This window comes from Mesotoga sp. H07.pep.5.3, from assembly GCF_002752615.1.
GTDB classification, from domain to species: Bacteria; Thermotogota; Thermotogae; order Petrotogales; family Kosmotogaceae; genus Mesotoga; species Mesotoga prima.
Genome location: NZ_AYTV01000021.1, coordinates 1 through 230,686 on the forward strand (window position 1 = coordinate 1; position 230,686 = coordinate 230,686).

Consider the following 230,686-nt stretch of genomic DNA (forward strand, 5'->3'; position numbering starts at 1 on the left):
CGGTTCTGAGAGAGCCTGGGGGTGAAATCCCCCTGGGCTACTCACCAGACCGTGGTTGGGGGTCGAAGGTCGGGGGTTGGTCGGGAGCAAAAAACAAGAGCTTGACCCAGTCCTCAAGAAACAAATTACGCCCTCGGATCAGAACGAACTCATTTTGTCATCCTCGTGATCCTGTTCAGGATCTGGACTTTCTAGAAAAGATCTTCTCGGAGGACGGTGGACCGTTGACGGACAACAAATAGGAGTAGGAGCCGTCCTCGGTCCTTCGGGATCGTGAAACCCGTCCTTCGAAAGAGCAGTTGCAAGTTGTCTGTTCCAGTGTGCCAAGCTCTAGAGTAAAGAAACGTCAGATATCGTCATGAACTTGATTCAGCATCTCGATCATTCTTTTTGTCGAATCTTGTTATTTTCCTCGGTGACCCCTTCGATAGATAGAACAAGTGCGCATAATCGAATCCGCATTCATCAATCAACAGATTGTATTCAACAGAATAGTCTTTTCAGCTTAAAATTGGGAATCACCTTCCAAGAAGTTGTGCATGGTAAACAGCTGTAGTCCCTGTAAAAAGCTTACCATCCAAAAAAACAAAGGTCGGATTCTCTTCATCGCATCCCTCTAAAACCGTCCGTCAAACTGATTGGCTGACGTATAATAGTCTTGGTGATAAAGTGAGCTTCAGCAGTTTTTCACTAATCTCTTTCTGATTTTTCCGTATAACTTTACTATGAGGAGGGATACTACATTGAGGAACAGAATCATCCTGATTGCAGCGTTACTGATCTGTGCGCTTTCATTTGCCGGGCTCAAAGACATTTCGGCTAGCCCATATTCGGCTGCTATTGAAAAGCTATTTGCTGCGGGTATAGTCGAGGCAGAGAACGATATTTTCAATCCGACCGAAGCGCTTTCAAGAGCCGACGCTGCCGAGTGGATAGTAAAGACATTCAAGCTGTCGACAATCCAGTCCATGAAGCTCGAAGAAGAGGTCGAGAAGAAGTTCGTCTACACCGATCCACTAGGAGTAATCGATGAGGCTTTCGTCGTTCCGTCTGCCAAAGATATCATCGATATCGAAGGAGAGGAGTACATCGAGGGGCTCATTAAGGTACGAGCCGAAGATGTCGTCGATGGGCTTTACAGACCATTTGAAGCAGTAACGGGCGCCGAATTCGCGCTCGCAGTAGCCAAGGTTCTATTTGGAGTTGATGAACCAATAGACTATTCGGCAAAGCTCTCACAACTTGTCTATGTGCCGTCCCAGTTGCTCTCTCTGGAAAGACCGTTGAGGAGGGAAGAAGCCGCTCAGATTCTTTCGAACTTCGTCGACAATCCAGATTTCAAGATAATCACAATGCTCGCAACCGCAGACATACACGGGCACATAGAGCCTTATTTACCAAGCGGGGCGAAGTACCCAGTAGGCGCGATGGAGAGGATGGCCTACTACGTTAAGACAGAACGAGCAATTCAGCCTAATCTTCTGCTTCTGGACGTTGGAGACGCTCCTTACAACACCAACGTCGCCAACCTCTTCGAAGGAGAGCCGGTAATTAAGATCATGAACATGATGGGCTACGACGCCATGGTTCTCGGTAATCACGACTTCGATTTCCCATTCAACGTGATGGAAAGAAACAGCAAACTTGCGAATTTCCCATTCCTTGGCGCAAATACTTTATACCTTGGAGAATCCCCCTATTTCCTTGAGCCATACATAATAAAAGAAGTCGACGGGGTAAAGATAGCCATTGTTGGGCTTACTGACGACAGCAGCGCCTGGTACACCCATCCAAGGAACGTAGCGGGAATTACCTTCGAAGAACAGTATTCTGCTGCAAAGAGACTCCTGGATGAAGTGTCTCCACAGGCAGATTTGGTGGTCGCCCTCGCCCATCTGCACGGTGGCAACAGAGTACTACCAGCAAAGGTTCCCGGCTACGATCTTATATTCGAAGGAGGAAGAGACGTTGTTGCTTTCCCGGAAAAGATAAACGGTAGTTGGGTGATCTCTTCAGGAAAACATGCGGAGCTAATCTCGAAAACAAATCTAAACATCTACAACGGAGAACTAATAGGTATCAACTTCGCCCACGTATTCATGAGTCAGAACCTTCCACAGGATGAAGAAGTAGTCGAAGTGGTTCAGAGTTATGTTTCTCAGCTTGACGAAAAGCTCGGTACGGTGATTGGAAAGACCGAGGTTGATCTCGATGGAGAAAGGGGCACGGTAAGGCTGAAGGAATCCAACCTTGCAAACGCGATTGCCGATAGCCTTCGAGAGATGACTGGAACTGACTTTGCCATACAGAACGGTGGAGGAGTTCGAGCCAGTATTCCAGCTGGAGATATTACGATAAAGGATGTCTACACGGTCTTACCATTCGACAACCTTGTCGTCGCCGTAAGAACAACCGGGAAGCAAATATGGGACGTCCTCGAACACGGAATTTCGGCTTATCCGGCCGCTGCCGGCCAATTCTTACAGGTATCGGGCCTCGAATACACTTTCGACGCATCGAAACCACCGTATGAGCGCTTGATATCTGTTACGTCCAACGGTGTTCCACTCGATCCGGATAAGATGTACACACTCACCGCCAACGACTTCCTAACGGGCGGCGGTGACAAGTTCACCATGTTCCTGGGGATGGAGAAAGTCATTGAAACAAAGTCCTTCCTCAGAGATGCATTTGCAGAATACATCGAAAGACACGGAACAATCGCTCCCGTCAACGAGGGAAGAATAACTATTATCAACCCGGCCAATTAATCAGAATCGCCAGTCGAACGGAGAGGGAAACCTCTCCGTTTTTCTTTGGCTTGCAAATTGGAGATGCGATCTGAATTCTGCGAGGTAACACTACCGTTTTAGAGAAGCCTTCAGTAGCAAAAGTGAGTGATTGACATCCAGCGCTTCAATAACTGCATTACTTTCATGTGTTTTTCTTCTTCACAGATACCTTGGAATCATTGTTTACGTTTCGAAATCAGATCTCCAATTATGGAGCCTCATCTGATAGCTGATTTCTGAAAGACACTTCCTATATTCACTATCGCCTTGGATGACGGATTGTAACTTGAAGTTCCTCCCATCAGTAGAGTGATCTATAATTGGAGGGTCACGCCAGACAGTGAGCAAAAGGGGGCAGATATGAGGAAGCAAATGACGTTGTGGATGGTTTTAATCTCTATCATTGTGCTTCTTTCTATTCTTCCCGTAAGGATATTTGCCGGTCAAATCGAGATAGTACGTGATTCATGGGGAGTAGCACACATCTATGCCGACAATGACTCTGAACTATTTTTCGGGGCGGGCTATGCCACTGCGGGGGATCGCACGTTTCAAATGGAACTTTCAAGGAGAAAAGTTGCCGGGACGCTATCCGAGATTTACGGCAAGGACTTGCTCGAGTCCGACAAGCTCATGCGCACACTCGGTCTCTACAAACACGCGCAGGAGCTTCCTGATGTTCAGAATCCTTTTTCGGGATTAGTTGCCAGTGCAAGTCATTTGTCCGTCAGAGACTGGTACCCGTATTCTCTAACTATAGGAACTGGAGAAACCGGCCATAACCCAAGAAGTATAAGGCTTTACGAGCCCCTTGATGATCAAAACGAATTCACTTTCGAGAGCTTTTCGGAGATTCATCGAGATAATGTCTCGGCAATTGCCAGAGATTTTCTATCTCTCGCAGGCATTTTGTCTGAGAAGAACCTTCTGTCACAGAATTCAACGAGGCTTCTTAATGCCCTGAGTGATTGGGACTATCGCCTTTTGAAGAACAGCAGAGCGGCCGATGTTGCCGAGACTGTAGTGCGGGAAATGCATCGCAGTCCGCGGCCCAATACGGTCACTGCTCTTGTTGCCTCGAAATACGGCGGGTGCCATTCCGGAAATATCTTCCTACTTCGTTCTGCCCTGGAAGAGTTTGAAAGAACTCAGAAGTTGCCGGAAGAGGAAGAATTGGCAGTCTGGGTCAACCAGTTACTTGAGGCTTCGGCTGGCAGTCTTCGAGAGGCCGTTTCTCAAGTTAGAAAGGTGGTTATGGTTTATCAGACTAATCTTGAAGGCCTCCCCTCGATTTACCCAGATGCGAATCGAAAAGCGCCCGATCTCGTAACCACCTCGGGAAATACCATCTGGTTGCAACTGGGAAACTCTTACACACAGATCGTCGATCTTTCAAACATAGACAAGTGCAGAGCGTTTCTGACACCAGGAGCTTCAGAAGATCCACGCAGCCCCCATTTCTTCGATCAAGTCGAACTATGGGTTACCGGAGAAACCAGACCCGCTTCACTGAGTCGAGAAGAAGTCATGAAATATGTAGAATCGATTGAAACACTTTTTTCGCCAATCAATAAGACTATGCGTCAATCGGGGTCCGACTGAAAATGGAGAATCGAAGTTGCTTTTCACTGAGACTGAACGGGCTCACAAAATACCTTGAAGGGCTGAATCTGCAGAATCTAGCTCTTGAAAAGGTTATGTCGGGGAAGGCCGATTGCATACTGATTCTCCTTGAACATGAACCAGTCCTTACCGTGGGCAAATCGGGCGGAAGAGAGAATCTTCTCGTAGATGAAAGCGAGCTTGAGAGACTTGGGGTAGAGCTCCAAAGTACCGGTAGGGGAGGAAACATAACTTATCACGGTCCGGGACAGGTTATTGCATACCCCGTTCTGAACCTTGGGAAATGGAAGAAAGATCTTCCATGGTACGTGCACTCTCTCGAAGAGGTAGTAATTAGAGTGCTGGAAGATTATGGCATTGAAGCCGGAAGGAAACCGGAATACAGGGGCGTCTGGGTAAAAGAAAGAAAGATTGCCGCTGTCGGTATCGCCGTAAAAAGATGGTTCACAATGCATGGATTTGCCCTGAACGTACGGGTGAATAAGGAACATTTCAAACTGATCAATCCCTGCGGCATAAAAGACTATACGATTGCATCGATGGACGATTTTGTGGATAGTGTTGATTTACATGAGATCATAAAGAGTGTGGAAGAAAAATTTTCTCTTGTCTTTAAGAGCAAACTGATAGAAGTTTCGAGAGAATGGCTGGAGAGTGGTCAAAGTGAAGGAGAAACCAGACTGGCTTAAGAAGAAGCTCAATGCCGACAGGAGTAAGCTTAGCGAAATAAAGGTCATGTTGCGAAGCCTGCGTCTTCATACCGTGTGCGAAGAGGCGAGATGTCCAAATATGGGAGAGTGTTTTGCATCCAGAACCGCTACATTCATGATACTTGGAAATATCTGCACAAGGAACTGTCGATTCTGTGCAGTCTCAAAGGGAATACCAGGCTCTCCAGATCCAAAGGAGCCGGAGAACATTTCCCACGCCGTCCATCTTCTCCAACTGAGACATGCTGTGATCACCTCGGTTACCAGGGACGATCTTAACGATGGTGGCGCTTCTCAATTCGTCGATGTAGTCCGTGAACTGAGAAAGAACTGTCCAAATACGACAATCGAGCTACTGATTCCTGACCTAAATGGTAACTGGAAGGCTCTCGAAAGAATCGTTAGAGAGCATCCGGACGTTTTGAATCACAATATAGAGACCGTACCTTCTCTGTACGCCAATGTAAGACCCGGAGCAACGTACGAGCGTTCTATCGGTCTCTTGAGGAGAGTGAAGGAAATTGACTCTTCGATAATTACCAAATCTGGAATAATGGTGGGCCTTGGTGAGCGCGAAGACGAGGTTAAGTCAGTAATAAAGGACCTGTCTGATGCAGGCTGCAGAATGTTGACTATTGGTCAGTATCTGCAGCCATCTCATAAGCACCTTCCGGTAGTGGAGTATATTACGCCGGAGCAGTTTGAAGGCTACAGAATCTTCGCTCTTGAGAGAGGCTTTTCGTTCGTCGCATCGGGTCCTCTCGTTCGTAGCTCCTATCATGCCGCTCTTGGCTTCTCAAGTTTGCGCTAGAGAGCGTTTTTCAACAGCATTGTTTCTGAACTTTTGCTACTTTCAAATCTATCGTTCACAGTTTGTCGGGCAGAATTGAAGATTGCTATTTTGTAATCCTCCAAATATTTGCTTCGCAAGAGTCGCCGTGATACGATTTGCTTAAGATATTCTCTATGTTTGACTAGTTACTTGAGTGAATACAGGACTCTGTATGTTTCTAATGACCGTTTTGGGGAGTTGTGATTATGGATGGATTTTGTATAGAGAGTGCCGATCAGATTCGAGAACTATGGTCAAAGACTTACAACACAGAAGGGAAACCTGACTGGTCACACATTCTACCGTACTACGACGACAACATTCTCTTCAAAGACACGATCCAAGAAATCCGGGGAATCGAAGAATTCAAGAAAATGACCGAAAGACTTGCCGAGAGATCTAAAGAGTTGAAAATGGCCGTTCTTAGAGTCATTAAGGAAGACAACGTGGTCTTTGTCGAATGGGAGATGACGATACTCTTCAAGAAGACGAGGACTTCCGTGATTTATGGTGCGAGCCGTCTCTCTATTAGTGAAGGGGGAAAGATAATCGAGCAGAGAGATTACTATGACCTTTGGGGTGATATCTTCGACAACATACCCTCATTCAGAAAGCCTTACAGGCGTTTCATGAGAAAACACTTCGGGTAGGTTTTGCACATGGAGAGAGGCAAGAAACCCATCCGCAAATACTGGAAACAATACAAATGGTCCAACATTCGAGCTATGATTAGGAACAACAAGTCTGATCCAAAGATCTGCAATGATGCTTTTGAGGGTCGCCTAATGGTCATTACCGGAGGCACTTCGGGTATTGGATACTACACATGCAGGAAGTATGCAAGCCACGGAGCGAGGATTCTTTCCATAAATCGAAACAGGGAAAAATCGGAAAGGCTTTGCGACGAACTCAAACGCGACTTCGGCGTTCAGTGTTCATATATGATAGCCGACTTCAGCAGTCTAGACGATAGCCTGAGAGTCGGTAAAGAGCTCTCTACGATGGGAGATACTATAGATGTCTTGATACACAACGCTGGAGTCTTTCTGAAGCGCAAAGAACTTACAAAGGAAGGCTTTGAAACGACTTTCGTAGTCAATTATCTCTCCTCATTCGTCATAAACTATCTAATAAGAGAGAAGATGAAAGCTCAGGAAAAGGGCCGCATTCTGATTGTGAATTCGGAAGGCCATCGATTTGCCGTCTGGGGAATAGAAACGGAGGACCTTAACTGGCAGAAGAGACGTTACACTGGCCTTAAGGCCTACGGCTCTGCAAAGACTTGCCAGCTGCTTAGCATGCTTATTCTTAATCAGTACTTCGAAGGAAGTGGGGTCACAATAAACGCAATGCACCCCGGTGCAGTCAAGACGGGTACGGGAAAGGAAAATGGAGCACTATACAAATGGTATAAGAGAAATGTTGTCGACAGATTCTCCCGTACGCCGGAAATCTCGGCAGAAGCCCTTTACTATCTTGGTGTTTCCGGTGATCTCCAGGATGTCGGCGGAAAGTTCTTCAATCTAACCACGGAAGAGATTCCCGCCCCTCCCGCACTCGACATGGAAACAGCTAAAAAACTCTGGCAGGAAAGCCTACGAATGGGGGGCATCGATAACGGAAATCTATGACGCGATAATAGTTGGCGGTGGAATAGCCGGAATGACCAGTGCCGCATATATTGCAAAGCACAGAGCTAGAGTCCTCTTGTTGGAGAAGAACGAGAAGTGTGGGGGCCTGATCAACTCCTTTTGGAGAGATGGCTTCCTCTTCGACGGCGGTGTGAGGGCGCTCGAAAGCGCGGGAATTATTCTCCCCATGCTGAGGGAGCTTGGGATTGAAATCGAAAGAGTCAAGAGTCCGGTATCTGTGGGGATCGAAAACAGTGTTATACGTGTGACCTCGAAGGAAAGTTTGAAGGAGTATTCTGATCTTCTTAGGAAGATGTATCCTGGAAGCGAGGATGAAATCGAGAGAGTCGTTTCATTCATAAAGAGAATCATGAAGGACATGGAGATTCTCTACGGAGTCGATAATCCCCTCTTCATGGACTTCAAGAACAACAAGTCGTATTTTGTCAAAGTGTACCTGCCCTGGCTGTTCAAGTTCCTTTTCACCCTCCGAAGAATTGGAAAATTCAGGATGCCGGTCGAGGAGTTCCTCGAGAAGATTGTCCAAGACAGTTCTTTGAGAGACATCATTGATCAGCACTTCTTCAAGAACACACCGACTTTTTTCGCCATGAGTTATTTCTACCTATATCAGGATTACTTCTATCCGAAGGGTGGAGTTGGAGCTATGGCGGAACGCGTAAAAGAAAAGATAATCCAGTTCGGTGGGGAAATAGAGACAGGTAGGGAAGTGACAGAGGTCCATGCCGAGAAAAAAGTAATCGTGGATAGCAATGGAAGATCCCATAAATACAAGAAGCTTGTGTGGGCTGCCGACCTAAAGAAGCTCTACTCCATTGTAAAAACAGACGGCCTGCAAGAGACCGCAACGGAAACGGTCAACGCATTCAGATCAGAGATATCGAAGAAACATGGGACCGATTCTATCTTCAGCGTCTTCATCGCGGTCGACGAACCGCCTGAGAAATTTGAAGCGATCTCCAGCGGGCACTTCTTCTATACCCCTTCAAAGAAAGGCCTTGGCGAGACTCATCGCAGCGAAATGAAGTCCATTCTGGAGAACTGGTCTGTAAATTCAAGAGAAGAAGTCTTGAGCTGGCTTGACAGGTTCTGCAAACTGAGCACCTACGAGATTTCGATCCCCGTTCTCAAGGACAGAGACCTAGCTCCACAAGGAAAGACCGGTCTTATTGTAAGCACACTCTTCGAATACGATATAGTGAAGAAAGCGTATGAGTCCGGCTGGTACGGAGAGCTGAAAGAAGAGCTAGAAAAGAGAATAATCGAAGTTCTATCTAATTCAATCTACCCGATTCTGAAAGACAGGATTCTCTTTTCATTTTCCAGCAGCCCGCTTTCAATAGAGAGTTACTCCGGCAGCACTGAAGGCTCGATCGTAGGATGGTCTTTCGAGGAACCGATACCAGTTGTAGCCAGTATGATGAAGGTAAACAGCTCGGTCAAAACGAAAATACCGGATGTTCTTCAGGCCGGCCAGTGGACTTATAGCCCTGCAGGTGTACCGATAAGCATCCTTACGGGAAAGCTGGCAGCCGATTCCGTGATAAAGAATGTGAATAGGGACCGATCCGGCGGCTAAAGACCATTACGTTGTCTGTAGACCAGCGACAGTGGTCTTCGGACATGTAGAAGATCGCCTCTTTGGATAAATAGATGATTGTCTCGACAATCGAGTAATGAAGGAAAGAATACTATGAATATCAACAGTTTGGTTCCAGATAATTCCGAAAAGGGCACTGGACTGATTATAAAGCACCGGGGCCTTTACCTCTTTCAGGTTTCTGGAAGGAAGCATCGAACAGAGTTCGGAGAAAGGTTCTTCGCCGGAATCGGTGGCCACTGTGAAGAAGGCGAGGGGTTCATCCAGGCAGCAAAACGCGAAGCAGTCGAAGAGACTGGAAAGGCCGTCGAAATAATTCATTCAGCGAGGACGGATATAGTTCAACCAGACGGAAGCGTTGTTGACACAATCGAACTTACTTCACCCGCCCCCAGAATGATCTACGAAATGCTTGATCAACGAAAAGACTTACCCGAGAAAGAGCCATACTTCATCGCTTGCTTTAATGCGCATTTTGAAGATGACACTCCCTTCGAACTCGACCGCGAAGAGGTCAGCGCTTTAATTGCCATACCGGAGGAATTGCTCTGCGAAAGTCTTGAGCGCAAGATAGCACTTGAAGATATAATCTCCTCAGGGGGAGAGGTTGTCGCCGGCTCTCTAGAGACCGGAACTCTTCTCTTTCCCCTAGGAACGGCAGCGGCTCTTGCACATCTCTTGAAAAGAGCCAAAGAGCTTTCGGAGGTTGATGATGACGTGTGAAGTATTGCTTCTTGGAAATCCGTTGCTCCGCGAAAAATCCTCTACCGTCACTGACTTTCGAAGCCAGGAGACGATAGGCCAGATCGTCTTGCTCAAACAGGCCCTTGATGAATTCAGAAAAGAAAATGGCTTTGGCCGCGGAATTTCAGCCCCGCAAATCGGCATTCTTAAGAGAATCGTTGCGCTCAATCTAGGTCAAGGAAGTTTTGCAATTATAAACCCGCGAATAGTCAACCGCAGTAGGTCTACATTTACAATGTGGGATGACTGCATGTCCTTTCCACATCTGCTCATTAGGCTCGAAAGAAGCCTTTCGATAGATGTCGTGTATGAAGATGAAAGGGGAATCGAACACGAGTGGAAGGGGGTCGATCAGGCAAGATCGGAGCTGCTTCAGCATGAGATAGACCACCTCGACGGCATTCTCGCTATAGATCACGCATTAGATGCCAAAAGTATCATATACCGCTCGGAATATGAAAGGAATCGCGAATACTACGATCGCCTTGTGAACTACAGCATCGAGCCGACAATTTCAGATTAACCTATTGAATCAGAGAACGATATTCATTGCCTGAAGCCAGTGACGAGCAATGAGGGCGTGGCCCTCGGGAGTGGGGTGAACACCGTCTTTGGCCCAGAATTCCGGCTCGCATCTCGCAGATGCAGCAGCGAAAATTCCATCGAGCGGAAGATAAATCGCTCCAAATTCCCTTGCAACTCTCCTGATTATCTGGATCTTCGGTCCAAGATCTTCAGTCCATCTCTCCATCCCTGAGAAGACTGGAAGGAAGAAGGGTTCCATTATTATCACAGATGCTCCCTTTGACCTGACCGATTCCAGCAGATACCTGTAGTCGTTTTCGAAGTCCTCCGGCTCCGTTTTATCGTCGCTGTCGTAGAGGCGCCAACAGTCGTTTATACCCACAAGTATCGAAACCCAGTCAGGAGAGAGATCAAGGCAATCAACTTCCCAGCGTCTGCGAAGATCCCGTACCCTATCTCCTCCAACGCCTCTGTTCAGAAACTCGATTCTCAGTTCCGGATGCGCAGAACCCACGAGTCCGGAGATAATTGCAGGATAACCGTCCCCAAGAGAGTATAAGTCCTCTCTGTCCCTATCAGTATCAGTCACGCTATCCCCTTGAAAGAGTACTCTTTGACCTTCTCTAAGAAACACTCTCTTCATCCCCCTGCTTATGAATAGACAGTATACTTCCAAAAAACCGCGAAAACTAATCAGAGCAACCTACAAGGAAATTTTCTCCCTGTATCTTCCCTCGATCCAGTCTCTGGCGATCCTGTGGGCAAGGTCGACATCATAGCTTCCTTTGACGGCCGCCGAATAGATAAACCCGGCATTGAAGGAATCCCCGGCTCCAATCGTATCCACAACGTTCTCTGACCTTTCGGTCGAATACTCTTTTGAACTGTCTCTAGAGATCATGAGCGAACCTTCAGAGCCCATCTTCACCATCGCATTACTGGTGAACTCCCTCTGAAAGCTTTCCACGGCGCTGGAAATCGAAGCTTCTTGTGTCACCTCGATTAGTTCGGCTTCGTTGGGTAAGAACCAGTCTAATGAATTCAGCAAGCTCCTTATCTGAGGTCTGAATGACTTCCAGCCATCGGGAGGCCATCCAGGATCCAGGTAGATGACGTTATCATCATTGAGAGATTCCAGAAGGGCCTTCAAGTCTCCCCTTCTCAAACCGTTAAGAACATTGATTCCACAAAACAGGATATGTGCGCCTTTGACGTTAGTAAGCTTATTGCTAACAAAGTCAACATCCATGAAACGCATGACAGATTCGTCGCTCAAGAAGCTTCTCTCACTGCTTGTATGAGTTATCGCAACTGTATGAGGAGTCTTGCCTTCGATGAGGTCAAGCCCTTCGACAGAAATTCCCATTTGAATGAATCTTCTCTCAAAGGCCTTCCCGAAGAGATCATTTCCTGCTACAGTGACTATTTCCACCGGTACTCCGAGGTCGGCAAGCACGACAGCCGTGTTGGCCGCCTGCCCGCCGATACGCATATCAACAGTATCTACTCCTATCTCCGTTCCCCATTCTGGCCAGTCGTCAATCGGACCTGCTATGATATCGACATCAACGTTGCCAACGATAACTACTCTGCCCATTTCACCACTCTCTTCTCCGATATCTGCGGGTATGAATCATCAGTTCCGAATGATTATAGCATCCGAAAAGAATGCGGAACTCTGAAATGAATTGTAATTAACCGTTGCAGGCCGTCATCACAAAAGAGACTGAAAAGTGAAAGTTAACAAAATGCTCTATGGCCGGAGAAATCACCAGAAAAAGCAAAAACGCCAGCTAACGAATCTGCAAGAAAGATTCATTTATTCCCTACAAGCGACCATTAATCTGAAATTTATGAAGACGCTTCAGCCCTTATGGCATTCACTGCAGCAATGAATGCAACCATCGACATTTGGGTATATCTCTCTCGCCTTCTGAAGGGCTCCGAAGCAGTTAACGAAATCTCCCAGCCTTGTCTTCGATTTTAACTCTTTGAGCCTATCGCAGTACTCCGTATGAATTTCATGTTCTCCGGTCGGCTTTGCGTTGTCATCTACGTAGTAAATCACTTCACAACACCTCCTTCAAACAAATACTTCATAGCCGAAGAAAGAGTTTATCTAGAACGTCTCACACCAAAATTATAGCACTTCGTGCTCTTCGCAAGAATGAGATCAGGTCCACGTAGATTCAAGACGTCGTTTCCGAATCTTTCGGATCTATGCATCCTGAATGGGCGATATTCTTTCAACCTTTTTTGAAGCGAGATCCTGCAAATTCCAAGCCAATTAAGATAAGAGCAAATCCCAAGTTCATGACCGCTAACTCCCTTGCAAGACTTTGCTTCCAAAAGACTTATGATATACAGAAAACTGGCGCAATCTTTCTTTGAAGCCTCATTCCTGTTAATCTCTCAGCAAATAATCAAGCCGGGGTTATCCCCGGCTGATTTCCTCATCTATAATATTCTTTTTCTTTCTCAAAGAAACTTCATCTCTTCAAAAAGAGATCTCGATTGCAGTTGTACAGCTCCTTGAAGGCTTCCTTCCTTTCGAAAATGTATTCTCCGAATTCGTTCCAGGGTTCGACAGTTACATATCTCTCTTTGATTTTGTCTACGACTTCCGAGAGGCTCGATTCAGAAAACGCCGACAAAGCAATGAGCCCGGCACCGCTAGCAGAGTCGTATTCTTGCGGACAAACCAGGAGTTCACGATCTAGAGCAGTGGCAATCAGCCCGAGGAGAACCTCGCTCCTGGTTCCTCCTCCTGAGGCACAAATTTGGCCTGGTTCAAGTGCCGTCCTCTTGATCTCATCGCTTATCATGCTGATATCAATTGCAATAGACTCAAACAGCGCAGAGAGAATACTATCCCTATCGGTTTCCATAGAAAGACCAAAAAAGATACCCTTTGCCCCTGGATCGTTGAAGGGTGTCCGGGCTCCCCCAAAGAAAGGCAGAAGAATGAGATTTGAAGGTCTATACTTCTTAACGTCGAAATCCCTCAAAAGAACCTCTTTTTCCGATGCCTTGAGACCAAACAATCGCTCAACTACCCAGTCTGTTAGAAGGCCTCCGCAGCTCGTTGCACCTCCTATGGTAAAGGAACCGGGAGTTGCTCCGGTCTCGACAAATAGATCTGGAGACCATACCGGTTTCTCCAGAGACTGGATGAATATCGATGTTCCTCCAAGAGAAACCGAAACGCTACCGGGCTCAATGCAGGCATTTGTAATTGCATCCGCGCAAGCATCGCCAGTCCCCGTAAATATCGTTATTCCCTCTTTCAGCCCTGTCTCCAGCGAGGCGCTACGAGTTAGATTACCTATTGGCTCCAGTGCCCATTTCATTTCCGGGAAGAGACTCGTCGATAGATCGAAACGATCAAAAGGCTCTTTGAAGAGCTCGAGGCTATCTAAATCGATCAGATTACCGGCCGAAGCTGAGAAATAATCCATTGCGAATGACTGTGTAAGCTTAAATCCAATGTAGCCGTTCGCCGTAAGGATTCGTGAAGTACTCTTGAAAACGGCAGGCTGGTTCTCTCTTAACCAGAGAAGCTTAGGGAGAATCGACTGGCTAGAGTAATCCGTATAGATAGATCTGTTTTTTTCGCGGCTGAAGGATTCATTAAAGAGTCCAACCTCTTTCGAAGCGCGCTGGTCTATTCCGTACATGAGAGACTTTCTCAATGGAATTCCCTCATCTGAAACGGGAAGCACACATGGACACATTGAACTCAGTCCGATCGTTTCTATTCTCGAAAGCGAAATCTCTTTGCCAACAATCGAAGTCAGTTTCTTGAAGTCTTCCCACCAGTTATTAGCATCCTGTTCGGGAAAACCATCTATCGAGAACTCTTGAGGATGGTTTACCTTGGCATTTGAGATAACATGACCTTCAGCGTCTAGAATAGAAACCTTGCTCGAAGTCGTTCCAATATCATATCCTGCGAAAAGCACACTTGAATTCATTTTTGATAACCGCTCCTTGAAAGTCTTCCAATGATGATAACGTTGGAAGACATTAATTAGGCAAGGGAGTCTGTTCAGGCACTTCGCTACTTACGAATGATAATAACACCATGTTTAGTAATAGACTGTCGCGGCAGACTCCCTTTACTACTTTTACCTACACGTTGTGAAAACTCTTACTTGATGTATTCCTGAGCGTTCGCTGAAGTGATAAGCGGCGCGTCCATGTATATTACCCTGACGGTGCCGATAACTTCTTCGGGGCTCTTTCCTTCTACAACTATTTTGTTGATAAGATCGGCCGCTATTAGCGCCGAGTCTCCAAACGGCTGAAGGATAGTGGCGACAACGGCGGTGTTGTTGGCAGCTATCATCTCTATGTTTCTTTCACTCCCATCAATACCTACAACAAACATATCTTCCTGGCTGTAACCGGCTGCCCTAATTGCAAGTGATACTGCGTATGCAGGATCATCCCACGCGCACCATACTGCATCTATCTTGTCTCCATATTTGAGCAGGTAAGACTCCATGGTTCTCTGGGCGTCTTCGACGAAACCTGCAGGGGGAAGATGGTGGACTTCCAGTACATTTATGTTTGGCTCTTCCGTAAGGACCATGTCGATTGCTTTGCCTCTGAAACGAGTCCCGTAGAACTGATCAAATTTGAATACAATTATGTTCCCTTTGTGATTTAGTCTGTCCACAAGATATGTGGCGATCTTGGCACCCATTTCCCAGTTGTTTGTTAGAATGTCGGCAGTCAGAAGATCACTGTACTCGGAATCGATTCCAATAACTGGAATCCCCGCTTCCTTTGCGGCAGTCAACGATGATGTCAGTGAACTTGCTTGACCCATTGCAATCACAATTAGATCGACTTTCTTAGAAACATAGTTCTCAACTAGATTGTTCATTGTTTCCCATGATCCGGCAGAATTTGAAACATAAATCGTCCAGTTATTATCTTTGGAGATCGCCTCAAGGTTCTCGGCGATTGTTGCCTGGGTTACCGCAGAAAGATTGGCCGCAACGAATCCGATTTCCACACTTACACCAATTGAAACAGCAAGAACAATTGCGAGAATTAAAACTGCCTTTTTCATACTTGCAACACCTCCAGATGATTGCCTAGAAGCTCTCAGCGTTCTTGAACGATGTCAATGCAACCGCTAGAATTATGATTGCTCCTTTGGCGATGTATTGAAAGAAATATGACACTCCCATAATTACGAGACCGTTGTTTATCACTCCAATTATCAGAGCGCCGACGAATGTTCCCAAAACGTTGGGTCTGCCCACTTTTATGGCGGTCATCCCCAAAAATGAAGCTGCTATCGCATCCATCAGATAAGCATCTCCAGCCGTTGGCTGTCCAGATCCCAATCTCGATGCGAGGATGCATCCGGTGAAGGCCGCGAGAGCTCCCGAGATTATCATTCCCACGACACGCAGCAGCCTGACATTGATTCCCGAGAGGAATGAAGCCTTCACACTTCCCCCTATTGAATACATCCATTTACCCATCTTGGTTTTCTCCATAACGAAGGCGAAAACGAGAACGACCGCAGCCATTATGAAAACCTGAATAGGAATTCCTATCACTCTGCCTTGTGCTATCATCAGAAATGAATCGGGGAAGATCCCGTATACTTCCTGACCCCTGGTGAACATGAAATTTATACCCGTTGCGATGGTTCCAAGAGCAAGAGTTGCTATGAATGCGGATATCTTCAAGGTGGTTATCAAGATGCCGGCAACCACACCAAAGAGCGCTCCCATACCAACTGTTATAACTATTGAACCAACAACTCCAAACCCGCTGAGAATAAGAGAAGTCGCTATCACACCTGCGAGACTCGCAACTGAGGCAATCGACATGTCGAAATCCCCTGGAATCATACACACGGTCATTCCCGTTGCTATTATGGCCAACATTGAAATATGAGAAAGTATGTTTATTAGGTTTCTAGAAGTAAGAAAGGTATCAGTCATAACCGAGAAGAAGACGACAATCCCGATCAGGGCCAGTATCGTTCCGTACTTCTGGAATAGTTGTCCCGCTTTATTCACATTTCCCACTCCCCGTTGAAACTGTATCGCTCAGTGCATTCTCTAGAATTACGCTCTGATCGAAATCTTTGCGTTCAAATTCGGCTGTGATTCTCCCAAGACGCATTACGTAAATTCTGTCTGCGACGCCTAGAAGTTCCCTGATATCCGAAGAAACAAATATCACTCCACAACCTTTGCTGGCTATGTCCTGCATGATTTTGTAGAACTCCGTTTTCGCCCCAACATCGATTCCCTGTGTGGGTTCATCGAAAATAAAGACTCTCGACTTTGGTCCCATCAGCCACTTTCCAAGTACAACTTTCTGCTGATTTCCACCGCTCAAATTGGATACGATTGTCTTCAGTGAAGGAGTCTTTATCTCTAGATCCTTGGAGAGCTTTCTGGCCTTTGAATTGACCGTCTTTGAGTAGATGACGCCAAACTTCGTCAGGGTTCCCAAAAAAGGAATGGAGAGATTGTCGACAACCGACATGTCCTGCACCAGTCCCTCTCTCCTGCGATCTTCAGGACAAAGGTAGATTCCGGTTCTCATTGCCTTTGATGGATTCGAAATCTTTGCAGGTTGGTTCTCAATGAGTATCTCTCCGCCGTCGATTTCACCGGCTCCAAATATCGATTTCATAAGTTCTGTCCGACCTGAACCAACCATTCCGAAGAACCCTACTATTTCTCCCTTTTTAACTTCGAAGGAAACATCCTTCAAGCCCAGTTTCACTGAATTGAGATTGGATACTCTAAGAACTTCCTCTTCTGCTTTGTACTCCTGTTTTGGGTATTGATCAGTTAAATCCCTGTGCGTCATCAACTTGATCAGGCTTCTTGTAGAAAGTTCCGAAGAAGCATAGGTCCCTTCGTAGTGCCCGTTTCTGAGAACAGTGATTCGATCGCATAGATTAAATACTTCGTCGAGATGATGAGAAACGAAGATCACGCTGAGACCGGCCTCTTTGAGATTCCTAAGAATCTTGAAAAGGTTGTCCGTATCACTCTGAGTTATGGAGGCAGTCGGCTCATCAAGTACCAGCACCTTTGAATTCATGCTTAGGGCCCTGAGAATCTCTACCATCTTCTGCTTGGCTACACTTAGAGTTCCGACTGGGACGCGAAGGGGAACTTCAATTCCGAATTCTTCACATAATTCTTTAGTGTCGGATCTTGTTTTCTTCCCCTTAAGCACAGATAGCTTGGACGGCTCCCGCCCAAGCCAGATGTTTTCCTCCGAAGTGAAGTAAGGATCAAGAACTGTATCCTGATAGACAACTCCAATTCCCCTCCTCAAGGCGTCGGATGGGCTGCTCAATCGCACAGGTTCTCCAAAAATTCTCATTTCTCCGGAACTCTGCTGAAAGACACCCGCTAGTACGTTAATGAGGGTAGACTTCCCTGCCCCGTTTTCACCAACAAGTCCATGAATCTCGCCTTCTTCGAGAGCAAAGTCAATATTGTCAAGAGCGACGACCCCGGGGAATTCCTTCCTGATCGAGATCATCTCAACAATCTTCATTACTTTCTCCCAAAATGCTTTGAGTGAGCTTCTTCCGCATTGACCCCTTCATTTACAACTTCCTTCAGTGCCAACAGCATTTCAACGGGTTTTTCATGCTGCCAGACATTTCTCCCCATGTCAACCCCAAGAGCCCCAGCCTTTAACGCATTTTCGGCGATCTTCAGGACGTCTAGAACCGAATCCATCTTGGGGCCTCCTGCAATAACTATCGGAACTCCTGCACTTGCTTCCACTACCTTCTCGAAATTCTCATCACAGTAGTAGGTCTTGATGATGTCTGCGCCCATTTCTACCGCTACTCTTACGGCCAAAGCAAGGTATCTGGGATCTGTCTTCCTCTCTCTATCCTTACCAATCGCTGTTACAGCTAGAACCGGAAGCCCGTAGGTCTCACATTCATCACAAAGAAGCGAAAGCTCCCTAATCGTCGAGTGTTCATTTGGAGTTCCAACATAAATGGAAGTAGCAACGGCGTCTGCCGAAAGTCTTAGAGCTTCCGTCACGGTGGTGGTAATGCTTTCCCTAGTAAGATCTTCACCTACAATGGTTGCCGCACCACTTATCCTGAGAACTATTCCTACATGTCCATCAGGAACGTAGCAGTTCTGCAGGATTCCCTTATTAAGCATGATGGAATCAGTATATGGCGTTAGTTTTTTCAGAACTTCGCCCGGTCTCTCAATACCCTGCATTGGGCCAAGGGCCATTCCGTGATCCAGCGCTAACATGATCGATTTTCCAGACTCGTTGAAAATCCTAGATAGTCTGTTTCTCTTGCCAAACAACTCACTCACCAACCTTTATTCCGACTTTTATTGATCTGCCTTCGACAGCATCATTGAAGGCTTCTTCAAAATCCGAGAACTCGTAGATCCTATTTGTGAAAGGTGTTAGAAGTAGCTGACCGCTATTCATTAGCGAAGTTGCGGCCGCGAAGTCTTTTGGCGCGAAGCCCGTGGTGCCAGTCATTCTAATTCCATTGTAATGTATTATGTTGGGATCGAAAGAGGCCTTTATCCCTTTTGGATAGCCGCCGAACAAAACGAGATTGCCGAACAGCTTGACCATCGGTAGGTATCTATCTATAAGCTCTGGAATTGGTGCTGTAAGAACAATTGAGTTGAACTTACCTGAAGCTTCAAGGGAGGTGGAAAAACCCATCTCTTGCGCGAACTTCAGTCTGTCTTCTCTTGTATCGACTATCTTTACGATCTGACCGTAGATGTCTCTCAGAGCGGTTGCATTTAGCATTCCCATGATACCTGCACCTACGACTAGAACAGATTCCCCCGGCTGGAGCTTCATGTTTCTGCACGAAGTCAACGCGCAGGCCATCGGTTCGGCGAGAGCAGCTTCCTTAATTTGCGATTCAGATACTTTCCAAACACCTTTCCTCGCATAACTCATGTCTACGGAAAGATATTCAGTCATAGCACCGTTACTTGGAAAACTCCTATTTCTACAACCCTCGGGATTCCCGCCAATGCACTGTTCACATTCCCCACAGTTTACGAAAGGAGCCACCGCAACACATTCTCCGACTTCGAAACCCTCCACCTTCGATCCAACTTCCACAATCCTTCCCGAGCATTCATGACCGAGAATAGTAGGAGGTTTTATCATAGGATGGCCCTGTTTGAAGGTCTTTATATCAGTAGAACAAATGAATGAATACATAATCTTCACAAGGATTCCGTCTTCCCCGATCTTTGGCTTCTCGACGTCTCTGATTGAGAGCTTTCCAATTCCTTCGTACATCACTGCTTTCATACACAAACCTCCTGTTAGGCAACCAGTCTCTGGGCAGTCCTGATGTCAGTAAATAATGTAGTTATATATCCCCTGGAGAGAGCAGCGCGGATTCCGTCGGCTTTATGCTCTCCAGCGCTTAAACATATCTTTTCAGGCACTTTCAGCAATTCGTAGAAGGGTATACCCAGTAAGATGTCTTCGATATTTCTACAGATGATATCTCCGTCCTTGTTTAGAAATCTCGAAACGATATCGCCCACCGCGTGCTTTCGAACAAGCTCGAGGATGATTTCTCCGGGAAGGTTTGAATCCAGTACCGCAGACATACCGGCGGGGGCACCCAAACCAAAGATCACGGCCTCCAGATGAGCCCATTCATTCACGACATTCTGAACTGACCCCACTTGAGTCATCATATTAAGCTGTTCGGCATTGTTGACGATTGCCGGAGCGGAAAGAAATACCGGTGTCGCACCCAGAGAGTTCGCCATCTTCTCAACAATATTGTTGATCTGATATGTTTTTTCCGATTGACCAAGACCACCGAGAAGAGGAACGATCTTCATCTCAGGTAGCTGTCCCAATTTGTTAGGAAGACTCATTACTGCCTCATAAACAGTGGTTCCCCAGCCTAGGCCAACGGATTTCTTCCCTTCGATTATTTTCAAAATGTTGTTTTGAAAGGACAGTGAAATTCTCTGTTTGATTTCCTTTTCTGTTCCTTCTACGGATGCAACGATATGTGCTTCTCTAATTGAGAATTTTCTGCAGAGCTCTTCCTCGAGTGCGCTAAGGTCAAATGAGTCCGGTTCTACGAGTTCGATCTTTACCATTCCAAGTTTCCTGGCACTTGTTAGCAGTCTAGAGACCTTTGACCGAGAAATCCCAAGTTCCGAGGCGATCTGTTCCTGGTTCATCTCGTTAACATAGTACATTTCTGCGGCTCTGTAAGCGAGACTAACTTCATCTCTCTTCATCCCCTTACCTCCGTTTGAATACCTCTCTTGCTCTCTTGACGAAGCTGGGCCTATCCGTATCCAAATAAAGGTTTCTTCCAATGGCCGCACCTGCAGCTCCCGCGGCCGCTGCTTCCTCAAGAGAGGCGAAAAAGTCCTTGGTCTTTTCACCACCGGCTATGATTACTGGAACGGGACATGATCTGATTACATACTCATAATCATCCGTGATGTTGGTTTTCACTATATTCGCACCAAGTTCGGCTCCTATTCTTGAGATATCCGCAATCACTTTCTTGGAGAAATACTCCTCTTTCCTGTATGGCAGCATCTCTGCAATCACAGGAATTCCATATCTTCGATACTCCCAAATCGCTTTGCTAAGATCGTGCAATGCCTCGGAATCACATTTCTGGCCTACAATTCCCATGACGATAACTCCATCTGCTCCTATTCGAAGCGCCTCCTCGGGTTCCAGAAAATACTTTGTATTTTCAATATCGCCGGAAAGCGACGAACCGGCATGAGTCACTCTCACTATAAGAGACTTACGACAGTCGAATTCATCAATGAGAGAGGCTATCCCGGGATTGAGAATGATACCGTCCACATCCAGCTTCTCAACCTCCCGAACATAACTTTCTATGTCCTCCAGCCCCTCAGGCACACCTGCAAATTGCCCGTGATCAGCCGCTGCAAGAATTAGCGATTCGCCACATAGCAATCTATTCAGTCTTCTCTTCAGTCCGTTCACCAAAACTCCTCCATTTCTTTGCACAAACGTGTATCACGTTTTCTCACTATTCATAATGCTATCACTTTTCCCGTATCAAAGTCAACCGTCTTTTGAGTAGAATTAGTTATGATGCATCACGCCGTAGGAATCGGTACATGGTAGGCTTTTGCAACTCTTGATTATTGGGGCAAAGAGATTATTGAAGATCTCGAGGCCAATAACCGTTAGTCGACCCAGAGCGGTAGCAAATTCATCAGAATTCTTGCTGCAGAAGAACTGAATCATTAACGAAGCTCAAGAAGTCATTTGGATCAACGAGTACCCAAGTTCCTCAGTGACTTAAGGTCCCTTTGTCATTGTGAATCTAATATTCAGTGATGTCTCCAAGAGACCTAACTGGGTATTAATCGAAACTCTGTTGAGTTTACCAAAGGATTCAAGAGTACTTCTATGCCGGAAGACTCTGACCGCTTCTTTCGTTGTCCTAATGTAAATTCTAGAGATCCGGAGCAAGACTCATTCACGTTTATCGAAACCCTCTTCAAAAAGTAGATGTATTATCTGAGATACACCCTAAGTATTTCTTTGCTGGGAGATGATGCCAGTTATATAATAAATACCCACATGGTTGCTTCGTTCCTGAATGAAAAGCAACCTGGGTCTTTCAAGGAGGAGTGAGAAAATGCTTGAGAAAAGGAAGAGTATCGCGACTGTTCTCTTGATCTTACTTGCCTTTTCAAGTTTGTTATTCTCTGCAACTGGCAAGACTGTTCACAACCTCGTTATTATGGGTACGACAGACATGCATCAGTACATTATGCCCTACGACTACATGGGGGATAAGCCGAATGAGAGTATTGGTCTCGCAAAGGTTTTCACACTCATTGAAAAGGTCAGAAGCGGAAACGCAAACACTCTGCTGTTCGATACGGGCGACTTTATCCAGGGAAGTCTAGTAGGAGACTACGAGGCCGATGTTAATCCTCTTGAAGGCTTTGATTTTCAGACAATCGTGCGGGCTTATAATTATATTGGCTATGATGCCGTTTCGGTAGGGAATCATGATGTCACTGACTTTGGTCTCGAGTTTTTTGAACGCGCAAGAAGCAACTCTGTCTTCCCCTGGGTCTCCGCAAATATCAGAATGGCCGAAGATCCAAAGGATTTTTTGGTGAATCCCTTCGTCATTCTTGAAAGGGAAGTGGACGGAATCCCAATTAGGATAGGTGTGATAGGCTTCACACCTCCACAGATAATGAGCTGGGGAAGGCGTCATCTAGAAGGAACCGTGTTCACCCAGACAATTATAGAACAGGCGGAGAAATACATTCCTGTTCTTAAAGATCAGTCGGATCTCGTTGTTGCAGTTGCTCATACCGGAATATCCACAGATGAAATAACAAGCTATGATGCTCAGGAGAATGCGGCTTATTACCTCGCTCAGGTCGAAGGAATCGATGCAATGATTCTCGGTCATCAGCATTCCCATTTCCCTGGCGATTTCGCAGATATCGAAGGCATCGATAACGACAAGGGGCTGATCTTTGGTGTTCCGACTGTACAACCCGGTTCCTGGGGTTCGCATTTAGGTATCATTAATCTCGACCTAGCTTATGACTGGACTACTGGAGAGTGGGAAGTACTAGATGGTTCAGCTTCGCTAGTTCCTGTAACTCCTGAAGTTGAGACTCATCAGCAGCTAGCTGAGCTGGTTGCTCAAAAACATGAAGCAACTATTGAGTATGTTAGGACTCCAATAGGCTGGACCGACACCGAGATAACTTCCTATTTCTCAAGAATCATTGATAACCCAGTCACACAGATCATCAATGAAGCCCAAATATGGTGGGCAGAGCGTGAATTCGCTGGAACTGAATACGAGTGGCTTCCTGTTCTTAGTGCTGCAGCACCTTTCATTGCCGGCAGGCAGGGTCCAACATATTTCACACACGTTCAAGGAGACATAACGATCGGCTCGATAACAGACATTTACATCTATCCGAACACTATCTATGTGGCAAAACTCAACGGAGAACAGATAAAAGACTGGCTCGAGGCGTCGGCAAACAACTTCAACCAGATTGACCCATATTCCACAGAACCGCAGCATATTGTCAACTACGATTTTAGGGAATACAACTTTGACGTAATCGAGGGAATCGATTATGTTTACGACATAAGCAGGCCTGCTGGCCAGCGCCTGATTTCTGCGACCTTTGAAGGCAATCCGCTTGATGCGTCAATGGAGTTCTTGGTAGTGACAAACAACTACAGAGGGAGCGGAGGAGGAAATTTTCCACATGTGGCAGACAACGTAATTCTGGCGACAACCGAGATAAATCGTGAAGCCATAATCAAGTACATACAGTACATAGGTGAAATTGATCCAGTTCCGACGAACAACTGGAAAATCTTGCCGATTGACACGGCCGGGCCACTTCTGTACCGTTCTTCTCCCGAAGGCGTGGGATACATCGAGAGGAATGCAATACGAGGAATAGAGTTCCTTGAAGTCGATGAGGCGGGATGGGGAATCTATGAAGTTGATTTAGTAGAACTCGCTAAATACCTTGAAGATACGGTAATGCAGGAAGTTAAGTAGCTTACTTTTAGAAAACGGGCCCCTTACGGGGCCCGCAATTTATTTTCTGTCATTTCGATCTGAAACTACAATTACGGAGCCCTGTGACTATTGTTGAGGAGCGATGGTCTCCAACTCAGAAAGAAAGTAGTTTCTGTCCTGCTCATCCTCGATTAGATCGGCCGCTTCTCTTGCCAGTTTCATATACTCATCCATACGGTCGCGTTTTCCTGCGATCATGTAGGCTCTTGCAACGGCTTCATAGCCAAAGGCAAGATCGAAACCACTTATCGCATTGTCGGTGCAATACTTAAGTGAAAGCTCGCCGTGATACAAGGCCGACTCTGCCATGTTGAGTAAAGAGTAAACTCTGGACACCTGCCACTCACCCCTTGCAAATTCGATCGGGGTACCTACTACTCCCCAGTGGAAGCGAGATGCGTGAGCGGCATGTATCATAAGAAGGTCATCTTCTGCAGTTCTGTCTTTCTTATCTATTAGGTCCCATGTAAGGTTGAAGTTCACTATCGCCTGCTTTTTGTGCCATTCCTGCTCCGTAAGCTTTTCGGAATCCATAGCAACCATCCTTTCCAGGATAATTCTGTCTTCCTCCCGCATCCCAATTCTATCACTGTTAACAAGGAGAGCAATTAGCTGGAGCGACTCACGAAGAATTCAAGGTACCTGAAGAGGCTAGATTAGTAGAAATAACCATTCGGCGAATTGGAAAGCCCTTATTGTGCAAGAGAAAAATCTCGAGGGTGATTTGCATGCTCCAATATTGAACAACACGGAATCCTTAATCCCGTTTTGAACTCAATCCCTTAAGAAGATTGATTTATAAGAACTTTAGCTCTATTCAGAACTCATCAAAGAAATTTCAAACTGATTAAGTGAGACTATGTTTCAAGCATTATATCAAGATCCACCCATTGAGAATAAGAGATCAAGAGCATCGAGAATTCTTTCAGCTTTGTCGACCACTATCAGCTGTACCCCGGTTTGCTCCGAGAGCGCGGAGAAATACTCACTTGGCCCTTCCGGCGACACCAGGACTATGTAGTCGACTTTTGGCATAAGCAAATCGAACGACGGCCTCGGATCGCTTTCTGGTGAAGTGAAGCCACCTTCAATGTGAACTGCCACTACGGGAACTCCTCGCGCTTTCGCTACCGATATGAGCTGTTCTATTCTGTGGATTTCCTGCCCTACATCGATTTTCTCAACACCGCATAAGGTATATAGATCCCCCTCGACCATGGCACCGGGGGCAATAAAGAGTGTTCCGGGTGCATTTTCCGAGTCGAGCTTCTCCATGAACTCTTCGGGTTTCAACTGAAGGATGTTCTCGTAACCAATTCCGTTCATTTCACACACTAGAGCGAGAACGTCTGATGCAGCACCGTCGCCTATCGCCGTTGCAATAATCGGCGGTCTTGCAAGAGGCTCGATAGCGCCTGCGTGAAGCGGCGAAATTAGAAACGCGATGAATATGACTGATAAAAACAATGACATCTTTGATTTCATGTATTCCCCTCCACAATTTTCGGTGTCAGTGTCAAGACACAGCATAGAAACTGTCCTTCTCATGCAAACAACAAAGAATGTAATATGACTAATTTTATCAAATTTAACTCTTATCTGCATAAGGACAGCTTTCTTCGCTTGAAATCCCCATTCTGTTGCTCTCAGTTAGAGCTCAAATATCTAAGAGAAGCATCCAGAAACTTATTCACTCTAAAAAGATAACAACTCTGCGCTACGTAGTCCATAAAATATATGAATAGAACACATTTCATCGGTTTTATTGACAATATGCTGGGATATTCCTATCAAAAGTTTGATAGCATTGTTGGAAATCATCTTGTTCGTGACGACCACCGTGACAGCTCTTGAAAAGAGCCCGGATTACTATACATCACAGAAGGAAACCAAATCCATAATGGAATTCACAATCAGATTCGATGATGAAAGAGAAATAATCAAGAGTCACTGTCCTCAGATCGATTCAAATGAGAAGCTCTATGAGTTCATTGAAGAAAGAGACATTCAAAGAAAGATATTGGACTGGCGAGATATTCTTCACAGGCTTTGAAAGAAATCTTTTCACAGGGATCTCGATCTAGTGGAGCAGAATCCAGACTGGGCCGATCACTTCACCAAAGCTGTGAAATTCGTTCTTTCACAATATGGGCGGAAGAGACAGGCGGGCTTTGCCGAGTTCAAGTGTGACTGGAGCGGGCTATTTGATCCCAGAGAGTTCCTGGTCGAATACTCGGTCGAGGTTTCAAAATCAGATCTTCCGGATGAAGACAATCTAAAGATCTGGCTTCCCCTTCAGCTGAACAGGTTAGGACAGGACATGATCGAGATAATTGGCATAGTCCCGGCCGAAACCCTTGTCGACTATCCTAGGACCGATGGGAAGATTGCCTGCATGCTTCTTTCTTTTGATCTAGGCTCACTGGGGAGGATCTAGCCATAAAAATAGTGTTCTCTTTCAGGCATTTCAGGCAGGAATTCGACGTCGATTTTTCGCAAATCGGAGAATATGACATGTAACGCCCTACATACATGGAGAGTACCCTTTCTACCGAATCAATTTATTACAACGAAGAGATGAAGGACCTTGTCGGAAGGATCGTCGGAGAAGAGAAAAACCCTTATCTTCAGGCAGACTTCTTTACGATTATGTCGTAGAGAATATCTACTACAGTCCAATTGCCCAAGCTTCTCTAGAGGCGGAAGGTATTCCAGAAAGCCTTTTTGCTATGGAACACGGATATGGAGATTATGGAGTGCAATCAATTTTTCTGCCGCTCAATTGGAATACCGGCGAGAAAACCCGGGGGGGTTCACCTCTCTTTTCCGGGCTGAATTTCACCTCCCCAATTACGGCTGGATTCCAGTAGATACGTTAGTAGGACAGGGTGTAGTGTACTCTGTCGGAGTGACTGAGGAAGAGAGCAGAATCTATAAGGATTTCTACTTCGGGAACTTCGATCCGCTGAGAATGGTAGTTCAGAATTCAGTTGACACAATACCAGAAGAAAGACCGAACGATGTTCAGTCTCTGGAAAAGGTAATGCAGTTCCCATTTTTCGAGAGCGAATTCGGAAATGAAAACCTTGGAGTTAGCGATCTGATAACCGAGAGTTTTACTATCAGAGCTCTCCCGATGAGATAAAACATACAACGCCTTCAAGTGGTATTCTGATATCATTGGCCTAGACTAGATTAAAGTCTTATGCCCATTGGATATTAGAAAAGAGGTGGAGACTATGAAAAAGGACATTTTTCTCGCCGTCGTCGGAGCGGCAATGATTATAGCTGGTTTGTTCCTGCCCATAGTACGTTTCCCAGGAGGAGGCGAAGCAACCTATTTCAACGGCGGAGATCTATATGGCGCACTAATAATGGCAATTGCTATCTTTGCGGGTATCATGGGAATCGTGAAAATGAGATCTATGGTCTTTCTTTCCGGACTTGCTTCGATTGGCGTTGTAATAGCGAGGTTGATTACCGTAATTAGGACCTTCCCGACGAGAAGTCTTTGAGAACACAGTTTAAAGAGCTTATTCGGAGCAATGTTCCCGGTAGTTCTGGAGAGGAAATAGCGAATATCATCGGTGGACCGCAACTTCACTGGCTTGGTTGGACAGTACTTCTTGCGGGAGGTGTTGTGGTTCTCTTCGCCGCCTTCATCTCTTCAAAAGAATAATGGGCTTATCTCCCGCCTTGGTTAGGATTTTCAAATGCTATCTATACGACGCGCATGACATGACTGCAATACTCATGGTGAGCGAATTATCAGCAAGGTTGAAGAGTCGAGTGGCGGCAGACAAAAAAACCAAGACTCCCGATTTTTTTTGTAATTTCTAGTAGAGGATAGAAACATTTCGATTCTAGATGATGACTGGAGGTATTCGATGATTCGAACGGACAAATGCCCAAACTGCGGCTCACTGGACATTGGAAAGGGTTACTGGTCAGGTTATGCGGCTCTTATGCCTTTAGGAAAGCCTCTTTCGATGGGATCTAAGGTTATAGTGCGCGTTTGCAGAGAATGCGGACATATTTTCGATCTTCAGGCAGAAAAGCCCGAGAAGTTCTGATCTTTTCTGTTTAGGGGTTCCATAAAAGTTTCAGATTAAACTTGTATTCAAGAGCCTTAGTAAGCTTCGCGGAGATAATCCGATATCTTCGACCAAATCTCTTTTACTCTTTCGAACTGCTCGTAGTGTTTCTCGACCGACTTATGATACTTGTTCAGCTCTTTGGAAATGTTGTAGAACGAATCGGTACCAAAGTACGATGAAATAGAAGGTAATGTTTCCCTAAGATTGATCTTCATCTCTTCAATCTTGTTCGAATAGTTGTCGCGATCGGTTATGTAAAGAAGCAAAGGCTTGTATCTGATCCATCCAATGCAGGATCTGTAGAAACGTCTAACTATATCTCTCGAATCGGCTCTTATAGGTCTGAGACCGGTTGGGAGAACACCCATCAAAATGTGGTTGTACGTTGAGAATGCGTTATGAAATGCGTAACTTGGCACTTTGAGCACCCTCCTGTCGCTCAGACAGGTACTCAAGAAAGTATCTTCACCTCTCGCTCCAGGTGGATTATAGAAGGGGAAAAGTCTGCCTGGATCTTTTAGATTTAGACAGAGATTCGATCCAGAGATGAATTTGGCATGATTTACCTCTTCAACTTCAAAGATTTCACCACTGTTCAGTATTTTCGGATCGGCGTACGATACTCCTCCGGCAACTATAAGTCTTTTGAGAGTCTCCCACTTGACTATGTCGTTGCTAATTGCCTCAATGAAGAGTCTGAAAGTATCCTCCGGTAGTGCTGGAGAAAACTCTATGAAGGGGATCGGAGAAATGTATCCACAGTGATAACCGTAGGTGATGTCGGCTTGATCAATGTAATTCAAATGTGTTTTCAAAACATGCTGGCCCATCCACGTAACAGAGCCCATGTTGTTCGTAACGGCAACTGGATACTCGTCATCGTCAAGATAAAGCAGGTAATCGATGTGATTCTTCAGAGCAGTGTAAAGAACAATATTTCTCTGGGAAGCGTATCCTTTTCCAAAAACCAAAGAAGCTTCTTCCGAATCGACAATCCCGCGCTTAATGAGCTCCCTCTTTTCTTCTTCAACTTCCTTCTGACCTATGAAATGTTTGGAGAACAGTAATTCGTTCACACTGGAACTGATCTTGGTGTAATTTGCCTTCTTTGTATTCTTGTAATTCAGATCATACGCAACAAATAGATTCAGCGTTAGTTCTTTGCTGTCAACCAGTTCAGACTCTTTCCAGTTGTAGACGTAGCTACGCAAAACTCTCTGAAAGTGCCTTCGCCCCGTCGCAAAACCTATTCCAACCTTTGTTCTGCCGTCATTCAAATAGGTCTCTCCCTCTAGAAAGTAGATAACTATCTGGTATCGATAACCATACAGGTTCGATTGATTTTAGCACGAGCAGCGTTTTCGAATAGAAGCCAAAGCCGTAAAGAATTCGCAATAACCACTTGAAACCAAAACGGCAATTGAACCTGAAGAGCTTTCGAACAGTTTCTTCAGATCGCACATGTGCCAATCTACAGTGTTGCAATAAAAGAACCGATTGCCCCGCAATTACGGGAAAATTATCTCCTGTGACAACCAGGTGAGCAGTATTTGCAGCCGCATACGTTCGGATAGATATCACTTGCCTTCCTAATCGCATCCTGACAGTTATCATAATAGCCAAGATAAGTCTTTGACTCTACTCTTGCCAGCTCAACACAATCACCAGTGTGAACCTCGTAGTCACCCGTCGACAAAACGGAGTCACCAACATAATAGTGCTTGTAAGACATTTCAGATTCCTCCTTGCCCTGACGGATAAGCCAAACCAGTTAAGCATCAGGACGTCAATTCTAACGCAGGCAGACCCCACCGAATCTCGTTCAAAATGAAGAGACTCGTCAATCTGCTTTACATATAAATTTTAACACTAATTAATATTTTATTATCATTCTCTACTGTGATGTTTTTACTTCAAAAGTTGTACTTCACATAACATTAGTTTTCGCGAGTCTCGAATCCTACTATTCTTAATGCTGATCAAGGTTCTTTCGAGTTAGATGTGACTCTGAAAATGTAGAAACCTACACATACATATAGTTTCGATACATTGTGTTGTAGAATGATTATGAGACTCATTCTCAACAAGCAAATGTTTGTTCGACTTTCTTTTCTGATCCGTGATCTATTTATTGTTGCTGCAGCTGTATGAAAGGAAAAAGGCTGCAGAATTCGAGGGATCCGCTATGGGGCAATGTATTCTTGATATCAAAGAACTTAGTAGCAATGACACGGGTAATGTCGATCTTAAGGAGATCAATCTGGAAGTCACCTCTTCTGAAGTTCACGCCCTTGTCGGAGAGTATGGTGCTGGAAAGGAACTTGTTGTTAATGTTCTCACCGGGGCTGAGAAGAAGATCTCCGGAAGAGTCTTCTTTGATGGAATAGATGTCACGAACAAAATCAAGATCGGAGGTTCGACGGACATCATGTTCCTCCTCGAAGAACCTATGGTTGCAGAGGGTTTAACCGTGGCAGAGAACATGTACATGTTGAGAAGTCATTCCAATGTTATCAAGCTGATTAACCATTCGAAGATAAACCACACTGTGAAAGAACTCATCGCAAGATTCGACCTCGGCATTTCAGAGAAGACTCACGTGTATAAGCTTTCGACCGAGGAGAAAAAGCTTATAGAGCTTCTGAGGCTATGTATTTATGAGCCTCGGCTGGTGGTTCTGTACGAACCTACTGCCAATTTAAGTTCCAAGTCACAGGATCTTCTTCTTAGAATACTCACCGAACTGAAGGAAAAGGGAACGGGAATACTCTATGTCACAAACAAGTGGGACGAGGCAATGAAATACTCCGACAGAATAAGTGTTCTATCCGAAGGGGTGCTTTGTGGAACTCTAAGCTCCGAAGAAGCGAAAGACAAGCCGGAGAAACTTCTAAGACTCATACTCGGATGGAAAAAATCAGATTCGATAAAACGAGAGACCGAGGAAATAGAAACCGAGGACATTATCGACGCCGTTTTGAGGGCGGCCGAGTATCTTACTTCTAATTACGAGATAAATGATGTCTTGAAAATGCTTGAAAACTACACATGCAAAATTATGGAGTCCGACTCCTGTTATGTGTACCTGGTCGATGAAAAGACCAGAACGATTATGGACACAATAAAACACAAAGAGACTGAGTTAGTTGAAGCCGCCCTTAACGACGAAGTTGTAATGAGAATAATGGACAACAAGAAGCTCTTTGTTTCAAATTTCGATGATGTACTTTTCGAAAAGCTCTTTAAGAGCATTCGAAATACCGAGACAATTGTTTGTAACCCAGTTTCAGTAAGATCTCACCACACCGCCTTGTTTCAGGTAGGCTATCGTAAATACTATGAGCCAACCGAAAAGCAGAAAAAGATATTTCATACGCTTTCGAGGCAGGTCGCCCTTGCAATAGACAATACCAGGCTCATGGGGAGTTCGGTGTTGCTTCAGGAAAGCCACCACAGGATAAAGAATAATCTTCAGACCATTGTAAGTCTTATAAATATCCAGAAGAGGAGTTTGAATAAGAAGACGGGCAGCGAAGTCGAAGATCTTCTGGACAATGTTGTTTCCAGGGTTAAAAGTATAGCTGCCGTTCATGATCTTCTTTCTCACGATGAACTAGGTAGAAGCATAATAAACCTTAAGAGTCTTGTAGACACTATAGTACGTTTCAACATAGTAGATGGTACTCTTCAGGTAAGGAAAGATCTCGATGACATCTTTATTCCATACGACAAAGCAAGCGGAATCTCGCTTACAATAAGCGAGTTGATAAACAACTGCGTGAAACACGCTTTCAAAGATTTAGAGAACGGTTTAATATCGATTTCCTGCAAGAGCTTTGATGATAATGTGGAAATAATCGTGGAGGACAACGGCGCGGGATTCCCCAACAGATCCTTTTCAGCAAAAGACGAGAAACTGGGGCTTTCGCTTGCGAGATCCATCGTCGAGAATCAGTTCGACGGTACTCTTGAAATCGCCTCGGAAAAAGGAGCAAAAGTAAAGATCCTGATTCCAAAAGAGAGCCTTTTGCTAACGAGAGGCTCATAAAAGAATTATTAGCGATTATGCGCTAAACCTAGCCGAAAGGGGAGTCAGTTCCTATGGACAGTTCTTTAAATATACTAATCGCAGAAGACGAGTACATAGTCCTTAGAGGGCTCAAAGAAACTCTTATCGGCCTCGGTCATAACGTTATAGGAGAGGCCATGGATGGCGAGACCTTCGTGAAACTTGCACTTGAAAAGGATCCGGATTTACTGATCGTAGATATTAACCTTCCAGCGCTTAGCGGAATCGAAGCGATTGAGAGAATAGGAAAAGTAAAGCTCGTACCCTCGATAATCGTTACTGGTTACAGCAGCGAAGAGACCCTCAAGCGGGCGAACTCTGCAGGGGTCTTTAACTATCTCGTCAAACCCGTTGATGAGAAGGAACTCAAGCCCGCCATAGAGATTGCGATGGGCCGTTTTAAGGAGTTTGTGCTTCTTAAGAAGGAACTCCAAGAGCAGGGAGAGGCTCTAGAGGCAAGAAAACTCATAGAAAGGGCAAAGGGGATTTTGATGGACCGCAATGGGATCAAGGAATCAGAGGCGATGAAGTTGCTCCAGAAGATTAGTAGAGATAAGAATTTAAAGCTTGTTGTTGTTGCGAGGGAAATCATAGAAGCAGACAATACTCTGCATTACGGTATGTAGGTCAGCGGTTCCATCTGTTCAGAATTCGCGAGCGATTGAGCTTTTTTCTCATAATCGTTATTAATGTGCCTTAAATAGGATAGAAATCATCACACGGGACTTTGCTAAACGCATCGTTTTGTGCATAATTGTCAAGTGAATATATGAAAAGTGAATATACTTAAAGGCAATGCTTATGATTGGTGTTGCTGAGTAAGGAAATATAAAGGTTATGGGTGCCTGACTAGTTGCAGGCACCTTTTTTGTTTTGGGAGTTACAGGAATCAGTTTTCGGAAAATAGATATCTGTTCACCGTGTGAGCAAAAAATCTGAGAATGGAGGAGAGAGATTATGGCAGTGGTTGACGTAAAACTGGAAAAACTAAGTGAAGTAAGTATGAGAGATTTCAGCACCTTTGGCAGAATCATCGGTAGAGATGAAGACACGGAAGAAGGTAAGTATGAGTTGCATCCTGTGGACGCAAAACCCGCAGTCGAAAACAGCATGATCAAGGCATACTGGGATCTAATTCCTTTCAAGGACAACAAAGAAGACCGCTTTTCGATGGGTATGCTCTTTGTCTACCCTAAGCCAATAGGTGAGGTTCTAAACTGGACTGAGGTTCATTACGAAACTTACGAATTCTTTTTCCCTCTGGGTGGAAAGCAGTTCATCTTTGTTCTTGCTCCGAAGTCGAAGATCCCCGAAGCGGAGAAGACCAGAGCCTTCCTCATTGGACCAAATGAAGGAGTCCTTCTGAACAAAGGGACATGGCACTACCCGCCTTTCGCAATTGACGGCCCTACCCCTGTTTTAATGCCTCGCTTTGGAAAACTTGGAGAAGTCACCGGCGACGTAACTGAGGCCTATGGAAAGAAGTGGGAGACTCCTGTTGGAAACCGCTATTTCAAAGGACAATTGCACGCTTTGAAAACCGATTACTATGGCGAAGGTTACGGAGGCGAATACAAGATAAGAATCATTCTTTGATTCGTTTGTTTGAAGGGAGGTTGACACAAAGAAAAAAGCTGTTCGTGTAAATGTTTTGATCTATGAGAGTACTTCTTTTGAAGGAGGATAAGACAGGTGAAAAAGCTCAGTGTTCTGTTAATTGCTCTTATTGCTTTGTTTGGTGTTACTGCACTTTCAACGGAAACAATGGTATGCACTTATGCACAGATGGCGAACGACTTCTTCCTTACTTTTGACAAAGGCGCAAGGGAGGCTGTCGAGGCTCTTGGAAACATGTACATAGCAGCCAGCGACGACAGGAGCCCCGAAAAGTTCCTGTTCCAAATCGAGTCCTTCGCTGCCGCCGGTGTCAAGATGATATTCGGTTACTCACCAACAATCGAATCCGTTATTCAGGCATCGAACTTCGTCAACAGAGAGAAAGTCTATTACGCGAATATCCTAGAGATAGCCGACTGGTGGACACCACTAGACGCTGGTCCATACTACGGTCAGTTCATTGGACCTGACGCTTATGTCGATGGTTATCTAGGCGGTCTGGAAATGGGCAGACTTCTCAATGGAGAGGGCGAGACCTGTGTTCTCTGGGGATTCCCCGGCTCCAAAGCAGGTAACGACAGAGTTAGAGGCTACAAAGCAGCTCTTATGGAGAACTTCCCAAATATCACCGTTATCGGTGAGGAATATGCAGACTTCATAAGAGACAAGGGATACTCTGTTACCAAAGACTGGATCGCAAAGTTCGGTGACAGGATAGACGGTATTTTCGGCACTGCTACAAGCATGAATGTTGGCGCTGCAATTGCCTGTGAAGAGGCCGGACTGGACCACGTTTTCCAGGTCACAACCGATGCTAACAAGTCCAACCTCGTCGATATCAAGGATGGAAGTCTCGACGTTGTCGCTGGAATTTACGGATTCTGGATGGCTGGAAGACAGGCCGTTACTGTATACGACATGAAGAACGGCTGGAAACCGACCGTTCCTGAAACGATGATGTCAACAATGCAGACCTTCATTACCCCTGAAAACGTTGACTGGTACATCGAGACTTTCGGAAAGGACGCTCCATATGACTACGACTGGAAGAAGATGTCAAGAACGCTTCATCCAGACGACTGGGATCCACAGGGACTTCTAGTTCCCATATACCCCGAGAGATTTACCAACTGGATTTACCTTGACAAGCCCAGAGGTTACGAAGTTCCCAAGGAATACAAGGAAGCTATGGAATCCGGTCTTTACCAGGAGATCTACGAGCTTTACCTTGAAAAGTTCACAGCCGCGTGGGTCGTACCTCCATTCGAGAGCTCCCCATACAACTACGTATTTGTTGCAAACAACCTGGAAGAAGGTCTCAGAGCAGATATCGTAAAGAGAATGGAAAACGATGTGCTTGTTCATGAAGTTATTGACGTTCCCTACCGCTTCGACATTCCAGATTTTGGAGAAGGATGTAATAACTAAGCACCGTATGAATCTTAAAAAACACTTTTGAATGCTGGAGTAGACTGTTCCAGCGACGGGGGATCAGTCTACTCTTTCTGGAAGGATGAGGAATTTGGCTCTCAAAAATCTCTTTAAAAAAGGACTAAAAGCAGAGAACCTTATTGAAGTACTTCCCTACTTGTTGCTTGTTGGAATCTTTGTGGTTTTCGCAATCTTATATCCGCCATTCTCAAGAATAAGGAATATCACAGGTATTCTGACAGTCTCGAGCGTCTTCCTTCTGGTTGCCGCCGGAGAGACTTTTCCCATACTCATGGGAAGCATAGATCTCTCTGTGGGCGCCATGCTTTCATCCTGTGCGATTGTTGCCGCTTACTTCTTTCCTCAGGGTGGATTAGGGATGATAGTTCTTGCGATAGTCGTAGGATTCCTTTCGGGACTGATTAACGGTCTACTGGTGGTACTTCTGAAACTTCCGTCTTTCATCGTTACACTGGCGATGATGTATGTCTATGTGGGAATAGCTACTGGTCTAACAAATGGTTATAACATATCCATTAGAAACAGGGACTTTGCCTGGATTTCGACGGGACAGATGATCGAAGGCATTCCAAATGTCATTATTTGGGCCTTCATTGTATTTGCAGTTTTCGTATTCATAAGCAGGAAGACAGTAGTGGGAAGATACATTTTGGCAATAGGAAGCAACGAAGAGTCCGTGAAGAAAATGGGAATCAATACAAATAAATATAGGATAATCGCGTTCACATTCTCCGGGTTATTGGTCGGTATTGCCTCTGTTTTACTTTCTTCTTATCTAGGAATGGCACCAGCAAGACTTGGAGACAAGTACCTCTTCAATACGCTAATAGCCGTGGTCGTTGGTGGGACTTCCATCATGGGAGGTTCTGGTGGTTTATTGAAGACACTCATAGGGGTTCTTCTCATCAGTATGTTCGATAATGGAATGAGTCTAATTGGAAGTACATCGAATGTCCAAAACATTGCAAAAGGCATACTGCTAATCGCAGCCATTTCACTCGTAATGCTTCCTCATCGACGCGGAAGATTACTTCTTACCAAGTAGGCAGGGAGGTGGATGATGATGGATAATCGAAACAGGAAGCGAAAGTTCCCACTTTCAAAGCTGTGGACTCCCTTACTACTTGTGGTTTTGTTCTTGATATTCGGTTTGCAGTATCCAACATTCTTGTCTGCAAAGAACTTCAACAACTTGCTCGTACAGATGGCCATTCTGCTGATTGCATCGATGGGTATGTCTATGGTCGTTCTGATGGGAAGTATTGACGTATCAGTCGGAGCGACGATAACGATTACTGCCGTGGCATCCGCAATGGCTAGCTCTGCGCTAGGTGGCGCATCGATTATTGTGGGGATGATAGTAGGGGCTCTGGTAGGTCTGATAAACGGTTTTCTGGCTACTTTCCTGAAAATCCCGACGTTTCTATCCACTATCGCCATGATGGGAATCTTAAATGGAACTGCAGTTTTGATGCTAAAAGGGTCTCCTTACAACGTCAGTTCTGAATCCTTTCTCGCAGTTGCAAGGGGAAGTTTTCTAGACGGCATATCAAACCTGATCACCATACCTATCATTGTGGTGCTTATAACACTTTTGATAACCAAGAAAACAGTGCTTGGCAGAATGATTTACGCCATCGGCAACAACGAGTACGTATGCCAGTATTCAGGGATCAGTGTTGTAAAGATTCAGACTTTTGTATTTATGATTCATGGTTCGCTCGTAGGACTAGCCGGGGCACTTAACGCATCTATGCTTGAAGCTGCATGCCCTTATACTGGTGATACTTATACCTTGCCCGTAATAGCAATCGTTGTCATGGGCGGCATTCCTCTTAGCGGAGGTCGAGGAGGACCAATCGGCACAGTTCTCGGAGCGATGCTGGTTACCGTTCTGATAAGCGGCCTGAATTTCATGGGTGTAACGCCTGAATTCAGGAACGTTGCAATGGGTGCTCTGATAATTGCCGGTGCGCTTATGTCCAATGTTGGAAGACCGAAGATGATCACCGTTAAGTGATCTTCGATTCAAAAAGGTGATACTGAGAATGCGAGGTTTATCTTTATGGATGAAAAAGTAAAAGAAAATAGCAAAATCCTCTTTGAGATCAAGGGAATCGATAGAAACTATCCTGGTGTGCAGGCACTGAAAGATGTTACCTTCAAGATCAATAAGAACGACGTTATTGGATTCGCCGGTGAAAATGGGGCGGGAAAGTCAACTCTGCTAAAGCTTATAGCGGGAGTTGAACCACCCGATAAAGGAGAGATGTTTCTGGAAGGAAAAAAGTATGCTCCTCAAAGCTTCAGAGAGGCTAACATACTTGGAGTTTCGATGGTCTTCCAGGAGCAGAACCTTGTCCAAAGCCTGACTGTTTACGAAAATCTCTTTCTTTCACACGAGAAGAGATTCCAGGTGGCCGGTACTTTGAAGAAGAGGCAGATGATCTCCGAAGCGAAACGTTATCTGGAGAGTTTTGGGCTCGATATCGACCCAAGAAAAGAAGTCTCCCAATACTCATTTCACGAGCGTCAGATGCTTGAGATCATCAGGGCATTTGTCATAGCAGACATGTACAAGATCGAGACCCCTCTAATACTTCTTGATGAACCAACTGCGTCGCTCCCAGAAAAGGAGAGAGAGATTCTTCTCGATAGAATTAAGAGTTTTTCAAATAAGGCAACATTCATATTTGTCTCACACCGTCTTTCAGAATTGATGAATGCCTGTAACAGGATTCTAATTCTCAAAGATGGGCAGCTGGTTGGAGAAGTTGATCCCGAGGTCTCGGAAGAGAGAGAGATCCACCCGCTTATGGTAGGAAGAGAGTTAAGTGCCGACACCTACAGAGTTGAAGATCAAAAGGAATTCAATGGGGATGAGGATCCCGTCTTGAGGGTGAGAAATCTTTCCAAGAAGGGCCTTTATGACTCTGTTTCTCTGGAAGTCCGTCGTGGGGAGATCCTTGGAATAGGTGGACTGATTGGCTCTGGAAAGAAGTTCCTGGGCGAGACCCTTTTTGGGGTGGGAGAGCCAACAGAAGGAGAAATCATTATAGATGGCCATTCCGTGTCTAAAGCCACGATAAGAAATATGACCAAGCTAAGAGTCGGGTATGTTCCTTCCGAAAGGAAGGAAAACGGAATAATCGGCTTGTCAACGGTTGCCAACAATCTTACGATTACAAGATTCAGTGAGTTCAGCAGTCGCCTGGGCTTTATAAACAACAGGCAAGAATCCAAATTGATCAAAGAGGGAATAGAGAAGTTCCGAATTAAGGCAACTAGCGAAGATCTGTGTTTTTCGTTGAGTGGAGGAAACCAACAAAAAATCGTACTGACCAAATGGATTATGAAGAATCTCGATATTTTGATTCTCGACAATCCCACCAGAGGCATAGACATCGGAGCAAAAGAGGAAATATACACCTTCATAAGAGAAGCGGCAAATAAGAACCTTGCCATCATCTTAATAACAGACGACTTGCTCGAACTCATAGGATTGAGCAACAGGATAGTAATTATGAAAGATGGAAACATTTCGCTTATCGTAGATGCCGATAAGAGGCGGAAACCAACCGAGCAAGAACTAGTAAGAGATATGGTATAAGAATAGCTGAGGTGGTGTAGAGAGATGAAGAAGCTGATCAATGATCCCAAAAGCGTGGTAATCGAAATGTGTCAGGGAATGGTGAAGGCTTTCCCGGAGAACCTTGCACTCGACGAGGAATTCATGGTGATTTCGAGAAAGAATCCCAACAAGAACAAGGTTAATCTGATCAGTGGCGGTGGAAGTGGTCATGAGCCGGCTCATGCAGGGTTTGTAGGCAAGGGAATGCTTGATGCGGCCGTATGTGGTGATGTCTTTGCTTCACCGTCCGTAATGCAGGTCTTCAACGCTATAAAACACAACCATTCAGAACAAGGGGTCTTGCTGGTTATAAAGAATTATTCTGGAGACGTGATGAATTTCGAAAGCGCTGCTGCAATGGCTGAAGACTACGATATTAGAGTTGATAGCGTTTGTGTGAATGATGATATATCAATCGAAAAGAAGGAAGACAGACGGGGCGTGGCTGGAACGATCTTCGTTCACAAAATTGCTGGAGCTCTGGCAGAAAGGGGAGCTTCTCTCAAGCAGGTAAAGGAGATCGCCCAAAGAGTTATCGACAATGTTAGAACTATGGGGATTGCACTGACTTCCTGTACCGTCCCAGCAAGAGGAAAACCGACTTTCGACCTTGAAGAGGACAAGATTGAGGTTGGTGTCGGAATTCACGGAGAAGCCGGAATATTTAGAGACAGATTACTCTCGGCGAAAGAAACCGCTGAATTGATTATCGAAAGAATACTTGGCGAATTATCCGTATCAAAGGATGAAGAGGTTGCCGTGTTGGTAAATGGATTTGGTGGAACTCCGCTGCAAGAGCTCTTTATTCTGAACAATGAGGTAGCCACGATTCTTAACAGTAAGGGAATAGCAGTGGCAAAGACTCTCGTTGGAAACTACATGACGTCTATAGATATGGAAGGTGCGTCGATTTCCGTTCTTATTCTCGACGAACAGATGAAGAGACTTCTCTCTGCACCCTGTGAAACCGCTGCCTGGAAGGAAACGGAGGCTTAGAAGATGACCGTAATCTCGAAGGATGAATTCATAGAAATAGTTGGAATCGCTGTCGATTCTATACTAGAAAACGAACAGTACTTCTGTGATCTCGATTCTGTTGCCGGAGACGGTGATTTCGGAGCTTCTTTGGCGAAAGGCTTCTCTGAAGTCAAGTCAAAATGGAAGGATCTCGAAAAGAGCAATGTTGGAACCTTTTTGAGAGACTGCAGCATGATAATAATGGAAAAATGTGGTGGAGCCTCTGGCCCAATTTGGGGCAATGCTTTTTTGAGCGCTTCTAGAGCTTCTAAAGGAAAGGAGACTCTCAAAATAGCCGACATTGCTGAACTCTTCCAGGCAATGGTAGATGGAGTACAGAAGGTCGGTAAAGCTCAATTGGGTGACAAAACTCTTCTAGATGCGCTTATCCCCTTCAAAGAATCTTTGAAGGAAAGTGCAAAGCTGAACGAACCAATAGAAGCGGCCTTTGACAAGGCCGCAACCAAAGCAGAAGAAGGAGCTGAATCTACAAAAACGATTGTTGCGACGAAAGGAAGGGCCAGATATCTGGGTGACAGGAGCATTGGCGCATATGACGCGGGGGCCAGAGCGGTTGCAGTCATTCTCTCAGATATTCAAAAGAACTTCTTCAATAAAACAAAGTGAAACTGCGCCGATGGAAGGTGATTAAATTGTTATCAAGTGCTTTCAGACTTAGTTGTTTCATACTTATCGTCTCCTTGTTTATAGGAAGCTTTTGTGGAGCCTTCTGGGTTGATTCTTACCTGGACAAGATCAATACATCTGGAGTGAAAAGGATTGAGATAAGAAACTATAATACTCAGGACGGGGAGTTATGGATAAAGTTTGCCACTCTGACCGCTGAGTACGATGAATCAGGAAACACCATCCGTGAGAGCAAACTCTCCGGCGATGGTGTTCTGGAGTTTGACTATTCCTATCAGTACGATAGTGAAGGTAATATGCTCACCATGCAAGGTAAGAGGATAGTAAACGACTCAGCATTAGAACATAGCTATGAATACAAGTACGACGAGAACGGGAGACAGATCGAAGGAATTCAGTACGCCTCAGATGGTTCGATAATCTCAAAATACTCTGCAAAGTACGACGAGAGTGGAAACTTCGTCGAAGGGAACGATGTTCAGTATGATTCATCAAACAGTACTAGATATTTAGCCGGCTATAACGAACTCGGTTACATGACTGAGGAAACCAAATATATTGTCTATGAGTACAAAGAAAAGGAAGGACTTCAAACTGAATTCAGAAACGAGTATCGATATGATGACCTCGGCAACTTGCTTCTGGAGATCGGCTATGGCAAGTACGGAGACTTCTCTTATAAGTACGGTTATGAATACGACGAAGAAGGTAATTTGATAAAGGCATACAGCTACAGTGCGAGCGATACGATCGTTTCTGTTTACGAAGCTTCTTACGATGATGAGGGGAATCTAGTAAGATTTATCCTATCCGATGCAAGTGGAAAGATCTTATCCGAGCATGAAGCTCAATACGATAATGGCAATATGGTTCTCGAGGTCGACTGCCTTTCTGAGTCGCGCAATCTTGTATACTCGGCCGAATACAATAGTGAAGGACTAAAGCTAAAAGAAACCACCTATAACAGAAATATCAGTGGAAGTCCGCTCACTTACAGTTATGAATACCTCTACGACGATAGAGGAAACTGTATTCAGGAAAAGTACTTCGTTTACCTTGAAGACGAGGACCTGTGGAAGCCGATAACAAAGACAGTTTACCTGATTACCTATTATGAGTAAGAAGAAACTTTAACAAGAAAACCATTACACTGTTTCCCGAAATCAAAACTGTTCTAATGGGTTGCGCTAGAACCACTGGGAATAAGACAACTAAAATTAAATAAAAAATCGTTCGCGCTCATGGTTGGTGCGACGGAAAAGCTTAAACTGGAGTTCCCCGACAGCAAATGAATGAAACTCTTTCCGAGAGAGGAAAAAGACACATAAATGAATTGAAAATGTAGACAGTGAATAGTCAATTTGTAATTGACTTTGCTCTTTCCTTTGTGCTATCATCATATTATGAAGAGCAAACCTAAAGGCCTTTATTTAGCTAGGATTGTGAGTAAGTACAAGGACAGAGAATACTTCACTTATCTTCTGAGAAGAAGTTATCGCGAAGATGGTAAGGTGAAACAGCAAACCATTGCCAACCTTACTGAATTGCCGGAAGTTACTAGAGAGTTAGTCAAAGAGAGTCTCCAGGGGAGAGTCTTTCTTCCTTCCGAAGAGGCTATAGAGATCACTCGTTCGAGGGCACATGGTAATGTTGCGGTGATAAGGAAGGTAATGGAGGATCTAGGTATTTCAGAATTGCTATCTTCTCGAAGGAGTAGAGAAAGCGATCTAATAGAGGCGATGATAGCTGCAAGGATAATAAACCCTCAGACGAAGCTTTCCACAATACGCTGGTGGGATAATACAACTATTCCCGAAGAGTTCTCCGTGGAAGACGCAGATGAAGATGAGTTATATGTTGCCCTTGACTGGTTACTCCAAAGGCAAGAGGCGATAGAAAGGAAACTTGCGCAGAGACATTTAAGCGAAGGTGGACTTGTTCTTTACGATGTCTCTTCGAGTTACTATGAAGGAAGTCATTGTGAGCTTGCGAGTTATGGTTATAACAGAGACAAGAAGAAGGGGAAGAAACAGATAGTCTATGGACTCATGACGGATTCAAAAGGTATACCAATATCCATACAGGTATATCCGGGATGTACGAATGACACTAAAACGATAGGGGAACAGGTAGATAAGGTAAAGGAAGAGTTCAAAGTAGAAAGGTTCGTAGTGGTTGGAGACAGAGGGATGTTAACGCAGGGACAGATAGACAGATTGAAGGTCCTCGGTGGAGTTGACTGGATTAGTGCCTTCAGAGGGGCTACGATTAAGAGTTTCTTCGATAATGGTTATTTACAGCTGAGCTTATTTGACGAGAGAGACCTTCTCGAGATAGACTCACCCGATTATCCTGGAGAGAGGTTAATAGTCTGCAGGAATCCCCTTCTTGCAGAAGAGAGAAGGAGAACGAGAGAAGACTTACTCGGGGCGACTGAAGAAAACCTGAACAAACTCATGAGGAGGGTCGCTTCAGGAAGGTTGAGAGAAGCTGGGAAGATAGGGCAGGCACTGGGAAGGATAGAAAACAGGTACAAGATGGCCAAGCATTTCATCTTCACGATAGAGGAAGGGAAGTTCGATTACAGGAGAAATGAAGAGAGTATAGCCAATGAAGCTTCCCTTGACGGATTCTATATAATCCGAACCAGTGTGGAGAAAGAGAAGTTGACTGCAGAAGAAGTGGTGTACAGTTACAAGAGTCTATCCAGAGTTGAGAGGGCATTCAGGACGCTAAAGGGAGTGGATCTGAAGATACGACCAATACACCACTGGCTTGAGAAGAGAGTAAGGGCCCACATATTTCTCTGCATGCTCGCGTATTATGTAGAATGGCATTTGAGAGAGTCATGGAAGAGCATGATCTTCACTGACGAATATACCGATAGAGAACATGTACTACAGGCTACAAGATCCGAAAGCGCTCTTGAGAAGACGAGGAAGAAGAAGCTGAGTGACGGAACACCGGTACACAGCTTTCAGACTCTTCTATCTGAAATGAGTACGATTGTCTGTAACGATGCCAGGGTACCTGCTGTACCGGAGATACCTTCATTCACGATAATAACAACTCCCAACGAGGTACAGAGAAAAGCTCTTGAACTTGTAGGACTGAAACAACTCAGCAAACGTAGACAGAAATAACCGCTTCATTTCTCTGAAATCCTTTCAGATAGTGCTTTCTCCTTTATCTAGTTCGGGAACTTCAGTATAATGCTTCAGCAGACAAACGGAACTTATGCCAATCAACACGTTTATGATCGGAAAACGGGTCGTCTCTTGTACACCATGCAGATGAGCCCAAACAGTCTTGATTATAATGTAACCGAGCTCTCAATTGTCAGCTACTGAAACCCCGCAAGTTTCAGCCTGAAATAACCGAAAATGAGGCTTAGGATAAGTGTTATCGCGCTGGATACCGTGAAGACTGCAATGTATCTGAGGTTTCGACCCCTCTCTTTCACGTAGATTCTATAAGCTATCAGATTAGCCAGAGAGGCTATAATCGTGCCACTGCCTCCAATATTTACGCCCAGAAGAAGGCCTTTGTAGCTCCCGGTAAATGATGAAAAGAGAATCGCTGCAGGCACGTTGCTGATAAACTGCGATAGAAGAGCGGACCTGGTCATTGTCCTAATCTCACCATTTGTTGCAGACTTCATCATATTAGCTATTATCTCCATTCTTGAGATGTTGTCAATAAAGACAAAGAACAGCAAGAAAGTACCCAGCAAGAAGTAGTCAATCTTTTGAAAGAACCTTCTTTCAAGAATTATTGTAACTACCACAGTGAGTACAAGTCCTACTCTGAAGTCGATGATTCTGAATACGGAAAGCATAACAACAAGAAAGCAACCAATGAAAATACCAAGCTTTTGAGGTTCACAGATCTCCAAAGATGGAGCATCGAAAACAATCTTCCTCTTGGTGTTCAGAAGATTCATCAAAAGAGTCCAGCAAACACCAAAGACAACAAATGGCAGCATGAGGCTGCTAAATTCCCAGATACCAATTTCGTACTTTTCGAAGAGAAAAAGATTCTGCGGATTTCCTATCGGCGTCAGTGCGCTGCCAATATTAGCGGCCTGACTCTGAATAATAACAATCCACATCGGCTCGAATTTTGCCTTTTCGGCTATTGTCATTGTGAGTGGAACAAGTGCGATAAGGGCAACATCATTTGTAATAAAAGCGCCCATGAAAGCTGTTAGAATTACAATTACGGATCCGATGCTTCTAGCGCTTCTTAGATTGGAGAGCGAGATAGTAGCTATCTTTTCTAGAACCTTGTATTCCTTAAGAGCCTGAACAACTATCATGAGGCTTAAGAGCTCGGCAATTACTCGCCAGTCAATGCTTTCAATACGAGGGGGAATAATTATCGATGTGATCAAAGCCAGCAGCAGAGATATCCAGAACATCATCTCCTTTACGAGATGTCTCTTAATAAATCCTTTGTTCAATATAGTCCTATAAATAGCTCCTGAAATATCAGGCACTGCAGAATGACCTCCGATCATGAACAAGGGAGATGATATCACCGAAAAAGAGATCAGATTAAGCATATTCTGCTAAATGGAGGTAACCGCAGTTATGCGAATCAAAATACAACAGGTTTCTTTCGGTTCGCTACTCACCATACGGTGTCTACAAATGTCGAAAATTTCCTAAGATAGAACTTTCAGTAATTGAGTATGATAGGGCTTCAATGTGTAATATACTCAAGAGGGTCGATCGCGCGCGTTTATTAAGATAAGAATGAGCTAGAGAGAATTTGTTTTTTTCGACGGAGGGTAAGACGTTTGGCACGAAGAATTCATTATGGACATTATGGTCATGAATGGAATGTGACGCGATTGTAGGGTTGATCGTTTCCATTCTGTTGTTCTGATTCTCAAAGGGGCGGCAGAGTTACTGATAGATCTTATTAGATCTGCCAGAGGGATCGACTTCGAAAGATATGGCTTTTCCCTCTTCAACAAGTTCAGAGTGAAGCAGCTAAAGCGCTGGTTTCTTTTCGTGATCGATCAAGAGAAGATACAGACTCGCGATCAGCTCGAGTGCGAAGCAAAGGCATCCATGGCTTATGAAGATATTGAACTACTCAGAGCCTTTGGAAGTTCCGATTCGCAGTCTGACGAATCGATAGTCAAGACCGCCCTCGAGGCGCTAGACAAGGAAATGTTGATAACCGAGTAGGACGGACACTTCAAGCTTAGCGAAAAGGGCTCGGCCGAGTTGAGATCTACACGTAAGTGATAGCCAATTTGAGGAACCAATCATTGTCTTCTCAAACCTCACTTCCAAAGTCGCTTATCTCTTGTCAACTACTAATCTTTCAAGATAACCATGATCATCGAAGTAAAGCGGAGATTAGGAAGTAGTTAAGCATTCGTATGATTATTTATGTGTAGCTTTTTCAAAGAGGCAAAGAGAAATCGCAATCTCCGATTTTCCATTGTGCACAGCCCTATTGACAACGGCAAGTTTGGCAGAATAAAATTAAATTGCAAACGATATAGTTTTGAAAAATGTAGTATAAAAAATTCTGATTAAGGTGATAATGATGAATAAGGTATTTCTCGTATTAGTTTTAATAGGATTAGTCTTCACTGGTTTCTCCAAGAACATAGTAGAAGTAGCGGTTTCAGCAGGCAATTTCAGTACACTCGTAGCGGCAGTTGAAAAGGCAGGTCTAGTGGAGACTCTAATAGGAGATGGACCTTTTACTGTGTTCGCTCCAACTGACGAAGCAATTGCAAAGCTTCCGGAAGGAACTGTTGAAAGTCTCCTAAACGATATACCGGCGCTTACGAGAATTCTTACATATCATGTGGTTCCTGGAAAGTATATGTCTTCAGACGTGGTATCTCTTGAATCGCTCAAGTCCGTAGAAAGCAGCTCTATACCAATAAAAGTAGAAGAAGGCAAGGTTTACGTCAGTAATGCAATGATAACGGCAGTTGATATTGAGGCAAGCAATGGAGTAATTCATGTTATTGACACGGTCATCCTTCCCCCGGAAAAAGAGACAAGGAGAATCCCTGAAATTGCTATCGATGCGGGCTCCTTTACGACACTAGTAATGTGATTCCTAAATAACATTGCAATTTAACGAATTAGAGCTTATAATTCTCTTATAAACTATGAAGGAGGATTATGAGCATGCCGTTTGAAAGCACGAGGGCAAAGATCAATCTCAGTCCAGGAGAATTGGCCAAATTGGAAACAATATCTAAATCCAGAACAGAAAGCATGAGCCGGATTGAAAGAGCAAAGATCCTTTTAGCCTATTATCGCGGAGAAACAGTGTCGTCCATTGCGCGTACTTTGAAAACCAATCGCCCCAAGGTAGAAAGGCACATTTCCAAAGCGTTGGATCTGGGCGTCGAAGCGGCTCTCGAAGATCTTCCCCGGAAGGGCAAGCCCCAGGTAATTACTCCCGAGGCGAGGGCTTGGGTTGTGTCTACGGCCTGTCAAAAACCCAAAGACCTTGGGTATAGTTACGAATTATGGACGACTAGGCTTTTAGCGGAACATATCCGCAAACACTGTTTGGAGTCAGGCTTCGATTGCCTGGCAAAGCTGTCGCGGGGAACGGTTTCCAAGATATTGTCCGAGAATAAGATCAAGCCGCACAAGATTCAATACTACCTGGAACGCCGCGATCCGGAGTTCGATCAGAAGATGATTCAGGTGCTGCATGTGTACAAAGAAGTCCAGATTATATCTGAAAAAGGGGAAGATAGTTTGTTTGCTTACATCTCTTATGATGAGAAACCTGGAATCCAGGCGATTGAAAATACCGCTCCTGATTTGCCCCCTTTGCCCGGCAAGCACGCTACCGTTTATCGTGACCATGAATACGTAAGACATGGGACACTAAGCCTTCTTGCCGGCATAGACCTTGTAACCGGCGAGGTTATCGCTACAGTGGAGGATAAGCACAGAAGCCAAGAGGTGATAAACTTTTTGAAAAAACTTGATTCCCATTATCCAGATAAGAAACGTATCATCATCGTACTGGATAACCATAGCGCACACACTTCCAAGGAGACGAGGGCCTATCTGGCTACGGTTCCCAATCGCTTCGAATTTGTCTTTACCCCCAAGCATGGCTCCTGGTTGAACATCGTCGAATCCTTCTTTGGCAAACTTGCCCAGACAGTCCTCCGTGGGATCAGGGTCAAATCGAAGAATGAGCTTGCCGAGCGCATCCTTTCATGCATCGATGAGATCAACGAGTTTCCCGTTGTTTATCGATGGAAGTATAAATTGGATTCAATTTCGGTCATCTAGTATTGTAATGTTATTATGGAAACATACTACTAGTTACGGCACTTCAGGAAGCCGGTCTAGTCGAAGCGCTTATGGGTGATGGTCCCTTTACAGTCTTTGCCCCTAATGATGAAGCCTTTGCAAAATTACCCGAAGGAACTATCGAATTATTGCTCAAGGACATACCAACTCTAAAGAACATCCTCCTATACCATGTCGTATCGGGAGAATACATGGCTGAAGATTTACTGGGAATGAGATCTTTGACTGCTCTTAATGGCGGTTAGCTGATGATAAACCCAACCGAAGTCAAGATTCAAGGATCTGGAATAATCGTAACGGATATAATTGCGGCAAATGGCGTAATCCACGTAATAGATACGGTGATGATTCCTTAAAGGTAACCTCGTACCACTATCAAGCGATAAGCAGATCTTTCAGGCGGAGCATTTTGCTCCGCCTTTACTATTGCTTATCCTCTGCCAATCTACTTTTCCGAAGCTGCATAAAACTCTAGGAGAAGGGCATTCCAATAATTTAGAATTCTAATAGACAAGATGTATTTATTGATCGGGGGGTGTATATGAACGGTAAGTTCTTTCCCGAAAGCAAATACGACGTTGCGGTAATTGGATCTGGACTCGGAAGTTTATCGGCTGCCTCTATGCTAGCTAATAAGGGACTAAAAGTGCTCGTTGCAGAGCAGCATTATCTTCCCGGAGGATGTTGCTCGATCTTCAGAAGAAGTGACTTCACGTTTGATTCTGCAGTTGGCATGGTATTCGGATTCGGAAACCGCGGCTTCAATTCTCACAGGTTTGTTTTCAACGAGATCGGTGAAGACATTGAAATGGTAAGACACGAGGCTTTATACTCCGTGACCTTCGGAGAGAAGAAAATTGTCTTTTGGCCAGATCTCGACCGATTTATAGAAAAGCTTGGAAATAACTTTCCTGGATATGAAGAACAGCTAAGGAAGTTCTACAACTATTCTGCCGACTTATATCACGAAGTGATAGTTGCTGATCCTGTAATCGTCCCTCCCACTGAAATGAAGAGAAGCGATAGTCTCAGATCTCTGCTGAAGCATCCTGTACGACAGGCCAAAATGATCAGGCTTTTATTCAAAAGCACTGAAGAACTTATGAAAAAGTTTATCGACCCCGAGGCAACGGAGCTTTATCAGTTTTTCGATGTTCTTACTTCCACGTACTACTATACGACTGTAAAGGAAACCCCCGGCGTACTGGCCGTAACTATGTTCATAGACAATCATGAAGGAGGCGGCTTTTACCCCGTAGGTTCTTCTCAGATGATACCGAGCAAACTCGAAAAGGCGATCGAGAAAAACGGCGGCTACATGCTATACGAAAATCACGTTAATGAAATACTCTTTGATGATGGGAAGGCATCGGGGATAAAGCTGGAAGATGGGAGCAAAATTAGATCTGACTTCGTGATTTACGGCGGAACGGTCTGGAATCTCTATGGAGGAATCATTCCCGAGGAACATGTTAGTCAGGAAAGAGTTGAATGGGTGGAGTCCCTTGAGCCGACTTTTCCCGCCATGGTCGTGTACGCCGCCGTAGATTCTTCTGCTATCCCGGCCGGAACTAATCCGGTGGAGATGCTTATCGAGGAATTTGACGAAATAGCCAAAAGCGATGTCACAGTATACATACCTTCGATTGACGAACCTTCGATATGTCCAGAAGGAACTCACGTAATGTCCATGATAGCTCCCTCAAAGAAAAAGTGGCCGCCTCGCGCCCTTATTAATCCCCAAGAACTATGAACCTTATGAGTTTTGGGTCATGCAGCCAGATGGGTTAATATTCAGTGATCAAGATAAAATGGAGATAGGCAGAAATCTCTTTACTGACCAACTTTACGAGCCCTTTGAGGAGCTAAGAGTATTGGGTAGCGAGATATCTCAGAAGGAATCCGGGTTGGGAGAATACAGTTTCTTTTCACGCGGAATGAACACTGTTGTAATGAAGGAATTCAAGTGGAGTTGGGTTGGGCTTCATGGAACACAATGGCGTCTGATACTTACGAAGAGCAATTGATTTACAATAGACCCGTTATATGCTAACGGGTGAAGGTGGTGGATAGTATGGCAGAAGCAAAGAAGTTCGACTGGATCTCTCTTCTCGTGGGTTTCGTGCTCATAATTGGAGGTATTTTTTCTCTGAGCAATCCTCTTGCAACGTTCCTTACCCTTGCAATAATGTTAGGTATCGTTGTTCTTGTTCGTGGAATCATGTTGATAGTTGCCTACTTCAAACTTGAAAACCGAACCGGAGCTAAGGTTTTCTTCGCGCTAATTCTAGGAATATTGCTGGCTATTACGGGGGTAATATTTCTCTTCAGACCGCTTTTTGCCACAAACGTATTTGCTTTCATAATAGCGATATGGTTTATTGTGGATGCCATTAACAACCTGATAAACGCCGATCGGCTGAAACCTGCGGGAAAGGGAATCTACTTTCTGAGCATTGTCTTCAATGTTCTTGTTCTTTTTGGAGGAATAATACTCGTTCTACACCCGCTCATTGCCGGTCTGTCGGTTGCCGTAATTATTGGGATAACTCTCCTTGTTTTTGGTGTAAACCACATTGTTCTAGCGTTTATGGGCAAGAAGTCTGCATAGAAGAAGTGATTTCTTCGTAATTAAGACTGGATGAGTTCTTTGAATTTGAGATGGGGTAAGGATGCATCAATCTATATCCCATCTTTTCTTTTTGTTCTTTTACTGCTGAGAAAGTCAAGTTCTCGAGTTCAGTTCGGGTATAATGGTTATGTATGGCTCCTGATATTGTTTATACTTCATAATCACACTCTTGTTTTCTGCATTTGATTTCTGGAAACCTCTCATGGAATTCATGGTCATATAGTTACTGCAGTTGTCAGATTTGCCGCAAAAAGGAGGTATTTAGGTGAGAAAAATCGCATTGGTCTTTCTTCTTTTGTTAGCTTTCATTTCCGCTTCGCTTGGATGTACTGAGTTTCTTCTTTCGCCTGAAAAAAACAATGGTTTAGTTATCTCAGGTAGAAGTATGGAGTTCTCATATCCTCTGAACTCGAAAGTTGTATTCTTCAACAGGGGTGCAAGTTTTAGCAGTCATATGCCTGATGGGTCTGAAGCGGCCTCATGGGAAAATAAATATGGATTTGTGGGATTTAATGCTTTTGATATTCCCATAGCAATTTCAGATGGATTGAATGAAAAGGGATTGTCTTTAAGCGCCCTTTGGTTAACGGGAATAGAGTATGAAGAAGTCTCTCCCGATTCAGATTCTACAAAGGTTATAGAGCTGTTCGATCTTCGTTCCTGGATTCTTGGAAACTTTGACACACTCGATCAGTAAGAGAAGCTCTTGAAAGTATGACAATTTGGGGCAAAGAAAACGAACTGCTTGGGGAAGTTCCCCTTCTTCACCTCTCTTTGCATGACAAGTCTAGTGTAAGCATGTTGTCGAGTTCATTGATGGTGATATGAAGATTTACGATAATCCAAATACAGTGGACATTCCTGCAGGAGTTTCAAAGAGAGAAAGAGATGGACCTGCATCTTTCGAGAACACTCAGTGGGTTACCATAAAGGACAATAAGAACCTCAAGTTGTATTTCAGGTCTTATGATTGCTCCAGTCTGTTTCTTGTAGATCTAAATAAGGTTGATTTTTCTAATGGAAGTGAGCATGAGTCGATAATTGTGGATAAAGAATTTTCAGTCATAGATGCTTTTTGATTTATGTCAATGTTTGCAATAGTTTCGAGGTTGTTGTGTAATCAATTATGCTTGGTGATTTTCAATATAGTTGGTTTCGATGGAGTGTATTATAGGTCTTTTTCTTATTCTATATATCTTTATAGATAATAATAATTAGGTATGTTCAAAACTCGTTGAAAACTCACAGACTTCTTTTCTGCAAAGTATTTGAGGTCATGTTCAAAACTTTTTGGCTTTGAACATCGTATGTAGACAACTTTGAAATGGCTGTTTAGGAGAGAGTTCTCAGGTTGTTCAAAATCTTAAGAGCTGTAATTAGCCATTATGGCTGGATATACAACTTGTATTCATGAATCGTTGAGAATTAGTAGGGCAGTAATGTTCAAAAAGAGTTTATCCGAAGGGAGAAATGCAGCAAAATGATTCTGTAATTGAGCCAGAGAACGAGACTTTTGAACATGCTCAGGGAGCTATTTCAAGGAGATAATTGTCGAAAAGCAAGGGTTATGAACTTTGTATGTTCAAAAGTTGGGTTTGTTTAGGAAGGAAATTTCTCTGAAATGAGGTTTTTTTGAAGGCGGTTTCCAGGAGAAACAAAAAAACAGGGTGTCGCGGATTTCTTCATAATATGGCTGCGACACCCTGTTTCGGTACAACTCCCGTTACGTTGTCTAACCCCTTCTGACTCCATTAAGCTCTTCAAATGTCTTCTCTAGAGCATGATATGATTCTTTGAAGAGACCATAGAGTTTCAGGTAATCTTCTTGCTGTTCCCCGATCGGTTCGATCTCTTCGACATCAACGACGAAATTCCGAACCGCTGAGAAATCAAAAAGACCGACCCCCACACCTGCAATCATGGCCGCCCCGATCGAAGTAGCTTCATCGACGTTCTGCGGAATGGTGATAGTCTTTCCGAGAATAGTTGAAATCATGCGCTTCCAAATTCTGCTTTTTATTACTCCTCCAATGACCCTGATCTTACCTATCGGCAAAGATTCTTCCAAGCTTTCCAGAATCCATTTCAGATTCATAGAAACGCCTTCGATTACCGCTCGCACGATATCGATTTTCTTGTGGGAGGCCGACAATCCTATCAAAGTACCTCTTGCATTTGAATTCCACATCGGACTTCTCTCTCCAAGCAGATACGGAAGATATAGTATTGATTCACTATGACGGTGAGATTGGCAGAGTAGGGTGTCGAGATAAGAATAGATATCACGATCGCTTTCTTTCATGGATCCAACACCATACAGAGTCTCCTTAATCCAGCTGTATGAGGTTCCGGCTGCTTGCATAGTACCGGACGGAAAGTAGAGCCCATTTACTGCATGCGCCCCAGAGAACACTCGCATTTCCTTATCAAGTAGAGGCTCTTCTGTAATTGTGGAAATCCAGGCCGATGACCCGAGATAAAGGTAAGTGTCGCCCACTTCAACTGCGCCTGCTCCGACGGCCGCGCTACAACCGTCTCCTGCCCCGAGTATAACTTTGCATGAGCTTGGAAGACCGAGGTCTGCCGCCACCTCTTTCCTTATTTCTCCAAGGTCTGTAATGGAAGCGTGCACATCTGGAAGCTTTGAGCTTTCAATTCCGAGAGCGGAAATCAGTTCTTCAGACCACGTAAGACTAGAGATATCAAATAGAGCTGTCATTACGGCATCGGAAAAATCTGTCGCGAACCTTCCTGTCAGGCGAAGATTTATGTAATCCTTTGCTTGAAGAAACTTGAAAGTTCTTTCATAGAGATCGGGTTCGTACTTTTTCAGCCAGGCTATCTTCAACCCCTGATATGTTGGTGAGAGCCTGGAACCGGTTATTTTGTACAGATCGCTTGCCGGAACTTTCGCTAGAAGTTCTCTTACCTGTTCGCTGCTTCTCGAATCTGCCCAAATTATTGACCTTCTGAGCAGTTTGCCCGATCTATCTACCGGCACTACTGCCATCATCTGGCCGCTAATACTGAGTGCAGAGATTTCTTTTCTGTCGATTTCTGCCATCTGGAGGATTTCGGAGGTAGTCTTGCAGAAGGCAGTCCACCATGCCTCAGGATCTTGCTCAACCATTCCGGGTCCGGGGTAGAAGGTTTCATAACCGGCGAATGATGAAGCGACGAGAGAACCTGTTTGGCTGAACAAAGTCGCTTTATCTCCAGTTGTTCCCAGGTCATGTGCCATTATATACTTCAAGGGAAAACCTCGCTTTCAGAGAGAATGGTTGCTCATGATTTCAGAGGGACCCATTCACGGTCTTCAATAGAATCCCAATCGGCCTCAAAATTGTCGATCGCCTTCAATGTACCGCTGTGTGAAAAGAACTCGTTGTACATACCTACAGGAAGCGACATTCCGTAAATGGGTAGCTCCGCCATCTTTGAGATCTGTGTCAGGGTCTTGAAGCTTGCGGCAATCAACTTCGTCTCGTAGTCGCCGTTGGACAAGACTTTCTGCATACTACCGACAACAGAGAGATCTATTCCCAGATTTTCGATCCTGTTCGCATATGGCGCCACATAGTCGGCGCCTGCCTCTGCAGACATCAGCACTTGAGGAACGGAGAAGACCCCCGTAATCAAAGTATTTATATTCATCTTCTTGAATTCTCTCAAGACCATTATGCCCGTTCGGGAGAAGGGGATTTTGAGAATTATCCTTTCGGGGTCTAGCCGGAAGAGTTCCTGCCCCTCCTTGAGAACTTCATCGTGACCTCTCGAGGCACACTGGACAAAGATAGAGCCCGTGAACCTATTCAACATATCTTTTATGACTTCGAGCGGTTTTCTTTCCGTTTTCTTCAGAATACTGGGATTAGTACTTATCCCGGAAAAGAACCCTAAATCGAACAACTCGCTTATTGCCTGGACGTTTCCATCATCTATAAACAGTTTCATTTATGCCTCCATTCTTATTTTTTTCATGCAAGATCGGTTCTCTCAGGGTATTTTTCGGTAAATTCCCTGTATATTGCCACCGCACTGCTGGAACCGAAGATATCCGCTCCCGCAGCCATGAATTCCTCAACTTGAGAGAGAGATTTCACTCCTCCCGATACCTTTATTCCCTTCTCATCTCCCACGACTCTCTTGATAATCCTGACGTCCTCTACGGTAGTGGCTCTGGAACCGTATCCCGTACCGGTCTTTATGAAATCGACGTGAGGTAGCTTCATCAGAATAGAGCAAGCTTTTTCAATTTCAACTGCGTCGAGATAAGAAACTTCGATAATTACCTTGCAAATGACATCCTTCAGGAGACCGGAAAGATAAGAGACCTCCCTTTCAAAGTAATCCCAGTCTCCGGACTTCATAGCGGAGATGTTGGCTGTTATGTCTATGTCTCTCACTTCGGGGCCGAGCCGAAGCGACTCTCTGATCATATAAGCCTTAGTTTCCGTTGTCTCGAACCCGAAGGGAAAACCCGAACCGCAGGCCGCCGAAATATCCGTACCTCTGACCTTCTTAACCACTCTGTCCATCAAATACCACGGAACAACAATCGCTCTAAAATCACAAGATACGCTATCGTCTATAAAGACTTCTGACTCTTTTATTGTAGCGGTCGCTTTCAGAAGCGTACTGTCGAACCTTTTAGAGAATTTGTCAATCCTTTCCAAAGAGGCACCTCCGTAAGCAAAATTAACGAGAGAATCGAACAAAGCCACCAAAAAATATGATAGCGGTATCATAGTTATCTTGAGTCAATTATATAACAAAAAACTGAGAGAAATTAAATACCCATCCATGAACTAACTTAAAACGAGAAAAAAACTTGACATGATATCTGATTTTGGGATAGAATGAATTAATATATGATAGCGGTATCATAATGAATCATGTATCTGGATTTTGAGCAGGTGATGAGTTATGGCAACAACGCTGGACGACATTGCAAAAGAGACGGGCCTCTCGAGGGCAACGGTAGCGAGGGCGATCGGGAAATATGGATACGTCAGCAAGAAGGCGAGAGAAAAGGTCATAGCGGCTGCAAAGAAACTTAACTACAAGCCAAACTACATTGCCAAGAGCATGGCTACCGGTGAGACGAAGAATATCGGATTGATCGTGGGCGATATTCAGAATCCCTTTTTCTCCACGATAGCGAGAGCGATAAGCGATGTCATTGTTCCCGAAGGGTACAGTTTGATTGTCACAAGTACCGACGAAAAAGTGGAGGTCGAGAAGACATCTATAGATCGATTTTTTCAGAAGCAGGTAGATGGCTTGATTCTCGCTCCTGTTTCGCGTAGCAATTCCGATCATTTGAAGGATCTTGTGAAGTCCGAGATACCCATAGTGCTGATTGACAGAATCATTGAAGGCCTTGATGTTGACATGATTGTAAGCGATGACCTCGGTGGAGGTTTTGAGGCAGCTCAATATCTTTTGGAGCTTGGTCACAGGAGAATCGGTTTCCTTTCGGATACGCTCGACATAAGTACAAACTACGATCGGATTGCTGGATACAGGGAAGCGCTTTCAAAGTATGGCATAGAAGAAAAACAGTCGTGGGTCAAGCTTGGCGGCTTTACGATTGAGGGAGCTTACAAAAGCGGCGTCTCTCTCCTGGGTCAGAACAAAGATATTACAGCGGTAATAGCAACAAACAATTATATGGCGGCGGGACTCCTTCTTGCTGCGAAGGACATGGGAATTGAGATTCCGCAAGATCTATCGGTCATAAGCTTCGATGATATTGTTTGGTTTGATCTATGTAATCCTCCAATAACATCAGTGGCTCAGGATACGAGAGAAATCGGCAGTATAGCCGCAAAAAGAATATTGATGAACATGAGGGGTCAGAGATATGAAAAGGGACTCATCAGACTGCCTACACGACTGATCATAAGGGAATCATGTACCTCACCAAAAGACTAATTAAACTTCTTGATAGATATTTGGAGGTGTTTGGATTGACACTGGAAGATTTTTTGACTGATGCAAAACAAAGCGTACTCTTTACTGCCCCTTCTCTTGAGAAGGATCTTTCCGCATTCCTTGAAGAGCATACAGAAAGGATCAAGAATCTTGCGAAGACTGCTTTAGATAAAGGCTATAAGCAGATTTACTGGGTAGGTAGCGGGAACTCCTGGTGCAATCTCTATTCAGGAGATTATATACTCAACAAGATGACGGATCTTCCCTCTAATTACTACAAGAGTTATGATTTTATATGGACGAATCCTTCAAGACTTGACAAGGACGCACTTGTAATATTGGCCTCCTTCTCTGGAAATACCGAAGATACTGCGGCAGCACTTAGATTTGCCAACGAAAAGGGAGCGACAACGATTTCATTTACAAGCAAACCCGACAGCATTCTGGCAAGAGAAGCCGACGAATCGATAGTCTACGATTCTAATGGACTGTTTATACTTCCACTCGCCGGAGCCTTCATATTCAGTCTTGAAATAGCCAGGCTAAAAGGGAGAGACGTTTCGAAGTTAGACGAACAGATAAAGATAATGCCGGAGCTACTGGGCAGAATATACAAGGAAGAGGAGTCAAGAGCTTACAGACTAGCCAGGAAGTATCAGGAGAGTGACCTCTTTTACGTGTTAGCAAGCGGAGCGGCCTACGCCATAGGCTATAAGTTCGGACTGACTGTCTTTATGGAAAACATGAGAGTCAACGCTTCATTCATGGAAACGTCGGAATTCAGGCACGGCCCTGCGGAAATGCTGGACGGTCACAAGCCGTTAATGGTCTTCCTTGTGGGGAGCGACGAATCTAGAGACATGAGTGAACGGGTCATAAAAATCGCTGAGTCTAACGGTGCAGAGATAATACGCTTTGATGTGAAGGATTATGGCGACTTCGACCCACTCTTCGCCCCCTTCCTTCTGATGATCCCTCTCCAGTGGTTCGCAGTATATTCGGCGTACTACAGGGGCATCTTCGATCTCGATGAGAGGGTCCTTATGGGAAGAGGAAAGATGTCAACAGGTAATCAAATAACCTGGCCATGATTTTTTCATAACAGGGAGGATTGAAGGCAGATGAGATTCGAGAATGTATTGGTTGTTGATCCTATCGATGGAGAGTTTGTGGGAAGTGTTGAAACTGAAGAAAACGTAATCTCGAGAATTGAGAGAATTCAAGGGGCTCAAGAATTCGAAAGAATACTGATGCCGGGATATGTCGATCCTCACACTCATGGCTCAGTAGGTGTGGACACTTTTTCCATGAATCAAAAAGATCTCGAAAAGTGGGAGAACTTCCTTTACACTCAGGGAGTGACTTATTTCCTGCCTACTACTATGTCATCGACTCCTTCGGCAATCCTTTCTGCTGCTAGAGTAGTAAGAGATTACATAAACAATAAAAGTATGACTTCAGTTGGGGGCATTCACTATGAAGGCCCCTACCTGAGTTTGAAAAGAAAGGGAGCTCAGAATCCAGAACTCATTCGAAGCATAGACCTGAAGGAAATTGAGGAGACGCTAATCGAATCGGTGAAGCTCATTACTATGGCTCCGGAGCTGGAGGGATTCTCACAGGCGCAAGAACTGATACAGAAGCGCGGTATAACTCTTTCGTTGGGACATACCGATGCAACTTACGAAGACATGGAGAGAGCATATAACCAAGGCTGCGATAGAATAACCCACTTTCCAAACGGGATGAACACTCTTCATCACAGGGAGCTGGGCTGCGTTGGAGCTGTTCTTTCGCTGCCTTTTTCGGTAGAGATGATAATTGATGGAATTCACTCTTTGCCGGGTTTTGTGAGGTTTACCTTTGGAATTAAAGGCGCGAAGAAGATTATGATAGTTACAGATACTATCGATGCGACAGCCATGCCCGATGGAGAGTATGAACTGGGCGGACAGAAAGTCATTCTGAAAAATGGAAGACCTACTCTTGAGGACGGAACAATTGCCGCGGCCGTACTTGTCTTCAGCGGAGCTGTAAGAAATTTCAGAGAATTCACCGGCTGTTCATTGAAGGAACTTGCAATGGTATCATCTCTCAACTCCCTGAATTCCCTGGGCATAAAGGACCGCGGAAGAATCTCCGAGGGCTATCGTGCAGATCTGGTATTGCTCGATGGAAATCTTGAAGTTGAAGAAACCGTTCTGAACGGGAAGACGGTGTTTAAATCCTGAGTAGGGCTTCTTTCTACCCAGTTACGGAGGGATTCTGTGGAACCAATAAAAGTGTACATCGTTGACAACGGTACGGCGGAGATCAAGACATTATCCGAACGGATTTCCAAACTGAGGTGGAATATTCACGTAGAAACGGTTTCAGAGGATCCCTTTGTCGGAGAAACCTCAAGGTCCAATCAGTTCTATACGCTGAACAAGTATCTCAAGAGCAAGTATGAAGGGTTTTCTAGCCTGATTGACGACATGATCTTCCTGGTAAGCCTTGACGACCCATTGAGGCCCGGCAGGATAGTCGAAGCAAACAACAGTGCAGCCGAAAAACTTGGATACTCATACGATGAACTTCTTGAGATGAGCTTCTATTCGGTGGCCGGTGATCTTGATTCTCAGATAAAGAAGATAAGGGCCGATCTTCAGATAAAGGGAATGTGTACGACGGATTCATTTCTAACCATGAAGAGCGGGGAGAAACTTCAGGTAGAAATTTGCCTGAAGGTTCTTGATCTTCAGAACTCCATAGTCACAATGGTGGTGGCACGAGATACAAGTGCCTACAGGAAGGTGGCAGCGGAGCTCCAGTGGAGGCAGAATTTTGAACGAGTCATTTCGGAGGTTTCCGGAGCGCTCAAGGAATTCGAGAACATAGACGACGCGATAGAAAAGGCACTTGGACAACTTGGCGAGCTAACCTCCGCTGACAGATCCAATGTCTTCTTGCTGGACTACAGGACAAATTCGACCAGGAACACCCACGAATGGTGTAGGGAAGGTGTCAAGAGTGCCAAATCTCATCTTCAAAGCATGCCGTTCAAGGAGTTCTCCTGGTGGATGAAAGAGATGAAAAAAAGCGGGGTACATTCTTATGTGGTCAGTGAACTCCCTGAGGAGGCGAGCAGAGAAGCCGAAGTCCTTGCACAGCAGGGAATCGTTTCACTTGTCGTCATTCCGATTTCTTCTCGGCATAGGCCCGTCGGTTTCGTCGGACTGGAAAGGCTTAGCGGCAAATTCGATTGGAGCGGGGCAGACATAGAGCTTCTTGAGGTCTTCGCGGGATTGATATCCGGAGTAATCGAATACTCGAGGTTCATGTGAAAAACCTAGAGGTTAGAGGACAGAGGTATGAAGATCAAGAACGGTCTGAAAACCTTACAATCCGTCTGAACTTGTTTCAGCATCTCGATGATCCTAAGAACCCCAGTACGCTGATGAAAACCGCGTTACCCGTCAACGGTCCTCCGTCCCCGCCAAGAATACCGGTTCTTCGTTCCGTCGCTGCGCGTCCAGGTTGCTCGTTCTTGGTAAAGAATTCCGTCATGACTGAAAATGAGGTCCGTTCTTGATGTGCACACACCACGTCGACGATGGAGCCGTCGACACCCCTCTCGAGAGGGGATTAAGAGCTTTTCAATATCGCGGAACCTTACCTACCCTCCTTGCTTTTCCCTTTTCTCTACTCTCTGAATAATGGTTTGACTAAGAACGGTTATTCCGAAAACGCCCAATTCCGTCATTCCGACAAAGCTCCTGGTCGGAATCTTGATGAATTGCTTCACGGCTCTCCCGGCGAACGGATAACCGTCCAACGGCTACCCGGTTTCACTCTGCTCTTTCCAACGACCAACCTGTTACCCCCAACCTCGGTTTATTTCTAAGTCCAGATCCTGAACAGGAGCGCGAGGATGACAGAATAAGTTCGTTCTGATCAGATCACTTTAATTTGCTTGCTCCTTTTCTTTGGTTTTTGCCTCCTGGCGCTTAAGCGCCAGCATCACTTCCCCGGATGCTCTTCCGGGCATCACTTCCTCGCGCCAGCGAGCCTCACTTCCTGCCGGAGGCAGCATCGCTTCTGATCTTGATGCCACCAACCCCCCTGACCTCGTTTTTCCTCGCTTCTTATTTCGTAACTATTGTGTTATAAATGAAATGGTACGTAATCGAAATCATAGGAGCGAAGATGAAACGAGTCAATATCCTGAATGAAAGCATGATGAGTGCCCTCCTTAAACTCGCCTGGCCGGCCGTTATTACAATGCTCTTTCAGACTGTTTATAACATGGTCGATGCATACTGGCTCGGGAAGTTGGGAAAGATAGAGATTTCAGCACCCACAATTGCGTGGCCTGCAATCTTCTTGCTTATCTCTATTGGTGGAGGATTGGCGGTGGCCGGACTTGCGTTAGTCTCTCAGAATCTCGGAGCAGGAAGAAAGGAAGAGGCCTCACATGTGGCCGGACAGGTTATTTCCATAAGCTTTGCCGTTGCAGTGATTCTAGGTCTTCTCGGCGCGATCTTCTCCGAGGCCGTTTTGAAGCTCCTCAGTATTCCACCAGAACTACTTTCAGTAACCAATACATATATGAGAACGATCTTTCTGGGAGCTCCCTTCACCTTCACGATGTTCACTTTCAACTCACTCTTCACCGCTATTGGTGATACAAAGACTCCGATGTACTTGATGGGTTTCTCTGTAACGGTGAATGCACTTCTCGATCCTCTCTTGATATTCGGTATAGGCTTTCCGAGGCTGGAGGTCTTCGGAGCCGCTCTTGCAACTGTAATTTCAAGAGGAGTTGTAGTGATTATCGCGACGGTCATAATATTCAAAGGAAAGAGAGGATTCAAAGTCAATTTCAGAGATCTTAGGCCAAAGTGGAAGACTCTTGCCCGCGTCTTGAGGATAGGTCTTCCCTCCTCTGCCGGACAGTCGATAACGGCTCTTGCATTCCTAATAATTACGTCGATGGTTGCTGGCTTCGGTTCGGTTGCAACCGCTGCTCTGGGTGTGGGAAACAGGATAACATCCCTTGCTACGATGTTCTCTTTCGGCCTTTCCCAGGCAACGTCGTCGATGGTTGGGCAGTACCTTGGCGCCGGAAGAAAGAATGATGCCTATTCAGTTGTATGGAAGGCGACTGGAATAAACGTGTTGATTGTTGGAGTGATCTGTACCGGCACGTTCTTCTTTGGGAAGGAAGTGACGGCGTTTTTCATCAACGACCCGCTTGTATTGATTGAAGGAGAGAAGTACTTCAGAATAGTCTCCTTTTCGATACCGGTCTTCGCAAGTTACAACATCTTCGACATGGCCTTAAGAGGCTCGGGCCACACGGTTCAGTCCATGATCCTAAATATCGCAAGACTTTGGGGAATACGCCTTCCTCTTATATATTTCTTTGGTTTGTCCATGGGAACCACAGGAATATGGTACGCGATGCTCGCAAGCAATCTAGCGATTTCCTCTGCGGCGGCCATAGTTATTTTCATGAAGCGGTGGCTCAAACCGGTTATTTAGTATAGATCATGTCAAGTCCAATGTGAGGTAATTACTACCGTTTACAGACGATGTCTTCGATATGTTACCAAAATTCTCTTCATTGTTTCACTTCTTAATATTTCCTTATTGTCATTAGTGGTACTATTCGTACAACATGCAAATGCTCGAATTTCTTCGTTCTGGCTAGTTAAATGTACTTTCGGGGGAATAATTAGCTTAGAACGCTGATTTCTGTACTTGCTTAGATTTGTAAGAATGTGCATCAAATTATGGGTTAGTCTCATTCACTTGTAACCACTTCAGGAGGAGGTAGAAGTATGAGAAAACTCTTTGTAATTCTTTTAGTCGTCTTTCTTTCCGTATCAGCGCTTGCTTCAATCAAAGTAGGTGCGATTCTTCCGATGACCGGTGGAGTCGCAGCGTTTGGCCAGATGATCTGGCAGGGAGTCGAGCTTGCCAACGAGCTTTTCCCGGAGGTTCTTGGGGAGAAAATTGAAATCGTCTTACTAGACAACAACTCCGACAAAGTTCAGGCCGTTAACACCGCCCGTCGTGCGATCGAGCAGGAAGGGGTTGTTGCAATTATCGGGCAGGTAATAAGCTCGAATACGATTGCCGGAGGAACGGTTGCAGAAGAAAACGGAGTTGCAATGGTTTCTCCCAGCTCAACAAATCCCCTCGTAACTCAGGACAAAAAGTATGTTTCCCGCGTCTGCTTTAGCGATCCCTTCCAGGGGGTTGCGGCAGCGATGCTGGCATTCAACAACATGGGCGCGGAAAATGTTGCCGTCTTCGTAGACGTTGAGCAGGATTATGCAGTCGGGTTTGCAAATTACTTCAAGGAAACGGCTCTCGAGCTTGGTGGAAGCGTATTCTACGAGTACTACAAATCTGGAGATCAGGACTTTACGGCCCAGGTTTCCGATGCCATCTCCAAGGGCGCCGGTGCCTTCTTCATTCCCGGATACTATCAGGAAATCGCTCTCATAGCCATCCAGGCCAGACAACTTGGTTTCTACGAGCCGATAATAGCAGGTGACGGGGCGGCCGTGCCGGAAACTATTGAAATCGGTGGAGATGCCGTAAACGGACTCTACTTTACAACTCACTACGATGCAGGAAGTCCAGCAATCACAGAGAATGCGAAGCTTTTCGTAGAAGCCTACACCGCCAAGTACGGTGAAGCGCCCGGAACATTCACCGCCCTCGGGTTCGACACATATCTGGTCGTCAGGGACGCAATAGAACGTGCGGGGAGCACAGATAGAGAAGCCATAGCCAAGGCCGTTCGACAGACAAAGGATTTTCCTGCCGTGACGGGAATAATCACTATCGATGAAAACGGTGACGCGATAAAGTCCGTTGCGATTGTAAAGATTGAAAACGGTAAGTTCGTGTACGATACAACTATAAATCCGTAGTAAAGAAGGTGGGGCTAAAAGCCCCACCCTCCCCTTTCTCTTTTCAATCGGCCGGAGGTGTAAGCTTGGATCCTAAGACTCTTCTACAGAACTTTATCAACGGTCTTAGTCTCGGTTCCCTTTATGCCCTGATAGCGATAGGCTATACAATGGTTTACGGGATTTTAAGGCTGATCAATTTTGCTCATGGCGACATCTTCATGATGGCCGTCTATTTTGCTCTGTTCTTTGTGACTCTTGCGCAGCTTCCGTGGTATCTTGCGGCCATTCTTGCCGTAGCTTGCGCTGCTCTTCTTGGATTTACGGTTGACAGGATTGCCTACAAACCTATCAGGAATGCTCCTAGAATATCGGCGCTGATAACGGCTATCGGTGTTTCTTTCTTTCTTGAAAGTCTTGCGGTAGTCGTATTCTCCGGTATCCCGAGATCATTCCGTACTATCTTCCCCCAGTCTCTCAATGAAATGATTATCATCGGCGGTGAGATGGAGGTCAAATATGGGAGAGAGGTGATAGTCGGCGGGATAAGATTTCCGGTAATCTCTCTCATAACACTTATCGTTGCTGCAATTGCGCTCGTCTTTTTGTGGTGGTTCATCTTCAAAACAAAGGTGGGAATGGCTATGAGGGCCGTTTCCCTGGATATTCAGACGACATCGCTTATGGGAGTCAATGTCGACAGGGTAATCGGAATGACATTTGCACTCGGCTCGGCGCTTGCAGGGATTGGTGGAATACTCTGGGCAATAAGATATCCCCAGGTCTGGCCCTATATGGGATTTATACCCGGAATGAAGGCCTTTGTCGCCGCCGTCTTCGGAGGAATAGGTTCAGTGCCGGGAGCGGTTCTCGGAGGTCTGATACTTGGAATAACCGAAGTCATGATGGTAGGAATAATGCCCGGGGCGGCAGGTTACAGAGATGCCTTCGCCTTCTTCATCCTGATAATCGTCCTTTCAATCAAGCCATCCGGTCTGCTTGGAAGGCCTGAAATAGTAAAGGTGTGATTGAATGAAGAAGCGGACCAAAATGATACTCACTTTGATAGCATTACCCTCCATAGCGCTTCTTCTTTTTCTTTCGCAGGAATTACTGAACAGCTATTATTCGAGAATAATAACGCTTATTGGTATATATGGAATCATGGCGGTAAGCCTTACATTGGTTAATGGAATATCGGGAGTCTTCTCGCTGGGACATGCAGGGTTTATTGCGGTTGGAGCATACACTTCCGCGCTCCTGACTCTGTCGCCGGAGCAAAAGGAAATGACCTTTCTCATTGAGAAACTGGTGTGGCCTTTGAACTCTATTCAGATTCCCTTCTTCTGGGCAACGATAATTGCCGGTCTCGTCGCGGCCGTATTTGCTTTCCTGATCGGTTGGCCGTCTTTGAGGCTTACAGGCGACTACTTTGCAATTGCGACCCTCGGCTTTTCCGAAATAATCAGGATCTTTGCGCTTAATCTCAATTCAATAACAAACGGGGCGCTGGGCCTAAAGGCGCTTCCCGATCACACGAATGTCTGGTGGGCATGGGGCTGGTTGTTTGTTACCGTAGCCACTGTCCTGAGTCTTGCTTACAGTTCCTTTGGAAGGGCCTTGAGGGCTATACGAGAAGACAGAGTCGCGGCTCAAGCGATGGGGATAAATGTCTTCAAGCATCAGTTGACTGCCTTTGTTCTTGGCGGGTTTTTTGCGGGGATTTCCGGGTCTTTGTACGGACACTGGCTCAGCACAATCGATCCTAGGACAAATACGTTTGGCATCCTTCTCACCTTCAACGTTCTGATAATGATAGTTCTCGGCGGGCTGGGAAGCATAACAGGAGCTATAATTGGCGGAGCGCTCTTTGCTTTCCTTAGTGAGTGGCTACGCTTCCTCGAGGGTCCCATGAATATCCTGGGTTTCAAGATTATGGGCATAAGCGGGATGAGAATGCTCGTCTTCTCGGGACTCTTCGTGATAATTATGATCTTCTGGCCGAGGGGACTGATGGGAAGAAGTGAGTTCTCCTGGGATGGACTCGTTTCTGTTTTCAAGAGGAGATACAAGAGATGAGTCTGCTCACACTTGATAATGTCACAATGAAGTTCGGCGGACTCACCGCAGTGAAGGATGTAACGCTTCGCGTAGAAGAAGGCGAGATCTTTGGCTTGATCGGCCCGAACGGTGCCGGAAAGACGACGATCTTCAACATGGTAACGGGACACTACAAACCCACAAATGGTCGTATATTGTTCAGGGATAATGAGATAACGGCGCTCCAACCGGATAAGATAACAAGAACTGGGATTGCAAGGACTTTTCAGAACATCCGTCTGTTCAGAGATCTTACCGTTTTAGAGAACGTAATGGTTTCTCAACACCATACGATTGCAAGCAATGGAAAGGCCGTAAGCTGGTTTTTCAAAAGCGTTTCCAGACTGGGTTATTCCAAGAAAGAACAGGAGATGAGAAACAAGGCTCTTGAACTGCTGAGTGTTCTCGGTCTCGAAATGCTGGCGAATGAAAAGTCCAGCGCGTTATCTTATGGTTCGCAACGACTACTGGAGATTGCAAGGGCAATGGCGACGGGGGCGACTCTTCTCCTTCTCGACGAACCGGCCGCCGGTATGAATGCCTCTGAAACGGCAGGCCTTGTAGATACTATCAGAAGGATTCGCGACGATTTCGGCCTTACAGTTCTGCTCATAGAGCATGATATGAAACTGGTAATGGGGCTTTGTGAAAGGATAATGGTTCTGGATCACGGAAGGACCATCAGTGAAGGGGACCCCGCCTTTGTTCAGAAGGACGTGAGGGTTATCGAAGCCTATCTGGGTAGGGAGTGGGTTACGGTTGGCAAATGAAATTCTCAGCGTTGATGAGCTCCAGGTTTCATACGGTGTCATCAAGGCAGTAAAAGGCATAACGCTCTCCGTTGAGGAGGGCAGTATTGTAACTATAATAGGCTCTAATGGCGCCGGGAAGAGCACCACGCTTGGTGCCGTAAGCGGACTGATAAGGCCCTCCGGTGGAAAAGTCTCTTTCAGAGGAAACAATATCAACAGGCTGGGAGCCGCCAGAACGGCAAAGCTTGGGATTTCTCTCGTACCTGAAGGAAGGAGGATATTCTCAAATCTCACGGTTAGAGAGAATCTTCTTATGGGAGCATACAACAGGAAGGACAAAGAAGAGATAGAAGGCAACTTCGAGGCGGTCTTCTCGCTTTTCCCTGTTCTAAAAGAGAGATTGAAGCAGTCCGGAGGAACGCTTTCCGGTGGAGAACAGCAGATGCTGGCTATAGGTAGAAGCCTTATGGCGAATCCCGATCTAATAATGATGGATGAACCTTCGCTCGGTCTAGCACCCATTGTCGTTGAAGAGGTTTTTCAGGCAATCCAGACACTCAATTCGCGGGGAGTTACCATACTGCTTGTCGAACAGAATGCGGCCAAGGCCCTTGAAATATCGAAATATGCTTATGTGCTGGAAACAGGAAAGATTACACTTCAAGGTTCAGCAAAGGAACTACTTGAAAGTGAAGAGGTTAGAAAAGTGTACCTGGGAATTTGAGAGAATCACCCTTAGGCCCCTTTTTGCGGGGCCCTTTTCTTTTTTCTTATGTGCGCCCGCAGCCCCGGTTCTTCTCCCCGCAAAATCCTCTGAATATTCTCGAGATTTCTAGCTATCATGATTACTGCAATGGGTATCAAAAGAAGAGATATTCCCCATCTGTACCCAAAGATTCTGAAAAGGAAGATCATTACTGAAGAGACTGCAATAATGCCCGGAGCCGCGTAGTCCGTAATCGCGATAAAAGCGAGAAGTATGACCATACAGATCAGGGCGACCTGGTAATCAAGACCTATAAGGCCACCGGCCAGTGTTGCGGTTCCCTTCCCACCCTTGAACCTCAGAAAGACGGGATACATATGACCGATCGCGGCAAAACTGGCCGCAATGAAAAGCATCTGATAGGTCCAGTGAGGGGAGACGCCCTTAATAATCAAGATCGTTCCCAGGCCCTTCATGAAGTCGATAGCTCCAGTGAGGATTCCAATCTTCCAGCCCTTTACGGCAACCATGTTGGAAGCTCCCATATTACCGGTGCCCTGTTTTCTTATGTCGAATCCATAGAGACTCTTCCCGATGAGAAATGCTGTGGGAATGGATCCAATCAGATAGGCCAAGAGCGCGGAGAACAAGATTTCCATATCTACGTCACGACTTCTTTCTAGGGAACCAGGGGACAAATGCGTTTGTTTCTTTCATGTACTCCCTGAATGCCGGGTACTGCTTGTATTTCCGTTCCAGATAGGGCACTCCAGAAACGAATCTCAACAATATGGTTATTGTTATCGGGCTTATGATTGCCCATATTCCCCCTTCAATTGAAAGGGCAATGACGAATATACCCCACCACTGAACGGCCTCGCCGAAATAATTGGGGTGGCGAGAGTATCTCCACAAACCCTTTGTCATTATCTCTCCGGGTTTCTTAGTCTTCACGAAATCCCTCAACTGCTTATCTGCTATTGCTTCGATGGAAAAGCCGCAGACCCAAATAAGAATTCCGAGAACGTCCAAAAATCCAAATGACCTTCCCGAATGGCTATTAATTAGCATTACTGAGTAAGAGATAATCACCATAAAAAGGCCCTGCAACATATAGATCTGCAAGAAGGATCTTATCAATACCTTCTCTCCCCACTTCTCTCTCATCTGAACGTAACGGAAATCCTCACCACGCCCCCAGTTTCTTTTGAAAATATGTGTGGTCAATCTGATTCCCCAAAACGCAATCAAGATAGTCGTGATTACCTGCCTTGCATTGAACTCTCCATACACGAAGAGCGTGAACAAAGCAACAACAACGAATCCAGCGCCCCAGCCTATATCGACAACGGAATTGTCTTTCTTTAAAGTGCCGATAGCAAAGAACAGAGACATGTAAGCAAGGACCACTAAAGAACTGGAAAGAATCACATAAGTCATCTCTTCACCTCACTTGATATTGACATCGGGAGACCAGGTGTCTCTTTCGCAAAGCACGGAAACGCTTACAGCACCGACCCCCGCGCTAATACCAACAACAGGGGAGACTTCCATAATGTACTCGGGCTTCTTTCCAAGCAGTTTCATGAGGCTTTCCTCGTACGCTTTTGCGGTCCTGTGGGCATGAGCGTGAGTAATATTGTAAGATACAACGCTGCACTTTCTGTTCAGCTCTTCCACAAAACCAAGTATCTTTTTCATGTTGCCTAACTTGCTGAAGGCCTTTCCGTAGAGTTTCGAATTTCCTTCCTTGTCTACCGATACAATCGGCTTAAGATTCATTGCCTTACCGACCAGCCCTAGAACTGGACTTACCCTTCCACCTTTCACCATGTACTTCAAAGTGTTGACACTCACGAAGATCCTTGTGTTTTTTGACAGGGACTCGATTGTTTCTGCGATTTCATCGTGGCTACGACCTTCCTCTATCATTCTGGCGGCCGTGAGCGCGAGCAGACCAATGGACCCCGAAACATGCCGGGAGTTTATTACGCTGATCTTTTTGTCCTTCATGCGTTCTGCGGCTTTGGTGCTGGCGTTCCATGTACCGCTTAGTTTGTCCGAGACGTGGATAGCTATAATAGAATCATAATGGGTTCCAAGAAAGTGGTACAAATTCTGGAAAGTGTTCAATCCCGGTTGAGCCGAAACCGGATAGTCCTCCGTCGTGTCGAGAAGCGTGTAGAATTGATCTGCCTTCAATGTTATTTTGTCTAGATACTGACTCTTGCCGAAGTTGAGATACAATGGCACCATCTGAATCTGGTAGTAGTCAATTACCTCCTTCGGTAAATCGCAAACGGAGTCAACAACAAGTGCGATCGGATACTTCCTCTTCTGACTCACCCTGTACTGCATCTCCATGTCATCGACTTTCTGCTGAGTAACTGTGCCGAAGTCCTTCAGCTTGAAGAAGAGCTCTGCCGGTTCATTAGTATGAACGTGGATTCTTGCCTTAGTGTCCGTTCCCGCTACCAGGGCGGAATCTCCGAACTGACTGATGATCGACTTTATTCCATTGACGTCCAGTCGAGAACCTTCGATTATCGCCTCGGTGCAGTATCTGTTCTTGATGTTGCCTTCATCTATATGGACGTGTTTTTTCAATTCGATATCGGGGATGATCTCGTCTTCAAGATTGACGCCTCTTCCGCTCAGAAAAGTCTTTATACCTTCGATGAAGGCTACGAAGCCCTTCGCTCCGGCGTCGACTACGCCGGCCTTCTTCAGCACGGCCAGCTTCTCCGGTGTTTCTTCGAGAGACTTGAGCGCTACTTCGTTCGACCGTTCGACCATCTCGAAAAACGATCTTTCCGAGTCTTCTATGGCGATCAAAGCCTCGGCCCAATCCTTCATCACGGTCAGCATCGTCCCCTCGACGGGGGTTACCATAGCATCATAGGCATATGAAATCGCTTCATGTGCTGCCTTTGCGAAGGTCTTTCTATCGATACTGTCTCTGTCTCCAATGATGGTACTCAGTCCGTGCATATACTGGGCGAATATCGCTCCAGAGTTTCCACGAGCTCCCATGAGTGCGGCATCGGCTATCGATCGCGTTGTCTTGCCAATCGAATGAGAGACATCTGTCAGCTCAAGAATAGATCGCATCGTAGAGGCGAGATTCGTCCCGGTGTCGCCGTCGGGAACAGGAAAGACGTTTATCCTGTTCAGGTCGTTCTGCTCTCTTATTACGGCAGTGGCACCAGAAGAAAAGGCATTGAAGAACATCGTTCCGTCAAGCAGATTCAAAAATTTGGAGCTCATCGTTACCTCCCACTAATTAGTTCGATTATTGATATGTTAGCACAATGACCGGGGATTAGTCAGATGGTCACGATACATAAAAAAATCGCCCGCTGAAAGCGGGCGATCGGGTTCCTTATATGGACAATCGATTACTTCGCAATTCTAACTTTTGCTGCCTGAGGACCCTTTGGACCGTCTTCGACTTCGAATTCGACTCTCTGTCCTTCGTCAAGGGTCTTGAAACCGTCCATCTCAATAGCTGAGAAATGAACGAAAACGTCCCCACCGTCATCCTTAGTAATGAATCCATAACCTTTTGTTCCGTTGAACCACTTTACTGTTCCTGTCATACTTAAATGTTCCTCCTTAAAACTACCTTGCACCACTTGCAAAGCGATAGTGTCCTTTGGACAGAATGATTATAACACACACAACTGAATAAAATGCAAGCCGATTCCAAATGAATTTGATTATTTCTAAAATGCAAGCTGTTCAATATGCGAAAAGCCGCGCACATAGTAGTTGCTATGCATTATCAAAAGTTCCTTTTTTTCTGTCCAGAAGTTCCTTCAGGCCCAGTAAAAGCTTGTGAAACTCTCTGCACTGATAGATTTCCGGTTCTAGATTCCCATATTTGACTGGAACATAGATTTCCGTAAGTTCAATTAGAAGATGCTTCAGCGAAGCCTCCGTCTCCTGAATCAGTTCGAAGGGAGTTAGCTGGCAATACTCTTCAAAGTAGAACTCTCTTAACCACTTGTAGCTTGAGATAATGAATTCTCTGTCCTCACTGAATTTGGGAGGTACAGACGCGCTTTGACGAACCTCCGTCAAGATCGTGTCTTTGGATTTAAGAGTTGAAGATACAGTCTGGTTCTTTCTAGCAATGACTGTCACAAAATACGCAAGAAGGCCAGAAAGAAGGAGAATTCCAGCTAGAGTCGACCATCTGAGAATATTGTAAGCCGCCGATTTGTTAAGGATGGCTTCGGGTTCATCTTCTTCGTTTTCTTCAGGCAGTCCTGTAACCGATTGGGAAGGCGCAAAGGACGTCTGATTGGAGGGACCGCCCGTCCCTAATACGATCTCTTCGGAAAGAGGGAGAGATCTTAAATACATGAATCCTCCAATCAGTACTGCCACTACCGAAAGAAGAACAATAGACGGAGGGATAAGACGACTCCATCGCCCCATTTCCAGGATGGCCTTCCTGGATACAACAATTACAAGGATCAAAGCTATTGTGTAGAATCCAAAGAGAAAGACAGAGTCTATAAGCCGTACCTCGGCGACTTCTTCAAGGACAAGAAAATCGATATCATCTGCAGAACCTCTTGAAGAGGGTCGAGATGTCAATACCGTAGCGTCTTTGGTGAGACCCTCTTCTGGGAATAATTCCTTTTCGCTTTCTACTAGGTTGGCCGTAGAGGTTCTTTCTTCATTTGATAAGATGCCTCCTCTGTAGTTTCCCAAAAGGCTCAGAGAAAGCAGGGGGATCAAGATTGAGAGCAAAAGGAAGAGTCTTGGAACATTACGTGTCATGAGAAGTCTGACAAGGATTACGGCAAGTGTAATGTAAGCTCCGGTTTGAAAGAGACTGGGACTAAAAGAAAGCGAAACTCCTACCATGAAGAGACCGGGAACTGCAAGACGGACACTTCTGTCCATCGAGAGTATTACTCCTACAATAGATCCCAGTGCGGAAAGCGATTGTACGACATCCGTTCTCAAGACGCCTATAAGCAGTATCGTAGTAGTGAAGAGTAAGACCGGGAGAACGAAGTAGATACTGCAGCCGGCCTTCGTTCTTCCAAAGTAGAAGAGAAAGCCTACCATTCCTGCGAGGATTAGTGCTAAAACAACTCCACCGGAAAAGAACAGCTGTACATAACTGACAGCGAATACAACGATCGAGGCGGCTATAGAGGTTTTGTCTATTTTAGAGATCTAGAAGCACCTCCTGAATCGACTGGTCGTCTCCGACCACTCGTACGATTATCTGCTCTTCTTCGAGGAAGGCCGCGCGTTTCTTAAGCTCATCGATCGTTTTCGGAAGCATCTGATAAGATACGTTTCTCTTCATCCACGGTTCTCTGGGACTGAACGGTATTATAAGGACTACGACTCTACTGGCGTGAGACCTTGCCCTCAAGAGTTGGGGCAGAATCTCCTCGCCGAGATATAGCGATATTAGGACAACAGTTGTCGAGGGATCGAACTGTTCAAGGTCGTCTTCAATTATTTCGCATAGCTGAGATCCATGATCGATACCCTTTGTATTTGAAAGGGCTTCGGCGAAGTCTATCCAGTCTCTTCCCCGATCGCTCAATCTCAATACCTCTTCTCCCACGCTTACCAGTCGTATACTTCCTCCGGATCTGTAGGAAAGCCTTATTAGACCTAGGGCAAGCTGAACGGCTATCTCTTCGTAATCTATCCTTATCCTTTCCCAGACATCACGGGCAAAGACCTCTCTCGAAAGATTCAGATCCAGATAGAGAACTGTTTTGCTCACGGCAGTGTATCCAAATTCCTTACTCATTAGCTTTCCGAGTTTTGCCGAGGCGTTCCAGTGTATCCTGTTCAAAGATTCTCTCTCGTATTCTTTTATTCCTTTGAAGTCAATGGGATCTTCCATCAGTCTGAAGTCGCTCTCTCTTCCGGGAAGTAGTTCTCTTAACCTTAGAGGAAAGGTTTCAAGATCCATCACTTTGGGAAGTACAAGTACCGATTGAGGCGTATAATACGTGGCGCTGTGAGAAAAGAGTCCCAGCGGATCTCTGCAGGCAACGATTAGTCTCGAAAGATCTTTCTCGCCACGTCTTCTGAAAACCACCTTGGATTCTACTCTGCTGTCCTCGGTAGAGGAAAGGGAGATCGAACTCTCTCTTGATGCTGCGTACTCTCTCTCGGCTCTAATGACAGGGATTACAGTGAGACTGAGAGAGATGAAAGGTACCCTACGAATATTGTGAACGAGAGTAAGGGTTTCGCCCGGAAAGAGCCTTTCTCTATCAACGGAGCGATCTATTGTAAGATTTTTCAGGATGAGTTTAGAAAGATTGTAGTAAATCCATACAACCGCAGAGAGGGTCAAAAACATTGCCGAATAAACATTGAAAAAGAAAAGAGACCAACCGACAGAGAAGCCCGTCGCAATTATGAGCGGTCCTTTTCGAGATCTTATCTCCTCCAGCTCAAGTCTTTTCATTATTGATCGGTATTGGGAGAGATTCGACTATTTCGTTTATTACATCCCTGTTAGTCCTTCTCATAAGCCGGGCTTCAGGCTTGATTATTATTCTGTGGGAAAGAATATCGCAGGCCGTTTCCTTGACATCATCGGGAATGACGAATCTTCTGCCCCTGATACCTGCAAGGGCCCTGGCCGTTTCCATAAGGGCGATCGATCCCCTTGGACTTACGCCAAGCTGTATGTCTCGGTGGCTTCTGGTCTCGTTTACGATGGAGATAATGTATTGGAGAACGGAGTCTTCTATTTCTACTTCCTTGACCTGCTTTAGAACGGAATCGAGTTCGTCCTGACCGGATACTGGCTTTAGAGAAGTTATGGGATGTTCGTCGGAGATTCCCTTTAGAAGTTTTCTTTCGCTTTGCTCATCGGGATATCCCATCGTTAGGGAGATGGAGAATCTATCAAGCTGCGCCTCGGGAAGCGGAAACGTTCCTTCAAACTCGACCGGGTTTTGAGTGGCAATTACGAAGAAGGGTTTCTCCATCTGGAAACTCCTTCCGTCAACTGTAACCTGTCTCTCGGCCATCGCCTCGAGAAGAGCGGACTGCGTTCTTGGGGTCGTTCTGTTTATTTCATCTACGAGAAGAATCTGGGTGAAGATTGGACCCTTTCTGAAGTTGAACTCGTTTGTCTTGAGGTTGAGAATACTTATGCCGGTTACATCACCAGGCAGAAGGTCCGGAGTGCACTGCAATCTGTTGAATTCCAGCCCGAGAGAAATCGCCAGGCTTCTCGCCAGCATGGTCTTACCCACGCCCGGCACGTCGTTTATCAAGACGTGTCCACCGCTTATCAGAACGGCCAGTACCCTCTCTATAGTCTTTTCCTTTCCAACGATTACCCTGGAAATATTCTCCTTGATCTTGCTTCCGAATTCTCCAATAGAAACCATCTTTCACCTCTTAGGAAGTCTGCAGCCTGTAGAAGTGTAACACATGCAAACAAATGCTCGCAAACCCTTCCAACTTTCAAAGAAAAACGCATCTCTTCTAGGAGACGCGTTTTTTTGAACGAGCTCTGATTGCCTTGTTAGGCTCTATACTAAAGGCCGAACCGAATCTCGTTCCACAGAGAGTTGTAGATTCTAAGATCCTCTCCAAGGTCCTTTATCAGTTCTGTATTTTCCATCTCTTTGGCAGAGTAGACAGGTTCTTCTTCCATAAGTTCTCTTGCCGGTACATTCGGTGAAGGTAAGAGAAGATAATCAGAAATCTTTGCGGCAACATCCGGCCTCAATATGTAGTTGATGAACAAGTGGGCGTTATCGATATTTTTGGCCCCCTTCAGGATTACAAAACTGTCGATCCACAAAGTGCTGCCTTCAACCGGAATGAAGAAATCGATGTCCTCGAGCTCCTCTTCGGTCGCCTCGTAGAAGATGTTTTCTCCGTAGCCGTGCACAACCCAGAATTCCCCGGATAACACGCCCTTAGCGAAGAGTTCACTGTCGAATTTCGCAATGTTTTCCTTCCAGGTAAGTATTAGTTCCTTTGCCGCCTGGAGCTCAGCCGTGTCTGTTGTGTTTACCGAGTAACCAAGAAACTTGAGTGCCGCTCCGAAGACCTCTCTCATGTCGTCCAGCAACGACATCATTCCCTTGAACTGGGGCAGTTCAAAGATCTTCCAAGACCTAGGATAGCTCTCTACGTACTTCGTATTGACTGCAATTCCCGTAGTTCCTACCATGTAGGGAATGCTGTATGTGTTTTCGGGATCGTAGTACATCTGCTCAATGACAGAGGGATCGATATTGACCAGATTGGGTATCAGAGATTTGTCTATCGGAATGAGCATATCTTCCTTGATCATTATGCTGGTGTAATCTGCAGAGGGCATTGCAAGATCGTATCCTCGTGCTCCGGCCTTGATCTTGGCGAACATTGTCTCGTTCGAATCGTAGCTGTCGTAAGTCACATTTATGCCATACTCCTGCGAAAAGGCTTCAATAACCTCACTGGGAATGTAGTCCGACCAACCGTAGATTATGAGATTTCCCTGACCTAGTGTGAGCACGGAAACGAAAAGTATGGCACCTACGATTGTCAGTTTCTTCATCAATTGTTCCACCTCCTAAAAGATTAGCTTCCTGAATCTGCTTCCAAAGAAAGAGATAAATAGAGTCCCAACCAGGAGCAGAGTCGAAAGCGCATTTATTACCGGGGAAACCCCGAACTTTATCATTGAAAAGATCTTTAAAGGTAAAGTGGTAGATCCCGGACCGGCAACAAAAAAGGTAATGACAAAATCGTCTATCGACAATGTCAGACTCAGCAGAAAGCCTGCCATTATCCCTGGCATTATCATCGGAAGAATCACTTTTCTGAAGACCTGATTGGTCTTCGCGCCCAGATCTCTTGCCGCCTCGACCACAGAATAGTCGAAGTCCTCCAGTCTGGTCATCACCGTCACCGTGACATATGAGACACAAAAGGTTACATGCGCTATGAAAATCGTGAAAAGACCTAATGGAATGCCTATTGCAACGAAGAATATCAGCATCGATACACCCATTAAAATGTCCGGGATTATGAGGGGCGTATAAACCAGTATGCCGAGGTAGCCTTTCAACCTTGACTGATACCAGTAGAGGGCCATTGCCGAAAAGGTTCCTATAGCTGTCGCCACAAGGGACGACGAAAAAGCTATGATGACTGTGTTGAGAAAGGCTCTCCACACATCGGCCTGTCTGAACAGCTCAGAATACCACTTCAAAGTGAAGCCCGTCCACGAAACACCCTGTCTGGAGCTGTTGAACGACAGTAGAACTAGAGCGATAATCGGCAGGTATAGAAAGACGAAGGCCAGAGTGGCTATGGTCATAGAGAATCTGCGCTTCCCGATTACCTTTTTCGTCTCCATCAAATCTCCTCCTCGTTCATATAACTTTCGCGAACGGTAAGCCGTCTCTTGGTCTGGACTTTGTTTATTCTCATATAAACGAGGAGACCCAGAGTGGAGATCAACAGAAATATCATCGAAATCGCAGAAGAGGAGGGCCAGTTCCTTGCCGCCGTCAGCTGTTTGGCAATTAGGTTTCCCAACATCGCTCCGTCGGTCCCACCCACAAGGTCGGGGATAGCGTAAGAACCGAGGGCAGGTATGAATACCAGGATTATTCCTGCTATGATCCCCCCTCTGATCGAAGGGATAAGAACCTTCATTATCGCCTCGGTTCTCTTTGCACCTAGATCCATGGCGGCTTCTACGAGACTGAAGTCGAACTTTTCTATCGCGCTGTAAAGCGGTAGTATCATGTACGGAAGATACATATAGGATATGACAAGTATTACTGAACCCGGCGTATACATGAGCGTCAAGGGTCTATCGAAACCGATGAACTGTAAAAACGAGTTAATAACCCCATTTCTTCCAAGAATAACCATCCACCCGAATATCCGCACAAGGAAATTCGTCCAGAATGGGACGATTATGAGGGTTAAAAGGATATTGCTTCTCTTCGAGGTAGCTATGAAATAGGCAGTTGGCAGTCCAATTCCCAGACATATGACTGTTGAGACAAGAGATATCCACACGGTCTTCCAGAGTATCTGCCAGTATCCAGCACTGCCGAGCATTCTGGTGTATGCAGCGAGTGTGAAGGGAAGTTCTACTCCTCCATATATTCCCGGAGTGAGAAAGCTGTACAGTATGATTATCAAATATGGAATCAAAAAGAAAACGGTAAGCCACAGGACCCCGGGCATGGAGATCAGAAATCCGGTCAGATTCCGCTTACTCTTCAACAGGAACACCGCCTGTCTCTCTTAATACATAACTGTCATCGGCAAACCACCAGACATAGACATCGTCTTTCCACGTGATGATTACTTCATCGAACAAGTATCTAACGTGTTGCTTGAACGCCTTTAGATATGATTGGCCAATAGCTACCGTGTACTTCGTCTGATTCCCAAGGTAGATAGTCTCGTCGACGACGCCCTTCAGCACATTCAACTTGACACCTTCGGGAGCGACCGGCATATCCCTAGTAACCTTAACCTTCTCAGGTCTCAACGATACCTGAATTTCCTGCCCCTCTATCACTTCCATATCTTTGTAGAACCAGATCTCTCCAAATTTCTCGGTGTCCAGCAGGAAGTACTCGTCTTCTACTTTCACGACATTCCCTGTGAAGAAGTTAGTTTCTCCTATGAAGTTGGCTACAAAGGCGTTTACTGGACTCTCGTAGACTTCGAAGGGTGTTCCAAGCTGTATGATCTCCCCCTCATTCATGACGGCCACATGATCGGAAATCGACATAGCTTCACTTTGATCGTGAGTTACATAAATAAATGTTATGCCCACTTCATCATGAATCGTGTCTAGCTCTACCAGCATGTGTTGCCTTAGTTTCGCGTCGAGAGCCGCAAGGGGTTCATCGAGAAGCAACACTGTCGGTCTCCCCACAAGGGCCCTTGCAATTGCCACTCGCTGTTTCTGACCTCCGGAGAGCTGGGAAGGCATTTTCTCAACGTGGCCATTGAGACGCGTAAGCTCTATCATTTCCTTGACCTTACGCCTGACCTGATCCTCTGGCTCTCTTCTCAGTCTAAGGCTGAACGCAATGTTCTCGAATACATTTAGATGAGGAAAGAGTGCGTAGTTCTGAAAAACAGTATTGACTTCCCTTTCGTTTGGGGGTGTACCGATAATGTTCTTTCCGTTGAGAGTTATGTTTCCGAAGGTGGGGTCCTCAAATCCGGCGATCATTCTTAGTATCGTAGTCTTCCCACAACCGGAGGGACCCAGAAGAGAGAAGAACTCGCCCTGTTCTATCGTAAGAGAAACGTTGTCCACAGCAGTGAAAGAATCGTCGAAGATCTTGGTCACGTTCGAAAGGACAACGGAGTACTCTTTCAATTCATTCTCACCTCCAGTCATCGTTAGAGCAAGAACAGTATAGCCTTTTGGGTCTTCAGTTGTGTTAATTCAAGTTGACTTAAGTAGCACAAAGACGACAATGCCGGCCGCAACCGAGAGCAAAGTGACCACCGATATCCTCTTTATGATTCTCGGATACTCGACTTTAAAGTATTCGCTCGTCAAAACGAGACAGAGGTGGACCGGCGAAACCAGAACTCCAACAACTGCGAACGTGTAAGCGAGAATCGTTGTAGCAAGTGTACCATAACCGTTACCCATACTGAGAATTAACGGAAGACTGAGACCTACCCCGGCCTGAGTTACCCCCGTCATGAATCCCATTAGGAACGGAAGAAGAATTACCAGAGTCAGGGGCGGTATCGACCAGGCGATAAGTTCGCTGCCCATAGATTGCGGAACTTCTGCGATTTCAACAAGGTCTTTGTAAAAGAAGACAGTTAAAAGCAAGATAAACGTCTTGTATTTGAGAGCCGCTAATAGCACCTTTTTCTTGTTCTTATTGAGAAGCAAATAGACTACCGATGTCCCGAGGACGGACAGCCAGCCCGGCTGATTAAGTATCACCAGTATGATAACTGCGATTATCGGCCAGGCGCTAATCAAAAGCTCTTTTAACGCCGAGCGACTGTATCTGATCTTGATCGGCTTTCGAATCATCAGTAAATATCCGGTAACCAAAGCGACAACGCCTATGGGCATTAGCCAAAGGACAAGCGTATTGAGTCTTATCCTGGATATGCCAGATGCAATAACCAGAGCAGGGTACAGAGGCCAGAAGAACTCCATTGCGTGCCTGAACCAGTAGTTGAAGACAAGGCCGTCTTCATTTGAAATAGTGGGGTCGGATTTTGCTAGATCTTTAACCATGGGCGCGGAGAACATTGCCCCGCCAGGCATCGGAAGGAGTCCGATTATCGCAGGCATCAACGCAATCGAGACTCTTGGCTCGGGAAAAAGACTTTCAACGGCTCTTACAAATCTTGAAGAATTGCCGCTCTTGTCCATCGTTTCACCCATCAAGTATATGGAGAAAACAGTGATGATTACCTTCCAGAATTCCCAGTCGCTCACCTCTTTGGCAAAAGCGTTGAAATAGTCTGCAGGTGGAATGAGAAGAACAATACCCAAAGATATCACTGAAAAGAGGAGTGACAAAGAGATGTCCTTAAAGAATTTTAGAGATACAATCAAAACGACGATTGCAATTGCGACCGCTAAAGTATTCATCCGTTCCTCCCAGAAGGTACAGGTTAGCTTATCGAATTATTATATACTTTTATAGAGGTAGATGTAAATGGAGAAGGAGATTTTTGCAAAGCGTTATTCCGATCACCCCGAGATTATTGAGAGATTGGAAACAAGCAAAGGTTCTAAGATCGTTCTCAAGTCGAATTATCCAGGCGAATATCCGGAGAATGGCAGCATCCCTCTGTACCTTTACGAAGGGGGCAGAAAAGGGACGGTGCTTTTTTTTCATGGAAGGGGAGAGAATAATCTAGATTATCTCAGGTGGTTCCCGGAAAACCTCGCGAAACACGGTTACACCGGTGCCATGATGATACTACCCTTTCATTTCGAAAGAACTCCCGCCGGCCACAAATCGGGGGAGTTGTTTCTGGATCCCAGGACGGATGTTCTAAGAGAAAGGTTTGAAAACGCCGTTGTGGATGGTTTGACTGCTTTAAACTACGTCAAGCGTGAGTGCTCCCCACCCTACTTCCTCATGGGCTACAGCTTCGGGGGTTTTATCGCGGTCATTACCGCAGCGCTTGAACCTTCCGTGAGTGGATTGTCGCTTGTTGTAACCGGAGGCAATTTCTATCACATTACCTGGAAAAGCTTTGTGACCGGAGTAATGAGGGTCAAGTACGAAGAAGACGGATCCTGTAATAGAGAGAAATGCCGTAAATTGCACGAAGTAGATTACAGAAAGTTCTTGAACTCACTACAGAAGCCTGAAATCGAAATCGGGAGTGCTCCGATCTCGTGCTTCGAATACGACCCCCTGACTTACGCAAAGTTTGTCAGGTGTCCCACTCTCTTAACTGGAGCTCTTTTCGATATTTTCATTCCCAGACCTTCTACGAGAGAACTCGCCGAAATGCTTCCAGATGCTACTCTTCGCTGGATGCCTTCCGGCCATCTTACCTCCATATTGTTCAAAAAGACGATATTGAAGGGTTCTATCGATTTCTTCGAAAGAAAATGTAAAGGGAAGAGTGTTCTCTAAAACGCGCGTATCCTCCGCGGTCGCGCACACGCGCGAGGATCGAGGATAGAGGCCAGTGGTCAGAGCAGAAAATTAGTTGCAAGATGCAGTTCCAAGTTGCAGTAAAAAAGCTTAACAAAACGGGTCTGGGGTCTCGTAAAGAGAACCGGCTCATCAATTCACGGTTTTACTGTAACTTAGAAAGTTATCCTGACATCGGTTTGTGGAAGTCCCTCACTCTGTCATCCCGAACTTGTTTAGGGATCAAGGTTTCGATCTTATCCAAGAACGAAGAACCTGGACGCGCAGCGTCGGAATGAGGAACCGTTCTTCCCGAAGGACAGGTATGTGTTCTTGGATCAAGGACAGCTCTTACTTAAGCATGACGATATGTGGCGTTTTCGGAATAATCCTGAACTGTCACTGTAGAGCCTGCCCCAATGAACCTGCACTGAAAATCTCCTGTTCAGGGTCATCTCGAACTTGATCCGGGATCTGTTCCAAGAACGAAGAACCTGGACGCGCAGCGTTGGTACGAAGAAACAGTCTTCCCGAAGGACGGGTTCATGGTTTGGGACGAAGGACGGCTCTTTGCAGCGACCAGCGGGTTTTTGCTCTTAAGCGTACAGCGATTCTTAGGATAGAGATGCTAAAGCGAGTTCAGACACGAAGGGCAGAGTATCGATTACAGGGTCTGGGGTCTCGTAAAGAGAACCGGCAATCAATTCAGGGTTTCAATGCAACTGAGAAAGTTATCCTGACATCGGTTTGTGGAAGTCCCTCACTCTGTCATCCCGAACTTGTTTCGGGATCTAGGTTTCGATCTTATCCAAGAACGAAGAACCTGGACGCGCAGCGTCAGAACGAAGAACCGACGCTTCTTGGCGGAAACGGAGGACCGTTGACGAAAAACGGTTTTTCATAAGCGTACAGGGGTTCTGCAAAGGATCTCGCTCCCAAACCTCTATTTCTTTGTTTCTTGCATCCTGGCGCGTAAGCGCCAGCATCGCTTCCTGCGTAGCAACCTCACTTCCCCGGACGCTTTTCCGGGCATCACTTCCTGGGATGATTTTCCCAGCATTACTTCCTCGCGCCAGCAAGCCTCACTTCCCGATGTAGTCGGCCTCGCCTCCTGCCGAAGGCAACTTTGCGTCCGCCGGTGTTCTTCGGCGCCCTGCGTCTAGTCTTTTATTCTTCTTTGCGCCTAGAGCTTGCAACTTGGAACTGACAACTCCAAACTGTCCTCTGCGCGAGGCTGAACTGGCCGTCTGTTTTCAAATGTAATCAAATCCGTAGTTTGGAAGAGAAAGAGGCAGTCCTTTGAATTTGCTGCAGCAAAAGACTTCCTGGTTGAATTCCGCCAATGACAGTCTTTCAACGGTCTCTATGAATCTGTCATAGTCTTCTGAAGGCATAATCTCCGTGAAGTAGCCCTCCATTTGATCCAAGAAGCTTCTCTTAGATATAATTTTTGCGGTGCCGGGAAACTCGATCGGAAGGCTCTCCTCTGCCTTGAAGTGTCTTTCGGCGACGATTATGCATCCCTTGAGTCCGAGTTTCTCGATGAAGCCCCTTGTCAATGAGATTACGTCTTTGCTGCCTCCGCCGTATTCAGTCACGTAATGATTGTCTTCTCTCTCGACAACGGTAATGTATGCCTTTTCACTCAAGTACGTTTTTGCCTTACGTGCCTCCGCGTAACCCGTTGAGAAGGTTTTCTCAAAATCTGTGAAGTTCCTTATGTATCTCAGGGGTTTCATTCTGTAAAGATCGAGAATCTTACCAATGTCTGAAATTTTCGCTTCCCTCATAGATGCCGTTCTTCCCGGCTTCACGAGAATCCTCTTCGTGCCTGGCGGTCTGACCGCTCCGAACCGCTGGTACAGGCCTCTGCCTCCAGAAATTATGAGTAGTGACAAGCCCATATCTATTGCATGTTCTTCGGCCTTCGCAAGAGTCACGGCTCCGTAGTTCTTCCCACGGTAGTCCGGGTGAGTGCATACTGAACCGATGAGACCGACCTTCATTCTGTGTCCGAAGAAAGAGATTTCCCTAGGGAGTAAGCCGATCATCGACACCGGTCTTCCCCCCTCCTTAACGATCGTCATGTTTTCCACATTCTCTTCTGAAAACAGCACAGGAAAGATCTTTCCCATTTCACTTTTGAAGACAAGAGATGCAAGGTCAACCATCCCTTGTAGGTCTTCGATTTCTGCTCGTGCGGGATTGCTCAAGAGAACACCTCCCATGAATATCTAATCAGCTATATAATTGATAATCTCACAAAGAAGAGTTGGGTGCAAGATTGTGATTAAATAGAATTTGATAGTCAAATCGAAAGGGTGATTTCGTTGTCCGAGACAGTACACAAAATAATGCTTGATGACAAAGAATTGATAATTATCGGTACCGCTCACGTATCAAAGAACAGCGCCGAAGAAGTGAAGGCGATTATCGAAGAGGAAAAACCCGATTCCGTTGCAATAGAACTGTGCAACTCCCGGTACCAATCAATACAGGATAATGATAAATGGAAGAAGACCGATATCGCAAAGGTAGTTAAAGAGAAGAAGTCTTTTCTTCTGCTAGCTAACCTTATACTTTCCTCTTATCAAAAGAGAATGGCAAAACAAATAGGAATTCAGGCAGGACAGGAGATGCTGCAGGCTATTGAGTCGGCAAAAGAGATAGGAGCGGAGCTTGTTCTTGCAGATAGAGATATTCAGGTCACTTTCGCAAGAATATGGGGAAATCTTGGCTTCTGGGGAAAGACGAAACTCTTCTTCACTCTAGTTTTGTCTATCTTCAGCGATGAGAAGATAACAGAAGAAGATCTCGAGAAAATGAAGTCGGGGGATATGCTGACCTCTGCGCTCAGTGAGCTTGCCAAGTCCTTTCCTCAGCTCAAGGAGCCATTGATTGACGAAAGGGACAAGTATCTCGCCCAGAAGATCAAGACGGCTCCGGGAAAGAAAGTCGTCGCCGTAGTTGGTGCCGGGCATGTCCCGGGTTTGAAAGAGGCCATAAAAGAGGATCAGGATCTTGTTGCACTCACGAAGATCCCTCCGAAGAAGAAGACCGGTAAGATAATCGGCTGGACGATCTCGATAGCGATCATCGCCTTGATTGTTTCAACGTTAATAGTGAATCGCGATGCAGGGTTTGATCAGATTCTAAGCTGGATCCTGTGGAATGGATCGCTTTCTGCTCTAGGAACTCTTATAGCTTTTGGTCACCCTCTCTCTATACTGACGGCGTTCTTTGTTGCCCCTGTAAGCTCATTGAATCCGCTTCTGGCTGCGGGATGGTTTGCCGGACTTGTGGAAGCGATCGTAAGAAAGCCCAAGGTCTCGGATTTTGAGAACCTGAACGAAGATGTAAACTCCTTCAAGGGTTTTTGGAGAAACAGAGTCACGAAAATCCTTCTGATTGTGGTATTCGCGAACGTTGGAAGCAGTGTAGGCACTTTCATTGGGGGAGCCGAAGTAGTTAGAATTTTCATCAAGTCTTTCTTCGGGTAGTAGCACGAAAGTGCTATCATATCGTACTAATTAATTGAATCAAGGTGAGGAACTCGAATTATTTGAGTTTGGTCAATATTGTCGGATAGATTGGTATTTCAGGTCTTGAGACCAAGAATCTGGATAACAAGAAATTATCAAGTCATTGAAAGAGGAATAATAAGTATTTATGCAATGTTCCAAAGCTGGAAAATGAACTTCTCAGCGTTATCGAAAAGCTATTTCATGAAGTATTCTCGCACAATAAGGAGTTATAGAAAGACAAAGTAACAGGGCTGGTTTTATCTGGCAAAGACACCGTAAATCGGGCCTATTTGTTCTTCTGATTTTGCATATGAATGTAATATAATAATCTTGCAAATACATTAGCTTCTTCGTGAAGCATGGATTACTTCAGTATCGACAATCAAACACACTGATTTTTCGTTCTATATTAATCTCTCTCGTTTCTTGCCACTACGTAGACGAAACAACTTTATCCCAGTTCAACTTGTGACTCGATCGAAACGCTAATTTCTTAAGGAGGCGAAGGAAGTGAAGAAGCTAACTTACGTGCTGTTGGTCATGCTATTGCTGCTGGGCGGACTTGCTCTGTCCTCGCAGAAGGGACCTTATCCTGATCTTGTTTACTTCAACGTGAGAATGTCGGAAGAGATCGCGCTGAAGGACACGGCTGAAGGTCTTACAGATATTTTCATGTGGGGTCTTCAAGGGCCACAGATCTTCGGGCTGGATCAGGCCACCAGAGACAAGCTTGACCTGTATGCTGTTCCATCAGGATCCTGGTCGCTACTGATGAATCCGATTCCTAACAAAGCGCCATATGTCGTTGAAGTTGGAGGGAAGGAGTACTTCAACGCCTTTGCGATCAAGGATATCAGATTCGCGATGAACGACCTGATCAACAGGCAGTACCTTGTTGACGAGATTCTCGGAGGAGCCGGGACACCGGCCTTCACAATGGCTACTACTGGCCAACCGGGAACGTACAGGTACAATCTTCTCGCCACGAAGTTTGGTTTGACGGCTGAAGGAAACGAAGCAAGGGCTTTGGAAGTCATAGAAAGCTCTATGCAAGCTGCAGCCGCACTACCGGAAAATGTCGGCAGGCTGGAGAAGAAGGACGACGGCTTCTGGTACTTCGATAATGAGCCGGTAACAATCAAGATAGCCATTAGGGTCGATGATCCCCAGGGTCGTCTAAAGGAAGGGGACTACATTGCGGATCAGCTTGAAAAGGCAGGATTGAAGGCGGAAAGGTTGTACTGGGACAGGATTAAGTGCAGTAACGTCGTCTACGGAGGCGATCCGGCGGAGTTTACCTGGCAGATGTACACGGAAGGCTGGGGAGCCGGTGCAACGAGGGCCTTCTGGGAACATATCGTCGCGCAGATGTACGCTCCCTGGTATGGATACATGCCAGGCGGAATGACAGAAGGCTTCTGGAACTACGAACAGGATGAGATCGATGAAGTCACTCTCAAGGCTTATACCGGTAACTTCTTGACTGAGGAAGAGTACTGGGAACTTGCGCTAAGAGGCCTTGAACTCGGTTTGGAAGAAGCTGTAAGGATATACGTTGTCAATCAGCTCGACTTTTTTGTTGCGAACGCATCAAGACTCAAGCAGAGGTTCGCATATGGGCTGGGAGACGGTCTAAACACATGGTCGATAAGAACGGCCGTTACAGATGACCGAACGCTGTTCATAACACAGTTCTCGGCTATGGGGTCTCTCTTCATGGATGCCTGGGACCCGATAGGGACGGATGGTTTTGACAGCGTTTATTCGAACTACATTGCCGAAAACCTATATGACCCGGCAATGTTCGAAAGCCCAGCTTCGGCTATTCCAACACCTTTGAGAGCGGTACCGATTGAAGTTCAAACAAAGGCGCGACGTAATGAAGAAGGAGACGTTGTCGGAGATTACGAAGTGCCCGCAAATGCTATCAACTACTGCCCGTTTAACGAAGCCTGGCTAGAAGTTGGAGAAGGAAAGAAGTCGATCTCCATGGCTACCTACGAATTCAAGTTTGGCAAACTTCACCATGGGCAGCCCATTTCGATCGTTGACTTCCTCTATGCCCAGGCATTCCAAATGGAATGGGCGAGCAAAGAGAGCGACGATGATCTCCAGTACGAACAGGCATATTCTTCTTCTCTTAAGAGTGGTCTCGATACAATCATAGGTTGGGTTTTGAACGAGGACGACACCATAACCGTATACTTCAATTACAACTTCCCGGCAAGCAAGGAAAGAGTTGCTAGCTGGGGAGCACCAGGTATAAGCGTTTCTTCGTCGGGCCATCCTGTTGGCTGTGCCTGGGAGATAGCGGAAGCCATGTCTCTACTCGTAACTGAAGGCAGCGAATCGGGTACTGCATATTCAATTACAATGGATCCCGCCTTTACCGAAGTAGATGCCATTGCTCCTGCTTGTGTGAAAGACATCCGAGCTAAACTTGTCGAGATGAAGGAAAGAAAGCATATTCCAAACTACATTAAAGAATTTGTCGACGAGGAATACGTACTTGGCAGATACGAGGCTGCAGTCGAATTCATAGACAATTACGGCCACGCCTATATAAGCAATGGACCTTTCTATCTGTCGAAATTCGACTCGACTTCCAACTACATGGAATTGAGAGCTTTCAGAGATCCCGACTACCCGTACGAAGACACATACTGGATAGAGGAACTGAAAGCTGTAAGGATGCAGATAGACAGCTTGGAAACGCCTGCTTTTGTGGCTAAGGGCAGCGATCTTCCTGTAAGTGTTTACGTCTCGGAAGTCACTTATCCAATAGATGAGGCTGTTCCCGCAACAACCGGAAAGGTTACTCTGTCCCTGATAGTTGGACAGGAGACAAGGGAGTTTGAAGCCGCAATGACCGAAGCCGGATTGTTCGAGTGCGTGATACCGGCGAGTGCTGTCGAGGATCTCGGCGCAGGATCGTACGACATCATGGCAATTGCAGAGTTGGAAGGGGCCATTCCCGCTTCTGCTTCGACTTCTATAGTAATCTACTGATAAGGTTCAAGTTGAAGAGGCAGTGTCTACGACACTGCCTCTTCTTTCATTTGTCCCGTACAGCGACTCAAGACAGAGTGAAAGTCCGCAAACCCACCAGACGGACTTCTAGTGCGCAGTCTGTTTTTTTCAAACTGAATAAAGCCTTCTGAAATATCAGTAATTCAGTCAAAAGAGAATCGAACCAAAAACAATCGTGAAGTCTAATTGAAGGCAGCAGCAGCGGTTTCCAGTGGATAAACTCTTTTCACAAGTATATTTTTCGAGTAAAGAGACAAAACCCCTTCCTTTGAAAAGCAACTGGAGAGAATAAATTCACCCTGAAACGCGACTTTATAGGCAATCTCGGGTGCTTCTGCGTGAAAATCTAAAGAATGGCTGAAACTACTCCTTAGATCCTCTTATTTTTCTCAAGAACTTCTCCACATCTTCGGAAGGGATTTCGAGGTAACCGGGTTTGGCACCGGAAAGGAGGGTGATCTGAGCCAGAAACTCCAGCGTCTCGAGCTTTGCATATGCCTCTTCAATACTACTTCCGCCGACTGTAACACCGTGGTTTCTCAAAACGAAGGTTCGCGAGCCCAGCTTCAAACCCTCGTCGAATACCTCCGCAAAATCATCCGTACCAGGCATTCTGTAGGGAAGATAGGTTATCGGAGCCAGCATGAGCGCAGTTTCAGGAAGAACATTCACAGGAAACTTCTTCTGCTGAACTGCGATAGTGGTCGCGTAAACGGGATGAGCATGGAAGACGGAAACCACGTCTTCACACTCTCTGTAAATCTTCAAATGCATCCTGTATTCCGATGATGGTTCGCGCCTCCCACTAACTTTCCTTCCATTCAGATCTACCTCGACAAGATCCTCTTCCGTGAGAAAGTGCTTCACCATTGTTGTGGGGGTAATCACAAAATGATCTCCATTTCTAACGCTCATATTTCCACCGGTACTCTCGGTAAGTCTTCTGTCCCACGCCAGCCTCGCGAAAAGGACCAGCTCTTTTCTCAAATCCATAGTGACCTCCATTTTGTTCTATATTTTGTTCCATATATAGCATGAAATAACTAAAAGTCGATTCTATTATAGCCAGTCACGCTACACGTGACCATCAGGTTTTGCCTGGCCAGTCTCCCCTTTGGCGGGACGCATAGCAGTAAGTAGCATCAGTGGACGCAATGACGGCAAGCCTCTGAAGAAGTGATGCTTGCGCTTGCACACCAGGAGGCAAGAAACAAAGAAAGAGAGGTTTGGGAGCGAAATCCTTTGCAGAACCCCTGTACGCTTATGAAAAACCGTTTTCCGTCAATGGTCCTCCGTCCCCGCCAAGAAGCATCGGTTCTTCGTTCCGACGCTGCGCGTCCAGGTTCTTCGTTCTTGGATAAGATCGACACCTAGATCCCGAAACAAGTTCGGGATGACAATGTGGGGGACTTCGCAAACCCGCTGCCCGGACAACTTCCTCAGTTGCATTGAAACCCTGAATCAATTGCCGGTTCTGTTCGCGAGACCCCATACCCTGTAATAGATACCCTGCCCTTCGCGTCATGAACTCGTTTCAGCATCTCTATCCTAAGAATCGCTGTATGCTTAAGAGCAAAAACCCGCTGGTCGCTGCAAAGAGCCGTCCTTGGTCCTTCCAAACCATGAACCCGTCCTTCGAAAGAACATGAAGAACAGATCCTCGCTCTGGAACAAACAACTTCTCCTCGGCAAACGGAGAACCGCTCAACGGTCAACCAATTTCTCTTGCTCTTTCGAACCCCCAACCTGGGTTTCTCGAAGCCCAGATCCCGAAACAAGTTCGGGATGACAGAGTGAGGGAATTCCACAAACCGCTGCCCGGATAACTTTCTAAGTTACAGTAAAACCCTGAATTGATGAGCCGGTTCTGTTCGCGAGACCCGAGACCCGTTTTGTTGGGCTTTTCTACTCGCAACTCAGAACTTGCAACTTGGAACTTACAACTGATCCCTTGCTCTTTTTCTTTGGATTTTGCCTCCTGGTGCGTAAGCGCCAGCATCACTTCCCCGGATGCCCTTCCGGGCATCACTTCCTCGCGCCAGCGAGCCTCACTTCCTGCTGGAGGCAGCATCACTTCTGATCTTGATGCCACCAGCCTGCTACCCGCAACCCCGGTCTTTCGGAAGATCAGATCCCGAAACAAGTTCGGGATGACAGCCTCAATAGCACTGGGGTCGTGATGGTTTAACCACTTGTATTCGCGAGACCCCAGACTCGAGACCCGAGACCCGTTTTGTTGGGCTTTTTTACTCGCAACTCACAACTTAGAACTTGAGACTGGTTTTTTGCTCTTCCAACCTCTGACTACTGACCTCTAACCTCGGTTTCTTTTCAAAGATCCACTATTTTCCCCGGATTGAGTATGTTGTTTCTATCAAAGGCCTTTTTTATGCCTCGAATTAGGTCAAGTTGCGCTTCGTCTACTATCGATGCGAGATATTTCTTTCTCTTGATACCTATACCGTGTTCTCCGCTGATGCAGCCCCCTAACTCTGTGGTTTCGTCAAAGAGCTCTTTCTCGGCCAGAGGGAGATTTCTGTCCCACTCTTCCTGGGGAAGGTCTCCCTTTATGAAAGTGACATGGACATTTCCATCGCCGGCGTGGCCAAAGGCAATCATCTCGAGTCCGCGCTTCTTTGCGATCTCTTCAGACCTATTTATTAGCTTAGGTATGTTCGCCATCGGAACGGAAACGTCTTCCATGCTGTGTACAGGGCTTATTGCGGCCAGTGCTTCCGCAATCGACTTTCTGGCCTTCCATAGTTTGTCTCTCGTATTCCGGTTGTCTGCCACAAAGGCCTCAAGCCCACCCGCTTCCATGGCGGCTTCTCCGAGTTTGACGTAATCGTCGAATACCGCATCTTTGCTGTTGCCTTCGACTTCAATTATCAGGTGAGCGCCGGCGTCAGCATACGGAAACTCGATGTTCAGGAAGCTGCAGGCCGCCCTTATCGATGAGCCGTCCATAAACTCTAGGGAAGTAGGGACAACACCCGAACCGCTCATCAAACCAGGTACTGCGGCAATTGCCGTGTCGATATCCGGGTATGGTACAAGCAGAGCCACGGAATACTTCGGCTTTGGTAGCAGCCTCAGAGTTATCTTCGTTACAATTCCGAGCGTGCCTTCAGATCCGACCATGAGATGAACGAAGTCCAGACCGCTGACGTCCTTAAGTCTCTTTCCTCCGAAGTATGTGACCTCGCCTGAGGGTAGTACAACCTCAAGGCCGTAAACATGGTATCCCGTCGGTCCATATTTCATGACTTTGTTTCCACCGGCATTTTCCGCAACGTTGCCCCCGATCGAGGAGCTTTCGCTGCTGCAGGGATCGCCTCCGTAAACGAGATTATGCCTGTCTGCCAGTTTCTGAATTTCGCCGGTTATCACTCCCGGTTCGACGGTAATCATCATGTTTGCCTCGTCGAACTCGAGAATCCTGTTCATCTTCTCGAAACTCATGACGATTCCACGGTATGAAGGCACCGCGCCTCCCGAAAGGCCCGTTCCCGCACCTCTTGGGGTAACTGGAATCAAGTGCCTGTTTGCAAATTTCATGATCTTCGACACTTCCTCAGTACTTACAGGGAATGTGACGACCTCCGGTCTAACGGCTTTCAATTCCGCCGTCTCGTCTCTAGAATATCTATCCAGTGACTCCTCATCGTATTTGACGGGGATGTTGAGTAGTGATTGTAGTTCTTCGATTAGGTCCGCGTTGAGCCGTCCGTAATTCATCTCTTCACCTCCGACTCAAGAGACTTTGCAAGCTCGTTCAGAATCTCGACAGCGTCTCCAACAAGCCCAATATCTGCGAAGTTGAAAATCGCGGCGTTCCTGTCTCTGTTTATCGCAACGATGAACTCTGCGGTTTGCATCCCCGCAATATGTTGAACGGCGCCGGAAATACCCGCAGCGATGTAGATCTTCGGTTTAACTGTATGGCCGCTCAATCCGACTTGAGCTTCGTGTCCTATCCACTTCGAATCAACGATCTTCCTTGAAGCGCCAACGGTTCCGTTGATCATTTTTGAAAGCCTGAAGATCGGTTCCATGTTTTCAACCCTTCGAAGTCCCATGCCTCCGGCGATTATCACTTCGGCGTCCTGAACTCCCTTCTGCCCCGCTCCTATTGGATGAAACTCGATTAGTTTTGCTTCAGTTTGGGTCAAATCTGGAGTCACTTCAAAGTTAACCAGTTCATTTTTGCTTTCATACGCTTCCTTCAGAGCCGAGAATGTCTTGGGTCTCACGGTGGCCATCTGAGGCCTGTGATTCGGGGTCTTTATCGTCGCCATTATGTTGCCGCCTATGGCAGGTCTTGTCTGAAGAAGATTTCCAGTTTCCTCTTCTATATCTAGACCGGTGCAGTCGGCCGTCAGGCCAGTCTTCAAGAGAGCCGCCAGGCCGGGCATATAGGTTCTGCCTGAAGTCGTGGCCGGTGCAAGTACGATCTCTGGAGCGAACTCTCTTACGATAGCTGCCAGAGTCTTTGTGTATGGTTCGAAATTGAATCTTGAGAAGCTTCTATCCACTGCCTGGATAATTCGATCTGCCCCTCCTGAGAAGAGAGCGTCAGCCGATTCCTCTTCGACAGGCTTGTCGGAAAGAACCACTACAGAAACCGTAAGAGGCCTCTTTATGGATAACTCTCTGGCCTTTCCAAGTAGTTCGAATGTACTTGAGTGGATTTCATTTCCTCTTCTTTCTGCGATTACCAGGAGATCACTCATGGTTCACCTCCAGATAGGGTGCCAACCTCTTTTTTATCTCATCTATTCCATCTCTGATACTGCTTCCCTCATACATCTCTACCTTCCTAGAGAGCTTCGGGGTTCCTATTCTTACTACCCTTGTGGGTGATCCTTTCAAGCCGATCTCAGATGGATCTAATTCCAGAAAATCGTTGCCGATCCTCTCTACTGATGCGTTTCTCGCGAGTTTCTTTCCATTCAAGGTAGGGAGTCTGGGTTCATTGACATCCTTAGTCACCGAAACAAGCGAAGGTAGGGGTAGCTTCCATATTTCCTTTCCGTCTTCCACTTCGCGTTCGATTGTAATGCCAGATTCATCTAGCTCAGCTATTCTAGAAACGTATGTAGCAATGGGAATACCCAGCATAGCACCGGTTTCGGGCCCCACCTGACCGGTTTCTCCGTCGGTAGCCTTCTCTCCGGCCAGGATCAGGTCAAAGGGACCTTCTTTTTCCGCAAATCTCGCGAGAGCCATTGATGTAGCCCACGTATCGGCGCCTGCGAACTTACGGTCTGTGAGAAGCACCGCCCTGTCGGCGCCCATTGCTATTGCTTCCCTCACGGCCTCTTCTGCCGCAGGTGGTCCCATAGAAACAACCGTAACGGAGTGATCTCCAGTCTCTTTGATTCTCAACGCTGTTTCCAGCGCGTGAAGGTCGAGAGGATTGATTACGGTGCCAACACCCTCTCTTATCATTGTTCCCGTCTCTGGATTGAGCTTCACCTCATCGGAGTCCGGGACCTGTTTTAGAAGAACGAGTATTTTCAAGACAATTCCCCCCAGGCGTATATTCTCTCTTCAATCTTAATACACGTGTCGATTACTTTCGCGGCCGTAGTCTAGATTATGGAGCGAAAGTCTATGAAAGACTGTTTTAAGCCACTTGATTATTATTGACCGTTATGCTCTGAAAACCGATGAAAAATTAGTTAATTGATTTAATTGTTAGAACAAAGTGAAAGCACACAAATGTAGACCGCAAAAACCTTTAAGTATTTTTCCACAATATTGCTTTTGAGTTAATGGAAAGTACTTTGTAGTCTGATTGCGAGCGATAAATAAGACCCACAAATGATTCTACTAAATTCCTGGTTTTTAGAACTTCAATTATTCGTAATGATTGTGCTATTATATCTCTAATCGGGGTGAATTGATGAAGAACGAGAAGTCTTTCTTTTTATTTTTCTTGGTTCTACTAAGTACTTTTGTTTTTGCGGACAAGCTGATTTTTGGCGGTGATAACGCCTATCCTCCGTATGAGTTTGCTGATGAAAACGGTGAGTACACGGGATTCAATGTGGACTTGATGAAGGCCGTCTCTAGAGTCGCCGAGCTGGATATAGAAATAGAGCTCGGTGAATGGGATCTTGTTGTCGAAAGGTTCAAGTCAGGAGAACTTGACGGACTAATAGGCATGGCTGTCACTCCCGAACGGCAAAAGATATACGGTTTTTCGATTCCCCACAATACTCTGCACATGGCGATCTTTTACAGAAAAGGTTCCCAAGAACCTACCGTAGATGATCTGAGAGGAAGGGAAATTGTCGTACAAACGAAGGGGGTCATGCACGACTATCTTCTGGAAAACTCAATAACCGACAAGATTGTCGCGGTTGAGTCTCCTCTTGACGGCTTGAAGCTTCTTTCATCGGGCACCGGGGATTTTGGCCTCTTCGAGAAATATCAGTCCCTCTATTTTGCTAAAGAGAATGCGATCGGTAATCTCGAGGTTTCCGGTGCCACGGTCTTCGAGAGAGATTATGCCTTCGCCACAGCAAGAGATGACTTTGTTCTTCTCAACAAGCTCAATAAGGGACTTCTCCTTGTCAGAGAGAGCGGTGAGTATAAGGATATATTCGAGAAATGGTTTGGCTCCGCAAACTGGTTTGAACAGAATAGAAAGGAATTGCTCTTGTCTGTTGGAATGCTCGTTATATTCATAGGCGTGCTATTTGGTCTTTGGTTCTGGAACCACACTTTACAAGGGCGCGTTAAGGCAAGAACCGAGGAGCTTGAGAAGAAAGTAACTGAAAACGAGCGCCTCAGGGACAAGATAAGGAGTCTCCACGATATTGCCTTCAAGATGGAGAACTGCACAGAAGAAGAGGAAGTCTATGACCTCATAGTTAAAGCGGCCACCGAAATTCTCAGCTTCGACTATTACAGTCTTGACATTGTCGAAGGAGACTATCTTATCGCAAAGAGAAACTCGAACAACATCGAAGTCAATTCAAGGGTTCCAAAGTACGAGGGAATTGCTGGAAAGACTTTGAAGACCGGGAAAACGATAATAGTCGATGACGTTTCGAAGGAAGTCGATGCAATACCTTCAAGCAGTAGGATCAAGGCTGTACTTAGTGTTCCCATCGGTGATTTCGGCGTTTTTCAAACAGTCACACTTGAGTCCGGGAGCTTCAAACATGAAGATGCAGAGCTTGCCGAGTTGTTGATGCTTCATGCTCTTGGAGCCTTTGAAAAGATCAAGAAGACTAGAGAAATACAGTTCCTTGCTTTTCACGATTCGCTGACCGGTCTTTACAACAGGACCTTCTTCGATGAGGAAGTATCCAGAGTAGACACTTCGAGAAATCTTCCGATTTCCGTAATTTTCGCGGATGTAAACGGGCTGAAGGGTTTGAACGACCGTTTCGGCCATTTCTACGGCGACGATTATCTGAAGACTATATCTCGCACAATCAAGGAATCCTGCAGGCACGAGGATCTAGTTGTTCGATGGGGTGGAGATGAGTTTGTTGTCCTTCTTCTGAGAACAGACACCGAAATGGCAGAGGAAATCGTTTCAAGAATCGAGAAAAATCTGAGCAAGATAGACTGTTTCGCCGTGGAAGCTAGTGTCTCATTTGGAGTAGCCACTAAGAGAGACATGCTAACTGATTTTCATGATGTGCTGAGAAATGCCGAGCTTGCAATGTATTTGAAGAAAAGAGAACTCAGAAGATAAGAAAGAGTCCAGAAGACCAGCCTTTCCTGAAACAAATGGCGATGATTAAGAGTGATTAAAGACGATTATGTCTTCATTTTTCCTCTAAACTTCTTATCACTAAGATTTCCTCTGTCATTCAAATTTGTTTCGAGTTTGGTCGCTTGTTATAATTATAGTGTTTGTACGTACATGTGTACATTCGTATGTACAGAACAACTTTATAAGGAGGGTTTTGCTAATGCGTAAAGTACTTATGCTACTTGTCATGGCTTCAATTCTTTTCGGAGCCACACTGGGATTTGCAGTTTACGAAATTGCCTTCATAGTCAAGGCAACGGATTCTGACTTCTGGCAATACACGATAGTCGGCGCCGAGAACGCCGAACACGATCTACAGGGCCTTGTTAATGTCACGGTTTACGGACCTCCGTCCGAGTCAGACATCGACAAGCAGGTCGCTATTCTTGAGGACGTTGTCAACAAGAAGCCAGACGCAATCGTTATTTCTTCGACAAGCTCGGAAGCTCCTTCTCTGATTCTTGACGAAGCTTACAAGCAGGGTATCAAGATCATTCTCATTGACAACTTCGTCTATGATACTGGATACAATTCATTCCTCGCTACCAACAACAGAGTAGGAGGCGCTCTCGCAGCCGATAAGCTTGTTGAGTATCTCAAGGCAGCAGGTAAGGACCTCAAGGGCAAGATCGGTCTAGTAAGTGCAATGGCTGGTGTTCAGGTTCTTACAGATAGAGATGATGGGTTCAAGACAAGACTCGCCGAGATAGCTCCTGATCTAGAAGTCCTCCCCACGATCTATGTTGACAACGACATTTCTAGAGCAGCCAACGCTACGGAAGACCTCTTAATCGCTTACGATGATCTAATTGGAATGTTTGCAGACAACAACCACACAGGTGACGGAGTTGCCAGAGTTATCGAACTTCAGGGTCTTCAGGATGAAGTCATCTCGGTTGCCTACGACTCAGACCCGCAGGAAATTGATGCTCTCAGAAACGGCTCCTTGAAAGCTCTTATCGTTCAGGATCCCCACGGTATGGGTTACAAGGGTGTCATGTTTGCCTTCATGGCAATCAACGGCGAACCGCTTCCCGAGTACTTCGATACTGGAGTCTACGTAGTCGAAAAGGATATACTTGATGATTCTATGTGGGTTCTCGACCCATTCTCAAGGAAAAAGTACTGATACTTTAAGTTTCTAACGATTATGGGCAGCGAAAGCTGCCCTTTTTCAGAAATTTTTGCCTATCCCGGGAGGTATTTATGAATAGAGACATTCCTTTTAACAGACGTTTCGATAATACTTTGCTGAATCCCGAATCAAAGTGGGAGGATATTGAGAGCTTCGTTGACGAAACACTCGAGTACAATTTCAGAAATGTGGTTGTTCCGTGGTATGCGATCCCTACTTATGTTATTGAAAAAGTCGAGGGAACTGAGGTTGGAATTAATGTAGGTCCCGGAGGCTTTCCGCTCGGCATGGTTCCCACAGAGTTGAAAATGAGAGAAATAGAATACTACATGTCTCTTGGAGAGGCGGTTACTGATTTCGACATTGTGATAAACGTATCTGCGGTCAAATCGAGAAACTGGGACCTGATGGAACGGGAGTTCGTAACTCTTTCCGAGCGAGTGAAGAAAGGAAACAGAGTCTGCAAATTCATAATCGAGACCAGCAGATTGACTGAAGAGGAAATAGTCAAGGTATGTGAACTGATAGTCGACGTTCCAACGATCGACTTCGTTAAGACCGGGACAGGTTTCGGTCCCAGAGCAACCTCTTATCGCGATGTTGAACTCATAAACTCCGTCGTTTCCGGGAAGAAAGAGATAAAGGTTTCCGGCGGCGTCAGGACTCTCGAACAGGTCGAGAAATTCATGGAACTGGGAGCCACAGTCTTCGGTTCGAGTTCCAGCGTCTCTATATACAAAGAGTATGAAAAGAAATACGGTGGCTAAAGGAGAGCGATGACATGCCCGAGGAAAAGACCGTAATTGAGCTAGAAGGTATAAACAAAACCTTCCCTGCCGTTAGAGCTCTTGACAATGTCTCCCTCTCCGTCAAGAGCGGTGAGGTAAGAGGCCTTGTGGGAGAGAACGGAGCTGGGAAATCTACACTCATAAAGATAATTACAGGAGCTTATACGAAGGACTCAGGAACGATGATCTTTGAGGGAAATGAAATTACCAGGAACTCACCATTGATATCCAAGGGGTTGGGAATCTACGCCGTTTATCAGGATGTCATGGTTACTCCCGATCTTTCAGTGGCAGAAAACTTCTTTCTGGGGCAGCAACCTAAGGTTGGCCCAATCATAAACTGGAAGAAGATGTACAAAGAATCAACGGAGTTTCTGGAGAACATCGGTCTGGACATAAACGTCCGCAAGAGCATAAGAGAGTTGAGCATAGCTGAAAGTGAAATGATCACAATATCCAAGGCACTCTGGCAGAAGCCCAAACTCGTCATTTTTGATGAACCGACTGCCGTGCTTACAAGAAACGAGACTAAAATCCTCTTTCAGATAATAGATGAGCTCAAAAATCAGGGAACGGCCATAATCTATATCTCGCATAACCTTGAGGAGGTCTTTGACATATGTGATACGGTTACCGTTTTGAAGGACGGGGCCACGGTGGGAACTTACACAACGGAAGAGCTTGAAAACGTTGAGAAGCTGATCCCTCTAATGGTTGGTAGATCGATCGAGGAGATGTATTCGAAGAAGGATACAGAACCCGGCAGAGAACTCCTGAGGGTTGAGAACCTTTCCGGAGAGAGATTCGAGAATATCAGTTTCCATGTCAGGGCAGGCGAAGTCGTGGGATTCTTTGGCCTGGTGGGCGCTGGAAGAACTGAGATTGCACGGGCGCTTTTCGGTGCCGATCTTCTCAAAGAAGGAAAAATAGTGGTTGAAGGCAAAGACGTTTCGATCAAGACACCGAAGGATGCGCTGATGAAGGGTATTGGCTATCTTCCGGAAGACAGGAGAAAACAAGGAATCTTCTTGCAGCAGGATATAGATTTCAATATAAACATAATTAACTTTGACAAGGTGATGACGGGTCCTATCATCAACTATGGGAAGGCTCATTCACAGGCCAGAGAATATATCGACAAGCTCTCAATAAAGATTGGCAGCATCTTCCAGCCGGTTTCCGAGCTGAGTGGTGGAAACCAGCAGAAGGTAATCATCGCGAGATGGCTCTGCAAAAACACAGATGTTCTAATCTTCGATGAACCGACCGTCGGAATCGACGTTGGGACGAAATCAGAGATATACAAACTCTTCGGTGAGATACTCTCCAGCAACAAGGGAATAATTTTAATCTCTTCATATCTTCCCGAGCTAATGGGAATGTCCGACCGCATCTACGTTATTTCTAACGGTAGAATGGCTGGCGAGGTTCATAAGAAAGATTTTTCCGAGGAGTTTTTGCTGACACTGGCAATGAAGAACATTGTCTCAAGAGAAAAGGTAAAGGAGGCGGTCTGAAATGGCTGGAAGGAGAGAAAGGAAGACATTTACTGAAAGAAACCTTTTGATCATTCTGGTTGTGATGTGGGTCTTTCTGGCCATCGCAACAGGAGGCAACTTTTCCTCATGGGCTAACATAACCAATCTCATTAGGCAGTCATCCATAAATGGTGTGGTTGCCATCGGTATGACCCTTATAATCATAACTGGCGGAATAGATCTTTCGGTTGGTTCTATAGTTGGACTCAGCGGAATGGTATTTGCGATATTCACTTCTACTAGGGGAGAATTTCAGTTTCCCACAATTGTAGGTATATTGCTGGCACTGGGAATCAGTGCGCTAATAGGTTTGGTCAACGCAGTTGCCGTACATGATGGAAAGGTACCGGCCTTCATTGCAACCCTAGGTATGATGACGCTCGTAAGAGGTGTAGTAATGTATATATCCAGCGGAAGAATGGTAACTGCCGTTCCTCTGGAGTACAGGAGATTCGCAGTTTTAGAGTTTCTCGGAATACCGGCGCTCGCTTGGACGTGGATAATTCTCGCCGGCTTCATGATGCTCGTGCTCAAATACACAAAATTCGGAAGGAATCTATACGCCATAGGAAGCAATGAGGAAGCTGCAAGGCTGTCAGGTATAAATATCCGGCTGAACATGTATTCCTTCTACATTGTGGCCGCATTGTTCAGTGCTATAGCCGGTTTGATGCTGGGAACGAGAATGGCCGCAGGGGTCCCGACAGGGGGAGACGGTTACGAACTCGACGCCATAGCCTCGGTTGTCATCGGAGGAGCAAGTCTGAGCGGAGGGGTAGGAACCGTTCTTGGGACGGCCCTTGGCGCTCTTATAATCCAGACCATAAGAAATGGCGGTAATCTTCTTGGTGTAGATCCATTTATAATGCAGATCGTTATCGGAGCAATAATAATCCTTGCGGTCTTCTTCGATCAGTTCATAAAGAGCAGGAAGAAGGGCGAAGGTCTTAAGAAACTCTTCAAAAGGGCGTGATAGATAATGAAGATAAATAAGTTCTTTCATGTGGCAGTAGAAGTTCCCGATCTCGATAAAGCGCTCGAGTTCTATATAGGCCTTCTCGGGTTGAAACTGGTTAACAGAGAGAAGCTGCCTGAAAAGAAACTCGAAGTAGCATTCGTTGCCGGCGAAGGTTGTGAAATCGAACTCATGTGCTACGAAGATAGCAAGGAGAGGAAATTTGCTCCCGAGTCACAGTCTCACTTTCAGCACCTCTCTTTCGTTGTAGATGACATTGAAAAAGCAATGGATTATTTGAAGAGCAACGGCATTGAACTCGAATCGCCCGATCCTATTCCGGTTTTTGACGGAAAGGTTTTCTACAACACGTTCAAGGGTCCGGGCGGTGAATTGCTGGAGATCGCGGAAGAGAAGAGACCCAGATTGAATCATTAAACTTTTTGGAGGTATCAGATGAACAAAGTGACAGTATTTGGTAGCTATGTAATGGATCTCACTACCCTTTCTCCCCATATACCCGTTGTAGGAGAGACGGTCTTTTCCGGTCCCTTCAAGATGGGCCCCGGAGGCAAGGGATTCAACCAGGCTGTGGCTGCCAGAAAGGCAGGATCTGACGTCAAGTTCATGACTAAGATCGGCAAAGACTTGTTTGCTCCATTTGTGAAGGATGCATTCGATAAATTTGGAATCACAAAAGATTATCTTCTCGAGTCGGATACTGCCGGAACAGGAGTCGCTCTGATAATAGTAGATGAGAACAACGGAAACAACGCCATTGCAGTTGCGCCAGAGGCCTGCAACGAGTTGACTGTCGAAGATGTTATAAGACACAGAGATATCTTCACCTCTTCCGATGTCTTTCTTACCCAGTTTGAAGCGAATCTCGACGCAACTTACGAGGCGATAAAACTCGCCAGAGACTCCGGAGCGAGAGTTCTGCTAAACCCCGCGCCCGTGAAGGAATTTGATCATTCGATCCTAAAATATGTCGACATTATTATGCCGAACGAGATAGAGGCCAGCCTAATGACGGGAATTCCGCTGGACGGAATGGAGTCGATAGAGGCCATAGCTTCTGAATTGAAGAAGTCGGTGGACACAGTGCTGATAACTCTCGGAGGCAAGGGGGTTTACTGTCCATCGGTCAATGGAGGGCTCGTTCCCGCCTGCAAGGTAAAGACTATCGATACAACCGGAGCTGGAGACGCATTTGCCGGAGTTTTTGCTGCATATCTCTCGAGGGGAGAGAGCTTGGAAAGAGCCATCGACTACGCCCGTGCCGGAGCGGCCATTTCTACGACTAGATTTGGCACTTCGCCTTCAATGCCGGAAAGGGAAGAAATAGAAGCTCTCGTTAATGAGATAACTGGAGGCGATGAGAAATGAAATACGTCATCGCATACGATCTGGGAACCACCGGGAACAAGGCGACGCTATATGGAATAGACGGGAAGCTCCTGGCGAGTTCCTTCTCAGGTTACAAGACCTATCATCCCGGTCCGAATCAGGTAGAGCAGGATCCTCTGGAGTGGTGGGAGTCCGTCAAGAATACGACCCCGGATCTCATCGCCAGGGCCGGTGTCAATCCCGAAGAGATAGTCGCTATAAGCTTCAGCGGTCAGATGATGGGGGCAATCCCCGTTGACAGGGACGGAAAGCTTCTTAGAAGGGCCATAATATGGGCCGATCAGAGAAGCGTCGAACAGTCGGCAAGGCTCGAAGAAGTGGGCAATGATTTCGTATACAGGCTCACTGGATCTAGGATAACGCCGACCTACTCCGGTCCGAAGATTGCCTGGATAAAAGATAACGAACCTGAAATATACAATAAAGCACATAAATTCCTGAATGCGAAGGATTACATCGTCTCAAGATTTACCGGAGAGTTCGGGACTGACCACTCAGATGCGTCGATGACGCTTCTCTTCGATATCGAAAACCTGAAATGGTCGGAGAAACTCGTTGAAGTGTTCGGGCTGGATATGGAAAAACTTCCCAATGTGACCTCCTCTACGAATGTCGTCTCGGAGATACTGCCAAAGGTGGCGGAGGAACTGGGACTGTCGAAGAAGACTCTAATAGTCCGCGGCGGCGGAGACGGCGCCTGTGCCTGCCTGGGAGCAGGGGTTGTCAGTCCAGACGAGGCCTATCTCTATCTCGGTTCATCTAGCTGGGTGAGCACATGTTCCACGGAACCTATTTTCGACGAGAAATCTAGGACATTTAACTTCGCATATCCCATTGAGGGTTTCTATTGCCCGACTGGAACAATGCAGGCCGGGGGAGCTTCGTATCAATGGGCTAAGGACGCTCTCTGCCAGCATGAAGAAGAGAAGGCAAAGGCACTGGGGCTGAGCGCCTTCACGATTATGGACGATCTGGTTGACCAGACAAGACCCGGAGCCGGGAACCTCATCTTTCTGCCTTATTTGCTCGGGGAGAGAAGCCCGAGGTGGAACATTAATGCTAGAGGAGCCTTCATAGGACTTTCATCTACACATAGAAAGGCCGATATGCTGAGGGCGGTGCTCGAAGGTGTGGTCTTCAACCTGAAAATAGTCCTGGATATTCTCGAGACTAAGGGGAAGTTCGACAAGATTCGCCTTATCGGCGGAGGAGCAAAGGGAAGGAACTGGAAACAGATTGTGGCAGATATATTTGGGAAGACGGTTACGATACCCGAGTATCTCGAAGAGGCAACGTCAATGGGAGCGGCTATTATTGGTGCTGTTGGAGCTGGAGAGATGACGTTCAAGGAAGCCTCTACTTTTGTAAGGGATGTTCAGTTCATCAAATACAACCCAGAGAATCACAGGTACTACGAAAGACTTTTCGAGGTTTTCGATAGGGCCTACAGTTCGCTCATAGAAACCTATGAAGACCTTGCCAAGCTGAGAACATATACGAATTAGCCTGTTTGTCTCTCTAGTACCGTAAAGAAGGATGTGATTTCATCATGCTTTTTAATGCAGACAGAAGAATAGCCCTTGATAGAGCAAGTCCGGTTCCACTCTACTACCAGATTTACAGGATAATTTCTGATTATATGAAGGAACCGGGCGCCGTTGGCAGAAAACTTCCAACGGAAGAAGCCATGATGAAAGTGTTCGATGTAAGCAGGGCGACCGTTAGGAGAGCTTTGCAGGCCCTGGAAAGCAGCGGACAGATCTCAAGGTCTCGTGGAAGGGGGACTATCATAACGAACAACGCTTCTCAGGAGCAGCTTACAACTATTCGAAGCTTTACCGAACAGATGAGACTTGAGAACCATGTGCCGATTACGAAGGTTGTTGAGGTGAAGAAAGTCAAGGCCGGTTCGGAAATGGCTAGAATTCTCCAGGTATCGGAAGACGAAGAGTTGCTTCAAGTTACCAGACTGAGGGGAAATGAATCCTACTTTCCTCTTGCGCTCTTCATATCCTTTCTTACATCTAGATCAAACCTTACCGGAGAAGAGAACTTTGAGGGTTCTCTTTATGAACTGATGAGAAATAGGGGAACGGCCGTAGTCGAAGGAGACGCGATCATAGAGGGACGGCTCGCAGAAGGGAGAATAGCGAAGCTTCTGAAGATAGAAGAGGGGGCGCCGATCCTATATTACGAAAGAGTAGGCTGTACTGCTATCGGTGAGTATGTTGAATTCGTGCAGTGCTGGTACGAAGCGACCCACTACAAATTCCGGATACATTTGACTACAAAGATTTGAAGGGAGAGATAATTATGAAGAAAAGCGGAATTCTGAACAAGGAGATATGCAATCTAATAGGTTCGATGGGCCACACAGACTTACTGGTAATATCTGACTCAGGGCTGCCTATTGCTTCTGACAGATACAGGATTGACGTAAGCATTGTAGGCGGAAAGCCAGGGGTCTTCGATGTTCTAGATCCCGTGCTGGAAGAGCTTGAAGTCGAGAAGGTTATCTTCTCCGAAGAGATGAAGACCGTTAGTCCGAAATGCCTCGAGGAGACGTTGAAGCATCTTCCTGAAGGCATAGAAGTGGAGTTCGTTCCCCATGTCAAATTCAAGGAACTCACCAACACGCAGTCTAAGGGAGTAATCAGAACCGGCGAGCAGATACCATACTCAAGTATCATTCTCGTTGGCGGGGTAACCTATTGATGATCCGTTTACAACTCGCAAACGACACTCACATAAAGGATAGCTTTTTAAAGACTGCCAAAGAAGTCGCCGATTACATAGACATTCTCGAAGTCGGTACGCCTGCCGTTCTTGCGCACGGTATGACTCTGGTGAGAGAGATAAGCGAGATCCTGCCCGATCATGAGATTCTTGCAGATATGAAGATTGTAGATGGGGGTTATCTCGAAGCGGCGATGGCCTTTGAAAGCGGGGCAGATATCGTGACGGTTCTTGGGTTCGCTTCCTTCAAGACGATTTCGGAAGTCAGAAAGGCTGCCGACCAGTTTGGCGGAGAACTTATGTTGGATACAATAGAGATTTCGGATCTCCAATCCTTTGCCGAAAAGGTCTCTCCGCTATCACCGGATTACATATGCATCCACACTTCGGCCGATCTGAGCGGTGTGGGTGAGAGCCTGCACCTTCTTGAGTACGCGAAAAAGATAGAGATTATACGGAGAGTTCTTCCGGAGGCAAAGATCGCCGTTGCTGGCGGAATATCTCCCGACAATCTCTCCCATGTCTTCCCGTTGAAGCCCGATGTGGTGATCGCGGGACGATCGATCTGGGAGGCTGAGGACCCTGCAAGAGTAGCGTTCCAGATAAAGACGAGACTGGAGAAAGGTTCATGAAATTCGAAGGCACGCTTGATCTTGTTATTGACGAGATAAGATCGGTCCTTTCGGGAGTTACAGATGAATCGATCGAAGAGCTTTCCGAAAGTATTCTAAATGCAAGAAGAGTCTTTCTCTTTGCGATGGGCAGGTCTGGCCTGGCGATCAAGGCCTTCGCGATGAGGCTTATGCATCTGGGTTTGAAGGTCCATGTTGTGGGAGAAGTAACCAGCCCCTCTTTGGGAGAGGGAGACCTTTTAATCATCGGATCTGCATCGGGGGAGACTCCTTCAGTGGTTCTTAACTCCAAAAAGGCCCGAAAATTTGGAGCCGGAATAGCTTCCATAACTGCCAGCAAAGAATCTACTGTGGCGGGAATAAGCGATATAGTCATTACGATTCCCACAAAGACTCCCAAAGTGCCCGACAGGGCTGGTGTCTCTTCGGTTCAACCGATGGGAAATCTATTCGAGCAATCACTGTTGATCCTAACGGATATTGTTGTAATGAATTTAATGGAGAGGTTGAGCATAGATTCGGAAACGATGTTCAAGAACCACGCAAATCTCGAATAAGGGAGGCGAAGGAATTGAAGTACAAAAAAGTGGAAAAGATAGATGAGAAGCTGTCGGCGCTCGGTTACGGCTGCTGGGGAATCTCAGGCCCGTCTTTCTGGGATGGGACGACAGATGAAGACTCGATCAAGACGATCCAGAGGGCAATAGCCGGAGGAATAAACTTCTTCGATGTGGCGCCGGTGTATGGTCTGGGACACGCCGAGGAGGTGCTCGGGAAGGCAATAAAAGGTTTGAGGGATAAGATCTTCATTGCAACCAAGTGTGGTCTTCTCTGGGACGATCAGGGAAGGACGAGAAACTGTCTCAAACCTGAGAGCATAAGAAAAGAGATTGAAGATAGTCTCAGAAGACTCGGGACGGATCATGTAGATCTCTATCAGCTTCACTGGCCCGATCCTGAGGTCGAAATCGAAGAGACAATGGAGACTATGGTCGAGCTGAAGAAAGAGGGAAAGATCAGATACATAGGGCTGTCAAATTTTTCCATTCCCGAGGCGAAAAGGGCGATGAAGGTTGGAGAGGTATGCAGTATGCAGGGCCTCTACAATATGCTCGAAAGGAATCCAAAGAGCTACCATAATATTCCGCTCGATTACAGAGTCGAAGATGAAGTCCTTCCCTTCGTTCTGGAGAATGGAATGGCCTTTCTGCCATATAGCCCGCTCTTCCAGGGCCTCCTGGCTGGAGCGATAAGCGACAAGAAGAAGTTCAGCGAACACGATGTGCGGGCCGCTAATCCGAAGCTAAATTCACCTGAGTTCAAGAAATACTACGAGGTCGTCGTAAAACTGAACAGACTGGCGCATGAGATAGGGAAGCCTCTGAGTCACATAGCCATCAACTGGCTTATCAGAAATGAAGCAGTAACTTCGGTAATTGCAGGCGCTCAGAAGGTCGAACAGATAGAACAGAATCTCGGCGCCGTCGAATGGGATATGGATGACGGACTATATGAAAGAATAGAAGAGATAGTCTCCAGTTCCAATCTGGAGCTGTAGGGGGTGTCTATTTGAAAGCCGCGTTTGTAAAATCGCCGTTCAAATTCGAGATTCGGGAGGTAGAACTTCCCCCTTTGAAACCAAATGACGTACTGCTGAAGATAAAGGCCTCGGGAATCTGTGGAACAGATCTCCACACAGCAAGAACTGAAGCCAAAGATTGGCAGACCTTCGGCCACGAGATAGTCGGCATTGTGGAAGAGATCGGTTCATGTGTCGAAAATGTCAAGGTCGGACAGAGTGTGCTGGTAGAAAGCGGTTCTTTCTGCGGGACATGCGAGGACTGCAGAAACGGGAGAGTAGATCTCTGCCATGACAGAGCGCCCAACGTTTTCATAAGGGCCGAGAAAGAGAATCTCACGATGGGCTTTGCCGAGAAGGTAATAATAGACAAACAAAATGCAGTTCCCTTCGAGGGAGTTCCTTTTGAGGAGGCCTCTCTCGTCGAGCCAATGGGAGTTGCGCTGGATCTCACATACACGGTTGATCCTAGGCTGAACGACGACGTGCTGGTAGTTGGTCTGGGTCCGATTGGTCTCATGGCCGTTCAGATAGTCAAGGCCATGGGAGCGAGAAGAATCTTTGTCGCCAACCATTCAAGATCTAAGATAAGGATAGATGTTGCAAAGAGCTTTGGAGTGGAGGATGTTATACTCGTCGACAAGACGCCGATCAGCTCCTATAAATTCCCCAAGGGCGGAGTCGATAGAGCTCTCGTAACCGCACCGCCTTACGTGATCCCCGAAGTTCTTGACGTCATGAATTTTGGAGGAGTCGTCGGCTTCATCGGAATAGATTACGGGGAGGGACGCTTCATAAAGTTCGATGCAAACAAGTTCCACTTCAACAAGCTTCAGCTTAGGGCCTCACATGCAGTTCCGGCTCTCTACTTTCCAAGATGCGTAGATATGATAAAGAGCGGAGCAGTAAATGTGAAACCGCTGATTACCGATACCTTCAAACTGGAAGATATCGGTGAGATGATGGTCAGAGCGGAGAACGAGAAAGACAAAGTAATCAAAGCGGTAATGCTAGATTGAAAATGAATACAGGGGCCCGCCTCAATGGCGGACCTTTTTCTTTGAGATCGGCCTGACGAGAAAGGATGATCGTCATCGGTCAACAGTCCGCCGTCCTCCGAGAAGAACCGGTTCTTCGTTCCGACGCCGCGCGTCCAGGTTCTTGTCTGAGATTCCGTCATTCTGAACTTGTTTCAGAATCTCGATGATCCTAAGAATCGCTGCACACTGATGAAAACCACGTTGTCCGTCAACGGTCCTCCGCACCCCGCAGAGAAGATCAAAACCAGATCCCGAAACAAGTTCGGGATGACCCTGAACAGGAGACCCCAAACAGGAGCCCTGAACAAGATTATTTCAGGACAGGCTCATTGGGGCAGGCTTCAGGGCAGGCTCATTGGGATGACAACTAACGGTTATTCCGAAAAGGCTAGAGATTCCGTCATTCCGACAAAGCTCCTGGTCGGAATCTCAATGCTATTGCTTCACGGCTCTCCTCGACGAACGGATAACCGTCCAACGGCCAACCAGTTCCTTTGCTCTTTCCAACCTCTTACCACTGACCTCTACCCCCGGTCTTTCGAAGCCCCCTTCGACCCCCAATGGTTGGACAAGAAGTCAGAGAATCACGGTTTTACGATCTGAATCGGAGTTTCGTCGTTTAGTTCTTTGAATGCTTTTGGTGTTAAGTAATTCAAAGCTGCATGAGGTCTAAGGTTGTGATAGAAATCCATGTAGACTTTGTATTTCCCTAGAACATCTTGCGAATCCTCGAAATGGTTCAGGAATACGAACTCTCTCTGCACATTTGAATGCTGAGACTCAATATGAGCTTGAGAATCTGGATTGTGTCTGTAACCGAACTCCTGGATTATATTGAGCTTTTCAAAGAACCTTCTGACTGCATTGGCTTTGAACTGAGTTCCATTGTCAGTTCTCACTACTTGCGGAAGTGATTCCTGGTAAAGAATCGCTTCTTTGAATAAGGAAATGACATCTCCACTCTTACAGCTGTTGCCAATGAACGAACCTACGATTTCCCTTGAATAGACGTCTATTATGTCCAGTAAAGCGATGTTTCCTTCAGTGATGGTGGATATTACCTTAATGTCTGCTTCCCAGAGTATTCCGGGTCTATTCAGTCTATGTACTGTGGAACGTCTTACAGGATGCGTATGTCTGGTGTAGTACTTCCTTACGATCCTCAGCTTCTTTCTCAGTCTGTGCAGTTTCTTGTGGTTGACTATTATCCCCATCTCGTTTAGTAGATACTTGCTCAGTTTCTTACTGCCGAGGACTTTCAAGTAATACCTTGGATCATATGGATCGTTGAAATAGAAAATCTCCAGGAGTATCTCCTCAAGTTCAATGTCGGTAATCATTGTTCCATCTGCCTTATTACAGAAACCGCGAGTTCTATTAGGTGGTTTACCAACCAGGATAACCCTCACTTTCTTTTGATAGTGATAGCTGCTCTTTGGATAAGAAAGGACGAGTAGAACAAACTTAACTGTAAAGCCCAGTCCTATATAATCGTTAGCTAGGAATCTGTCAGTTATTCGGCTTCTCTCTTTTTTTTTAACGCTTCTTTCAGTATCTTGACCTGCAATTTGTATTCGGCTATTTCTAGCAATAGCTTCTCTTTCTCTGTGAAAGAACCCTTGAGTTCACTTGGATTCTCTCTTATCTTGTCAAGTCCCAGTTCCTTGTATAGAACAGGTGGAATCTTATTTGGATCTCTAATGAAACTTCCAGATCGCGATGCTTTAAAGAACGCAGCTTCTCCTTCCTTTCTGTATTTCACGGTCCAATTGTTCAATGTCTTGGAGCTTATTCCATTCTCTTGTGCAATCTCTTCAAGTGTCTTGTCTGTCTCCACAAACTCCTTAGCTAATCTAAGTTTGAACTCAGGATCATAACGCTTACCTCTCGGATGCTTCATCCATATTCACCCCTTCCTAGTCTACTATTCCTTAATTGCTTGTCCAATTCCCCTGGGGGGTGAATACGAAGCCCAGATCCCGAAACAAGTTCGGGATGACAATGTGAGGAACTTCCAAAAGCCGATGTCGGGATAACTTCCTCAAACGCAGCAAAACCTTGACTTTATTAGCTGTTTCTGTTCACGAGAACCGAGACCCGTTTTGTTGGACTTTTCTACAACTCACAACTTTGAACTTGCAACTGATCCTTTGCTCTTCCAACCTCTGACTACTGACCTCTAACCTCAGGTTTTATGCAGCCAGCAGGCGACTTTATGTCCCTCGGCCACCTCAAAGTTTCCGGGCATTTCTTCGCTGCAGATGTCCATTTTGTAGGGGCACCTAGGGTGAAACGGGCAGCCAGAAGGTGGATTTATCGGGCTAGGGGGCTCCCCTTCCAGTCTTATATTCTGAAGCTTCCGGTCCTCGGGATCCCAGTTTGGAATCGAAGCCATAAGCGCCTTTGTGTAAGGGTGAGCGGGGTTGTTGAAGAGTTCCCTCGCTTCGGCAGTCTCTACGACGTTTCCGAGATACATTACCATTATTCTGTCGCTCATGTGGTGTACGACGTCTAAGTTGTGCGAGATGAAGATATAGGACATCTCGCTTTCTTCCCTCAGCTCCTGCAACAGGTTTATGATCTGACTTTGAACGGAAACGTCGAGGGCAGATGTAGGTTCATCACATATAACCAACCTCGGTCTAACCGAGATCGAACGGGCTATCGCGATCCTTTGCCTCTGTCCCCCGGAAAACTCGTGAGGGTAACGCTGAGCGTATTCGGGATAGAGACCGACTTTCATCAGAAGCTCTCCAACGTAATCTTCTGCTTCTTTTTTGGATAAGAGATTGTGTGCCTCAATCGGTTCCCGTATAATATCCCTTATCGTCATTCTGGGGTCGAGTGAATCGAAGGGATTCTGAAAGATCATCTGAACATCTCGCCGGAATTTCGAGCGCACGTTCTTTCCAAGCCCTTTGGTTATGTCGTGTTCCTCTCCATTTTCGTCATGGTAGAGTATCTTCCCGCCGGTCGGCTCGTAGATCTTTACAATGGTCCTGCCCAGAGTACTCTTGCCGCAGCCCGACTCCCCGACGACTCCGATTGTCTCTCCCCTGCTTATCTCAAGGGTAACAGACTGCATTGCCCTTACATGACCGACTACCTGGAGGAAGACACCGGCCTTTATCGGAAAGAACTTCTTAAGTCCTTCGGTAGAAAGTATCTTCATTTTTCGGATCCCCCCTCGAAAAGCCAGCAGGTAGCCGTGTGGCCGTCACCAACATAGAATTCGGGCGGGTCTTTTTGTCGGCAAATCTCCATCGCGTGAGGGCATCTAGGGTTGAATCGACAGCCTTCTGGGAACTCATATGCCCTGGGAACGTATCCTTCAATGTAAGGCAGTTTCTTCCCCTTGAAGGATCTTGTCACTCTAGAGCTGAGAAGACCCTTGGTGTATGGATGCGAGGGCGAGGAATACAGTTCCTTCACCCCGGCCTTCTCGACAATCTTTCCGGCGTACATTACGTGTACTCTATCGGCAAGCTCGGCAACGACACCGAGATCATGGGTGATGAAGATTATCGAACTGCCGAATTCACCCTGGAGCTCTCTCATAATGTTCAGGACCTGAGCCTGAATTGTGACATCCAGTGCGGTCGTTGGTTCGTCCGCTATGATTATCTCTGGATTCGTTATTAAGGCCATCGCAATCATGATTCTTTGAAGCATTCCGCCACTCATTTCGTGGGGATACTCTCTGTACCTCTTCTCCGGTTCTGGGATATTTACCCTCCTGAGAATTGAAATGATCTCATCGTAGGTTCTGGTCTGGTCCCAGCTCATGTGTGCTCTGGCAACTTCTGTTAGCTGGAACCCTATCGTGTACAGGGGATCGAATGCCGACATAGGTTCCTGAAAGATCATACTGATTTCCTTGCCCCTTATGTCCCTGTACGCCTTGTTAGAAAGTCCCACGAGGTTCTTTCCCTTGTACAAGATCTCTCCCTCAACCTTGGCCGGCGGCACTTTTATCAGACCGAGAATCGTCTGGACGGTAACGCTTTTACCACAGCCGGATTCTCCGACAAGTGCGAGGATCTCGCCCTTCTCGAGATAGAAGCTTATGTCGTCCACAGCCTTGACCAGACCGTCCGGGGTCCTGAAATAAGTTTTGAGATTCTTCACCTCAAGTATTGCGCTCATACCTTCTCCACCGCCCTGTAAGGATCGACGGCGTCTCTCAAAGCGTCTCCCACGAAGTTGAAGGAGAGAACCGCAACGATTATAAAGATTCCCGGAACCATTAGCCAGGGATGGGCCTCAAGTTCAGATATAGACTGGGCCTGTTTCAACAGCAGGCCCCAGCTTGTCATAGGTTCCTTTATACCGAGCCCCAGGAAGCTAATCGCGCTCTCTCCCAGAATCATTCCCGGTATTGAAAGAGTAGAGACGACTATGAGGTAGCTTATCGTGTTAGGAATCAAGTGACGCGTTATTATTTTCATGTTAGATACACCGGATACTCTGGCGGCCAGAATGAACTCCTTCTCTCTCAGGCTCAGGACCATTCCTCTGACAACACGCGCAACACCCATCCAGCCGATTAGTGAAAGAACGATTACGATTCCGAAATAGACCCATGTACTCGGCCATTGAGGAGGTAGAATCGTGGCAAGCGCCAGCCAGAGGGGAATCCTCGGAAAGGATCTCAAAAGCTCAATGAAACGCTGTATGACTACGTCTATAGTCCCGCCGTAGAATCCCGAAAGCGCTCCAACTATCGCTCCTATGAATACGCTTATCAAAGTGCCGACGAGGCCGACTGTCATTGAGACCTTCCCCCCGATCAGGACCCTGGAGAATAGATCCCTGCCAAATCTGTCCCCGCCAAAAAGAAGAACCATCGCTACATCTGAAGATTCTTCGACGCCGAAGAGATGGAGATCGGTCTTAAAAATCCCCCAGAACTTGTATTCTTCACCTCTGACGAAGAACTTCACAGGAACTGGTCGGCTGGTGTCTTCGGTGAATTCAAGCCTGTAAGTCACGGGATTTCTGACCTTCTTCATCCCGTAAACGAAGGGGCCCCTCCATTTGCCTTCTTCATCGAAGAATCGGATCTTCGAGGGGGGCGCATAGACGAAATTCCTGTGGGAAGTCACATAGTTGTATGGCGCTATGAAGTCTGAAAATATGACGAGCAGATACATGATAGAAAGGGCTATTAAGCCAACAACACCAAGTTTATGTTTGAAGAAATTCTTTGCGATCCGGCTTTTCGTGCTCTGCATATTAGCTCATCCTTATCCGTGGGTCGAGAATGGCAAGCGCTATGTCGGCAAATAGATTTCCGATCTGGGTTATGATGGCGATGAACATAAGGAACGTCATTACTAGATACTGGTCGTGGTTGAGAAGCGCGTTATAGAAGAACGGTCCCATCGTCGGCAGATTCAGTACGATTGCGGCTATTATCGTGCCGCTGAATACGTTTGGAAGCTCCGTTCCGGCTATGCTGACCATCGGATTAAGGGCGTTTTTTATCGCGTGCCTTTTGACCGTCTTTTCATCGAGGCCGTGAGCCCTGAGAGAGGTGACAAAGGGAGAAGAGATGACATCTAACATGTTCCCACGCATGACACGCATGAGTCCAGCAAGACCGCTCATGCCTACCACAACGAGAGGAATCCAAAGGTGTTTAAGTAGATCCACAAACTTTTCCAGGCTGAAGGGCGCCCCAACGAACTGTGGCGAAAAGAGGCCGCCGACCGAGGTTGCCCCCATCTGCAGCATGAGGTACATAAGGATCAGCGCCAGGAAGAAGTCCGGTACAGAAAGGCCTATGAAGCCAATAACTGTTAGCGAATAGTCACCAAATGAATATGGATGCAGCGCAGAGTAGATTCCCATGGGAACGGCAAGGATCCACTGAAAAACGATAGCCCCCAGTGCAACGAAGACCGTCCAGCCCATTCGTTCCCATATAAGCTCGCCAACAGGTCTTTGAAAGGCAAAGGAGTAGCCGAAGTCCCCTCTGGTTACTATTCCCTTGATCCAGTTCCAGTATCTTATGTGGGCCGGTTCATCGAGCCCGAGATTCTTTCTGAGTAGCTCAATCTGCGCCGGTGAAATTCTCGGGTTGTCCAGATACTGACTTATGAAATCACCGGGTTGTAGTTCGGTGATCACGAAGCAGATCAAGGATATGAAGAACATCATTGGAATCATTATAAGCAATCTTCTAGCGATAAAAGACCACATAATCTTCCTCCGGAGAAGTAAAGCGGGAGGAGAATCTCCTCCCGCAGCAGATGAAGCACTTATTTCTTAAATACGGTCCAGGAAGAGTAAGAGAGAAGACCCTCTTCGTTCTGCTCGACGTTTCCTAGCGACTTGTTCGCGGCGTAAAGATTCATTCCTTTGCACACGAAAATCACGGGGAGATACTCCGCGTAGATCTCCTGCCATTCGTCGTAATAGGATTTTCTTTCGACCGGGTCCATTGCGACCTGACCCTTTTCAAAGAGTTCGTACACTCTCTTTTCCCAATCAAGCATGTTTTCCATGATAGGAAGATTGGTGTTGGGGTCTCTCGTTGTTCTGTGCCAGTAGTAGAGCTGAGTTCCCGGCTGCCAGATTGCCTTTCTCAACTGGGGATCGGGCTGGTTCCCAAAGGCCCTGATTCCAGCTTCGAAGCTGCCGGCGCCAAACATCTGCCCAGTTAGCGAGCTATCGAGTATCTGAAGGTTGACCTTTACTCCGATACTCTGCAAGTCCTGAGAATAAATGTATGCAATGTCCTGGTACTCCTGCGGAGAGCTCTGCAGGGTAAGCACGAACTCGAACTTCGTCCCGTCGGGATACTCTCTGAAGCCGTCTCCGTCAATGTCTTTGAGTCCAAGCTCGTCTAGAATTCTCGCGGCCTCTGCCAGGTTGAAGGGTCTGCGAATCTCTTCGATCTTTGGATTGTAGAAGGCCTTGTTAGAGGGAAGCACAGGCACTCCTCCAAGAACGGCCAGTCCATTGTAGACCTCATCGATGATTCTCTCTCTGTCAAGGGCATATTCCATTGCCTGGCGGAACTCGGTAGTTCTGAAAACCTCTCTGAGTTTCGGGTTCTCGACATCGAAATTGAAGGCGATGTGAATCGGGCTTGGAGTAGGCTGAGTAGGCTCGGCAAGGAAGACTCTGAATGGACCGCCGGCAAGTTCCCTCTCCTTGAGGATCGGGAAGTCGTTTCCACTAACGGCCATATAGTCGAGTTCTCCTGCCATGAACTTGGCAAGCCTCACCTGTGCATCGCTTACAACGAGGTACTCGATCTTGTCCACGTAGGGAAGCTTGTTGCCATATTCATCGACCTTCCAGTAGTTTGGATTCTTTGTCATGACGACCTTCTGGTCTATTATGTATTCCGAGAGCATGAAGGGTCCATTTGCTGGAATCTCGTTCAGAGGAGTATTTGTTAGCCATACATCGTTGACTGAGTCGGGCCTGTTCTTGTCGATCTTGCTTTCAAGGGCATGGGAAGGGTAGATGTAGGCGTGCGATAGAACTGTGAAGAAGGCAGCATACGGCGCGGGCAGAATAGCCTTGACAGTGCTGTCGTCGACCTTTACCCACTCAATTGGTTTTGCTTCGATTGTGAATCTGGCTACGGAGTTTCCTCTGGCTACGGGATTCATAACGAAGTGCTCAAATGTGAAGATTACGTCATCGGCGGTCAGAGGGACGCCATCAGACCACTTCACATCTCTCAGGTGGAAGGTGACCTCTTTGTTGTCTTTCGAGACTTCCCACGACTCTGCAAGGGCGGGCCTGATTGCCGACGTAACAGGATGAGCCTCGACGAGTCCTGTGAGCATCTGTCCTGCAACGGAGTAAGCGTTGCTATCGAGAGTACCGTAGAAATTGAATGACTGGGGGGAACCGGTAAGTGCCAAGTAGAGCGTTCCTCCCATTCTGGGATTTGGATCAGGTGTCAGTAAGCTGTCTTCCACGAATGGAGCTGCCATTAACATGGCGGTGAAAAGAACTGCGAGAACTAACAGAAAGATTCGCCTCACGGTAAAAACCTCCTTTATGTTTTCTCTCCCGTCGGGGAGATCAAGGTAAAGCCAGTTTTCCTAGGACAACTCTTTTTCTCGCTCCCGTTACAGACGGAACGTTTGCCTCTACCCCGTTAAAGAACTCCTGAGCTAGAGCTGCCATGCCCATCGCTTCTTTTGCCTGCAAGAAGGTTTTGTCAGGCACTTCTACATCAAGGCCGCTCAGTTGTATAAGATCCTCGATCATAACGGGGTTAAGGGCTCCTCCTCCCGTAACTACTATTCTTTTCCCCAAAGGTAAATATGAATTGATGCTTTGAACTAACTGAAATACGCTGAACCTAACGAGGGTTCTGACAAGGTTGTCCGGAGAGGAGACTGAGATTCCCTCCAGGAAAGCTTCGTTGTAGACCTCTCTTCCCGTCGATTTTGGGGGCTGCCTCTCAAAATATCTTCGGTCTCTCTCCACGAGAACGTCGAGTATCGCGCTGTCGACAGAGCCCCGGGCGGCGATCTTGCCCCCTTCGTCAAACTCCATGCTGAAGTACCTTTTTGCCACTAGATCTATCAGGCAGTTGGCGGGGCCTGTGTCGAAGGCTTTCATGTCTTCGAGCTTCTCGGCCACATAACTAACGTTCGCAATTCCACCTAGATTTACTGCGTAGATGCCGCTTTCAAAATAGATCCAGTCGAAATAAGGAATGATAGGCGCTCCCTCACCCCCGAAGACCATGTCCTTCTTCCTGAAATCGAAGACCACCGGAAGGCCAGTCTCAGACGACACGATATCCGCTTCGCCAATCTGAAGAGTGGCATGCGCTGCGGGATCGTGGTAAACGGTCTGCCCGTGGTAAGCGATTGCGTCAACCTTAACTTCTGTCCTATCGAGAAAGGACTTGATTGCGGCTGCGTGCCTTTTCCCGATGAGGAAGTTCATCCAGTTGACTCTGTCTACACCCGAAACCGATGGATCGAAGGTTCTTACAATTTCATTATGAAAGCTTGACTCGAACTGGACAGAAGAGTGCTCGAGAAGCTTCACCTTCATGGACTTTCCGCTCCCGGAACAATTAACAATTGCGAGTTCCAAACCGTCGGCCGACGTTCCCGACATGACTCCGAGAATGTTTCTTGATCCGCTGGAGAGAAGATCTCTTATCTCATTCCAGATCATCCAAGGCTCCCGAAGACTAGGTTGTGCAGGCGTCTTCTGATCTGCTGAATCTGCGGCATCGTATCCCGCCTGCTGATATTGGTTCGGTTGGACAGCATAATAACGAATAGTCCAGTAAGTGGATCTACCCAGATCGATGTTCCGGTAAAGCCGGTGTGTCCAAAAGCCTCTTCTCCAAGCATGTCACCTGCACTGGAACCTCTTGCAGGTGCCATCCAGCCTAGATGCCGTTTGCTTTCACCTATCGATACTGTTTCAGATATGAACGTTTCAAAGACCCTGGAAGGTACCAGCCTAGCATACATTAGACTGGAGACGAACTTGAAAAGATCTTCAACCGATGAAAAAACGCCGGCATTTCCGCTCACTCCACCGAGATAATACGCTAGTTCGTCATCCGGCAACCCTCTTAGAATCTTTCCTTCCCGTTCGCTTGTCGGCGCCACGTGATCTAGGCTCTTCGGCAGATACGTGGTCGAATTCATCCCGAGTGGTTCGAAAATCTGTTGTGAACAGAACTCGTCGAATTTTACAGAAGTGACTTTCTCGACAATGGCCATGAGAGTGATGAAGTTCAGGCATGAATAGTTTATCTTTTCCATTGGCACGGTCTCGGGTTCTAGATCTATGATGGATTTCAGCAATTCACGCCCCTTAAGTTCTCGCCATGCCTCGGAATATGGCTGCATACCTGAAGTGTGCGTGAGCAGATGAAAGATCGATATCCCCTTCTTCGATTCCGGAACATCGAAGAAATCTCCGAGCGTATCCCAAAGAGAAAGCTCCCCGCGCGAAACGAGAATCATTATCGCGCTTGTGGTTGCAACCACCTTGCTCATGCTTGCGATGTCGTAAACAGTTTCAAAAGTCGTGGGGGTATTGTCGTCTACCGCAATGAAGCCATAGGTATTCTTGTAAAGGACTTCGGTACCCTTTCCCACCAAAACTACGGCTCCCGGGTACACTGCTTTTTCAATACCACACGAGACTATTTCATCAACCCTATTCCAGATCAAAGCGAGCCTCCTTATGTATTGCGTTGTCCGCTAACGGTTAGCAGTTGCAAGTTGTCAGTTACAAGTTGCTAGCATAAGAACCGCTGTGCGCTTAAGAGAAAAAACCCGCTGAACGCTGCAAAGAGCCGTCCTTGGTCCTTCGTCCCAAACCATAAACCCGTCCTTCGGAAGAGCAGTTGCAAGTTGACTGTTCCAAGTTGCGANNCTGACCTCTAACCTCTAACCTCCCTTCACAAGAGCAGATCCCGAAACAAATTCGGGATGACAGCGTATGGTTACTCCGAAAACGCTACAAAGCATCATGCTGAACTCACTTCAGCATCTCTTGTTCGTGGTTTTTGACTTTAACCAAGAACTAAGAACAGATCCTTGCTCTAGAACGAATAACAGATTATCGTTGGAGAACGGAGAACCATTCAACGGTGGACCACTCTTTTGCTCTTCCAACCTCTGACCACTGACCTCTAACCTCCCTTCACAAGAGCAGATCCCGAAACAAGTCCGGGATGACAGAGTGAGGGACTTCCACAAACCGCTGCCCGGACAACTTCCTCAGTTGCATTGAAACCCTGAATCGATTGCCGGTTCTCTTCACGAGACCCCATACCCTGTAATCGATACCCTGCCCTTCGCGTCATGCTGAACTTGTTTCAGCATCTCGATCCAAAGATTCGCTGTGCGCTTAAGAGAAAAAAACCGCTGAACGCTGCAAAGAACCGTCCTTGGTCCTTCGTCCCAAACCATGAACCCGTCCTTCGGAAGAGCAGTTGCAAGTTGACTGTTCCAAGTTGCGANNCTGACCTCTAACCTCTAACCTCCCTTCACAAGAGCAGATCCCGAAACAAGTTCGGGATGACAGCGCATGGTTACTCCGAAAACGCTACAACGCATCATGCTGAACTCACTTCAGCATTTCTTGTTCGTGGTTTTTGACTTTAACCAAGAACTAAGAACAGATCCTTGCTCTAGAACGAATAACAGATTCTCGTTGGAGAACGGAGAACCGTCCAACGGCGAACCGGTTTCACTTTGCTCTTTCCAACCCCCAACCACGGTTCTTCCAACAGCAATGCTATCGCATTTTCTTTCTGTATCCAAGTTTTCCCTCGGTTACTTAAATGGAACTATAGTCAAATATGATCGATAGGCAGCGGAATCTAAGGTTATGTATATTCATACTATACAAATTTACAATTGACAATACAAGGTAATAAAAACTAGAATTGTATCGTATGAAAACCAGGGAGAATTCAGAATGAATTTCGACGAAGCCGTAGGACGGTTGTTTTTGATTGGAATACCCGGTCCGGAAATCGATAGCGAGACCGAAAGGACACTTCGAGAAGTCAAACCCGGGGCGGTTATTCTCTTTTCGAAGAATATCGTCGATGCTGTTCAGGTAAGGGCTCTCGTAGATGACATTCAAAGAGTCCTTGGATACAAGCCCGCAATTGCTATCGATCAGGAAGGCGGGATAGTAAGCCGACTGAGGGACGGCTTCTCTGTTTCGCCCGGAGCTATGGCAATAGCCGCCACTGGAACCACCGAAAACTCCTTCGTTGTTGGAAGAATACTTGCCAGAGAGATGAACGCCATAGGTGTGAATTGGAATCTCGCTCCCGTCGTCGATATTAACTGCAATCCCAAAAACCCGGGAATCGGAGTAAGGAGTTTCGGCGATTCTCCGGATCAGGTTATAGCCTACGCAAGGGCCTTTGTAGAGGGTATGAAGAGTGAAAGAGTGATGAGCTGTTTGAAGCATTTTCCCGGCAAGGGAAGGGTAGATGTCGACGCTCATCTGGATTTACCAATTCTGGACATCCCCCAATCTTTACTTTATGAATACGAACTGAGACCATTCAAGGAAATTCAAGCAGACTCGATGATGCCTTCGCATATATACATGCCTCAGCTTCAGGCCTCCCGGGTTCCGGCGTCGATGTCGAGAGAGATATTGACGGATCTTGCCAGGAACGTGCTGAATTATCGGGGGGTCCTTGTCGCAGATGATCTGGGAATGGGGGGAGTGAGCAACTACTTCACGCCCGAGGAAGCCGCTATACAGGGTCTGAGAAATGGAATGGATTATCTGACTTACTGCCACGATCCGGTTGTCCAGAGAAGAGTCAAGAAGATTCTGATTAGAGAGATAGAAAAATCGCCGGAGCTGGAAAAGCGTTTCCAGGAATCTCTACAAAGAGTTGAGAAGTTCCGGGTAGAGGCGACCAGTGCCGACAGGTTCTCGATCGAAGAGATCGCCTCCCAGGAGAGTCTGAATGCGATGCAGGAGATTTCCGATAGATCTATCACGGCCATTCTGGAAGACAGTTCTCTTCTTCCCCTTCCAATCGAGAGTGTGAGCGGAATATTCTCTGTAAGGCTTTCAAGATTGGTTCAAGTTGAAGACGGTCCCCAGAAGGGAGTTCCCACTGTGGCCAGAGAGATCGCGCAGATGGCAGACTGTCCGATAATTGACTTCTCGCCTAACATAACCGTCGAAGAAGCGGACAGACTGGCTGCCAATTCCCCGGGCAAGGGAGTAAGATTGGTCTTTACGGAGAACGCTCACCTTCACGAAGGTCAGAGAAAGTTGCTTTTGAAGCTTTCGCAAAGAACGGGTAGAACGCTGGTAATAGCATTGAGAAACCCATACGATGCTTTCCTGGAAGGCGTTAAGAACTGCATAATCAGCTACGGCTACGAAGCGGTTTCGCAAAGGAGCCTTAAGAAGATTCTAGACGGCACGATCAAAGCGCAAGGGAAACTTCCGATAAAGATACCGCAGGAGGTCTAGGATGAAGTTTGATCAACTGGAGACAGAGAGATCTAATCCCAGAACGAGGAATTTAGATGAGCTATCGACGTACGAGATGCTTAGAATTATGAACGAAGAGGATGCAACAGTTCCACTGTCTGTTAGAGAGGTTCTCAATGAAGTTGCCTCTGCGGTTGAGTTATGCGTCAGGTCTCTTGAAATGGGAGGAAGAATCGTATATGCCGGTGCGGGCACAAGCGGCCGTCTAGGCGTTCTTGATGCTGCGGAGGTCGTTCCCACTTTTGGCGTTTCGAAAGACCTGTTTGTAACCATGATAGCCGGGGGCCAGGAAGCCCTCGCAAATGCAGTCGAACAAGCCGAGGACAGCATTGAGTTAGGCGAAGAAGAAGCAAAAAAGGTAGATATAACTGAAAAGGACGCGGTAGTGGGGATCTCGGCATCGGGACGGACACCTTATGTGGAAGGAATACTGAAGTACGCGAGAAAGCAGGGAGCCAGAACCATCTTGATATGCAACGTCGGGACTCCCCGGCTCACCGAGCTTGCCGATGTTACGATAGCCGTCAGGACCGGCCCCGAAGTGATTACCGGCAGCACAAGGCTGAAGGCCGGTACGGCTCAGAAGATGGTCTTGAACATGATCAGCACGATCACGATGGTCAAGGTCGGCAGAGTCTTCGGAAACTACATGATAGGGGTGAAGATCCTCAATCGCAAACTGGTGGATAGGGCAACCAGAATAGTCTCGGAGATCAGCGAGCTCTCTTACGAAGAATCGGAGAAGATACTGGAAGCCTCAGGCAGGGAGGTCCCTCTAGCAATTCTCATGGCCCTTACCGGTCTCGGAAAGGAAAAGTGTGAGGAATCTCTCAAACGCAACAGGGGTCATGTGCGTTCGGCTCTCAAAGAACTTGGAGGGGTGAGTTGATAGAAGCGGGAGCTCCGGTCTACTACCGGATATATAAAGAACTTAAACGACGGATAGGAAAGGGAGTCTATTCGAAGAGACTTCCGACCGAAAAGGAGCTCTGCAATGAATTCAACGTAAGCAGACTTACGCTTCGAAGGGCTTTGGACGAGCTTAAAAGAGAGTCGGTTATCGAGTCTGCCAAAGGCCGGGGAACCTTTATTGTCGACGAGAAGCGAGAGGAGAGCATAAGCTCTCTTACAGGGTTCACCGAGGAGGCCGCCCGAGACAAGCAGAGGGCAAGATCCGTTGTCCTGAGCGATGGGTTGATGGTTCCGTCGGAAGAGATCGCAAAGCTCTTCGGAATTCCCGATGACGCGATGGTTGTGTTGCTGGAAAGGGTAAGATATCTCAACGACGAGCCCTACGGAATTGAAAGGGCTTACCTGAACCCGCTGGCAGATATCAGGATTCTCAACATCGTGAACAGAGATATGAGCGAGGCATCGCTTTATAATATCCTGAAGAACGAGCTTTCACTTGTTCTCGATCACGCGTTGGAGAACATCGAGGTCTGCAGACTGACGAAAGAAGAGGCTAAGCACCTCAAGGTCAACGAGAATAGCTATGGAATAAGACGCGAGAGACAGACATTTACCGACAAGAACATCTGTGTTGAAGTGGTGAGATCCGTATACAGAGGCGACCGTTACAGACTTAAAGTTGTGAGGAGAGTAGAATGACCAGAAAGATAATAGCGATGGATGGAGGCGGGACGAATCTTAGAGTCACTTGCATATCCAGCGAGGCCAGGTTCAGGAAGAACTATGGCACCGGAGTCAATATTACGGCTGTCAGTAGCGCGAATTTAGTATCGATCTTCTCGCTGGTTCGAGACGACGTTGGAATTCCCGATTACATAGTCGCGGCCTTCTCCGGCGCTGGAGACAAGACTCGCGAAGAAAAGCTGAGACAGGCGCTGCATTATGTTTTCGGCAATATTGAGATTGAAGTTATCATGGATATAGAAGGTCTGTACAGAGCTGCCGTCGGAGAGGCTAGAGGTGTCGTGGTCGTTTCGGGAACGGGATCGACAGTCTACGGTCATGACCGGGAAGGAAAGGCCGTCAAGTCCGGCGGCTGGGGCCATATCTTCGATGACGAGGGAAGCGCCTACTGGATTTCTAAGGAATTGATCACTGCCTCTCTGAAGTATAGGGACGGTCTGATTCCTCACGACCCCATCTTCGACAAATTGGTCGAGTTCTTCGAAATGAGTACTATTGAAGAGCTCGTAAACCTCACCCTCATGCCCGACATGAAGACAGAGATAGCGTCTTTCAGCAGGGTGGCGCTTGAAAACCCCACCGGGCTTGCAAGAAGAATCGCTGACGAAGGAATAGAGATACTCGCAAAGAGAACACTCAATGTCCTGGAAAAAACAGGCGAGGTAGAAACCATCCATACATTTGGTGGTTCCTTTGCCTCGGCCTACTATAACAATAAGTATTCAGAGATGATAAACAATCACAGGACAACGCTCTTCACGGGCAATGTCGATGAGATCCTTGCCGAGCAGGCATTCGAGAAACTCAATAGATCCTGAACTCTCTTACTAGATTCTCGAACTCTCTCTGCTCGTCTTTCCACAACCCGGAAAGTTCGGCGGCCGTGGCTCCTTCCAGGAGCCTTTCTCTGTACTGCTCGTCGCCCATTATAAGGTCGAAATGGTACCTGCCGTCCCACATCTTGTTCAGTGGGATGCTGGTTCCGTGATAATGAACATCCCAGTCGAATTTTTCCGGCCAAAGCTTCATGAGAGTGGCGATAATATCTAGGGCAAGTTCCAAAGGTTTGATTGCGTTTCTATCAGTAACATAGAACTCGAGGCCATTACAGGGCTGGTCGTGAAGCTTGAATGCTCCCGGAATGAAACTCCTCTCTCTGAAGGCAACACCGCGATGATCGTGCTCTTTAAGTTCCTTATAGAGCGGTGCCGAGTCGATCCATGGCGCTCCTATGTATTTGAAGGGATGAACAGTACCGCGCCCCATTGACAGGTTCGTGCCCTCGAAGAGGCAGAAGCCCGAGTAGAGTATTGCGTGCTCGAGCGAGGGAATATTCGGGGAAGGTGTGCTCCAGAGATGACCGGTCTCATCATAGTACATATGCTTCTCGTAATTCTCCATCGGAACTACTGTAAGATCGGCACCGATATCGAAGACCTTGTTGAAGTACTTTGCCACCTCTCCAACGGTCATGCCATATCTCAGAGCCAGGCCGTACCCGCCGACAATGCTGTCAAGCCTCTTCTTTATTGTGGGGCCCGCGATCTTGCATGAAAGCGGATCTGGTCTATCGAGGATGACTACCTCTATCCCCCTTTTCGCGCACTCCTCCATTGAATAGACGAGGGAGTAGAGATAAGTATAGAATCTAAGACCTACGTCCTGAATATCGTAAACGAAGGCATCGATTCCGGAAAGCATCTCTTCCGTCGGTCTTATCACATCTCCAAAGAGCGAATAGATCGGTATACCATACTTTGGGTCCACCGCGTTGTTGACGCTCACTCCATCGGCTGCGGCTCCCGAGATACCGTGCTCGGGTCCGAAAAGCTTCACGATGTTGAATCCCCCGTTCAGCATGAGATCGACGTTGATTTTCAGATCTCCGTTTACGCCGCTCGAATTCGTCAGCAACCCGATCCGTTTCTTCTTCAGTATGTCGCTCTCTAAGAGACAGTCTATACCAAGCTTAACTTTCATACCCAGCACCTCACTTTATTGCTCCTTGCGTCATGCCCGTTATAAACTGCCTGGAGAACAACAGGAAGAGTATTATCGTTGGAGCGACGGCCAGCGTAAGCCCCGAGAACAAAAGATGCCACTGGTTCACATACTCCCCGAAGAAGATCGAAACTGCCAGAGTGATTGTCGCCTTCGATCTATCCGTGATGAAGATGAGCGGGAAGAAGAAGTCGTTCCATACGTTGACGAAGCTGACGATCGAGACTATCGACAGGGCAGGCTTGACCAGAGGAAGAATTATTCTCCAGTAAATCTGCATCGGAGAGGCACCGTCGATTCTTGCAGCTTCTGAAAGCTCGTTAGGGACTCCGTCAATAAAATTCTTCAGAAGGAATACGGAGAACGGGATGTTGATTGAAGTGTAGATTATTATCAGTCCCAGTAGCGAGTTCGTCAGATCGAAGTTTCGCATCAGTATGAATATAGGAATAATAGCGAGTCTCGCCGGAAAAGCCAGACCCAGCATAGAGTAAATAAAGAGGAATCTTCTTCCTTTGAAAGTGTACTTCGAAATCGCGTAGGCGAACATCGAAGAGACAATTACAATACCGATGACGGATACCCCGGCAACGATCAAACTGTTCTTGTAACCCGTTCCTATTCCGGCCTGTTGCCATGCCTTCGAATAGTTTTCGAAGAGGACTTTCGACGGGAATGAAAATGGTTGCAAATAGATCTCTCTCATTGATTTGAGAGAGTTCATGATCATAATGAAAAACGGAACCAGAATGATCAAACAGTAAACAACCAGAAGGAAGTAGACTACGATTTTACCGAAAAGGCTAAGCTTCAGCATGATTCATGAACTCCTTTGTCTCTTCTCGACTATGAAGACATACAATATAGAGACGGGCATGACTATGGCAAAAATGAAGACCGTTACCGAAGCCCCCAGCCCCATATCAACGGCTCCGCTACCAAGTCCACCGAAGGCCGTTCTGTAGAAAAGCGTTCCGAGAACGTCTGTAGATCTGTAGGGACCGGCTTGAACGCCTTCCAGAGCATATACCATGTCGAATATATTGAAACTCCAGATGAAGAGGAGAATTGCTAGCGTTCTGAATGTGGAGAATGCCAGCGGGAATATGATTCTCCAGGTTATCCTCCAGTTGTTCGCTCCGTCGATATAGGCGGCTTCTATCAGTTCGGGTGAAATATCCAGAATCGCCGCCAGAATTACAAGCACATAGAATCCGAGATTTCGCCACACGTTTACAAGAATTATTGTTGTAAGAGCTGTGTTTGCCTGACCTAACCAGGGTTGGGCCAAACTCCCCAGTCCGACAGTTCTTAAGAGCTGGTTCACCAGTCCGGCCTGAGGATTCAGAAAGAGAACCCACATGAAGCCGACCAGAACTAGGGGTATCATATTCGGGATATACGTGATTACCCTGAATACTCCGGCTCCCTTTATCTTGCTTGCCAGCATCAAAGCGATTAAAAAGCCCAGTCCAAGTTCGAGAATCGTGAGCATTATGAAGAAGTAAACGTTGTGGAAAAATGCGTTGAACAACTCCTTGGAAAAGCTTCCGGAGAAGAGAGTCTGAAAGTTCTTCAGTCCGACGAAGGTTCTCGGCCCCACGCCCGACCAGCTGAAGAAGCTCAGAATTAAGCTGTCAAACAGCGGATAGATTATGAATATCGAATACAGGATTAGAGCAGGTAAGATGAAGACGAGAAGGTATCTGAGTTTTATTTGCATCTTCGTTCTCCTCTATAAACTCCTCCCCGCCTACCGGCGGGGAAGAGAAAAAATCTATCGTTTACTGATTCATCAAAGGTGGGTACCACTGAGATATTGCGTCCTGAGCCATCTGAGAGAGTCCTTCGGGGGTAAGCTTGCCTGCGTAAAGAGCTTGCATTCCCGGGCTGAGAACGTCGTCGTACAGAGAAGGCTTCTGTGTCGTGAAGACAGATCCTACCCAGTAGACCCATGGAGAAGCGTTGTTGTTGTAGACATCCAGAACTTCTTCAAGAAGAGGATCCGGTGGAATCGATGCTCCGAGAACGGCAGGGATGTTGTAGGTGATTCCGGCGAATATCGTTCCGAATTCAGGTGTAGCACAGAACTTGATTATCTCCTTGGAGTCCTCGAGGTTCTTGACATTAGATGTCAATGCTATGGCTCCGTCGAGATACGTGTAGGCATAAGGTGTCTGATCCTCGGTAAGTGGTGGGACCATGAAATATCCGACATTTAGATCTGGATTCAGATCTTTCCATGTCTGGTAACCCCAGGCGCCGTAGAACACCATCGCTGCCTGGCCGAAGGCAAATGCCGCGTCCTGATCTACAGTCGTGTTTCCCATGAAACCGTCCTGATAGTAAACCTTCAGGTCGTTCAGTCTCTTGTTCAGATCGGTGAACTTTGGATCGAGGAAGTTTGTTTTGCCTTCTGTTAACGCCTTTATCCAGTCGGGTCCAAGCACACTGACACCACACATCGCGTGCTGCATCGTGAGTGCCCAAGCTTCCTTCCCGTAGAGGAAAAACGGTGTGATTCCCTTGTTCTTGATAACTTCAGCGTTGGCGACTAATTCATCCCATGTTGCAGGTTCCTCTAGTCCGAATTCTTCGTAATAGTCTTTGTTGTAGAATATTCCAACTACTTGGACTGCAAAGGGAACTCCGTAAACCTTATCTTGCCAGGTAACTGAGTTCAGAGCGGCCTGCGGGAAGTTCGACATATCCGTAAACTCGTCGATTGGAAGGTAAAGGCCATTCTCGATCAGAACCTGAGTCCTTCCTCCGGGAAGTCTTCTGGAGTATACGATATCCGGACCTTCGCCGGTCTGGAGAGCAAGGGCAACCTTCGAGTCGTATTCCGTTGGTGCGAATGCCGTGTATTCGATCGTGATGTCGAGACCTTTGCTCTTCAAAGCCGCTTCGACTTCTTCCCATACCTGAGCATCCTGCGTCCGCCAGCTCCAGATTGTGACTTTGCCGGCAAATGCGCTTACAGCAATGATCGCGACCAAAGCCAGTAACAAGAATTTCTTCATACTTTCCCCTCCTACAAAATAAAGTTGAGTACATACTTACGGTATAACACAATAGAAATATCACAGATCAAACAAAACCCGGTAAAGACCGCGCTTGCCATTCATAGAAATAAAGAAGAACAAGAACTTATGTCCAATATTGTTAGTATGATTATACAATATGTACTAATCCAAAATAAAACTCCGAAAACCATTGCACAGGCAAGATCAGTAGAGCTCATTGCCAGAATTCAACACTATGCCGGCCTCAATGCAAGACAAGAGAGATCGATCCTGCAAAATTCCATTTTCCACGCAAACAAACTACCTTTAGTGAGAAAATATCAGAAATTCTTCAATACAAGCATCCATGAAAACCCGCTAATTTGAGACTACTTATTCAAGAGTGTGGTTTAGGTGGGAAATTGACTTCATGAAAACAGACTAATCGGATAGAATCATGATATAAGTAGTAAACACGACATCAGATGATCCCGTCAACCGGAGTTTTGTGATCACTGCATTGTCTCTTGGAGGTGGCAGATGGAAAGGGTTATCGTAACTATTGAGGCCAGTATGGAAGGTACTGTTGATAACTTCCTGTTGATGAGACACAGAGATGTCGAGTACCTAAAAGAGGCGCTTGTCACGGATGATTTCGAAAGAATGATGGAGATTGTGAAAAACTTGAGTGAAGAGGGAAGATGCTGCGGTTTTGACTTCATTGCTTCGATTGGGACGAAGCTCTTCGCCGCCGCCTCTGAGAAGAACAAGCTGGCCGCCGAAATTTGCGTGGACCTTTTCAGCTGGTATATGACGAGAATCAGGACGGAAGTATTCGGAGAGTGATACAGTTTCATACGAAGAGAGGTCTTGGAGGTTACGATTGATTCTGAAACCCATGGAGCAGCCGGTTTTACCGGAAAGGATATCAGATAAACCTGCAATAGCCATCACCGAAGGTGATCCTGCCGGGATTGGGCCGGAAATCGTCTCGAAAACCATCGCCAGTGGAGAGATCTTCGAGATCTGCAGACCGATTGTGATAGGTGAGTTCGGGACTCTTCAAAGAGAAATAGACAGAAACCATTTAGGCATGAAAATAGAGACGGTCTCCGAGATAACCGATCAGACGGAATTCTCCCCGGGAACTCTCTCTTTGATCGACATGGCAAACCTCTATAGACTTCCGGAGTATGGAAAAGTCGATAGAGCATGCGGGAGAGCGGCTTTTGAATTTCTCGAGAAGGCGGTAGAGCTGGCAGAAGAGGGAAGAGTGTCTGCAATTACAACCGCCCCAATAAACAAGCTTTCTTTAAAGGCTGCGGGAATACCTTATGCGGGGCACACCGAGATTCTCGGCGCCCTGACGGAGACAATAGATCCCCTGACGATGTTCGAGATCGCGGGAGAGATGAGAGTTTTCTTTCTCTCCAGACACCTGTCGCTAATAGACGCCTGTAGAATGGTCAAGAAAGACAGGGTCTACAATTACATATTGAGATGCGAAGCTGCTCTGAAACGGCTTGGAATACAGCTGACGAAGCCGATCGGTGTGGCGGCTCTCAATCCTCATGGGGGAGAAGGCGGTCTCTTCGGAAGCGAAGAAACCGAAGAGATTATTCCGGCAGTAGAACTAGCAAGAAAGAAGGGCATAGATGTTGTTGGTCCCATAGGTGCCGATTCGATCTTCAATATGGCGAGGAAGGGTGTCTTCTCCGCCATCATCTCTATGTATCATGATCAAGGACACATTGCAACGAAGACCCTCGATTTCGAGAGGACGGTCTCAATAACCCTGGGAATGCCTTTTCTTAGAACTTCCGTGGATCACGGAACGGCCTTCGACATAGCCGGAAAGGGAATCGCCGATCCCACAAACTTGATCGAGGCAGTGAAAGCCGCGGCTCGATATTCTTAGATTCAGTCAATCTTCTTCATTGGGCGGTTTGATGTCGATTTAGGCTTCATGAAAGTCTGTTGTGATTGCTTGACAAGTATCATGCCCGGCTGCTTTTACTAAGGTCTTCAAACATTAGCAAATCGATTTTTCAAAAACCGAGTCCCTTTTCAGCTTTGGTTCAGGGTTTCTGCACGGGATCTTATTCCTACATTATTGCTCTTCCTCACATGATCAATGTAGCGTAGAAGAAAATAAGCATCGGAAAGATTCGTGGAATATCTGGAGGATTCTCGTAAATCTAATGCAAAAAACCGAGTCTGTCCTTTTTCAACAATATCCGCTTTCGTGATCTTTCGACTACCTGCTTTCTGAAGATTTTCCATGCTTCTTTCGAGTAGATTCAATTTGATGCAACGTTAGAGAATGCAGGAGAATAGCAGCGCTTCCCTGAAGCGAAGCATGGAATGGTCTATAATAGAAGATCAAATACTTTTCCAGAAAGGAAGCTTCATGAATACAGTTGAAGGCCGAAGAGTCGATCCAATGGTATCCAGCGAAAACTCCAACGAAGGATTCAATGCGATAAGCCATATATTGGCTGCCGTTCTTGGTCTTGCAGGGCTGGTTCTGCTAGTTGTTTTTTCTGCCATTCAACAGAAGTGGCTCCATCTGGTAAGCTTTTCGATATACGGAACGACCGTCGTCGTTTCAATGACCTTGAGCGGTCTTCTCCACTTCTTTCTCTGGTTCAGAAAGTATTACAGGATCTTCGCGATCCTCGATCACAGCGCAATATACTTGCTTATCGCCGGCACCTACACCCCTTTCTGTCTCGTTGTAGTAGGAGGCTGGGTTGGCTGGACGGTCTTCGGGATAATCTGGGGACTTGCCATCCTCAACATCGTGCTGAAGTCTGTTTTCTTCTCCACTATGCCGCTATGGGTTTCGATGGCGGGCTATCTCTCGATGGGGTGGCTGTCGCTTGCCATGGTCTACAGTGTTTACATACGTCTGGGGCTATCGGCAATCCTCCTTCTGCTTCTCGGCGGCTTCTTCTATACTGTGGGCGCGGTGATCTTCATACGTGAGAAACCGAATCCCTTCCCCGGTAAGTTCGGTAACCATGAGATCTGGCATATCATGGTTATGCTTGGCAACCTTACCTTTCTCCTGATGATGTTTATCTACGTCTTGCCTCTCTAGAAACTGCCATCACATGATATTAACGGAATAATCGAATCATTCTGGATTATTCGGTCATAGGTGTCCCAGAACGCCCATAGTCGTTCTAGAATTGCTTTGGACCTAAGTTACTAAGGTGTTAGAATAAATGCAAACGTTTCCGCAAACGTTTGCGGCATCGTTGGTGAATTTGGAGGTGTCCCGAATGGCTAGAATCACCATAAAGGATGTTGCAAAGTCACTTGAGCTTTCAGTATCGACTGTTTCTCGAGCCCTGAATGATAAGGGGGATGTTGATGAGAAGACCAGAGAGAAGGTTAAGAATAGAGCGAGGGAACTCGGTTACACGCCAAACATGATGGCGAAGGCGCTAAAGGGAAAGACGCTTGGGTTGCTCGGAGTAATAATTGATGACAATACTAACCCTTTTTACGCGGAAGTCGTTAAGGGAATGGAGAGAGAAGCTAAGAAGCATGGATTCCACCTTCTTCTTGTGAATACTGCTGCTGATTACGAGGAACAGGTCTTTGCGATCGAGTTCTTGCAGAACAAGGGAGTAGACGGAATCCTTATCGCTCCTGTCGATGATACGAAACCTGTCGAGATGGATGGTATCAAGGTACCTTTTGTAATAGTCGGTAGGCACTTCGAGAAGAGCGATTTCTGTGAAGTCTACAATGATGAGGAACTTGGGGGATACATCGCAACTCGACACCTGCTCGAAGCGGGACGCTCAAACATTATCACAGTTCAACCGGATATGAATATCTTCCCTACCCGGGGAAGAAGTCTCGGCTATAGAAATGCGCTGCAGGAATATTCCGCTGAATCTGCAAATTCGGCCATCGAACTCAAATCTTCTCCAGAAAACGCCGGGAAAGTTGTTCTAGAGTATCTTGAATCCAGCGGAACTTGCGATGCAGTTTTTGCCTACAACGACATGTATGCTCTCGAGATAATCGCCCTACTACGTTCTAAGGGTATAAGAGTTCCCGAAGAGATTGCGGTGGTCGGATATGATGACATACCATATTCGGTTTATGTATGTCCAAAGCTTACTAGCGTTGCGCTTGATAAGGATTGGCTCGGAAGAACCAGTACCGAGATGCTCATCAAGATGATCAAAGGCAAGAAAATTAGAGAGAAGAGATATGTGCAGAAACCTGTTCTCAGAGTTAGAGACTCTGGGTAGGAATAACCGAACAAGGGAGGGGTTTTTTGTGAAGAAACTGCTTGTTTTCTCATTGTCAGCCTTACTTTTCTTCTCAGTCTCTGCTTTTGGATTAGTCACTCTCGAATACTGGACGGGTTTTACAGGGCCCGACGGTAGTTTCATGCAGGAACTTGTCGACAAGTTCAACGAAGAACACAAGGACGAGATTCAGGTAAACATGAGCACCATGCTATGGGCGGACTATAACACAAAGGTGCCCATAGCACTTGCAAGCGGAAAGGGACCGGATGTTGGTATTGCCCATGTGGACAACATCAGAAGTTTTGTGAGTCAGGGAATGCTTCTACCTTTGGATGAGTACCTTGAGATCATGAACATGAAAGAGGGAGACATAGTCTCTTCGGTTTGGGATGCCGTTCATGTAGACTCAAGTGTGTACGGAATTCCACTTGATGTCCATCCTCTCGTCTTCTACTGGAACAAGGACCTTTTCGAAGAGGCCGGTCTCGATCCAGAGAATCCTCCGACGACTCGAGATGAATTCGTTGAGGCCGCGAAGCTTCTTACGAAGGACACTAACGGAGACGGAACAATCGACCAGTGGGGCACAATGATTCCAGTAGGTTGGCCTAACTACTTCATATGGTTTTCTACCTTCTTCTCCAATGGGGGAGTGCTGTTCAACGAAGATTTGACGAAGGCCGCCTTCAATAGTCCTGCCGGAATCGATGCAATGCAGTTCTTGGTGGATCTGGTTTTCAAGCATAAGGTTTCGCCAGAAAAGGTACAGGTCGACGCAGACATCGACGCTTTCAAGAGAGGTACCTGCGCAATGGAATTCAACGGAATCTGGATGCTGACTGACTACATGAAAGTTGAAGGTTTGAATTTCGGCGCCGGGCCGGTCCCACAATTAGGGTCTGAAAAGCCGGCAAACTGGGCCGGTTCTCACACTATGGTCATCTACAAACAGAGAAAACAGGACAAAGAAAGAACTGAGGCCGCTGCCAAGTTCATAAGCTGGATAAGCAATCACAGCTACGAATGGGCACTTGCAGGCCAGATTCCCGCTAACATCTCTGTTCAGAATAGTCCAGAGTTCCTGTCCTTGCCGTATCACAGCACAATTGCCAAAGGTGCTGAATACGTTGTTTTCCCGCCTTTCTTCCCAAAGTACGGCGATGCTACAGGCCCGATATGGGAAGCGTTGAACCTTACCATTTTGGGACAAAAAACGGTTGAACAAGCTCTTAGCGACGCGGAAAGAATAAGCAACGAAATTCTTCAAGACTAACTGAACCTTATGTCCCTTCCGGAGAGGTTTTCCGGAAGGGATATTCATCGAGGAGGTTCTCTTGAGAACAAAGAAGGTTATTCCATATATTCTCATTCTGCCCCATGCGGTGTTCTTTGGCGTGTTTTTCATTTTCCCGTTATTCAAGAGTGTTTATATGAGCCTCACAGAGTGGGGATTGTTTCAAGGCATGATTAAATATGTCGGGTTGGATAATTACGAGAAGATCTTCGATTTCAGTGGATATAGATCGGAATACTTCTGGAAGGCAATATGGGTAACCGTTCAATTCGTTATCTATTCTGTACCCGTGCTTGTTTTTGTTGCAACCGGGCTGGCTCTTATGCTAAACAGCAAGAAGCTGAAGGCAAAGAGCCTGCATCTTACGGCGACTTTTGTTCCTACCGCGCTCTCCGTAACCGTCGTGGCTGTAATGTGGAGATGGATATTGAACAATCACTCCGGCCTGCTGAACTACGTTCTGAGTTTCTTCGGCATCGACAAAGTCCCCTGGCTCACAGATCTACCCTGGGTTTGGTTTTCTATTGTCATCGCGACAGTATGGTGGACAGTAGGCTGGAACACCGTGATCCTTCTGGGCGGGCTCAAAAAGATTCCCGATTCTCTGTATGATTCTGCCAAGGTCGATGGGGCAAATTCAATTCAAAGGTTTTTCTATGTAACGCTTCCCGGTCTCAAGCAAGTGATGATGTTTGTAGTCATAACTCAGGTACTTGCCGGATTCGGGTTGTTTGCTCAACCTCAACTGATGACTGGCGGTGGTCCCGGGAGGGAGACGATTCCGATAATGCTCCACATTTATGGAGAGGCATTCAACCCTTCGAGGCCGAGAATGGGTTACGCAACAGCCATGTCATTAATCACGGGAGTGATAGTAGTTTCCGTAACCTTCCTCCAGTACTATCTCTTCACAAGAAGTAGCAAGGAGGACCGGCGATGAGGAGAAGAGGTTTTGGAATAAACATAGTTGCTTTACTGATCTCTCTCATATTCCTTTTCCCGCTTTACTGGACTTTCCTGACCGCATTCAGAACTGAAGCCCAGATACTGGCCTGGCCGCCTGACTTCTTGCCAAGAAACCTTACAACTTCGAACTTCAAAGAGGTTCTGTCACATCCTCACGATACTCCAGTTTTTCGGTGGTTCTTAAACAGTGTGATCGCCGCCGTGAGCTACGCAAGCCTTTCAGTGTTTGTGGGGATTCTTGCCGCCTTCGCTCTTGCAAGGTTGAAATTCAGATTCAGAGATACTTATTTCAAGCTGATGCTGGTTTCCATGGCGGTACCTGGGATGATTCACTTTCTTCCCAACTATACTACGGTAGAAGCCTTTGGATGGACAGACAGTCTTATAGCGATAATCGTTCCGGGTCTGGCCTCCACTTTTGGAATCTTTCTCTTGAGGCAGTTTTTCATAAGCATTCCGAGAGAAATCGAAGAGGCTTCTATAATAGACGGGGCAAACATCAGGCAGCGAATCCTTTACATTATAGCGCCCCTTGCGAAAGAGTCAATAATCATTCTATGGGTGATGAACTTCATGTCCAACTGGAACGACTACTTATGGGCGCTTGTCGTTCTTTACTCTCCTGAGAAGAGGACCATGCCGGTAGGAATCTCGACACTTCAGGGGAAGTACGTTACGCAGTACGGCCCTTTGATGGCCGGTGCTCTCTTTGTTGCCGTTCCCTCAATACTGATATTCCTCCTGGTCCAGAGGTACTACATTAAGGGAATAGACATAAGCGGAGGAGTAAAGGAGTAATGCTCATGAAGAGACTATTCGTGATTTTTCTATTCTTGGCGGTGGCTTTCAGCGGAATAGCTTCGTTTGTCAAGATATCACCCGCCGGAAAGTATTTCGAACACAACGGAAGAGCGATTGTTCCTGTGGGATTCAATGACGCAATAACCTGGCCTTCATTGATTTCTCTGAGCTATGGCAACAAGGAGGCCGCCGAGGAGTACTTCGAGAAGCTCTCCCACTATGGAGTGAATACACTGAGAATCATGTTTGAATATGCACAGGACAGGTCTGGTCTATCACTTTTCGAGTCACCGCTCGGAACATACAACGACACCGTGATAGGTATATGGGACAACATAATCTCTCTTGCCGAGAAGTACAATATCTACCTCATAATAACGCCCTGGGACCCTTTCTGGATGTATGAAAACTGGGATGTAAATCCTTACAACGCCGACAACGGCGGCCCGATATCTACAATGGCCGAGTTTCTTACAGATGAAGAAGCGCTGGAATGGCAGAAGGCCAGATTTAAGTTCATGATCGAAAGATATGGAGCAAGCGAGCAGATTCTTGCATGGGAGCTAAACAACGAAATCGAGTTGTGGTACGGTCACATCTTCTATAAGGCAGATTACTCAGTTGGCAATGAAGCGAGAAAATGGATCGAAGAGATCTCGACTTTCATAAGGGCGTTGGAGAGAGATCTCTACGGAGAAACTCACCTCCTGACAGTCTCGACTGCGAAGCCTGCCCTTACGGGTATTCTGTCCGGAAAGCTCTACAGATTCGATCACATTGATTTCTTCACTACACATTTCTATTTTGACACGATAAAGGATCCGAAGGATCCCATAAAGATCGCCGAAGACGTCGTAATGAACATAAATTACCACAATTATCTCTTCAACGATTCTATTCCATTCATGGACAGCGAGAGCGGACCCATAGATCGATGGCCTCAACCCTCAAGATTCGATACGGCCTGTTATAAGGCATTTTCCTGGGCCCACCTTGCTTCGGGAGGTACTGGAATCGGAATGCGGTGGCCATATACTTCTCCACACCTCATGCCTGATTATCTGCTGCAAGTTCTGAAACCGATCTCACAGTTCATAGAATCCGAAGGAATCGACTGGCTCGATTTCTCGGGAATCAATCTTGATAACGAAATCATCATTAGTTCAGATAAAGATATATTTCATACATGTAGCGGGAATAGTTTCGAAAATCTCACCTCGGTGATCGGATGGGTCGCTTCCAAAGAGACAATTGGAAATGTAGTTATTGAATCTTCTGCTCTTGATGAGGGCACTTACTTACTTGAGATTTGGAGCGACAGTTACGAAAGGGATGTCGATTCCTATATTTTAGGCTCTTTTGAGTTTGATTCGAAAGGCGACTTCTCTCTGCAGCTATCTATAGATCAATCCAGTTTTGCATACAAGATTTACAGGATAGAATCATGAATTGGGGCAAAGATCATATTTTCTTAGTTTAAGAAGGAAGGAAACGGAACCCTCTCACATTAGAGCGCCTCAAACATTTCAATGAATACTGCTAAAGACAGATTATCATTAGAGGATCGGGTGAGTATGATGAAAAAAGAGTTCATGTGGATAGCGGGAATTGAAGACACATTTGTGACAAAGACGGACAGGACTTCGGCAAGATCTCTCGATGAGTACGAGCTCACACAACATTACTCGAACTGGGAAGGAGATCTTGAGATTATCGCAGATACGGGGTTCAAGTATGTTAGGTATGGAATTCCCTGGTACACGGTGAACCCGGAAAAAGGGAGATTTGATTTCTCATGGACCGACAGAGTATTTGATTTCATGGGTGAGAGGGGCCTTATCCCAATAGTTGACTTCATTCACTACGGTACACCCCACTGGATGGACAATGGTTTTCTCAACAGCTGTTTTCCGGATTACATGGCTGATTATGAGTTGGAGGTTCTTGAAAGGTATAAAAAGTCAATTGATCTCTTCACTCCCATGAATGAACCGTTCATTACCCAGGAATTCTGCGGCCGCCAGTCAATCTGGCCCCCTTATTTAAGTGGGGACGACGGTTTTGTCAAACTCCTCATCGCGACGGCAAAAGGGATAATGAAATCAGTTTCGTCCATAAAGAGAGAACTACCTAACAAATACGCCCTTCACGTCGAAGCGTCGGGCATCTTCTTTTCTGCCGAACGAGAACTTCAAGAGGAAGTGAAGAAGATGAATGAAATGAGATATTTGACCTATGATCTTATACAGGGGAAGGTAGACACCAAACATTGTCTTTTCGATTACCTGTACAAAAACGGGGTTGGTAGTGAAGATCTCGACTGGTTCACAGAAAACAGAATAACGGTCGACGGATTCGGGGTTAATTACTATCCACAACTTAGTGTCTTCGAAGTCTCGAAAGAAAAGGGAAAAATACGCACCACACCGTTCTATGGAGGAACAGAATATCTCGAGAAACTGATTGTGAGTTATCACGAGAGATACGGTGGCCCGATATTCCTTACGGAAACAAGCATAAACGGAGAGCCAGATCATCAGATTCTCTGGTGGAGAGAGTCGCTCAAACTCGTAGAAGATCTGATAGATAGAGGGATAGACCTGAAAGGATACACGTGGTTTCCCGCAATAGATCTGATAAACTGGGATTATCGTTATGGATCCGAGCCAGTGGAGAAGTATTTAGAACCCATGGGTTTCGTCAGTCTCAAGATGGACCCCTCCAGGCAGTTCAGGAGATCTACGGGAGAACTAGCAACTGTCATGAGGAACGACTTGCGAGGCGAAGAGTAGTATTCTCGAAGATTATTTTTGGCAGACATCAGAAAGCAGGTAAAGAACTATGAGAAGAAGGATAGATCTTGGCGGGGATTGGCTGTTCGAAATCCTTGAGAATGAACCAGATGACATTGGTAAAATTGAGCCGACAAAAACCATTGAGATCCCCGGGTGTGTTGAGAGAACGTATCCCGAAGTTACATCCTCTCAGAGGTATCTGTATTTCGAAAGGGAATTTGAGTACGAAAGGAATTCGGATTGCAGTACAATTCTAGCGTTCGGAGCGGTGGACTATCTTTGCAAAATCTTTCTGAACGGCTCCCGGTTGGGCAGCCATCGGGGCGGGTACCTGCCTTTTGAATTCGACATATCCGGAGTACTGTCATCACGCAACAGACTCCAGGTTCTTGTCTTCGATCCCATAGACGACAGGAAGATTGACTTCAGGCGTATTCCTCACGGAAAACAGAATGGAGATCCAAACTGGTACACGAATATCTCAGGCATCTGGCAAGGAGTGTGGATAGAAGAAAGACCCCCGGTCCACATATGTCGGCTGAGAGTTGACACCTCGTATTTAAAGAGGAGCCTGGAGGTCGCGTTCACCACAAATGAAGAATTCGACCGAGCATGCATAGGAGTATTCGACAAATCAGACCGGCTTTTAGCGTCTAAGAGAAGCGTGGACAAGAGTATTTCGCTTAGCCTTCCCAGCTGCCTTCCGTGGTCTCCCGAAACTCCCAATCTTTACAGACTTGTAGTCACTCTTGAATCAGGGAAGAGCAGAGATGTCATCGAGAGGAGGGTTGGGTTCAGAGACTTCGTAGCCGAAAACGGGAAGCTCTTCTTGAATGGACGCGACTTCTACATGAAAGCGGTTCTCGATCAGGATTTCTATCCCCAAACCCTTTACACGATTCCTTCAGAGGAGTTTTTGAGGGAGAGTTTTGCAAAGCTGAAGAAAATCGGTATCAACACGATCAGGCATCATGTGAAGGTTCCCGATCCTAAATATATGGATATTGCAGATGAGGTTGGTTTGATCGTTTGGCAGGATGCGCCGCACTTTGATCTCTTTTCTGATGAGGGAAGCGAAGAACTTCTGGAATCAATCGACGGTGCCGTGAGAAGAGACTCTCACCACCCATCGCTTTGTCTGTATTCGATTATCAACGAATCTTGGGGAATAAATCAAACAGATCCACGGCAGGTGAAATGGCTGATCGAAGCGTATGAGAGATTCAAGGAGAGATTCCCGGGTATCGTCTGGATCGACAACTCTGCCTGTGTGGGGAATTACCATTTGAAGAGTGATCTGAACGACTACCACTTTTACGTAAGCTCCATCGACAGACAGGATAAGTGGAACTCGCTGATTGAACTCTACTCTGAAAGCCCCAAAAGCTTCTACATAGGGGAACACAAAAATAATGCAGAAGGAAGGCCCCTTGTCGTTTCTGAATTTGGGAACTGGTCGCTGCCCCCTGAAATCTGGCTACGAAAGAAAGAAAAACCGTACTGGTTCAATCATATGTTTAACGATGTCTCCATGACGAAACCGGAAGGGGCTTTAGAGAGATTCGACAATAGCGAAATATCGAAGGAATATAGTTATCGAGAGCTTTTCGAGCTTTCCGTTGAAAACCAGGAAGAAAACCTGAATATTGAAATCGACAAAATGAGACTTCACGAGAACATAAGGGGATTCGTAATAACTGAACTAAGTGATGTCTTCTGGGAGTGCAACGGTCTTCTTGACTTCGATAGAAACTTCAAGATCGATCCCGAAAGAATGCGAGCAATTCTAGACAACGACCTTTTCGTCTCTCTTCTAGATAAAGAGGAATTATGGATCGGAGAAGAGGTAAACCTCAGAATCTTTCTCCTGAAGGATATTAAGAGAGAAACGCTCAGGATAAAGATTGGAGAAGAGATCCGAGAGATGCCATTATCTGGGGAGAAGGGTGACACGGTCAGAGTATCCCTGGAGACGGACAAATTCAGCGAGGGGCTGCTCAAGATTGAAATTCTGCTCGATAAGTGTGTTGCAACGCTCCACGCTGTTCTTTCCCGCAAAGATATTGCCGAGATCACGATCATCAATAATCCTCATTTCGGACTGCAGAAACCGCTTGACAGAAAATCGGTTGTTATGCTCGATAGACCGGGCGCTTCCTTTGAATACAATGGATACAAAGCGTCAACTGTTGCGAAGGATGATTTGCTCTCGGGCGACTGGATAACGGGAATCTTCTGGAACTCGAAACTGCTCTCCGACGTATTTCCCGGTGGATTGTTCAGGAGATGTCATCGCAGTCTAATAGAAGATAGGCCAATGATAAGCAGCTCGGGCTACAGCAGAAGGCTTTCCGGTGTTGTCTATGGATGGCTCACCGATTTCTACGGTTATATCGATATGGTAGATGATTCCATCTACCTATCCACTCTCCATCTCGACCCCAAAAGACCGCTGGCAAATCTGTTGCTTAGACGCCTTTCAGATCTTCATTCCATCTAAAGCCTCTCCATATGAGAAAAAACAAGAACGCAGTCTCCATCTATCGGAAAATTACAACTAAAATAATTGGTTCCTAGTACAAGAAATTGAAGTCAATCTAAATATATTTAAGGTAATGTTTGACTTTTCAAGTTAGAAGTTGTATAATGAATGTGGTTGAAAGTATCTTTAGGTTCAACTTAAGTTGTGGAGGTGGACCGATGAAATACTCTATAAGCAACTGTCCCGTCTGCGGGGGGAAAATGACGATCACTGAGTACAAATGTGATAGTTGCGGTACCACGATAAGGGGAAGATTCGAGCTTGACGATATTATGAAACTCTCCGCCGAACAGCTTGATTATCTGAAGACCTTTATCAAGAATCGAGGCAATCTCTCCGAGGTTCAGAAGGAATTGGACATCTCCTATCCGACGGCGAGAAACAGACTCGAAGATATAGTGAGGGCAATGGGCTATCAAGTTGTCGACAAGGACAGGGAAGAGGCGTCGAGAATCCTAGAGAGGCTTGAATCCGGAGAACTGCAGCCAGATGAAGCTCTCGAGATGCTCAGGAAAGTCAGAAAAAAGAAGTAGGTGATCTAATTGGATAGGGAAGAGGTTCTAAAAATCCTGAAGCTCGTTGCAGATGGTAAGGTTTCTCCCGAGCAAGGAAGGGACTTGCTTGAAGAGTTCTTTGAATCATATGAAGAAGAAAAGTCGGGAAGGAAATTCTCTATAGAGGTTGTGGATAACCATTCGGGGAAGGTCGAGGCCCATATAAGACTTCCCGTGAGGCTAGCAAAATTCGTCGGAAACTTTGTAAAGGAAAAGGACGCGAACTTCAAGATAGGAGACAGGGTTGTCGACTACAATCTGAAGGAAGTCCTCGAAGAGGTAATCAAGAGCGGCGAATCCGTTGAAATAGAAACCGGGGACAAGAGAGTAACGATAAAGATAGAGGATTGAGGGGGTATGGTCGTGGAGAAAAAGTTTGAATTTGACAGCGCCGGAATCGAGATTCTTAAGATCTCTTCAGCTAGCGCGGATCTTCAGATCGACCTTGTGGAAGATGGAAATGTGATTGCATACGTCGAAGTAGATTCTAATGATTATGTGCCCGAAGCTGAGAGTTCAGGGAAGAGGCTGAGTATAAAGTTCCAGAAGGGAACGAATATAAACATTCCCTTCATAAAGAATCTCTTTGACGGCGGAGCAGAGGTCAAGAGCGTAAGACTTCTCGTGCCTAAGTCTGTAAGGGAGTTAGACGCCAACAGTGCTTCCGGTGATATTGTCATAACCGACTTCGATCTTAGAAGCCTTAAGATAAGCAACGTCAGCGGTGATGTGAAGATCGAGAACTGCTCTGTAGAAAACCTGAACTTCAGTACGGTAAGCGGAGACTTGAACTTCATAGCCTCGAATTATAGAAGAGGTAAATTCGGCTCGGTATCGGGTGATCTCAGCATTAAGGGGCTTCCTCCTATGGAAAGGGAAACAATAGTTTCTTCAGTCAGTGGAGACGCCATTGTCTCCTATTCGGGAGAGCCTAAGTTCGATGCCACAATCTCCTCTGTGAGCGGTGACATCTCATCTGACGTCGGGCTTGTGAAGATAGATAAGAAACACTATAGATCGGGAAACGGAGAATCGCAGGAGTATCTGAAAATGAACAGTGTTTCGGGAGATCTCATCATTAGTACGAAGTACACGGGGACTCCAGCGAAGGAAGTAAAGGTTGAATCCAGAACCGTTTCTTCGGAAGAAAAGAGGGGCCACAGATCGGCCGTTGTCGAGGAGAACCTTCAGGATCAGGAGACGAGAAAGATTCTTCTTCTCTTCAAGGAAGGCAAACTTACAAAGGAGTACACCTTTGAGATGCTCGGTATCCTCGGATACTCTGAGCAGGAGATTGAAGAGATGCTTGAAGTGGACGAGGAGCTTCAGAAGTTTAAGGACTCGGTAGATGTAGTAATCAAAAACGAAGATGTTGAAAGTGAAAAGTCTCTTGAAGCTATAGAAAAGTCAGAAACACCCGAAAAACCGGATACTCCCGAAGAACCGAAATCGATCTGATAGGGAAAAGAAGGTGATAATAAAATGAAATTCGGAGCACTATTTGCGATTTTTCTTGGAATGCTGATTATCCTTTCCGTCACGCATGTGATCCCCAGCTTTTCCTTTGCAATTGAGATATTCCTTGCGATTATCTTCCTGTATCAGGGATTAAAGGTCTTCAAAAGGTTCAAGCCAGAGCACATGGGAAGTCTGATCTTTGGAGGAATCCTCTTCGCAGATCTACTAATAGGCTGGAATGTTATAAAGGGCTTCAGGGGTTGGGGCTTTTGGGAGCTCGTAGTGGCCATGATTGGATCGTATATCGTTGGCTGGGGTATTGTTACTCTTTTCAAAAGAAGCTTCAAACTTGGAGAAACACCGAACTCTACGAGACAGGTTCTCAACGTTTCAAGGCCCAAAGAGTTCGAAGAACTGGAAATCGACATCGATGCCAACCTCACAAAGGTATTGCTTATGGATAACACCTCAAACGGCTTCGATGCAAATGTGAGTTACGATAAGCAGAGTTTCAGTGGCGATCTAAAGTACGATATGGACAAGGGAAAGGGTTCTCTAAGGGCCAGGTGCAAGGCAAGGTCAGGAGTATCCAGTGTCCTGTCAAAATCAAGAATGAATTTCGAACTTAACTCGGAACCGATTCTCAGGCTGGATGCTACACTTGATGGCGCCGACAGTGTCTTCGACTTCTCCAAACTAAATCTTGACAGCGCGAGAATCAAGACATCGCTCTCCAGGCTTTCTATAATACCTTCCCAGCTGAGAGACTCTATAGTAGACATAGATTGTGAGGTAACCTCCTTGAACATTAGGACACCCAAAGACGTTGGTCTTAGCATTATCCATGAAGGCGAGCTCAACTGGAGCAACTTCAACAATCTTATGGAGAGGGAAAAGGGGTATGTCTCGACCAATATCGACAGGGCCGTTACGACCTGCCAGATCAACGTGAAGTCAGATATGTCGAAGATCTCTATCGACTGGATATAGAAGCGTCATCTTCTCAGCCGGCCTTATGGCCGGTTTATTTTTTTGGACTGGTCCAATTGGCAAAGATCTGCCCCGTTTGAGAGTCGAAAGTCGTTTATTATTATATAATCAGGGTACCGGATACATTTTTCCGGAATTTTTGCTCGCGAATGAGGGCAGAGACAGGGGGCGTTCGGTGGATAAGTGCAGAATCGACCCGAGAGTCTTCAAAGTACCGATTGACAAGATGAGAGCCGGCTACTATTCTGACAAATACTTCACGAGACTTGTCGAAGTTCTCAAGAAGGCAGACAAGAAGTCAAGGGTGCTATATCAGCTCTTCCCGAGGAGAGACGCGACAATAGTGGGAATTGACGAAGCGCTCGCCATTCTTCGCTTTGGGACCGGTTATTACTCTAATGAAGGAGAGGCGAAGAGGCTCTTCGAAGAGGTGCTCGAGATTGAGAAGGCAGTGAACCACGCAGCATGGGAGATGGATCGACACGCCCTGGTGGAATTGACCGCTCAAAAATGGGACCTGAAGATGATGCTGAATGATCTCTGGGTTGACAAATGGCCCGAACTCGAAGTTCGCGCGCTATATGACGGCGATGAAGCAAAGGATATGGAACCGGTTATGACGATAGAAGGCGACCCCAGATATTTCTCGTATCTCGAGACCATATTGCTGGGTGTCATAGCGAGAGCATCCTCAACTGCGACTGCCGTCAAGTCCGTCGTGAAGGCTGCCAGAGGCAAGGAGATACTCTTCTTCAGCGCGAGATTCGACCACTTCTGGACTCAGGCAACGGATGGATACGCGGCGCTCAAGGCCGGGGCTTTTGGAGTCTCTACCGACGCGAATGCCGACTACTGGGGCGTTGAGAGCATGGGGACGATTCCTCACGCGCTTATCGCAGTATATAACGGAGATACGGCCGAGGCCGCATTGGCTTTCGATCGTTATATAGAGGGCGGAGTCAACCGGATAATTTTGGTCGATTGGGACAACGATGTGATCGGAACGACGGTCGATTGCGTTGCACGCACGTATAAAGCCGAGACCGGAGAGGACTTCACACCTGGTAGGACCGATCCTTCGGTTGTCATAGGCCCGGGAAAGGGAAAGATATGGGGCGTGAGATTCGATACTTCTGGCAGTTTGAGAGACGTTTCGGTCGTCCCGAAAGATGCTTCTTCGCTGGGAGTCTGTCCCGAACTGGTCTGGAGGGCTAGAAGGGAATTCGACAGGTACGGAATGAAGGATTTGAAGATAGTCGTCTCGGGTGGTTTCACGGCGGATAAGATTGATCTCTTCGAGAAGCTGAATGTGCCCGTGGATGTTTACGGAGTCGGTTCGTCCCTGCTGAAAAACAAGCTGGACTTCACGGCAGATATCGTGGAGGTCGAAGGAAGACCCTGCGCAAAAGTGGGAAGAGGGAAGATAGAGACTCCAAGATTGGAAAAGGTAGCGAGTAACTATTGGAACAACGATAAAGAGGAGAGGTGTTGAAAATGGAAGCAAGGGGAACCTGGACAGTAAAAAAAGGGTTCGCTGAAATGTTCAAGAACGGCGTAATCATGGATGTCACGAATCCCGAGCAGGCAAAGATAGCTCAGGATGCCGGAGCCACGGCAGTAATGGCTCTTGAAAGAGTACCGGCGGATATCCGAAAAGAGGGCGGAGTAGCCCGAATGGCAAAGATTGGTCTCATCAAAGAGATCATGGAAACTGTAACGATTCCTGTAATGGCCAAAGCTAGAATCGGCCACATCGCCGAAGCGAAGATCCTTGAGGCTATTGGCGTTGACTTCATCGACGAATCGGAGGTTCTTACACCTGCAGATGACAAGTATCACATAGACAAGAGAATATTCACCGTCCCCTTCGTTTGTGGAGCAAGAAATCTCGGAGAAGCAGTCAGGAGAATCGCCGAGGGCGCCGCTATGATCAGAACAAAGGGAGAGGCTGGCACCGGAAATATCATCGAGGCAGTCAAGCACATGAGAACCGTTAACGAAGAAGTTAGAAAGGTCCAGATGATGAACGACGCCGAACTCGTCCACTATGGAAAGGAAATCGGTGCGCCTGTCGAGATTCTCAGCCAGGTAAGAGAGCTCGGAAGACTTCCCGTCGTCAATTTCGCCGCCGGCGGAGTGGCTACACCGGCCGACGCAGCTCTCATGATGATGCTCGGCTGTGACGGAGTCTTCGTCGGTTCTGGAATCTTCAAGTCGAAAGATCCCGCAAAAATGGCAAAAGCGATCGTCGAAGCGGTTTTGCATTATGACAATCCTAAAGCGCTGGCAGAGATCTCGGAGAACGTCGGAGATGCAATGGACGGACTCGAGATCGAGACTCTTGAAGTTCGAATGGAAGAAAGAGGCTGGTAAGGGTTGAAGATCGGGGTTCTCGGAATTCAAGGTGCTATACAGGAACATCTATCGATTCTCAGAAAGACAGGAGTGGAACCATCTTGGGTAAAGGATCGTAAGGAGCTAGACTCCGTCGAGGCGTTGGTAATGCCTGGTGGAGAGTCAACCACCATGATCAAACTCTTGAAGAGATTCGAAATGTGGGAAGCCCTCAGGAATAGGATAGAAGATGGAATGCCGGTCTTGGCGACCTGCGCGGGCATGATCCTCCTGTCCAAGAAGATTGAGAACGTCGTCAATCAGGACTCTCTGGGCGTTTTAGACATTAGCGTCAAGAGAAACGGTTACGGCAGGCAGATCAACAGCTTCGAGGTAGATCTACAGATCGACGAGATCGGTCCCGAACCATTCAGGGCAGTATTCATACGGGCTCCAAAGATCGAATCGATCGGTGGCGAAGTGAGAGTCCTTACAAGCTACGACGGATCACCGGTTCTCGTTCGCCAGAATAACATGCTTGCAGCCTCCTTTCATCCCGAACTCACTGGAGATCTGAGAATTCACCGGTACTTTCTAAAGATGGTCGAAGCGGCCGGACAGAGTATTGAAAAATGTGCAGAATGATCGCCTTCAAGGCAGATAAGAACATAGATACGAACTGGATTTTAGACATTCTAAAGGGCATCTCCGCGAGAGGCATTTCCAGTCCTCACAGTGACGGCTGGGGCTATGCCGTTCGTGGCGAAGGGAGAGAGACCTACAACAGTTCCGGCGCGATCTTTGATAGCGATAAGAAGCTCCCTCAGAGCAGGGTAGGCATTATTCATTCTCGAAAGGCATCGAAGGGATACACCGTCAATCTCGAGCACGTTCATCCCTTCTACACCACGGTCAGGGGAAGGAACTATGCCTTCTGCCACAACGGAACGATATACGACTTTGCTAGCGATGAAGGAACGACGGATACACAGAGATATTTCGAGCTTCTGGTCAGCAACCTCGAGATATATGAAACGAAGAGAGCTCTGGAAATAACTGCGGCCTTTGTGGCGGAGAACTACCGCTACACGTCGATAAACGCGCTTCTCACGGATTATGAAAACGTCTGGGCGATAAGGCAGAACGCAGAGAAAGATGACACGGAACACGCCCTGTTCCTTTACGAGAGGGACGGGGTGAGAATAGTCTCCAGCGAACCCGCCGAGAAATATGGCGATCTCCCCGGAAACTCTATCGAAATAAAAAACGGCGAAGCGTTAGTTCTTTGAATATCATAAAAAATGCGCCTGGGAAGTTCTCCAGACGCATTTCTTGTTGAGAGATCTAGAAGTCTATCGCAAGGTCCTTCATGACTTTGACAAGAGTGCTGTCAAGTGATTCAATTTCCGAATTCTCAAGCCTCTTGAGAGGAGTTTTAACTCCGCCCATTTTCAGACCCCTTCTTTCGAGAACATGTTTCATGTATGGAATATTAGCACCGTTCCCAACTGCCATCGTCAGCTTTGTCAAGGACTTCTGATTATCAAATGCCTTGTCGAAGTCACTATCTCTTACCGCATCCCGGACCTTGACGAAGAACTCTGGGAAGACTGCTCCAGGGCCTGAAACGCAGCCTCTGGCTCCGGCTATTAAAGCTGGTGCGAATGCCGCATCGCATCCAACCACCGTACTGAACGTTGAAGGCAGAGCCTGAATAACGCTCAGCGAATTGACGAAGTCGCCACTGCTGTCCTTCAAACCGACAATATTCTTATGCTTTTCGTGGAGTTTGGCAATTACATTGACACTAACCGGGTTTTTTGTTAGAGAGGGAATGTTGTAAATATACAGAGGAAAGTCGCTCACGGCATCCGCTATCATGTCGTAAAAACTGAAGAGCTCCTCCTGCTTGTGGTTGAAAAAGAAAGGCGAAACTACTGCTGCCGCATCTGCCCCACAATCCTTTGAGTGTCTTAGCAGCTCGATAATATCTTCAAGTACTGTGGCCCCGCAATGAGATACAACGGTCATTCTTCCTTTGTTTGCCTCGAGGAACGACTCTAGAGTCTTCTTTCTTTCCATTAATGGGAGGGATGTCCCCTCACCGGTCGTGCCGAGCACAAACATTCCGTCGACACCTTTTTCAGCCAGGAAGTCTACATAAGACTTTATTGCACTGTAGTCAACACAGGAACCATCATCATTCATCGGAGTTAGCGGAGCTACACCGACCCCTTCAAGTAGTCTTTTCACCATGATCTCCCTTCTGCCAATCTTCTGGCTACGTCCTTCATTGCTTCAAACTCCTGAACCAACCCCATTCTGACCTTCTTTGAACCATTGACGCCATAGGCAGTTCCAGGAACAACGAGAATACCGTATTCTCTGTATAGTTTTTCGGTGAAACTCCAGGGATCAGTGCCTTCCGGAGTGGAAACCCATACATACATCGCCCCCTGGGGCGCGGTGAAAGTCAATCCCGATGCCTTTAGGCCTTCAATAATCGCATCCCGCCTGCCCTGATATATTTCTCTGAGCTCACGATAATAGGAATCGGGGGTAGACTTCAAAGCTGCCGCAGCGGCGAGCTGTATAGGGTAAAAGACATTTGAGTCGATCTTCGATTTGTAAAGTTTCACAGCGTCCAGAAGACGTTTATCGGCTACTATTGCCCCAACTCTCCATCCGGCCATGTTGTAGGTCTTTGAGAAGGCGAAGTACTCCAGTCCCAGTTCGAGATTCTGGCGCGCTTCGAAATAACTGTTGACTTCAAGATTGTCAAAGGCTATTTCGGAGTATGCAAGATCACTCATCACGACAAACCCGTACTTGCCGGAAAGCTCTGAAAGTTGATCGTAGTACTCTCTGTTTGCCACCCGGCCGGTGGGATTTGAGGGGTAATTGACGATTACCATTTTCGGCTTGTGTAATCTGGCAAGACTCTCGATTTCGTCTAGAGTGGCCATCGGATCAACATCGCCGTCGTAAGTGAGAAGCTTTCCTCCGGTGAAAAGAACGGCCTCGAAGTATGTTGGATAACCTGGATCAGGAACAAGAATCGAATCACCGGCATTTACCAGTGCATGCAATGCATTGAAAATAGCTTCCTTGATTCCGACAGTCACAAGCACATTTTCCTCGGGATTCAGCGTGACTCCGAAACGTTTTCTGTACCAGTAAGCGACAGCCTCAAGGAGCTCCGGAGCCCCGTGTTGAGGTGGATAAGTATGATAGGCAGGATTCGACAGGTTCTCCTTCATTACCTCCACTATCCATTCCGGGGTGGGTCTGTTCGGGGCACCTATTGAAAGGTTGATCATTTTCTGCTTTGGTGGTTCTTTCTTCAGGCCGTTAATGAATCCAAAGGCGTCGGGCCTGAAAAACTCAAGCTTGGAAGACTCGAGCTGAAACTTCATTTGTTACTCCCTCCCTCTAGTTTTTTGGATACTACAATTAGCGGATAACACACAAGTATAAAGAACGCAGACACTATGCTGAACGCAGTAAACGGACTCAAAGTCAGTTGCATTATCTGTCTGGAAGTTCTTACGATCTCAACCATTCCAACGAGTGAAACTATCGAAGTGTCTTTTATTGTCATTACTATCTGGCCGACAATTGACGGCATCGTACTCTTTATGATCTGGGGTAAAACCACATGGATTAGCTTCTGAAAGTAGTTCAATCCAAGAGCCTCGGCCGCTTCAAACTGCCCTTTATCTAAAGACATAAGACCGCTTCTGAAAACCTCTGAAAGATATGCCGTTGCCGTAACTGAAAGAACGACTATTCCCGTCTGAAACGCGCCCAATTCAATTCCAACGTATGGCAGCGCAAAGTAGATCGCATAGACGATTATCAAGAAGGGTGATCCCCTGATTATCTCTACAACAATTGCTAGAAGTTGCGATGCAACGGGGATTCGATGGAAACGAATCAGGGCGATCGCAATTCCCAGCACTATACCGATTCCCAGAACGAATGGAAGAAAGGCCAGGTTGTTAAGGAAGGCGACTCCGAGTCTAACTATCTGCTGTAGTAAAGATATGTCTTGCATCATACCACCTTCTTAAGACCGAACCATCGCTTCGCATCCGACTGTCTCGATTTCTGATTTCTGCTTATTAGGCTGCTCAGAAGAGCAAGAATCAGATAGATTCCGAAATACATTAACATCGGCACACCAAATGATTCGAATGGCATATAGGTTCTCGCAGCGATCTTTCGAGCAGTGTACGTAAGCTCGGGGATAACCAGAACTGCCGCAAGACTTGTGTCTTTTATCAAGTACGAGAATTGGCTGATCAGTGGCGGCAGGATGTTTCTGAAGACCTGAGGCAGTATGATCTTCCTCATCGTCTGAAACCATGATAAACCGAGTGCTTTTGAGGCTTCTGCCTGGCCCTTGTCTATTGCTATAAGCCCGCCGCGTACTATTTCAGATATATAGGCGCCGCTGTTGAGAGAAAAGGCAAATATCGCGCTTTGAAAGGAAGTCAGCATCAGTCCGGTTATCGGGAGACCATAGTGGACGAAGTACAACTGGACAAGCAAAGGAGTTGATCTTATGAATCCCGTATATATTCCCACAGGTATTCTTGCGAACCTGGACTTCATCGTTGAAAGGATGCCGACCACTGTTCCAATAATGAGGGAGAAGATACCACTCAAAGCCGCAACTTTTAGCGTTTCCAACAAGGCTTCAAAGAAATCCGGAAGATACTGTGAGATCATTCTCATGTCAAGCATGACATCACCTAAAGTATCTTGCTCAGGAATTCCTTGGTTCTATCACTCCTGGGATTGTTAAAGAACTCCTCCTTAGGGGTAAGTTCGATCAGCTTCCCGTCATCCAGGAAACCAATTTTGTTGGCCACCTGTCTCGCAAAGCCCATTTCATGGCTGACGATTATCATCGTCATACCGCCGCGTGCGAGATTAGTCATGACATCTAATACTTCCTTTATCATCTCAGGGTCGAGGGCAGACGTGGGTTCGTCAAAAAGCATGAGTTTTGGATCCATTGCCAGGGCCCTAGCGATAGCAACTCTCTGCTTTTGCCCTCCGGAAAGTTGAGGAGGGAAGGCATCGTACTTCGCCGATAATCCAACCTGATCGAGCAGTTTCTTTGCTTTCTCAACGGCTTCATGTTTTGGTACTTTTTTAACGAGTATGGGAGCCAGAGCGACATTGTCAACTACGGAAATGTGAGGGAAGAGGTTGAAATGCTGGAAGACCATTCCAGAGTTCTTTCTAACGAAATTCAGGTTAGCTCTCGTCTGCTTGATGTTTTTCCCCAAAACCTCGATCGAACCCTCCTGAAAGTGCTCGAGCATATTTATACAGCGAAGAAGAGTGCTTTTTCCTGCCCCGCTGGGTCCACAAAGGACCAGCACATCGCCTTCATATACATCTAATTCGACGTCCTTTAGAACGTGAAGTTTGCCAAAAAACTTGTTGAGACCTCGAATCCGAACAATCGGTTCCATCAGAATTCCCCTTTCGATTCCTAAAATGAGATGGGGGCTAGCCCCCCATCTCATCTTGAAATAACGATTTTCTTGATTTAATCAATAATGAAAGATGGTTCCCAGGCCTTGCCTACGTATTTCTCGTAAATCTTTCCGTATTCGCCAGTCAGCTTTTCCCACTTGAGGAACCAGTTGAACCATTCGACCAGAGAGTCGGAATCCTTGTCCTGCCTGAAAGCAAGTCCGTAAGTGTCGGGTCTCACATAACCGTCCAAGATCTTCAGATCCGGGTTCTTGTTTACTAGCTCAATACAGATCATCTCATCGTCCATGACCGAGTCGATTCTACCCAACTTGATGTCTGTCATCCATTCTGCAAGATTGTCGTACAGAGAAGCATCTTTGCCCCATTCCTGTTCAATGAAATCTGCGTGAACAGAACCCATTGTCGCGCCCATCTTTACTGAAGGATCGGCCAGTTCTTTCCAGCTTTGCAGAGGAGAATCCTTTCTGGCAATAGCAACAATTCCCGTAAGGAAAAACGGGTCGGAAAATCTTATCGACTTCATTCTTGTTAGAGTCATCGACATATTTGCGGCTATCATGTCGACTTTTCCCGAGAGCAATGAAGGAATAAGGCTTTCCCATGCCATGTCCTGCCAAACCAGTTCGACACCCATCTCCTTAGCTGCAAGTTCCATAAGCTCGACAGTGAATCCCGTCGGATTTCCAGAAGCGTCCCTATACTGCATCGGTACAGCAGTCATATCAGTTGCGACGGTAAGCTTTCCGCTCTTAACTACGCCTTCCAGTGTGGTAGCTGCAAGACCAAATGAAACAAACATACAGGCAACAACGATCAAAACAAACAGTTTTTTCATCTCAATTCCCCTTTCACGTATGGATTGCGTCTCAAAAAGCACGCGTTGGAAATGGTTTGAATAGTTCAATAATATGGAACGAGATTCAACAATGTGGTAACTACCTTTGAATTTACCAAATTGGTCACATCATTTGCAAAACCAATCAGGGACGTATGGGAAGTATCTGGGTCAATTATGGCTGTTAAACGGACACAATCTCTCTCTTGCGGGTGGATCTTGAAAGAAGGTAGTTGTTCCTACAAGTGAAGACAGAATTAGAGTTCTCTGAGTCTCAGGTCTCGAAGTCGATAAACAACTTGTTAAGCTTCTCTATTGTCTTCAAGAAGGGTTCCTTATACCTTTCAATCGCTTCGTCGGTCATTCTATTAGAAGGCCCGGCAATACTGACGGCATACTTTGCGACTCCGTGATTATCCAATATGGGTGCTGCAATGCACTTTATGCTTTCTTCCTGTTCTATTCTGTCATACGCATAGCCGTGTTCTCTTATCCACTCTAGCTCTTTTCTGAGCTGCTCCTTGTCGGTGATAGTATTGTTGGTTCTTCTTGCGAGCGTCACTCTTTCAAGATAACCGTCAACGTAAGAGTTCGGTTGAAAGGCGAGCAATGCCTTTCCGACTCCAGTGCAGTACATTGAAGCAGTAATACCGACCGTTGAATGGGGGCGAAGTGCGTGTGTGGGATGTAGGCATTCGATGTAGATCACTTGGTCTCTGAATACCGAAGTGAGATGGATCGTCTCGTTTATTTCATTTCTTAGTTCTTCAAGGTATGGAAGAGCCACCTCTCTGAATTCGAGGTTCCTTCTCATGAGCCCGCTCAGCTGGAGAATCCTGTTTCCGAGCATATAAAAGTTCCTGTCCTTCGTGAGGTAATCCAGTTCTGTCATTGCTGCAAGAATATGATGAACGGTGGCTTTGGGATAACCTAACCTGTCCACTATGTCGCTTAGTCTCCATTTGCTTTGCTCAAAGAACAGCTCGAAAATCTCGTCCACTTTTTTGAAAGCCTTGAAATGTTCCATAATATTGACCCCATTCAATGGCATTGATACTAGGATATCAAAAAATGCCGTCGATGGCAAATCACTTTTTGAATCACATTTCACATTTTGGAAAAGTCAGTATTAGCTAATCATCAATGAAGAGCGAACTACTCATCGCATAAAGATTAAGATTACGTCTCTTCTTAAGGCATAGTCTCAGATGAAGATAAAGCAAAACCAAAAAACACCGGCCATTATGGCCGGTTCTTCTACACTTGTAGTTTTTATTACTTCAGCTGGAAGCCCATGCTGAAATTGATGATCGCATGTCTGTTGTCGGTGAAGCGGTCGGGGCTGTCGGAGTTTTCGGAAGTGCCCTTGGTGGTTCCACCCATGAAACGGAGATTGAGATAGGTTTCGAGATAATCCGTCAGAAGTAGGCCGGCTCTCAAAGAAGCATGTAGCACCGATCCCTCGAAGTCGAAGTCAGCTCCGTCAATGAACTTGCTGGAGGCGTAGAAACCGTCGATGTCGGCAGCCAGGTAAGCCTTTTCGTTCAACCAGTATGCGTCCTTCACTTTCATAATCGGAACGGGACCGGCATTCTTGTTGTCGACGAACTTCGTTCCGTCGAGAGACTCGAAATAGCTATCTGCATTTCTCAACTGAAGAGAAAGACCGAGGGCAAGATAGCTGTTGCCCTTTCTCAAGACGTCGTAAGTGTAGCTGACCCTGTAGAAGGGGAAGCCGTAGTTCAAGAGGATTCCACTTTCGGTGGGAAAGGTGACTCCATCGAGTATAAGGTTGTTCTTAAGCTGAACCTTTGACTGAACGGTGAACGGCTGATACAGAAAGTAGACCGTATGTTTGCCGATGCTCAGCCCGGCGGTGTACCTTTGAAATGGAAAGAGAACGTCCTGACCGCCGTCCGCGACATAATTGGAAACGGTTCCCATGTGACCGAACCGAATTGTGTGGAAGATTACTTCCGTAAATCCGATTCCGTAGTCGAGCTCGAGTTTGAACCTGTTTTCGGGATTGTTCAACATCCCTGCCGATGAAATGACTGCGATAAGAAGAACCACTATCAGAGCCAACCTTGTCTTCACTATTTCACCTCAGTTTATACTGATTACAATAACAAAACTTCCGGTTACAAGAGTGTCAAGTACTTCGGGGATCGTCGATCTCTTATTCACTGCTAAAATTGTCGTAAAGGGGGCATATATGGAGAAGCGTTTACCTATTCTGGAACATGATAATGAAAGACCGGCCGTAATAGAACCGACGAAGGTCATCTCTTTGGTCTCCGAGATGCCGGAAAGAGCGATAATCCTCTTCTATCAGGGCGTTATAGAGACTCTCTTGAAGAAAGGACTTCTGAAGAAGATCATTGACAGGAGAAGCGAGGTCGGACTGTATCCCGTTTATGAGATCGAGTACAAAGGGGTCAAAGTCGCGATCTTGAATCCCGGACTTGGAGCGCCGTCCGCGGCGGGCTTCTACGAGGAGCTCATTGCCCTTGGAGTTAGGAAGACCATAGCCTGCGGCTCATGCGGAGTGCTGAAGAGGGATATTCCGAGGGGAGAGATTATCGTCGTAGAATCTGCCGTCAGAGACGAGGGAACCTCGTACCATTACCTTGAGCCCTCCCACGAGATCACTGTAGACTCAGAGGTGTTGGAGAAGATAGAAGCCGCATTGGAAGCTTCATCTATTCCATATATCAAGGGAAAGACCTGGACAACCGACGCTTTCTACAGGGAGACGAAGAAGATAGTTAAGGAGAGAATCGACGAGGGCTGTATTACCGTCGAAATGGAGGCTTCCGCCCTGATAGCCGTCTCTAGGTTCAGAAATGTCGTCTTTGGACAGCTGCTTTCCTCGGGAGACGACGTAAGCGGCGAAGAGTGGGACAGAAGATTCCATCCCGAGGCCGACAATCATAAAGAGCGTGTCTTTTGGGCGGCGATCGAGTGCTGCCTCAACCTATAGACCATTCTATTATCTTTGTTCTTGCCAGTCTTTTACGAAGAACACAAGGTTAATGTGAGGTGATTCTGTGAACGGACCGAGAAGAGTTTCCGAAGAAGAATACGGGAAAGTTGTGGGGATCCTTAGCGAAGCCTTCTTTGAGGACCCCATGATCAAATACGTGTTCAAGGACAGAGAAAGAAAAGAAATAAGAAGGCTGTACGGCGTAATGACTAAAGCTTACGCTCCATCAAGCGATATCTACTTCGATTCCGAAGAGCCTAGCGGAGTGATCCAGTGGATTGACTCTGAAAAGGAGCCCGGCGTAATGGCATGGCTCCGGAGTGGGGCAATGAGGATGATCGGTTCGCCTGTGAGCTCGCTCTTTCGATTGATGAAAACAGGCATGGAGATTTTTAAGACTCAGAAAGAATGTATGAAAGAACACAATCTGCACCTCATCTTGCTGGCCGTTTTACCTCGAAAACAGGGAATGGGAATAGGAAAGAAACTGATGAACCTCTTTATTCAGGAAGCAGACTTCAGAGGGCTCCCCAGTTATCTGGAAACCCAGAATCCTTCAAATTTAGGCTTCTACGAATCCTTCGGATTCTCGGTCGTAAAGCAAATCGAAATCTCGTCCGAGCTGAGATCTTGGAGCATGGTAAGACCAAGCCCGCTTCAAGAGCACAACAACCGCTGATCGCTGATGAAAACCGCGTTGCCCGTCAACGGTCCACCGTCCCCGCCAAGAAGCACCGGTTCTTTGCTCCGACGCTACGCGTCCTGGCTCTTTGTTCTTGGAACAGATCCCGGATCAAGTCCGGGATGACAGTGTTAGGCGATTACGAAAACGCCACATCACGTCATTCTGAACTTGATTCAGAATCTCGATGATCTAAGAATCGCTGCACGCTTAAAATCAAGAACACGCTGGTCGCTGATGAAAACCACGTTGTCCGTCAACGGTCCACCGTCCCCGCCAAGAAGCACCGGTTCTTCGTTCCGACGCTACGCGTCCAGGCTCCTCGTTCTTGGGACCAGATCCCGAAACAAGTTCGGGATGACGGTCTCAATAGCACTGGGGGGTCGTTATGGTTCAAACACTTGTGTTCACGAAACCCTTGACTCGAGACCCGAGACCCGTTTTGTTGGACTTTTCTACTCACAACTCACAACTTGGAACTTACAACTGATCCCTTGCTCTTCCAACCTCTGAATACTGACCTCTACCCTCGATCTTTTGAAGCCCGGATCCTGAACAGGAGCACTTCAGGATGACAGAATAGGTTCGTTCTAATCAGATTACTTTGATTTGCTTGCTCTTTTTCTTTGGTTTTTGCCTCCTGGTGCGTAAGCGCCAGCATCACTTCCTCGCGCCAGCGAGCCTCACTTCCTGCCGGAGGCAGCATCACTTCTGATCTTGATGCCACCAACCCCCGACCTCCGACCCCCAACCACGGCTCTATCTCAACAAAACCGTCTTCATGGTGAAAGAATCAAGAATCGCGATGGTGACATCGAACTCTTCGTTGCCGAATTCGCTCTCAACGAACGGAGTTTGCAAGGTTATTTCAAGCAGTTGAGTGTCGGTAGGCTTTTCGGCCGGCAAGAAGTCGACGGAATTTTGAACCACGAGTCTCAACGGGTCCTGGTTTGCAAAGAAGTAATCGATAAAGTCCTGTCGTTCCTCTTCCGTGATCCCGTAAGTGTAGGTCGCTATCTGTCCTGCCGAGGTATCCACAGGAATCCAGCCGTAATTTGGCAGGTAGAACTCGGCCCAGAAATGCGAACCCAGCTGACCGGAGAAAGCTTGAAAGCCTCCCGGCGCCCTTGCCGGTATTCCGATGGATCTGCAGAGAGCTGAGAAGATCATCGACTGGGTCCCACAATCACCGTAACCGTGTTCGAAAGAGTAGAGGCTTTCCGGAATCCCGGCCGCCTCTACTGAAGCGTGGGCCATGAAAGTGTATTTGATGTTTTCGACTACGTAGTAGTATAGCTTTCTCGCCTGGAGGAAGGGATTGGTCTCATCTCCAACAACGCTTCTGGCAAGCTCCTCAAATCTCTCGTCGTAATAGATGCTTCCTTCGGACTTGGTGTAATCCTTGTAAAGCGAGCTTTCCTTGTCGTATTCGCCTACCTGATCTGGATCTATATCGAACTGTTGCTGGTAGTGTGTAAAAGTGTATTTTACAGAGATATCCAGATCCTCAACGAGGTTCGAAAGATCGAATTCGAAGAGGACATAAGCTATATCGCCGGTAGTTCTGGGAAGGCCGACCACCGCTTCCTTTGGGGTCACCTCTAATACAGAGATGTTCTCTTGAACTGCCGTTTGCAATGGAAGGGGGAACCAGATTCTCAGCGAACCCTTATCCGGCAGGAGAGATCTTTCGGTATGTACTTCGTACTCCACAAGGTAGTTTTTCGGGTTAAAATACGGGCTGTGAGCTGGCTTGAAGGAGGCAAAAGGCATCTGTTTTGGTCCGTATTCTTCCAGAAGGTATCTCACGAGCAAGACATTGCCCGCCGACCACTCTGGCTCCCGCTCTACCAGTTCCGGGTCCCTGGTGAAGAGGTTGTGCTCCAAGTCGGAGTAGTACATCTCTACACCGTCCACGATAGCCCTCTGAATGTCTCTTTCAATAATGAATTCTCTAACTTCTTCATCGCTCTTGAGCTCGGGATAATGTTTCATGATTATCTCTTTAGCCTGTTCGAATGTCAGCGAGAATTCCAGGGTACTTTTCAGTTCGTTCTGTCTTCTCAAATACTCGTCGGACCGCTGAAAGAAATTGCCGAAAGCAACTGTGGAAATTAGAACGATCACAAGAACAAATTTCAATTTCATACTTTATCCCCCTTTTCTGTTGCCTGAATGGGCACAACAAAGCAAGTATATAATGATTGACTTCCAGAATTTAAACACTGAATGTAGTCTTATGATGAATATCTTTGCCTTGTGATCTCAGAGAGGAGTAAATTACAGATCGGAGCACTCTAATATTAGAGGCTAAACAGTCAATCGCTCTTCTGGATTTTTATTTGACCAAATGCTGTATCTATTAATGCCAGAAACTCAGGGGTTGATTCACGCACCATCCTTAACACTATGTATTTCGATCCTCAGCATTTAATCTACTAATCCAGCCAACCGGTGATAGTCGCTAATGGCAGTTTCTGACTTGTGTTTTCTCCCCCAAACTCCGACCTGCCAGGTCGACGTGATGTTCTGCACTGTGAATCTGGCCTCATAGAAAATGTCCAAAAACCCAAGTGGAGAGGCTTCTCAACGTACAGTGGTGGCAGCTTTATGATTATTTCTATTTTTCGCTGTTTTCGCTATATTGGCTCATTTTAGAACTTCAACTGATAATCCAGTGACAAAGATCCTGTAGGCTTGTAGGGTAAACGAGATCCCGTAGCCAGGAATTAGCGTCTGCCCCAATAATGGAGTGACTAATGAAGGTTCTGGGTATTATACGGTATGAGCATACAGTTACTGAATTTCCCCGTTACAGTAAGACGATGGGGCAGGAGAATTAGTTACTTGGCATATCGATCTCTTGAAGACGTCAACTATAGATCTAACGTTAATGCAGTCTTGAAGTTGATTCTATCACTAAAAGACCCAGCCCATCGCTCATGAAGTAAATCCTAAGGCGGACCTAGGTAACACATGATCTATCTTCAATTATTTCATTTCTCAAATTCTTCTTCAAAGGCGAAACCCTCTTCGATTATCTTCTTGCAGTGCCTAACTACCTCACGATCATATATTCTGCCCGATCCGGATTCAATTTCATCAATAGCAGCTCGAACTCCAAGAGCTGCTCTGTAGGGTCTATGCGAAGACATGGCTTCAACTACATCTGCGACACCAATAATCCTTGCATGTATGGAGATTTCCTCTCCTTTAAGACCTCTTGGGTAGCCCGAGCCATCCAACCTTTCGTGGTGTTGATAAACAGCTTCAGCGATTGGCAAATCGATTTTCAACTCGGAAATCATTTCATATCCTTGCTTAGCGTGTTCTCTTATCAGGGCCATTTCAGTTTCATCTAACTTTCCCGGTTTGGAAAGTATCTCAGTTGGAACAACTACTTTACCAAGATCGTGGACCAGGGAAGCATATTTAACAGTGTCTATATCTGACTTCTTAAGCTCCATGGATTCAGCTATCTTAACGGCTAATGAAGTCACCCTTCTCTGATGACCGTAAGTAAACGGATCTCTTCTCTCGACAAGACTGCTAATCAGATTTAGTGCATTCACGAATGCCTCTTGAAGCTTCTGCTGAGTCTTGACCAACTCGGAGGTGGTCCTTATAGATTCAGTGGAATCCTGCGTCATAACAATTATTCCTGGTTCCTTTTCAACATCAATTTGACAAGCAACCATTTCAAGCCACTTGGTTGACCCATTAACTTCGACTCTGAAGAGATTAGACAAAGGCTCTCTGTTATTTTCGGCTCTCTTGCAGAAGACAGTGAATCTCTCCCTTTCTTCGCCTTTCAATACGTTTTCGAAACTCTTTCCAAGAAGGATCCTGTCCATTCTAGGATTTCTGTAGGTCTCTTTGCCCCCGGTAAGTATTGCTATACCGATTGGACTGCTGTCTGTAAGAACCCAGTGTTCACGCCTCAATCGCTCAGACTGATATCTTAGTTTCAGAAGATTTTTGATTCTTATTAGAAGTTCGTTTCTTTCCACAGGAGCGATTATCACATCATCCACAATCTTCCACAGCTCCTTTGTCGCCATTTTAACGTCGTTGCGAGAAGTTACCAGTAGGATGGGAAGGAAGATTTTGGATTCACGCAATAATTCTAGTTCACGCCGGCTGCTGTTAAGGGTAACGCCATCTACTATTATTAGGTCAACGGAAGTCACGTCGGAAAATGATTTCGCAACTACGACTTTGTAAGTGTTATCCAGTGATTCGCTCAAAAGCCTACTGTTTTCACGATTTGTCATCCATAGAGAAATTTTCTCCATCTCGCGTATTCCTTTCAGAATAGTATCTGATCAGTCTCAACACTTCTGGAACTTTCAGAGGCTTCGTCATAACATGACTGAAGGAGTCACCTATTTCTTGTTTTGTGTAAGACTCAGGCAAGACAATTAGAAGCCCCCCTTTTCGGCTGTTTTCGTACTCTTTTAATTCATCAAGGATCTCTCTCTCAAAACCCGAAATATCTGCAATCGTAAGACAGAATTCCTCACTACTCATTGCTTCACGAAGATCTTCCACGCTTGAAGCGTAGACAATTCTGAGCCCAAAGCGCAAAACAGCTTTTTCGAAAGCTATTCGATTGCCGCGGTACTTGCATGCGTACAAAAGAGAATTACTCCTTTCCATCAGGCACTTCACCGTTCACGTATGGCATGCCGCTCAAAATACCTCTCGTGTTTGTCAATCTTTCTCCAATCTCTATCCCATTTTTTGTAATTACCAGTTCTCTTACACTCTTCTCAAAATCGCTTGTCCTCTTCTTCAAAACACCTATTGCTCTGTGGATTTCTCCCGCAGCTTCATAGTACCTGAGGAAAATTATATTGTCGCACAGGAAGCTCACCCCTCTTCCGGGGTCTATGTCACTAACTAAGCTGGAAGTTGCGTAGAGAAGTATGACTGTTACCCCTCTCGACTTCATATACTTACACAAGGCGTATAGAGCTTCAGATTGTTCTCTCCCCTTAAGAACCAGTCGATAGCTTGAGAGACTGTCAATTACTATAACCTTTGTATCTTCCTTCTCAACAGAAGACCTTACAAGCTGGGAGAATTCATCAGGACTATATGCAAGAGCCATAATTGGCTCGATTTGAAGCAAATCGCTTTCTTTTAGACCAACCGCGGGGATACCTAGCGATTTTGCACGAAAAATCATTTGATCTGCTGACTCCTCAAAAGTATATATCAGCGCCTTCTCCTTCCTCATTGCGGTTTCTCTAGCAAACAGCATTCCTAATGTACTCTTTCCAACCCCTGGAGGTCCGCTGATAATATTTATGGTCCCTCGTCTGATGCCTCCGTAAAGCATTTTGTCAAGACCTTCAATTCCGAATGGGATGATCTCGTTTACGATTCCAGTTGATACCGTGTCAGGTATGAGGCGTGGAAACACTCTGATCCCTTGAGCTGTGATCTTCATAGAATGTAATCCGCTTCTGAACCCTGATTGTCGGAATTTGGTTATTTCAATGAATCTCTCACCATCTTCCGTTTTCAGATTGATGACGCCATCACAGAGAAACTGAAGATCATCATCAGGTTCTTCTCTGGAGAATTCCGAGGTGCTCACAACAGTACATCCTCGTTGAAGCAGGAACCTTATAAAAGAGATAACTTGTTTTCTAAACTGATACTTGTTTGGAGAGAAATATCGAAACTGCGTCATCGAATCTATGAAAACCCTTTCAGGCTTAACGGCCTCTATGAAATCGATAATCTGTTTCGTAACTGGTTGTCTTTCAACGTCAGAGGAAAGAAAAATATCGTAGCTCTCGACTTCACTGAAGAAGTGTTCAGAGGGACTCAAGTCAAGAAACTCTACATTTCTAAGTTCAAATCCAAGTTTGGAAGAGAATGCCAAAAGGTTCTCCTTTGACTCCTCGAAGGTAATGAATGCAGACTTCCCTGCAGAATCCGCGCTCAGGAAGTGAAATCCAAGAATGGTCTTCCCTGTTCCAGGGCCACCCCGTACCAAGTTCGAGGAATTCTTCACCAGCCCGCCATCGGTTATCTCATCAAGGCCACTTATACCTGTGCTTATCTTGCCACTGGTCATGAAAACCACCTCCATATGAGAAGTATACTACTACTTGTGGTCTGCAGGAAAACCAAACCGGAAACGGGTTTGATGTCACAGCACGGCTAGAGCTTCTCATGATAAGAAAATCAGCTGTGGGAGGATTAAGACCTATATAGGCAGCGAATACAATGTTCTCCTAAGCGATGTGTATTTATATGCCAAGCACTCCAGTTCATTGTGATTTCTGATGCAGGAAGAGCAGGAGCAGTAACTTAACCCTTCTGCATGCTTTTAGGGAGTCTTAGTCAATGTATTGCTATCAGAGCCTCACCAAAAATCATTCAAAGAACTATTGTTGTTTGAGTGGTTTCCCTGCTAATCAGCATAAGGCAACCTATCTTCAGGTGTCAGAAGTGATTCGAACCTTTTGTGGGGTTCTGCCTGGTACCAGAAAGCAACAGACGAATAATCGTCAAAACGGTTGTTGTTGTGGCCCTTTTCTATGGTTACTTTCAACGACTTACTGAAATAGATCGGATCCTCTATATGGAATCTGTACATACTCATGTATCCTTTCCAGTTGTTGTTTCCGGGAAGTATCAGCCCAAAGTACTCCGAGGCATAACTTTGAGAAGGACACCAGGCCATACTGAAGTAATCCTCGGTGCCTGTACCGTGGAGGGAAGGCGGCCATGAATCGCCATCGATGAAAATCATGTCGTCGCCTTCTCCGTACCAATCCCACTGATCTGTCTCGCGCATGTTATGGACATAGAAGAAGCAACCAACATAATGACCTTTGCCTTGAGCATCAAGAATGACGTAGTTGTCCCTGCCGGTCTTGTTCTGGCCTTGAAACTCGAAAATGTTGTTCGCTACGAACGGCTCCAGAGCAAAGTCCTTAAGATTATTGGGAGCAAGTGACTTCACTAGATTACCTTCATCTCTCGAAACGCCCCGCTCTCTTCGCCATTGCGCATGGAAGTAAGCTATGTTCTCCGGTAATTCTGGCCAGAGCTCGTAATCAATATAGTAATAGGCAACAAGATCTTGGGAAGAATTCTCGTTAGCGATTTCTATTCGTGCCTTTTTTCTAAATGGCATAGGAAAGAAGCAGTTAAAGCCTCGACCATCTTCAGGTGACATTTGTATGGGCAGCGAAGAGAAGTTGACTGTTTTCCCATGTCCGGCACCAAAGAAATCCCCTATTGGACTCTCAACACTTGGTGCACTTTCGTCATCCCAGAAGATCCGCAGTATACCCTTGCGCAAAAAGTGCTTCTCGGTAGATCTGAACGTCATCCATATATGGCTAACAACTCCCGGACCTTCAATTTCACCCAGAACTAATGTCTCTCCTGCTGCTATTGCTTTCCAGTCTTTATTACCACCGCTTTCATCGTAAGATGATATTCTTCCTCTTCTAGCATTTTTTAGTGTCATCAGATTTCTAAGAGTTCCACTGGAAAAGTCCATTCTAAACCTCCTATTTGACTAATCTGGCTTTCATTAGATAAACATTGTATGGCGTCCATAATGACATAGTGAAATAAATGTACTCTCCCTCATTCTCAACGAACAGAGGATTCAAAAAAGCCCCGTACAAGCCTGAATACTCCCTTGAAGAAACAAGCTGATGCGGTTTACTCCATGGGCCCCATGGATTGGGAGATTCTCTTATCTCTAGATCGTGACTGTGTTCGTTCAAATAAGTTATTATCCACTTTCCGAGGAAGTGATTGTACATTGCAGAACATTCGCCAACAGGAGCCTCAATAATTATCTCTGCGTCTTCTTCTTTGCTCGACCACTGAGGAATTCCGGAATTATCTAGGCCTGAAAAGTATCTGTATGCACCAATTTTCTCTATTTCTTCGCCATCCACTTTCATTAATTTGACTCCACCGAACCTTCCGCTGGGGATTCCGAAGAAGAAGAGGGTATCGCTGTTCACGTCGCAACCATCAGGAATCTTTGGCCACTGGGAAGCCTTCGCAATACCTACCTGGGCAAAGTTACTCTCCGAACCCCATTTTACAGAGTCAAGTACATCCCAGGTTCTTCCGCCGTTCTTTGAAACCGCCAAGCCAGAATAGCTCGTGTTCCATCTCCCCGGTTCTCCCCAGTAGTTGACCATCATGTAGTGCAAGTAAAGTCTCGAGTTGACAGCTACTCCGTTGGTTGGAATAGCCGTAATATTTCCAGGGGTTGAATGAATCAGTTCTTTCGCAGCTCCGGAAAACTCTCCGGGTCCTCCCCAGTAGAAGGCTTCTCGAAGCTCCTGAGCTGAAAAGTTCACTGAGTTTTCGGCAATATCGGCAAAGATAACTTCATAGTCAGAAGTGCCCCACTCTTTTGCGCCAATGCCATACCTTGCTGAGTTTAGAAAGCCCTCTTTATCATCAAAAGTGCCCGCTTCAATCCAGTTCTCTCCATCCTGGCTGTAACTGAAGACATATGTATTAGAGAATAACCTGTTTTCAATTCTCAGATATGGATAAAGAGATGCCACTTCAGCGATTTTAACGAATTCACCTCCGATGATTCCGCTAGCCTCCATTGTCCTGTTGCCAAGATGGCCCCACATAATCCAGTTCTGCACTCCGCTGAAGAAAAGTAATCCACACAAATTCGTTGCTCCAACAGGAGCAGAGTTGCTTTCGATTCTTGTCTCTATTGACCATTCTCCAGGTAGCTGAGATTTTAGAAGTTTCGGCGCGAGATCAACACTTGACCACAAATCAGCTCCTTTTACCACATTGAGCCTGACTGTGTTATCAGAAAACGCGTATGTAGAAGCTCCATCACCTGTTATGAACCCTTCAAAAATGATGCCGTGACTCGGATCTTGGTCGGTGGTGAATGCCATAACATTCTTGCGCCAGTTTGTTTTGTCGATTCCAAAAGTGTCACCAAAAACAAAGTATGTGATTTCACCATCGTTGAAACTGTGACCAAGATCGGTTCCGAAGACGTCATACTTGAGAGTGTTGTTGATTGCGTTGGGGCCTGTAAGCTTTGCTACCATTTCCAGTTCTGAAACATCTTTAAGAGATGTGGCAAGGAGAAACGAAGAAATCAATACCATGCTTAATGGGGGTAAAGCTACTCTTATCATGAAATCAACCTCCTTGTTTTTCGGAAGAGAGATCATAAACTGAATTACGAATTATCAGTTCACCTTCGACGACCACTATTTGAGAGTTTGATTCGTTGTTCTTCATCTCTCTCTTCAGAAGTGCCACGGCATTCATCGCCAAAGACTCGATCGGCTGCCGGAATGCAGTAATGGGCGGAGACGTCACTTCAAGCCATTCAATATCGTCAAAGGAAACAAGCGAAAGTTCTTGTGGAATCTTTATCCGAAGAGTCTTCAGTGCCTGAAGAAAAGCCTTTGTTATGACAAGGTTTCCTGTTATGAGTGCCGTTGGTCTGTGAGAGAGGATTTCAGCAGCTTGGGACTTAACATCATTCTCTATGAATAATCCAAATCTTTCAAGACTGAACTCTTCACTGAGACCGAAATCCTTAATTGCCTCTCTGTAGCCAGCTAATCTTTCTTCTCCCATCGACGTATTGGGAACACTCTCTACAAAAGCTATTCTTCTGTGGCCTTTACGGTACAAGTATCTAACTATCTTGTAGACCGCGCTTCTGTTGTCCACATTCACCCGACTAAGATCAAGCCCTTCAACGTTTCGATCAAAGAAGACTATAGGGATATCCATCGCTTTTACCCTCTTGTAAATCGAAATATTACCAGTTCTATCCACTGGAGCCGCAAGGATACCGGTAACATTCTTGGAAACCATTATCTCAAGATACTCACGTTCCTTCTCAAGAGACTCCCTTGTCGTAGAAAGCAGTATCTCATATCCAGAATCGTAAAGAAGCTCTTCTATCTTGGTCACAAAATGGGCAAAGAATGGGTTGAATGTGTCCGGAACCAGCACGCCTATAAGATTTGTCTTCTGATGCTTGAGACTCCTGGCAGAATAGTTGGCTATATAACCAAGTTCATCTGCCTTCTGCAATATTCTCTTCTCCAGAGCAGGACCAACTTCACCCTTCCCATTAAGAGCTCTGGAAACAGAAGCAACCGAGACCCCGAGTTCTTCGGCAATTGATTTTATGGTAACCCTTTGCGCCAACGATTCCTCCTCCAATCAGAGTTTCATTCCGGTCATTTTTATGCTCTGCATTAACTGTTTCTGCAGTATCACAAATACAATCAAAGTTGGAATGAGAGCTACCGTGCAGGCAGCTAGCTGAATAGCCCATGGATTATTATACTCTCCACCATACTGGGCTATTCCCAGCTGTACTGTCCGCATTTCCGGCGAATTAATTATCACCAGCGGCCACATAAATGAATTCCAGTTCGCCAGGAAAAAGAAGACGGCGAGTGCTGAGAGTACGGGTTTTGAAAGTGGCAGAACGATCTTGAAAAAGACCCTCACCAATCCGCTCCCGTCAATTATTGCCGCTTCTTCCAATTCTCTAGGAAATCCGAGATAGAACTGCCTCAAAAAGAAAATCCCAAAGGCGTGGGGAATAGCCGGTATTATAAGCCCTCTATAAGAGTCAATCCAGCCAAAGTTTCTTACAATTAGAAACAGCGGGATCAGGATTGCAGAAAACGGAATCATTAGAGTGCTGATAACGAGAATGAACAGTACATTTCTGCCAGGATACCTGAGTCTTGCCAGCGAATAAGCGGCCATAGAGTGAAGAAGAAGAGCGACAATAGTAACAACAGAGGCAACAAAGAAGGTGTTCAACATATATCTGGCGAAAGGCACTTGCGAGAATACTTTAGAGTAATTTGACCATACTGGGTTTTCGGGGATTAGCTTCGGCGGGAATGCGAAGATCTCGCTGGGTGACTTCAGAGAACTCACGAACATCCAATAGATTGGAAAGAGGAAGAACATCGCAAGAGCCACTAGCAAAACATACCTCAGTATTCCCTTCACTATTCTGGTCTTCATATTTACCCCCTCACGATCCGGTGGAGACGTTACCGCCTCTTAGTGCTCTCAGCATGAAATAAGATACTACAAGAAGAATCGCAAATAGTGTGAAAGCTTGAGCCGATGAGTAACCGAACTGGTACATTTGAAAAGCATTGTAATAGATGTAAAACGCTGCGGTTGATGTACTATAAAAAGGTCCTCCTCCTGTTAGTATGTATATCTGGTCAAAAACCTGGAAGCTCTGCAGAAAGGTCATTACAAGAACAAATGCGGTAGTGGGTTTCAGGAGTGGAAGAGTGATGTATAGGAATTTCTGAAAACCTGACGCACCATCTATTTCAGCAGCTTCATAGTATTCATTTGAAATCTCGTTGAGACCTGCGAGAAAGATCACCATATAGTATCCAACACTCATGTATAGACTAACCACAGTAATGCAGTAAAGAGCTTGAGACATAGAGCCAAGGAGTGGTTGCCTAGTTATTCCAAAGAATGACAGAAAATAATTGACGAAACCGTACGGTTGAAACATGTATTTCCAGACGAAGGAAACCGCAACCATAGACATGGCGGTAGGCGCAAAGAAAATAGCCCTGAAAAGCCCTATTCCAGGTCCTGGTTTTTGAACAAGCATTGCCAGGAGAAGTGCAAATACGAAGTTCAAAGGAACAAAGAAGACCGAGTAATTAAGAGTCACAAAGATACTGTTTCGCCACTGTGGGTCTTCAAACATTGTCCTGTAATTGTCTAGACCGACAAAGAGCATATCACTTAAGCCATTCCAGGAAAAGAAACTTATTACAAGAGCCACAATTGCGGGGACCATTGCGAAAATTATCAGTCCAGTTATGTCTGGAGCTATAAAAGCGTATCCAACCAGTTTTTCCCGGGTTTTTCTATTCACGGCAATCCTCCCGAAAAACCAGCCCGGGACTGAATCCCGGGCTAAGAAAATTCACTTACTTTCCGGGAACTCCACCTGTGTATCTACTAAGATAAGCATTGATAGCTGCAGAAGCCCCTTTTGCAGCAGCCTTGGGATCCATACCTGCAAACATGACTGCTTGTATAGCATCAGACACAGCCTTAACCATTTCCGGAGTGAATGTGGGCTCCGACTTCGATGTCTTCAGAATCTCGAGGAATACATCGTTTGGCGGAGTATTGTAGAACTCATCTCCTGCTTCGAGAACGGAGTATCTGGGTGAGAACTTACTATTGGTCACTGTGCACCAATCAAGCGGGAAGTCTATCTGCTCTGCTACGAGCCATCTGGCAAACTCGGCAGCTATGTCTGTGTTCTTTCCTTTGGCATTCAGCATCATCTTCCAACCACCATAAACGCTGATACTTTCTCCTCCCTTTTCATAAGGGGGGATTGGAAATACTCCAAAATCGAATTCAGGAAACTGAGTCTGTAACTGCTTGACGCCCCAGAATCCACAAACAATCATGTCTGCAAGACCGTTTCCGAACATACCAATATCATTCGCTCCTGCTGGAAGCGATGAAGGGGCTAAACCTTCTTTGACAAACGATCCCCAAAGATCAAGAGCAGCTATCGCTCCCTCTGATTCGAAAGTAGATTTCTCCCAGTTTTCGTCTACGACGTCTCCACCCGCGGTCCACAGGAACGGATACCATGTGAAGTTCTGGTAGTAGCCAGGCGCAACTTCAACGATTATTCCGTATCGGTCGGCAGTTTTCAATTTCGCTGCCGCTTCCTTCAACTCCGCCCAGTCTTGAGGCTGACTGATTCCCTTTTCTTCGAAAGCAGCCTTGTTGTAGAATAATGCTACTGGCTCCATTTCAAGCGGAAGAGCGTATATTTCTCCTCCAACAGTTACAGCTTCAATTGTCTCAGGTAAGAAGTCTGCAATTATATCTTCGGTCAAGTATTTACTGAGCGGCAGAGCAATTCCGGTATTGACGTATCTCAGGAAATCACCGGGACTTATGAAGAAAACATCAGGCCCTTCGCCAGTTGCAAAGGCAGTTGTAAGCTTAGTCCCGGTATAATCTCCCCAGGGGAAAGTCTCAAATACCACTTTCTTGTCCGGATTTTCTTCATTCCAAAGATCAACGAATCTTTGAATTGTAGCATCTGCGTATGTGTCGGTGAACTTCCAGAACGTGATCTCGGCAGACAACGCTGTAACAACAAGAAACGCAGAAACAAGAAACAGTAACAAGAGCTTTTTCACTTTGACCCCTCCTTTTCGGTTCGGAAATATTCTTAGTAAACGTTTGGGAATTTAATGCAAATAAATAGTCGCTAATGCTTTCTAGATAGTACGTAAACGTTTACGCAATTATCATAACAGAAAGCCACTGATTCTACGAACTCTGATTACACCCGATTATTCACAGACTAGACGAAATACAACCAACCTGGGCACCCATTTGACCTACTGCTTCCTTAAACGACACTAATCGACTGAGAGAAAGAAGTTACGCAAAGTCGGCTGAAGAAAACTCAAAATCTCACATTCCGGAAACTGAAGAGCGGACTCGATCTTCGCCCCATATACCATTACACAGACACGAGGGTGAAGGGACACATAATGATCTGTTTCCTTGCACTGGTAATGGAGACTGCCTTATGCAGAAAGCTGAAAGAGATTGGGAGTACTTTCTCGTTTGCAGAAATACTTGAAGACTTGACAGAGATAAGAGCAGTTGAGCTAACGGTAGAAAACAAACGTTTTCTTGCAAGGACTGAAATGATGGGTAATGCTTACGACGCTTTCAAAGCACTCAAAATAAGACCACCGGATCTACTCAAAGAGATTGCATAATAGACCACTGTGGTGGTACGTCTGTTTTTCTTTTCATTTTTCCCATGTTTAGCTGTTTTCAGATTTCTTGCTGTCAAAGTTTAGTAAGAGCCGTTGTGGGTGGTTTGTGGTGGGTGGTTGGTCAGGAGCAAACAACAAGAACTAGATCTAGTTCATTGTGACAGAGGAAGGCTATTTGATCAGAACCTCCTCAATTTGTCACTGAAATGCTTCTGTTCAGGATCTGGGCTTAGAAATAAACGAGGTTAGAGGTCAGTGTTCAGAGGTTGGAAGAGCAAGAGAGTGGTCACCGTTCGCCGAGGAGAGCCATGAAGCAATAGTATCGAGATTCCGACCAGGAGTTTTGTCGGAATGACGGCATTTGACACCTTTTCCTTTGGACTTCAGCTTGCAACTTGGAACAAGTAATATGCATCTGCTCTGCAAAGGACGGGTTCATGGTTTGAGGGACCAAGGACGGCTCTTCCCAGCGTTCAGCGGGTTCTTGGTTTTAAGCGTAGAGCGGTTTCTAATGTGAGATCCCGTACAGGAGCACTCCGGGATGACTGAAGAAAAGCCCTAAACAGGAGACCCCAAAAAGGAACATTTTGGGGCAGGCTTTCAGGGCAGGCTCTACAGGATGACGAAATCAAAAGCAGGGTATCGATTGCAGGGTCTGGGGTCTGGCGAACAAAAACAGGTGGCAGATTCACAATTGTCGGTGTTACTAAGGACATCATCTTGATAGCGCTTTTTCAAGGGGACATAGACCATGTTTATCTTCCCTACGAATTTGCAAAACTTTGGCTTCCTCTGAAAGAGGATTCTAAAGAAGGGATTAAGATTGCTAATGATCTGGCGAAGGAGAGTAATCTCTATGTGCTTCTCAACAGACAGCCCTCTCTCCACAGACACAGTATTTCCTCTGCTAGGCCGATTTTCTGGGAGAACAAGACAATAGGATTGCCAATTATGTTGTGCGATGGATTCGGCGCCGATTTCGATGGCGACTCCATGGCTGTTTACCTGCCCGTAGATCAGGATGAAGATCTGAAGAGAGAGCTGAAATCTATGCTTCCCTCCAACAACCCGTTCAGAATTGGAACGGGAGAACTCACTTTTTCGGTCACCCAGGATTTGGTATACGGTCTATACAGAAAAAGAGGACTAAACTCGAAGAAGGCAAAAGAGGAACTCACTAAGATAATAGAGAATTCCAACGATATTTCAAAGGATCTTCTGAAGTGGCAGAATGAAAGCCTTGCAGCGGCAAAGGAATCGGAACTGAGTCTTGATCTGTGCGATATCGCTTTGATGAGCGAGGCTACCAAGAGCGTAAGAGATTCGGGCAGTAGAGGAAAACCAGAGCACTTCGTACAGATGGCTGAGGGAATTGATCTCGATGGAAGAAGAGCTGAGGCCTTTGCGAGAGGAGTATCGAAAGAAGATTACCTTGGCCGTAGAGATGGTCTTGAAGTGAACATTGCGTCCAGATCGAGGACAGGTTTGATCGACAAGAAACTCCATGTCGCCGAAGCGGGATATTTTACCAGGAAGTTGGTCGAGTTTCTGTATCCCGTTTATGTCACAGAAGAAGACTGTGGTACAGATGACGGAATAGAACTCAATCAATCATTTATCCAGCATCTGGCATTGCGAAAATACTCTCTTGAAAGACTGATACTCGGCAGATATGTCAAGAGGCCGATGGACAAAGAGTGGATGCTCGTGACACGAAGTAATCTAAATAACTTCAGAAACTGCGATCTTCTGCTGAGAAGCCCGGTTAAGTGTGCGTCCTCAGGGGAGAACGGCATCTGTTCAAAGTGTGCGGGTCTCGAGCTCTCCAGTATGAAACCATTCAGGATCGGTAGTTTTCTAGGAGTTCTTTCAGGCCATACTATAGGAGAGCGGGGAACTCAGCTTTCGATGAAAACCTTTCAGACAGGCTCATCAGGCTTCAGTATGCAGCGGGTCTCTTCGGAATTCTTCAAGGCCGAAGAAGAGTTTTCCAGTTATCTAAAACGGCTTGCCGACAGATCTATCGAAGGGATAATGAGGGGTTTCTCTAAGTCGGAGGCAGGTTGTGTTGAAGAGGGATCACCCGTTCTCGGTACCATCGATGTGGCCTCTATCTATCTGGAGGTTCTCTTTAGACATTTGAAGGATACCAGAATGCATACTGAAGGGGAATTGAAGAAGAGACTCTCTGATCCAAGGGAAGTCGGGATATTCTCTGCACTGTCTTTCGAGAAAAGCGGCAGTTCAGAGAAAATCGGAATCGGAGAGGAAATTGAAGAAAAGTCTCCTAAGGCGAATTATGCGCTTAGGCCGGGAGAGGTGGATAAATGGGTAGGCAAAGAATAGGAGAAAAGATACGTGAAAAGTCGAAAGGCAAGAACAAGGAAAAGTTTAAATCACTGACCACGTCCTTCAGAAATAGACCCGTTGAAACCAGCGAAGAAAGTGAAGAAGAGCTTTCAGATGAAGAAGCGTTTGAAGAAGTTGAAACTGAAGACCACGATAATGACGAGACTTCAAATTCCGATCCGTTCGCATCTGTAGAGAATCCTGAGGATCTGGTTTTTGAGCCGGCAGAGAGGAATCCGATTTCCGAGAAGAGAGTTGTTCTGGAAATCGTCAAAGGGAAGAGGTACCATTGTCTGAGAAGATACAGGTGGAGTTTCGAATTCTCTGAAAACTCTCCCCAAAAAGAAGAACACATGAGGCGTTTTGGGGAAACGGTTAGAAGAACAGGCAGGATTATTGAGAATTTCCTCAATGGATACCTCGAAGGAGAGACGGCCTCGATTGAAGATCTCTTTGGCTCGCTCAGCTCAAAGATTCTCTTTGGCGTCTCCGATTTGAATGACGTATCCAAGAACCAGTTATCCTGGTATCTCTTCCGGATGCCCGACGGAGTTCTATACACTCTCAACTGCCTAACTCCCAGAAGCGGTGCCCCAAATCTTTCGAAGCAGGCACTGGCGATTATGAGAATCGCTTTGGGGGATCCGGAGGAGGGAGAAGCGCTCAAGTGCAAGTTTGAAGAAGTGATCGCAAAGTCTATAGGGTTGATTGATTATTCGCTTGAGGTGGAAGATTTGTTGGGGAGAGTCATCGGCCTGAACAGGGACATTATGAAGGCCGGGTATCCCGAAAGCAAACTGGGCGAACCGAAAGCTCTATTGAAAGAGCTTAACCGAAGTTCAATAACACACTATCTTCATCAAATTGCTGGGAGAGCCAGGAAATGAAAGTATTCATTATTGAGAAGGGTTTTGAAGAGCATGAGCTAAGAGTGCTCAAGGAGATCGTTGGTAGTCTTGTTTCTTCAAAAGAGGATCTGAGAGAAAAAGTGGAGATTGTTGAGCTTCCTGAATTTCGCGAAGAACAGGGAATAATGATCATCTCCCAGCAGGTCATTGGAGAACTGAATCCTGAACGGTCTTCAGGCCAGTTATTCATAATGTTCAAAGGAGGTCTTGAAAGTAACATAGTAAGATTCGCGCAAAGAATGGGTGCTGTCGGAATCTTCCCCATCGATCGGTTCTATGGAGAGAGAATGGAGTATGGTGAGATTTCACGGTTTGAGAATGTCTTGAAAAACGTTTTGAGAGATAGACTTTCAACCCGTTTTCCTGAATGGAACTTCAAGAAAAGGATCGACTGGAAAGTGAAACTTGAGAATAGCTTCGAAGACTCTGAAGAGAATGCTTACATCTCACTCTTTGGAGACGAGATTACCCACAGGAATGTCAAGAAGACGAACGAGATAATTACATCTGTAATGCCCTATGTTAAAGAACTAAAGCAGTTTCGAGATAAGGCAAGCAAGACTCTTGAAACGCTTAAAAAGAAAGAGATCTCCAACGATAAGAATCTCACAGGAGCTCAACTTGCTATAGGAAGACTGAATGATCTGACATCCGAAATGAAGTTCAGAAAGCCGGTTTGTATTCTGCTTACAGGTCCTACCGGTTGCGGAAAAACTCTTCTGGCGAAGTACATAGCAAACTGTCTATTTGGCTCCCTGAAAACCTTTTCTAGAATCTCGCTGGTCAATATGGGAGACAACCTGCTTGAAAGCGAGCTTTTCGGAAGTTTTCCGGGTTCGTGGACCGATAGTTCTTACAAGGTTGGTAAAATGGTGTCAATGGCGGGAGGAGCGGTATTCCTCGATGAGATCGGAGAAATCTCTCCTGCTATCCAGGCAAAGCTTTTGACCTATCTGGACGATATGAAAGTCCTTATAGAAGGCTTTTCAGATACTTCGGGTGTGAAAGTACCCGTATTGATTATCGCTGCCACGAATCGAGATGTTAGAAAGGAAATGAGCCTCGGCAATTTCAGGTCTGACTTCTTTCAGCGTTTTGCCTACGAAATTCACATGCCTTCGCTTTCTGAGAGAAAGTCAGATTTCAGATATATTCTTAGTCATCTTCTCCAGGTGAAAAAGAAGCTTCTGAATCTCAGTATAGATGAGATAAGCATAGCCGCAATAGATAAACTGGAGGGTTACGAGTACCCCGGCAACTATCGAGAACTAGAGAGAGTTGTTACCGCGGCTATGATGAGCGCAAAGATGGATGGCCGAGAGATCGTTCTGTCTAGAGATGTTCAGTTTTAGTTCTATGGGAGGTAGATATGAGAGTTAAGCTCACACTTAGCGGTCTGAAGAACAAGGCCGTTCCCCGCGATCATTTTCATCAGCTTTCGGGTCTTATTTACGCTATGATACAGAAGGCTAATCCCGATTATTCGAAGTGGCTACACGACGAGGGCTTTCTTGACGGAAGCAAGAGCTTCAAGTTCTTCTGTTTCTCCAAGCTAATTCCGGAAAATAATGCTTATATCAAAGCCGGAGATAATGGCGAGATGATTGTCTTCACAAAAGATATCGCTTCTCTGTATATATCCTCGCCGGTGAGAGAGATCATGCAGCATCTAGTGGATTTCTTGCTGCTAAACAGGGAAATTAGAATCCTCAATCATAATCTGGTGATTCAAAACGCCTTTGCATCGACGGAGAGTTTTGAAAACGGAGAGGAGCTCTTCAAATGTATTACGCCGATCGTTCTTTCGACGAGAAACGACGAACATAAGACGCCTTTCTACTTGAGGGCCTATCAGGATCCTGCCCAGTTTGGCGAATTCCTTACTAAGAATGCCAGAGAGAAATTCAGAGTTTTCTCCGGGAGAGAGAGCAGTGTCAGTATTGTTGTCGATGGCGAATATGTAGAAAAAGTCGGGAGGAAGAGCAACATAAGAATCAACATTGTTGACGATATCGAAGTCTTCGGATCCGTTGTCCCAGTAAAGATTTCCGGTACCGGAGAGGAAATTGCGTTTCTGTACGACACGGGCCTTGGAGAAAAGAATTCTCTTGGAATGGGAATGATAGAAATTGCCGGGAAGCGGTTTTGAGTATAAAAGGGTTTTCTTTAGCAAGCTGGTTTTCGATGCGTGTATTTGAAGTGAAGGCCGCTTCGATCAAGTAGGTTATTGACACGGTCTTACCAGAAAACGCCTGTAACCGTCATGAACTGATATTCTAAAGGTACTGTAGTGGCAACTTTCAGACTATTATTTTTATTTTTAGCTATATTGGTTGCTTTCAAAACTTAGACTGACAAACGGGGAAGCCCTTTATAATTCACCGTTCTCTGCGGACAGAGAGATCAAAACCAGATCCCGAAACAAGTTCGGGATGACAGAGTGAGGGGCTTCCAAAAGTCGATGTTTGGATAACTTCCTAAGTTGCAGCAAGACCTTGAATTGGTGAGCCGGTTCTCTTCGCGAGACCCCGACCTTGTAATCGATACCCCGCGCTCCGCGTCATGAACTTGTTTCAGCATCTCTATCCTAAGAGCAGCTGCACGCTTAAAATCAAGAACCCGCTGGTCGCTTATGAAAACCGTGTTGTCCGTCAACGGTCCTCAGCAGCCGAGAAGATAAAAACCAGATCCCGAAACAAGTTCGAGATGACAATGTGAGGCGATCACGAAAACATCACATCACGTCATCTGAACTTGATTCAGAATCTCGATGATCAAAGAGCTGCTGCACTCTTAAAACCAAGGACCCGCTAAACGCTGCTGAAGATAACGTTGTCCGTCAACGGTCCACCGTCCTCCGAATCGGACGTAATGGCGCTACGATTGTGCCGGGACGCAAGGCCGACTCCATCGAGAAGTGATGCTGAGAAGAGCATCCCAGGAAGTGATGCCCTTGTAGAACATTGGACGCAATGCCGGCTAAGAACATGCCGGGACGCAAGGCACTGAGGAGCATCAGTGGACGCAAGGCTGCCTACGGCAAAAAGCCTTCTCAGGTCCACCTTCAAAGGTTCTCCGAGGAGACCAAGAGCAGAAGTGATGACGCTTTCAGTGGGAAGCATTCAGAAGGCAGTCTGCTGGCGCAGGCCAGTCAAAAGGCGAGAATCATCGCCGCCAGTGAAAGCGTTGCCTTCGCCAGTACCACTTTGTGGTGCCACTCTCACCATCAAGCTGAGGCCAGTCACTGCAAGCAGCGGCAACATAGTGACTTTCATTTTGCTTGCTATTATCAGAACTTCAACTGACAAGCGCGTAAGAGACAACCGAAAGGACCGGCACAGATACTAATCTCCTGGCACAGTCTGATACATAAAGACAGTCTCAATATGAGTTCTCCTGGAGGAAGTCGTACAGGATCTCTGCGGTTGTGAAGGCGAGGGCGGTAACGGTGTCGGCCGCCCCGTAGTATATGGCGATTCTGCCCGTTTCGGGGTCCTGAAGGCTGGCGCAGGGGAAGGTGACGTTGGGTACGTCGCCAATGTTTTCGTAAGGTATTCTCGGGTTAAGTATGTAGTGTTTCGACCTTTTGATTACTTTCCAGGGTCTTTCCAGATCGAGAAGAGCGACGCCAGTGCTGTACACGAAGCCGTTGCAGGATGTCCATACTCCGTGATAGATAAGCAGCCAACCTTCCGAGGTCTCTATCGGAATAGGTCCGGCCCCAACCTTGGTCGATTGCCAGCCGGCGGTGGGCGACATTACATGCCTGTGGCAGCCCCAGTGAATCATGTCGGGGCTCTCGCTGTAGAAGATGTCTCCAAAGGGAGTGTGGCCGTTGTCGCTCGGCCGGCTCAACATTGCAAACTTTCCTTTGATCTTCCTCGGGAAGAGGACCCCGTTTCTGTTGAAGGGAAGGAATGCGTTCTCAAGCTGATAGAATCTCTCGAAATCGTAAGTGTAGCCAACGCCTATGGTAGGCCCGTGATAACCGTTGCACCAGGTTACGTAGTATCTGTCTTCCAGGAAGACGACTCTGGGATCGTATCCGTAAACGAATCGGCCGATTTCCGGGTCTTCGACATTAAATTCGATTCTCTCCTGATCAATGTTCCACGAGAGACCGTCTTCGCTTCTTCCCGAGTGAAGCTCCATGACAAGCTCTTTCGTATCTACACGGAATACTCCCCTGAATTCATCTTTGTAGGCTACGACCGCGCTGTTGAAGATGCTGTTTGCGCCTCTCACCGTTTCCCGTGTGATGAGGGGGTTTTTCGAGTATCTCCAGACCGGTTCTAGACAATCTTTGGGTTTCTCTTCCCAGGGGAGATTTTTGAGTTTGTGGCCGAGTATTGTGATCGACAAAGAGATCCTCTCCTTCCTCTCTCCTATATGGCTTTAACCGAGTCCCTTTCGACAAGGGCCGTGGGCAGAACTATATTCCTGAATACTCTCTTCTGGGTGAGTCTCAATCTCTCTATGAGCAGCTGGGCCGCAGCGCTTCCCATTTCGATTCTCGGTTGTGAGACGGTGGTTAATGCGGGGATCGTATAGGGCGCGTGAACGGAATCGTCGAACCCGATCACGGATACGTCGTCTGGGACACGAACACCGTTTTTGTGAAGCTCCTGCATTGCCCCCATTGCCACGTGGTCGTTGACGGCAAAGATCGCCGTGAAATCGATACCGAAATCCCGAAGGTAATCACGGATCGCCTCCTGCCCGTGGTGAGGTTCGAAGCCCCCTATCCTCGCGACTTTCAGATCGAAATCCGAGGTCCTCGAAGCGAATTTTCTCAGCCCCTTCAACCTATCCTTTGAAGCATGCACTCCTTCCTGCCCCGGGAGAAAGAGGACCCGTCTGTGCCCCTTTTCGTAAAGGAATTTCGCAACGTTGTATGCTGCAAAGGAGTTGTCTATGTTTACGGAATCGGCCTTTATTTCTCTTATTGGGGAGTCGACGGCGACAACGACTATCCCGCTCTCTATGAACCTGTTGAGCATGTGCTCGTCGCTGTGAAGAGTCGCAACTATGACTCCATCTACCTTTCGCTGGAAGTATTCGTTCAGAATCTCCTGTTCACGACTGACCATTTCTCTGGCCATGGCAAGCATCACGTTGAAACCGTTTTTGTGAGCATAATCCTCCACTCCCATGAAAATTTCGCCGTAATGGTTTCCCATGGTGTTGGGCAGGAGGACGCCCAGGGTTCTGTATAGGCTCTTCTTTCGAATCGAAGGCATGGGATGGTAGTTGAGTCTGTTGATGACCCTCAACACGCGCAGCTTCGTATCTTCGGAAACATAGCCGCTTCCGTTCAATACCCGAGAGACGGTCGCTATCGAAACCTCGGCTTCGGCAGCGACATCCTTTATCGTCACCATCCAGTCCTTTCCCCCTTTTCGATGAGCAGGGTTTCGTCAAAGATGTCGTACGGCTCTTTCAGCATCTTCTTGAAACCATTAACCGAGCCCTGCTTTATGATTTCTTTCAAAAGGTAGTAGGAAGGTCTCGGAGTAAGGCTTCCATCATTGAAGTCCACACTGACCAGTCCGAAACGCATTCCAAGGCCGGAGGCCCATTCGTAGTTGTCGGTGAGAGACCAGTGCATGTATCCCTTCACGCTGAAGCCCTCTTCAATAAGCGTTTCCACTGCTTTCAGGTGGCCTATAAGATAGTATGGCCTCAGTCCGTCCGTGGCATCGGCGATTCCATTCTCGGTTACGAAGACCGGGATGTCGTACCTTCTCATAGTCGTCTTCAGTATATTGTACAACCCTTCGGGGTAGATCTCCCAGCCGAAATCGCTCGTCGGTCTGCCCGATCTGGAAAGCGAGTTGGGCTTGCAGCCCTGCCCAAATCCCGGCAGGGTTCTGTATCCGCTGTCGCTCTCTTCATCGCTTTCAACTACCATCCGTGAATAGTAATTCAAACCAAGGAAGTCCGTACTATCTTTTATGCGGTCGATAAATTCAAACTGAGCTTTCAGGGCAGAATCGACCGCCCTTTCCTCCCCGTCTATCCAGCTTATAGCGTAGATCAGCCCTACCGGAGAGCTCGTTTCTTTCTTTAGTTCCTCGTATCCAAGTAGATGGGCATTGATTAGATTGTCGCGGGCTACCCCCGCCAGTTCGGGCCTGATTATCGAGGGAGGGAACCCGGAGGCCCTGTTTCTGTATCCAAGGGTAGCCAAGACGTTCGGTTCATTCTCGGTCGACCACATGTCGACGATATCTCCAAGTCTCCTTCCGCAGAGGCCGGCGAATTTACGGAATTCCTCCGCAGTGCGGGGGTCGGCCCAGCCCCCGGCGGTGAAATCGGAGTATCTGTTGACCCTAATCGGTTCGTGGAGCCAAATGGGGAGTGAGAAATGGTTGAGATTGACTATCACCTTCATTCCTCGGTTTCTTATGTCCTCGATGATCCCTCTGTAATGCTCTATCGCTTCAGTGTTGCATATGTCATCCAAATCATCTGTCCATCTCTCGAAAGTCGGTTTGGGGAGGATTCTAGACCACTCCAGACCTATTCGTATTATCTTCATTCCCGCGTCGGCCGCAAGTCTGTGGAACTCCTCGAAACCTGTCCAGTAATTCGGCCCGCTTTCGGGAAACGTCCCGCTGACTATCCCGTTTTCGATGTTCAATTTATCATGAGCCCAGAAGTACCAGTCCGAGCCGCGGTCGATGCTCTCGGGAGAGTTCCTACCCATTTCAAACTGAAATCCCGAAAGAGAGGCACCGAATAGGAAATCTTCGCCAAACATGTCTTCATCTCCTTTGTACGGCAACATAGTGATCCTCTTCAACTTCCACCATTTCATGTTCCGCGTCCACGATGGGATCGAAACACTTCCGCCCGTCTATTTTCCTTTTGTGATCGCTTTCAATATCCTCCCACTTCTTGTCGAGCCTCGGTACTGAAGAGAGAAGTTTGCATGTGTAATAGTGCTGGGGGTTGAAGAAAACTTTGTCAGTTCTTCCCATTTCTACGACATGACCTTTGAACAGTATCACCGCTTTTTCACTCAGATAGTAACCAAGAGACAGGTCATGAGTTATGAAGAGGATTGAAAGCCCCTTCTTTTTGAGGTCTGCGAGCAGGTTCAAAACATCTATTCTTGTAGAGGCGTCGAGCATGCTGATCAGTTCGTCGGCAACTAGAAGGTTCACGTCCAGCAGCAGGGCCCTGGATATCAGGATTCTCTGGAGCTGTCCGCCGCTCAGCTGATGAGGATACTTGCCCAGAATCTGATCCGGATCGAGGCCAACCAGTTTCAGGACCGTGTGGACCTTGTCCATCCAGTCGCTGTAGTGCATCTTCGCAAAGAAGACCGATCTAAGATTCTCGAAGACTCTGTCAACTTTGAAGATAGGATTATACGAGCTGAAGGGATCCTGAAAGACACCCTGGACCTTTCTGTAATAGTCTCTTAGCTCTGCGCCCTTCAGCCCGCTTATATCGCGTCCGTCAAGTCGTATTTCCCCTTCGGTGATTGTCAACAATCTCAAGATCATCTTTCCTATGGTGCTTTTTCCGCTCCCGCTTTCGCCTATGAGCGAGGTGACCTCTCCCTCTTCGATCTTGAATGAGACGTTGTTTACGGCCTTGAGCCTTCCTGAAGAGAACATTCCCGTCTTGAAGACCTTCGTCAGATTAATGAGCTCAAGCATCTAGTTCACTCCCCAGCAGGCCACCCAGTGTGAAGGCTCGATTTCGACCATGGGCGGTTCCTCTTCGCATTTTTCGAAGGCGATCGGGCATCTGTCCTTGAATCTGCAGCCCCGCGGAGGCGAGAGGAGTTGAGGGGGTTTTCCAGGGATCCCTTTCAGTCTCCTATCTGTGTAGTGAACGCCGACCTCCGGCAGAGACGAGATAAGCATCTTCGTGTAGGGATGGACGGGCCTTTTTATTATCACTTCCGTGGCGGCCCGCTCGACAAGCTTGCCCGCGTACATTATAAGAATAGAATCGGCTATCTGGTAGAGGATGGAGATGTCATGGGTAACGAAGATGATGCTTTTGACGAAGCCCTTGTCCCTGAACTCCACGATCATCTCGGCCACTGCTCGCTGAGTCGAGACATCCAGGGCCGATGTGATCTCGTCGGCTATCAGCAGAGAGGGATTCAGAAGCGTCGAGATAACCATTACGGCCCTCTGCTTCATTCCGCCCGACAGTTCTACGGGATACATGTTCAGGACCGATCTATCCAGACCCACGAGATCCAACCTCCTGTTGAGTTCGGGGAGAGTCTTTTCATATCCCACACCGTGACAGGCGAGAAGATCTGAGATGAGTCTCTTGAGCTTCACGGTGGGATTCAAGGCGTTCATGGCATACTGAGGGATTATCGAGATTCTCTTGTATCTGAAGTCGTTCATCTTCCTTTGATCGCCGATTGGGAGTGGATTTCCGTCAAGAGAGGCACTGCCCTCCACGAGTTTCATCGGGAGGCGAAGCATTATGAGGGAGTTGCTCAGAGTCGATTTCCCGCAGCCCGATTCTCCGGCAATTCCTGCGATCTCCCCATCACGAAGATCGAAGCTCACACCGTCCAGTGCCTTTATATCTCCCTTAAGAGTCTGGTAATAGACTCTAAGGCCATCCACGCTTAGAGACATTGTTACAGCTCCCTCAATTTAGGATTGAAGACTTCGTCCAGTCCAGTATTCATAAAGTAGAGCGCGCCGACGATAGCCGTAATGGCTACTCCGGGAGGTATCAGCCACCACCACATTCCGAGCTGAATTGCGCTCCAAAGAACCGCATTCTGCATCATGAGTCCGAGCGAGATCCCCTGAGTCGGGCCGAGCCCGATAAAATCAAGCGTAACGGCCGCGAGAATGGCGCCTCCGAACTGGAGTATGAAGGTCATGAAAAGATAGGACATCATGTTTGGAGCGATCTCCCCAAAGATTATTCTCAGGGGTTTCATACCTGTTATTCTTGCGAGGTCCACAAAGTCCCTCGTTCTCAAAGTAAACGTCTGGGCCCTTATCGCTCTCGCGGCCCATGGCCAGGAGGTGAGCCCTATAAATATGCTCTGGACGAGTATTCCCCTGTATGGCAGATAAGCCGCAACAATTAGAAGGAGGGCCAGCGTCGGTATCACGGTGACCACATTGGTCAACATATTGAGCAGCTCGTCGATCATGCCTCCATGGTAGCCGGCTACGAAGCCGATTAGGACTCCCAGAAGCGTAGCGAGACCTCCGGCAACCAATCCGACCAGGAAGGTTGATCTCAGCCCGTAAACCGTCTGCGAGAAAACATCCTGCCCGAAGGTTGTGGTCCCTAACCAGAACTCTTTTGAAGGAGGGTGGTAACCTGGCCCCGCATAATCGAGCGGTCCGTACTTCGCGAAGAGAGGTCCGAAGATCGCGAGTAAGATGAAGATCACCAGTATGAAAAAGCCGACCTTCAGACGTCCGTTCCTCAGGGCGAAGTATAGAAATTCATTCTTTGTCTTCATACAGTCTCTCCTTCTGCCGTGTGCCTGATTCTCGGATCGATCAGTATATACGCGATATCCAGAATGATGTTAGCCAACAACACGCCGACGATTATGAACAGAAAACAGCCCTGTATTAGGAAGTAATCCTGATTCATTATCGCTTCCTTTAGAAGATGTCCGATGCCGGGGTATGAAAAGACGACTTCGGTAGCAAGAGCCCCGGCAACTATGACACCTAGCTGGAGAGCCAGTCCCGTGATCTGAGGAAGGACCGCGTTCTTATAGGCATACCGTCTGACCAGTCTTCCCGAGGCACCCAGAGACTCCAGGTATCTGGAATACTCGGCCTCGAGTTCGTAGATGATCATGTTACGCATTCCGATGGCCCAGCCTCCAAATTGCACGAGAAAGAGAGAGCTGAAGGGAAGTATCCAGTGCTTCAGGAAATCCCAGATGAAGGTCCAGCTCCAGTTGGGAACCATTGAAAAACTGTAGGCGCCCGCTATGGGAAGAACGTCTAGCGCGACCCCAAAGAACCAGGCCAGAAGTATACCGAGCCACATGTAGGGCGTGGCCGTAAGCACGTACCATATAGGCAAGACGATGCCGTCAAGTTTCTTCTTCCTGGCGGCGAAGGCGCCGAACTTGTTCCCGGCTATATAACTCAACATTATTGCGGGAATCAAAAGGGCAAGATCAAAGGGCAGGGCCCTGGCTATTACCCTCGTAACGGGAGCGCCTGTAACATATAAGCTGACTCCGAGATCGCCTCTGAAAAGGCCCGCCCAAAAAGCGAAATACTGATGAAGAGGTGACTTGTCCAGCCCGTAGATCTCGTTAAGGTAGCCGGCGATTACCTCGGTTGTATCCGATCTGGTGGAAAACCTAGACAGTAGATTCGTAATTGGATTGCCGGGCATGAATCGCGGTATCATCCAGTCTATCGTAACCGCAAATACAAATGTCAGCAGGTAGATTATTATCTTTCTTCTGAAATAGGCTCCCACAGTCTGAGTCTCCTTCCTTTACCCTACCCACGTGATGGAGAGCTTCGCCTTCTTGCCCAACCAAAAGTTATTTTCAGTTGAAAGTGCGATACTCAATCCCTTCCGATCACCCATTTAGATTTCGAGGCTCTTTAGGCTCTCGTTTGACAGAGAGAGGCGATTAGACAGGTTTTTCTTTCTTCATAAATTGCTGAAAGTTGGTTTTTTAATCATGTCTAGAGACTGCGCGTATGAAGACCCGGGTGCAACCTTATATTCATAGGCAGTCCGGCATCTCGATCTCTCCAGTCTGTACCATTATCGCTATTGTCTTTCGGAATTCGGACGTCTTGCCAGAACACTCTTGTTCGTCGCTCAGCGAAAAACAACACTGGGAGCCCGAACATGACAGGTTGAATCTCGCATGAGCCAAACCGTTTAATCTCAGTCTGCCAAAAGCCCCCACGGGCCGGAAGTCCATGGGGGCGAAGATTATACTCTGCTACTTAGCCTCCAGGGCTGTCAGCATGAATATACCACCGAGCTGCCATTTTCCGTTCCACGTACATGGATAGTAGTGAGGGCCATGTTCGCTCGGCCAGTTGGTCCAAACATTGGTACTTGCCTGGAACCACATTCCGTTGAACCAGAGGGGAACGTAGGGAATCTCTTTTAAGAAAAGCTCTTCCAGTTCCGACATGATCTTCTGCCCAGTCTCGTAGTCGTCGACGGGCGTTCTGTCGAAGGCTTCCATCAACTCAAAGGCCTTGGGATTGTTGTATTTTCCGTAGTTGCCCTGAGTCTGCTGTTCTCTGATATCCCAGAATAGCCAGTAGTAGTAACTCCATACTGTGTTAGACAGGTTGCTGTTGAAGTTGTTTATCGCCATATCGAAGTTGCCGCCGTAAAGCTCGTCCTGATACCTCGAATAGTCGGGGAACTCGGCCTTTGCGTTAATGCCCACGGCGTTCAGGTTGTTGGCAATTATCTTTATCGACTCCATCCAGTCGGTCCAGCCGAATGGAACTATTATAGAGAGCTCTATCTTGGAACCGTCCGGCGCCTCGACGAATCCGTCTCCGTTAATGTCCTTGTAGCCCGCATCGGCAAGGACCTTTTTGGAAACCGATGGATCGTACTTGAATCCATACTGCTCGACAACCTTTTCATCGTAATACTTCATCCAGGCGTCGATAGGAAGGAAGCCAAGCGGGTTAGACTTGATTACCTGGTTTTCGAAAACCCTTGTGACTATGTCGTCGGCGTTTATTGCCCAGGCAACGGCCTTCCTGAAGTTAACATCGTCCATCGGCTTTCTGCTGTTGTTTAGAAAGAGAACTGCCGTATTGTCGGAAAGCATGTAAGGCGCGCCATCGAAATATGTGTGGATTCCGTAAGCGGATTTGACGGCGGGGATTCCGGGAAGGAAGAAGTTACTGATATCCAGTTCCCCTTTGAAGATCATACCGAGAGCTACGTTGTTTCCCGAAACGGTGAGGTAGACTATTCTCTTGGGCGTAGGCTTTATTCCCAGCTGCTCGATAGCCCACCAGTTTTCGTTTCTCAAATAAATCATTCTGTCCTGACCGTAACCTTCGGCTGTATAGCAACCCGTTCCAATGGGCCCCTCATTAGCTCCAGTCAGAATTTCGGCTTCCGTCTTGTTTTTCCATATGTGCTCGGGAACCATAGGCAACTGATAGAGCTGGAAAGACCATTGCTGATACAGCGGTTCGGTGAAGTGGACTCGTACAGTCAGTCTGTCCACTATCTCCACTTCCTTCATCCAGTTCCACATGGAGCTGTAATGGACTCCGGGATACTTCTTTGCGATGTCGAATGTGAATTTCACATCTTCGGCATTGAACTCCTCTCCATCCGTCCAGTATACTCCGTCTCGAAGCTTCAGCTCGTAGGTCTTTCCGTCTATCCATCCTCCATCCACTGCAAGCCAGGGTATCATCTCGTTGCTCAGAGGATCGAACATAAACAGGTATTCATAGATTAGACCGTTGGTTCCGGTCATAATCGCCCATGGGGTAAATGGATTCCAGTTGTTCGGTGGACTCCAAAGGCCTCCACCGGCGTACAGAGTTTCCTTTCGATCGTAAACTTGACCAATAGCGAGGCTACTAACGAGTATGATGGCCAGAAGTAATAAAATGAACCTCTTTTTCATATACCCAACCTCCTTTACTTAGCCTTAAGGGCTCCGCTAACATAATATTCCTGAAAACATTTACATATTAAAGCGATCTCAGGCCGATATTTCTCAGAAATCTGGAATTATCATCGAACTATGCGTAATGCTTTCTACATTCACAAATAATTAACGCTATTTCAAGGTAAACCGTGTAGCCTTCCGCATGCATTATCTGAATTATCTTCAGTGAAGTTCGTGTAAGTGTTCTTCTCTCGCAAAAGAGTGACAAAGATGAATTTGTTTTTGCCGTTTTATGCGGAGAATGTTTTTCAAAGGATCCAAATGAAATCCTCGCTTGTGAAAATGGTTTTCATGTATCGGTTCGTTAGGATCGAAATCCTTATTGCAAGAACCCGTCCTTGGATAAGATCAAACCCAGATCCCGAAACAAGTTCGGGATGACAGCTAACGGTTACTCCGAAAAGGCTAGATTCCGTCACTCCGACAAAGCTCCTGGTCGGAATCTCGATAGTATTGCTTCATGGCTCTCCTCGGTGAATGGTGACTACTTTCTTGCTCTTCCAACCTCTGGCCACTAACCTCTAACCTCGTTTATCCCTTCTAAGCCAAGATCCTGAACAGGAGCACTTCAGTGACAACTGGGTACTCCCTCTACCCTCATTCTATACTCTCTCTTATGTCAATACACGAGGACGATCAGCCTAGAGTATTGGGAATACGTCACATTTCGTCATCTGAACTTGTTTTGAAAACCTAGTGGGCTTCGTAAAACCGGCACAATGCGTCATCTGAACTTGGTTCAGAATCTTTCTTCGAAAGTTATCTCGAACACGCTATCGTATCTACTATCCATAACCACTTTTCTCAAAGGCACTAGATCCCGAAACAAGTTCGGGATGACAGAGTGAGGGGCTTCCCAAACGCGCTGCCCGGATAACTTCATAGGTGCATAGAAAACCCGAATTGTTAAGCCGGTTATGTTCACGAGACCCCATACCCTTTAATCGATACCCCGCGCTCCGCGTCATGAACTTGTTTCAGCATCTCTTTCCTAAGAATTGCTGTACGCTTAAAATCAAGAACCCGCTGGTCGCTGATGAAAACCGCGTTGCCCGTCAACGGTCCTCCGCAGCCGAGAAGATAAAAACCAGATCCCGAAACAAGTTCGGGATGACAATGTGAGGCGATCACGAAAACATCACATCACGTCATTCTGAACTTGATTCAGAATCTCGATGATCAAAGAGCTGCTGCACGCTAAAATCAAGAGCCCGCTGAGCGCTGCAAAGAGCCGTCCTTGGTCCTTCGTCCAAAACCATGAACCCGTCTTTTGAAGAGCAGTTGCATGTTGCTTGTTCCAAGTTCAAGCTGAAGTCCCGAGGAAAAAGCGTCAAATGTCGTCATCCCGACAAAGCTCCTGGTCGGAATCTTGGTGCTGCTGCTTCATGACTCTAACCAAGAAGAAGAGATTTCCGCTATTGAACGAATAAAAACTTCTCCTCGGTGAACGGAGAACCGTCCAACGGTAATCCAGCTTTCGTTGCTCTTCCGACCTCTGGCCACTGACCTCTAACCTCGGTTCCCGTATCAAGTTCGGGATGACAATGTTAGGCGATTACGAAAACGTCACATACCGTCATCAAGAAGCCCGACCTTGGTCCTTCCAAGAGCAAGAACCCGTCCTTCGGGAAGAACGGTTCTTCGTTGCTAAGCGTCCAGGTTGTTCTGGGTTTGTCTTCCCGATCAGGCGAGGACTTCTGCGACGTAGTATCCTTGTCATTCAGGTCTTTCAATTGATCTTCAAAGGGTTTGGTTAGTTTTTGGTCGACACTTTACGTAGCTCGTCAAGGACACGTTCACATTCTTTTCAACAAGCCGTTCCGTTTGTTCACGGGTGTGAGCGTTCCAAGCGTATCGTACGCAGCCGCTGACTATCTATAAGAGCCCGCTCGAAAGAATGACTCACCGAGTACAGGGTCGATGGGCTCTGACCAATCGCTCTTTGATCGGTTTGGGCAACGGGATTGTTTTCGGCTTCTCATGCAGCCACGTGGCACCGGAGGATTCACTTTTTCTACTCGGGCAGCGTTATCTTTCCCGACAAGTGGTCTTCGGTCGCTTTCAATATGTTTTGAGAAGCGGGTCGTCCAGAAGGTTTTTGCCCCAGAGCGGCAACTGAACTCTCGGAACAACAAACGCAAGATTTGCTCTGCTTCTTTATCGATCTCAGGAGTGACTGGATATACGGCGCATCCCAGCCACCAAGTATTTTCTTGCTTCCGGCATACTCACCTTCCGGCTGGCGGTGATTAAACTTTTCAGGGACTTGGCTACCAATTCAGCGAATGATTCGACTCTGTCGGCACATCGATAATGGCTGTCAGTCTTGTGCCTTGACAGTGTTCTCGAATAAAAACCAGGCGTGAATACCGGCCCTTTCTGGAGTTTCTATCATTAAGCAGGGGAGGGGGAGTTCATGTGCTCGATCAAAGGTATCGCATAGGCATTCCAGGCCTGGATCGTACAACCGCCAGCGGGAAGTATTTCCGGTAACGCCCCGTACATTTCGCTTTTTAGAGAGTTCTCAAGAGACAAGATGAACTTTTCGGAAAGGTCCGGCCTTCCGTATCTAATTCCCGCTTCTATGGCAAGGAGAGTGGGAAGTGACCAGACAATATCGTTTTTGTCTCCCTCTCCATAATCGCCTGCTTCGAAGGTTTTTAGAGGGAGCGAGTGTATCAGCCCCGGCTCTTTGAAGTAGCCTATCTTCTCCATTTTTGCCAGCAATCTCTCCCCGATTTCTCTCCGGATGAGACCCATGGATAGTGGGTAAATTTGTATAAAGTGACCCTCGAAATTCTCGCTTTTTTCGGCGAGGGCATCGTAAAAAAGGCCATCTTTGCCGTACCAGTCTTTTAGAAACTCACGATCGTATCTTTCAAGGAGCCAAGCCGCAAACTGAGAGTTTTTGAGATCTTTCATCATGTTCGAGTCGCGTAGCTCTTTCAGCATAGAGTATAGCCAGCAGGCGGAATCCAACAGAGCAAATTCGCCAATGATGGGTACTTCTACGATCCCTTCACCCTGAGGATACAGCTTTCGCGAAAGGTGACCGGAAACATGTGAAAGCGCGTTGTCCACAAGTTCTAAGTACTCTTTTTTGGAAGTCTTTACCGCATACTTCAGGGCTAGATAGGCAAAAGCGATTATCTCGTTCATTCTTCCGTAAGCGTATATCCTGCCCGCCGTAGTAACTTCGTGAGGGGCCAGGCCGTTGCCAAATTTCGCGAGATTGTCTACTGTCTTTCCCACAAGTTCCAGCATGGGTGTTTCGAGCAGTCCGAGGCAGGTATAGACTCCATCGATCCCGAACCACCAGGGGAACTCTCCCAGTCCAGCGACAAATCCGCATCCCACGTCTCTTTCGAAGAAGAGTTCAAGAGCTCCAGTCCTTGCCCAGAATGGTATAGTGTCCTGGAATGGTGGAAGATATCGACGGTTGTGTTCCTGCCGCTCAAGGAGGTATTGTTCGTAACCCTCTTTCCCGGGTCTGCCCAGAGCAATAACCGCTTCAAGACTGTCCCTTTTGCTGAGTTTCAGCCAGTCGCCTTCCGATGTGGCCTTTCCGTTCACTTTGACGAAAGAACTCATGCCCTCTAATTCGCGCCATACGATCGTGTCCCGGTCTTGCTTCTCCACTCTCAGCGAGATGTTTCCAGAAGGTCTGTCTTCGAGCCACACTAGATCCATCTCCTGTCTGAGGCAGAACTCGATCCTGGCACGACTCTCAATTCTGATGGATATAAGTGGCCGTTCAGGGTGGGCAAGAATCCGGAGGTCGGCCCCGGGATAGTTGACAATTCGTTCCGAGACTTTGTTCTGAAAGCCTGTCGGCGAAACCCTCTTTCCATTGAGCGAAAGAAAATACGAAGAGAATAGCCTGTAGTTATCTAGCCAAAACCCGCCCATCTTTCCCTTCAAGTGCCAGCCAATGTTTTCTGCGTTTCCGTCGATACCTCCAAAAAAATATGCCCTTCTACCTGCCACGTAGTAGTTAAAATTATCCATCAGCCTTTCACCCCGGATGAAACGCCTGTATCTATGAACTGCCTCTGGAAGATCAGGAAAATGATTATCATGGGAATCGTCATCATTATGGAAGCTGCCATCATATACTGCCAGTACGTATAGTAACTTGTCCGGTAAAAATCAAGGCCCACAGTTAGGGTAAACATCTCCTTTCTCGAGGTCATGAGCAGCGGCCAGAGAAAGTCGTTCCAGGTGCCGACAAAGATGTATATTGCCAATGCTGAAATGGCCGGTTTTGAGATTGGCAAGACGACTTTGAAATAAGTCTTGATTATCGAGGCGCCATCGATTCTTGCGGCCTCTTCCATCTCCCTGGGAATAGCCATGAAGAACTGCCTCATCAGAAAGATCCCAAAGACACCGGTTAGCTTGGGGAGAAAGAGGCCGTAATAAGTGTTCACGAATCCGAACCTCACCATGAGGTTGTAATTGGGTATCAGCGTGACGTGACCGGGGATCATGAGTGTGGCTAGAAAGAGTGCGAACCACAGATCCCTCAGCGGAAAACGCAACCTAGCGAAGGCGTAACCTCCAAGGGCATCGAAGATAAGGTGGCCAATTGTTACCAGCGCGGCATAGATGATCGTGTTAAGTATCCATCTGGCGTAGGGCGTGATCTTGAAGACTTGTACGTAATTCTCGCCGGTAGCGGGCGCTCCGAAAAACTCCGGAGGCCACTTAAACAAATTTATCTCGGGAGGCCACTTCATTATATCCGTACCCGTTGTCACACCGTTTTCGGTGTATCTCATAGGAGTGAGAGATACTATGGCCGACCAGAGGAAGGGAAAGAGCGAAACGACCGCATAGAGAATCAACACGACGTAGGCGATAATCATACCAATCTTTAGTTTTTTCTTCATGTAATCGCCCCCTTAAAAATACGACTCTTCCTTTATCAGTTTGCGCTGAAGGGCAGTGATCGCGAAAATTATCAGAAAGAGGACCATCGCGATCGCAGAAGCATAGCCCATCCTGTGATATTCAAAAGCGTTCTTGTATATGTAATAGGAAATCGTTATATTTCGCATGTTTTTGATTAGGAAGTATATCTGGTCAAAAACCTGCAGACAACCTATTATTCCCATTATCGATACGAAGAGCATCTGAGGTCTGAGAAGGGGCACAGTGATCTTCCAGAAGGTCTTCCAGAATTTCGCCCCATCGAGCTGGGAGGCCTCGTAAATGGATGATGGAATACTCTGCAGCGCGGCCAGAAAGGTTATCATGAAGTAACCGGCTGTGGTCCATATGTTCATCACCATAATTGCTCCGAGAGCCGTATTCGGTTCATTGAGCCAGTCAACGGCCTGAAACCCGAACGTTGAAAGGAACCTGTTCAAAACGCCGGGCTTGGAGTATATAAGCCAGAAGATCATCGAGATAGCCGCGGAAGAAGAAATTGAAGGGAGGAAGAAAACCGTCTTGAAGAATCTCTGTCCCATGATTTTCATGTTGGCGGCTACGGCCAGGAGGATTGCCAGTAACGTCTGGATGGGTACGACTACGATGGAATAGACAAAGGCGTTCTTTAACGAGATCCAGAAATACTGATCCTTGAACATCTCTCTGAAATTCTTTAATCCTACAAATTCCGGCACGTATCTCGTGAAGAGTTCACTCTTTGAGGACATGTATTCCTTCATGAAGTCTTTGACAGATACCGAACTGTTGAGCTGGCCTGCCAGAAAGTCTTCTACTATTTTGTCCGTATCTAGAAAGCTACTTACGGCTTCCTTTTGCTCTGCGTTCAGTTTTACCCCCATATCCAGCGTCAAGAAAGTCACCGGGTCAAAAAGAGAGAGAAGCTCATTTTTGACAAGTCCTTCTTCATCGGGGAAAACGCCCAGATGAAATGAAACGGATTCTTCAGGGACGAAGGTCATGTTGAATTTTTGGGCTTCCGTGGGCTGGTAGTTGGTGAAGCTGTAGTACAAGCCTGCGAAAACAGGATAGATCGTGAAGATCAAGATGGTGATTATTATAGGCGCTGCGAAGAGATAACCAACCATGGCTTCTCTCGTTTTGAAATTCAGCTTCATATCCTCACCCCTCTAAAGAGATCCGGGCGGATCGCAATCCGCCCGGCAAGAGACAGGTTATTCGGCTACCCAGCCCGGATAATTCTCTTCGACAAAGGTTAAAGCTTCGGAGAGGCTGATTTTCTGATAGAAGAGATCCTTTAACAACGAGTTGAGCTGGTCGTGTGCTCTGGAAAAAACTCCGCTGGGTGTCTTGACCTTCCAGGGAGTGCCATACTCCGCGCCTCTGTAGAATGCCTGTTTCGTTGGATCGGTATCCTTTTCAGCGTTCTGTATGTTGGAGGCCAGTACTCCCGCTTCGCTGACAAACCGTTCTTGTCCCTTCGTAACAAGGAATTTCAAGACTTCCCAGGCTGCATCCTTGTTTGGAGTAGTTCGGTTTATGCTCCAGGAGACCGTATAAACCATCGTTGACTTCTCAATAAGATGCGGCATCTCGACTATACCGGTGTTCTTCAGAACTTCCGGGTAATCGCCGGCGAGGAATCCGATGGTCCAGGGGCCGGTCATCGCCATAGCCACCCTTTCCTTTCCATAAGCTTCTCCAATCCAACCAGCACCCAGGTTTGCCGGTTCCTGAGCGACTTTGTACTTGTTTACCAGATCGAGATAGAAATTGAGGCCGAATTTGGCATCTGGTTTACCCAGAGCTACGTTTAGATCCTCGTCAACGATGTCTCCGCCTGTTCCATAAACAAAAGGTAGTATCCTATTGAGATCGGCCGCAAGAACCAGAGGGGTTTCAAAGCCTTTTCTCTTGAGTTGAAGAGCCTTATCAAGCATGTCGAACCAGGTGTCTTCGTCTGTAGGGTAGGCGACATCGTACTGGTCGAATATTTTCTTGTTGAAAACAAGCGCAAGGGTCGAAAAGTCCTTCGGGATCCCGTAGATCCTATCTTCGTACTTGAAGGCTTCGATGAGATTGGGGTAGAACCAGTCGATGTCGAAACTATCGTCTCTTTTGATGTATAGATCTAGTGGAAGGAGCATATTCTGCTTGGCCAGTTCTTCGAACCAGAAGGCTTCAACATAGAAGAGATCAGGAGCGGTGCCAGCAGAATACTGGGTGATAAGCATTTGCCTGAAGTCCCCCGGTATAGGCTGCCATTCGACCACGATATCCGTTTGCATGTTGTTGAATTCCTCGACGTTCTTCATTATGACGGCCTCTTCAACAGGGTTTCCAGGCCAGCCGCTGATTCTGATGTTCGTGACCCCTAATACCATGAGTCCAGCTAACAAAACAAGACTTACCAATAGAAATCTTTTCATACTAAACCCTCCTTTTCAGGCGTCCAGCGCCTTGGATATTACTAGAACAGTTCCTATAGACCACAGCTGAGGTGAGCAACTTGTTGGATATTCAATCAACTTTCCAGATGTTTCAGATACTGACAGACCGCTAAAGAGCTCGGGGAGGCGATTGTCATGATGTTTGTCCTTCACTTTCAACAGATCCCGTGCGAGCTGTCTGGCCTTTTCGCAAAAACCATATTTTATCAGGCCAAGCATAATCAGTGAGTTGTCGTGCGGCCAGACACTTCCGTTGTGGTAGGAGAATGGATTGTAACGCTTCATTTTGCAGGAGAGCGTTCTTATCCCCCATCCGGTGTATAGTTCATCGGAAAAGAGACGGTTCACCAACGCCTCGGCTCTATCTTCGTCCACTATGCCCGTCATTAGGCAGTGCCCGGGATTTGATGTTATTGAATCGACCGGTTTCTTGTTTTTATCCAGCGCCGTAGCGAAGTAGTCTTCGCTCTCCAGCCAGAAGTCCCGGTTGAAATTTTCTTTCAGGGCGGCTGCCTTCAGTGCATACACAGCTGCGCTTTCTCCGTCCTCAAAGAGAGTCATGAGTTTTTCGAGACAATTGAAGGCATCATACAGATATCCCTGGACCTCTACTGGCGCCAGTGGAGGCTCTGCCAGCCTACCGTCGGAGAAGCTCACGGAGTCGGCGGAATCTTTCCAGCTCTGAATAGATAGACCGGTGCCTGAAGGTGCGAATTCGATGTATCCGTCGTTATCTAGATCAGCGTAAGTATCGATCCATTTGGCAGCTGCCATGATGCTGTTTTTTATAGATCTTATAAAGTTCCAGTCATTAGTCTGCGAGTAGTACCTGTGTGAGAGCATAATGAACAAGAGCGTCGCATCGATCGATCCGTAGTATCTTTCAAAAGGTAGCCTTCCAGCTAGCGATAGTTCATTCAGACGGGTTTCATGAACGATCTTTCCGGGTTGTGCTTCGGTCTGGCTGTCTTCTTCTTTACTTTGAAGATGAGTATGCACCGTAAGGATATTTCTCGTTATTTCAGGAAGAAGATCCACGGTCTGGAGGCCAAAGATAAGGCTATCCCTCCCAAAAACCGTGGCGAACCAGGGTAGGCCTGCGCCTGGAAAATCACCGTAGACTGTGGGAATCATGAGCATTTTCAGATCTCCCAGTTCCCTTTCATCCAGCAGCGAAGTCTTTTTGATAGGCGCAATATCCTTCACCGGTCTTTCGGACAACATCTTCTTGAAAACAACGTCCTTTTTCACATATTTGCCGAGCCTCAATTTCCCGGATACTCTCTCAATCTGACCTGGTCTAACTTCCAGAGAGAGTGAAGTCAGAGAGTTCTCAACGGTATCCCTTTCGAGGTCGGTCTCATATCGAAAACTCCTCGGTGGAGAAGAGGAAAGAGTTCTCGAGCTTTCGAGCTCATTGTATGAGTCATTCTTTTTCCTCACTGAGAAAATGTCTTCGAAGACGCAAATGATATCATATTCGAAAGAGATCCGAACTTCTTCCAGAGAATAACTCCTCACCGTCAACTCTGCTTGAAGAGCATTTCCTTCAGCCCGGAGACATTCGGAGACTGCGATATCGTAATGTGGAATTCCCGGTTTTGATCGCCCCAGATAATGGGTTTCAATTCTGTCCCAGGAAAAATCTGTGTGTAGTCTTCTGAGCTTGTGCGAGGACTTTAATATCATTCTGGATATGAAACGGGTATCCTCCAGATAAAGTCCGGCCGCCTTTTCATACTCGCAGTCGATGATCCCTCTGTCATCGGTAACTACCATGAGGTTTCCGTTCTTGAAAACCTTCATCTTTTCACCTCTGAGGATTCTCTGACAATTAGCTCGACCGGAAGAATCGTCGTTTCCGTGTGGTCTTCGGATATGAGTCTGATAAGATTGATAGCGGCCCTTCTTCCGACCTCGTCTATTGGCTGGTGGATCGTTGTCAGAGAGGGCGAAACGTCTGATGAAATGGGAATATCGTCAAATCCCACGACTGGCAGAGAAACCCCCTCTTCCCTCAAGGCTTTCAACGCGCCAATCGCCATCAGGTCTGAAGCAGCAAAGATGCCGTCGAACTGGCCAAGGTGTTTTTTCGTTATTTCGAAGCCGCTCTTTTCAACGAAGTCTCCATTGCGGCCGAGAAAGGTGAAATTCATTTCCTGCGCCGCTTTTTGAAAGCCGCGTTCCCTCCATAGAGAAACGCTTTGATCGGCTGGGCCGTTTATAAAGAGAACATGCGAGCAACCTTTTCGGGCGAGGTGCTTCCCTGCAAGATACGCACCTCCTTCATTATCGGTATCTACAAATGAGATGTCTTTATCTTTTTCGTTTCTACCGACTGCCACAAAAGGAATGTTCCGCAATTTGAGAAAGTCCACTCTTTCGTCTTCGTTTTTCAAGTCAAGTACCACAAATCCATCCACCAGTCTTTTGTCTGTGAATACACGGTAAGTATCTATCACGGAGTTATGTGGTTCGTCGGTTGTCAGAATAAGATGGTAACCGAGACGACTCAATTCGAGCGAGGTCTCCCTCAAGAAAATCGAAAAATACGGATATGTGAAGAGATAATCGGCGCTGTGCGGAACAATAATCGCAATCATCTTCGTCTGCTGGCTTCTAAGGCTTCGCGCCTGCTGATTTGGCACGTAGCCTAGCTTGCTTATTATACTTTCAACTCTCTCGCGGGTTTTAGCTGATACCTTCTCGGGATTGTTTATTACCCGGGAAACAGTCGCCGTAGATACTCTTGCCATCTTCGCTATTTTGGAAATGTTAATGTTCATATAAGCAACTCCTGCAAAAGATGTAATCGATTTCAATGTAATCGATTACATTATATAGACAGTTAGTTTTTAACAACAAACACAAACGCCGGCAATTTGCAGGCATTTTTCCTGTTTATTCATTAATAGGGACGAATGTACGGTTTTTTCTCACTGTACGGGAAAATTTGGCAGAATTCCATAATTTCTCGATATGAGAAATGTGAGTAGTCTCGCCGGTTGTCTCGAGAGCAGTTTCAGGTTACCAATTTCAGAGCGGGATGCTGTGGGCATTGACAAGAGACTGACAGCGATGTGTTCAGAAGCTTGCGGCGGACTATATACTTATGTTTTCACTCTCCATATCGAAAAGCATCAGTGCCATGCAACCTTGTGGCCCAATATTTAGCCTGTGAACCAATAATACAAAAACCTCACTTACCATCCCTTGGTGTTGTGACTCCATTTTCTAAATTCAGTCGTCTTTGGGGATCAGGATACCAGGAGATAGACTCTTGTTGTTGAGGTCTCCCTGGTCCTCCCTGACCGCTGGCCCATCCTTCGAGCAGAGCCGCCCGACTCTGATGAAAACCACGTTGTTTGTCAACGGTCTACCGTCCTCCGAGAGGATCAAAACAAGATCCCGAAACAAGTTCGGGATGACATTGTGAGGGGCTTCTTGAAGCCGCTGCTCGGATAATTTTTTTCAGTTGCAGTGAGCCCCTGAATTGATTGCCGGTTCTGTTCACGAGACCCCATACCCTGTAATCGATACCCCGTGCTCAACGTATCTGAACTTGTTTCAGCATCTCTATCCTAAGAACCGCTGTACGCTAAAAGATCAGTTGCAAGTTCTCAGTTCCAAGTTGAAAGCATGAGAGACTCTGAGCGCTGTGAAGAGCCGTCCTTGGTCGTTCGCTGTTTGTTAGAATAAGAGAGGCAGGGGATGCAAGATAAGTCCAGTCCATCGAAAGAGCATGAAGAACAGATCCTCTCTCTGGAACGAACAACTTCTCCTCGGTGAACGAAGAACCGTCCAACGGTAATCCAGCTTCCGTTGCTCTTCCAACCTCTGACCACTGACCTCTAACCTCGGTTTTCATACCCTTCTTTATCCTTTCTCGTCCTTCTTCCTCAATTCTGGCCTCACTATGGTCCGTTGATTTCCCTTTCAAAACTGTCCGATCAGACATTAGCATATCTGGCCTTTTCTGTGCTGAATCCGCTGTACTCATCATAATTCCAGTGGAGATCACAATCATCCGAATTAACTGTCAGTGAGGTATAATCAAGTTAAGCTACATCTTCTGAGAATAACGACACGGGTGTTGAGGTGGAACCACTGTGGATAGGAGCAAGAAGCAATATCGAGCAGAAACGAATAAAGAGAAAGTTCTTGACAATATTAGCGGGCACGATGCTCTTCTTATACTGAAAGCCTTGGCCAAAGAAGATCGGAGCATTGCAAAACGTATTGAACAAATTGCATTGGAACACCTGCGTGATATAGATGTTGAAAACGTTGCTTCTCAAGTGTACTGTGCGTTGGAAGGAATTGAAGTTGAGGATCTTTGGGAGCAATCAGGCAGTACAAGGTATGGTTATGTGGAGCCATCAGAGAGAGCGTGGGAAATGTTCGAAGAGACTTTAGAACCATTCACAAATGAACTGAACAAATATCTCGATCTTTCACTGGAAAACGAGGCGAAGAATTACTGCGCAGGCATCCTGAAAGGAATAAACCAGTTCGGTAAAGAATCAACATCTCAGTTCAAAGACTGGGCCGAAGATGCTCCAGATGAGTTTTTCGAAAGGGTCTTGGATGACTGGAAGAAGGCTTGCAAAACGCCTGAACTCATACAGGAAGTGGAAGACTTCATCAAACATAGTCTGGGGAACTGACCGTCTTGACGAAGCCGAGCAAAGGGTGGCAGTATGGATGAAAGGCGCACACATCTATTGATCTTCACAACAAGCCAGTAATCGATTGGATCGACACAGGATTCGAAGATGGCGCCAAAGATAGCTGATACTTTAAGCGATTCAAGCGCATTCTTGCAGAAAGTTCATATGATTCCGACAAGTTCTGTCCTGGAGGACTGGCTTAATATATTTATACAAACAGAAGGAGAGGTTTGGCTCTAGAGAAGCAGGGAGAAATCCTTGACAATTAACTGTTCTGAAAAGCCTTCACGTGATGAGATGCAAATAAAACTGAAAGAAGAGATAAAGAGAAGCAATTCAATACTTGAAGGAACCCTTAATCTGGAATTCATTGGGTAAAAGCCAAACAAAAACTTTTGCTTCATCTTCGAAATTGATCTCTTCTCTTAATGATTCCTGATCCTGACAAATTCCCCAAATCAACCTCAACTCTCATTTCCGATAAACTGCCGATATATTTCCGACAATCCATATCTTCGATTCTTGTTTGAGGGATCGAGCACTTCGAGGAAGCCTTCTTGGACCCACTTATTCACTATATTTCTGACCATCCTGTCCGAAAGTCCCAGGTTGTTTGCCAGCTCTCTTACAGTCAAAGAATCTCTTGAAGAGAACATGGAGAGTACATTATTCTGCCTATGGTCAAGTCGTCTCAAGAGCATGGGGTCTGAAGGAATCGCTCCTTGAGCGAGAACTTCCTTTCCAGCTGCTTCGAAAACCTTTGCAAGCAATTCCACGAAGTATCCAACCCAACCGGTTAGATCGGCCTTCTCTCTCCCCTCGTAATAATTGTGGTGGGGGTGGGTAATGAGAGAGGAGTAGTAGAGCCGAAGGTTGCGAGCGTGGTACTCCTCGAGAGAAAAGATTCCGTTCAGTCCATAACCTCCCCTTTGAAGAATGAAGGTGGACAATAGTCTTGCAGTTCTTCCGTTTCCGTCGTAGAAGGGATGGATAGTAACGAACTGGTAGTGAACGAGCGCTGCGATCAGCGGGACCGGGGTCATATTCCGGGCCTCATGCTCCCAGTTAACGAGTCCTTCCATAAGCTCTGGAACATCCTTAGCTTCCGGAGGAAGGTAGATGATTGCATTAGTGAGAGAGTCTCTTATTACGTTTTGTTCGGTTCGGTAAGCAGAGGGCTTTGCTCTGAGACCCTTCTCGACAATCGAGTGCGTTTTCTTCATGAGGAACTCATCGAACGGTCTGAGTTCCTTAGCCCACTCCTCGATTTTGAGGAGAGCATCCCAATAGTTCTTCACTTCTCTTGAGTCTCTAGCTCTTTCCTGGATAATCCTTTGATTCTTCACGACGTCGCGCGCTTCCTGAAGAGTCAGGCGATTACCTTCTATCTGTGTTGAAAAGTGTGTTGATCGGATTCTTGCGCTCTCTCTTATTCTTGCAAGAGAGCTTAAAGGAATCTGCGCGTTCTCCAGTTGAACCTTTATCTTTTCTATTGTCATGAGATCGGCCGCTATCTTGTCGGTAATTGAATACCGTGGGTCCCACTTGATTCTCACAAGTATCTCTCCTCTCATCGCAGTTCAATTATACTAGATTTCCGATAAACTGCCGATATATTTCCGATAAATGGAAATCAAAGATCACTTTAGAGGCCAGAGCGAAGAGAATAGAGGTGTGAAGATCAAAATCATTCCACAACTGCACTTACCGTTATGGTGAAATAGGAGCCTTCCTTCGTACCTTCGTCCCAAAGCATAAACCAGTCCATAGATATGATCGAGAGCGCTTGAGAGGACAGAAGGCATCTTTCCAAATGAATCTGTCTGAAAATACCAGCAGATCGTTGAGTTCAGATGAAGCCCTTTGCGTTTACGAAAACTTGTCAGAAATAGTGTAGATTATCTTCTTGGGAGGAAATCCTCAATAAGAAGCCATTTCCAGAGAGGGATCAGCTCAATGGTCTTGTCGTGAATCTTCAGCGTATCTTCAATGTCGCTGTTGAGAAGTATCCTGCGCGATCTGTCGCCCTCGAATTCGAGTAATCCCCGGAGTTCACGTTCTCTCAAAGCGGGATCATCAAGATTTGACATTGTGACATTGATGACCAGATCGCCAGTTCTTCCAGAGGCGACGAAATCAACTTCGGTTTTGTCAGTCTTCCAGAAAGTCACTTTATAGCCCCGCCTCAAGAGCTCTAGAAAGACAATGTTTTCTCCATCTCTTCCATAGTCATCAGTGAGCGGCTTGACAACGGCTTTTCTCAGGCCAGTGTCGACGGAATATACTTTTCTTGGGTTGATTAGGGCCTTCTTGACGGAATTCGTATGAAGCTCTACTTCAAACAATATGTATGCTTCCGATAGGTGCGACATGTTCTCCGAAATTGTGCTGGTTGAAGTCTTTCCCGAGGTCTGTTCGAGAGCCTTCTGTATTTTTCTGTAGCTCAAGAGATTTCCGCTGTTTTTCAGAGCATAGAGCGCGATTCTCTTTGTAAGCAGAGCGTCTCTGATATTCCAACGCTCTACGATGTCCCTGTATATGATGTCGTCGAAATATGCCTCGAGAATCTTTGTCCCATTTTCTTTCGGGGAGTTAAAGAGAATCTCAGGAAAGCCTCCGGAATCCAAATAACTGAACAGCAGATTCTTGATGAGATCACTTTTGAGTTCAATTGAAAGCGAGGAGACTTCAATTCCCTTCGATCGCACAAAGTCTGGGAACGAAAAGGGCAACAGAGTCAGATCTATGTGCCTTCCTGTCAACAGCGTTCCAAGCTCTTTGGAAGAGAGCTTTGAAGATGAGCCGGTAACAATGAATTTGACCTCTCCTGACTCTCTGTAAGTCTCTATCCATTGCTCCCAGCCTCGTATATGCTGGATCTCATCGACAAACATGTAGGTCTTTCCAACGGGATTGACCCTCTGCCTGTAAAGCCTGTAGAGTTTTTCAAGAAGGACCGGTGTTTTCTCTTCCATAGAGAGAGAGACATCTTCAAGGTTCAAGAACAGAAAGGAGAGTTTATCAACAGATTCTAAGAGCTTTCTGTACACAAGCTTAAGAAGAGATGATTTGCCTGACCGTCGTGGTCCTTTTACAATCTGCACGAAATTACTGTCGAGAAATTCTTCAATCTCACCGATCTCTCTTCTGTAAACAAGTTCCGGCAAAGACCGATCTTCCCAGTAATTCCATCTAGCAAGGACGGAAAACATCTGTTGGTCTGTCATATCAACCACCTATCAAAAATTGACCTTTATAACAAACACATTGTAGCATAAGTGACCAGTATATAGAACACTATTTTACTTTATTTTTGAAGAGATCTTATAATAAGAAATTTAAGGCCCCTTCGAAAGCCTAGATCCCGAAACAAGTTCGGGATGACAAAGTGAGGAATCTCACAGGAATGACGCAAGAGAAACTTTCAAAAACCCATTGTTCGATAACGCAGTGAGAGCTACGGGAAAGCCGCTACTGGACAACGATGTTTGATGATTTTAGGAGACTCCGACGGTTTTCGGGGTTTCCATACAGTATTTTGCTAGATAGAATTACTTTTTTGTTGTGAAACTCCATATTGGACCAACTACTGGTTCTGAGCCTTCGTTCTTTGCGGCTATCTTCCAGTAGTATGTAGTATTGGGAAGGAGACCGCTTTCATTATAAGTGTTCGTAGTTCGATTCGATCTGAAAAGGGAAGGATTGTGGAAAGTAGAAAGGTATAAATCGTACAATACCGCATCCCCGTCGGGATCTCCGCCTTCCCAAGACAAGAGAACTTCAAGATCAGTGTCCTTCGCACCATTTGCCGGGGAAGGGTTTGAGGGAACGTTGGGAAATGATTTGACCGTTACTGTGAATGTCTTGTCAGATGACGCTTCCTTCTCGTCTTCTGCTCTTATAGTAACTGCAATATCGCCGAGTGGTCCGCTGACTGTCCATTCATAAAGGCTGCCTGAAACGGTTCCCGGTCCTCCAATGAGGCTATATGAAAGAAGATGGCCGTCCGGATCTGAACAATACTCGGCAAGGTTGATCTGGATTAGCTCTCCAATATTCTCGACAATTGTTTCAATGACTCCCCATTCAGGCTTGCTATTCTTTATTGGACAGGCCGAAAGAAATAATACAGTAAGCACTAGAACCATCGTCAGGCGAAAACTCTTCATCTCATTATCCTCCACAATCCGAATTAGGAGATGAGATTGCTGCTTTGTCTGAAAAGCAAGTGGTTCTTTAACAACATCTCCTTATAGATTTTAGAACAGCATCGGCCGATTCAGGCTCTTCTGGCCAGAGTGTTCCTTGCTGATTCTTTGGGGAAGGAGTTAAGATACACGTGTTCCTACGATAAGATCAGCCGAGAAAGAGCATTATAGAGAGTTTGCTGCGCTAACGAGAGACGAGAAATGTAGAAGCCAGTCTGCTGGCGCAGGCCAGTCACAAGGTGAGAATCATCGCCGCCAGTGAAGGCTTCGCCTTCGCCAGTACCACCTCACGGGAGAAGAACCGCTGAACGCTTAAAAGCGGAGAACCCGCTGATCGCTGTCAAGAGTCGTCCTTGGTCCTTCGTCCAAAACTATGAACCCGTCCTTCGAAAGAACATGAAGATCAGATCCTAGCTCTTGAACGAGCAGCGGTTCTCCTCGGTGAACGGAGAACGATTCAACGGTCAATCGGTGTCTCTTGCTCTTTCCTACCACCAACCCGCTACCACCAACCACGGTTTCTCCAAAACCAAGATCCCGAAACAAGTTCGGGATGACAGAGTAAGGGACTTTCGAAAGCCGATATCGAGATAACTTCCTCAGTTACAGTGAAACCCTGAATTGGTGAGCCGGTTTTGTTCACGAAACCCCAGACTCGAAACCCGAGACCCGTTTTGTTAGGTCTTTTTACTTACAACTTGGAACTTGCATCTTGCAACTGATCCTTTGCTCTTTCCAACACCCAACTCGCTACCACCGGCCACGGTCTTCAAAAGTGCAGATCCCGAAACAAGTTCGGGATGACAGAGTAAGGGACTTCCGAAAGCCGATATCGAGATAACTTCCTCAGTTACAGTGAAACCCTGAATTGGTGAGCCGGTTTTGTTCACGAAACCCCAGACTCGAAACCCGAGACCCGTTTTGTTAGGTCTTTTTACTTACAACTTGGAACTTGCATCTTGCAACTGATCCTTTGCTCTTTCCAACCTCCGACCTCCGACCCCCAACCATGGTTTCCCCCTTCGACCCCCGAAACAAGTTCGGGATAACAGCGAATGATTATTCCGAAAAGGATAGATTCCGTCATTCCGACAAAGCTCCTGGTCGGAATCTTGATGCTATTGCTTCGAAATTCTCCTCGGTGAACGGAGAACGATTCAACGGTCAACCAGTTCCTTTGCTCTTTCGATCCCCCCAACCACGGTTTCTCCAAAGCCCAGATCCTGAACAGGAGCAGTTCAGGATGACAAAATAGGTTCGTTCTAATCCGAGGGCGTAATTTGCTTCTTGAGGACTGGGTTAAGCTCTTGCTCTTTGCTCCTGACCAACCCCCAACCTCCGATCCCCAACCACGCTTTCTCCAAAACCAGATCCCGAAACAAGTTCGGGATGACCCTGAACAGAAGCATTTCAGGGCAGGCTCAGTGAGGGGAAAACTGACGGTTATAGCGAGAAGGCTATATTTCGTCATTCCGACAAAGCTCCTGGTCGGAATCTTGATGCTATTGATCAAGGCTCCTCTCGGCGAACGGAGAACCGTCCAACGGTGATCCGGTTTTCAGTCGCTCTTTCCAACCCCCAACCAGCTACCCCCAACCACGGCTTCTCCAAAACCCAGATCCCGAAACAAGTTCGGGTTGACAGAGTGAGGGGCTTCCATGAACTGCTGGCCGGATAACTTCCTGCCGTTGTTATCCCCACACTTTGATCTTTCGTTTCTCTACGGCTCTATGTGTGGTATAAACTGTATATCAGGTGTTTTAACGCGGAGCAACAGTGCCATGCGGCTGTCGCATTACCTTCAAATCGACGGGATAGTGAAGGTTGTTCTTTTCGTGATTAAAAGTCGCTGGTGATATAATTGTGGTGCAAATACCTTAACGTCTAAAAAGGATAGGTGGAGGTGTTTTATGCTTAAAAGAGGGTTTTTACTGGGTGTATTTGTGGTTCTGTCAGCTTTGATGCTCGCCGGAATCGTTGGCGCAGTTGCTGAAATTGATAAGTACGGTAACGTTCATACGAATATCCCGATGGAAGCAGTTGTTTACGCCGCTATTGAAGCGGGAGATCTGGTTTACGTAACGATGGGAACGACCACTATCATGGTTCCGTTCGTGACCACATACGGTGATGTCGACAGAGGGAAGCCGCTTGCGAGATATTCCGACGATCATGTTCTTCTCGCGATCAACTATGGCAATTTTGCGAAGACTTATGGACTGGAAGTTGGAAGTCCCGTCTATATGGGTCTAGTCGAGAAGGGGGCTTACAAGGATGAGCTGGAGATAAGACATCTTGTGAGAAGCGAGGTAAGGGAAGATTACGCGAGCGATGAGATTTTCGCGAACTTCAGAGAGATTACCCTCGGAGATATTGCTCCAGGTAAGCTTTACAGATGCTCCCATCCTTCGATAGACGATCCCAGGGCTCCGTACGCATCGGCTCTTATCGAGCAGGCCGGTATCAAGACTGTCATCAATCTCTCCGACTCAGATGAAGAGCTCGCATCAAATCTTGAATACTCGGAGTACTACAAGTCCATCAGCGAGGCCGGCAACCTAATCAATTTGAATATGGGTGTCGATCCTCTCGCAGACGACTTTGCGAAGAAGCTCGGAGAAGGCCTTAGATTCATGATAGCTCACGAGCCTCCGTACCTGATTCACTGTGTCGAAGGCAAGGATAGGGCCGGAATCGCATCTGCTCTGCTTGGCGCAATCATGAACGCCAAGACCGACGAGATCTATGCCGATTATGTCAAGTCTTACGAGAACTACTATAATGTAGTACCGGGAACCGCAGCTTACGAAGCAGTAAGAAAGATCATCGTTGATCTCTTCGTTATAATGAACGACGGCAATCCCGTCGACGATCTCAACGTGAAGAGCGTTGCTTTAGACTACCTGACGAAGAAGGCCGGTCTCTCTTACACCGAGATCGCTGCAATTCAAGATATTCTTAGATAGTTTTATAGAGAGTGTTATTATCGAGGGGCGGTCTAGAACCGCCCCTTTTCTTAGAGATTATGGTGGTGTTCTAGAATGTGGGATGCGCTTAATCAGATTGAGCTTTCGGTTATGGATTCGCTTAATGCAGTTATGTCTGGACAGTTTATGGATCTCTTTCTCTCGTTCATGCTGTTTCTCGAGAGGGGAGCCTTAGTATGGATCCTGCTTACGGTCTTTCTCCTCCTAGATAAGAAATACCGTAGGGCAGGTTATATGACTTCGCTGGGACTCGGTATAAGTTTACTGATTGCCTTCGTTATCTTTAAGCCCGTTTTCGGGCGGCTGCGGCCGCTCGAGTTTATCGAGGGGTATACTATCATCTTTCCAATTCCCGAGACTTATTCCTTTCCGTCTTCTCCGGTTGCCGTCGCTTTTGCCTACACTGCAGTCTTATGGAACAGCGTCAAAATGCTCAGGGTCCCGCTAGCTCTACTTTCTTCTCTAATAGCTCTGGCAGAGGTTTACGTCTATTTCAGCTATTTCTCGGATGTTATTGCCGGTGCCCTTATCGGTATAGCATGCGGAATTCTCACCGTATGGCTCTTCGATAAGTACACTATTATCAAGCCCGAGAGAAACGACAAGTCTGACAGCTTAGAGTAACTACGTTTCTAGTAGGTGATTTACCAGTCGACCGCTGCCCTGAAGAGGTCGGTGTTGCCTGGAACGATTCCCATAAGGGTTCCTGTAAATGCATATGCGCTGGAAATCGCTACTACTTTACCTCCCCCGATATTGGATGCTACTACAATCGGTATGGGAGGAGCAGCCTCCGGTACATAGGTCACTTCATCGCCACTGGGTACATAGGTAGTGAAGATTGCAGATGATTCCGCAAAGATCGCGACTGTCGCATTCCCTTCCACAGTAAGCTTGGTAGCCATCATCATGGCGATCTTCGCAGAGAGGGTAGATGCAAGCGGGTGGGTCGTGAAGTTATCGGTTGTTATCATCATCTTGTTTCCGCCGATGTTGTTGACGGTATCCGTTACAAGCCCCCATACAAAACTTATTCCGGTATTAAGGCGGTCTGAAAGAGCATCTAGAAAGAAGGTGCTTGCCGGCGGAACCTCAGCAAGGATATCCATCATAATTATCTTGCCTTTTTTGCTGAGCTGTGTTTCCAGTTTGTCTATGTCCGAAGTAGAATAACTAGCGCCGGGCATCGAAAGGATAACTATCGCGTAGTTCTGCGGTTCAAACCCTACCACAGAGGAGTATCTGTAGTCGTAACCCTTGGCCGCGAGAATAGCAATTATTCCATCGAAAAATTCGCTCTCTTCCCCTCCAAATCTGTTTGCATGGGAGTCATCTATAAGAACAATCTTTGGAAGAGGCTTATCTCCCCAAATGCATCCCGAAAGAAGAAAGATCAGAACAATTATCACGAGTGGTACGAAGAAACGTTTCATTTTCTCACCTCCCATCGAGTTCATACGATTGGAGTCGAAAGTTAGATTATACGCGTTGAAGTATAGGGAATTAAGCTGGAGAGACTGCAGGCTGTTTCTAGTCTAAGAGATTTCCGAATCGAGTCTAAAGAAGCTCCATTCAGACGGGAATGTGTACTTGGAAGTGCTTTATGCTTTTCAATTAGATACTGAAATAAATCGGACACTTAAATGAATTTCTTCTGTGAATGCTCCGGCATCATCAGGCTACCTTTGAAGGCTGTGTAACAACTCGAATCTCAAAATCGGATAATCGATACTTGCCGCAGGATATCGCCTCTACCGGTTTTAGGGTGCCAAAAGAGGTCAGACAATTATGAAGCGAAAAGCCGCCGTGTATTTGGCCTTTTCTCTACATCGGATTGACCAGGGTTAGATGATAAGCTGAAGGATTCCTGTGAACTAGGTCTCATTAGTTTATAATGTGTATGCGGAATAGGCTAGAATTCGATTAAATCACTTTGGGAGTGTTTATATGCAGAGAGTATCGGATGATTTTGGAAAAAATCTGAGTGTTTCAGCCTCGGCGGCTATGGAGTACGAGTCTCAGGGAGAGAAGATGCTGAAGAGGGTTAACGAGCTTATGGCGGCGAGAGAGGACATTTCTGAACTTCTCGGTATGAATCCGCTATACATAATGTATGACAACAACTCGAATCATCTCCAATTCATCTCAAACGTCATTAAGCTGAACGACTACGATCTCCTGGCGAAGTCTCTACCCTGGGTGTATAAGACTTACACCTCGAGAGATTTCTCTGTCGAGTTCTTTCCTGAAGTCTTGAAGGCCTGGATGAAGGCGATAGATGAGTTTCTAACTCCGGAAAGCGCCGCTCAGGTAATCGAAGTATATCTTGAAATGTTGGATTCACATAATGCGGCTGTAGAACATGCTCAAGAGGGTCTGATCCAGATGAAGGTTGACGAGGACTGGAAGGCTATCGAGAGGCAAACCGTCTTAGCCCTGCTCACAGGCGATTATAAAAAGCTTAGAGAGATTGCTAACCGTGAAATCAATAGCGAAAAATTGCTCGCCGATTTCTATTTGAAGGTAGTTCAACCTGCAATGTACGAGATAGGTTACCTATGGCAGACCGGTGAGATATCCATTGCCGAGGAACATCTCGCAACTTCTCTTATGAATAGGCTTATGGCAAGCACATACAGCATGATCGAGACCGTACCTTCGCACCCCAGAAGAAAGGCCGTTGTGCTCAGTTCGCAGAACGAATACCACGAGCTTGGAGCAAGGATACTTGCCGACCTTCTTGAACTGAGCGGCTGGAATGTCAGCTATCTCGGAGCAAATACACCGGTGTCCGAAGTGCTCAAGCATCTGAAGAAGAATCTTCCTTTTTTGCTGGCGATCTCCGTTACGATGTCCTTCAATCTCGATCTCACGAAAAAGCTAATTCAGTCCGTTCACAATGATAGTGACTTCAAAAGAATGAGGATCATGGTCGGAGGTCTGGTAATCAACGAATCAGAGGATCTCTGGAAGAGACTGGGTGCCGATGGAACTGCCGAATCGGCCGATGAGGCTATCGAGCTTGCCAAACAATGGTGGAAAGAGCGTGAATGAGCTAAGAGAGGCTATCCTTTCGAATAAAGATGATTTCTTTTCCGCTCTCGAGAATCTATCTGGAGCAATCCTTATTCTCTTTGACAACGAAGGCAAGATCCTTGATCACAGCCCCTCTCTGATTTCTTTGGTGGAGAAAAGTGATACTCTCAAAGGCGAGAATATTTGCAATCTTGTTGTGGACAATTCCCAAGCACTATTGAAGAGATTTGGAGCGAAGCCTGTAAGAATCGGTCTTAGCGATTCAAGATCGAACATTCATCTAGTGAGCGGATTTGTCATGCTTGTCGACGAGTCAAGGAGGCTGTTTCTGGGCGTGAAGATTGGCCTTTCGGCCGGAGACATTATGGAGAGCATGTCGAAGGTTACGGATGAGCTCGCATCGCTTACGAGAGAGCTAGCGCGTAAGAACAAAGAGCTTCAGGCTGCAAATAAAGAGATAGAAAGGCTGATGAACTGCGACCCGCTGACTGGATTGTCGAACAGACGTGAATTCATGAACAGGCTAGATAAAGAGATAGAGAGCTTATGCTCGACCTGCAAGCCTCTTTCCATAATAATGGCAGACATAGACGACTTCAAGAGAGTCAACGATACTAGAGGCCACCCCGAAGGCGACAGAGTTCTACAGCTGTTCGCTGATGTTCTAAACGAAATAATCTCACCAAGACGGACTACCGTGAGATACGGTGGCGAGGAATTCATTGTAATGCTTCCCGAAACGACATCAGAAGAGGCTACCGAGATCGCAGAAGAGGTTCGGAAGAACTTCGAGAGAGAGACTGAGAAAAAGCTCGGATTGACAGTCACGGCCAGCTTCGGGGTCGCCACATTTAAGCCTTCAGACACGAAGTCAAGCATACTAAAACGTGTCGACGACGCTCTTTATAGTGCAAAATCCGGTGGAAAAAACAGAGTGGTGCGTTGAAAGCGGGCATATCTGCTGAAGAAGGCCAGTTCCCATTGAAACAAGACGCAAGGCGCCGAAAAACATCGGCGGACGCAATGCCGACTCCATTGAGAAGTGATTCTGGGAAGAGCATCCCAGGAAGTGATGCGCCGAAAGATCCCGGCGGAAGTGATGCCCGGAGGATCATCCGGGGAAGTGAGGCTGCTTCGCAGGAGGCAAAAAAACCAGTCTGCTGCGCAGGCCAGTCAAAAGGCGAGAATCGTCGCCGCCAGTGAAGGCTTCGCCTTCGCCAGCACCACCTCACGGGAGAAGAACCGCTGAATGCTGCAAATAGCCGTCCTTGGTCCTTCGCCCGCGCCAAGAAGCACCGGTTCTTCGTTCCGAGGCTGCGCGTCCAGGTTGGAACCAGATCCCGAAACAAGTTCGAGATGACAGTGTTACGTGATTGCGAAAACGTCACATACCGTCATCTGAACGTGATTCAGAATCTCGTGTCGATGGTTCCTGACATTGATCAGAACGAAGAACAGATTCTCGCTCTGGAGAAGGTTCTCCTCGATGAACGTAACCATTGAACGGTTAACCAACCTTTCTTGAACTGTCCAACCCCCAACCCGCTACCACCGGCCACGGTCTTCACGAAGCCCAGATCCCGAAACAAGTTCGGGATGACAGAACAAGAGAAACTGACGAGTGATTGGGTTTGGAAGTCTGTTGTTCTGATTTCATTATTATAAGAACAAGGGCCCTTTCGGGCCCTTGACTTGATTGAGTAAGGGTTTTATCTCTTACAGCTGTGCTGCTTTTCCGAATCCTCTGCCTAGTCCCGGTCCCTTTTCGCCAGAGGCTCCGTGCCTGTAGCCTGTTCCATCCTGGGCATTCTTCAGTTCTCTTACACCGTCATTCGGGCAGTTGTCGTTTATTCCGTCGCCGTCTGCATCTACGAAGTTCTCACAGGTTGTAGGATCCTGAACTCTCTGCATCGTCTTCGTTCCATAGCCTACTGCCAATGTCATTCCACCGATCAGAAGAACCGTTATCGTAATTAACACTATCTTTTTCATCTCTTACACCTCCACATGATTTTTGGTACATTCTCAGTCTACGGCCCGTTTCTTGGAGCCCGCTTAAAAGCCGCTTAGAGATTGCTTAGAGATTTGAAGGGTTAAGAACCCCCAAGATGCTACTCCCAACCACGGTTTGTCCAAAACCCAGATCCCGAAACAAGTTCGGGATGACAAAGTGAGGGACTTCCCAAACGCGCTGCCCGAATAACTTTCTCAATTACAGAAAAACCCTGAATCTATGAGCCTTTTCCGTTCGCGGGACTCCATACCTTGTAATCGATACCCCGTGCTCGGCGTCATGAACTTGTTTCAGCATCTATGTTCTTCTTCAATAAATCGGAAAAGAGTCTTGTCGACAGTTTGCCTTGCTCTTGATAGAAGGGAAACAGAGCCCACGGCGCTTGTTTACTCCTTAAATGCTTCAACTTAGGTAACTTCTCCGATCAAGAAAATTATACTCATGAGCACTATAGTATAATTGTCTTGAAAAGAATTGTACTTGCGCACAATTTGGAGGACAAAATGATACCGGATCAGTTTTCCTCTAGTTCACCAGGAAAAGTGAAGAAGATAGTCAGTCCGAGCTTCACATACTGGGCGTTTGTACCTAATCCCTTACCACCAAAGCTCGTATATGACAATGACCTTCTGTTTCTTCTCGGTGAAGCAAATCGAGCGATGGGAGAGTTTTCGGGGTTTCTTTCTGGGAGTCCAGGATCGCGATTGTTGATCAGGCCTCTCTTTCGCAGGGAAGCCGTTGCTTCGTCACAGATCGAGGGAACGACTTCGGACATTGAGGATCTCTACTTTTTTGAAGCTGACCAAAATAGTGTTCCCTTGGCAGAAGATGTTCGGGAGGTGTCGAATTATCTAAAGGCACTTGAGTATGGTCTTGAACGCCTGAAGTCTTTGCCGATTTCAACACGACTTTTCAAGGAGTTACATTCCGTGCTCATGTCGGGAGTGTGCGGAGGCTATTCATATCCCGGAGAATTAAGGAGAACGCAGAACTGGATTGGAAAACCGGGCTGCACTTTGAATGAAGCTGATTATGTACCCCCACCTCCCGAAGAGCTGAACGATTGTCTTGGCGAACTGGAGAATTTCATCAACTCTGAATCTAGACTACCTCCACTTGTTAGGTTGGCTTTGGTTCATTATCAGTTTGAAGCCATCCATCCATTTGTGGACGGAAATGGGAGGGTTGGGAGGCTATTGATCTCTTTACTCAAAACTTACTGGGGACTGATGGATCAACCGGGATTGTATCTCAGCGGCTATTTCGAAGCTAATCGACAGGAATACTATTCAAGACTGAGAAGCGTAAGCTTTGAGGGCGACTGGAATGGATGGATTTTCTTCTTTCTCAAGGCGGTCCTTCAGCAGTCTGAGCTAGGAAAGAATAAGCTGAAGGAGATCATGGATCTTAGAAGCAACTGGATAGGTCGTCTAAAACCTGTTTCTTCACCCCTTCCACTAGCGCTAATTGATTCTCTATTCGAGAATCCTGTAATTACAATTCCGCAAGCTGCTGAAAGACTAAACGTGACTTACGTTAGCGCCAGAAGGGCGGTCACTGCTTTGTGTGAGAAGGGAGTCCTTTCACAAACAGATCAAAGCAAGTACGGGAAGAAATACATTGCTTCAGAGTTGATTGAGATTGTTAAATGAAGACTCGTCCTCTAGAAGTACCAAGTATATTGGAGATGCTGCTTTTGGCAGGAAGCATTCTCAGGTCCACCGTCAAAGGTTCTCCGTCCTCCGAATCGTTCGTTTCCACTATCGAGATGAAATCGGTGTTTATTTCGGGGAAGATCGAAAGTTGATAACACACCTTGCAACGCTTCAGACGTAAGGAATCTCACTTCTTGTTGGGTGGATACCTTTATGGATTCTCTCGTGAACTGAAGATGGATGCAGCAGAAGAGCTTGAAGCGGGACCCTATCTCTTGAGAATCTTTAGTGCCTGGAGTGTTGGCCAGCGAGAAGGTTCTTTCTTTTGACCGAACTCCCAGCCTTTCCAGGCCATCCATATCGATTCAGGTATGAATCTTCCCGAAGGAGTCTGTTTGGTGGCTACTATGTCTTTCATTTCACTAAATCGTCGGTCGTCACTTTTCAGTGAAGATCTCGAGACTACATCCAGAACATGAAGTATGTCGAACCAGATTTCAGGAGATTTGAGCTTACAGAAATCTGTGCCCATATAAAATATATACGGATGATAATCTCTTCTTCTTTCCCATAGTGAGAGAAGTGACTCTACACCGAGTTCGACTTCTGTACTTCCCAGGAATTCAGGGATTTCTAGTAGGAGCTTCGTCATGACGAGAGTGGCGTACGGACAAGGGTCTTCTCTTCTTCCAGGTCCGCGGAAGCTTCCGAGCTCAGGTGACGCGACGCATGGCCAGCCATTGTCTCTTATCAGTTTTGCTAGATATTCGGCGGCTCCAAGCACTCTTGCATCTTCTTGAAGTCCCATTCTTGCTAGCGAATAGAGTACTACCGGGGCATCACACAGCGCCCAGGCAAACTGATCCGTTCCCAAACCGCCGAATTTTACAGGGATATTCATGAGAACCTCAAAGGGACCCTGCGAAGAGCGATGCTCAAGTATCTTCTCGATGATTTCTTCAACCCCGGGATCATTTTTTCTTATCCCAAGATCGGCCAGAAATGTCAATTTGTGAATCAGATGGCCGGCATTCTTGTGGCTTGTAAGGACTGAGCCGGGCCAGTCTTGAAGTTCGGCGATCAATGATTTTATCTCAGATAAGTTGAGCATTTTCATACGTGATTCAACAACGTCTTCTTCCTCTTCATCCTGTGAGAGGAGATCTAATCTTGTTCTATATTCGATCCATGAAGGACCTTCAAGGAGCCAATCTATAATCTCGTGCATGATTCGCCTCCCAAAGAGATGAAAAGATAACTTGATGGTTTACTCAGATCTTAACACCGAAATCTATCAATGCAACTGAATAACCGACCTATTATGTGTAGATTGAAACCAAGGCGAGTTTTTTTCTACAAAAATGGTCTTTCCTGCGTGAAGTTGTGATAAAATCACGATAGCAGACGGAGTCAAGATTGTACCAGATACCTGTGAACAGGAGGGGTGATTGTTATGTCAAGAACTGTATTGATGATCGCCGGTGTGGTAGTCCTGGTTATGGCTCTTCTAGCTTCATTCAACATCGGAACCGTTGTAGAACCCGCCTGGCACGTTGTATTAAAATGGATAGGCGGTGCCATTATGGTCCTTGTTGCTTATATGGACAAGGGCAAGAAAGCTAAGTCGGACTCTTAGTATTACAAGGCCCGGAGAATCCTCCGGGCCGTTTCTTTGTGATATCTCGTTATGAATCCTTTCGTTTGAAGTTTCACTTTCTTATTTCAAGATCTTTCAGTATCTTTGGCGCTTCATGAAGCTCTGAATTTGGCACATCATACTGGTCGCCACGGCTGTCTTTCTCTTCAACGAAGAACTCCGGCATTACATTGTGCCTGCGAATCAAATTCTATTCTGAGGCTTTGAGGCGCTATGACCGTTCTTTTTCTTTAAGCGGTTTGACTAGTTTTTTGATTTCGGGGGAGTCGACTCCTGACTTTTCGATTGCCGAGAGGATTTCTCCAGTAGCGGGATTAGATCTCTGACCGTCACCAAGATCAGGTACTCTGCTCAGTCTGTCTAGTTCTCTTTCGATTGTTTCAACGACTTCCATAAGAACAGATGTGGAGGTTGTTCGAAGAGAGTTAGAGATGATCTTCGCAGTTTCTGCTTTCAGAACGGGATTTATCAGCCACCCATTATCCAGGACGATCCTTACGCGGTCATCGTCAGAGCACGAAGGGTCTTCGGATACAGCATAAAGCAGTATACGCCACAGGATAGGGGCCCTGGATCGTCTCCACCATTCGTAATAGAAGTTCCTGTCTTTGTTGTCGGTTTTTATCAAGTGAAGGATCGTATCACGTACGAAATCTATATAGATATGAAGCCATTCCGGGTTCGATTCCGGCTCGCTCTCTTCGATGGTCTTTCTCGCGCTGCAAATGCTGTCGTACTCTCTTACCGAGCCGTTGATTACCGACATGTCTGTGACGGCCTTCATTAGCTGCGAGGTAAGAATCGAAAGGATGTCTTCATGTAGTATATCAAGGTTTGGTTCAATGATCTCGGACCAGAATCTCTTCAGGCAATCGGCTTTGACGAGAGGCTCAAGATCGTATTGCCTGTGAAAGAGGGAAAGCTTCGCCGGTTTTCCAGTCTGAGAAAGAGAGAAGAAGCTCTGTATAGCCTTCGTGATTATCCATGGGTTTGTGGTGACATCGACATTCTTCAGGGCTTTCAGCATTGCGAGACCTGGGGTTTCTCCTTTGTGCCAGTTGTTGAGGATCAGATTCAACCATTCTGCCTGACAGGTATCTGGAATCTCCAGATCACTGTCTGCCATTTGTTCCACGATCGAAGAGACCAGATATGGGTTCAAGGATGATCTTCTGGAGGCCAAGAAAGTCAGGTGTTCCTGGCTGCTGCTTAAGAAAGCAGTTTTTACGAACCAGCGGGTTAGAGACTTTTCGATCTCTGTGAGCGGCTCTTCCTCGCGGAAGAGATTATCCAGCATCGCTTTCGAATCGAGCCATTCCACCCATGCGAAGCCCTCAGCGAAACGACAAAAGACCTCTGTGAGGTCTTCACGGTTGAGACAGTATGTTAGGTAACTGTCGACCTTTTGATCTATTCCGGGTTTCTTGCCGGCAATGCTTTTAATTCTGTCGGTATGGGTTTCAAGATCTGAACTGGCCAGGGAAGTCCAGTTTTCAAGAGCCTTCTGAAGTTCGTAATGAACTTTCTTCTTTTCGGGTTTTAGGGGATAGGAGACGGGAATCACGTTGATCTCTTTCCACCTCTCGGCATCGCTCGCGCTGACAAGTGCGTATCTATTCGATTACCTTATGTCCAGTCCTCTTGCCAGGTAATCGACTATGGTATCTCTGTGGCTGTACCCTATGAAAAGAATAGTGTAATCCGATAGGTACAGATCCCTAAGAAAGTCCCTCGCCCAACCTTCGGTTAGGTAAGCTCTTCCGAAGTCCCTGTTCGTAACGACAAGCCATCTAGAATCCTGTTCCACGTTTCCGTGAAGATATACTATTCCCCTGAAGTCATCGCCCCTCGGTAGAGCGGGCGCTCTGAAGATATCGAAGCTGTCGTATCTCTCTCCGTAATTCTTCAAAACGGTTAGAAAGTGCGCGTCGTAATTTGTCGTTACGATTTTGAGGTCCCGGGCGCTCTTGAATAGAAGAGGAATAAGGTTGTGAAGCTGCGACGGTCTAGAGGTTTCTCTACTCATAATCTGTTTTACGATTTCGTGGACGCCCTGTCCGCCATTCTTGGAGTTTAGACTGCCGAGAAAGACGTCCGGAGGTTGGACTCGCTGCTGTTTGACGTAGTATTTTTGGCCGTAGCTTTTCGCGACGGCTTTTGCGAGGTCGACAAAACCGGGTATGTTTGAAGGAGAGGCCATTGAAACGCCGGCACCCGCGAAGACTACCAGCCTTTCTTCCTCCTGCGCCCTTATTAATTCTGTAGGAATATCTACATGGTCTGTTAAGAGCATTATTCCTCCCGCCGTCTCTCTTTCTAATAACCTTCATTCACAAATTGAGACCCTTGAATAGAGAGCGTCCTTGATGCAATGATACTCCATTGCCGAACACGGTGTCGAGGAAGGTGCTTAATCCAAGAGGCTTTACCTAGAGAGAAAAACCGAATCTGGCGTCTTTCATGCCTGTCTTGAACGGTGGGAAAATGCGTAATTCTCACGCCGTTTTCTTCGTATGTAACTCCGCCCACCTTCATGTAGGGAAATTTCTTTGCGAACAAATGGGATCTAGATTTGGTTTGCCTGATGACTGTGAGACAAGCTCCAGGTGACATCTTGAACATCAGTTATTGATTTACCCAGTGATTTGTCGAGAAGACTATCAAGCGGAGATTACCTGAAAGCCTTTCTTCGGTGCCTTGTCAAGACGCTCTTTTCAAATGTCTCGCAGTAGTTCTAGAAGCCACTTGTTTCGCATACATGAGTTACTTTTGCTTTCCATTAAGTGATTAGGCATCTCGAATATTCAGAATCTACTGTGGAAAAAACTGCACTCTAAAATTCTCTATGGATAGTAAATCGGGTCAAATTCTTTCAGGAGGTAAGTATTATGAAGAAAGCACTGCTACTTTTCTCGCTTGTGGTTCTCTTTGCTTTAACGGCTCTTGCGGGTCCAAAGTATGTTTTCCTGTTTATTGGCGATGGCATGGCTCTTCCGCAGATCAACGCAGCACAACTGTTTCTAAGTTCATCATTTGAGGATGCGGTAACTCCTAAGCTAAACATGCTTAGGTTTCCAGTCCAGGGTATGACGACAACCTACTCCTCAAACTCCTTCATAACCGACTCAGCCTCGGCCGGTACTGCGATAGCAACAGGAAGGAAGACAAATGATGGCGTTATTAGCATGGATCCAACACTTACTGAATCCTACCAAACGGTTGCAGAATTTGCCAAAAGCAGGGGCATGAAAGTCGGGATCATTTCAAGCGTCTCCATCGACCATGCCACGCCGGCAGTTTTTTACGCTCATGAGAAATCAAGAAACAATTACTACTCAATTGGGCTTCAGGCAGTAACAAGTAATTACGACCTCTTCGGTGGCGGAAGTTTCAACAGGCCTGACAACAAAGGTAAAGACAGAAATCTCTTTGAGATAGCTGTAGAAAATGGATTCACGGTTGTAAGAACTCAGGAAGAGTTCGAATCACTTGAATCAGTTGAAGGAAAGGTCATTATCACAAACGAAGTAATTCCTGGCAGCGGAGCGATGGCTTACGAAATCGATAGAGAGAACGAATTCTCTCTGGCAGATATTACTGCAAAAGCAATACAGCTTCTCTCAAATGACAATGGCTTCTTCATAATGGTCGAGTCAGGCAAGATAGACTGGGCGTGCCACGCAAACGACGCAGCAGCATCAGTTGGAGATACGATAGCTTTCGATAAGGCAATAGCGGAAGCAATAAAGTTCTACAATGAACATCCGGAAGATACCCTTATTGTTGTTACCGGTGATCACGAAACGGGAGGACTCACACTTGGTTTCGCTGGAACAAAGTACGTTGCCAACGTTCCAACAATCGGAAATCAGAAGATGTCCTACGAGGCCTTCGATGCTCTCCTCTCTTCTGAAAAGGCTCTGGGCAAACTCAACACGTTCGAAGATCTTCTCGTTCTTGTTGAGGACAACTTTGGTCTTGTGACCACTGGCAAACCTCAGGGCATCCCTCTAAACGATACAGAGATTGAAAGACTTCGGGAAGCCTTCGGTTACTACGTGAATGGTAGCGTACCAAAGGATAGCAGAACATACATCCTCTACGGTGGTTACAATCCAGTTAGCGTAACACTCACTCATATTCTGAACGAAAAAGCCGGACTCGGTTGGACATCTTACTCGCATACCGGTGTTCCAGTTGCAACATTCGCCATGGGTGTTGGCCAAGAAATGTTCGCAGGTTTCTACGACAATACCGATATCGGCAAGAATCTCTTTAAACTCCTTGATTAATAGTATCGATAAATGTGGTGGCCAGTGCGCAGAAAAACGCACTGGTCTCTTGTTCTGATTGGAGATGAGAAAAGTGAGCATAAGTGGATCCAAAAAACGGTACGAGCTGCTCTTTGTATTGATCTTGGTGGCTGTGAACATTGTGCTCATCATCATGCCAAACAGGTATGATAAGAGTTCAAATTACAGCTACACAGTTGGAAAGATTGTTGAAGTAGACAATACCGAACTCAAGCAGTATGGACTGATAAAACAGGGGAGTCAGTATTTGACCGTTGAGATCAAACGCGGCGAACTGAAAGGTCAGGTTTTTGAAACAGACAACAACCTTATAGGTAAAATGGAACTTGATAAAGTACTCAGTGAAGGCGATACCGTCTATGTCGAATACTCAACCATCGGTGACGGATCAATCTACGTTAAGGTCGTAGATTTCTACCGTCTTGGTACTGAGATGCTTCTTTTCACGGTATTCGGAGTAATGCTTATACTCTTCGCGGGGTTCACCGGACTCAAAACACTACTCTCGTTCACCACGACGCTTCTGGTTCTGTGGAAAGTGATGATTCCGCTCTATTTACAAGGCCTCAATCCTGTACTGATAGCTTTCGCAATTGTTTCAGCACTCACTTTGGCAATCATCTTTCTTGTTGGAGGATTCACCCGTAAGGGATTTGTTGCCTTCCTTGGATCGATATCGGGAGTCTTGGTAACCCTGATTCTTTCTTTAAGCTTTTCAGACCCATTTTACATAAACGGTTCGGTGATGCCGTTTGCTGAAACACTTCTCTATTCAGGGTTTGCACACCTTGATCTGAACCAGCTCTTTCTAGCCAGCATTTTTATCGGGAGTTCAGGGGCAGTAATGGATATCGGTATGGATCTTTCTGCATCTATGCAAGAAGTGGTATTCAAAAACCCCGACATTACCACAAGAGAACTGATGTTTTCCGGATTTCGTGTGGGTAGGGCCGTGGTGGGCACAATGACGACCACTCTTCTTTTTGCTTACTCAGGTGGCTATCTGACTCTTCTCATGGCCTTCATGGCTCAGGGCGTGAATACATCAGCGATGCTGAACCTCAACTATTTTTCGTCAGAAGTACTCATAACTGTAGTCGGGAGTTTCGGACTGGTTCTTACCGCGCCTCTCACAGCCATAATCGGAGCCTTCGTATTCACCAGAAAAGGGAGCGAGCTTCTTATCACAGCGAACCAAGAAGCCGGACAAAGTGTGGGCAAGAAGGCTCGAGAACTTGGGTCCGCCATTAACGATTCCGTCGATTGAGGAATGGCTGGTACACTGAAGGGGAAATGTTGAGTGAGGATCTTCCATACACATTCAACACATCGGAGTGGCTGCCGACACAGGGTGTGACCGATACCCTTCCGATAGAAGCCTGGTTCCCGCCGATAGAGTATCATTTCAACGCAGTTGCAGATCCCCCTGAAGGCGGGGAAGTCATGGAAAGTGGTGTATTCATATACGGCGATCCAATGACGCTGGGTGCAATTCCTAATGACAATTACGTATTCAGGAACTGGACTTTCGAGGGAGCTGAGTTCAGCGATAATCCATTGTGGGAAGGGAATTCCACCTTCTTCCTTGCTAGATCGACTTGTATCGGCTGCACTGAATTCACCATAGTCGGCAATTTCGACCTGGATGTGTCCGACACAATTACTGTGAACTTGAGAGCCGAGCCACCTGGGGGTGGTGAAGTAAGCGGTGGAGGCGAATTTCCAAAGGGGTCGAGCACCATTATTAGCGCCGTTCCAAATTCTGGATATGAGTTTAGTGGCTGGTACTATGATCCATGTGGGACCCCTTTCAGTGATTCTCAGACTTTGACTCTAAGCAATTTGCAGTTTGATTTGGCTCTTTTTGCGTCTTTCCACAAGCCTTAAGAGATTGAAGCTTTCTTTTCGAGACATAGCTTTTTAGTTTACTTAATTTGAGTGCACTTAGAAAAAGCCTGAGGTGCAAATCCTCAGGCTTCTATCTTTTCAACAAAACCGATTCTAAAACCGTCCGGATCTCTGATGACGAATTTAAGGATTCCATAGGGAGTCGTTTCGAGAGGAGTATCGATCTCCACAGAGTCTTTGATTCTATTCCACAGTTCCCTGACACCGGTTATTCGGAAGTTCAAGATGTCTGAATTCCTGTTTCTTTTCAATCCCGGAGTTTCGATTATCCCAAAGCCGGCCGTTCCATCGAGTTTATAGGACTGCCAGTTGGTCTGTTCGTAAAAAATATCCGGTTCGAACCCGAGGATCACTTCGTAGAAGACTCTCGCTCTCTCAAGAGAGCTTACAGATATAGTAGCAACCTGAATTTCCATTTAGGCCTCCCAACATTAATTTGTTTTAAGAAGAATAAGGCCGGCGATAAAACCTATCAAAGTCCGACTTTAGTCAAACTGAAAGACTCATTTCTACATCACTCTATAGTTCTGATCGATTCGGTTATACTTAGAGACGTCACCTTTCTCGACGAAGCGAGCGTGGTCAGTATTCCTGCCCCTATCGCGCCGGCAACCGCTAGAACAATTCCCATCCATGGTATCGACCAGTTGAGATGACTCATCTCGGATCTCAAGAGCGAATAGACCGTGTAAGAGAGAATCAGGCCTAGAACGACAGACGATATGGCACTTATGAATCCGAAGATCAGGCCTTCGTAAGTAAGCATGGCCTTGAGTTGTTTTCCGGTCATGCCCACCGCTCTGAGTATTCCAAACTCTCTGCGACGCAGGATGATAGTAGTGTTCATGGTGTTTGTTATACCGCAGATGCCTATGAAGCCAACTATTGCAATAAGCCCGTACACTAGGGTTGAAAGTGTGCTGATCGCGTCTTCAGCCTCTTTCTTGTATTCACTGTATGAGATGAAGGTAGAGTTCCTGTATCTGTCGGCGATCTCTTCGATTGTTGATTCGAGAGCTTCAGCGTCGCTTCCCCTTCGAAGGTATATATCTACATACGAGTAGTGGTCCATGTAGTCCATCATGGTGAGATGGACATTGCCGTTCTCAGGCCTGAAAACCTCAATTATCTTCTCGCTGCATGCCGCAACAAGTATTCCGCCCTCGACCGTGTAGCCGACGACTGATGGCAGCTCCTGCACCACAGCGGCAACGACGAACTCCGAGGCGACGGGAACTTGTACCATAGACTCGTTCAGATAGTACGTCTTGAGCAAAACTCTGTCTCCTGCCTCGATTCCGTGCTTGTTGCTGTTTTCTATGTCGATAATGATTACCGGTTCGGAAGTTGCTCTCGTCAAATCTATCGATCCCGAAATGACTTTCGTCTTCATCAGCTCGATACCGAGATCGTTGTAAGCGAGGAGAGCCATGAACATTCCGCTATTATCAACTATTGTCGCGCGCATTCCAGCCTCAGGGGTGGAGAAGGTTGCGAATGACTTGTTATCAAGGTCCCGGTCTTCCCATTCGGTTAGCAGTCTTCCCGTAATGAACTTCGCAGCCGCAACTGTCTGTACATCTTCGAATGAGAGTATCTCTTCGATCGTTTGCTCATCGGGTCCGTCATCGTACATGCTTGCCACTCTTATTGAGAAATCCGACTTCACAACGCCCCGCGCAATTTTCTCAGTATCGAAGTTTCCGGCAAAGTACGAGAAGGCTATGAAAAGTGTTGCCGCCATCGTCATTGAAATAACAGAAATAGTCGTTGTGCGTAGGTTTCTCCTCATGTTTCTTTTCGCCAGTTTCAGCGGGATCTTCTCTCCAGACGAACTTTGCCCTTTAACGATCCCTTTGACTTCGAAGTCAGAGGGTTCGACCCCGTACTGTCTCATCGCCTCTACGGGTGAGACTTTACCCGCCCTCAGTGCGGGAATAAGAGAAGATACGACTACCGACAGGAATCCGAGAATGGCTCCAAGTAAGAGTGATAGGGGTGAAATCATGGTTGCGAAGCCGCCTAGCCCCGTAAGCTGAGATCCCGCATAGAGCGCTATGGCGAAGGAGAGCAAAACGCCTGTCGCCAGTCCTAAGGGAATACCAACAAGACTTACGAGGATCGATTCTCGGAAGACGACCTTCCTTATCTGTGCGGGAGTGGCACCGGCCGCCCTGAGAAGCCCGAATTCACGTATTCTCTCGAGAACGGATATCTGTACGGTGTTATAGATAGAGACCATTGAAGCGACTGCGACGAGCAGTCCCAGAACGACGGCCGGCCAGTTGACGGGAGATAGGTTCTCGAGAAAGTAGATCAACGAACCGTTGTAAGTTGTCTTATCTCTTATTTTGAGATCCGAGGCAACCTTAATCGCTGCAGCTCTTATTCCGTTGTTTGGTGCTTCAACGGTGAAATAGGCGTTCTTCACCACTCTCGACTCTTCAGAAATCTCTGAAAACTCGTCAGGTGAAATTTCCACAAAGGCCTTTGACATTGCACTCTCCTGTCTAGCCTTTGATACTATCCCTACTACTTCATAGGTACGTTTCTTGCCTCCAATATCAAGTGAAACCATTTGGCCGGTTTCCGGAGTGATTCCCAGAAGCTGCGCAGAAAATGAGTCTACCGCTATCTCTCCAGGTTTTTCCGGGAGACGGCCTTCTTCTATGCTCTTTCCTCTCAGGTTGAGCGTCAACTCATTTGCCTCTTCAATAAACAGAGAAGCCCTTTCTTCGGGGAATTCAATTGTCCCGGCTATTTTCTGAATACCCAGCTCTTCAATCAAAACATGTATCTTCAAGTCCATGAGCTCGGATTCACTTGTCTCTACTACTTTTCCATGGTACCTCCCCACAGAGTTCTCCATGCTCTGGAGCTCCGAAGCTTCGATGCTTTCGAAAGTGATCATGATTGCGGTTATGAAGGCTACGGCAAGGGCCACTCCCAGGAGTGTGTACAACGTTCTCCTAAGTCGTCTCGAAAGGTACTTTCTGCTTAGTTCTGTATAACGTTTCATACCTTCTGACCTCCCAGGGCCGAAGAAAAGACGTTGCCCACGTCTGTATTCGAGTAGTCCGAAACGATCTCGCCGTCCTCCAGGGTGATTATTCTGTCGGCTCTTTCTGCAATATCCTCTTCATGAGTCACTATTACGAGAGTCTGGTGGAATTTCCTCGCGCTTATTTTAAGCAGGTCCATGACTTCCTGGCTCGTCTTGCTGTCGAGATTTCCTGTCGGTTCGTCGGCGAAGACGATAGCGGGTTTCGTTATGAGAGCCCTGGCTATGGCCACCCTCTGTTGCTGGCCGCCTGAAAGGGCAGACGGGAGGTGATCGATTCTGTCTTCAAGTTTCATAAGCCTTATGAGTTCGTTCAGATAGGGCTCGTCGACCTTTCTTTCGTCCAGGATCAGCGGGAGTTCAATGTTTTCCCTGGCAGTCAGGACGGGAATCAGGTTGAAAAACTGAAAGACAAACCCGATTCTTCTTCTTCTGAAGATCGAAAGCTGCGTATCCGTCATGGTGTAGAGATTCTTGCCGTCTATGTGGACGCTTCCCGCGGTAGGCCGATCAAGCCCCGCAAGCAGATGAAGGAGCGTACTCTTTCCCGAGCCACTAGGCCCGACTATCGCGATGAACTCGCCCTCCTCGACGGAAAGCTCCGCCCCTTTGAGCGCAGTGACTGCGTTCGCGCCAGATCCATATACTTTTCTCAGTCCAGTAGTTTTGAGTACTTCCATAATCCGCCTCCTTATTGATTTCTGTTCAGAGTATAAGGAGTCTTTCTTATTCGTAGATGAAGGATAAGCTTAAGAAATCGCAAGGTTAAGCCCTCATTCTTCCCGTCTTACGGGGAGCTCTATTGTGAAAGTCGATCCTCTTTCCGTAGATGACTTCAGCTTTATGTCGCCTTGGTGTCTCTCAATAATCGCTTTAGCCAGCGATAGCCCGAGCCCTGAACCCTTTTTCGATCTGCCGGCAGAACTGCCCCGGTAGAAACTCTGAAAGATCTTCGATGAATCTTCTTGCGAGACCCCGGGTCCTTCGTCTGAGACGCTTAAATAGGCGTAGGCTTCGCTCCCTGAAATTGACACAGATACCGAGCCGCCTTCAGGAGAGTAATCGATGGCGTTTTTAAGGAGGTTGCCAATAGCCTGCGAAATCCACTTCTCATCACAGAAGACCATAGCCGACGATTCGGTATTAAGCCAAATCTCGACCTTCTTTCCGCGAGCTATCTCGATGTAGTTTCTCATTACATCTCTCGCCAGTTCTGCGAGATCTGCCTTTCTGAAATTAAATCTGATAGCGCCCGATTCTATCCTTGCTATGTTGAGAACGTCACCGATGAGCCATTCCATTCTCTCGATATCTTCGCCGCTTCTACCCAGAAACTCTTCAATCTGTTCTCTTTCCATATTTTTGCCGTCTAGCATTAATTCATTCATCGTTTTTAGGGAGGCAAGTGGCGTCTTGAGTTCATGCGATATGAAAGAGATGAAGGCCCTCATCTTGTCGCGCTCGGAATCAACGCTTTCCATGGTCTTCTCCAGTCTTCTGCTGAGCGCATTCAGTTGTGCCGAGAGAATGGCCGTGTCCCCCTCGCCATCGAAAATCGATTTACCATCGTATCTCCCGCTCATCAGGGCGTCCAATCTCAGCGATGTTTCTTTCAGAAAGTCGGACTGTTTTTTCGCTATGAGGGAGAGCAGTGAAACCCAAAGAAGAACAAGAGTTATAGAAGAAAGCGAAATTATCGTAACTATCCTGGAGCGGAAATTCTTGTAAGTAGATCCATAGCTTTCGGGAGGCGCTTCTGTGTATCCATAGGGCTTGAGAAGATTCAGCGCAGCTTCGAAGTCTTCCGGCCAACTCTCAGAAAGCAGCCTCTGAAGGGTTTCATCCGAAAGACCACCCAGCGAAACCAGCCTTCCAATTAACGAGATCTCCCTTTCATACTGACGACTTCTCTGTTCCTGCAATGCAGACCATATGAGCAGCACGGCGATAATGACGACCGCGAGAGAGATCACAATGCCGGCAACTGAGGCCAGTCTATTGGCTTTTTCTCTGAAGAGGAATCTTAACATCTATTTCTCCCCATTCCACCTGTAACCCAGGCCTCTCAACGTTTCAATAAGCTTCGGCTTTGAGGGATCTTCCTCCACCTTCTCTCTGAGCTTTCGGATATGAACAGAGAGGGTGTTGTCATCAATGAATTCACCGTCTACATCCCATACCTTCTGAAGGAGCCGATCCCTTCCGAGGACAATACCTTCGTTCTCCATAAGAGTTCTGAGTATTTTGAACTCCGTTGGAGTGAGTATGATCTCTTTCCCGGATCTGTAAGCCCTCAGCTTAGAGGTGTTCAATTCTAAGGGGCCTGACTTTAGCGAACCGCCTTCCTCAACGGAACGCTTCTGGATTCTCCGTGCATTGGCTTTGATTCGCGATATGAGCTCCCTTAGTCTGAATGGTTTCGTTACGTAATCGTCCGCCCCGCTCTCGAGACCCATTACGATATTCACTTCCTCGTCCCTTGCAGTAAGGAAGATTATTGGCATCTCTGATCTTTCGCGTATCTTCTTGCAGAGTTCAAATCCGTTTCCGTCGGGGAGCATTACATCTAGGAGCGCCAGATCAAAGTCTCCGCTCTCTAGCATTTCGAGAGCATACGACACACTCCCGGCTAAGGTCGTTGCCCACCCCTCCTGCGTGAGCGCATAGCTTATGCCGTTCGCAAGGTTTTCGTCGTCTTCAACTAGCAGAATCCTGAGCAATCGTATCACCTCCGAATGGCCATGACCGGTCCTTGTAGATCCGGCGTTTCTATTATATATGGAATGTAAATGTATAGAAAAGCGCTGAAAAACATCGGCGGGCGCAATGCCGACTCCATTGAGAAGTGATGCTGGGAAGAGCATCCCCGGAAGTGATGCGCCGAAAGATCCCGGCGGAAGTGATGCCCGGAGGATCATCCGGGGAAGTGAGGCTGCTTCGCAGGAGGGAAAAGGGAGCCAGTCTGCTGCGCTGGCCGGCCAAAAGGCGAGAATCATCGCCGCAAGTGAAGGCTTCGCCTTCGCCAGTGCCACCTCACGGGAGAAGAACCGCTGAACGCCTAAAGATCTGATTTACGCTTAAAAGGGGAGAACCCGCTGAACGCTACGAAGACAACGTTGTCCGTCAACGGTCCATCGTCCCCGCCGAGCGGTTAAGACCCAGATCCCGAAACAAGTTCGGGATGACATTATGAGGGTCTTCTTGAATGCGTTGCCGGATAATCTTTTTAGTTGCAGTGAGCCCGTGGATTGATTGCCGTTTCTGTTAACGAGACCCCGACCCTGTAATCGAAACCCCGTACTCGGCGTCATGCTGAACTTGTTTCAGCATCTCTATCCTAAGAACCGGTGTACACTGATGAAAAGCGCGTTGTCCGTCAACGGTCTTCCGAGAAGAGCCTGTCCTTCGATAAGCTCAAAAAAAACTGAAGAGTTCAGAGGTATGAGGGTAGACGTATGAAGATCGAGATCAAACATCACATACCAACATCATGAACAATTTTCAGCATCTTGTGTTCTGTAGCTCTTTTCGAACCTGCAACCACCTACCTGCAGCCCCGAGCGGTTCAAAACCAGATCCCGAAACAAGTTCGGGATGACATTGTGAGGGGCTTCTTGAATCCGTTGCAGGATAATCTTTTTAGTTGCAGTGAGCCCGTGGATTGATTGTCGTTTCTGTTAACGAGACCCCGACCCTGTAATCGAAACCCCGTACTCGGCGTCATGCTGAACTTGTTTCCGCATCTGAACTTGTTTCCGCATCTCTATCCTAAGAACGCTGTACGCTTAAGAGTAAGAAGTTGCTGAGCGCTGTGAAAAAACGTCCTTGGTCCTTTGTCCCAAACCATGAACCCGTCCTTCGGAAAGACTGGTTCTTCGTTCCGACGCTGCGCGTCCAGGTTGTTCGTTCTTGGAACAGATCCCGGATCAAGTCCGGGATGACAGCGTATGGTTACTCCGAAAACGCCCAATTCCGTCATTCCGACAAAGCTCCTGGTCGGAATCTCGATGCTATTGCTTCACAACTCTCCCCGGCGAACAAAGAACCATCAAACGGAGAACCGGTTTGTTTTGATCTTCCGAGACCCGAGACCCGTTTTGCTGGGCTTTTTTACCTGCAACTTACAACTCACAACTTGCAACTGGTTTTTCGTCTTCCCTTCCAACCACTGACCTCTAACTTCGGTTTCTTTCGAAGCCCAGATCCTGAACAGGAGCACTTCAGTGACGAAATAAGTCTGTCTGATCAGTTACTTTAATTTGCTTGCTCTTTTTTTTGGTTTTTGCCTCCTGGCACGTAAGCGCCAGCATCACTTCCCCGGATGTCCTTCCGGGCACCACTTCCTCGCGCCAGCGAGCCTCACTTCCTGCCGGAGGCAGCATCACTTCTGATCTTGATGCCACCAACCCGCTACCCCCTAACAGGTTTCTTACAATAAAGCATTCCTAATTTGAATAAATTACATCGGCAAATTCCTGAAGCTCATCCGGAGAGATCAAGTAGTAAATATCCTCGGATTTCATGACGAAGGCTTTCGATCTTGCAGTCATGATGAAGGCCTTGGAGCCATTTCTGAGTCGGAACCAGCCCACTTTGTATAGACCTGTAGATGCTCCGTTGGTTCTTACCGTCGGCTCGAAGTTCCTCTCTTCAGTCCAGTCGATAATTCCAACGATTTCAGCCGAATCTATCGCTATCGTTTTCCTTCCGAAGGGAAGTGCATTCAGAACAACGTTTTCGCCGTCAAATTTGACGGCGTTTGTGAATGGAAATATCAGGAAGAGAAATATGAAGAAGACGAACAGACTGCCTGTGATTATTAGTGAAATAGTCTTCTGCCAGCCCTTTGTTTTGAATAGAGAGAAAATGAATATCGCCCCAACGAAAATAACGATTCCAATATTCAGCATGATCGCAGATGTGGGTAATGAAAACTTGAACACGATTGTCTCCATATCTTGCCTCCTCACAGGAAATTCGATTCAATTATTACATATTCGAGTTCTCCTGATCTTCATATGATTGTAGACATTATGACTTTGTGGCGGTTCGGACGGAGAGCTCTTTATCTGAAGGGTTCAAACTGCAAAACTTCTATCGTAACGCCGTTCGACCTCCATGAAGAAGCAATACCTGGTGTCTCTAGCCGTGATTATGGTATTGCTGCTTGGCGGATGTTTTTCATTTGACGACATGCTAGACGGAACGTGGAGTGGTGTTCTGAATGATTATTATGGGAACCACAATGTTGTTCTCGTAGTGAACTCCAACAATACCGGATGGATATCTTTCGATAATGACCCGTACAACGTGGACATAGTAAGTAGAAGAGCCAACCGGAGTTTTGTCGGAGAGTACGGCTGGTACGACTCCTATTGGATCGAGAGAACCATTCAGGCCGAACTTATAAACTATGGCACACTGCGGATAAAGATATACGATAATTTTGGCGATCTCATCAGCGACGGCTTCCTGTATAAGTAGCCTTGTACTTATGGCTTAGGTACGGCCGCCCTAATACAAAATAGCTAGTATTATTCCTGAAGCTATAACTCTCAGACTTTAGTCTGGGAGTTTTCTTTTGTTCGGTGAATTCTGAATCCAAGGTTCATAAATGAACGGCACTCTTCGAGAGAAGCAAGTTCGCTTTCTGTGAATCAAACGAATTCATCACTTTGTCTTTCCATTTTTGCTTTGCTGAACTTGATGTCAAAAGATGTTAATTTTCGAAGATCCCTTCATTGGAGAGTTATTTCAGGTGTCTGGAACCTGCCAGGATAATTCAATAGGAATGACATTGCTTGCGATTGTTCATTATTCGAAGGGCGAAGGTTTCTTCGAGTAGACATCTGGCATTTGCTCTGATTTCGAAGGTCTTTGTGATAGTATCTTGAAGGCATTTATTGTGTGACTATATTAACTATCTTCGATCGTTTTCTTCTATGCCAATAGGGTTATCCGAGAGCGATCTCGGAATGCTGGTTTCAAGAATTGTTTCGTGGTTTTTCACTTCCAGAAAGGTTATTAGAAAGTGAATCCAAGAGGAGATGGTTGTATGGAAGTTCAAAGTCCCAGGCTACTTAGAAAAGTGCTTATTGGAGCCACCGGAAGCGCTCTCGCTCTCACATCAGCGCTTGCGGCTAACTATGAAGATACTATGCCGCTCGAAACCGTGAAACCAGCCCCGAATCTGGAGGAGGTAATACCTCATCCGGAGCAGAGAGAAGAAGCAATGGCAAAGCTGGCCGAGTTTGAGAGCAGAACTGGGAGGCGGCCGAACATACTTGTGTATCTAATGGATGACGTCGGTTGGGGAGACCTCGGTGTTTACGGTGGAGGTGTCGCTGTAGGAGCGCCGACTCCAAACATGGATGCACTTGCAAGAGACGGACTCATGCTTACTTCTGCTTATTCGCAACCTTCTTCTTCACCAACTAGGGCGACTCTTCTTACGGGACAGCTCCCGGCCAGGCACGGCATACTAAGGCCAACGCTGTACAACGAGCCCGGAGGACTAACAAATGCAGTTACACTTGCCCAGTTGTTGAGCGATGCCGGCTACGTTACTCAAGCTGTTGGAAAATGGCACATGGGAGAGAACCCCGGTTCTCAGCCTCAAAACGTTGGATTTGATGACTTCTCAGGTTTCCTCAGTGTGTCGGACCTGTACACAGAGTGGCGGGATCCATACTTCTACCCCGAAATTGCCAACAGCGAGGAGAGAACCGAGATGATACGTGAGTGGGCTTTCGAGAAGTACTGGGTTCACGCAGAAAAGGGCGGCACAATCGAACAGGTTAAAGAGATAGATATCGAGGTATCTTCACATCTAGACGAGTACTGGAAAGACTACTCGATTGAATTTATTGAAAAGATGGCCGATAGCGACCAGCCGTTCTTCCTTTACCACTGCACGAGGGGAGCTCACTTTGACAACTATCCCAGAGACGAGTATGAGGGGTCGTCTCCGGCCAAGCAGGTTTACAAAGACACAATAGTCGAACTTGACGACATACTGGGTGAGCTGGTCGCAGCGCTCGAGAGAACTGGACAACTCGAGAACACGCTGATTTTCATCGCGTCCGACAACGGCCCAGAGATGGAATCCTGGCCGGACAGCGCTTATTCGCCGTTCAGAGGTGCAAAAGGTTCAACCTGGGAAGGCGGCGTCAGAGTACCCGCAATCTTCTACTGGAAGGGAATGATAGAACCTGGACGGGCTTCAGACGGCCTCTTCGACATTGCCGATATCTTCAATACATGCCTTACACTTGCAGGCGCAGCCGATTCTATACCTTCCGATAGGTTTATCGACGGAGTAGACCAGACTTCATTCCTCCTGGCCGAGGAGGGACTCTCAAACAGGAAGTACATCTACTACTGGCTTATGAGCTACTTCTCTGCCGTAAGGGTAGCCGAGTACAAATACGTACAGTTTGCCGAATCGGATTCGGGAGAGGGAATCGTTAATCCCGGAGGCTTTACCGGTTACATAATGGCCTTCCCGTATTATCACCTGTACAATCTCTATCTGGATCCGAAGGAAGAACACAACGTCTCCATAAGAAAACTGGTTTTCACAGATCTCTTCTTGGAAGCCATGAAGAAACATATTGACACATTCCTTGAATATCCACCTGTAGTTGAAATCATTACGGGTCACTAGAACGAATAAGGAAATAGCTCGCATAGAGGGAGAGCAGTAAATGGCAGAGGGCGCAGTCGATAGGAGAACGAGGGAAAGTATAAATGCGTTTCACGTTATGGTCAAACCCACGGGAGCCCTATGCAATCTCGACTGCGCCTACTGCTTTTATTTGCATAAACAGGAGCTTATAAACAGCAGAAACGTTATAAGCGATGAGGTTCTGGAGAGGTTCATCTATGAATACATCAACTCACAGACAGTTCCGGAGATAGTCTTCACCTGGCAGGGAGGGGAGCCCACACTACTTGGAATCGATTTCTTCAAAAAGGTTGTCGATTACGAGAGGCTTTACTGTCCTCCGGGCAAGAAGATTGCCAACGATCTCCAGACAAACGGAACCCTGCTGGATGAAAAGTGGTGCTCGTTTCTCAAAGAAAACAACTTTCTCGTTGGAATAAGCATCGACGGCCCGGAGAGACTGCATAACGTCTACAGAAAGACCAGGAGTGGCGGCCCGACCTTCCAGAAGGTCTTCAATGCCATAAGGCTTTTGCACAAGTACGAAATTCCCTTCAATACCCTGACCGTGGTTAACAGAATAAACGCGAAGTATCCTGGAGAGGTATATCGCTTTTTGAGGGATACAGCCGGCTCAACCAGAATGCAGTTCATTCCTATCGCAGAACCGAAGGTATTCAGAAGTTCGCCCACTACATTCATTCCCGAAGACAGTATGCCGATTACAGGATCTAGTGAAGCCCTGCCAGGTAAGCACGGTTCGCTCGTTGCGGACTGGTCGGTCGTTCCAGAAGACTACGGGAGTTTTCTCAACGGAGTTTTCGATATCTGGTACAGGGAGGATATTGGCAAAGTCTTTGTCTTCCTCTTTGAGTGTGCCCTTGCCCAGTGGCTCGGGATGGAGGCATCGTTGTGCATCTTCTCTGAAACTTGCGGAAAGGCACTTGCGCTGGAGGCCGATGGAAGTCTGTACTCCTGCGATCACTTTGTCTATCCCGAGCACAGGCTCGGAAACATTAAGGACCGGAGGTTGCTCGAAATGGTGACTTCGACATCACAGACTGTCTTCGGGGTTTCGAAAGCTGCCACACTGCCGGAATACTGCAACAAGTGCGAATACCTTTTCGCCTGTCACGGAGAATGCCCGAAAAACAGATTTGTCAAAGCGCCAGACGGAGAACCGGGACTGAACTACCTTTGCCCCGGACTGAAAAAATACTTCTCCCATATAGATCCATACATGAAAAAGCTTGCCGAAGAGTATCGGTCGAGAAAGTGAAAGAGTCCGGAACTCATCTTACCGAAGTGTGTTCAGTGATTCAAGTAACTTATTCAGGACTGAGTTCACCGTGTCTCTTTCCTTCTCCGAAATTGAATTAGCAGTCGGACCATAGCTCTCTCTAAGCACTGCCATGGACTTTTGAAATATCTCTCTTCCCTTTGCTGTTATTGAGACGATGTTTGCCCGCTTGTCTTCAGAGGACTGTTCTCTCGTTATGAGCTGCTTCTTCTCCAGTCCGACACATATCACCATGGTGTTCGTTGTGTCCGTTTCGAGATGTGAGGAGAGCTGCTTCTGGGTCATCTCTCCGCGGCTTGAAAGAACGAGCAGTGCGCCGAACTGTGGGTAGCTAATACCATGAGGTTCCAGGGCAAGCCGTGCATGTCTGCTGAGGTTTATGTGCAACGAAGCAATTTTCTCGAATAGGCTTCCAATCTTGTCATCGAAGATCATCGGACAACCTCAGAAACCTCTTCAGCAGCCTCTTGGTTGCTATAACAAGTCCTAGAGTAGCAAATGCAATCCCTGCAAGAATAATGGAGCTATACGGTGCAAAAGAGCAGACAGAATAGTAGCCGACGCAGTTTGGCTTTGAAGCTTCCCACGGGAAAAGCGTGACAATCGCTGGTACGAGCGGAGAAAGCGCCACAGCCAACAGGATGCGGTTGATCAGTTT

206 protein-coding genes and 3 pseudogenes (1 of these 209 cut by a window edge) are annotated in these 230,686 nt (G+C 46.5%); 108 read left to right on the forward strand and 101 right to left on the reverse strand.

Going from position 1 to position 230,686, the window contains the following annotated elements; translation table 11 throughout:
- The 10 genes from V513_RS13965 to V513_RS08070 form a co-directional block, all read left to right on the forward strand.
- Nucleotides 1–242 (forward strand): hypothetical protein (locus tag V513_RS13965; protein WP_218962697.1); only part of this gene is annotated, 242 nt, incomplete at its 5' end.
- Nucleotides 243–743: 501 nt separating this feature from the next.
- On the forward strand, nucleotides 744–2,771 hold the full coding sequence (locus V513_RS08030; protein ID WP_180274854.1) for a 5'-nucleotidase C-terminal domain-containing protein: 2,028 nt from the start codon (nucleotides 744–746) through the stop codon (nucleotides 2,769–2,771).
- A 381-nt stretch (nucleotides 2,772–3,152) separates the two neighbouring features.
- A complete protein-coding gene (locus V513_RS08035; RefSeq protein WP_099772323.1) occupies nucleotides 3,153–4,394 on the forward strand; it encodes a penicillin acylase family protein in 1,242 nt (413 codons plus the stop codon).
- Nucleotides 4,395–4,396: 2 nt separating this feature from the next.
- Entirely contained in the window at nucleotides 4,397–5,104 is a 708-nt protein-coding gene (gene lipB / locus V513_RS08040) for a lipoyl(octanoyl) transferase LipB (protein WP_099772324.1), read from the forward strand.
- Nucleotides 5,079–5,936 (forward strand): lipoyl synthase, encoded by an 858-nt coding sequence (lipA, locus tag V513_RS08045; RefSeq protein ID WP_014731848.1) that lies wholly within the window; start codon nucleotides 5,079–5,081, stop codon nucleotides 5,934–5,936. Before lipB ends, lipA begins: the two co-directional genes overlap by 26 nt.
- Nucleotides 5,937–6,163: 227 nt before the next feature.
- Entirely contained in the window at nucleotides 6,164–6,607 is a 444-nt protein-coding gene (locus V513_RS08050; protein WP_014731849.1) for a nuclear transport factor 2 family protein, read from the forward strand.
- 9 nt (nucleotides 6,608–6,616) lie between these two features.
- On the forward strand, nucleotides 6,617–7,588 hold the full coding sequence (locus V513_RS08055; protein ID WP_099772325.1) for an SDR family NAD(P)-dependent oxidoreductase: 972 nt from the start codon (nucleotides 6,617–6,619) through the stop codon (nucleotides 7,586–7,588).
- Between the two features lie 7 nt (nucleotides 7,589–7,595).
- Nucleotides 7,596–9,188: a phytoene desaturase family protein gene (locus V513_RS08060; protein WP_257212043.1), complete on the forward strand. Its 1,593-nt coding sequence runs from the start codon at nucleotides 7,596–7,598 to the stop codon at nucleotides 9,186–9,188.
- Between the two features lie 114 nt (nucleotides 9,189–9,302).
- Nucleotides 9,303–9,932 carry an NUDIX domain-containing protein gene (locus tag V513_RS08065; RefSeq protein ID WP_099772327.1) on the forward strand — a complete coding sequence of 210 codons (630 nt, stop codon included), beginning with the start codon at nucleotides 9,303–9,305 and terminating at the stop codon, nucleotides 9,930–9,932.
- Entirely contained in the window at nucleotides 9,922–10,476 is a 555-nt protein-coding gene (locus V513_RS08070; RefSeq protein ID WP_257212016.1) for a peptide deformylase, read from the forward strand. Before V513_RS08065 ends, V513_RS08070 begins: the two co-directional genes overlap by 11 nt.
- A 9-nt stretch (nucleotides 10,477–10,485) precedes the next feature.
- Here the strand turns inward: V513_RS08070 and V513_RS08075 are convergent, their stop codons facing one another.
- The 11 genes from V513_RS08075 to V513_RS08125 all read right to left on the reverse strand — a co-directional run bounded on the left by V513_RS08075 (nucleotide 10,486) and on the right by V513_RS08125 (nucleotide 21,497).
- The gene (locus tag V513_RS08075) at nucleotides 10,486–11,112 is read right to left on the reverse strand and encodes an SGNH/GDSL hydrolase family protein (RefSeq protein ID WP_099772329.1); all 627 of its coding nucleotides are present in this window, start codon (nucleotides 11,110–11,112) and stop codon (nucleotides 10,486–10,488) included.
- A 69-nt stretch (nucleotides 11,113–11,181) separates the two neighbouring features.
- A complete protein-coding gene (locus tag V513_RS08080; RefSeq protein WP_099772330.1) occupies nucleotides 11,182–12,075 on the reverse strand; it encodes a carbohydrate kinase family protein in 894 nt (297 codons plus the stop codon).
- A 267-nt stretch (nucleotides 12,076–12,342) separates the two neighbouring features.
- Nucleotides 12,343–12,546, reverse strand: a complete 204-nt coding sequence (locus tag V513_RS08085; protein ID WP_006489575.1) for a hypothetical protein — start codon at nucleotides 12,544–12,546, stop codon at nucleotides 12,343–12,345.
- Nucleotides 12,547–12,967: 421 nt separating this feature from the next.
- A complete protein-coding gene (locus tag V513_RS08090) occupies nucleotides 12,968–14,452 on the reverse strand; it encodes a xylulokinase (RefSeq protein ID WP_099772331.1) in 1,485 nt (494 codons plus the stop codon).
- Nucleotides 14,453–14,628: 176 nt separating this feature from the next.
- On the reverse strand, nucleotides 14,629–15,558 hold the full coding sequence (locus tag V513_RS08095) for a sugar ABC transporter substrate-binding protein (protein ID WP_099772332.1): 930 nt from the start codon (nucleotides 15,556–15,558) through the stop codon (nucleotides 14,629–14,631).
- A gap of 25 nt (nucleotides 15,559–15,583) precedes the next feature.
- Nucleotides 15,584–16,525 (reverse strand): ABC transporter permease, encoded by a 942-nt coding sequence (locus V513_RS08100; RefSeq protein ID WP_099772333.1) that lies wholly within the window; start codon nucleotides 16,523–16,525, stop codon nucleotides 15,584–15,586.
- Nucleotides 16,518–18,032 (reverse strand): sugar ABC transporter ATP-binding protein, encoded by a 1,515-nt coding sequence (locus tag V513_RS08105; RefSeq protein WP_099772334.1) that lies wholly within the window; start codon nucleotides 18,030–18,032, stop codon nucleotides 16,518–16,520. Before V513_RS08105 ends, V513_RS08100 begins: the two co-directional genes overlap by 8 nt.
- On the reverse strand, nucleotides 18,032–18,829 hold the full coding sequence (lsrF, locus tag V513_RS08110; protein WP_218962699.1) for a 3-hydroxy-5-phosphonooxypentane-2,4-dione thiolase: 798 nt from the start codon (nucleotides 18,827–18,829) through the stop codon (nucleotides 18,032–18,034). Before lsrF ends, V513_RS08105 begins: the two co-directional genes overlap by 1 nt.
- On the reverse strand, nucleotides 18,822–19,805 hold the full coding sequence (locus V513_RS08115; protein WP_099772336.1) for a zinc-dependent alcohol dehydrogenase: 984 nt from the start codon (nucleotides 19,803–19,805) through the stop codon (nucleotides 18,822–18,824). The genes lsrF and V513_RS08115 overlap by 8 nt, the downstream gene beginning before the upstream one ends.
- A 14-nt stretch (nucleotides 19,806–19,819) precedes the next feature.
- Nucleotides 19,820–20,764, reverse strand: coding sequence for a sugar-binding transcriptional regulator (locus V513_RS08120; protein ID WP_099772337.1), 945 nt, complete (start codon nucleotides 20,762–20,764; stop codon nucleotides 19,820–19,822).
- 4 nt (nucleotides 20,765–20,768) lie between these two features.
- Complete coding sequence (locus V513_RS08125; RefSeq protein ID WP_180274855.1) at nucleotides 20,769–21,497, reverse strand: class I fructose-bisphosphate aldolase; 729 nt, start codon at nucleotides 21,495–21,497, stop codon at nucleotides 20,769–20,771.
- Between the two features lie 664 nt (nucleotides 21,498–22,161).
- On the opposite strand from V513_RS08125, the gene V513_RS08130 reads away from it, so the two are divergent.
- The gene (locus V513_RS08130; protein ID WP_099772339.1) at nucleotides 22,162–24,081 is read left to right on the forward strand and encodes a bifunctional 2',3'-cyclic-nucleotide 2'-phosphodiesterase/3'-nucleotidase; all 1,920 of its coding nucleotides are present in this window, start codon (nucleotides 22,162–22,164) and stop codon (nucleotides 24,079–24,081) included.
- 87 nt (nucleotides 24,082–24,168) lie between these two features.
- Here the strand turns inward: V513_RS08130 and V513_RS08135 are convergent, their stop codons facing one another.
- Nucleotides 24,169–24,636 (reverse strand): hypothetical protein, encoded by a 468-nt coding sequence (locus V513_RS08135; RefSeq protein WP_180274856.1) that lies wholly within the window; start codon nucleotides 24,634–24,636, stop codon nucleotides 24,169–24,171.
- A 342-nt stretch (nucleotides 24,637–24,978) separates the two neighbouring features.
- On the reverse strand, nucleotides 24,979–25,587 hold the full coding sequence (locus tag V513_RS08140; RefSeq protein WP_257212017.1) for a DUF6305 family protein: 609 nt from the start codon (nucleotides 25,585–25,587) through the stop codon (nucleotides 24,979–24,981).
- 337 nt (nucleotides 25,588–25,924) lie between these two features.
- Here V513_RS08140 and V513_RS14190 point away from each other — a divergent pair, with 337 nt between their 5' ends.
- The 5 genes from V513_RS14190 (at nucleotide 25,925) to V513_RS08165 (ending at nucleotide 28,175) form a co-directional block, all read left to right on the forward strand.
- The gene (locus tag V513_RS14190) at nucleotides 25,925–26,155 is read left to right on the forward strand and encodes a hypothetical protein (RefSeq protein WP_257212018.1); all 231 of its coding nucleotides are present in this window, start codon (nucleotides 25,925–25,927) and stop codon (nucleotides 26,153–26,155) included.
- Between the two features lie 30 nt (nucleotides 26,156–26,185).
- Nucleotides 26,186–26,539, forward strand: coding sequence for a hypothetical protein (locus V513_RS08150; protein ID WP_099772342.1), 354 nt, complete (start codon nucleotides 26,186–26,188; stop codon nucleotides 26,537–26,539).
- Nucleotides 26,540–26,995: 456 nt separating this feature from the next.
- Nucleotides 26,996–27,247, forward strand: a complete 252-nt coding sequence (locus tag V513_RS08155) for a hypothetical protein (protein ID WP_143752423.1) — start codon at nucleotides 26,996–26,998, stop codon at nucleotides 27,245–27,247.
- Nucleotides 27,248–27,341: 94 nt separating this feature from the next.
- Nucleotides 27,342–27,617: a hypothetical protein gene (locus V513_RS14195; RefSeq protein ID WP_257212019.1), complete on the forward strand. Its 276-nt coding sequence runs from the start codon at nucleotides 27,342–27,344 to the stop codon at nucleotides 27,615–27,617.
- Nucleotides 27,618–27,989: 372 nt separating this feature from the next.
- Complete coding sequence (locus tag V513_RS08165; protein ID WP_099772344.1) at nucleotides 27,990–28,175, forward strand: transcription initiation factor TFIIIB; 186 nt, start codon at nucleotides 27,990–27,992, stop codon at nucleotides 28,173–28,175.
- 56 nt (nucleotides 28,176–28,231) lie between these two features.
- Here V513_RS08165 and V513_RS08170 read toward each other — a convergent pair whose 3' ends face one another.
- Together V513_RS08170 and V513_RS08175 are read right to left on the reverse strand one after the other, a co-directional pair.
- Nucleotides 28,232–29,476, reverse strand: coding sequence for a hypothetical protein (locus V513_RS08170; protein WP_099772345.1), 1,245 nt, complete (start codon nucleotides 29,474–29,476; stop codon nucleotides 28,232–28,234).
- A 242-nt stretch (nucleotides 29,477–29,718) separates the two neighbouring features.
- A complete protein-coding gene (locus V513_RS08175; protein ID WP_099772346.1) occupies nucleotides 29,719–29,931 on the reverse strand; it encodes a hypothetical protein in 213 nt (70 codons plus the stop codon).
- A 453-nt stretch (nucleotides 29,932–30,384) separates the two neighbouring features.
- Here V513_RS08175 and V513_RS08180 point away from each other — a divergent pair, with 453 nt between their 5' ends.
- From V513_RS08180 to V513_RS08230, 11 genes are all read left to right on the forward strand, one after another.
- A complete protein-coding gene (locus tag V513_RS08180) occupies nucleotides 30,385–32,247 on the forward strand; it encodes an ATP-binding cassette domain-containing protein (RefSeq protein WP_099772347.1) in 1,863 nt (620 codons plus the stop codon).
- Nucleotides 32,248–32,300: 53 nt separating this feature from the next.
- On the forward strand, nucleotides 32,301–32,894 hold the full coding sequence (locus V513_RS08185; protein WP_099772348.1) for an ANTAR domain-containing response regulator: 594 nt from the start codon (nucleotides 32,301–32,303) through the stop codon (nucleotides 32,892–32,894).
- Between the two features lie 331 nt (nucleotides 32,895–33,225).
- Entirely contained in the window at nucleotides 33,226–33,864 is a 639-nt protein-coding gene (locus tag V513_RS08190; protein ID WP_014731860.1) for an ureidoglycolate lyase, read from the forward strand.
- 96 nt (nucleotides 33,865–33,960) lie between these two features.
- Nucleotides 33,961–35,313, forward strand: coding sequence for a sugar ABC transporter substrate-binding protein (locus V513_RS08195; protein WP_099772349.1), 1,353 nt, complete (start codon nucleotides 33,961–33,963; stop codon nucleotides 35,311–35,313).
- 85 nt (nucleotides 35,314–35,398) lie between these two features.
- Nucleotides 35,399–36,382 carry an ABC transporter permease gene (locus V513_RS08200; RefSeq protein WP_041928310.1) on the forward strand — a complete coding sequence of 328 codons (984 nt, stop codon included), beginning with the start codon at nucleotides 35,399–35,401 and terminating at the stop codon, nucleotides 36,380–36,382.
- A 15-nt stretch (nucleotides 36,383–36,397) separates the two neighbouring features.
- Nucleotides 36,398–37,357, forward strand: a complete 960-nt coding sequence (locus tag V513_RS08205) for an ABC transporter permease (protein WP_257212020.1) — start codon at nucleotides 36,398–36,400, stop codon at nucleotides 37,355–37,357.
- A 45-nt stretch (nucleotides 37,358–37,402) separates the two neighbouring features.
- The gene (locus V513_RS08210) at nucleotides 37,403–38,947 is read left to right on the forward strand and encodes a sugar ABC transporter ATP-binding protein (protein ID WP_099772351.1); all 1,545 of its coding nucleotides are present in this window, start codon (nucleotides 37,403–37,405) and stop codon (nucleotides 38,945–38,947) included.
- Nucleotides 38,948–38,971: 24 nt separating this feature from the next.
- Nucleotides 38,972–39,964 carry a dihydroxyacetone kinase subunit DhaK gene (dhaK, locus tag V513_RS08215; RefSeq protein ID WP_099772352.1) on the forward strand — a complete coding sequence of 331 codons (993 nt, stop codon included), beginning with the start codon at nucleotides 38,972–38,974 and terminating at the stop codon, nucleotides 39,962–39,964.
- 3 nt (nucleotides 39,965–39,967) lie between these two features.
- A complete protein-coding gene (dhaL, locus tag V513_RS08220) occupies nucleotides 39,968–40,612 on the forward strand; it encodes a dihydroxyacetone kinase subunit DhaL (RefSeq protein ID WP_099772353.1) in 645 nt (214 codons plus the stop codon).
- A 17-nt stretch (nucleotides 40,613–40,629) separates the two neighbouring features.
- A complete protein-coding gene (locus V513_RS08225) occupies nucleotides 40,630–41,754 on the forward strand; it encodes an RHS repeat domain-containing protein (RefSeq protein ID WP_257212021.1) in 1,125 nt (374 codons plus the stop codon).
- A gap of 282 nt (nucleotides 41,755–42,036) precedes the next feature.
- Nucleotides 42,037–43,776, forward strand: a complete 1,740-nt coding sequence (locus V513_RS08230; RefSeq protein WP_099772355.1) for an IS1634 family transposase — start codon at nucleotides 42,037–42,039, stop codon at nucleotides 43,774–43,776.
- A gap of 200 nt (nucleotides 43,777–43,976) precedes the next feature.
- On the opposite strand, the gene V513_RS08235 is transcribed toward V513_RS08230, so the two are convergent.
- Nucleotides 43,977–45,131 (reverse strand): SLC13 family permease, encoded by a 1,155-nt coding sequence (locus tag V513_RS08235; RefSeq protein ID WP_180274857.1) that lies wholly within the window; start codon nucleotides 45,129–45,131, stop codon nucleotides 43,977–43,979.
- A 490-nt stretch (nucleotides 45,132–45,621) separates the two neighbouring features.
- On the opposite strand from V513_RS08235, the gene V513_RS08240 reads away from it, so the two are divergent.
- From V513_RS08240 to V513_RS08280, 9 genes and pseudogenes are all read left to right on the forward strand, one after another.
- Complete coding sequence (locus V513_RS08240) at nucleotides 45,622–45,831, forward strand: hypothetical protein (protein ID WP_121526349.1); 210 nt, start codon at nucleotides 45,622–45,624, stop codon at nucleotides 45,829–45,831.
- 367 nt (nucleotides 45,832–46,198) lie between these two features.
- Complete coding sequence (locus V513_RS08245; RefSeq protein ID WP_373561614.1) at nucleotides 46,199–46,723, forward strand: fasciclin domain-containing protein; 525 nt, start codon at nucleotides 46,199–46,201, stop codon at nucleotides 46,721–46,723.
- A gap of 74 nt (nucleotides 46,724–46,797) precedes the next feature.
- A complete protein-coding gene (locus V513_RS08250) occupies nucleotides 46,798–47,931 on the forward strand; it encodes an IS630 family transposase (protein ID WP_099772358.1) in 1,134 nt (377 codons plus the stop codon).
- A gap of 23 nt (nucleotides 47,932–47,954) precedes the next feature.
- Nucleotides 47,955–48,308, forward strand: a pseudogene (locus V513_RS14200) (fasciclin domain-containing protein).
- Between the two features lie 185 nt (nucleotides 48,309–48,493).
- Complete coding sequence (locus V513_RS08260; protein WP_099772359.1) at nucleotides 48,494–49,705, forward strand: phytoene desaturase family protein; 1,212 nt, start codon at nucleotides 48,494–48,496, stop codon at nucleotides 49,703–49,705.
- A gap of 19 nt (nucleotides 49,706–49,724) precedes the next feature.
- The gene (locus V513_RS08265) at nucleotides 49,725–49,979 is read left to right on the forward strand and encodes a hypothetical protein (protein ID WP_099772360.1); all 255 of its coding nucleotides are present in this window, start codon (nucleotides 49,725–49,727) and stop codon (nucleotides 49,977–49,979) included.
- Between the two features lie 47 nt (nucleotides 49,980–50,026).
- Nucleotides 50,027–50,563, forward strand: a complete 537-nt coding sequence (locus V513_RS08270; RefSeq protein WP_099772361.1) for an HdeD family acid-resistance protein — start codon at nucleotides 50,027–50,029, stop codon at nucleotides 50,561–50,563.
- Nucleotides 50,564–50,849: 286 nt separating this feature from the next.
- A complete protein-coding gene (locus tag V513_RS08275; RefSeq protein ID WP_099772362.1) occupies nucleotides 50,850–51,281 on the forward strand; it encodes a linear amide C-N hydrolase in 432 nt (143 codons plus the stop codon).
- Between the two features lie 127 nt (nucleotides 51,282–51,408).
- A complete protein-coding gene (locus V513_RS08280; RefSeq protein ID WP_099772363.1) occupies nucleotides 51,409–51,663 on the forward strand; it encodes a hypothetical protein in 255 nt (84 codons plus the stop codon).
- Between the two features lie 653 nt (nucleotides 51,664–52,316).
- Here the strand turns inward: V513_RS08280 and V513_RS08285 are convergent.
- From V513_RS08285 to deoC (V513_RS08295), 3 genes are read right to left on the reverse strand one after another with little or no spacing between them, the layout of a single operon-like run.
- Complete coding sequence (locus V513_RS08285; RefSeq protein WP_099772364.1) at nucleotides 52,317–53,837, reverse strand: xylulokinase; 1,521 nt, start codon at nucleotides 53,835–53,837, stop codon at nucleotides 52,317–52,319.
- 32 nt (nucleotides 53,838–53,869) lie between these two features.
- Nucleotides 53,870–54,538 (reverse strand): transaldolase family protein, encoded by a 669-nt coding sequence (locus tag V513_RS08290; protein ID WP_099772365.1) that lies wholly within the window; start codon nucleotides 54,536–54,538, stop codon nucleotides 53,870–53,872.
- 23 nt (nucleotides 54,539–54,561) lie between these two features.
- A complete protein-coding gene (deoC, locus tag V513_RS08295; protein WP_099772366.1) occupies nucleotides 54,562–55,260 on the reverse strand; it encodes a deoxyribose-phosphate aldolase in 699 nt (232 codons plus the stop codon).
- 250 nt (nucleotides 55,261–55,510) lie between these two features.
- Here deoC (V513_RS08295) and V513_RS08300 point away from each other — a divergent pair, with 250 nt between their 5' ends.
- From V513_RS08300 to V513_RS08315, 4 genes are read left to right on the forward strand one after another with little or no spacing between them, the layout of a single operon-like run.
- Nucleotides 55,511–56,521: a substrate-binding domain-containing protein gene (locus V513_RS08300; protein ID WP_006489499.1), complete on the forward strand. Its 1,011-nt coding sequence runs from the start codon at nucleotides 55,511–55,513 to the stop codon at nucleotides 56,519–56,521.
- A gap of 26 nt (nucleotides 56,522–56,547) precedes the next feature.
- Entirely contained in the window at nucleotides 56,548–57,612 is a 1,065-nt protein-coding gene (locus tag V513_RS08305) for an SIS domain-containing protein (RefSeq protein WP_257212024.1), read from the forward strand.
- Between the two features lie 30 nt (nucleotides 57,613–57,642).
- The gene (nagA, locus tag V513_RS08310; RefSeq protein ID WP_099772368.1) at nucleotides 57,643–58,752 is read left to right on the forward strand and encodes an N-acetylglucosamine-6-phosphate deacetylase; all 1,110 of its coding nucleotides are present in this window, start codon (nucleotides 57,643–57,645) and stop codon (nucleotides 58,750–58,752) included.
- A gap of 36 nt (nucleotides 58,753–58,788) precedes the next feature.
- Entirely contained in the window at nucleotides 58,789–59,847 is a 1,059-nt protein-coding gene (locus V513_RS08315; protein WP_006489496.1) for a GAF domain-containing protein, read from the forward strand.
- A gap of 620 nt (nucleotides 59,848–60,467) precedes the next feature.
- Here V513_RS08315 and V513_RS08325 read toward each other — a convergent pair.
- Nucleotides 60,468–60,617 (reverse strand): hydrolase-like protein, encoded by a 150-nt coding sequence (locus V513_RS08325; protein WP_099772502.1) that lies wholly within the window; start codon nucleotides 60,615–60,617, stop codon nucleotides 60,468–60,470.
- A gap of 56 nt (nucleotides 60,618–60,673) precedes the next feature.
- Here V513_RS08325 and V513_RS08330 point away from each other — a divergent pair, with 56 nt between their 5' ends.
- The 6 genes from V513_RS08330 to V513_RS08355 all read left to right on the forward strand — a co-directional run bounded on the left by V513_RS08330 (nucleotide 60,674) and on the right by V513_RS08355 (nucleotide 67,005).
- Entirely contained in the window at nucleotides 60,674–62,047 is a 1,374-nt protein-coding gene (locus V513_RS08330; RefSeq protein ID WP_099772370.1) for an MATE family efflux transporter, read from the forward strand.
- A 299-nt stretch (nucleotides 62,048–62,346) separates the two neighbouring features.
- Nucleotides 62,347–63,450 (forward strand): ABC transporter substrate-binding protein, encoded by a 1,104-nt coding sequence (locus tag V513_RS08335; protein WP_099772371.1) that lies wholly within the window; start codon nucleotides 62,347–62,349, stop codon nucleotides 63,448–63,450.
- A 65-nt stretch (nucleotides 63,451–63,515) separates the two neighbouring features.
- Entirely contained in the window at nucleotides 63,516–64,457 is a 942-nt protein-coding gene (locus V513_RS08340; RefSeq protein WP_006489487.1) for a branched-chain amino acid ABC transporter permease, read from the forward strand.
- Between the two features lie 4 nt (nucleotides 64,458–64,461).
- Complete coding sequence (locus V513_RS08345) at nucleotides 64,462–65,508, forward strand: branched-chain amino acid ABC transporter permease (RefSeq protein WP_257212025.1); 1,047 nt, start codon at nucleotides 64,462–64,464, stop codon at nucleotides 65,506–65,508.
- Nucleotides 65,505–66,299, forward strand: coding sequence for an ABC transporter ATP-binding protein (locus V513_RS08350; protein ID WP_099772372.1), 795 nt, complete (start codon nucleotides 65,505–65,507; stop codon nucleotides 66,297–66,299). Before V513_RS08345 ends, V513_RS08350 begins: the two co-directional genes overlap by 4 nt.
- The gene (locus V513_RS08355; protein ID WP_006489481.1) at nucleotides 66,289–67,005 is read left to right on the forward strand and encodes an ABC transporter ATP-binding protein; all 717 of its coding nucleotides are present in this window, start codon (nucleotides 66,289–66,291) and stop codon (nucleotides 67,003–67,005) included. Before V513_RS08350 ends, V513_RS08355 begins: the two co-directional genes overlap by 11 nt.
- An 11-nt stretch (nucleotides 67,006–67,016) precedes the next feature.
- Here the strand turns inward: V513_RS08355 and V513_RS08360 are convergent, their stop codons facing one another.
- From V513_RS08360 to V513_RS08415, 12 genes are all read right to left on the reverse strand, one after another.
- A complete protein-coding gene (locus V513_RS08360) occupies nucleotides 67,017–67,646 on the reverse strand; it encodes a glycerol-3-phosphate acyltransferase (RefSeq protein ID WP_014731880.1) in 630 nt (209 codons plus the stop codon).
- Nucleotides 67,647–67,653: 7 nt separating this feature from the next.
- A complete protein-coding gene (locus tag V513_RS08365) occupies nucleotides 67,654–68,427 on the reverse strand; it encodes a DUF1295 domain-containing protein (protein ID WP_099772373.1) in 774 nt (257 codons plus the stop codon).
- 9 nt (nucleotides 68,428–68,436) lie between these two features.
- A complete protein-coding gene (locus V513_RS08370; RefSeq protein WP_099772374.1) occupies nucleotides 68,437–70,254 on the reverse strand; it encodes a DAK2 domain-containing protein in 1,818 nt (605 codons plus the stop codon).
- Between the two features lie 131 nt (nucleotides 70,255–70,385).
- The gene (locus tag V513_RS08375) at nucleotides 70,386–70,586 is read right to left on the reverse strand and encodes a cold-shock protein (RefSeq protein WP_006489472.1); all 201 of its coding nucleotides are present in this window, start codon (nucleotides 70,584–70,586) and stop codon (nucleotides 70,386–70,388) included.
- A 175-nt stretch (nucleotides 70,587–70,761) separates the two neighbouring features.
- A complete protein-coding gene (locus V513_RS08380) occupies nucleotides 70,762–72,072 on the reverse strand; it encodes a hypothetical protein (protein WP_099772375.1) in 1,311 nt (436 codons plus the stop codon).
- Between the two features lie 103 nt (nucleotides 72,073–72,175).
- Nucleotides 72,176–73,447, reverse strand: coding sequence for a DUF58 domain-containing protein (locus V513_RS08385; protein WP_099772376.1), 1,272 nt, complete (start codon nucleotides 73,445–73,447; stop codon nucleotides 72,176–72,178).
- Nucleotides 73,434–74,384, reverse strand: coding sequence for an AAA family ATPase (locus V513_RS08390; RefSeq protein ID WP_014731885.1), 951 nt, complete (start codon nucleotides 74,382–74,384; stop codon nucleotides 73,434–73,436). Before V513_RS08390 ends, V513_RS08385 begins: the two co-directional genes overlap by 14 nt.
- 149 nt (nucleotides 74,385–74,533) lie before the next feature.
- Nucleotides 74,534–75,547 carry an extracellular solute-binding protein gene (locus V513_RS08395; RefSeq protein ID WP_099772504.1) on the reverse strand — a complete coding sequence of 338 codons (1,014 nt, stop codon included), beginning with the start codon at nucleotides 75,545–75,547 and terminating at the stop codon, nucleotides 74,534–74,536.
- 15 nt (nucleotides 75,548–75,562) lie between these two features.
- A complete protein-coding gene (locus V513_RS08400) occupies nucleotides 75,563–76,351 on the reverse strand; it encodes an ABC transporter permease (protein WP_014731887.1) in 789 nt (262 codons plus the stop codon).
- Entirely contained in the window at nucleotides 76,351–77,244 is an 894-nt protein-coding gene (locus tag V513_RS08405) for an ABC transporter permease (RefSeq protein WP_373561613.1), read from the reverse strand. The genes V513_RS08400 and V513_RS08405 overlap by 1 nt, the downstream gene beginning before the upstream one ends.
- Entirely contained in the window at nucleotides 77,225–78,373 is a 1,149-nt protein-coding gene (locus V513_RS08410; RefSeq protein ID WP_041928324.1) for an ABC transporter ATP-binding protein, read from the reverse strand. Before V513_RS08410 ends, V513_RS08405 begins: the two co-directional genes overlap by 20 nt.
- A 48-nt stretch (nucleotides 78,374–78,421) precedes the next feature.
- Nucleotides 78,422–79,603, reverse strand: coding sequence for a DUF401 family protein (locus V513_RS08415; protein ID WP_099772378.1), 1,182 nt, complete (start codon nucleotides 79,601–79,603; stop codon nucleotides 78,422–78,424).
- 67 nt (nucleotides 79,604–79,670) lie between these two features.
- On the opposite strand from V513_RS08415, the gene V513_RS08420 reads away from it, so the two are divergent.
- Nucleotides 79,671–80,606 (forward strand): alpha/beta hydrolase, encoded by a 936-nt coding sequence (locus V513_RS08420; protein ID WP_099772379.1) that lies wholly within the window; start codon nucleotides 79,671–79,673, stop codon nucleotides 80,604–80,606.
- A gap of 1,253 nt (nucleotides 80,607–81,859) precedes the next feature.
- Here V513_RS08420 and V513_RS08430 read toward each other — a convergent pair.
- Complete coding sequence (locus V513_RS08430) at nucleotides 81,860–82,819, reverse strand: GNAT family N-acetyltransferase (protein ID WP_099772381.1); 960 nt, start codon at nucleotides 82,817–82,819, stop codon at nucleotides 81,860–81,862.
- Nucleotides 82,820–82,936: 117 nt separating this feature from the next.
- On the opposite strand from V513_RS08430, the gene V513_RS08435 reads away from it, so the two are divergent.
- Nucleotides 82,937–84,106 carry a TraB/GumN family protein gene (locus V513_RS08435; protein WP_099772382.1) on the forward strand — a complete coding sequence of 390 codons (1,170 nt, stop codon included), beginning with the start codon at nucleotides 82,937–82,939 and terminating at the stop codon, nucleotides 84,104–84,106.
- A 534-nt stretch (nucleotides 84,107–84,640) separates the two neighbouring features.
- On the forward strand, nucleotides 84,641–87,139 hold the full coding sequence (locus tag V513_RS08445; protein WP_099772384.1) for an ABC transporter substrate-binding protein: 2,499 nt from the start codon (nucleotides 84,641–84,643) through the stop codon (nucleotides 87,137–87,139).
- A 384-nt stretch (nucleotides 87,140–87,523) separates the two neighbouring features.
- Here V513_RS08445 and V513_RS08450 read toward each other — a convergent pair whose 3' ends face one another.
- From V513_RS08450 to V513_RS08475, 4 genes are all read right to left on the reverse strand, one after another.
- Nucleotides 87,524–88,153, reverse strand: coding sequence for a class II aldolase/adducin family protein (locus V513_RS08450; RefSeq protein ID WP_099772385.1), 630 nt, complete (start codon nucleotides 88,151–88,153; stop codon nucleotides 87,524–87,526).
- A 1,338-nt stretch (nucleotides 88,154–89,491) separates the two neighbouring features.
- Nucleotides 89,492–90,898, reverse strand: coding sequence for an FAD-binding oxidoreductase (locus V513_RS08465; RefSeq protein WP_099772387.1), 1,407 nt, complete (start codon nucleotides 90,896–90,898; stop codon nucleotides 89,492–89,494).
- The gene (locus tag V513_RS08470; protein ID WP_099772388.1) at nucleotides 90,895–91,893 is read right to left on the reverse strand and encodes an electron transfer flavoprotein subunit alpha/FixB family protein; all 999 of its coding nucleotides are present in this window, start codon (nucleotides 91,891–91,893) and stop codon (nucleotides 90,895–90,897) included. The genes V513_RS08465 and V513_RS08470 overlap by 4 nt, the downstream gene beginning before the upstream one ends.
- On the reverse strand, nucleotides 91,886–92,683 hold the full coding sequence (locus tag V513_RS08475; protein WP_099772389.1) for an electron transfer flavoprotein subunit beta/FixA family protein: 798 nt from the start codon (nucleotides 92,681–92,683) through the stop codon (nucleotides 91,886–91,888). Before V513_RS08475 ends, V513_RS08470 begins: the two co-directional genes overlap by 8 nt.
- Nucleotides 92,684–93,068: 385 nt before the next feature.
- Between V513_RS08475 and V513_RS08480 the strand changes: the two genes are divergently transcribed.
- The 14 genes from V513_RS08480 to V513_RS08545 all read left to right on the forward strand — a co-directional run bounded on the left by V513_RS08480 (nucleotide 93,069) and on the right by V513_RS08545 (nucleotide 106,729).
- A complete protein-coding gene (locus V513_RS08480) occupies nucleotides 93,069–94,877 on the forward strand; it encodes a diguanylate cyclase (protein WP_099772390.1) in 1,809 nt (602 codons plus the stop codon).
- Between the two features lie 220 nt (nucleotides 94,878–95,097).
- Nucleotides 95,098–96,066, forward strand: a complete 969-nt coding sequence (locus V513_RS08485) for an ABC transporter substrate-binding protein (RefSeq protein ID WP_099772391.1) — start codon at nucleotides 95,098–95,100, stop codon at nucleotides 96,064–96,066.
- Nucleotides 96,067–96,143: 77 nt separating this feature from the next.
- Complete coding sequence (gene deoC / locus V513_RS08490; RefSeq protein WP_099772392.1) at nucleotides 96,144–96,839, forward strand: deoxyribose-phosphate aldolase; 696 nt, start codon at nucleotides 96,144–96,146, stop codon at nucleotides 96,837–96,839.
- Between the two features lie 14 nt (nucleotides 96,840–96,853).
- A complete protein-coding gene (locus V513_RS08495) occupies nucleotides 96,854–98,377 on the forward strand; it encodes a sugar ABC transporter ATP-binding protein (protein WP_099772393.1) in 1,524 nt (507 codons plus the stop codon).
- 1 nt (nucleotide 98,378) lies between these two features.
- Entirely contained in the window at nucleotides 98,379–99,371 is a 993-nt protein-coding gene (locus V513_RS08500) for an ABC transporter permease (RefSeq protein ID WP_006489440.1), read from the forward strand.
- Nucleotides 99,372–99,377: 6 nt separating this feature from the next.
- On the forward strand, nucleotides 99,378–99,791 hold the full coding sequence (locus V513_RS08505) for a VOC family protein (protein WP_014731902.1): 414 nt from the start codon (nucleotides 99,378–99,380) through the stop codon (nucleotides 99,789–99,791).
- An 18-nt stretch (nucleotides 99,792–99,809) separates the two neighbouring features.
- A complete protein-coding gene (locus tag V513_RS08510) occupies nucleotides 99,810–100,742 on the forward strand; it encodes a ribokinase (protein ID WP_014731903.1) in 933 nt (310 codons plus the stop codon).
- Nucleotides 100,739–102,268 carry a xylulokinase gene (xylB, locus tag V513_RS08515; RefSeq protein WP_014731904.1) on the forward strand — a complete coding sequence of 510 codons (1,530 nt, stop codon included), beginning with the start codon at nucleotides 100,739–100,741 and terminating at the stop codon, nucleotides 102,266–102,268. Before V513_RS08510 ends, xylB begins: the two co-directional genes overlap by 4 nt.
- Before the next feature lie 44 nt (nucleotides 102,269–102,312).
- Nucleotides 102,313–103,062, forward strand: coding sequence for a GntR family transcriptional regulator (locus V513_RS08520; protein WP_014731905.1), 750 nt, complete (start codon nucleotides 102,313–102,315; stop codon nucleotides 103,060–103,062).
- A gap of 14 nt (nucleotides 103,063–103,076) precedes the next feature.
- A complete protein-coding gene (rbsD, locus tag V513_RS08525) occupies nucleotides 103,077–103,478 on the forward strand; it encodes a D-ribose pyranase (RefSeq protein ID WP_014731906.1) in 402 nt (133 codons plus the stop codon).
- A complete protein-coding gene (locus V513_RS08530) occupies nucleotides 103,478–104,131 on the forward strand; it encodes an orotidine 5'-phosphate decarboxylase / HUMPS family protein (RefSeq protein WP_236609264.1) in 654 nt (217 codons plus the stop codon). The genes rbsD and V513_RS08530 overlap by 1 nt, the downstream gene beginning before the upstream one ends.
- Entirely contained in the window at nucleotides 104,128–104,688 is a 561-nt protein-coding gene (hxlB, locus tag V513_RS08535) for a 6-phospho-3-hexuloisomerase (protein WP_014731908.1), read from the forward strand. Before V513_RS08530 ends, hxlB begins: the two co-directional genes overlap by 4 nt.
- Before the next feature lie 14 nt (nucleotides 104,689–104,702).
- Nucleotides 104,703–105,689: an aldo/keto reductase gene (locus V513_RS08540; RefSeq protein ID WP_014731909.1), complete on the forward strand. Its 987-nt coding sequence runs from the start codon at nucleotides 104,703–104,705 to the stop codon at nucleotides 105,687–105,689.
- Between the two features lie 11 nt (nucleotides 105,690–105,700).
- Complete coding sequence (locus tag V513_RS08545) at nucleotides 105,701–106,729, forward strand: zinc-dependent alcohol dehydrogenase (protein ID WP_014731910.1); 1,029 nt, start codon at nucleotides 105,701–105,703, stop codon at nucleotides 106,727–106,729.
- Nucleotides 106,730–107,334: 605 nt separating this feature from the next.
- Here the strand turns inward: V513_RS08545 and V513_RS08555 are convergent.
- The 9 genes and pseudogenes from V513_RS08555 to V513_RS13980 all read right to left on the reverse strand — a co-directional run.
- A protein-coding gene (locus tag V513_RS08555) for an IS3 family transposase (RefSeq protein ID WP_099772395.1) occupies nucleotides 107,335–108,650 on the reverse strand; the annotation gives its coding sequence in 2 pieces (ribosomal slippage) (nucleotides 107,335–108,270 and nucleotides 108,273–108,650; 1,314 coding nt in all).
- A 285-nt stretch (nucleotides 108,651–108,935) separates the two neighbouring features.
- Nucleotides 108,936–109,922 carry an ABC transporter ATP-binding protein gene (locus V513_RS08560; protein WP_099772396.1) on the reverse strand — a complete coding sequence of 329 codons (987 nt, stop codon included), beginning with the start codon at nucleotides 109,920–109,922 and terminating at the stop codon, nucleotides 108,936–108,938.
- Nucleotides 109,919–110,896 carry an ABC transporter ATP-binding protein gene (locus tag V513_RS08565; RefSeq protein ID WP_099772397.1) on the reverse strand — a complete coding sequence of 326 codons (978 nt, stop codon included), beginning with the start codon at nucleotides 110,894–110,896 and terminating at the stop codon, nucleotides 109,919–109,921. The genes V513_RS08560 and V513_RS08565 overlap by 4 nt, the downstream gene beginning before the upstream one ends.
- Nucleotides 110,893–111,984: an ABC transporter permease gene (locus V513_RS08570; RefSeq protein WP_099772398.1), complete on the reverse strand. Its 1,092-nt coding sequence runs from the start codon at nucleotides 111,982–111,984 to the stop codon at nucleotides 110,893–110,895. The genes V513_RS08565 and V513_RS08570 overlap by 4 nt, the downstream gene beginning before the upstream one ends.
- Before the next feature lies 1 nt (nucleotide 111,985).
- Entirely contained in the window at nucleotides 111,986–112,954 is a 969-nt protein-coding gene (locus V513_RS08575) for an ABC transporter permease (protein WP_099772399.1), read from the reverse strand.
- 59 nt (nucleotides 112,955–113,013) lie between these two features.
- On the reverse strand, nucleotides 113,014–114,759 hold the full coding sequence (locus V513_RS08580) for an ABC transporter substrate-binding protein (RefSeq protein ID WP_099772400.1): 1,746 nt from the start codon (nucleotides 114,757–114,759) through the stop codon (nucleotides 113,014–113,016).
- A gap of 40 nt (nucleotides 114,760–114,799) precedes the next feature.
- Nucleotides 114,800–115,915, reverse strand: coding sequence for an anhydro-N-acetylmuramic acid kinase (locus tag V513_RS08585; protein ID WP_099772401.1), 1,116 nt, complete (start codon nucleotides 115,913–115,915; stop codon nucleotides 114,800–114,802).
- Nucleotides 115,912–116,931: a serine hydrolase domain-containing protein gene (locus tag V513_RS08590; protein ID WP_099772402.1), complete on the reverse strand. Its 1,020-nt coding sequence runs from the start codon at nucleotides 116,929–116,931 to the stop codon at nucleotides 115,912–115,914. The genes V513_RS08585 and V513_RS08590 overlap by 4 nt, the downstream gene beginning before the upstream one ends.
- Before the next feature lie 591 nt (nucleotides 116,932–117,522).
- A pseudogene (locus V513_RS13980) lies at nucleotides 117,523–117,725 on the reverse strand (hypothetical protein); the annotation flags it as partial.
- Nucleotides 117,726–118,186: 461 nt separating this feature from the next.
- Between V513_RS13980 and V513_RS08600 the strand changes: the two are divergent.
- Genes V513_RS08600 through V513_RS08615 form a run of 4 tightly spaced genes read left to right on the forward strand, consistent with a single transcriptional unit; the run spans nucleotide 118,187 to nucleotide 122,220 of the window.
- Nucleotides 118,187–119,725, forward strand: coding sequence for a glycoside hydrolase family 3 protein (locus V513_RS08600; protein WP_099772404.1), 1,539 nt, complete (start codon nucleotides 118,187–118,189; stop codon nucleotides 119,723–119,725).
- 1 nt (nucleotide 119,726) lies between these two features.
- Nucleotides 119,727–120,635 carry an N-acetylmuramic acid 6-phosphate etherase gene (gene murQ / locus V513_RS08605; RefSeq protein WP_014731916.1) on the forward strand — a complete coding sequence of 303 codons (909 nt, stop codon included), beginning with the start codon at nucleotides 119,727–119,729 and terminating at the stop codon, nucleotides 120,633–120,635.
- A complete protein-coding gene (locus V513_RS08610) occupies nucleotides 120,632–121,357 on the forward strand; it encodes a GntR family transcriptional regulator (RefSeq protein WP_014731917.1) in 726 nt (241 codons plus the stop codon). Before murQ ends, V513_RS08610 begins: the two co-directional genes overlap by 4 nt.
- A complete protein-coding gene (locus V513_RS08615; protein WP_014731918.1) occupies nucleotides 121,354–122,220 on the forward strand; it encodes a BadF/BadG/BcrA/BcrD ATPase family protein in 867 nt (288 codons plus the stop codon). Before V513_RS08610 ends, V513_RS08615 begins: the two co-directional genes overlap by 4 nt.
- On the opposite strand, the gene V513_RS08620 is transcribed toward V513_RS08615, so the two are convergent.
- The 4 genes from V513_RS08620 to V513_RS08635 all read right to left on the reverse strand — a co-directional run bounded on the left by V513_RS08620 (nucleotide 122,207) and on the right by V513_RS08635 (nucleotide 126,426).
- Nucleotides 122,207–123,382, reverse strand: coding sequence for an exo-beta-N-acetylmuramidase NamZ family protein (locus V513_RS08620; RefSeq protein WP_099772405.1), 1,176 nt, complete (start codon nucleotides 123,380–123,382; stop codon nucleotides 122,207–122,209). The two genes, V513_RS08615 and V513_RS08620, sit on opposite strands and share 14 nt — an antisense overlap.
- Nucleotides 123,383–123,392: 10 nt before the next feature.
- Nucleotides 123,393–124,220, reverse strand: a complete 828-nt coding sequence (locus V513_RS08625) for a carbohydrate ABC transporter permease (protein ID WP_006489409.1) — start codon at nucleotides 124,218–124,220, stop codon at nucleotides 123,393–123,395.
- Between the two features lie 3 nt (nucleotides 124,221–124,223).
- The gene (locus V513_RS08630) at nucleotides 124,224–125,126 is read right to left on the reverse strand and encodes a carbohydrate ABC transporter permease (RefSeq protein WP_099772406.1); all 903 of its coding nucleotides are present in this window, start codon (nucleotides 125,124–125,126) and stop codon (nucleotides 124,224–124,226) included.
- 61 nt (nucleotides 125,127–125,187) lie between these two features.
- Nucleotides 125,188–126,426 (reverse strand): ABC transporter substrate-binding protein, encoded by a 1,239-nt coding sequence (locus V513_RS08635; RefSeq protein ID WP_014731920.1) that lies wholly within the window; start codon nucleotides 126,424–126,426, stop codon nucleotides 125,188–125,190.
- Nucleotides 126,427–126,948: 522 nt separating this feature from the next.
- Between V513_RS08635 and V513_RS08645 the strand changes: the two genes are divergently transcribed.
- The 18 genes from V513_RS08645 (at nucleotide 126,949) to V513_RS08730 (ending at nucleotide 145,708) form a co-directional block, all read left to right on the forward strand.
- The gene (locus V513_RS08645) at nucleotides 126,949–127,254 is read left to right on the forward strand and encodes a cytoplasmic protein (RefSeq protein ID WP_099772408.1); all 306 of its coding nucleotides are present in this window, start codon (nucleotides 126,949–126,951) and stop codon (nucleotides 127,252–127,254) included.
- A 52-nt stretch (nucleotides 127,255–127,306) separates the two neighbouring features.
- Nucleotides 127,307–128,326 (forward strand): 4-hydroxythreonine-4-phosphate dehydrogenase PdxA, encoded by a 1,020-nt coding sequence (pdxA, locus tag V513_RS08650; RefSeq protein WP_180274866.1) that lies wholly within the window; start codon nucleotides 127,307–127,309, stop codon nucleotides 128,324–128,326.
- Between the two features lie 492 nt (nucleotides 128,327–128,818).
- Nucleotides 128,819–129,511: a PAQR family membrane homeostasis protein TrhA gene (gene trhA / locus V513_RS08655; RefSeq protein WP_099772505.1), complete on the forward strand. Its 693-nt coding sequence runs from the start codon at nucleotides 128,819–128,821 to the stop codon at nucleotides 129,509–129,511.
- 184 nt (nucleotides 129,512–129,695) lie between these two features.
- Nucleotides 129,696–130,682 carry a LacI family DNA-binding transcriptional regulator gene (locus V513_RS08660; RefSeq protein ID WP_180274858.1) on the forward strand — a complete coding sequence of 329 codons (987 nt, stop codon included), beginning with the start codon at nucleotides 129,696–129,698 and terminating at the stop codon, nucleotides 130,680–130,682.
- Nucleotides 130,683–130,710: 28 nt separating this feature from the next.
- Nucleotides 130,711–131,958 carry an ABC transporter substrate-binding protein gene (locus V513_RS08665; protein ID WP_180274859.1) on the forward strand — a complete coding sequence of 416 codons (1,248 nt, stop codon included), beginning with the start codon at nucleotides 130,711–130,713 and terminating at the stop codon, nucleotides 131,956–131,958.
- Nucleotides 131,959–132,019: 61 nt separating this feature from the next.
- Nucleotides 132,020–132,919 carry a carbohydrate ABC transporter permease gene (locus V513_RS08670; protein ID WP_014731926.1) on the forward strand — a complete coding sequence of 300 codons (900 nt, stop codon included), beginning with the start codon at nucleotides 132,020–132,022 and terminating at the stop codon, nucleotides 132,917–132,919.
- A complete protein-coding gene (locus V513_RS08675; RefSeq protein WP_014731927.1) occupies nucleotides 132,916–133,743 on the forward strand; it encodes a carbohydrate ABC transporter permease in 828 nt (275 codons plus the stop codon). Before V513_RS08670 ends, V513_RS08675 begins: the two co-directional genes overlap by 4 nt.
- Nucleotides 133,744–133,748: 5 nt before the next feature.
- Nucleotides 133,749–135,194 (forward strand): cellulase family glycosylhydrolase, encoded by a 1,446-nt coding sequence (locus tag V513_RS08680; RefSeq protein WP_180274860.1) that lies wholly within the window; start codon nucleotides 133,749–133,751, stop codon nucleotides 135,192–135,194.
- 126 nt (nucleotides 135,195–135,320) lie between these two features.
- Nucleotides 135,321–136,538: a family 1 glycosylhydrolase gene (locus tag V513_RS08685; protein ID WP_180274861.1), complete on the forward strand. Its 1,218-nt coding sequence runs from the start codon at nucleotides 135,321–135,323 to the stop codon at nucleotides 136,536–136,538.
- Nucleotides 136,539–136,587: 49 nt separating this feature from the next.
- Nucleotides 136,588–139,041 (forward strand): glycoside hydrolase family 2 protein, encoded by a 2,454-nt coding sequence (locus V513_RS08690; protein WP_099772414.1) that lies wholly within the window; start codon nucleotides 136,588–136,590, stop codon nucleotides 139,039–139,041.
- Nucleotides 139,042–139,241: 200 nt separating this feature from the next.
- A complete protein-coding gene (locus tag V513_RS08695; RefSeq protein ID WP_006489399.1) occupies nucleotides 139,242–139,616 on the forward strand; it encodes a DUF2089 domain-containing protein in 375 nt (124 codons plus the stop codon).
- 9 nt (nucleotides 139,617–139,625) lie between these two features.
- Nucleotides 139,626–139,988 (forward strand): SHOCT-like domain-containing protein, encoded by a 363-nt coding sequence (locus tag V513_RS08700; protein ID WP_014731931.1) that lies wholly within the window; start codon nucleotides 139,626–139,628, stop codon nucleotides 139,986–139,988.
- A 6-nt stretch (nucleotides 139,989–139,994) separates the two neighbouring features.
- Nucleotides 139,995–141,095 (forward strand): DUF4097 family beta strand repeat-containing protein, encoded by a 1,101-nt coding sequence (locus V513_RS08705; RefSeq protein ID WP_099772415.1) that lies wholly within the window; start codon nucleotides 139,995–139,997, stop codon nucleotides 141,093–141,095.
- 24 nt (nucleotides 141,096–141,119) lie between these two features.
- Nucleotides 141,120–142,085, forward strand: coding sequence for a hypothetical protein (locus V513_RS08710; protein WP_014731933.1), 966 nt, complete (start codon nucleotides 141,120–141,122; stop codon nucleotides 142,083–142,085).
- A gap of 226 nt (nucleotides 142,086–142,311) precedes the next feature.
- Nucleotides 142,312–143,577, forward strand: a complete 1,266-nt coding sequence (locus V513_RS08715; protein ID WP_180274867.1) for a nicotinate phosphoribosyltransferase — start codon at nucleotides 142,312–142,314, stop codon at nucleotides 143,575–143,577.
- Between the two features lie 2 nt (nucleotides 143,578–143,579).
- Nucleotides 143,580–144,458, forward strand: a complete 879-nt coding sequence (gene pdxS / locus V513_RS08720) for a pyridoxal 5'-phosphate synthase lyase subunit PdxS (protein ID WP_099772417.1) — start codon at nucleotides 143,580–143,582, stop codon at nucleotides 144,456–144,458.
- Nucleotides 144,459–144,461: 3 nt separating this feature from the next.
- The gene (gene pdxT, locus V513_RS08725; protein WP_099772418.1) at nucleotides 144,462–145,064 is read left to right on the forward strand and encodes a pyridoxal 5'-phosphate synthase glutaminase subunit PdxT; all 603 of its coding nucleotides are present in this window, start codon (nucleotides 144,462–144,464) and stop codon (nucleotides 145,062–145,064) included.
- The gene (locus V513_RS08730; RefSeq protein WP_099772419.1) at nucleotides 145,052–145,708 is read left to right on the forward strand and encodes a class II glutamine amidotransferase; all 657 of its coding nucleotides are present in this window, start codon (nucleotides 145,052–145,054) and stop codon (nucleotides 145,706–145,708) included. The genes pdxT and V513_RS08730 overlap by 13 nt, the downstream gene beginning before the upstream one ends.
- A 55-nt stretch (nucleotides 145,709–145,763) precedes the next feature.
- Here the strand turns inward: V513_RS08730 and V513_RS08735 are convergent, their stop codons facing one another.
- The 8 genes from V513_RS08735 to V513_RS08770 form a co-directional block, all read right to left on the reverse strand.
- Nucleotides 145,764–146,675: a dihydrodipicolinate synthase family protein gene (locus V513_RS08735; protein WP_099772420.1), complete on the reverse strand. Its 912-nt coding sequence runs from the start codon at nucleotides 146,673–146,675 to the stop codon at nucleotides 145,764–145,766.
- Nucleotides 146,669–147,835, reverse strand: coding sequence for a pyridoxal phosphate-dependent aminotransferase (locus V513_RS08740; RefSeq protein ID WP_099772421.1), 1,167 nt, complete (start codon nucleotides 147,833–147,835; stop codon nucleotides 146,669–146,671). The genes V513_RS08735 and V513_RS08740 overlap by 7 nt, the downstream gene beginning before the upstream one ends.
- Nucleotides 147,832–148,479, reverse strand: a complete 648-nt coding sequence (locus V513_RS08745) for an amino acid ABC transporter permease (protein WP_218962701.1) — start codon at nucleotides 148,477–148,479, stop codon at nucleotides 147,832–147,834. The genes V513_RS08740 and V513_RS08745 overlap by 4 nt, the downstream gene beginning before the upstream one ends.
- On the reverse strand, nucleotides 148,476–149,168 hold the full coding sequence (locus tag V513_RS08750) for an amino acid ABC transporter permease (protein ID WP_099772423.1): 693 nt from the start codon (nucleotides 149,166–149,168) through the stop codon (nucleotides 148,476–148,478). The genes V513_RS08745 and V513_RS08750 overlap by 4 nt, the downstream gene beginning before the upstream one ends.
- Nucleotides 149,169–149,176: 8 nt before the next feature.
- Entirely contained in the window at nucleotides 149,177–149,908 is a 732-nt protein-coding gene (locus V513_RS08755; protein ID WP_099772424.1) for an amino acid ABC transporter ATP-binding protein, read from the reverse strand.
- A gap of 77 nt (nucleotides 149,909–149,985) precedes the next feature.
- Nucleotides 149,986–150,771: an ABC transporter substrate-binding protein gene (locus tag V513_RS08760; protein ID WP_099772425.1), complete on the reverse strand. Its 786-nt coding sequence runs from the start codon at nucleotides 150,769–150,771 to the stop codon at nucleotides 149,986–149,988.
- Nucleotides 150,772–151,045: 274 nt separating this feature from the next.
- Entirely contained in the window at nucleotides 151,046–151,798 is a 753-nt protein-coding gene (locus V513_RS08765; RefSeq protein ID WP_180274862.1) for an IclR family transcriptional regulator, read from the reverse strand.
- 248 nt (nucleotides 151,799–152,046) lie between these two features.
- Nucleotides 152,047–152,868: a hypothetical protein gene (locus V513_RS08770; protein ID WP_099772427.1), complete on the reverse strand. Its 822-nt coding sequence runs from the start codon at nucleotides 152,866–152,868 to the stop codon at nucleotides 152,047–152,049.
- A gap of 118 nt (nucleotides 152,869–152,986) precedes the next feature.
- Here V513_RS08770 and V513_RS08775 point away from each other — a divergent pair, with 118 nt between their 5' ends.
- Both V513_RS08775 and V513_RS08780 read left to right on the forward strand, forming a co-directional pair.
- Nucleotides 152,987–153,754: a nucleoside phosphorylase gene (locus tag V513_RS08775; protein WP_099772428.1), complete on the forward strand. Its 768-nt coding sequence runs from the start codon at nucleotides 152,987–152,989 to the stop codon at nucleotides 153,752–153,754.
- Between the two features lie 67 nt (nucleotides 153,755–153,821).
- Nucleotides 153,822–154,436 carry a GNAT family N-acetyltransferase gene (locus tag V513_RS08780; protein WP_099772429.1) on the forward strand — a complete coding sequence of 205 codons (615 nt, stop codon included), beginning with the start codon at nucleotides 153,822–153,824 and terminating at the stop codon, nucleotides 154,434–154,436.
- A gap of 526 nt (nucleotides 154,437–154,962) precedes the next feature.
- On the opposite strand, the gene V513_RS14205 is transcribed toward V513_RS08780, so the two are convergent.
- The 11 genes from V513_RS14205 to V513_RS08835 all read right to left on the reverse strand — a co-directional run bounded on the left by V513_RS14205 (nucleotide 154,963) and on the right by V513_RS08835 (nucleotide 167,674).
- On the reverse strand, nucleotides 154,963–155,166 hold the full coding sequence (locus V513_RS14205; RefSeq protein WP_257212027.1) for a hypothetical protein: 204 nt from the start codon (nucleotides 155,164–155,166) through the stop codon (nucleotides 154,963–154,965).
- A 32-nt stretch (nucleotides 155,167–155,198) separates the two neighbouring features.
- On the reverse strand, nucleotides 155,199–156,587 hold the full coding sequence (locus V513_RS08790; RefSeq protein WP_099772430.1) for a transglutaminase-like domain-containing protein: 1,389 nt from the start codon (nucleotides 156,585–156,587) through the stop codon (nucleotides 155,199–155,201).
- 848 nt (nucleotides 156,588–157,435) lie between these two features.
- A complete protein-coding gene (locus V513_RS08795; RefSeq protein WP_099772431.1) occupies nucleotides 157,436–158,734 on the reverse strand; it encodes an HD domain-containing phosphohydrolase in 1,299 nt (432 codons plus the stop codon).
- On the reverse strand, nucleotides 158,700–159,098 hold the full coding sequence (locus V513_RS08800; protein ID WP_099772432.1) for a hypothetical protein: 399 nt from the start codon (nucleotides 159,096–159,098) through the stop codon (nucleotides 158,700–158,702). The genes V513_RS08795 and V513_RS08800 overlap by 35 nt, the downstream gene beginning before the upstream one ends.
- Nucleotides 159,085–160,530, reverse strand: coding sequence for an ATPase domain-containing protein (locus tag V513_RS08805; protein WP_099772433.1), 1,446 nt, complete (start codon nucleotides 160,528–160,530; stop codon nucleotides 159,085–159,087). The genes V513_RS08800 and V513_RS08805 overlap by 14 nt, the downstream gene beginning before the upstream one ends.
- 339 nt (nucleotides 160,531–160,869) lie before the next feature.
- A complete protein-coding gene (locus V513_RS08810) occupies nucleotides 160,870–161,970 on the reverse strand; it encodes a glycoside hydrolase family 172 protein (RefSeq protein WP_099772434.1) in 1,101 nt (366 codons plus the stop codon).
- A gap of 10 nt (nucleotides 161,971–161,980) precedes the next feature.
- Nucleotides 161,981–163,612: a DUF4185 domain-containing protein gene (locus V513_RS08815; RefSeq protein WP_257212028.1), complete on the reverse strand. Its 1,632-nt coding sequence runs from the start codon at nucleotides 163,610–163,612 to the stop codon at nucleotides 161,981–161,983.
- A 4-nt stretch (nucleotides 163,613–163,616) separates the two neighbouring features.
- Entirely contained in the window at nucleotides 163,617–164,645 is a 1,029-nt protein-coding gene (locus tag V513_RS08820) for a LacI family DNA-binding transcriptional regulator (protein ID WP_099772436.1), read from the reverse strand.
- A 15-nt stretch (nucleotides 164,646–164,660) separates the two neighbouring features.
- On the reverse strand, nucleotides 164,661–165,485 hold the full coding sequence (locus V513_RS08825) for a carbohydrate ABC transporter permease (protein ID WP_099772437.1): 825 nt from the start codon (nucleotides 165,483–165,485) through the stop codon (nucleotides 164,661–164,663).
- A gap of 10 nt (nucleotides 165,486–165,495) precedes the next feature.
- Complete coding sequence (locus V513_RS08830) at nucleotides 165,496–166,374, reverse strand: carbohydrate ABC transporter permease (protein ID WP_099772438.1); 879 nt, start codon at nucleotides 166,372–166,374, stop codon at nucleotides 165,496–165,498.
- A 55-nt stretch (nucleotides 166,375–166,429) separates the two neighbouring features.
- Nucleotides 166,430–167,674 carry an ABC transporter substrate-binding protein gene (locus tag V513_RS08835; RefSeq protein WP_099772439.1) on the reverse strand — a complete coding sequence of 415 codons (1,245 nt, stop codon included), beginning with the start codon at nucleotides 167,672–167,674 and terminating at the stop codon, nucleotides 166,430–166,432.
- 282 nt (nucleotides 167,675–167,956) lie between these two features.
- Here V513_RS08835 and V513_RS08840 point away from each other — a divergent pair.
- From V513_RS08840 to V513_RS13865, 6 genes and pseudogenes are all read left to right on the forward strand, one after another.
- Nucleotides 167,957–168,268, forward strand: a pseudogene (locus V513_RS08840) (IS1634 family transposase); the annotation flags it as partial.
- A 720-nt stretch (nucleotides 168,269–168,988) separates the two neighbouring features.
- Entirely contained in the window at nucleotides 168,989–170,614 is a 1,626-nt protein-coding gene (locus V513_RS08845; protein ID WP_257212030.1) for a hypothetical protein, read from the forward strand.
- A complete protein-coding gene (locus tag V513_RS08850) occupies nucleotides 170,596–171,504 on the forward strand; it encodes a hypothetical protein (protein ID WP_099772440.1) in 909 nt (302 codons plus the stop codon). Before V513_RS08845 ends, V513_RS08850 begins: the two co-directional genes overlap by 19 nt.
- A complete protein-coding gene (locus tag V513_RS08855) occupies nucleotides 171,501–172,877 on the forward strand; it encodes a sigma-54-dependent transcriptional regulator (protein ID WP_099772441.1) in 1,377 nt (458 codons plus the stop codon). Before V513_RS08850 ends, V513_RS08855 begins: the two co-directional genes overlap by 4 nt.
- 17 nt (nucleotides 172,878–172,894) lie before the next feature.
- The gene (cas6, locus tag V513_RS08860; RefSeq protein WP_099772442.1) at nucleotides 172,895–173,674 is read left to right on the forward strand and encodes a CRISPR-associated endoribonuclease Cas6; all 780 of its coding nucleotides are present in this window, start codon (nucleotides 172,895–172,897) and stop codon (nucleotides 173,672–173,674) included.
- Between the two features lie 869 nt (nucleotides 173,675–174,543).
- Nucleotides 174,544–174,873: a hypothetical protein gene (locus tag V513_RS13865; RefSeq protein ID WP_180274863.1), complete on the forward strand. Its 330-nt coding sequence runs from the start codon at nucleotides 174,544–174,546 to the stop codon at nucleotides 174,871–174,873.
- Nucleotides 174,874–174,906: 33 nt separating this feature from the next.
- On the opposite strand, the gene V513_RS08880 is transcribed toward V513_RS13865, so the two are convergent.
- The 15 genes from V513_RS08880 to V513_RS13870 form a co-directional block, all read right to left on the reverse strand.
- Nucleotides 174,907–175,887, reverse strand: coding sequence for a glycoside hydrolase family 130 protein (locus V513_RS08880; RefSeq protein ID WP_099772446.1), 981 nt, complete (start codon nucleotides 175,885–175,887; stop codon nucleotides 174,907–174,909).
- Nucleotides 175,888–175,910: 23 nt separating this feature from the next.
- Nucleotides 175,911–176,906 (reverse strand): LacI family DNA-binding transcriptional regulator, encoded by a 996-nt coding sequence (locus V513_RS08885; protein ID WP_006489306.1) that lies wholly within the window; start codon nucleotides 176,904–176,906, stop codon nucleotides 175,911–175,913.
- On the reverse strand, nucleotides 176,900–178,315 hold the full coding sequence (locus V513_RS08890) for a glycoside hydrolase family 1 protein (RefSeq protein WP_099772447.1): 1,416 nt from the start codon (nucleotides 178,313–178,315) through the stop codon (nucleotides 176,900–176,902). The genes V513_RS08885 and V513_RS08890 overlap by 7 nt, the downstream gene beginning before the upstream one ends.
- Nucleotides 178,293–179,195: an ABC transporter ATP-binding protein gene (locus tag V513_RS08895; RefSeq protein ID WP_099772448.1), complete on the reverse strand. Its 903-nt coding sequence runs from the start codon at nucleotides 179,193–179,195 to the stop codon at nucleotides 178,293–178,295. The genes V513_RS08890 and V513_RS08895 overlap by 23 nt, the downstream gene beginning before the upstream one ends.
- Complete coding sequence (locus V513_RS08900; protein ID WP_099772449.1) at nucleotides 179,196–180,146, reverse strand: ABC transporter ATP-binding protein; 951 nt, start codon at nucleotides 180,144–180,146, stop codon at nucleotides 179,196–179,198.
- 2 nt (nucleotides 180,147–180,148) lie between these two features.
- Entirely contained in the window at nucleotides 180,149–180,997 is an 849-nt protein-coding gene (locus V513_RS08905) for an ABC transporter permease (protein ID WP_099772450.1), read from the reverse strand.
- On the reverse strand, nucleotides 180,994–181,986 hold the full coding sequence (locus V513_RS08910) for an ABC transporter permease (protein WP_099772451.1): 993 nt from the start codon (nucleotides 181,984–181,986) through the stop codon (nucleotides 180,994–180,996). The genes V513_RS08905 and V513_RS08910 overlap by 4 nt, the downstream gene beginning before the upstream one ends.
- A 481-nt stretch (nucleotides 181,987–182,467) precedes the next feature.
- The gene (locus tag V513_RS08915; RefSeq protein ID WP_099772452.1) at nucleotides 182,468–184,144 is read right to left on the reverse strand and encodes an ABC transporter substrate-binding protein; all 1,677 of its coding nucleotides are present in this window, start codon (nucleotides 184,142–184,144) and stop codon (nucleotides 182,468–182,470) included.
- A gap of 2,439 nt (nucleotides 184,145–186,583) precedes the next feature.
- Nucleotides 186,584–188,197, reverse strand: coding sequence for a glycogen debranching protein (locus tag V513_RS08930; protein ID WP_257212033.1), 1,614 nt, complete (start codon nucleotides 188,195–188,197; stop codon nucleotides 186,584–186,586).
- On the reverse strand, nucleotides 188,197–189,081 hold the full coding sequence (locus V513_RS08935; RefSeq protein ID WP_014731204.1) for a carbohydrate ABC transporter permease: 885 nt from the start codon (nucleotides 189,079–189,081) through the stop codon (nucleotides 188,197–188,199). The genes V513_RS08930 and V513_RS08935 overlap by 1 nt, the downstream gene beginning before the upstream one ends.
- Before the next feature lie 12 nt (nucleotides 189,082–189,093).
- Nucleotides 189,094–190,260 (reverse strand): carbohydrate ABC transporter permease, encoded by a 1,167-nt coding sequence (locus tag V513_RS08940; RefSeq protein WP_099772455.1) that lies wholly within the window; start codon nucleotides 190,258–190,260, stop codon nucleotides 189,094–189,096.
- A gap of 57 nt (nucleotides 190,261–190,317) precedes the next feature.
- The gene (locus V513_RS08945) at nucleotides 190,318–191,532 is read right to left on the reverse strand and encodes an extracellular solute-binding protein (RefSeq protein ID WP_099772456.1); all 1,215 of its coding nucleotides are present in this window, start codon (nucleotides 191,530–191,532) and stop codon (nucleotides 190,318–190,320) included.
- A 15-nt stretch (nucleotides 191,533–191,547) separates the two neighbouring features.
- Complete coding sequence (locus V513_RS08950) at nucleotides 191,548–193,359, reverse strand: amylo-alpha-1,6-glucosidase (protein WP_099772457.1); 1,812 nt, start codon at nucleotides 193,357–193,359, stop codon at nucleotides 191,548–191,550.
- Nucleotides 193,356–194,339 (reverse strand): LacI family DNA-binding transcriptional regulator, encoded by a 984-nt coding sequence (locus V513_RS08955; RefSeq protein WP_099772458.1) that lies wholly within the window; start codon nucleotides 194,337–194,339, stop codon nucleotides 193,356–193,358. Before V513_RS08955 ends, V513_RS08950 begins: the two co-directional genes overlap by 4 nt.
- An 812-nt stretch (nucleotides 194,340–195,151) precedes the next feature.
- The gene (locus V513_RS13870) at nucleotides 195,152–195,511 is read right to left on the reverse strand and encodes a hypothetical protein (protein ID WP_180274853.1); all 360 of its coding nucleotides are present in this window, start codon (nucleotides 195,509–195,511) and stop codon (nucleotides 195,152–195,154) included.
- A 151-nt stretch (nucleotides 195,512–195,662) separates the two neighbouring features.
- Here V513_RS13870 and V513_RS08960 point away from each other — a divergent pair, with 151 nt between their 5' ends.
- Nucleotides 195,663–196,220, forward strand: a complete 558-nt coding sequence (locus tag V513_RS08960; RefSeq protein ID WP_099772459.1) for a hypothetical protein — start codon at nucleotides 195,663–195,665, stop codon at nucleotides 196,218–196,220.
- 467 nt (nucleotides 196,221–196,687) lie between these two features.
- Here V513_RS08960 and V513_RS08965 read toward each other — a convergent pair whose 3' ends face one another.
- From V513_RS08965 to V513_RS08985, 4 genes are all read right to left on the reverse strand, one after another.
- Nucleotides 196,688–197,779: a Fic family protein gene (locus tag V513_RS08965; RefSeq protein ID WP_218962702.1), complete on the reverse strand. Its 1,092-nt coding sequence runs from the start codon at nucleotides 197,777–197,779 to the stop codon at nucleotides 196,688–196,690.
- A gap of 342 nt (nucleotides 197,780–198,121) precedes the next feature.
- Entirely contained in the window at nucleotides 198,122–199,450 is a 1,329-nt protein-coding gene (locus V513_RS08970; protein WP_099772461.1) for an ATP-binding protein, read from the reverse strand.
- A 324-nt stretch (nucleotides 199,451–199,774) separates the two neighbouring features.
- Nucleotides 199,775–200,392, reverse strand: a complete 618-nt coding sequence (locus V513_RS08975) for a fibronectin type III (RefSeq protein WP_099772462.1) — start codon at nucleotides 200,390–200,392, stop codon at nucleotides 199,775–199,777.
- Nucleotides 200,393–201,108: 716 nt separating this feature from the next.
- Nucleotides 201,109–201,321 (reverse strand): hypothetical protein, encoded by a 213-nt coding sequence (locus tag V513_RS08985; RefSeq protein WP_099772464.1) that lies wholly within the window; start codon nucleotides 201,319–201,321, stop codon nucleotides 201,109–201,111.
- A gap of 1,020 nt (nucleotides 201,322–202,341) precedes the next feature.
- Here V513_RS08985 and V513_RS09000 point away from each other — a divergent pair.
- Entirely contained in the window at nucleotides 202,342–203,397 is a 1,056-nt protein-coding gene (locus V513_RS09000; protein ID WP_099772467.1) for a tyrosine-protein phosphatase, read from the forward strand.
- Between the two features lie 75 nt (nucleotides 203,398–203,472).
- Nucleotides 203,473–204,042 carry a phosphatase PAP2 family protein gene (locus V513_RS09005; RefSeq protein ID WP_014731222.1) on the forward strand — a complete coding sequence of 190 codons (570 nt, stop codon included), beginning with the start codon at nucleotides 203,473–203,475 and terminating at the stop codon, nucleotides 204,040–204,042.
- Between the two features lie 20 nt (nucleotides 204,043–204,062).
- Here V513_RS09005 and V513_RS09010 read toward each other — a convergent pair whose 3' ends face one another.
- Entirely contained in the window at nucleotides 204,063–204,851 is a 789-nt protein-coding gene (locus tag V513_RS09010) for an LptM family lipoprotein (RefSeq protein WP_099772468.1), read from the reverse strand.
- Nucleotides 204,852–205,365: 514 nt separating this feature from the next.
- Between V513_RS09010 and V513_RS09015 the strand changes: the two genes are divergently transcribed.
- Together V513_RS09015 and V513_RS09020 are read left to right on the forward strand one after the other, a co-directional pair.
- Complete coding sequence (locus tag V513_RS09015; RefSeq protein WP_099772469.1) at nucleotides 205,366–206,472, forward strand: cobalamin B12-binding domain-containing protein; 1,107 nt, start codon at nucleotides 205,366–205,368, stop codon at nucleotides 206,470–206,472.
- Nucleotides 206,465–207,400 (forward strand): GGDEF domain-containing protein, encoded by a 936-nt coding sequence (locus tag V513_RS09020; protein WP_014731225.1) that lies wholly within the window; start codon nucleotides 206,465–206,467, stop codon nucleotides 207,398–207,400. Before V513_RS09015 ends, V513_RS09020 begins: the two co-directional genes overlap by 8 nt.
- Before the next feature lie 770 nt (nucleotides 207,401–208,170).
- Here V513_RS09020 and V513_RS09030 read toward each other — a convergent pair.
- Nucleotides 208,171–208,446 (reverse strand): hypothetical protein, encoded by a 276-nt coding sequence (locus tag V513_RS09030; RefSeq protein ID WP_099772471.1) that lies wholly within the window; start codon nucleotides 208,444–208,446, stop codon nucleotides 208,171–208,173.
- Nucleotides 208,447–208,971: 525 nt separating this feature from the next.
- Between V513_RS09030 and V513_RS09035 the strand changes: the two genes are divergently transcribed.
- Nucleotides 208,972–210,120, forward strand: a complete 1,149-nt coding sequence (locus V513_RS09035; RefSeq protein WP_099772472.1) for a Fic family protein — start codon at nucleotides 208,972–208,974, stop codon at nucleotides 210,118–210,120.
- Between the two features lie 271 nt (nucleotides 210,121–210,391).
- On the opposite strand, the gene V513_RS09040 is transcribed toward V513_RS09035, so the two are convergent.
- A complete protein-coding gene (locus V513_RS09040; RefSeq protein ID WP_099772473.1) occupies nucleotides 210,392–211,351 on the reverse strand; it encodes a hypothetical protein in 960 nt (319 codons plus the stop codon).
- Nucleotides 211,352–211,576: 225 nt separating this feature from the next.
- Between V513_RS09040 and V513_RS09045 the strand changes: the two genes are divergently transcribed.
- Nucleotides 211,577–211,759, forward strand: a complete 183-nt coding sequence (locus V513_RS09045; protein WP_099772474.1) for a hypothetical protein — start codon at nucleotides 211,577–211,579, stop codon at nucleotides 211,757–211,759.
- A 232-nt stretch (nucleotides 211,760–211,991) separates the two neighbouring features.
- Here V513_RS09045 and V513_RS14210 read toward each other — a convergent pair whose 3' ends face one another.
- Both V513_RS14210 and V513_RS14215 read right to left on the reverse strand, forming a co-directional pair.
- Nucleotides 211,992–213,344 carry a hypothetical protein gene (locus V513_RS14210; RefSeq protein ID WP_257212035.1) on the reverse strand — a complete coding sequence of 451 codons (1,353 nt, stop codon included), beginning with the start codon at nucleotides 213,342–213,344 and terminating at the stop codon, nucleotides 211,992–211,994.
- Between the two features lie 57 nt (nucleotides 213,345–213,401).
- Entirely contained in the window at nucleotides 213,402–214,073 is a 672-nt protein-coding gene (locus tag V513_RS14215) for an SIR2 family protein (protein WP_257212036.1), read from the reverse strand.
- A 595-nt stretch (nucleotides 214,074–214,668) separates the two neighbouring features.
- Between V513_RS14215 and V513_RS09060 the strand changes: the two genes are divergently transcribed.
- The 3 genes from V513_RS09060 (at nucleotide 214,669) to V513_RS09070 (ending at nucleotide 217,980) form a co-directional block, all read left to right on the forward strand.
- Nucleotides 214,669–216,072, forward strand: coding sequence for an alkaline phosphatase (locus V513_RS09060; RefSeq protein ID WP_099772476.1), 1,404 nt, complete (start codon nucleotides 214,669–214,671; stop codon nucleotides 216,070–216,072).
- A 64-nt stretch (nucleotides 216,073–216,136) separates the two neighbouring features.
- A complete protein-coding gene (locus V513_RS09065) occupies nucleotides 216,137–217,360 on the forward strand; it encodes a YibE/F family protein (RefSeq protein ID WP_257212037.1) in 1,224 nt (407 codons plus the stop codon).
- Nucleotides 217,361–217,386: 26 nt separating this feature from the next.
- The gene (locus tag V513_RS09070) at nucleotides 217,387–217,980 is read left to right on the forward strand and encodes an InlB B-repeat-containing protein (protein WP_257212038.1); all 594 of its coding nucleotides are present in this window, start codon (nucleotides 217,387–217,389) and stop codon (nucleotides 217,978–217,980) included.
- A gap of 83 nt (nucleotides 217,981–218,063) precedes the next feature.
- On the opposite strand, the gene V513_RS09075 is transcribed toward V513_RS09070, so the two are convergent.
- The 5 genes from V513_RS09075 to V513_RS09095 form a co-directional block, all read right to left on the reverse strand.
- Complete coding sequence (locus tag V513_RS09075) at nucleotides 218,064–218,417, reverse strand: VOC family protein (protein ID WP_099772479.1); 354 nt, start codon at nucleotides 218,415–218,417, stop codon at nucleotides 218,064–218,066.
- Between the two features lie 98 nt (nucleotides 218,418–218,515).
- Nucleotides 218,516–221,020, reverse strand: coding sequence for an FtsX-like permease family protein (locus tag V513_RS09080; protein ID WP_099772480.1), 2,505 nt, complete (start codon nucleotides 221,018–221,020; stop codon nucleotides 218,516–218,518).
- On the reverse strand, nucleotides 221,017–221,742 hold the full coding sequence (locus V513_RS09085; RefSeq protein WP_099772481.1) for an ABC transporter ATP-binding protein: 726 nt from the start codon (nucleotides 221,740–221,742) through the stop codon (nucleotides 221,017–221,019). The genes V513_RS09080 and V513_RS09085 overlap by 4 nt, the downstream gene beginning before the upstream one ends.
- Before the next feature lie 93 nt (nucleotides 221,743–221,835).
- Nucleotides 221,836–223,092, reverse strand: a complete 1,257-nt coding sequence (locus V513_RS09090) for a sensor histidine kinase (protein WP_099772482.1) — start codon at nucleotides 223,090–223,092, stop codon at nucleotides 221,836–221,838.
- Nucleotides 223,093–223,782: a response regulator transcription factor gene (locus tag V513_RS09095; protein WP_099772483.1), complete on the reverse strand. Its 690-nt coding sequence runs from the start codon at nucleotides 223,780–223,782 to the stop codon at nucleotides 223,093–223,095.
- Nucleotides 223,783–223,888: 106 nt separating this feature from the next.
- On the opposite strand from V513_RS09095, the gene V513_RS09100 reads away from it, so the two are divergent.
- Nucleotides 223,889–224,116 carry a hypothetical protein gene (locus V513_RS09100; protein WP_099772484.1) on the forward strand — a complete coding sequence of 76 codons (228 nt, stop codon included), beginning with the start codon at nucleotides 223,889–223,891 and terminating at the stop codon, nucleotides 224,114–224,116.
- 1,391 nt (nucleotides 224,117–225,507) lie between these two features.
- On the opposite strand, the gene V513_RS09115 is transcribed toward V513_RS09100, so the two are convergent.
- The gene (locus tag V513_RS09115) at nucleotides 225,508–226,017 is read right to left on the reverse strand and encodes a PH domain-containing protein (protein WP_099772486.1); all 510 of its coding nucleotides are present in this window, start codon (nucleotides 226,015–226,017) and stop codon (nucleotides 225,508–225,510) included.
- A 199-nt stretch (nucleotides 226,018–226,216) separates the two neighbouring features.
- On the opposite strand from V513_RS09115, the gene V513_RS09120 reads away from it, so the two are divergent.
- From V513_RS09120 to V513_RS09130, 4 genes are all read left to right on the forward strand, one after another.
- Nucleotides 226,217–226,546 carry a hypothetical protein gene (locus V513_RS09120; protein ID WP_257212044.1) on the forward strand — a complete coding sequence of 110 codons (330 nt, stop codon included), beginning with the start codon at nucleotides 226,217–226,219 and terminating at the stop codon, nucleotides 226,544–226,546.
- Between the two features lie 232 nt (nucleotides 226,547–226,778).
- Nucleotides 226,779–226,907, forward strand: a complete 129-nt coding sequence (locus V513_RS14220) for a hypothetical protein (protein WP_257212039.1) — start codon at nucleotides 226,779–226,781, stop codon at nucleotides 226,905–226,907.
- 210 nt (nucleotides 226,908–227,117) lie between these two features.
- Nucleotides 227,118–228,728, forward strand: coding sequence for an arylsulfatase (locus V513_RS09125; RefSeq protein WP_099772488.1), 1,611 nt, complete (start codon nucleotides 227,118–227,120; stop codon nucleotides 228,726–228,728).
- Between the two features lie 40 nt (nucleotides 228,729–228,768).
- Entirely contained in the window at nucleotides 228,769–230,007 is a 1,239-nt protein-coding gene (locus tag V513_RS09130; protein ID WP_099772489.1) for an anaerobic sulfatase maturase, read from the forward strand.
- Between the two features lie 18 nt (nucleotides 230,008–230,025).
- On the opposite strand, the gene V513_RS09135 is transcribed toward V513_RS09130, so the two are convergent.
- Complete coding sequence (locus V513_RS09135) at nucleotides 230,026–230,463, reverse strand: MarR family winged helix-turn-helix transcriptional regulator (RefSeq protein WP_099772490.1); 438 nt, start codon at nucleotides 230,461–230,463, stop codon at nucleotides 230,026–230,028.
- On the reverse strand, nucleotides 230,450–230,686 hold the 3' portion of the coding sequence (locus V513_RS09140) for a hypothetical protein (RefSeq protein WP_014731246.1). Its footprint extends 6 nt past the window's final position; the window shows 237 of its 243 coding nt (coding positions 7–243); the start codon falls outside the window, past its right edge; the stop codon is at nucleotides 230,450–230,452. The genes V513_RS09135 and V513_RS09140 overlap by 14 nt, the downstream gene beginning before the upstream one ends.

Coding starts and splice junctions, on each gene's coding strand:
- V513_RS08450 (WP_099772385.1), bottom strand. CDS start 88,153: ATGGATTTGAGAAAAGAGCTGGTCCTTTTCGCGAGGCTGGCGTGGGAC.
- V513_RS08175 (WP_099772346.1), bottom strand. CDS start 29,931: ATGTCTTACAAGCACTATTATGTTGGTGACTCCGTTTTGTCGACGGGT.
- V513_RS08850 (WP_099772440.1), top strand. CDS start 170,596: ATGGGTAGGCAAAGAATAGGAGAAAAGATACGTGAAAAGTCGAAAGGC.
- V513_RS08685 (WP_180274861.1), top strand. CDS start 135,321: ATGATGAAAAAAGAGTTCATGTGGATAGCGGGAATTGAAGACACATTT.
- V513_RS08930 (WP_257212033.1), bottom strand. CDS start 188,197: ATGGATAATTTTAACTACTACGTGGCAGGTAGAAGGGCATATTTTTTT.
- xylB (WP_014731904.1), top strand. CDS start 100,739: ATGAAATACGTCATCGCATACGATCTGGGAACCACCGGGAACAAGGCG.
- V513_RS08265 (WP_099772360.1), top strand. CDS start 49,725: ATGCAGCCAGATGGGTTAATATTCAGTGATCAAGATAAAATGGAGATA.
- V513_RS08350 (WP_099772372.1), top strand. CDS start 65,505: ATGAGTCTGCTCACACTTGATAATGTCACAATGAAGTTCGGCGGACTC.
- V513_RS09130 (WP_099772489.1), top strand. CDS start 228,769: ATGGCAGAGGGCGCAGTCGATAGGAGAACGAGGGAAAGTATAAATGCG.
- V513_RS08620 (WP_099772405.1), bottom strand. CDS start 123,382: ATGAAAGTTAAGCTTGGTATAGACTGTCTCTTAGAGAGCGACATACTG.
- lipB (WP_099772324.1), top strand. CDS start 4,397: ATGGAGAATCGAAGTTGCTTTTCACTGAGACTGAACGGGCTCACAAAA.
- V513_RS09115 (WP_099772486.1), bottom strand. CDS start 226,017: ATGGAGACAATCGTGTTCAAGTTTTCATTACCCACATCTGCGATCATG.
- V513_RS08565 (WP_099772397.1), bottom strand. CDS start 110,896: ATGAGCGCAATACTTGAGGTGAAGAATCTCAAAACTTATTTCAGGACC.
- V513_RS08775 (WP_099772428.1), top strand. CDS start 152,987: ATGGAGAAGCGTTTACCTATTCTGGAACATGATAATGAAAGACCGGCC.
- V513_RS08740 (WP_099772421.1), bottom strand. CDS start 147,835: ATGAAGTTTCAGCTCGAGTCTTCCAAGCTTGAGTTTTTCAGGCCCGAC.
- V513_RS08230 (WP_099772355.1), top strand. CDS start 42,037: ATGAAGAGCAAACCTAAAGGCCTTTATTTAGCTAGGATTGTGAGTAAG.
- V513_RS08585 (WP_099772401.1), bottom strand. CDS start 115,915: ATGATCTGGAATGAGATAAGAGATCTTCTCTCCAGCGGATCAAGAAAC.
- V513_RS09000 (WP_099772467.1), top strand. CDS start 202,342: ATGCTTAAAAGAGGGTTTTTACTGGGTGTATTTGTGGTTCTGTCAGCT.
- pdxA (WP_180274866.1), top strand. CDS start 127,307: ATGGAGCAGCCGGTTTTACCGGAAAGGATATCAGATAAACCTGCAATA.
- V513_RS08300 (WP_006489499.1), top strand. CDS start 55,511: ATGGCAACAACGCTGGACGACATTGCAAAAGAGACGGGCCTCTCGAGG.
- V513_RS09075 (WP_099772479.1), bottom strand. CDS start 218,417: ATGGAAATTCAGGTTGCTACTATATCTGTAAGCTCTCTTGAGAGAGCG.
- V513_RS08600 (WP_099772404.1), top strand. CDS start 118,187: ATGAATTTCGACGAAGCCGTAGGACGGTTGTTTTTGATTGGAATACCC.
- V513_RS08945 (WP_099772456.1), bottom strand. CDS start 191,532: ATGAAAAGATTTCTATTGGTAAGTCTTGTTTTGTTAGCTGGACTCATG.
- V513_RS08470 (WP_099772388.1), bottom strand. CDS start 91,893: ATGAGTGATCTCCTGGTAATCGCAGAAAGAAGAGGAAATGAAATCCAC.
- V513_RS08385 (WP_099772376.1), bottom strand. CDS start 73,447: ATGAAAAGACTTGAGCTGGAGGAGATAAGATCTCGAAAAGGACCGCTC.
- V513_RS08180 (WP_099772347.1), top strand. CDS start 30,385: ATGGGGCAATGTATTCTTGATATCAAAGAACTTAGTAGCAATGACACG.
- V513_RS08810 (WP_099772434.1), bottom strand. CDS start 161,970: ATGGACTTTTCCAGTGGAACTCTTAGAAATCTGATGACACTAAAAAAT.
- V513_RS08245 (WP_373561614.1), top strand. CDS start 46,199: ATGAATAAGGTATTTCTCGTATTAGTTTTAATAGGATTAGTCTTCACT.
- V513_RS08680 (WP_180274860.1), top strand. CDS start 133,749: ATGAAGAGACTATTCGTGATTTTTCTATTCTTGGCGGTGGCTTTCAGC.
- V513_RS08955 (WP_099772458.1), bottom strand. CDS start 194,339: ATGAACATTAACATTTCCAAAATAGCGAAGATGGCAAGAGTATCTACG.
- V513_RS08635 (WP_014731920.1), bottom strand. CDS start 126,426: ATGAAGAAATTCTTGTTACTGGCTTTGGTCGCGATCATTGCTGTAAGC.
- V513_RS08675 (WP_014731927.1), top strand. CDS start 132,916: ATGAGGAGAAGAGGTTTTGGAATAAACATAGTTGCTTTACTGATCTCT.
- V513_RS08630 (WP_099772406.1), bottom strand. CDS start 125,126: ATGCAAATAAAACTCAGATACCTTCTCGTCTTCATCTTACCTGCTCTA.
- V513_RS09010 (WP_099772468.1), bottom strand. CDS start 204,851: ATGAAACGTTTCTTCGTACCACTCGTGATAATTGTTCTGATCTTTCTT.
- V513_RS08065 (WP_099772327.1), top strand. CDS start 9,303: ATGAATATCAACAGTTTGGTTCCAGATAATTCCGAAAAGGGCACTGGA.
- V513_RS08745 (WP_218962701.1), bottom strand. CDS start 148,479: ATGATGCAAGACATATCTTTACTACAGCAGATAGTTAGACTCGGAGTC.
- V513_RS08765 (WP_180274862.1), bottom strand. CDS start 151,798: ATGGAACATTTCAAGGCTTTCAAAAAAGTGGACGAGATTTTCGAGCTG.
- V513_RS08370 (WP_099772374.1), bottom strand. CDS start 70,254: ATGAGCTCCAAATTTTTGAATCTGCTTGACGGAACGATGTTCTTCAAT.
- V513_RS08975 (WP_099772462.1), bottom strand. CDS start 200,392: ATGAAGAGTTTTCGCCTGACGATGGTTCTAGTGCTTACTGTATTATTT.
- V513_RS08135 (WP_180274856.1), bottom strand. CDS start 24,636: ATGGATTCCGAAAAGCTTACGGAGCAGGAATGGCACAAAAAGCAGGCG.
- V513_RS09015 (WP_099772469.1), top strand. CDS start 205,366: ATGCAGAGAGTATCGGATGATTTTGGAAAAAATCTGAGTGTTTCAGCC.
- V513_RS08750 (WP_099772423.1), bottom strand. CDS start 149,168: ATGCTTGACATGAGAATGATCTCACAGTATCTTCCGGATTTCTTTGAA.
- V513_RS09065 (WP_257212037.1), top strand. CDS start 216,137: ATGAGAAAAGTGAGCATAAGTGGATCCAAAAAACGGTACGAGCTGCTC.
- V513_RS08395 (WP_099772504.1), bottom strand. CDS start 75,547: ATGAAGAAACTGACAATCGTAGGTGCCATACTTTTCGTTTCCGTGCTC.
- V513_RS08410 (WP_041928324.1), bottom strand. CDS start 78,373: ATGACTGGAGGTGAGAATGAATTGAAAGAGTACTCCGTTGTCCTTTCG.
- V513_RS08055 (WP_099772325.1), top strand. CDS start 6,617: ATGGAGAGAGGCAAGAAACCCATCCGCAAATACTGGAAACAATACAAA.
- V513_RS08390 (WP_014731885.1), bottom strand. CDS start 74,384: ATGGTTTCTATTGGAGAATTCGGAAGCAAGATCAAGGAGAATATTTCC.
- V513_RS08520 (WP_014731905.1), top strand. CDS start 102,313: ATGCTTTTTAATGCAGACAGAAGAATAGCCCTTGATAGAGCAAGTCCG.
- V513_RS09100 (WP_099772484.1), top strand. CDS start 223,889: ATGCCGACTCCATTGAGAAGTGATGCTGGGAAGAGCATCCCCGGAAGT.
- V513_RS08800 (WP_099772432.1), bottom strand. CDS start 159,098: ATGGAAAGGAGTAATTCTCTTTTGTACGCATGCAAGTACCGCGGCAAT.
- V513_RS08190 (WP_014731860.1), top strand. CDS start 33,226: ATGGCAGTGGTTGACGTAAAACTGGAAAAACTAAGTGAAGTAAGTATG.
- V513_RS08625 (WP_006489409.1), bottom strand. CDS start 124,220: ATGCTGAAGCTTAGCCTTTTCGGTAAAATCGTAGTCTACTTCCTTCTG.
- deoC (WP_099772392.1), top strand. CDS start 96,144: ATGAATAGAGACATTCCTTTTAACAGACGTTTCGATAATACTTTGCTG.
- murQ (WP_014731916.1), top strand. CDS start 119,727: ATGAAGTTTGATCAACTGGAGACAGAGAGATCTAATCCCAGAACGAGG.
- V513_RS08500 (WP_006489440.1), top strand. CDS start 98,379: ATGGCTGGAAGGAGAGAAAGGAAGACATTTACTGAAAGAAACCTTTTG.
- V513_RS08120 (WP_099772337.1), bottom strand. CDS start 20,764: ATGAAGAGAGATGAAGTTAGTCTCGCTTACAGAGCCGCAGAAATGTAC.
- V513_RS08130 (WP_099772339.1), top strand. CDS start 22,162: ATGCTTGAGAAAAGGAAGAGTATCGCGACTGTTCTCTTGATCTTACTT.
- V513_RS08200 (WP_041928310.1), top strand. CDS start 35,399: ATGAGGAATTTGGCTCTCAAAAATCTCTTTAAAAAAGGACTAAAAGCA.
- V513_RS08210 (WP_099772351.1), top strand. CDS start 37,403: ATGGATGAAAAAGTAAAAGAAAATAGCAAAATCCTCTTTGAGATCAAG.
- V513_RS08505 (WP_014731902.1), top strand. CDS start 99,378: ATGAAGATAAATAAGTTCTTTCATGTGGCAGTAGAAGTTCCCGATCTC.
- V513_RS08485 (WP_099772391.1), top strand. CDS start 95,098: ATGCGTAAAGTACTTATGCTACTTGTCATGGCTTCAATTCTTTTCGGA.
- pdxS (WP_099772417.1), top strand. CDS start 143,580: ATGGAAGCAAGGGGAACCTGGACAGTAAAAAAAGGGTTCGCTGAAATG.
- V513_RS08185 (WP_099772348.1), top strand. CDS start 32,301: ATGGACAGTTCTTTAAATATACTAATCGCAGAAGACGAGTACATAGTC.
- V513_RS08855 (WP_099772441.1), top strand. CDS start 171,501: ATGAAAGTATTCATTATTGAGAAGGGTTTTGAAGAGCATGAGCTAAGA.
- V513_RS08380 (WP_099772375.1), bottom strand. CDS start 72,072: ATGGTAGGCTTTCTCTTCTACTTTGGAAGAACGAAGGCCGGCTGCAGT.
- V513_RS09080 (WP_099772480.1), bottom strand. CDS start 221,020: ATGAAACGTTATACAGAACTAAGCAGAAAGTACCTTTCGAGACGACTT.
- rbsD (WP_014731906.1), top strand. CDS start 103,077: ATGAAGAAAAGCGGAATTCTGAACAAGGAGATATGCAATCTAATAGGT.
- V513_RS08070 (WP_257212016.1), top strand. CDS start 9,922: ATGACGTGTGAAGTATTGCTTCTTGGAAATCCGTTGCTCCGCGAAAAA.
- V513_RS08165 (WP_099772344.1), top strand. CDS start 27,990: ATGATTCGAACGGACAAATGCCCAAACTGCGGCTCACTGGACATTGGA.
- V513_RS08895 (WP_099772448.1), bottom strand. CDS start 179,195: ATGCTTGAGCTCATTAATCTGACGAAGGTCTTCAAGACGGGAATGTTC.
- V513_RS08690 (WP_099772414.1), top strand. CDS start 136,588: ATGAGAAGAAGGATAGATCTTGGCGGGGATTGGCTGTTCGAAATCCTT.
- V513_RS08480 (WP_099772390.1), top strand. CDS start 93,069: ATGAAGAACGAGAAGTCTTTCTTTTTATTTTTCTTGGTTCTACTAAGT.
- V513_RS09060 (WP_099772476.1), top strand. CDS start 214,669: ATGAAGAAAGCACTGCTACTTTTCTCGCTTGTGGTTCTCTTTGCTTTA.
- V513_RS08510 (WP_014731903.1), top strand. CDS start 99,810: ATGAACAAAGTGACAGTATTTGGTAGCTATGTAATGGATCTCACTACC.
- V513_RS08080 (WP_099772330.1), bottom strand. CDS start 12,075: ATGGGCAGAGTAGTTATCGTTGGCAACGTTGATGTCGATATCATAGCA.
- V513_RS08890 (WP_099772447.1), bottom strand. CDS start 178,315: ATGTTGCCGTACAAAGGAGATGAAGACATGTTTGGCGAAGATTTCCTA.
- V513_RS08465 (WP_099772387.1), bottom strand. CDS start 90,898: ATGAATTACGGACGGCTCAACGCGGACCTAATCGAAGAACTACAATCA.
- cas6 (WP_099772442.1), top strand. CDS start 172,895: ATGAGAGTTAAGCTCACACTTAGCGGTCTGAAGAACAAGGCCGTTCCC.
- V513_RS08560 (WP_099772396.1), bottom strand. CDS start 109,922: ATGAAGATACTTTCTACCGAAGGACTTAAGAAGTTCTTTCCGATAAAG.
- V513_RS08250 (WP_099772358.1), top strand. CDS start 46,798: ATGCCGTTTGAAAGCACGAGGGCAAAGATCAATCTCAGTCCAGGAGAA.
- V513_RS08885 (WP_006489306.1), bottom strand. CDS start 176,906: ATGGTGACGATAAAGGATGTCGCTGCCGAAGCCGAGGTTTCGATAGCG.
- V513_RS08815 (WP_257212028.1), bottom strand. CDS start 163,612: ATGATAAGAGTAGCTTTACCCCCATTAAGCATGGTATTGATTTCTTCG.
- V513_RS08280 (WP_099772363.1), top strand. CDS start 51,409: ATGAAGATTTACGATAATCCAAATACAGTGGACATTCCTGCAGGAGTT.
- V513_RS08270 (WP_099772361.1), top strand. CDS start 50,027: ATGGCAGAAGCAAAGAAGTTCGACTGGATCTCTCTTCTCGTGGGTTTC.
- V513_RS08715 (WP_180274867.1), top strand. CDS start 142,312: ATGAGAGCCGGCTACTATTCTGACAAATACTTCACGAGACTTGTCGAA.
- dhaL (WP_099772353.1), top strand. CDS start 39,968: ATGACCGTAATCTCGAAGGATGAATTCATAGAAATAGTTGGAATCGCT.
- V513_RS09030 (WP_099772471.1), bottom strand. CDS start 208,446: ATGAAAAAGATAGTGTTAATTACGATAACGGTTCTTCTGATCGGTGGA.
- V513_RS08365 (WP_099772373.1), bottom strand. CDS start 68,427: ATGACTTATGTGATTCTTTCCAGTTCTTTAGTGGTCCTTGCTTACATG.
- V513_RS08915 (WP_099772452.1), bottom strand. CDS start 184,144: ATGAAAAAGAGGTTCATTTTATTACTTCTGGCCATCATACTCGTTAGT.
- V513_RS08755 (WP_099772424.1), bottom strand. CDS start 149,908: ATGGAACCGATTGTTCGGATTCGAGGTCTCAACAAGTTTTTTGGCAAA.
- V513_RS08335 (WP_099772371.1), top strand. CDS start 62,347: ATGAGAAAACTCTTTGTAATTCTTTTAGTCGTCTTTCTTTCCGTATCA.
- trhA (WP_099772505.1), top strand. CDS start 128,819: ATGAATACAGTTGAAGGCCGAAGAGTCGATCCAATGGTATCCAGCGAA.
- V513_RS09070 (WP_257212038.1), top strand. CDS start 217,387: ATGTTGAGTGAGGATCTTCCATACACATTCAACACATCGGAGTGGCTG.
- V513_RS08705 (WP_099772415.1), top strand. CDS start 139,995: ATGGTCGTGGAGAAAAAGTTTGAATTTGACAGCGCCGGAATCGAGATT.
- V513_RS14195 (WP_257212019.1), top strand. CDS start 27,342: ATGAAAAAGGACATTTTTCTCGCCGTCGTCGGAGCGGCAATGATTATA.
- V513_RS08790 (WP_099772430.1), bottom strand. CDS start 156,587: ATGAAATTGAAATTTGTTCTTGTGATCGTTCTAATTTCCACAGTTGCT.
- V513_RS08495 (WP_099772393.1), top strand. CDS start 96,854: ATGCCCGAGGAAAAGACCGTAATTGAGCTAGAAGGTATAAACAAAACC.
- V513_RS09120 (WP_257212044.1), top strand. CDS start 226,217: ATGGTATTGCTGCTTGGCGGATGTTTTTCATTTGACGACATGCTAGAC.
- V513_RS09125 (WP_099772488.1), top strand. CDS start 227,118: ATGGAAGTTCAAAGTCCCAGGCTACTTAGAAAAGTGCTTATTGGAGCC.
- V513_RS09045 (WP_099772474.1), top strand. CDS start 211,577: ATGTCAAGAACTGTATTGATGATCGCCGGTGTGGTAGTCCTGGTTATG.
- V513_RS09090 (WP_099772482.1), bottom strand. CDS start 223,092: ATGTTAAGATTCCTCTTCAGAGAAAAAGCCAATAGACTGGCCTCAGTT.
- V513_RS08360 (WP_014731880.1), bottom strand. CDS start 67,646: ATGGAAATCTTGTTCTCCGCGCTCTTGGCCTATCTGATTGGATCCATT.
- V513_RS09005 (WP_014731222.1), top strand. CDS start 203,473: ATGTGGGATGCGCTTAATCAGATTGAGCTTTCGGTTATGGATTCGCTT.
- V513_RS08940 (WP_099772455.1), bottom strand. CDS start 190,260: ATGAAGCTGAATTTCAAAACGAGAGAAGCCATGGTTGGTTATCTCTTC.
- V513_RS09035 (WP_099772472.1), top strand. CDS start 208,972: ATGATACCGGATCAGTTTTCCTCTAGTTCACCAGGAAAAGTGAAGAAG.
- V513_RS09040 (WP_099772473.1), bottom strand. CDS start 211,351: ATGCACGAGATTATAGATTGGCTCCTTGAAGGTCCTTCATGGATCGAA.
- dhaK (WP_099772352.1), top strand. CDS start 38,972: ATGAAGAAGCTGATCAATGATCCCAAAAGCGTGGTAATCGAAATGTGT.
- nagA (WP_099772368.1), top strand. CDS start 57,643: ATGAGATTCGAGAATGTATTGGTTGTTGATCCTATCGATGGAGAGTTT.
- V513_RS08950 (WP_099772457.1), bottom strand. CDS start 193,359: ATGAAGGTTTTCAAGAACGGAAACCTCATGGTAGTTACCGATGACAGA.
- V513_RS08330 (WP_099772370.1), top strand. CDS start 60,674: ATGAAATGGTACGTAATCGAAATCATAGGAGCGAAGATGAAACGAGTC.
- V513_RS08710 (WP_014731933.1), top strand. CDS start 141,120: ATGAAATTCGGAGCACTATTTGCGATTTTTCTTGGAATGCTGATTATC.
- V513_RS08695 (WP_006489399.1), top strand. CDS start 139,242: ATGAAATACTCTATAAGCAACTGTCCCGTCTGCGGGGGGAAAATGACG.
- V513_RS08615 (WP_014731918.1), top strand. CDS start 121,354: ATGACCAGAAAGATAATAGCGATGGATGGAGGCGGGACGAATCTTAGA.
- V513_RS08730 (WP_099772419.1), top strand. CDS start 145,052: ATGTGCAGAATGATCGCCTTCAAGGCAGATAAGAACATAGATACGAAC.
- hxlB (WP_014731908.1), top strand. CDS start 104,128: ATGAAATTCGAAGGCACGCTTGATCTTGTTATTGACGAGATAAGATCG.
- V513_RS08825 (WP_099772437.1), bottom strand. CDS start 165,485: ATGAAGACCAGAATAGTGAAGGGAATACTGAGGTATGTTTTGCTAGTG.
- V513_RS08970 (WP_099772461.1), bottom strand. CDS start 199,450: ATGACAGACCAACAGATGTTTTCCGTCCTTGCTAGATGGAATTACTGG.
- V513_RS08050 (WP_014731849.1), top strand. CDS start 6,164: ATGGATGGATTTTGTATAGAGAGTGCCGATCAGATTCGAGAACTATGG.
- V513_RS08375 (WP_006489472.1), bottom strand. CDS start 70,586: ATGACAGGAACAGTAAAGTGGTTCAACGGAACAAAAGGTTATGGATTC.
- V513_RS13870 (WP_180274853.1), bottom strand. CDS start 195,511: ATGTCTGATCGGACAGTTTTGAAAGGGAAATCAACGGACCATAGTGAG.
- V513_RS08090 (WP_099772331.1), bottom strand. CDS start 14,452: ATGAATTCAAGTGTGCTTTTCGCAGGATATGATATTGGAACGACTTCG.
- V513_RS08795 (WP_099772431.1), bottom strand. CDS start 158,734: ATGGAGAAAATTTCTCTATGGATGACAAATCGTGAAAACAGTAGGCTT.
- V513_RS08645 (WP_099772408.1), top strand. CDS start 126,949: ATGGAAAGGGTTATCGTAACTATTGAGGCCAGTATGGAAGGTACTGTT.
- V513_RS08400 (WP_014731887.1), bottom strand. CDS start 76,351: ATGGAGACGAAAAAGGTAATCGGGAAGCGCAGATTCTCTATGACCATA.
- V513_RS14220 (WP_257212039.1), top strand. CDS start 226,779: ATGTTAATTTTCGAAGATCCCTTCATTGGAGAGTTATTTCAGGTGTCT.
- V513_RS08935 (WP_014731204.1), bottom strand. CDS start 189,081: ATGAAGAAAAAACTAAAGATTGGTATGATTATCGCCTACGTCGTGTTG.
- V513_RS08420 (WP_099772379.1), top strand. CDS start 79,671: ATGGAGAAGGAGATTTTTGCAAAGCGTTATTCCGATCACCCCGAGATT.
- V513_RS08345 (WP_257212025.1), top strand. CDS start 64,462: ATGAAGAAGCGGACCAAAATGATACTCACTTTGATAGCATTACCCTCC.
- V513_RS08140 (WP_257212017.1), bottom strand. CDS start 25,587: ATGAAATCAAAGATGTCATTGTTTTTATCAGTCATATTCATCGCGTTT.
- V513_RS08660 (WP_180274858.1), top strand. CDS start 129,696: ATGGCTAGAATCACCATAAAGGATGTTGCAAAGTCACTTGAGCTTTCA.
- V513_RS08575 (WP_099772399.1), bottom strand. CDS start 112,954: ATGTGGTCTTTTATCGCTAGAAGATTGCTTATAATGATTCCAATGATG.
- V513_RS08290 (WP_099772365.1), bottom strand. CDS start 54,538: ATGAAACTGTTTATAGATGATGGAAACGTCCAGGCAATAAGCGAGTTG.
- V513_RS08805 (WP_099772433.1), bottom strand. CDS start 160,530: ATGACCAGTGGCAAGATAAGCACAGGTATAAGTGGCCTTGATGAGATA.
- V513_RS08760 (WP_099772425.1), bottom strand. CDS start 150,771: ATGAAAAAACTGTTTGTTTTGATCGTTGTTGCCTGTATGTTTGTTTCA.
- V513_RS09135 (WP_099772490.1), bottom strand. CDS start 230,463: ATGATCTTCGATGACAAGATTGGAAGCCTATTCGAGAAAATTGCTTCG.
- V513_RS08735 (WP_099772420.1), bottom strand. CDS start 146,675: ATGGTGAAAAGACTACTTGAAGGGGTCGGTGTAGCTCCGCTAACTCCG.
- V513_RS08415 (WP_099772378.1), bottom strand. CDS start 79,603: ATGAATACTTTAGCGGTCGCAATTGCAATCGTCGTTTTGATTGTATCT.
- V513_RS08095 (WP_099772332.1), bottom strand. CDS start 15,558: ATGAAAAAGGCAGTTTTAATTCTCGCAATTGTTCTTGCTGTTTCAATT.
- V513_RS08905 (WP_099772450.1), bottom strand. CDS start 180,997: ATGAAGACAAAGAATGAATTTCTATACTTCGCCCTGAGGAACGGACGT.
- V513_RS08115 (WP_099772336.1), bottom strand. CDS start 19,805: ATGAAAGCAGTGATGTACGAAGGAATTGGAAAGCTCTCAATCAGAGAC.
- V513_RS09085 (WP_099772481.1), bottom strand. CDS start 221,742: ATGGAAGTACTCAAAACTACTGGACTGAGAAAAGTATATGGATCTGGC.
- V513_RS08205 (WP_257212020.1), top strand. CDS start 36,398: ATGATGGATAATCGAAACAGGAAGCGAAAGTTCCCACTTTCAAAGCTG.
- V513_RS08105 (WP_099772334.1), bottom strand. CDS start 18,032: ATGAAGATTGTTGAGATGATCTCGATCAGGAAGGAATTCCCCGGGGTC.
- V513_RS08035 (WP_099772323.1), top strand. CDS start 3,153: ATGAGGAAGCAAATGACGTTGTGGATGGTTTTAATCTCTATCATTGTG.
- V513_RS14215 (WP_257212036.1), bottom strand. CDS start 214,073: ATGCTCTTAACAGACCATGTAGATATTCCTACAGAATTAATAAGGGCG.
- V513_RS08900 (WP_099772449.1), bottom strand. CDS start 180,146: ATGTCTCTAAGCGTGGATGGCCTTAGAGTCTATTACCAGACTCTTAAG.
- V513_RS08530 (WP_236609264.1), top strand. CDS start 103,478: ATGATCCGTTTACAACTCGCAAACGACACTCACATAAAGGATAGCTTT.
- V513_RS08260 (WP_099772359.1), top strand. CDS start 48,494: ATGAACGGTAAGTTCTTTCCCGAAAGCAAATACGACGTTGCGGTAATT.
- V513_RS08570 (WP_099772398.1), bottom strand. CDS start 111,984: ATGCAGAGCACGAAAAGCCGGATCGCAAAGAATTTCTTCAAACATAAA.